General features: G+C 43.8%; 218 protein-coding genes, 1 tRNA gene, 2 pseudogenes, 1 riboswitch and 1 other annotated feature (1 of these 223 only partly in view). Of the genes and pseudogenes, 55 read left to right on the top strand and 166 right to left on the bottom strand.

What is annotated here, in order from left to right; translation table 11 throughout:
* Positions 1–6 precede the first annotated feature (6 nt).
* The 7 genes from MKX34_RS13765 to MKX34_RS13735 form a co-directional block, all read right to left on the bottom strand.
* The gene (locus tag MKX34_RS13765) at positions 7–759 is read right to left on the bottom strand and encodes an alpha/beta hydrolase-fold protein (protein ID WP_076297742.1); all 753 of its coding nucleotides are present in this window, start codon (positions 757–759) and stop codon (positions 7–9) included.
* Between the two features lie 11 nt (positions 760–770).
* Positions 771–1571 carry an alpha/beta hydrolase-fold protein gene (locus tag MKX34_RS13760; RefSeq protein WP_076297741.1) on the bottom strand — a complete coding sequence of 267 codons (801 nt, stop codon included), beginning with the start codon at positions 1569–1571 and terminating at the stop codon, positions 771–773.
* A gap of 19 nt (positions 1572–1590) precedes the next feature.
* The gene (locus MKX34_RS13755; RefSeq protein ID WP_076104305.1) at positions 1591–2595 is read right to left on the bottom strand and encodes an iron ABC transporter permease; all 1005 of its coding nucleotides are present in this window, start codon (positions 2593–2595) and stop codon (positions 1591–1593) included.
* Between the two features lie 25 nt (positions 2596–2620).
* Positions 2621–3637, bottom strand: coding sequence for an iron ABC transporter permease (locus tag MKX34_RS13750; RefSeq protein WP_076273844.1), 1017 nt, complete (start codon positions 3635–3637; stop codon positions 2621–2623).
* A gap of 13 nt (positions 3638–3650) precedes the next feature.
* Positions 3651–4667 carry an ABC transporter substrate-binding protein gene (locus tag MKX34_RS13745; protein WP_076213058.1) on the bottom strand — a complete coding sequence of 339 codons (1017 nt, stop codon included), beginning with the start codon at positions 4665–4667 and terminating at the stop codon, positions 3651–3653.
* 217 nt (positions 4668–4884) lie between these two features.
* On the bottom strand, positions 4885–5337 hold the full coding sequence (locus tag MKX34_RS13740; RefSeq protein WP_081384098.1) for a hypothetical protein: 453 nt from the start codon (positions 5335–5337) through the stop codon (positions 4885–4887).
* Positions 5338–5364: 27 nt separating this feature from the next.
* The gene (locus MKX34_RS13735; protein ID WP_036686390.1) at positions 5365–5703 is read right to left on the bottom strand and encodes a winged helix-turn-helix transcriptional regulator; all 339 of its coding nucleotides are present in this window, start codon (positions 5701–5703) and stop codon (positions 5365–5367) included.
* Between the two features lie 165 nt (positions 5704–5868).
* Between MKX34_RS13735 and MKX34_RS13730 the strand changes: the two genes are divergently transcribed.
* Positions 5869–6597: an SDR family oxidoreductase gene (locus tag MKX34_RS13730; protein WP_076141478.1), complete on the top strand. Its 729-nt coding sequence runs from the start codon at positions 5869–5871 to the stop codon at positions 6595–6597.
* 172 nt (positions 6598–6769) lie between these two features.
* Here MKX34_RS13730 and MKX34_RS13725 read toward each other — a convergent pair whose 3' ends face one another.
* From MKX34_RS13725 to MKX34_RS13695, 7 genes are all read right to left on the bottom strand, one after another.
* The gene (locus tag MKX34_RS13725) at positions 6770–8161 is read right to left on the bottom strand and encodes an alpha/beta hydrolase-fold protein (RefSeq protein WP_036686387.1); all 1392 of its coding nucleotides are present in this window, start codon (positions 8159–8161) and stop codon (positions 6770–6772) included.
* An 842-nt stretch (positions 8162–9003) separates the two neighbouring features.
* Positions 9004–9726 carry a sensor domain-containing protein gene (locus tag MKX34_RS13720; RefSeq protein ID WP_076297739.1) on the bottom strand — a complete coding sequence of 241 codons (723 nt, stop codon included), beginning with the start codon at positions 9724–9726 and terminating at the stop codon, positions 9004–9006.
* A 155-nt stretch (positions 9727–9881) separates the two neighbouring features.
* Positions 9882–11021 carry a toxic anion resistance protein gene (locus tag MKX34_RS13715; protein WP_076126025.1) on the bottom strand — a complete coding sequence of 380 codons (1140 nt, stop codon included), beginning with the start codon at positions 11019–11021 and terminating at the stop codon, positions 9882–9884.
* A 24-nt stretch (positions 11022–11045) separates the two neighbouring features.
* Positions 11046–12734 carry a VWA domain-containing protein gene (locus tag MKX34_RS13710; RefSeq protein ID WP_076297738.1) on the bottom strand — a complete coding sequence of 563 codons (1689 nt, stop codon included), beginning with the start codon at positions 12732–12734 and terminating at the stop codon, positions 11046–11048.
* A 13-nt stretch (positions 12735–12747) separates the two neighbouring features.
* Positions 12748–13491 (bottom strand): hypothetical protein, encoded by a 744-nt coding sequence (locus tag MKX34_RS13705; RefSeq protein WP_076297737.1) that lies wholly within the window; start codon positions 13489–13491, stop codon positions 12748–12750.
* 150 nt (positions 13492–13641) lie between these two features.
* Positions 13642–14883: a molybdopterin-dependent oxidoreductase gene (locus MKX34_RS13700; RefSeq protein WP_076144029.1), complete on the bottom strand. Its 1242-nt coding sequence runs from the start codon at positions 14881–14883 to the stop codon at positions 13642–13644.
* Between the two features lie 51 nt (positions 14884–14934).
* Positions 14935–15813, bottom strand: a complete 879-nt coding sequence (locus MKX34_RS13695; RefSeq protein ID WP_036686616.1) for a LysR family transcriptional regulator — start codon at positions 15811–15813, stop codon at positions 14935–14937.
* 115 nt (positions 15814–15928) lie between these two features.
* On the opposite strand from MKX34_RS13695, the gene MKX34_RS13690 reads away from it, so the two are divergent.
* Positions 15929–17218, top strand: a complete 1290-nt coding sequence (locus MKX34_RS13690) for an adenylosuccinate synthase (RefSeq protein WP_076104291.1) — start codon at positions 15929–15931, stop codon at positions 17216–17218.
* 143 nt (positions 17219–17361) lie between these two features.
* Here the strand turns inward: MKX34_RS13690 and MKX34_RS13685 are convergent, their stop codons facing one another.
* Positions 17362–17550, bottom strand: a complete 189-nt coding sequence (locus tag MKX34_RS13685) for a hypothetical protein (RefSeq protein WP_036686376.1) — start codon at positions 17548–17550, stop codon at positions 17362–17364.
* 119 nt (positions 17551–17669) lie between these two features.
* Positions 17670–18911 (bottom strand): stalk domain-containing protein, encoded by a 1242-nt coding sequence (locus MKX34_RS13680; RefSeq protein ID WP_036686374.1) that lies wholly within the window; start codon positions 18909–18911, stop codon positions 17670–17672.
* 167 nt (positions 18912–19078) lie between these two features.
* On the opposite strand from MKX34_RS13680, the gene MKX34_RS13675 reads away from it, so the two are divergent.
* A complete protein-coding gene (locus MKX34_RS13675) occupies positions 19079–19615 on the top strand; it encodes a GNAT family protein (RefSeq protein ID WP_076297736.1) in 537 nt (178 codons plus the stop codon).
* Positions 19612–20328, top strand: coding sequence for an FAD-dependent thymidylate synthase (gene thyX / locus MKX34_RS13670; RefSeq protein WP_076297735.1), 717 nt, complete (start codon positions 19612–19614; stop codon positions 20326–20328). Before MKX34_RS13675 ends, thyX begins: the two co-directional genes overlap by 4 nt.
* A gap of 55 nt (positions 20329–20383) precedes the next feature.
* On the opposite strand, the gene MKX34_RS13665 is transcribed toward thyX, so the two are convergent.
* The 11 genes from MKX34_RS13665 to MKX34_RS13615 form a co-directional block, all read right to left on the bottom strand.
* Entirely contained in the window at positions 20384–21790 is a 1407-nt protein-coding gene (locus MKX34_RS13665) for a GNAT family N-acetyltransferase (protein WP_081383574.1), read from the bottom strand.
* A 103-nt stretch (positions 21791–21893) separates the two neighbouring features.
* The gene (locus tag MKX34_RS13660) at positions 21894–22622 is read right to left on the bottom strand and encodes a DUF4163 domain-containing protein (RefSeq protein ID WP_076297734.1); all 729 of its coding nucleotides are present in this window, start codon (positions 22620–22622) and stop codon (positions 21894–21896) included.
* A gap of 243 nt (positions 22623–22865) precedes the next feature.
* Positions 22866–23447, bottom strand: a complete 582-nt coding sequence (locus MKX34_RS13655; RefSeq protein WP_076141486.1) for a hypothetical protein — start codon at positions 23445–23447, stop codon at positions 22866–22868.
* Between the two features lie 11 nt (positions 23448–23458).
* Positions 23459–23917 (bottom strand): PQQ-binding-like beta-propeller repeat protein, encoded by a 459-nt coding sequence (locus MKX34_RS13650; protein ID WP_076179036.1) that lies wholly within the window; start codon positions 23915–23917, stop codon positions 23459–23461.
* The gene (locus MKX34_RS13645; RefSeq protein ID WP_038570504.1) at positions 23862–24149 is read right to left on the bottom strand and encodes a hypothetical protein; all 288 of its coding nucleotides are present in this window, start codon (positions 24147–24149) and stop codon (positions 23862–23864) included. Before MKX34_RS13645 ends, MKX34_RS13650 begins: the two co-directional genes overlap by 56 nt.
* A 691-nt stretch (positions 24150–24840) precedes the next feature.
* Positions 24841–25824, bottom strand: a complete 984-nt coding sequence (locus tag MKX34_RS13640) for an ROK family protein (protein WP_076297733.1) — start codon at positions 25822–25824, stop codon at positions 24841–24843.
* A 16-nt stretch (positions 25825–25840) separates the two neighbouring features.
* Positions 25841–26527 carry an N-acetylmannosamine-6-phosphate 2-epimerase gene (locus tag MKX34_RS13635; RefSeq protein WP_076135587.1) on the bottom strand — a complete coding sequence of 229 codons (687 nt, stop codon included), beginning with the start codon at positions 26525–26527 and terminating at the stop codon, positions 25841–25843.
* Positions 26528–26535: 8 nt separating this feature from the next.
* The gene (locus MKX34_RS13630; protein ID WP_076101719.1) at positions 26536–27453 is read right to left on the bottom strand and encodes a dihydrodipicolinate synthase family protein; all 918 of its coding nucleotides are present in this window, start codon (positions 27451–27453) and stop codon (positions 26536–26538) included.
* A gap of 57 nt (positions 27454–27510) precedes the next feature.
* Positions 27511–28398: a carbohydrate ABC transporter permease gene (locus tag MKX34_RS13625; RefSeq protein ID WP_076101717.1), complete on the bottom strand. Its 888-nt coding sequence runs from the start codon at positions 28396–28398 to the stop codon at positions 27511–27513.
* Between the two features lie 12 nt (positions 28399–28410).
* A complete protein-coding gene (locus MKX34_RS13620) occupies positions 28411–29259 on the bottom strand; it encodes a sugar ABC transporter permease (RefSeq protein ID WP_052097471.1) in 849 nt (282 codons plus the stop codon).
* 129 nt (positions 29260–29388) lie between these two features.
* On the bottom strand, positions 29389–30780 hold the full coding sequence (locus MKX34_RS13615; RefSeq protein WP_076297732.1) for an extracellular solute-binding protein: 1392 nt from the start codon (positions 30778–30780) through the stop codon (positions 29389–29391).
* A gap of 262 nt (positions 30781–31042) precedes the next feature.
* Between MKX34_RS13615 and MKX34_RS13610 the strand changes: the two genes are divergently transcribed.
* Both MKX34_RS13610 and MKX34_RS13605 read left to right on the top strand, forming a co-directional pair.
* The gene (locus MKX34_RS13610; protein WP_076297731.1) at positions 31043–32671 is read left to right on the top strand and encodes a response regulator; all 1629 of its coding nucleotides are present in this window, start codon (positions 31043–31045) and stop codon (positions 32669–32671) included.
* Positions 32672–32676: 5 nt separating this feature from the next.
* Positions 32677–34482: a sensor histidine kinase gene (locus tag MKX34_RS13605; protein ID WP_076297730.1), complete on the top strand. Its 1806-nt coding sequence runs from the start codon at positions 32677–32679 to the stop codon at positions 34480–34482.
* Positions 34483–34484: 2 nt separating this feature from the next.
* On the opposite strand, the gene MKX34_RS13600 is transcribed toward MKX34_RS13605, so the two are convergent.
* Complete coding sequence (locus MKX34_RS13600; protein ID WP_076104302.1) at positions 34485–36056, bottom strand: ABC-F family ATP-binding cassette domain-containing protein; 1572 nt, start codon at positions 36054–36056, stop codon at positions 34485–34487.
* A gap of 167 nt (positions 36057–36223) precedes the next feature.
* On the opposite strand from MKX34_RS13600, the gene MKX34_RS13595 reads away from it, so the two are divergent.
* The gene (locus tag MKX34_RS13595; protein WP_256717700.1) at positions 36224–38473 is read left to right on the top strand and encodes a pectate lyase; all 2250 of its coding nucleotides are present in this window, start codon (positions 36224–36226) and stop codon (positions 38471–38473) included.
* 834 nt (positions 38474–39307) lie between these two features.
* On the opposite strand, the gene MKX34_RS13590 is transcribed toward MKX34_RS13595, so the two are convergent.
* Together MKX34_RS13590 and MKX34_RS13585 are read right to left on the bottom strand one after the other, a co-directional pair.
* A complete protein-coding gene (locus tag MKX34_RS13590) occupies positions 39308–40429 on the bottom strand; it encodes a DUF4179 domain-containing protein (protein ID WP_076297729.1) in 1122 nt (373 codons plus the stop codon).
* Positions 40422–40958 carry a sigma-70 family RNA polymerase sigma factor gene (locus MKX34_RS13585; protein WP_076297728.1) on the bottom strand — a complete coding sequence of 179 codons (537 nt, stop codon included), beginning with the start codon at positions 40956–40958 and terminating at the stop codon, positions 40422–40424. Before MKX34_RS13585 ends, MKX34_RS13590 begins: the two co-directional genes overlap by 8 nt.
* Before the next feature lie 224 nt (positions 40959–41182).
* On the opposite strand from MKX34_RS13585, the gene MKX34_RS13580 reads away from it, so the two are divergent.
* The gene (locus MKX34_RS13580) at positions 41183–41566 is read left to right on the top strand and encodes a winged helix-turn-helix transcriptional regulator (RefSeq protein ID WP_036686351.1); all 384 of its coding nucleotides are present in this window, start codon (positions 41183–41185) and stop codon (positions 41564–41566) included.
* A gap of 150 nt (positions 41567–41716) precedes the next feature.
* On the opposite strand, the gene MKX34_RS13575 is transcribed toward MKX34_RS13580, so the two are convergent.
* Positions 41717–42142, bottom strand: a complete 426-nt coding sequence (locus MKX34_RS13575; protein WP_036686349.1) for a hypothetical protein — start codon at positions 42140–42142, stop codon at positions 41717–41719.
* Between the two features lie 197 nt (positions 42143–42339).
* Positions 42340–42622: a binding site (T-box leader), on the top strand.
* A gap of 104 nt (positions 42623–42726) precedes the next feature.
* On the opposite strand from MKX34_RS13575, the gene trpS reads away from it, so the two are divergent.
* Positions 42727–43722, top strand: a complete 996-nt coding sequence (gene trpS / locus MKX34_RS13570; protein WP_038570477.1) for a tryptophan--tRNA ligase — start codon at positions 42727–42729, stop codon at positions 43720–43722.
* A 68-nt stretch (positions 43723–43790) separates the two neighbouring features.
* Here trpS and MKX34_RS13565 read toward each other — a convergent pair whose 3' ends face one another.
* The 3 genes from MKX34_RS13565 to MKX34_RS13555 form a co-directional block, all read right to left on the bottom strand.
* Complete coding sequence (locus tag MKX34_RS13565) at positions 43791–45023, bottom strand: aminopeptidase (RefSeq protein ID WP_076297727.1); 1233 nt, start codon at positions 45021–45023, stop codon at positions 43791–43793.
* A 104-nt stretch (positions 45024–45127) separates the two neighbouring features.
* Positions 45128–45586 (bottom strand): hypothetical protein, encoded by a 459-nt coding sequence (locus MKX34_RS13560; RefSeq protein WP_036686345.1) that lies wholly within the window; start codon positions 45584–45586, stop codon positions 45128–45130.
* A gap of 103 nt (positions 45587–45689) precedes the next feature.
* Complete coding sequence (locus MKX34_RS13555) at positions 45690–46037, bottom strand: hypothetical protein (RefSeq protein ID WP_036686343.1); 348 nt, start codon at positions 46035–46037, stop codon at positions 45690–45692.
* Positions 46038–46228: 191 nt separating this feature from the next.
* Here MKX34_RS13555 and MKX34_RS13550 point away from each other — a divergent pair, with 191 nt between their 5' ends.
* Together MKX34_RS13550 and MKX34_RS13545 are read left to right on the top strand one after the other, a co-directional pair.
* Positions 46229–47326, top strand: a complete 1098-nt coding sequence (locus MKX34_RS13550) for a VanZ family protein (protein WP_339205212.1) — start codon at positions 46229–46231, stop codon at positions 47324–47326.
* An 87-nt stretch (positions 47327–47413) separates the two neighbouring features.
* Positions 47414–48853, top strand: a complete 1440-nt coding sequence (locus MKX34_RS13545) for a serine hydrolase (protein WP_076297725.1) — start codon at positions 47414–47416, stop codon at positions 48851–48853.
* A 67-nt stretch (positions 48854–48920) separates the two neighbouring features.
* Here MKX34_RS13545 and MKX34_RS13540 read toward each other — a convergent pair whose 3' ends face one another.
* On the bottom strand, positions 48921–49685 hold the full coding sequence (locus MKX34_RS13540; RefSeq protein WP_036686601.1) for an exodeoxyribonuclease III: 765 nt from the start codon (positions 49683–49685) through the stop codon (positions 48921–48923).
* Positions 49686–49876: 191 nt separating this feature from the next.
* On the opposite strand from MKX34_RS13540, the gene MKX34_RS13535 reads away from it, so the two are divergent.
* Together MKX34_RS13535 and MKX34_RS13530 are read left to right on the top strand one after the other, a co-directional pair.
* Positions 49877–51022 carry an MFS transporter gene (locus MKX34_RS13535; protein ID WP_076179028.1) on the top strand — a complete coding sequence of 382 codons (1146 nt, stop codon included), beginning with the start codon at positions 49877–49879 and terminating at the stop codon, positions 51020–51022.
* A 162-nt stretch (positions 51023–51184) separates the two neighbouring features.
* Complete coding sequence (locus tag MKX34_RS13530; RefSeq protein WP_036686338.1) at positions 51185–51472, top strand: hypothetical protein; 288 nt, start codon at positions 51185–51187, stop codon at positions 51470–51472.
* Positions 51473–51532: 60 nt separating this feature from the next.
* On the opposite strand, the gene MKX34_RS13525 is transcribed toward MKX34_RS13530, so the two are convergent.
* On the bottom strand, positions 51533–52393 hold the full coding sequence (locus MKX34_RS13525) for a helix-turn-helix transcriptional regulator (protein ID WP_076297724.1): 861 nt from the start codon (positions 52391–52393) through the stop codon (positions 51533–51535).
* Positions 52394–52520: 127 nt separating this feature from the next.
* On the opposite strand from MKX34_RS13525, the gene fabF reads away from it, so the two are divergent.
* Positions 52521–53759, top strand: a complete 1239-nt coding sequence (gene fabF / locus MKX34_RS13520) for a beta-ketoacyl-ACP synthase II (protein WP_076297723.1) — start codon at positions 52521–52523, stop codon at positions 53757–53759.
* 84 nt (positions 53760–53843) lie between these two features.
* On the opposite strand, the gene MKX34_RS13515 is transcribed toward fabF, so the two are convergent.
* The 4 genes from MKX34_RS13515 to MKX34_RS13500 all read right to left on the bottom strand — a co-directional run bounded on the left by MKX34_RS13515 (position 53844) and on the right by MKX34_RS13500 (position 58276).
* Positions 53844–55310: a family 43 glycosylhydrolase gene (locus MKX34_RS13515; protein ID WP_076297722.1), complete on the bottom strand. Its 1467-nt coding sequence runs from the start codon at positions 55308–55310 to the stop codon at positions 53844–53846.
* Positions 55311–55499: 189 nt separating this feature from the next.
* Positions 55500–56567: an ABC transporter ATP-binding protein gene (locus tag MKX34_RS13510; protein ID WP_036686331.1), complete on the bottom strand. Its 1068-nt coding sequence runs from the start codon at positions 56565–56567 to the stop codon at positions 55500–55502.
* A gap of 139 nt (positions 56568–56706) precedes the next feature.
* Positions 56707–57246, bottom strand: a complete 540-nt coding sequence (locus MKX34_RS13505; RefSeq protein WP_076297721.1) for an HXXEE domain-containing protein — start codon at positions 57244–57246, stop codon at positions 56707–56709.
* Positions 57247–57313: 67 nt separating this feature from the next.
* Positions 57314–58276 (bottom strand): aminoglycoside phosphotransferase family protein, encoded by a 963-nt coding sequence (locus tag MKX34_RS13500; protein ID WP_076297720.1) that lies wholly within the window; start codon positions 58274–58276, stop codon positions 57314–57316.
* A 178-nt stretch (positions 58277–58454) separates the two neighbouring features.
* On the opposite strand from MKX34_RS13500, the gene fabV reads away from it, so the two are divergent.
* Complete coding sequence (fabV, locus tag MKX34_RS13495) at positions 58455–59645, top strand: enoyl-ACP reductase FabV (RefSeq protein WP_036686328.1); 1191 nt, start codon at positions 58455–58457, stop codon at positions 59643–59645.
* 19 nt (positions 59646–59664) lie between these two features.
* Here fabV and MKX34_RS13490 read toward each other — a convergent pair whose 3' ends face one another.
* From MKX34_RS13490 to MKX34_RS13465, 6 genes are all read right to left on the bottom strand, one after another.
* Positions 59665–59922, bottom strand: a complete 258-nt coding sequence (locus tag MKX34_RS13490) for a DUF2164 domain-containing protein (protein WP_036686326.1) — start codon at positions 59920–59922, stop codon at positions 59665–59667.
* 72 nt (positions 59923–59994) lie between these two features.
* The gene (locus MKX34_RS13485) at positions 59995–60984 is read right to left on the bottom strand and encodes an aminoglycoside phosphotransferase family protein (RefSeq protein WP_256717699.1); all 990 of its coding nucleotides are present in this window, start codon (positions 60982–60984) and stop codon (positions 59995–59997) included.
* The gene (locus tag MKX34_RS13480) at positions 60972–61940 is read right to left on the bottom strand and encodes a sugar phosphate isomerase/epimerase (RefSeq protein WP_076101695.1); all 969 of its coding nucleotides are present in this window, start codon (positions 61938–61940) and stop codon (positions 60972–60974) included. Before MKX34_RS13480 ends, MKX34_RS13485 begins: the two co-directional genes overlap by 13 nt.
* A gap of 34 nt (positions 61941–61974) precedes the next feature.
* Complete coding sequence (locus MKX34_RS13475; RefSeq protein WP_038570443.1) at positions 61975–63045, bottom strand: Gfo/Idh/MocA family oxidoreductase; 1071 nt, start codon at positions 63043–63045, stop codon at positions 61975–61977.
* Between the two features lie 22 nt (positions 63046–63067).
* A complete protein-coding gene (locus MKX34_RS13470) occupies positions 63068–64165 on the bottom strand; it encodes a Gfo/Idh/MocA family oxidoreductase (RefSeq protein ID WP_036686323.1) in 1098 nt (365 codons plus the stop codon).
* A complete protein-coding gene (locus MKX34_RS13465; RefSeq protein ID WP_036686321.1) occupies positions 64158–64925 on the bottom strand; it encodes a sugar phosphate isomerase/epimerase in 768 nt (255 codons plus the stop codon). Before MKX34_RS13465 ends, MKX34_RS13470 begins: the two co-directional genes overlap by 8 nt.
* Before the next feature lie 277 nt (positions 64926–65202).
* Between MKX34_RS13465 and MKX34_RS13460 the strand changes: the two genes are divergently transcribed.
* A complete protein-coding gene (locus tag MKX34_RS13460; RefSeq protein ID WP_036686319.1) occupies positions 65203–66021 on the top strand; it encodes an AraC family transcriptional regulator in 819 nt (272 codons plus the stop codon).
* A 22-nt stretch (positions 66022–66043) separates the two neighbouring features.
* On the opposite strand, the gene MKX34_RS13455 is transcribed toward MKX34_RS13460, so the two are convergent.
* Both MKX34_RS13455 and MKX34_RS13450 read right to left on the bottom strand, forming a co-directional pair.
* Positions 66044–66775: a class I SAM-dependent methyltransferase gene (locus MKX34_RS13455; RefSeq protein ID WP_076297719.1), complete on the bottom strand. Its 732-nt coding sequence runs from the start codon at positions 66773–66775 to the stop codon at positions 66044–66046.
* A 61-nt stretch (positions 66776–66836) separates the two neighbouring features.
* Positions 66837–67043: a hypothetical protein gene (locus MKX34_RS13450; protein WP_036686317.1), complete on the bottom strand. Its 207-nt coding sequence runs from the start codon at positions 67041–67043 to the stop codon at positions 66837–66839.
* A gap of 162 nt (positions 67044–67205) precedes the next feature.
* Here MKX34_RS13450 and MKX34_RS13445 point away from each other — a divergent pair, with 162 nt between their 5' ends.
* A complete protein-coding gene (locus MKX34_RS13445; protein ID WP_036686316.1) occupies positions 67206–67886 on the top strand; it encodes a TIGR00266 family protein in 681 nt (226 codons plus the stop codon).
* Between the two features lie 69 nt (positions 67887–67955).
* Here the strand turns inward: MKX34_RS13445 and MKX34_RS13440 are convergent, their stop codons facing one another.
* The gene (locus tag MKX34_RS13440; protein WP_036686314.1) at positions 67956–68435 is read right to left on the bottom strand and encodes a transcriptional repressor; all 480 of its coding nucleotides are present in this window, start codon (positions 68433–68435) and stop codon (positions 67956–67958) included.
* Positions 68436–68753: 318 nt separating this feature from the next.
* Between MKX34_RS13440 and MKX34_RS13435 the strand changes: the two genes are divergently transcribed.
* Positions 68754–69410 carry an S-layer homology domain-containing protein gene (locus MKX34_RS13435; RefSeq protein WP_038570438.1) on the top strand — a complete coding sequence of 219 codons (657 nt, stop codon included), beginning with the start codon at positions 68754–68756 and terminating at the stop codon, positions 69408–69410.
* 95 nt (positions 69411–69505) lie between these two features.
* Here MKX34_RS13435 and MKX34_RS13430 read toward each other — a convergent pair whose 3' ends face one another.
* The 3 genes from MKX34_RS13430 to MKX34_RS13420 are packed head-to-tail and all read right to left on the bottom strand — an operon-like array spanning position 69506 to position 71830.
* On the bottom strand, positions 69506–70258 hold the full coding sequence (locus MKX34_RS13430; RefSeq protein ID WP_036686311.1) for an amino acid ABC transporter ATP-binding protein: 753 nt from the start codon (positions 70256–70258) through the stop codon (positions 69506–69508).
* A 13-nt stretch (positions 70259–70271) separates the two neighbouring features.
* The gene (locus tag MKX34_RS13425) at positions 70272–70940 is read right to left on the bottom strand and encodes an amino acid ABC transporter permease (protein ID WP_036686309.1); all 669 of its coding nucleotides are present in this window, start codon (positions 70938–70940) and stop codon (positions 70272–70274) included.
* A gap of 53 nt (positions 70941–70993) precedes the next feature.
* Positions 70994–71830, bottom strand: a complete 837-nt coding sequence (locus MKX34_RS13420; protein WP_038570435.1) for an amino acid ABC transporter substrate-binding protein — start codon at positions 71828–71830, stop codon at positions 70994–70996.
* A 222-nt stretch (positions 71831–72052) separates the two neighbouring features.
* A riboswitch (TPP riboswitch) is annotated at positions 72053–72156 on the top strand.
* Between the two features lie 198 nt (positions 72157–72354).
* Between MKX34_RS13420 and MKX34_RS13415 the strand changes: the two genes are divergently transcribed.
* The 6 genes from MKX34_RS13415 to thiE are packed head-to-tail and all read left to right on the top strand — an operon-like array spanning position 72355 to position 77177.
* Positions 72355–73050, top strand: a complete 696-nt coding sequence (locus MKX34_RS13415) for an ABC transporter ATP-binding protein (RefSeq protein WP_179089346.1) — start codon at positions 72355–72357, stop codon at positions 73048–73050.
* Positions 73031–73807, top strand: coding sequence for an ABC transporter permease (locus MKX34_RS13410; protein ID WP_080742476.1), 777 nt, complete (start codon positions 73031–73033; stop codon positions 73805–73807). The genes MKX34_RS13415 and MKX34_RS13410 overlap by 20 nt, the downstream gene beginning before the upstream one ends.
* Positions 73804–74841, top strand: coding sequence for an ABC transporter substrate-binding protein (locus MKX34_RS13405; protein WP_038570429.1), 1038 nt, complete (start codon positions 73804–73806; stop codon positions 74839–74841). The genes MKX34_RS13410 and MKX34_RS13405 overlap by 4 nt, the downstream gene beginning before the upstream one ends.
* A gap of 41 nt (positions 74842–74882) precedes the next feature.
* Positions 74883–75677 carry a hydroxyethylthiazole kinase gene (gene thiM / locus MKX34_RS13400; protein WP_038570426.1) on the top strand — a complete coding sequence of 265 codons (795 nt, stop codon included), beginning with the start codon at positions 74883–74885 and terminating at the stop codon, positions 75675–75677.
* Positions 75678–75700: 23 nt separating this feature from the next.
* The gene (gene thiD / locus MKX34_RS13395) at positions 75701–76531 is read left to right on the top strand and encodes a bifunctional hydroxymethylpyrimidine kinase/phosphomethylpyrimidine kinase (RefSeq protein WP_170914225.1); all 831 of its coding nucleotides are present in this window, start codon (positions 75701–75703) and stop codon (positions 76529–76531) included.
* Positions 76521–77177, top strand: a complete 657-nt coding sequence (gene thiE / locus MKX34_RS13390; protein WP_038570424.1) for a thiamine phosphate synthase — start codon at positions 76521–76523, stop codon at positions 77175–77177. Before thiD ends, thiE begins: the two co-directional genes overlap by 11 nt.
* On the opposite strand, the gene MKX34_RS13385 is transcribed toward thiE, so the two are convergent.
* From MKX34_RS13385 to MKX34_RS13320, 14 genes are all read right to left on the bottom strand, one after another.
* Positions 77158–77850 (bottom strand): pseudouridine synthase, encoded by a 693-nt coding sequence (locus tag MKX34_RS13385; protein WP_038570422.1) that lies wholly within the window; start codon positions 77848–77850, stop codon positions 77158–77160. The two genes, thiE and MKX34_RS13385, sit on opposite strands and share 20 nt — an antisense overlap.
* A gap of 109 nt (positions 77851–77959) precedes the next feature.
* Positions 77960–78142 (bottom strand): DUF3934 family protein, encoded by a 183-nt coding sequence (locus MKX34_RS13380; RefSeq protein ID WP_038570418.1) that lies wholly within the window; start codon positions 78140–78142, stop codon positions 77960–77962.
* A 116-nt stretch (positions 78143–78258) separates the two neighbouring features.
* Complete coding sequence (locus MKX34_RS13375) at positions 78259–78657, bottom strand: hypothetical protein (RefSeq protein WP_076297717.1); 399 nt, start codon at positions 78655–78657, stop codon at positions 78259–78261.
* Between the two features lie 121 nt (positions 78658–78778).
* Positions 78779–79864: an aspartate-semialdehyde dehydrogenase gene (asd, locus tag MKX34_RS13370; protein ID WP_038570412.1), complete on the bottom strand. Its 1086-nt coding sequence runs from the start codon at positions 79862–79864 to the stop codon at positions 78779–78781.
* Between the two features lie 479 nt (positions 79865–80343).
* A complete protein-coding gene (locus MKX34_RS13365) occupies positions 80344–80946 on the bottom strand; it encodes a response regulator transcription factor (RefSeq protein ID WP_036686291.1) in 603 nt (200 codons plus the stop codon).
* Entirely contained in the window at positions 80946–82082 is a 1137-nt protein-coding gene (locus MKX34_RS13360) for a sensor histidine kinase (protein ID WP_036686290.1), read from the bottom strand. Before MKX34_RS13360 ends, MKX34_RS13365 begins: the two co-directional genes overlap by 1 nt.
* 159 nt (positions 82083–82241) lie before the next feature.
* Positions 82242–83306, bottom strand: a complete 1065-nt coding sequence (locus MKX34_RS13355; protein WP_036686288.1) for a fatty acid desaturase — start codon at positions 83304–83306, stop codon at positions 82242–82244.
* Positions 83307–83448: 142 nt separating this feature from the next.
* Positions 83449–84645 carry a hypothetical protein gene (locus tag MKX34_RS13350; protein ID WP_076297716.1) on the bottom strand — a complete coding sequence of 399 codons (1197 nt, stop codon included), beginning with the start codon at positions 84643–84645 and terminating at the stop codon, positions 83449–83451.
* A 14-nt stretch (positions 84646–84659) separates the two neighbouring features.
* Positions 84660–86258 (bottom strand): response regulator, encoded by a 1599-nt coding sequence (locus MKX34_RS13345; RefSeq protein ID WP_036686284.1) that lies wholly within the window; start codon positions 86256–86258, stop codon positions 84660–84662.
* A 17-nt stretch (positions 86259–86275) separates the two neighbouring features.
* Positions 86276–87595, bottom strand: a complete 1320-nt coding sequence (locus MKX34_RS13340; RefSeq protein WP_076297754.1) for an extracellular solute-binding protein — start codon at positions 87593–87595, stop codon at positions 86276–86278.
* A gap of 61 nt (positions 87596–87656) precedes the next feature.
* The gene (locus MKX34_RS13335; protein ID WP_076297715.1) at positions 87657–89381 is read right to left on the bottom strand and encodes a sensor histidine kinase; all 1725 of its coding nucleotides are present in this window, start codon (positions 89379–89381) and stop codon (positions 87657–87659) included.
* Between the two features lie 83 nt (positions 89382–89464).
* A complete protein-coding gene (locus MKX34_RS13330) occupies positions 89465–90328 on the bottom strand; it encodes a carbohydrate ABC transporter permease (protein ID WP_038570403.1) in 864 nt (287 codons plus the stop codon).
* The gene (locus MKX34_RS13325) at positions 90325–91278 is read right to left on the bottom strand and encodes a sugar ABC transporter permease (RefSeq protein WP_036686279.1); all 954 of its coding nucleotides are present in this window, start codon (positions 91276–91278) and stop codon (positions 90325–90327) included. The genes MKX34_RS13330 and MKX34_RS13325 overlap by 4 nt, the downstream gene beginning before the upstream one ends.
* A 103-nt stretch (positions 91279–91381) precedes the next feature.
* Positions 91382–92740, bottom strand: a complete 1359-nt coding sequence (locus MKX34_RS13320) for an extracellular solute-binding protein (RefSeq protein WP_036686277.1) — start codon at positions 92738–92740, stop codon at positions 91382–91384.
* Between the two features lie 292 nt (positions 92741–93032).
* On the opposite strand from MKX34_RS13320, the gene MKX34_RS13315 reads away from it, so the two are divergent.
* Positions 93033–93245, top strand: a complete 213-nt coding sequence (locus MKX34_RS13315) for a hypothetical protein (protein WP_036686275.1) — start codon at positions 93033–93035, stop codon at positions 93243–93245.
* Between the two features lie 78 nt (positions 93246–93323).
* Here the strand turns inward: MKX34_RS13315 and MKX34_RS13310 are convergent, their stop codons facing one another.
* The 4 genes from MKX34_RS13310 to MKX34_RS13295 all read right to left on the bottom strand — a co-directional run bounded on the left by MKX34_RS13310 (position 93324) and on the right by MKX34_RS13295 (position 96907).
* Positions 93324–93485, bottom strand: coding sequence for a hypothetical protein (locus MKX34_RS13310; RefSeq protein ID WP_169744764.1), 162 nt, complete (start codon positions 93483–93485; stop codon positions 93324–93326).
* 144 nt (positions 93486–93629) lie between these two features.
* Positions 93630–94523: a polysaccharide deacetylase family protein gene (locus tag MKX34_RS13305; protein ID WP_076297714.1), complete on the bottom strand. Its 894-nt coding sequence runs from the start codon at positions 94521–94523 to the stop codon at positions 93630–93632.
* 141 nt (positions 94524–94664) lie between these two features.
* A complete protein-coding gene (locus tag MKX34_RS13300; protein WP_036686273.1) occupies positions 94665–95258 on the bottom strand; it encodes a TIGR00730 family Rossman fold protein in 594 nt (197 codons plus the stop codon).
* A gap of 89 nt (positions 95259–95347) precedes the next feature.
* Entirely contained in the window at positions 95348–96907 is a 1560-nt protein-coding gene (locus MKX34_RS13295) for a hypothetical protein (protein WP_076297713.1), read from the bottom strand.
* 194 nt (positions 96908–97101) lie between these two features.
* Between MKX34_RS13295 and MKX34_RS13290 the strand changes: the two genes are divergently transcribed.
* Positions 97102–97773 carry a tetratricopeptide repeat protein gene (locus MKX34_RS13290; RefSeq protein WP_076183453.1) on the top strand — a complete coding sequence of 224 codons (672 nt, stop codon included), beginning with the start codon at positions 97102–97104 and terminating at the stop codon, positions 97771–97773.
* Between the two features lie 86 nt (positions 97774–97859).
* Here MKX34_RS13290 and MKX34_RS13285 read toward each other — a convergent pair whose 3' ends face one another.
* The 5 genes from MKX34_RS13285 to rpiA all read right to left on the bottom strand — a co-directional run bounded on the left by MKX34_RS13285 (position 97860) and on the right by rpiA (position 103243).
* Entirely contained in the window at positions 97860–101021 is a 3162-nt protein-coding gene (locus MKX34_RS13285; protein WP_076213027.1) for an MMPL family transporter, read from the bottom strand.
* Positions 101018–101473, bottom strand: a complete 456-nt coding sequence (locus MKX34_RS13280) for a MarR family transcriptional regulator (RefSeq protein ID WP_036686266.1) — start codon at positions 101471–101473, stop codon at positions 101018–101020. The genes MKX34_RS13285 and MKX34_RS13280 overlap by 4 nt, the downstream gene beginning before the upstream one ends.
* A 172-nt stretch (positions 101474–101645) precedes the next feature.
* Positions 101646–102086: a GNAT family N-acetyltransferase gene (locus tag MKX34_RS13275; RefSeq protein ID WP_076297712.1), complete on the bottom strand. Its 441-nt coding sequence runs from the start codon at positions 102084–102086 to the stop codon at positions 101646–101648.
* A 3-nt stretch (positions 102087–102089) separates the two neighbouring features.
* Positions 102090–102515 carry a VanZ family protein gene (locus MKX34_RS13270; RefSeq protein WP_051491448.1) on the bottom strand — a complete coding sequence of 142 codons (426 nt, stop codon included), beginning with the start codon at positions 102513–102515 and terminating at the stop codon, positions 102090–102092.
* Between the two features lie 47 nt (positions 102516–102562).
* Complete coding sequence (rpiA, locus tag MKX34_RS13265) at positions 102563–103243, bottom strand: ribose-5-phosphate isomerase RpiA (RefSeq protein WP_143758722.1); 681 nt, start codon at positions 103241–103243, stop codon at positions 102563–102565.
* 81 nt (positions 103244–103324) lie between these two features.
* Between rpiA and MKX34_RS13260 the strand changes: the two genes are divergently transcribed.
* Positions 103325–103522, top strand: a complete 198-nt coding sequence (locus MKX34_RS13260) for a hypothetical protein (protein ID WP_076179013.1) — start codon at positions 103325–103327, stop codon at positions 103520–103522.
* A gap of 152 nt (positions 103523–103674) precedes the next feature.
* Here MKX34_RS13260 and MKX34_RS13255 read toward each other — a convergent pair whose 3' ends face one another.
* Positions 103675–104130 (bottom strand): hypothetical protein, encoded by a 456-nt coding sequence (locus tag MKX34_RS13255; protein WP_076101672.1) that lies wholly within the window; start codon positions 104128–104130, stop codon positions 103675–103677.
* A gap of 231 nt (positions 104131–104361) precedes the next feature.
* Here MKX34_RS13255 and fsa point away from each other — a divergent pair, with 231 nt between their 5' ends.
* On the top strand, positions 104362–105009 hold the full coding sequence (gene fsa / locus MKX34_RS13250; protein WP_036686257.1) for a fructose-6-phosphate aldolase: 648 nt from the start codon (positions 104362–104364) through the stop codon (positions 105007–105009).
* A 56-nt stretch (positions 105010–105065) separates the two neighbouring features.
* Here the strand turns inward: fsa and MKX34_RS13245 are convergent, their stop codons facing one another.
* From MKX34_RS13245 to MKX34_RS13235, 3 genes are all read right to left on the bottom strand, one after another.
* Positions 105066–106379, bottom strand: a complete 1314-nt coding sequence (locus MKX34_RS13245) for an MFS transporter (protein WP_081384095.1) — start codon at positions 106377–106379, stop codon at positions 105066–105068.
* A gap of 132 nt (positions 106380–106511) precedes the next feature.
* Complete coding sequence (gene helD / locus MKX34_RS13240; RefSeq protein WP_038570373.1) at positions 106512–108863, bottom strand: RNA polymerase recycling motor HelD; 2352 nt, start codon at positions 108861–108863, stop codon at positions 106512–106514.
* 220 nt (positions 108864–109083) lie between these two features.
* Positions 109084–110127 (bottom strand): aromatic acid exporter family protein, encoded by a 1044-nt coding sequence (locus tag MKX34_RS13235; protein WP_038570371.1) that lies wholly within the window; start codon positions 110125–110127, stop codon positions 109084–109086.
* Between the two features lie 184 nt (positions 110128–110311).
* On the opposite strand from MKX34_RS13235, the gene MKX34_RS13230 reads away from it, so the two are divergent.
* Positions 110312–110815 (top strand): hypothetical protein, encoded by a 504-nt coding sequence (locus tag MKX34_RS13230; RefSeq protein ID WP_036686251.1) that lies wholly within the window; start codon positions 110312–110314, stop codon positions 110813–110815.
* Positions 110816–110883: 68 nt separating this feature from the next.
* On the opposite strand, the gene MKX34_RS13225 is transcribed toward MKX34_RS13230, so the two are convergent.
* Positions 110884–111438: a phosphatase PAP2 family protein gene (locus tag MKX34_RS13225; protein ID WP_339205182.1), complete on the bottom strand. Its 555-nt coding sequence runs from the start codon at positions 111436–111438 to the stop codon at positions 110884–110886.
* A gap of 198 nt (positions 111439–111636) precedes the next feature.
* Between MKX34_RS13225 and hfq the strand changes: the two genes are divergently transcribed.
* Positions 111637–111858, top strand: a complete 222-nt coding sequence (gene hfq / locus MKX34_RS13220) for an RNA chaperone Hfq (protein WP_036686247.1) — start codon at positions 111637–111639, stop codon at positions 111856–111858.
* A gap of 136 nt (positions 111859–111994) precedes the next feature.
* Here hfq and MKX34_RS13215 read toward each other — a convergent pair whose 3' ends face one another.
* The gene (locus MKX34_RS13215) at positions 111995–113101 is read right to left on the bottom strand and encodes a lactonase family protein (protein ID WP_038570362.1); all 1107 of its coding nucleotides are present in this window, start codon (positions 113099–113101) and stop codon (positions 111995–111997) included.
* Positions 113102–113307: 206 nt separating this feature from the next.
* Between MKX34_RS13215 and MKX34_RS13210 the strand changes: the two genes are divergently transcribed.
* Together MKX34_RS13210 and MKX34_RS13205 are read left to right on the top strand one after the other, a co-directional pair.
* Positions 113308–113643, top strand: a complete 336-nt coding sequence (locus MKX34_RS13210) for a hypothetical protein (RefSeq protein ID WP_036686243.1) — start codon at positions 113308–113310, stop codon at positions 113641–113643.
* Positions 113644–113828: 185 nt separating this feature from the next.
* Complete coding sequence (locus MKX34_RS13205) at positions 113829–114986, top strand: peptidylprolyl isomerase (RefSeq protein WP_038570359.1); 1158 nt, start codon at positions 113829–113831, stop codon at positions 114984–114986.
* An 83-nt stretch (positions 114987–115069) separates the two neighbouring features.
* On the opposite strand, the gene MKX34_RS13200 is transcribed toward MKX34_RS13205, so the two are convergent.
* Together MKX34_RS13200 and MKX34_RS13195 are read right to left on the bottom strand one after the other, a co-directional pair.
* Positions 115070–115264, bottom strand: coding sequence for a hypothetical protein (locus MKX34_RS13200; RefSeq protein WP_036686240.1), 195 nt, complete (start codon positions 115262–115264; stop codon positions 115070–115072).
* A 71-nt stretch (positions 115265–115335) separates the two neighbouring features.
* Positions 115336–115935 (bottom strand): nitroreductase family protein, encoded by a 600-nt coding sequence (locus tag MKX34_RS13195; RefSeq protein WP_038570356.1) that lies wholly within the window; start codon positions 115933–115935, stop codon positions 115336–115338.
* Positions 115936–116207: 272 nt separating this feature from the next.
* Between MKX34_RS13195 and MKX34_RS13190 the strand changes: the two genes are divergently transcribed.
* Positions 116208–117605, top strand: coding sequence for a metallophosphoesterase (locus tag MKX34_RS13190; RefSeq protein ID WP_076297710.1), 1398 nt, complete (start codon positions 116208–116210; stop codon positions 117603–117605).
* A gap of 98 nt (positions 117606–117703) precedes the next feature.
* Here the strand turns inward: MKX34_RS13190 and MKX34_RS13185 are convergent, their stop codons facing one another.
* Together MKX34_RS13185 and MKX34_RS13180 are read right to left on the bottom strand one after the other, a co-directional pair.
* On the bottom strand, positions 117704–119221 hold the full coding sequence (locus MKX34_RS13185) for a copper amine oxidase N-terminal domain-containing protein (protein WP_051491446.1): 1518 nt from the start codon (positions 119219–119221) through the stop codon (positions 117704–117706).
* A gap of 92 nt (positions 119222–119313) precedes the next feature.
* Positions 119314–119982 carry a TraX family protein gene (locus MKX34_RS13180; RefSeq protein WP_036686237.1) on the bottom strand — a complete coding sequence of 223 codons (669 nt, stop codon included), beginning with the start codon at positions 119980–119982 and terminating at the stop codon, positions 119314–119316.
* A 472-nt stretch (positions 119983–120454) separates the two neighbouring features.
* Here MKX34_RS13180 and thrS point away from each other — a divergent pair, with 472 nt between their 5' ends.
* Positions 120455–122368 carry a threonine--tRNA ligase gene (thrS, locus tag MKX34_RS13175; protein ID WP_038570353.1) on the top strand — a complete coding sequence of 638 codons (1914 nt, stop codon included), beginning with the start codon at positions 120455–120457 and terminating at the stop codon, positions 122366–122368.
* 80 nt (positions 122369–122448) lie between these two features.
* Here the strand turns inward: thrS and MKX34_RS13170 are convergent, their stop codons facing one another.
* The 12 genes from MKX34_RS13170 to MKX34_RS13115 all read right to left on the bottom strand — a co-directional run bounded on the left by MKX34_RS13170 (position 122449) and on the right by MKX34_RS13115 (position 136254).
* Positions 122449–123438: an aldose 1-epimerase gene (locus tag MKX34_RS13170; RefSeq protein WP_036686233.1), complete on the bottom strand. Its 990-nt coding sequence runs from the start codon at positions 123436–123438 to the stop codon at positions 122449–122451.
* Between the two features lie 84 nt (positions 123439–123522).
* On the bottom strand, positions 123523–124239 hold the full coding sequence (locus tag MKX34_RS13165; RefSeq protein ID WP_036686231.1) for an MgtC/SapB family protein: 717 nt from the start codon (positions 124237–124239) through the stop codon (positions 123523–123525).
* A gap of 181 nt (positions 124240–124420) precedes the next feature.
* Positions 124421–125212: an SDR family NAD(P)-dependent oxidoreductase gene (locus tag MKX34_RS13160; protein ID WP_036686230.1), complete on the bottom strand. Its 792-nt coding sequence runs from the start codon at positions 125210–125212 to the stop codon at positions 124421–124423.
* Between the two features lie 112 nt (positions 125213–125324).
* A complete protein-coding gene (locus MKX34_RS13155; protein WP_249267719.1) occupies positions 125325–126449 on the bottom strand; it encodes a rhamnogalacturonan acetylesterase in 1125 nt (374 codons plus the stop codon).
* Positions 126450–126494: 45 nt separating this feature from the next.
* Positions 126495–127334 (bottom strand): carbohydrate ABC transporter permease, encoded by an 840-nt coding sequence (locus MKX34_RS13150; RefSeq protein ID WP_038570347.1) that lies wholly within the window; start codon positions 127332–127334, stop codon positions 126495–126497.
* A gap of 3 nt (positions 127335–127337) precedes the next feature.
* Entirely contained in the window at positions 127338–128237 is a 900-nt protein-coding gene (locus MKX34_RS13145; protein ID WP_036686586.1) for a sugar ABC transporter permease, read from the bottom strand.
* A 164-nt stretch (positions 128238–128401) separates the two neighbouring features.
* A complete protein-coding gene (locus MKX34_RS13140) occupies positions 128402–129739 on the bottom strand; it encodes an extracellular solute-binding protein (RefSeq protein WP_036686225.1) in 1338 nt (445 codons plus the stop codon).
* 121 nt (positions 129740–129860) lie between these two features.
* Positions 129861–131429: a response regulator gene (locus MKX34_RS13135; RefSeq protein ID WP_076141506.1), complete on the bottom strand. Its 1569-nt coding sequence runs from the start codon at positions 131427–131429 to the stop codon at positions 129861–129863.
* Positions 131422–133188, bottom strand: coding sequence for a sensor histidine kinase (locus MKX34_RS13130; RefSeq protein ID WP_038574396.1), 1767 nt, complete (start codon positions 133186–133188; stop codon positions 131422–131424). The genes MKX34_RS13135 and MKX34_RS13130 overlap by 8 nt, the downstream gene beginning before the upstream one ends.
* Before the next feature lie 223 nt (positions 133189–133411).
* Entirely contained in the window at positions 133412–134206 is a 795-nt protein-coding gene (locus tag MKX34_RS13125) for an ABC transporter ATP-binding protein (RefSeq protein WP_076297709.1), read from the bottom strand.
* Positions 134199–135122 carry an ABC transporter permease gene (locus tag MKX34_RS13120; protein WP_036686219.1) on the bottom strand — a complete coding sequence of 308 codons (924 nt, stop codon included), beginning with the start codon at positions 135120–135122 and terminating at the stop codon, positions 134199–134201. The genes MKX34_RS13125 and MKX34_RS13120 overlap by 8 nt, the downstream gene beginning before the upstream one ends.
* Before the next feature lie 61 nt (positions 135123–135183).
* The gene (locus tag MKX34_RS13115) at positions 135184–136254 is read right to left on the bottom strand and encodes an ABC transporter substrate-binding protein (protein WP_076101654.1); all 1071 of its coding nucleotides are present in this window, start codon (positions 136252–136254) and stop codon (positions 135184–135186) included.
* A 324-nt stretch (positions 136255–136578) separates the two neighbouring features.
* On the opposite strand from MKX34_RS13115, the gene MKX34_RS13110 reads away from it, so the two are divergent.
* Positions 136579–137514 carry an NlpC/P60 family protein gene (locus MKX34_RS13110; protein ID WP_036686216.1) on the top strand — a complete coding sequence of 312 codons (936 nt, stop codon included), beginning with the start codon at positions 136579–136581 and terminating at the stop codon, positions 137512–137514.
* 90 nt (positions 137515–137604) lie between these two features.
* On the opposite strand, the gene MKX34_RS13105 is transcribed toward MKX34_RS13110, so the two are convergent.
* Together MKX34_RS13105 and MKX34_RS13100 are read right to left on the bottom strand one after the other, a co-directional pair.
* Positions 137605–140301 carry a calcium-translocating P-type ATPase, SERCA-type gene (locus MKX34_RS13105; RefSeq protein WP_076297753.1) on the bottom strand — a complete coding sequence of 899 codons (2697 nt, stop codon included), beginning with the start codon at positions 140299–140301 and terminating at the stop codon, positions 137605–137607.
* Between the two features lie 125 nt (positions 140302–140426).
* Complete coding sequence (locus MKX34_RS13100; RefSeq protein ID WP_249267720.1) at positions 140427–140840, bottom strand: DUF2500 domain-containing protein; 414 nt, start codon at positions 140838–140840, stop codon at positions 140427–140429.
* Positions 140841–141024: 184 nt separating this feature from the next.
* Here MKX34_RS13100 and MKX34_RS13095 point away from each other — a divergent pair, with 184 nt between their 5' ends.
* The 3 genes and pseudogenes from MKX34_RS13095 (at position 141025) to MKX34_RS13085 (ending at position 143095) form a co-directional block, all read left to right on the top strand.
* Positions 141025–141387: a hypothetical protein gene (locus MKX34_RS13095; RefSeq protein WP_038570328.1), complete on the top strand. Its 363-nt coding sequence runs from the start codon at positions 141025–141027 to the stop codon at positions 141385–141387.
* 139 nt (positions 141388–141526) lie between these two features.
* Positions 141527–142111 (top strand): annotated as a pseudogene (locus tag MKX34_RS13090) (cation:proton antiporter); the annotation flags it as partial.
* A 123-nt stretch (positions 142112–142234) separates the two neighbouring features.
* Complete coding sequence (locus tag MKX34_RS13085) at positions 142235–143095, top strand: YitT family protein (RefSeq protein ID WP_051491444.1); 861 nt, start codon at positions 142235–142237, stop codon at positions 143093–143095.
* Between the two features lie 622 nt (positions 143096–143717).
* On the opposite strand, the gene MKX34_RS13080 is transcribed toward MKX34_RS13085, so the two are convergent.
* The 5 genes from MKX34_RS13080 to MKX34_RS13060 form a co-directional block, all read right to left on the bottom strand.
* Positions 143718–143873 (bottom strand): hypothetical protein, encoded by a 156-nt coding sequence (locus MKX34_RS13080; protein WP_339205168.1) that lies wholly within the window; start codon positions 143871–143873, stop codon positions 143718–143720.
* Positions 143874–143925: 52 nt separating this feature from the next.
* A complete protein-coding gene (locus MKX34_RS13075) occupies positions 143926–144213 on the bottom strand; it encodes a stage VI sporulation protein F (protein WP_036686212.1) in 288 nt (95 codons plus the stop codon).
* Positions 144214–144279: 66 nt separating this feature from the next.
* Positions 144280–146331 carry an ATP-dependent DNA helicase RecG gene (gene recG, locus MKX34_RS13070; protein WP_036686210.1) on the bottom strand — a complete coding sequence of 684 codons (2052 nt, stop codon included), beginning with the start codon at positions 146329–146331 and terminating at the stop codon, positions 144280–144282.
* 9 nt (positions 146332–146340) lie between these two features.
* Positions 146341–147204: a DegV family protein gene (locus tag MKX34_RS13065; protein WP_036686209.1), complete on the bottom strand. Its 864-nt coding sequence runs from the start codon at positions 147202–147204 to the stop codon at positions 146341–146343.
* Between the two features lie 83 nt (positions 147205–147287).
* Positions 147288–149075, bottom strand: a complete 1788-nt coding sequence (locus MKX34_RS13060) for a DAK2 domain-containing protein (protein ID WP_038570325.1) — start codon at positions 149073–149075, stop codon at positions 147288–147290.
* 190 nt (positions 149076–149265) lie between these two features.
* Between MKX34_RS13060 and rpmB the strand changes: the two genes are divergently transcribed.
* Positions 149266–149454 carry a 50S ribosomal protein L28 gene (rpmB, locus tag MKX34_RS13055; protein ID WP_036686205.1) on the top strand — a complete coding sequence of 63 codons (189 nt, stop codon included), beginning with the start codon at positions 149266–149268 and terminating at the stop codon, positions 149452–149454.
* A gap of 101 nt (positions 149455–149555) precedes the next feature.
* Here rpmB and spoVM read toward each other — a convergent pair whose 3' ends face one another.
* The 16 genes from spoVM to MKX34_RS12975 form a co-directional block, all read right to left on the bottom strand.
* Positions 149556–149636 carry a stage V sporulation protein SpoVM gene (gene spoVM / locus MKX34_RS13050; protein ID WP_020431362.1) on the bottom strand — a complete coding sequence of 27 codons (81 nt, stop codon included), beginning with the start codon at positions 149634–149636 and terminating at the stop codon, positions 149556–149558.
* Positions 149637–149814: 178 nt separating this feature from the next.
* Positions 149815–150480: a ribulose-phosphate 3-epimerase gene (rpe, locus tag MKX34_RS13045; protein WP_036686202.1), complete on the bottom strand. Its 666-nt coding sequence runs from the start codon at positions 150478–150480 to the stop codon at positions 149815–149817.
* Positions 150481–150484: 4 nt separating this feature from the next.
* Positions 150485–151390, bottom strand: coding sequence for a ribosome small subunit-dependent GTPase A (rsgA, locus tag MKX34_RS13040; RefSeq protein WP_036686201.1), 906 nt, complete (start codon positions 151388–151390; stop codon positions 150485–150487).
* Between the two features lie 96 nt (positions 151391–151486).
* Positions 151487–153733, bottom strand: coding sequence for a Stk1 family PASTA domain-containing Ser/Thr kinase (pknB, locus tag MKX34_RS13035; RefSeq protein ID WP_036686199.1), 2247 nt, complete (start codon positions 153731–153733; stop codon positions 151487–151489).
* Positions 153733–154506 (bottom strand): Stp1/IreP family PP2C-type Ser/Thr phosphatase, encoded by a 774-nt coding sequence (locus tag MKX34_RS13030; RefSeq protein ID WP_076099575.1) that lies wholly within the window; start codon positions 154504–154506, stop codon positions 153733–153735. Before MKX34_RS13030 ends, pknB begins: the two co-directional genes overlap by 1 nt.
* A 6-nt stretch (positions 154507–154512) precedes the next feature.
* Positions 154513–155553, bottom strand: coding sequence for a 23S rRNA (adenine(2503)-C(2))-methyltransferase RlmN (gene rlmN, locus MKX34_RS13025; protein ID WP_036686196.1), 1041 nt, complete (start codon positions 155551–155553; stop codon positions 154513–154515).
* 151 nt (positions 155554–155704) lie between these two features.
* A complete protein-coding gene (gene rsmB / locus MKX34_RS13020; RefSeq protein WP_256717704.1) occupies positions 155705–157036 on the bottom strand; it encodes a 16S rRNA (cytosine(967)-C(5))-methyltransferase RsmB in 1332 nt (443 codons plus the stop codon).
* Positions 157037–157155: 119 nt separating this feature from the next.
* Positions 157156–158091, bottom strand: coding sequence for a methionyl-tRNA formyltransferase (gene fmt / locus MKX34_RS13015; RefSeq protein ID WP_076212679.1), 936 nt, complete (start codon positions 158089–158091; stop codon positions 157156–157158).
* 5 nt (positions 158092–158096) lie between these two features.
* Positions 158097–158576, bottom strand: a complete 480-nt coding sequence (gene def, locus MKX34_RS13010; RefSeq protein ID WP_036686193.1) for a peptide deformylase — start codon at positions 158574–158576, stop codon at positions 158097–158099.
* 85 nt (positions 158577–158661) lie between these two features.
* Complete coding sequence (gene priA / locus MKX34_RS13005; RefSeq protein WP_076297708.1) at positions 158662–161193, bottom strand: primosomal protein N'; 2532 nt, start codon at positions 161191–161193, stop codon at positions 158662–158664.
* Positions 161193–162428, bottom strand: coding sequence for a bifunctional phosphopantothenoylcysteine decarboxylase/phosphopantothenate--cysteine ligase CoaBC (gene coaBC / locus MKX34_RS13000; protein WP_076099572.1), 1236 nt, complete (start codon positions 162426–162428; stop codon positions 161193–161195). The genes priA and coaBC overlap by 1 nt, the downstream gene beginning before the upstream one ends.
* A 216-nt stretch (positions 162429–162644) precedes the next feature.
* Positions 162645–162845 (bottom strand): DNA-directed RNA polymerase subunit omega, encoded by a 201-nt coding sequence (gene rpoZ, locus MKX34_RS12995; RefSeq protein WP_036686188.1) that lies wholly within the window; start codon positions 162843–162845, stop codon positions 162645–162647.
* A gap of 52 nt (positions 162846–162897) precedes the next feature.
* Positions 162898–163467: a guanylate kinase gene (gmk, locus tag MKX34_RS12990; RefSeq protein WP_036686186.1), complete on the bottom strand. Its 570-nt coding sequence runs from the start codon at positions 163465–163467 to the stop codon at positions 162898–162900.
* A gap of 19 nt (positions 163468–163486) precedes the next feature.
* Positions 163487–163747, bottom strand: coding sequence for a DUF370 domain-containing protein (locus tag MKX34_RS12985; protein ID WP_006209218.1), 261 nt, complete (start codon positions 163745–163747; stop codon positions 163487–163489).
* A gap of 48 nt (positions 163748–163795) precedes the next feature.
* On the bottom strand, positions 163796–164689 hold the full coding sequence (locus MKX34_RS12980) for a YicC/YloC family endoribonuclease (RefSeq protein WP_036686185.1): 894 nt from the start codon (positions 164687–164689) through the stop codon (positions 163796–163798).
* Positions 164690–164727: 38 nt separating this feature from the next.
* Positions 164728–166596 (bottom strand): bifunctional homocysteine S-methyltransferase/methylenetetrahydrofolate reductase, encoded by a 1869-nt coding sequence (locus MKX34_RS12975; RefSeq protein ID WP_076099571.1) that lies wholly within the window; start codon positions 166594–166596, stop codon positions 164728–164730.
* 184 nt (positions 166597–166780) lie between these two features.
* Between MKX34_RS12975 and MKX34_RS12970 the strand changes: the two genes are divergently transcribed.
* Positions 166781–167038, top strand: a complete 258-nt coding sequence (locus MKX34_RS12970; RefSeq protein ID WP_076104794.1) for a hypothetical protein — start codon at positions 166781–166783, stop codon at positions 167036–167038.
* Here the strand turns inward: MKX34_RS12970 and MKX34_RS12965 are convergent.
* The 5 genes from MKX34_RS12965 to MKX34_RS12945 all read right to left on the bottom strand — a co-directional run bounded on the left by MKX34_RS12965 (position 167011) and on the right by MKX34_RS12945 (position 174939).
* Complete coding sequence (locus MKX34_RS12965) at positions 167011–168111, bottom strand: GerAB/ArcD/ProY family transporter (protein ID WP_036686178.1); 1101 nt, start codon at positions 168109–168111, stop codon at positions 167011–167013. The genes MKX34_RS12970 and MKX34_RS12965 overlap by 28 nt on opposite strands.
* 22 nt (positions 168112–168133) lie before the next feature.
* The gene (locus tag MKX34_RS12960) at positions 168134–169420 is read right to left on the bottom strand and encodes a Ger(x)C family spore germination protein (RefSeq protein WP_080742471.1); all 1287 of its coding nucleotides are present in this window, start codon (positions 169418–169420) and stop codon (positions 168134–168136) included.
* A complete protein-coding gene (locus tag MKX34_RS12955; RefSeq protein WP_063829831.1) occupies positions 169338–170999 on the bottom strand; it encodes a spore germination protein in 1662 nt (553 codons plus the stop codon). Before MKX34_RS12955 ends, MKX34_RS12960 begins: the two co-directional genes overlap by 83 nt.
* A 146-nt stretch (positions 171000–171145) precedes the next feature.
* Positions 171146–171982 (bottom strand): diaminopimelate epimerase, encoded by an 837-nt coding sequence (dapF, locus tag MKX34_RS12950; RefSeq protein WP_038570307.1) that lies wholly within the window; start codon positions 171980–171982, stop codon positions 171146–171148.
* Positions 171983–172119: 137 nt separating this feature from the next.
* A complete protein-coding gene (locus MKX34_RS12945) occupies positions 172120–174939 on the bottom strand; it encodes a calcium-translocating P-type ATPase, SERCA-type (protein ID WP_036686174.1) in 2820 nt (939 codons plus the stop codon).
* Positions 174940–175229: 290 nt separating this feature from the next.
* Here MKX34_RS12945 and MKX34_RS12940 point away from each other — a divergent pair, with 290 nt between their 5' ends.
* On the top strand, positions 175230–177119 hold the full coding sequence (locus tag MKX34_RS12940; protein WP_076274917.1) for an NFACT RNA binding domain-containing protein: 1890 nt from the start codon (positions 175230–175232) through the stop codon (positions 177117–177119).
* 82 nt (positions 177120–177201) lie between these two features.
* Here the strand turns inward: MKX34_RS12940 and MKX34_RS12935 are convergent, their stop codons facing one another.
* From MKX34_RS12935 to MKX34_RS12890, 10 genes and pseudogenes are all read right to left on the bottom strand, one after another.
* Complete coding sequence (locus MKX34_RS12935) at positions 177202–178089, bottom strand: PHP domain-containing protein (RefSeq protein ID WP_076297752.1); 888 nt, start codon at positions 178087–178089, stop codon at positions 177202–177204.
* Between the two features lie 72 nt (positions 178090–178161).
* Positions 178162–178614: pseudogene (locus tag MKX34_RS12930) on the bottom strand (GNAT family N-acetyltransferase); the annotation flags it as partial.
* Positions 178615–178637: 23 nt separating this feature from the next.
* The gene (locus tag MKX34_RS12925; protein ID WP_038570298.1) at positions 178638–179537 is read right to left on the bottom strand and encodes a selenium metabolism-associated LysR family transcriptional regulator; all 900 of its coding nucleotides are present in this window, start codon (positions 179535–179537) and stop codon (positions 178638–178640) included.
* Between the two features lie 170 nt (positions 179538–179707).
* Positions 179708–180145, bottom strand: a complete 438-nt coding sequence (locus tag MKX34_RS12920) for a hypothetical protein (protein WP_036686574.1) — start codon at positions 180143–180145, stop codon at positions 179708–179710.
* Positions 180146–180307: 162 nt separating this feature from the next.
* Positions 180308–180571, bottom strand: coding sequence for a YlbG family protein (locus MKX34_RS12915; protein WP_036686170.1), 264 nt, complete (start codon positions 180569–180571; stop codon positions 180308–180310).
* Positions 180572–180609: 38 nt separating this feature from the next.
* On the bottom strand, positions 180610–181047 hold the full coding sequence (locus MKX34_RS12910; RefSeq protein ID WP_036686168.1) for a YlbF family regulator: 438 nt from the start codon (positions 181045–181047) through the stop codon (positions 180610–180612).
* A gap of 20 nt (positions 181048–181067) precedes the next feature.
* Positions 181068–182993, bottom strand: coding sequence for a helicase-associated domain-containing protein (locus MKX34_RS12905; protein WP_076274918.1), 1926 nt, complete (start codon positions 182991–182993; stop codon positions 181068–181070).
* On the bottom strand, positions 182990–184702 hold the full coding sequence (locus MKX34_RS12900) for a DNA repair helicase XPB (RefSeq protein WP_076104790.1): 1713 nt from the start codon (positions 184700–184702) through the stop codon (positions 182990–182992). The genes MKX34_RS12905 and MKX34_RS12900 overlap by 4 nt, the downstream gene beginning before the upstream one ends.
* Positions 184703–184821: 119 nt before the next feature.
* Positions 184822–185253 carry a CBS domain-containing protein gene (locus tag MKX34_RS12895; RefSeq protein WP_036686162.1) on the bottom strand — a complete coding sequence of 144 codons (432 nt, stop codon included), beginning with the start codon at positions 185251–185253 and terminating at the stop codon, positions 184822–184824.
* A 63-nt stretch (positions 185254–185316) separates the two neighbouring features.
* Positions 185317–186498: a M20 family metallopeptidase gene (locus MKX34_RS12890; RefSeq protein ID WP_076212701.1), complete on the bottom strand. Its 1182-nt coding sequence runs from the start codon at positions 186496–186498 to the stop codon at positions 185317–185319.
* 239 nt (positions 186499–186737) lie between these two features.
* Between MKX34_RS12890 and MKX34_RS12885 the strand changes: the two genes are divergently transcribed.
* Together MKX34_RS12885 and ftsW are read left to right on the top strand one after the other, a co-directional pair.
* Positions 186738–187085 (top strand): YugN family protein, encoded by a 348-nt coding sequence (locus MKX34_RS12885; RefSeq protein ID WP_036686159.1) that lies wholly within the window; start codon positions 186738–186740, stop codon positions 187083–187085.
* On the top strand, positions 187082–188323 hold the full coding sequence (ftsW, locus tag MKX34_RS12880; RefSeq protein ID WP_080742469.1) for a putative lipid II flippase FtsW: 1242 nt from the start codon (positions 187082–187084) through the stop codon (positions 188321–188323). The genes MKX34_RS12885 and ftsW overlap by 4 nt, the downstream gene beginning before the upstream one ends.
* 88 nt (positions 188324–188411) lie before the next feature.
* Here the strand turns inward: ftsW and MKX34_RS12875 are convergent, their stop codons facing one another.
* The gene (locus MKX34_RS12875) at positions 188412–188777 is read right to left on the bottom strand and encodes an Asp23/Gls24 family envelope stress response protein (protein WP_019911482.1); all 366 of its coding nucleotides are present in this window, start codon (positions 188775–188777) and stop codon (positions 188412–188414) included.
* A gap of 154 nt (positions 188778–188931) precedes the next feature.
* Here MKX34_RS12875 and cax point away from each other — a divergent pair, with 154 nt between their 5' ends.
* Entirely contained in the window at positions 188932–190002 is a 1071-nt protein-coding gene (gene cax, locus MKX34_RS12870; RefSeq protein WP_038570286.1) for a calcium/proton exchanger, read from the top strand.
* Between the two features lie 87 nt (positions 190003–190089).
* Here the strand turns inward: cax and MKX34_RS12865 are convergent, their stop codons facing one another.
* The 5 genes from MKX34_RS12865 to MKX34_RS12845 form a co-directional block, all read right to left on the bottom strand.
* Entirely contained in the window at positions 190090–190386 is a 297-nt protein-coding gene (locus tag MKX34_RS12865; protein WP_036686156.1) for a YlaN family protein, read from the bottom strand.
* 202 nt (positions 190387–190588) lie between these two features.
* On the bottom strand, positions 190589–190834 hold the full coding sequence (locus tag MKX34_RS12860) for an HPr family phosphocarrier protein (RefSeq protein WP_036686154.1): 246 nt from the start codon (positions 190832–190834) through the stop codon (positions 190589–190591).
* Positions 190835–190940: 106 nt separating this feature from the next.
* A complete protein-coding gene (locus tag MKX34_RS12855; protein ID WP_036686152.1) occupies positions 190941–192056 on the bottom strand; it encodes an aminopeptidase in 1116 nt (371 codons plus the stop codon).
* Between the two features lie 95 nt (positions 192057–192151).
* Positions 192152–192979 carry a hypothetical protein gene (locus MKX34_RS12850; RefSeq protein WP_076212705.1) on the bottom strand — a complete coding sequence of 276 codons (828 nt, stop codon included), beginning with the start codon at positions 192977–192979 and terminating at the stop codon, positions 192152–192154.
* A 104-nt stretch (positions 192980–193083) separates the two neighbouring features.
* Positions 193084–193236, bottom strand: a complete 153-nt coding sequence (locus MKX34_RS12845; protein WP_170914251.1) for a hypothetical protein — start codon at positions 193234–193236, stop codon at positions 193084–193086.
* 653 nt (positions 193237–193889) lie between these two features.
* On the opposite strand from MKX34_RS12845, the gene MKX34_RS12840 reads away from it, so the two are divergent.
* Positions 193890–194057 (top strand): hypothetical protein, encoded by a 168-nt coding sequence (locus tag MKX34_RS12840; protein ID WP_339205147.1) that lies wholly within the window; start codon positions 193890–193892, stop codon positions 194055–194057.
* 29 nt (positions 194058–194086) lie between these two features.
* Here MKX34_RS12840 and MKX34_RS12835 read toward each other — a convergent pair whose 3' ends face one another.
* On the bottom strand, positions 194087–196090 hold the full coding sequence (locus MKX34_RS12835; protein ID WP_076099563.1) for a sensor domain-containing diguanylate cyclase: 2004 nt from the start codon (positions 196088–196090) through the stop codon (positions 194087–194089).
* 400 nt (positions 196091–196490) lie between these two features.
* Between MKX34_RS12835 and rpsD the strand changes: the two genes are divergently transcribed.
* On the top strand, positions 196491–197090 hold the full coding sequence (gene rpsD / locus MKX34_RS12830; protein WP_036686147.1) for a 30S ribosomal protein S4: 600 nt from the start codon (positions 196491–196493) through the stop codon (positions 197088–197090).
* Between the two features lie 244 nt (positions 197091–197334).
* The gene (locus MKX34_RS12825; protein ID WP_076297707.1) at positions 197335–200247 is read left to right on the top strand and encodes a transglycosylase domain-containing protein; all 2913 of its coding nucleotides are present in this window, start codon (positions 197335–197337) and stop codon (positions 200245–200247) included.
* Positions 200248–200330: 83 nt separating this feature from the next.
* Here MKX34_RS12825 and acsA read toward each other — a convergent pair whose 3' ends face one another.
* Positions 200331–202055 carry an acetate--CoA ligase gene (acsA, locus tag MKX34_RS12820; protein ID WP_038570278.1) on the bottom strand — a complete coding sequence of 575 codons (1725 nt, stop codon included), beginning with the start codon at positions 202053–202055 and terminating at the stop codon, positions 200331–200333.
* 159 nt (positions 202056–202214) lie between these two features.
* On the opposite strand from acsA, the gene MKX34_RS12815 reads away from it, so the two are divergent.
* On the top strand, positions 202215–202847 hold the full coding sequence (locus tag MKX34_RS12815) for a GNAT family N-acetyltransferase (RefSeq protein ID WP_036686143.1): 633 nt from the start codon (positions 202215–202217) through the stop codon (positions 202845–202847).
* A 3-nt stretch (positions 202848–202850) separates the two neighbouring features.
* On the opposite strand, the gene MKX34_RS12810 is transcribed toward MKX34_RS12815, so the two are convergent.
* The 3 genes from MKX34_RS12810 to MKX34_RS12800 form a co-directional block, all read right to left on the bottom strand.
* Positions 202851–203546, bottom strand: coding sequence for a 5'-methylthioadenosine/adenosylhomocysteine nucleosidase (locus MKX34_RS12810; protein ID WP_036686141.1), 696 nt, complete (start codon positions 203544–203546; stop codon positions 202851–202853).
* Between the two features lie 92 nt (positions 203547–203638).
* Positions 203639–204649: a catabolite control protein A gene (gene ccpA / locus MKX34_RS12805; protein ID WP_036686140.1), complete on the bottom strand. Its 1011-nt coding sequence runs from the start codon at positions 204647–204649 to the stop codon at positions 203639–203641.
* 252 nt (positions 204650–204901) lie between these two features.
* Positions 204902–205366, bottom strand: coding sequence for a hypothetical protein (locus MKX34_RS12800; protein WP_076297706.1), 465 nt, complete (start codon positions 205364–205366; stop codon positions 204902–204904).
* 209 nt (positions 205367–205575) lie between these two features.
* On the opposite strand from MKX34_RS12800, the gene MKX34_RS12795 reads away from it, so the two are divergent.
* On the top strand, positions 205576–206100 hold the full coding sequence (locus MKX34_RS12795) for a type 1 glutamine amidotransferase domain-containing protein (RefSeq protein WP_038570273.1): 525 nt from the start codon (positions 205576–205578) through the stop codon (positions 206098–206100).
* Between the two features lie 93 nt (positions 206101–206193).
* On the opposite strand, the gene MKX34_RS12790 is transcribed toward MKX34_RS12795, so the two are convergent.
* From MKX34_RS12790 to aroA, 7 genes are all read right to left on the bottom strand, one after another.
* Positions 206194–207588: a DUF4179 domain-containing protein gene (locus MKX34_RS12790; RefSeq protein ID WP_038570271.1), complete on the bottom strand. Its 1395-nt coding sequence runs from the start codon at positions 207586–207588 to the stop codon at positions 206194–206196.
* Positions 207581–208111 (bottom strand): sigma-70 family RNA polymerase sigma factor, encoded by a 531-nt coding sequence (locus MKX34_RS12785; RefSeq protein WP_094902125.1) that lies wholly within the window; start codon positions 208109–208111, stop codon positions 207581–207583. The genes MKX34_RS12790 and MKX34_RS12785 overlap by 8 nt, the downstream gene beginning before the upstream one ends.
* A 179-nt stretch (positions 208112–208290) precedes the next feature.
* Positions 208291–210060, bottom strand: a complete 1770-nt coding sequence (ptsP, locus tag MKX34_RS12780; protein ID WP_076099558.1) for a phosphoenolpyruvate--protein phosphotransferase — start codon at positions 210058–210060, stop codon at positions 208291–208293.
* Entirely contained in the window at positions 210057–211943 is a 1887-nt protein-coding gene (locus MKX34_RS12775) for a glucose PTS transporter subunit IIA (protein ID WP_076297705.1), read from the bottom strand. The genes ptsP and MKX34_RS12775 overlap by 4 nt, the downstream gene beginning before the upstream one ends.
* A gap of 799 nt (positions 211944–212742) precedes the next feature.
* Positions 212743–213411 carry a hypothetical protein gene (locus tag MKX34_RS12770; protein ID WP_076297704.1) on the bottom strand — a complete coding sequence of 223 codons (669 nt, stop codon included), beginning with the start codon at positions 213409–213411 and terminating at the stop codon, positions 212743–212745.
* A 531-nt stretch (positions 213412–213942) separates the two neighbouring features.
* The gene (locus tag MKX34_RS12765) at positions 213943–214377 is read right to left on the bottom strand and encodes a CoA-binding protein (RefSeq protein WP_076104783.1); all 435 of its coding nucleotides are present in this window, start codon (positions 214375–214377) and stop codon (positions 213943–213945) included.
* Between the two features lie 75 nt (positions 214378–214452).
* Entirely contained in the window at positions 214453–215745 is a 1293-nt protein-coding gene (gene aroA / locus MKX34_RS12760; RefSeq protein WP_036686127.1) for a 3-phosphoshikimate 1-carboxyvinyltransferase, read from the bottom strand.
* 110 nt (positions 215746–215855) lie between these two features.
* On the opposite strand from aroA, the gene MKX34_RS12755 reads away from it, so the two are divergent.
* Positions 215856–216161, top strand: a complete 306-nt coding sequence (locus tag MKX34_RS12755; RefSeq protein ID WP_038570249.1) for a rhodanese-like domain-containing protein — start codon at positions 215856–215858, stop codon at positions 216159–216161.
* 4 nt (positions 216162–216165) lie between these two features.
* Here MKX34_RS12755 and MKX34_RS12750 read toward each other — a convergent pair whose 3' ends face one another.
* The 4 genes from MKX34_RS12750 to MKX34_RS12735 all read right to left on the bottom strand — a co-directional run bounded on the left by MKX34_RS12750 (position 216166) and on the right by MKX34_RS12735 (position 220803).
* Entirely contained in the window at positions 216166–216714 is a 549-nt protein-coding gene (locus tag MKX34_RS12750) for a shikimate kinase (protein WP_235219530.1), read from the bottom strand.
* Between the two features lie 144 nt (positions 216715–216858).
* Positions 216859–218274: an NADP-dependent phosphogluconate dehydrogenase gene (gndA, locus tag MKX34_RS12745; RefSeq protein ID WP_038570246.1), complete on the bottom strand. Its 1416-nt coding sequence runs from the start codon at positions 218272–218274 to the stop codon at positions 216859–216861.
* Between the two features lie 261 nt (positions 218275–218535).
* Positions 218536–219132 carry a hypothetical protein gene (locus MKX34_RS12740; protein ID WP_036686566.1) on the bottom strand — a complete coding sequence of 199 codons (597 nt, stop codon included), beginning with the start codon at positions 219130–219132 and terminating at the stop codon, positions 218536–218538.
* 381 nt (positions 219133–219513) lie between these two features.
* Positions 219514–220803 carry an MFS transporter gene (locus tag MKX34_RS12735; protein ID WP_076179318.1) on the bottom strand — a complete coding sequence of 430 codons (1290 nt, stop codon included), beginning with the start codon at positions 220801–220803 and terminating at the stop codon, positions 219514–219516.
* Between the two features lie 97 nt (positions 220804–220900).
* Between MKX34_RS12735 and MKX34_RS12730 the strand changes: the two genes are divergently transcribed.
* Positions 220901–222376 carry an aminotransferase class I/II-fold pyridoxal phosphate-dependent enzyme gene (locus MKX34_RS12730; protein WP_036686120.1) on the top strand — a complete coding sequence of 492 codons (1476 nt, stop codon included), beginning with the start codon at positions 220901–220903 and terminating at the stop codon, positions 222374–222376.
* 129 nt (positions 222377–222505) lie between these two features.
* Here the strand turns inward: MKX34_RS12730 and MKX34_RS12725 are convergent, their stop codons facing one another.
* A complete protein-coding gene (locus MKX34_RS12725) occupies positions 222506–222817 on the bottom strand; it encodes a DUF1292 domain-containing protein (RefSeq protein ID WP_036686118.1) in 312 nt (103 codons plus the stop codon).
* Between the two features lie 80 nt (positions 222818–222897).
* On the bottom strand, positions 222898–223452 hold the full coding sequence (locus tag MKX34_RS12720) for a copper amine oxidase (protein WP_036686116.1): 555 nt from the start codon (positions 223450–223452) through the stop codon (positions 222898–222900).
* A 164-nt stretch (positions 223453–223616) separates the two neighbouring features.
* Between MKX34_RS12720 and MKX34_RS12715 the strand changes: the two genes are divergently transcribed.
* Complete coding sequence (locus MKX34_RS12715; RefSeq protein WP_076297703.1) at positions 223617–224354, top strand: MBL fold metallo-hydrolase; 738 nt, start codon at positions 223617–223619, stop codon at positions 224352–224354.
* 65 nt (positions 224355–224419) lie between these two features.
* Here MKX34_RS12715 and MKX34_RS12710 read toward each other — a convergent pair whose 3' ends face one another.
* The 4 genes from MKX34_RS12710 to MKX34_RS12695 form a co-directional block, all read right to left on the bottom strand.
* Positions 224420–224659, bottom strand: a complete 240-nt coding sequence (locus MKX34_RS12710; RefSeq protein WP_036686113.1) for a DUF3892 domain-containing protein — start codon at positions 224657–224659, stop codon at positions 224420–224422.
* An 86-nt stretch (positions 224660–224745) separates the two neighbouring features.
* Entirely contained in the window at positions 224746–225189 is a 444-nt protein-coding gene (locus MKX34_RS12705; RefSeq protein WP_036686111.1) for a GNAT family N-acetyltransferase, read from the bottom strand.
* A gap of 107 nt (positions 225190–225296) precedes the next feature.
* The gene (locus tag MKX34_RS12700; RefSeq protein ID WP_036686109.1) at positions 225297–225509 is read right to left on the bottom strand and encodes a hypothetical protein; all 213 of its coding nucleotides are present in this window, start codon (positions 225507–225509) and stop codon (positions 225297–225299) included.
* Between the two features lie 100 nt (positions 225510–225609).
* The gene (locus tag MKX34_RS12695; protein ID WP_036686564.1) at positions 225610–226683 is read right to left on the bottom strand and encodes a site-2 protease family protein; all 1074 of its coding nucleotides are present in this window, start codon (positions 226681–226683) and stop codon (positions 225610–225612) included.
* A 167-nt stretch (positions 226684–226850) separates the two neighbouring features.
* On the opposite strand from MKX34_RS12695, the gene MKX34_RS12690 reads away from it, so the two are divergent.
* The 3 genes from MKX34_RS12690 (at position 226851) to MKX34_RS12680 (ending at position 228751) form a co-directional block, all read left to right on the top strand.
* Positions 226851–228065 carry a copper amine oxidase N-terminal domain-containing protein gene (locus MKX34_RS12690; RefSeq protein WP_081384092.1) on the top strand — a complete coding sequence of 405 codons (1215 nt, stop codon included), beginning with the start codon at positions 226851–226853 and terminating at the stop codon, positions 228063–228065.
* Between the two features lie 162 nt (positions 228066–228227).
* Positions 228228–228530 (top strand): hypothetical protein, encoded by a 303-nt coding sequence (locus MKX34_RS12685; RefSeq protein ID WP_036686108.1) that lies wholly within the window; start codon positions 228228–228230, stop codon positions 228528–228530.
* A 149-nt stretch (positions 228531–228679) separates the two neighbouring features.
* Positions 228680–228751: transfer RNA gene (locus MKX34_RS12680), tRNA-Val, on the top strand.
* Between the two features lie 145 nt (positions 228752–228896).
* Here the strand turns inward: MKX34_RS12680 and MKX34_RS12675 are convergent.
* From MKX34_RS12675 to MKX34_RS12665, 3 genes are all read right to left on the bottom strand, one after another.
* Entirely contained in the window at positions 228897–230042 is a 1146-nt protein-coding gene (locus MKX34_RS12675) for a site-specific integrase (protein WP_076297702.1), read from the bottom strand.
* Positions 230043–230153: 111 nt separating this feature from the next.
* On the bottom strand, positions 230154–230324 hold the full coding sequence (locus tag MKX34_RS12670) for a helix-turn-helix domain-containing protein (RefSeq protein WP_076297701.1): 171 nt from the start codon (positions 230322–230324) through the stop codon (positions 230154–230156).
* A 6-nt stretch (positions 230325–230330) separates the two neighbouring features.
* Positions 230331–230686: the end of a YfjI family protein gene (locus MKX34_RS12665; RefSeq protein WP_081384091.1), read on the bottom strand. Its footprint extends 1120 nt past the window's final position; the window shows 356 of its 1476 coding nt (coding positions 1121–1476); its start codon lies off the right edge, out of view — the gene reads right to left on this strand; it ends in the stop codon at positions 230331–230333.

The raw sequence follows: 230686 nt of genomic DNA, 5'->3' as shown, positions 1-230686 counted from the left end.
TTATGTTTATTTTGCAGGAAATAAGAACCTGATACTATTCGGAAAATATTGCAGGAAAAACATGTCATTATGCGTGCCCAGCGGATCCGTCTCAAACTTCACACGCTGATCAGCTTCATCAATCTTCTCTTTTAAAATATCATAAGCACGTTTGCTGTTAGGCACCATGTCCTTCTGGACATTTGTCTTGTGGATACCTTCCTGTTCACCAACATACATATAAATTCTGCATTCCCTATCTAGTCTTGAATTCTCCATGAAATGAATGAAATCTTTAAACCATACAGACGCAGATATGAATATAAAATTTCCAAAAATAGCTTCAGTCTTGTACATTGCGTACAGACTTATTAATCCACCTAGTGAAACACCACCCAAAGCCAATTTCTTCGGCTCGTTAGAGATGCGATAGAAGCTTTTGATATAGGGTACAAGATCCTGATAGACGTAATTCAAATAATCATCGCCCTTGCCCCCAAAGGACCAATCCTTAAAAAGAGCAGGCATTTCCCAAGGTGTATATTCATCATTCCGCAGTTGAGAATCAATCCCGATAAAAATAACCGGCTCTGTTACTCCCTCTTCCACATCTTTCTCTATAGCTATAATCGCCTCTTTGAACAAAAAATCTCCATCCTGTAAGAAAACCGCTGGAAATATCCGCTCCGGAAATAGATGATATTCTTTCGGTAAATACACGGTAATCTGACGATCTATATGTTCAAAAAGCACAAGCTCGCCTGCCCTAATTTGCGTCATATCCCCACTCCTTAACAGTTCAGCACTCGAAACGCTCTACTCATAATCGTTGGCACTACAGAAGCGTGATTTTCATTGGGTGCGACATAGTGCTCAACCTCTAAATTAGGCAGAGCATATTCATTCATTTTTGAAAATAATAATGCTGCGTCATCGACCATAAACGACTCTTCACTCCCTACGGTAATCAATAACTTTTGTTTATCGGTCATCTTCACTTGTCCATTGTTATAGAACCGCTCCGCATACGTCAGGATTTCATGATCATTCCACCAAATGGATGGACTAGAGGCCAAATAATACTGGAATAGCTTCGCACGAGTGAATAACGTCCAGAGGACAAATAAACCGCTGAGAGAGTGACCAAACAAGGCTTGTTTATGCTGATCCACATTATATTTCTTGTTGATTGCTGGCATTAACTCTAATTCTAAAAAAGCTAAAAACTTCTCAGCCCCACCATGTGGTCCTATGTCAGCATTTTTCAATCGATCCGGATATACATACTGCTTCGCAGGAGGTGTAAAATCATAAAATCTTCTTTTAGAGACCTCTTCATCTGAACCATAATGTCCAATGCCAATCACAATTGCTGGTGCAATAAAAGTTTTTGGGGCATTTCTTGACTGCAGTTTTACGACATCCCGACCTAATTGAAAATATGAATTACCATCGAGCATGTAATATACTGGAAAGCCCTTTTCTGGTGCTGCTTCTCTGGGAAGAGAAACCTTTATATCGTACGTGTAACCCATATACTGAGATTCAAGTTTCCATGATTCTGTGTGTTCGAGCTCTACTTGTGTTGTCATTTTTTCTGTACACTCTCCCCTACACTCTTGACTTGGCTAATAAATATAAGAAATATGGAATACCAATAATCGAAACGACTATACCCACGGGTAACTCTGCCGGCTGAAATATTGTTTTGGCAAAATAATCTGAGATCACCAGCAAAAACATCCCAACCACTGCACTGGATAACATAATATAGCGGTGATTAATTCCTACTAATCGTCTGGCGATATGAGGAGCCATCAAGCCTATAAAACTTATAGAACCGGATACAGATACACAAACACTTACAATCCCCACACTGCATAACAGAAAGATCAGCTTTTCTTTTTCTACGGAGATCCCCAAGCTTTTTGTACTGGAATCCTCCAATTGAAAATAATTGAGTAAATAGCTTTTTCGATACATTACAAATCCTAAAATAAGCACCCAAGGTGCGATCATAATGATATAAGTCCAGTTCGCGCTATAAATACTTCCGACACTCCAAACCGCAGCCATTTCATAATCACTTGCATTCATTTTCAGAGAAATATACAACGACAACGCACCAAAACCACTACTAATCGCGATCCCTGTCAAAATCAAGCGTTGCATATCGAGTGCACCATTCCGCCAAGAGAAAATAAAGATAATCACAACTGCGGCAAGCCCACCTACAAAACCAAACAGCGGCATGGCTAGTATCGAGAACCAGCTTTCTTTGAAAAAAGTAACTCCCGACATCTGAAAGAAAAACATAAACGCGACAATGGCAGCTCCAGCGCCTGCATTAATCCCAAGGATCCCTGGATCAGCCAGCCCGTTACGGGTAATTCCTTGAATGACAGTTCCCGCCATCCCCAGACCTATTCCTACTAATGAGGCAATAATGATCCGTGGTAACCGAAACTGAAAAATAACCAGGTCAAATTTAGGGTTAGGATCTATTCGCAGCAGCGTTTTTATCACATCCATTACAGACATATCAAACACGCCATTCGTAAGATGAAAATACCCCGCCACAAGGGTTAACAGGATAAAAACTAATAGTGTCAGCATATAGCGGCTAAACTGTATTTTACTTCTATCCACGCTGCTCTCCCCCTTTAACCCGAATTAAATAAAGGAAGAACGGGATTCCAATAAAGGCTGTTACAACACCGATTGGCGTCTCAAACGGAAAGTTAATATAACGGCTTAAGACATCGCATAACGCTAAAAAAACAGCTCCAATCACCGCTGAGCAAGGAATGATAAAGCGATAGTCTATACCTACGATAAAACGTGTAATATGAGGAATGATTAGGCCCACAAAGGCTATCTTGCCAACTAAAGCTACTGCTGTCCCGGTCAGACATACAACAGATATAATACTGACAATTTTCACCCATTTTGTTCGTTGACCCAAGCTAATCGCCGTTTCATCCCCTAGGGAAGCAACCATTACTGATTTAGAAATACTAACCGCCAAGAGCAGTCCAACGATTATAAAAGGAATCGATAATATTAGCATATCTGGATTAACGGTATGTATTTTCGAGCTATACCAAACGCTAACATTTTGTGAGACTTGAAAAAACATCGCTACTGCTGAGGCGATACTACTTAAAAAAGTACCAATTACAGTCCCAATAATAGCTAACCTGACTGGTGATAAACCGTTTTTGACCAAGGAACCAAATCCGAAAACCAAACCCGCTCCGATGGCTGAACCCACCATGGATAAAATAATCATCTGAACATTCGATAATCCCGGATAAAACACCATAGCCAACGTAATAACAAATGCCGATCCGTCATTTACTCCCATAATCGATGGTGATGCAAGATAGTTACGTGTAACCCCCTGCATTAACGCCCCTGAAACAGCCAGAGCCGCTCCAACTAATAAAGCGGCGATTACACGCGGAAATCTAGATGTCATAATAATGTTGTGGTCCACATTATTAGCATCGAAGTGTGTAATCGCCTGCCATATTGTCAATATTCCAATATCTTTAACACCATATAAGACGGATACAACAATTGCTAATACGATGAATAATGGAGAAGTTGATAGGATCAATATAACTTTCCAATTTTTTGTATTCATTTTATTCATCGCACCTTTGGTTTTACTTCAACAGGTTTTCAATTGCTGCATCCAGGAATCTTACTTTAGACCAAGCCGTTCCACCTTGTGCCAACGGATCAATTGCATTTACAAACACATGATTATTTTTGACAGCAGTAACGCTTTTGAAGATCGGATTCTTGAGCAAATCATCAAGTGCTGTTGCATTATCAGTATTCTCACTAGTCTCAAACTGCAAGAAAATATAGTCCGGATTAATATCCGCCAAAGCTTCTAATGAAAGCTCTGCTTGTGCCTCTGTAGAGGAGATCACCTCAGGAATGGCAGCGCCCAGATCTTCATAAATAACCGGATTCAAATAAACGCCAGCAGGATATACACACATACTGCCTTGACGAATACGAATGACTAGAATGGATTGATCTTTCAGCTTTTCTCCGATTTCAGCCTTAGCATCAGCGGCTTTAGATTCATAATCGCTAATAATCTTTTCCGCATCTGCCGTCTTACCGGATAATTGACCTAATAAGAGCAAGTTATCTTTCCAGTTCGTTGAAATATGTGAATAAGGAATCATCGTTTGAATTTTATTAAGTGCGCCGGCTACATCTTCCCCAAACTTGGAAGACCCTAAGATAACATCTGGATCCAGTTGCAGAATCGCTTCATTACTTGGAGCAAATTTATCCCCCACTAAGGATGCACCCGCTAGCTCTGTTGACAGATAACCTGGAATAGCATCAGCTATCGCAAGTACACCTACAGGTTTCACTCCCAGTATGGCAGCATCTTCCATAGATTCGAGACTTGCTGCTACAATATTATTAATCTCTGCAGGCACGACATAATCCTTGCCCAAATATGTAACGGTTTGTTCAGTGGCAACTGCCTCCTGAGCCGCATTTCCTTTGTTATTTGCTGTTCCTTCTGCTGCTACTGCAGCATTATTTGTGCTTTTTTCTGAAGCTGTCTTATCCTTCTCATTGTTACCGCAAGCTGCCAAACTCAAAGCTAAAACTGCTGATACCCCAGCTAATAAATATTTTTTCTGATTCATATTCAATCTCCCCATCTATATTTTATTTATCATTCTTCAAACCAAAGTGATGATAATGAGAATCGTTATCATATTAAATCATATGAGAATAATTATCAATACTTTTCTTTGAATATATGAAATCTTATAGTTTAACAGATGCGTAGAAATATTAATGAGCATGCAGAAGAACCCGCACCAAATGCGGGTTCTTCTGCACTAAATATGAGTTAAATTTTTAATGAACGTTATAAAACTCAGATAAGTCACGGAACAACAATCCGCACTCCTCTAGTCTATTAAGTTCCTCATTCACATCAGTGATCAAATTGCTTTCTCTCTCATGGGCTGTATTGATTAGCCACGGTTGTCCTTGTTTTAGAAAACAAAGATCATCAGGCAGCCTGGTCTGTACCCACGAGTACAAGCTGGTGGAATAGGATAAAAGAATATCGACCGCTTCAGGTGAACAATGAAAAAAATAAACATCTGCATAATGCCCCATAAGCCGAGTCCCCGGCCAATAGTCATCTTTTATGACCTTTTTGAGAAATGGTTGCAGCTGTTCAAGCAGTTCAAATCCTTCTGGCTCCAACTCCATCTGATCACGTTTTACTAGAATAAATTCATCACATACTTCCATAGCTACCTGTACCAGCGTCTTGTAGGTCTGACCCGTTGGTTCCTGCAAAATAGTATGAATAATAATGTCCTCCCTCTACTTATTTGTATTATTCAAATATTCTTTATGCATCCTACCCCAGCCACACATGCTATCCAACACTGTAATTAGCGATTTTCCATGTTCTGAAATACTATATTCTACCCTCAAAGGAAGCTCATGATAACTCACCCGGTCGATAAGCTGATCCTCTTCAAGCTCCCGTAATTGTTTAGCTAACGTACCTTGGGAAACATCAGGGATGATCCGTCTAAGTTCCCCAAATCTTTTTGTGCCATCTATCAATAAAATAAATAAAATGAGCGGCTTCCACTTTCCACCGATCTTTTCAAGTGTTGTAAGAACCCCAGTCAATCTCGGCTCCAGCAAATCCATGTGATCCCCTCTTTCGATAGTTATATAACTATATGTTCGAACCAGCTAGTACGAAAAATCGTACCTAGTACGAAAAAAGTGCGTACTGTGCAGGTTATATTTTATAGCTAATAATAAAAAACAGAACTTAATAAGTCCAATTAACTATGAACGGAGAAGATAAATATGTCCACTATTTCATTAAAAAACCAGCGTATCGTCATTATCGGAGGAAGCTCCGGAATAGGGCTTGCGACTGCCAAACAAGCGGTTGAACAAGGCGCAGCTGTCATAATCGCTGGGCGTTCACAAGATAAATTAGAGAATGCTCAACAGCTTCTGGGATTCGATTCTGTTGAAATTCATTCACTAGATAATCAAAATGAACAGGACTTGAAAGCTTTCTTTGAAAAAATCGGCGCATTTGACCATTTGTTCACTCCGGGAGCCTCCTATGTTAGAGGACCGATTACTTCGAGCTTAGGGGTTGCTCACAATTGCTTTAATGCAAAGTTCTGGCCGCAATATAATGCTGTAAAGCATGCTATCCCTTTTATCAACCCTACAGGCTCCATTGTTCTTATGTCCGGCGCATTCAGCCAACGTCCACTTGCAGACGGTGCCTCCTATGCAGCTTGTAACGGCGCGATTGAAAGTCTGGGAAAAGCATTAGCAGTAGAATTGGCTCCGATTCGGGTAAATGTCATCTCCCCCGGAACCATTCATACCAACTTTAATTGGGAAGGCGCAGAACAGGAAACTAGAGACAAGGCTTACGACGAATATACGAATATCAATCTCCTTGGCAGGGTTGGCCATGCCGACGAAGCAGCACATACAACGATTTATTTGATGACCAATGGCTATACAACAGGAAGTACTTTATTTCCGGATGGGGGATATATTTTGCGATAAAAAACAGCTGACTCAATAAGTAAGAATTTCTACTTATTGAGTTAGCTTCTTTTAGTTTAAAGAATTAGGGAAGAATTCCTTGATTATCAGCCAGGGGATCCGTTTCCCTTAGTTAAGATCATAGTAAATTCAAATAAGGAGCATAACCTCATTTGATTATGAACTCCAATGACTACTTCGTATTAAAGGTTATACTTATGGAATCCTCCTGAATCTCCTTAATTGTATATATACCGATTTTTTCAGCAGCGCTCACTAGCGCTGAGATATACTCAGGAGTTGAATTTAATTTCCGAGCAGAGGGCTTCAGATTAATGGAGAACTCCTCCCCATGCTCGTCAACATCAAGAGATTTCACATAAACTTTAAATACCTTTACATAATGCTCATAGTTAACTAAATGTTCTTCAGTAACACCTTGAAATGAAACATTTACTTTCAAGGATTCCGGCTTCAGGAAGCTCACCTTACCTGCCTTGTCTAACTGCCCTACTTCAGGATTCAACACTTGATATTCAACTCCGTCAAGGATTGTAAAATCCATCCCATTATCCATAGTAACTAGTAAATTAAGACGCACATCGATAGCTTCTGGTCCGATTAATGTCAGATAGTCGCTAACTTCATGCTTGATCGTTTGTCCAGCCTCTTTCCCGGCGAACATAATCAATGGACTATGTACACGTCTATTCCATGACTTCTCTTCATGTGTACCCAAAGGGTCCATCTGAAAGAATAGGTCCTTCCCTAATACAAATCCCTTCGACTTTAGTACCGTCACAAGCGGATCAATTGGCATTCCTTCGGTTACACCCATGTCGAGCCAAATCTTCAATGCAGGCTTCCCGGACTCTTTCGCCAACTCATCCAATATACGCCCATTGCTTACCCAAGTGGCAGGGGATAAAGCCCCTATCGCTGAGAAGGTCTCCGGGTGCTGATACCCCATCCATAATGCCTGAACAGCACCGAATGACGATCCCATGATCATCCGGTGATCCCGATCGGGAATGGTCCGGTAAGCGCCATCCACATAGGGAATAACTGTATTGATAAAATATTGGGTAAATTCGGCTGCACTCGCTCCATCCGAAGGAATAGACTGATCCGGAAATGGAACATACTCCATTCCCCGTTCTGATCCATCACTTGAAGCGACTCCTATCACGATAACCTTCTCCATGGTTCCATCAGCAACAAGCTGATCAATGATCTCCTCAACTCTCCATTCTTTGCCTAAAGAGCTGGTATTTGTGTTAAAAATATTCTGCCCATCGTGCATATACACAACAGGATAACGCTCACTGTCAGCTTCATACCCTGCAGGTAAATAAACAAATATTCTCCGCTCACCTAGATTCTCTATGTGCACAGTACCTTTTGCCGCCCCCACATTGGTTGGGTTCTCCGATGCATTAGAAGTATTGCTTATCGTTGGATTGGGGGTTGGTGATGTAGCAACTTTTTCATTTACATTTCCGTTACTGGAACATCCCGAAAGCGCTAACAAAACTAATACTGCAAATCCCCAAAACCTCCATCTAAATAATCCATTTGAATGCATAGAACCCCTCCTGATTTTTGTTCAAACGTTTTCACAGCTCTCATTATACAGGATTTATATGGGATAATGAACATTTTTTCACAAGTTGGGGGAGCGTTATAGTAAGCTCTAAACCAAGTACATCCTGGGACATACAAACCAACTCCGACAACGTCCAAACAACCCGAAGAACGGTTTACGGATCGCTCCGTGAGGGCTACAATTTGTAGCATTGCCATAGCAGGCAGGAATAGGGCATATTTTTATAACATCATTCAAAGGCATAAAGGAATAGGAAAAGCCTGCTTGGAGTTCCCAAAGAGATGATTGTTGAAGACTAACTGATCTCTAACCTGATACACGCGCCTATGAATGAACATATAAATCTATATAATTTGTGCGATTACACTCCAGCGACAAGTGATGCATGGAGAGTTGAGTTGACGGGGGGGCAATGTGTAAAAGCGTTCGAGTTTAATTGTATTTCATACAACTATAATCAAACAGAACGCTCGATCACTGGATATAAGTGTATTTCGTGCAGCTATTTTCTGAAATTACTCCCTTATAAGTGGATTCTCTAGTTTTTAGTTGTATAAAGTGCAGTTAAAGTCAGGATTATTCTTTTGGCACTCGAAATAACTGCACAAAGTACAGCTATTTCGCAGATTCCTTCTACTTCCGACGCAAAAAAATCAAAGAAGCAATCAGACAACCTCCACTAGCTCATCATTTGCAAAAGCAAACCTCCCCGCAGACCAAAAACACCAGACAGTGATTCTCCACGAACTGAAGGATCACTGTCTGGTGTTTTATTCAGATTCAGAAAGGGTTGTTGTTTTGAGACAATCTCTTCTTTCCAATTAGTACTGTTGTCTTTCCTCGTAGGATACGAACAGCATTCTACGTTGCACATCCATAAGCATACGAATCACCCAACTTGCTAACAAGGCAACAACAAATCCAGCTACTACATAGGAGATATATTGTTGGGATAATGTCCAGTCGATCTGGAACAAAGCAAACACACTATTCTCTAAAATGTTCAAATCCATGGTTTGCAAGAAAATCTGGTGCAGCACAGGTAGTGTAATCAGGCCCAGTGCAGCCGCTACTACAGTTACTGTTATTGAAAAGAATATAATGCTGGATACGAATCGACCCATAATCAGCATGACGTTACGGGCAAACTTCGCTCCATGAAAACCTAACTTCATTCGTTGCAGAAAGCCCGCTCCCTCCAGCTGCATTTCCGATCTGGCCTCTTCACTAGGTCTAGGAATATCTAACAATGATCTGACCAGCTCTTGCTCAAATTGTACGATGTAATCCAATCCCTTAGCTACTGCAAAAAACAAAGGAATTCCGATGAATATTGGGGTTAACACAATGGATAACGTCAGCCCTGTCACCATAAACACGAAATATACAATCGTAAGCGGCAAAGAGATTAAGAAGTATAAAATACTCCGATATGTCTTTGGACTTGCTCCACGTTTGCGCGTTTTAGATTGGGGTTGGGATTCTGCTGGAATATGCATGGAATCAAGAGCTCCCATCGGCATAGAGTATAACTTATCATTCATTTCTATTGTCCTTCCTCTCACGTTTTTCAATTAATCTCATTATACGTGGGAAAGAGAAGGCTCAAAACAGTCTTGGGGCTGGAGTCATACCAGACTAAAGGCTAGGATTTATCGCTTCAAGGCGCATAATTGACCGGTTTTATGATTTTGCTAGGCTACAGTCCCAACTTATTTCCCTTTTCCAGCCGCACAATCTGCTGTTCGCCATTATCTGCCAGCTCTCTGAACTGATTAATGGTTTCACGCATTTTGGGGAGAGCTTCCTGCTTATAAGTACTGATGGAATCGAGAGCGGATAGCACATCTGTAAAAGCTTGCTTTAATGTATCCACTGAAATACTTGATTCTAACGACTGTTTATGGATTTCCGCCCCTTGGTTTTTCAACATTTTTGAGGTACCGCTGATCAGGCTATCGGTGGTTTGATTTAAAAGTTCGATCTTTTTCAAAACAATTCGTTGATTATACAGCGCACTAGCTACCGTAACCGATATTTTCAAGGCAGACACGGTAACATTTCTAGCTCTGTCCACCCCTCTGATCAGCTCTTTATTATTTCGAATAACCACTTCTATGGCCATAATTCCTTGTTGATTCACTACAAGCATCTGTTGCAAATCCATGACACGCTGCCGCAACGGAAACAGCACTTCTTCTGTAATGAACCGAACTTTCTCCTCATCCTCATCACGCAGCTTAGCCGCTTCCAGTTGCGTCTCTATCTCCTGATCCATCAACATGCCGAGCTGAATCTCTTTTTGTAGCTTTTTTGTGAGTTCCCGAAGGGCCTGTTGCTCGAATTCCAGCGTAGTATTGTCGTTCTTCAAAACGGTCTTACCCTTATCTAAAGAAATTATAATATCTGAAATCACAGCATCCGCCTTTTGATATTTAGCAAAATAACTACGTAATGGATTAAAGAACTTACCTAAAAAACCCGTCTTAGCAAAATCTACTGCACTGGGATCCAAATCCTTCAGTTGGAGATTAAGCTCCGTCAAACCTTTCGCTACTTGGCCGCCTTCATCCCCTGTCTTTGATAAATTCCCCACTGAAACCTGCAACAGGGAGTTTTTGTCCGAAGAGGATCTCATCGTTTCCATACCGAAGCTATCAATGGATTGCAACACCGCTTTTCGCTTATCCAGTGACTCTAAATTCAGATCCAGAATGGCGGAGACATTGTTTACTGCCAGTGCTTTCAGTTGTGATACTTCCTCAGGCTCAGGTTTGACCTGCTCCTCAATTACTGATTTCAGCTTTTCTTGACTTACGACTTCCATAGTAAACGACATAGAACCCCTCCTATAAAAAATAGCTTACATTTGAACATTGAGCAGGTTGCCGATTTTATAGACTACATCCTCTGTATCTGCATTAATGTTGGCCGCTTCATTTATACTCGAAATACTCTCAAGTGCCTTGATATTCGCATTGTAGCCAATCGTGTAAATCGGGATTTTGTAGGTCTCAATCAGACCTCTGATATCATTCAAGGAATGCCCTTCATTGGTCTCCCCATCACTTAATACAAAGATCAACGGCTTTAAATCCGGATTTAGCTGTAATTCCGTTTGAAGCATGTGGATGGCTACCGCGATCCCGTCAAAAGTAGCCGTCCCCCCATTTGCTTGTAGACTGTCAATCGCACCAACAAACATGGACTGCTGGTTCGTGTCATATTTTCCAATCGGAAGATTGATTGTAACGTTATCAGAGTAAGAGACAAAACCAATGCTGTTATCCTTGCCCAAGTACTTCTGGCCTGTTAATAAAGATTGCTTTAAACGGTTCAAGGGTTCCCCGTTCATACTTCCTGAGACATCTGCTACAAATACTGCGGCGATAGGTTTATTGCCATTTTTCTTCTCTTTCCACAGCTTCTGAGCTGAGGATATGAGACTGCCATCCACTGTACTAAGCTCTGATTGGTAATCATTAAGATCATTGAAGCCTTTTTTCTCACCCAGCTCCTGGTATTTATCCTGTTCAACAAACTCAGCAAACTTCTTAATAATATCGAGTTTTTCCTGAGGAAGATCACCCAAAGCGTAAAGCGGGCTGTCATGTCTTACACCAAAAGGAGTGAATACATACCCCCCCTTCAAATCTGTTGCATTCACAAAGATCTGGTATTCTAAGACAAAAGCATCAAGCTTACCGGTTTTTGCAGCCTCTCGCATCTGTAAAGTGGTTGAGGCGATAAAGGGTACATTTGCTTGGAATTTCTCAAAGCCCTGCACCGCTTGCTCTCCAAGTAAATCTGCACCGCCAAACGTCCCAAGCGCTGTTACCAGAAAATTCAAACCCGTAGAACTGGCAAAAGGATCGGTATAACCCATTGATAATTCATTATTTGCTATGGCGTCTGTAACCGTCTTTACGTTTAAAGAACCGTATTTCTCTATTAGTTCATCATATTTCGCCTTACTGGTAACAATACCAGCTACATTACCTACAAGGCGTTTAGTGATTAGCTGCGTGTTCATCCCGTTTGCTTTTACCATTTCGCCCCACAACTCATTTGAAGGGGTAAAGGCATCTGGCACATACTTCCCAGATCTTATGTAATCTGTCGCTGTACCTGAAGCAATATTACGGATTTTCACAGAAACGTGACTCCCGTTCACCTCAATATTAGAGTTGTTAAAATCTGTAGCAACTTCATTCAGCCACCCGTCATTACCTGTTCCTGATTTTTCAGTAGAAGAGAATATCTCTACAAAGCTATCTGTTGTATTGTCTACGGATACAGGAAACTTTGAGATATCTGGTAATGAATCCCCAATCGCAACAGGATCCAGGTCAATCTGGCCTTTGATTTGCTCAGCCGTAGTCACGTTTATGTTCTTGTATAGCTTCTCTAGCTGCTTCCCCGCATCTTCGGAAGAAATCTGGGTTTCGGTTTTTCCTATATTAGAGGTTAAGGTGATTCCAAAATACACGAGAGCAAAAACTACCACCGTAATGGTCCCTAAAACTGCTACTGTTTTTCCTTTATTAGCCATACACATCTCCCCTTCATTGCTTATAAAATTTCGTCTGCTTGATCAACTCATCGATTTCCTTCATACAAGGCATCTCTTCAACATCTGTATAATCTGTACTGTCGAGTAGCGATATTTCCAGCAGCAGCTTATCCAGCTTCAGCAGAATCTCTTCATTTGCCCCAAGATACCCTGTTACGTAGGCCAAATATTCATTGTACAAAGCTGTCTTTTTCTGCACCAATTTATCTGAGAACTGTGAGGGTCTATGCCGGCTGGAGAAAAGGGTGAACTCTGAGGCATCAAATACACTGAGTTTATTCAGAATCCCTCGAATGTTCAGGTAAAAAAGCTTCGCTACTTCATAACTGACTGCATTAAATTTTTTGAAGCTAAGTTCAGTGGATTCGAATCTCTGACCTAAAACATCTAACAAGGTACTTCTCTTCTTTTCCATCCGGGATATCTGATCTAGAGCAAGCGCAATGTCTTTTTTCAGTACTTTGACATTTTTGTATTGAGTAAGCGCGGCTATATAATCCTCATAAGATTTCAGTGTTTTCACAGCAGGGATAGATGAAGGTTTAAACAATAAAATATAACTTCCATAAAGAACAACAAGTAGACTAACAAACAACAATGTCACACCCAAAGCGGTTTCAAATACACTGGTTCCTCCGATTTCCACCCCTAATAAACCTGGTGACAACACGATAATGTTCAGTAGTACCACACCGAGAATAAGTCCCCACAGCTTTATGGCTCTAACCCCGTTCATCACAACCACCTCCTGCATCCAGTCACTTCTATTGTATGGAGCAATTTCTGTTATTACGTCTCTTCATTTGCTATATGTCAAAAAATAAGGAATTAATCAACAAAAAAACCTTAACAGGCAATAAGCCCATTAAGGTTAACGATCACTATTTTATACCCACGCATCATTTGAATACCCGCGTTGCTCCCAATATCCCGTATGATCGCCTTCGATCAGCTCAATCCGGTTCAGCCACTTCACAGACTTGTATGCGAACATCTTCGGAACGATTAACCGTACAGGACCGCCGAGATCGCTAGGAATCGGCTTTCCATCATGCATTACCGCGACCAGCACATCATCCATGTCGGCTTGTTCCAATGTGAGCGTATCCGTGTATACACCATCACCAGAATAGAATTTCACAGTCTTAGCTGTGGGCTTCACACCGGCCTGACTCAAAAGATCTTTTAGCTTGATGCCTTCCCAGGTATTCTTATAGACTGACCAGCCTGTCACACAGTGAAAATCACTCACCTGAACGGTCCGCTTCAGCTTTACGAACTGTTCCCAGTTCCACTTGAAATTCTGCTCCACAAGCCCATCTATCGTAAAAGACCAATTGTTGTTCGTAAACTCCGGAATCGGAGTGACTGTGTAAACACGGAATTGTCCTTGCGCCCCTCCTCCGAGAGGGGGTGAGGATGCCGCCAGTGGCTGGGGTGCAGGCAACAACTGATTGCGATCACTTTCGATCAGCTTTTCAATCGTTTCGCTGCCCCCGATATTTCCAATTGAACTGCCGAGCCATTTTATAAACGATGGGCCTATAGTTACCGCAAGCCCAACACCAATCGATCCGCGTATGAAAGCTCTACGTGTATAAACCGGCTGTGGGGATTCCCGATGATTCGAAGGGCTACCTGTCTCAATGCCGCTTTTTACTATCCGGCGGCTCGGTTCTTTAAGCCATTTTACCCGAGTCAAAGAATGATAAATAATATAAGGAAGGCCTATCCAGGTCAATAAGTCATGGACGACCAGAGCAACGTTCGATACATGTGGACCCACCACGCGGAATTGCCAAAGTAGCACTCCTGAAACGAACCAGCCTAACAGCAATGAAAGTACAACGATTACATTAAAACGTTGCCAAGGCCGCTCCTTCAATTGTTTCCAATGTTTCCCTGCCAGCAGCAAATAATAAATAACCGGAATAATCGAAACAACACCGACCACGATATGAAGCCCTTTGATCCATACTCTGCCTTCCCCTAAGAAGCCACGCCAGAAGCCACTTACAAGCACAAGTCCTGTGAGTGTGAGCAACACAACCAGCCAGCCATTCCAGGTATGAAGCTCCCGAAGCTTTTTCCCGTATCCCTTACGCAGCCGAGCCAGTAAAGAATTCATTACCTTTCCTCCTCTTCACTAGGTATGCTCAAATAGCTCTTTATCCTGATTCTACTCTAATAATGTTAGAAAAGACTTTGAAGCAGCTGTAAGAGGAACTCCACGCAGGGTAGCAATTCCTATGTTACGTTCTGGCAAAGGTGGGTCCAGAGGAATCTCGACAAGCTCACCTTTCTTCAATTCTTCGGTTACGTAATCACGAATAACAAAAGCTAGGCCAAAACCACGTTTCGCAAACTGAACAAGCAAATCCACACTGCCCAGTTCAAATTCAGGTGTAATCGTCAAATGATTAGAAGCTAAAAACTGATCCATATACTTTCTGGTGCTCCCACCCGCTTCTAAGCATAACAACGGATACTGCTGAATGTCTGCAAGCGGCATGGTCTTGTCCGCTAAATGACGAAAACCTTTGCCTCCTACAAGGCAATCTTGAAGCTGAGTACTTTTGCGAAAATCAATCTGTTTATCAGATGTCGGCAAGCTGACGATACCAAAATCAATTTTCCCTTCTTTTAAAAGCGTAAGTGTTTCTGGTGTCGTGCGATTCGTAATATGAATGCGGATATTGGGAAATTGTTCGTGAAATTGCTCCAAAAAAGGCAACAGATAATATTTGCATAAGGTGTCACTTGCTCCGATATGAATCTCGCCGCTGTTCAGATTGTTCATATCTGCGATCGCTCTTTCGCCCATGTCTACATGATGAAAGGCTTGCTCAATAAAGCTAAGCAGTACTTTTCCTTCTGTTGTTAGATCGACCCCGCGAGAAGTGCGAAAAAATAACGGGCCGCCCATTTTCTCTTCCAATTGTTTAATCGTGTGACTTACTGCCGGTTGTGTAATATTGAGTCGTTCTGCCGCAGCAGTTAAGCTCCCTGTATTTGCTACCCAATAAAAAGAGCGATACCACTCCAAATTAATGTCCATCCCCACGTCATTACTCCACCTTATAATAGATATAACTTATATCAATTTTTCTAATGATTTAACTAGCATTATACTTAGTCCTGTAGCCAAAAACAAGCTTGGGAGGCGAAAACGCGTGACCGTAATTGCAATTGTAGGAGCAAACTGGGGCGACGAAGGAAAAGGAAAAATGACGGATGTGCTAGCTGCACAATCTTCCTTTGTCGTTCGTTTTCAAGGTGGTAGTAATGCTGGGCATACCATCATAAACCAATATGGAAAATTTTCATTGCATATGCTGCCATCTGGGGTATTTTATCCTTCCGTTACAAACATTATCGGACCAGGAACAGCACTTGATACAGAAGTATTAATAAAAGAACTGAAAGCTTTAACGGATAGAGGCGTGCCAAAACCTAGATTATTCGTATCCGAACGGGCGCAAATCGTGCTTCCAATCCATCGTTTGTTTGATGAACTAGAAGAGGAACGTCTGGGATCTCAAGGATTCGGTTCAACAAAACGAGGAATCGCACCATTTTACGCAGATAAATATGCAAAGCTAGGCATACAGGTAGCGGATTTATTTGATCCTGCTCGACTTGAGAAACGTCTTGAACAATTACTCGCTTCCAAAAATATATTACTTGAGCATTTATATAAGAAAACGCCTATCCAAATCTCGGAATTAATGGCTCAGCTGCAAGAAGAAGCTGCACAGCTAGCGCCTTATGTAGCCAATACAACAGACTTACTGCAAGAGGCTTATGCCAAGGGAGAGACTATTTTACTTGAAGGTCAGCTTGGGGCTCTGCGTGATCCTGATCACGGTATTTATCCTTACTCCACCTCCTCTTCAACACTTGCCGGGTTTGCACCTGTCGGTGCTGGTCTTCCTGCAGCAGCTATCACGAATGTCATCGCTGTAACCAAGGCCTATTCCAGTTGTGTCGGCGCTGGACCTTTTGTTACGGAATTAGAAGGACCCGTAGCGGATGAACTTCGTACAAGAGGTGGCGATGCCGGGGAATTCGGGGCTACGACTGGCCGTCCTAGACGTATGGGCTGGTTTGATGCTGTAGCTACTCGTTACGGTTGCCAAATGCAGGGTGCCACTGAAGTCGTGTTGACTAATCTTGACGTGCTTGGTTATTTGGATGAGATTCCGGTTTGTGTGGCTTATGAGCTTGAAAATGGAGAGATCACCGACAAGTTCCCGGCTACGAATAAACTGAACTCTGCAAAACCGATATTCACGCATTTATCTGGCTGGAACAGCGATATCTCTCAGATCACCGACTTCGAAGATCTGCCAGAACAAGCTAAGCTTTACATTGATTTTATTGAAACCTCTATTGGCACGCGTATTACTACGATTTCCGTGGGTCCTAGACGCGAACAGGTCATTAATCGGATAACGAAATAATCATATACGTACTAAATCTCTGTAGAATTTAAAAGAAGCGCCTCTCTTATTAGAGAAGCGCTTCTTTGTTTTATTCATGAGAAGGGCTGCCTCATACGTAGAAAAATCCACTTTTGAGACAGCCTCTTTTTTGTGTACTCTTTTTAAATCAACACGGCATCTACTTTTGTCTGCGGAGCCTTGTCACAGCGTTTACAGACCTTAACGACTGCTCCATCCGTTTTTTTCTTGGGATAAAGCAGCTTAATACGGGTGTTCTGACAGATTGGACAAGTCCCTCTGCCCCTTGATGGTAAATTCCAAAGTGCATGTCCACGTTTTGACTTTGCCATGAATAAACCCCTCATTTCGAACAACAATAGTCAACACTTTAATTCTGAAAGTGCTTCTCCAAAATGATATGTCGCAAAGACAGGCTCTATGACTAAAGTAACGCAGAAATAAGGAAGAATTAATTCGTATAGATCATGGAGACAACACCGTTCGTAAAGGTAACATAGTTATAATTACCATACTGCCAGGTCTCCACTTGAATGCCACTACCTGATAGTGTAGATTTACTTATTGGCTTACCCCAACTAAACTCCACTTGCTGCTTGGTCATCCCAGTAGCAACTATGCTCTTTTTAATCTTAGTCCAAATCGCATCCGACCACTTATAGGTCTTAAATGGATCCGTTGTTAAGAAATATTCTTTATTTCCTAATGTACGGATCAACTCATCTCCCGACATTTTATAAGAGTTAAGAATTTGCCCCGTCGATAAAACCTTAAATGAAATGGCGAATTCACCTTCATAATCAGGTAGAATATCTACAATAGTGACTTTTTGGAACTTATAATCGGAGTCGAATTGATTGAGCCAATATGTTTTTCCAATGAACTTAACGAGGTTTCCTTGTTCTTCCTTCTTAAAAATCTGCGCGGTTTGTTTCGTATAGGCGAACAACTCTGCTTTGCCGAAGTAGATCTCCATCGTCTGATAATTTCCATCCCAAATTAACTCTGCTGACAGTGCAGTCTTTAAAAGCGTGGCAGGAAAAACTGTAGATCCGTCGATCTTTTGCACTTTACCACTCATTTTGACCTTCGCACCATTCACCATTGCAATATCGCTTCCGAGTTGAAGCTGTATTGGCAAATCACCTAGACGAATGCTAAAGGTTTTAGTTGCTGTATTAACTTGGACTGTTGCTCCCAACGTTTGAAAAACCGATTGAACCGGCAAATACATTGTTCCATTAACAAATGCACCTTGATCAATATCATGGTCCGCACTGATCGAAACTTTTATTGTTTTGGTATCTGATCCTGAAATGACCGTTACGTTCGTTTCTCCTACCGCTAAGGCTTTCATTGTGCCATCGGCTTGCTTTTGCAGCAAATAAGGCTTTTCAATTACGACATTTGCTTGAGCTAACGGGACGCGTTCGGATATGCCATCGGCATCTTTAGCATAGATTTGTACCGGAACATTATCCCCAACAGTGATTTCCGTAGCATCCATCTGAAATATCAAATCTTCAACCTGCTGATTGCCTTCATTGTATGATGACGAAACTGAACTGGCACTCCGTAAAATACTACCTTGATCGTAATCGACGTTACGCGTATCTGCCGCCTTCACTGTATGTATTGGACCCAACATAGATACTGCTAACGCTGCAGTGATGCTCCATTTAATAGCTTTCATTTTCCTTACATCCCCCTCTAAATATATAAACCTTAATTACTGTATCACAATTCCACAATTTTACTAGAGAAAAATTTACAGAAATATTTTTTTGTATTTCTAGTGAATTTACTCCGTGATAATTACAGAGTCTTCCATTATAATCATGGATTAGGAGGTGTTAGCCAGTGGAGATAATAGCCGACAGATTGATATTAAGAGATTATACAAGCGATGATTTTTCTTTTTATGAAGAACTGGAACTTAATCCTTTGTCTCACAAATATGAAAACTCCGCACCAGATGCCAAACAAATTAAAGAGAACTTCCTGTCGATTCTGACTCAGACTACCAGCGATCCGCGTGAGCATTATGATTTAGCAGTATGTACTAAGCAAAATAGGACACCCATAGGTAACGTAAGTATAAAGTTAAATTGGGAAGAGATCAGAGAATGGGAGATTGGCTGGGTCCTACTGCCAGAATACTGGAAAATGGGCTATGCGACTGAAGCCGTCAAAACACTGATAGGTTACGCCTTTAGCTCTCTTAATGCCCATAGAGTCGTTGCATATGCCAATGCAGAGAATCTTCAATCTGAAAAAGTTATGATTAGAGCAGGAATGATTAGGGATGGAATCCTCAGAGAGACTAGATTTTGCAATCAACAATGGTGTGACGAGTTCATTTACTCTGCTTTGGAAAAGGAGGCTACATTAAATTGACAACAATCAAAGTTTTAAATGAAGGTTATGTAAGATTAGTAGATCATATGGGCTCAGATTTAACGGTTGCTAACGCTGCGCGTGTATCTTATGCTAAACAATCTTTTGAGCTTAGTGATCGGGATATTAAACTAATAAAATTCCTTGCCCGTGAAGGACATACCTCTCCTTTCCGCCATGCCATCACTCAATTTGAGGTTTATGCCCCATTAATGGTTGCGAGACAGTGGTGGAAATACGTAGTCGGTTCTGCTCATTACGAAGGTACTGGGGATAGCTTGGAAGCCTGGAACGAATCCAGCAGAAGATACATTACAGAAGAACCCGTCTTTTATCAACCTGCTGCGGGAGAATGGAGATCCAAACCAGAGAATTCCAAACAAGGCAGTGGCGGCATCATTGCATGGGAGCTTGGTGAAAAATACACCCGCGAGCTTCAAGAATACACCGAGTTAGGATTATCTAAGTATGAAGCAGCTTTAGCAGATGGCATATGTGCTGAACAAGCAAGACTGTTTCTACCTGCTTATGGATTATTCGTTCGTTGGTACTGGACAGCTTCAGTTCAATCTGTAGCTCATTTTTTAAATCAAAGACTGGAGCATGACGCTCAGAAAGAAATTCAGGAGTATGCAAAAGCAATTCTATCGCTGATTGAGCCACTATTCCCTGTCTCTTTTGATCAGCTGCTGACTACCGGCTCTGTAGATTAATTTAATTTCCTTATATAAAAAAAGAGCCGCCAAACCTTTGGCGGCTTCTCCCTTTCTACACTACCAACCCTCGTATAACTTCAACCTCGTCCCTACTGACTTCAACGAACCCGAGTGATGTATATAAATTCGAAGCACGTTCGTTCTCGATCCGATGGCCAATAACGATTTTGTCGCAATGATGTTCTGCTTTAATATAACGAATTAAGGTATCCATACCCGTTCTGCCTAAACCTCTGTTTTGGTACTTCTGGTCAATCATAAAAGCCATAATCCAATAACTTCCATCCTCAGGATCTACGCTATACACAGAGAAACCTACCAATTCCTCATCAGCATATAAAGCGAGCGGGGTCATACCACAATAAGCTGCTTCTGCTAACCAATAGACCACCGGTACGGGGAAAATAGACTTTTGCGCATCCGATACTTCTAATTGAGTACAAGCGTACCAATTTTTTTCCGTGATATCCTTCAGCACTATATGTGCTTGAAAGCCGGTTCGTAATCGGTCACAAATTCTTTCTAATTTCAGTTTAAGCTGTTGCGCCCAATCCGGGAAAATAGAATCATCCGAATTCTCCATACACCGAAGTAATCTAGCAAAACTGTATAAGTCTGCAAATCTTTGAAATTCAGGTATCATCTTAATATACTCATCATCTAGCTGCTTAACCGATCTATATCCACTAATAAAAACATCAATGTTTCTTCTACTTTCATCATCATCCGATTCCGTCAGGTCTCTTAACGCCGATGTAATATCCATCGCAAACCAGTGATACATAGAGTCATCAAAATCGATGGCACTGTAGCGGGATTCTTCTTGCATATAAAAGATATTATCCATCTCAAAATCATAATGTACGAGCCCAGTATGCCCCACTCCAAAAGGGAGCTCTGATAACCAAGCTTCAATCCGCTCATATTCCTTAAGCGCCTTATGCTCCTCAGGATGCCTGCTCAATACGGAATAAATAAAATTCAATGAATCGACCCAGCTTTTGCGATAAGGCGTGCTCGGTGCATAGGTTTCCGAAAAATTATGCAGACGTGCAAGCGATTGGCCCCATTGATAAAAATGAGGTTCCTTCATCTCATCAAGTGAAACATATTCACCCTGGGCCTGTTCAAAAACTACCCCGTGGTATCGCCCGTGATTCGTTAACAACGTTTCAATCCAATTGCCAGACTTAGAACGCACAGGAGCGACGGTCTCATAACCTTGCTCTAATAAATACATCATAAAATCCAGCTCTGCCTGGATATTGTCTGCAGAATTATCCTCTTCATGAGTAAACCTTAAATAAAAGCGTTTACCATTCCACTGAAAGGTATAAATAAAATTGCTACTGGCCCTTACCATCTTTAAAGTTCCAGGCTCATGATTCCAATACTTAATCATTTCTTTAGCAGGAAGATCGTTCTCCGTTCCCCGCACCATGTTCATTAAAGTCATCATTGTCCGATAGTGCCTCCTGCTTCATGACGGATTTGATTCTGGGTTCCCCATTAACATTATCGGTAAATTATTCTATTAAATCAAGGGAATTTAATAGGCTCTATTATTTCTGGAAGAAAAAAGTATTCAGCTTAGGCTTCAGTTTGTCATACTTGATTTCAAACTCAGCATGATCTCCGATAGCATGAGAAATCTGCACACTTATCCCCAGCATATTCTCCGTCAAGTACCATCTTATATCCGCTTCACTAGTATCTGCGTGCTGAAGTGAAGTCAGCCATTCCTCATCTGATCTTTCAGTAAGAATATTCTTTTGCTCAATAATATCGGATTGAAGTTCACTTTCCTTCAGCTCCTTCAAAAATTCCGCATCGATGGTCACGATATCAGTTAATTGTAGGGGTTCAAATTTCTTCATATCAATATTTATAGTATCAAAAATATCTACAGGATGAGCAGCACCTTCAACATAACTGTATCCTGAAAACTGAATACTTAGTAAGCCCTCATTTTCTAAAGATACAGAATAATCCATATCTAAACTAAAGGTCTCTTTTTCCTCCGGAGAGTAATTATCCAAATAACTATAAGCACGTTCCTTGATCATTTCATTTAACTTCTCTTGTTCATTCGGTTTTCCAAAAATAGATATTTGCGGATAGTTAATATTAATTTGTTCATTGTAAGTATATAACTCCGGAGATAATTCATAAGAAATGCTGTGTTGATTTTCGATTAGCTTAGTTTCGTTTATGTGGTTTTCAAGTGTCGGCTCCTTGTTAGTACAAGCTGTTACAGCACACATTACTACAGCAAGAATTATGGATAACATGGTGGTTTTCTTAATATTAATGCTCCTTCCATCAAAATTGAATTATGATTTGAGCTACAGCGCTTTTGTTCTCCCACCATCTCTAATGTATTGCCCCTTTTTAATAATTGAAGTTGGTGATAGATCTAACCTTTTACTTATTTCCTCAAAATCTATATTTTCATCATGAACTATAAAAGAAAAATTCCCTTTCATTTAGCTTTCCCTATCATATCTATAGCATTTTATAAAAAAAATACTTTTCTAATTAGGACTATATAATTCATTGTGCCGGAGCAAATCCCCTTGGGATTTGATAGTTTGAAGGTCTCTGCGGACGTGAACAAATTCCCGACAAAGCGACTCATCGTCCTCTATCCAGTCATATTTCAGAATAAGCGGAGCAGGCACAACAGTCTCCAGTTGCTCTACAATCTCCCGGACATCATCATTCTGGAACATGACACCCAAAGAATCGGGCGAAACGGTCAACCCCAAACGTTCGACGACTGCAGCGTAGTCAAAAGTCTCCGGCTCCATTTCATATTCTTCTAGAACATCACCTCCAGCATATCTGTCCAGTATTTCCCCATTCTGATAAATGAAAATTTCCAACACTTCATCATCAAAGTATCCTATAGCAAGTACAAGGGAAGAGATCAAGTTAGACAAAGATCTGGCGCTTTCACCAATCGTTTCCCAGTTGAATTTCTCCCCCAGTACTGTTGTCCAGCCTTGGGACTGCCCGATGTAGTAGCTTCCTTTAGGTCTTAGCCGTTTCAAGCTCTTCAGCACGGCTTCCTTATCGTTGGTAAACACGTGGAGATTAGCAAATGAAGTTCCCATTATTCAACCACCTAACAAATGAATTCTCCGCCGGTCAAATTTACGTATAAATTACCGTCTGCGCCCAGGGAAGGGCTGGTGTCAACGTAACTTTCCTCCGGTTGGTATATCCATTTCACTTCGCCATCCGGAGCAATGGCATATAACTGGCTAGAAAGACACCAATACATAACCCCATCCTGATCTATGACAGGGGGACGGTGCCCTTCTCCTTGACCCATCCGTTTCTCCCACAACAACTCTCCATCAGGACTAAAAGCATAAAGTTTGGAATTCACATTTTGACCAACATATATGATTCCTTCACGGGAAATAACCGGATCGCACCAAAATATGGACGAGCACTTGTAAACCCATCTTATGGTTCCATCCGCGTCAAAAGCATAGAGTCTCCCAATAATTTGTGACTCATCTTCATATGTACACAGGTAAATATGGTTTGCCGTATTGATGATTAAGCTCGAAATCACCCTGCCCCACAGCTAAAATGGCTCTCCCTTGTTCATCCACTGTAAACGAGCTTAATCCATATGAAAAATCCGGCCGCCCCGAGTCAACAACTCGCTTCAAAACTGAAAGCGATGTTGGAGCTCTGAATCGGGATTGTCTGGTCCAATTCGCATCAATGGGATGAATGGCTAATGGACGATAGCTACCTTGTTGAAAACCGCCTATTCCTTCGTTGTTATTATAATCGACCATAGTTTGCCCATCCTTTGTTATATAAGTTAAGGGATACAAATTGGATATCTTGTATTTCTTAAGCCTAATTAAAATCTTAGCTAGGCTGGTTTGGTCAAACAAGTTTATCCGAGCCGGACCAGTTAAGGTCGAATTTCCCCGAGTCTTTGGACACATTGAATTCGTCGTAGCGATATCGTGTGATATACTCACATTAATGAATCACCATCATAAATTCAACGTAAAAAGCGAAAAACTGCTTCCTATAACATGGGTTAGTTGTGTTGATGGTTGAACGAAGGGTTCATTCGGCATTGGGTACTGGGGTGGGCTATAACTAATAAAAGAAACCACATGGATTCACATGTGGTTCTAACTTAATTATTTAAAAAATTAATCAATCCCAAAACACTAATCAATCTTCAATGGCTCAATTACACCGGATCTCAGGGGAATCTGAGGAATAGAATAAATGTATTCTATACAGTTATTTCGTAGGCAAATGCAATCATTTTGACTTTAGTTGCATTTTATACAACTAAAAACACGAGAAGCCACCACTAAGGCTGTAAATCAAGAAAATAGCTGTACAAAATACACTTATATCCATCGGCTTGAGGGATTCGAGAAATATAGTTGTACGAATTACAATTAAATGCTTCTACGTATTGCTCCCCGTGACTTTCTATACAGATAGATTGTGCATAGATCCTTATAGCTCTGCTCTCTTTACTTTATTGGGGCTATACTCCCACACCTGCAGCCCCGCTCCGATCATTCCACATAAATTACCATGATAGGCCGCTTCAATACGAACATTTTCCAGCATCGATGGCATTACTCTGCTCTTTACTTCTCTTCTAATGCCTTCAAATAAAAGTTCGCCTGCTTCAGCCACTCCACCGCCAATGACGATGACTTTAGGGTTAAAAATATGGATTAATGAAGCGAGCGCGGATCCGAGCGCAGCAATCGTGTCTTCCATTAACTCTGTAGCCAGAGAGTCACCCGCCCTCCATCTCGCTAACACTTCCCGTGAGTCTACGTTCTCTGGAGACTGGTTATGTAATAAAAGCTTGTCGCGCATGCGACGTGCGATGCTTGTGCCTGAAGCATACTGCTCCAAACAGCCTGTTCCACCACAAACGCATGCTGGTCCTTTGAAATCTACGGACATATGGCCTAACTCTCCAGCCCCACCCCAAGAACCATGAACAAGATGGCCGTCTACGACTATCGCTCCACCCACGCCCGTACCAAGGGCAAGACAGATAAAGTCTTTTACCCCTTTGCCTGAGCCTAAATATTTCTCTGTTAATGCTAATACATTCACGTCATTATCAACGATTACCGGAAGTTGAAACTGTGTCTGAAGTAAATCCTTCAAAGCTGTGCCAGCATAGCCAGGGATAAGCTCCGAAGCGGAGCGGACACGCCCCGCCTCCCAATCCATTTGCCCTGCCGATCCTACGCCAATTCCTTGGAGCTGAATTCCCGCTTGTTGTGCTGTTATTTCATCCATTAATGTCCGAATTGCTAGTATAATGCGATCCATTGTTTTCCTCTGTCCAGCCAATGTGCTTAAGCTTACAGTAGGTAAAACGTCCCCTTGTGAAGAGACGAGTCCGGCATTAATTTTCGTGCCGCCAATATCTACTCCGATCGCATATTCTATATGAGGATCATACCCTTCCATCACGGACTCACCTCCGTCAGTCATTGACATTGCTCACGGCCTTAACATATCTCGAAGTGATTAATTGTGGCCTAGTAATTGCACTTCCTACAACAACATATGATGCCCCGGCATTCTTAGCTTTTGCTGCGTCTTCCGGTGTCCATATACGTCCTTCCGCAACAACAGGAATGTTCACAGATCCGCTTAATTGTTGAATTAAGACAAGGTCCGGTCCTTCCTGCTGTGTACTGTATGGGGTGTAGCCTGAAAGCGTGGTACCAATGAAATCCACACCTAATTTCTCGGCGGCAAGCCCTTCCTCAAATGTCGAAATATCCGCCATAACCAGCACACCTCTCAGATGTGCATATTCTATTAATGGCTTTACTGACTCTAAGCGTTCTTCCCGATTCGTTACATCAAGCGCAATAATCTCTGCTTTTGCAGAAACAATCGCCTTCACTTCATCTAAGGTTGGTGTTATAAATATGGCTGATCCGGGTATATCCCGTTTAATAAGTCCAATGACCGGTACATTTACTTCTTTTTTGATAGCTACAATATCTGGAACACCATTTGTCCGGATTCCTATAGCTCCTGATTGAACCGCTGCTCTTGCCATTTTAGCCATTGTATCCCCACCATGAAGCGGCTCATGCTCAAGTGCCTGACAGGAAACAATCAGACCTTTCACCGGAAAGATATCACTTATTCGAGTCATTATTAACCCTATCCCTTCGCTTCAAGAATATAGTCTAATATTCTATTGTTCAGAGCTTCTACCCGCTCCTGATCGGAATCCTTAATCGGCAAAAGTGGCATTCTTGGCTGACCTGTTTCAAATCCGCGCACACTAAGGATCGCTTTACACGCACCATATAATGAAGGAAAGGATAGCAATTCAACAATGAGCTCATTGATGATGAACTGCCATTTCTGCGCCTCAGCCATCTCTCCTTGCACATAACATTGTTCCACCTTTAGGAATAACTCGGGCATCACCCCATAAGTTCCACCAATCCCGCCATCTGCCCCAATACTGCGGCCCGCCAAATACTGCTCATCAGGTCCATTTAAGACTAGAAAATCCTTCCCGCCTGCGGCTTTAAATTGCTGAAGCTCAAACGTGCTCTCCGCCGAAATTTTCACCCCGATTACTTTATCCTGAGCTGCCATCTTAATCAGCAAGCTTTTCGATAATTGAAAGCCTGTAGTTTGCGGGATGTGATAGATAATAAATGGAAGCGCCGTACTATCAATAATCGCCTGCCAATGACTTTCAACACTGTCCGGTGACAGACGATAATAAATCGCTGGAACAGCCGATACTGCGTGTGCGCCAACTTTCTCAGCATGGATAGCAAGTTCAACACTGTCTCTTGTAGATGGAGCACCCACGTGAGCAATGATTGTAAGCTCTTTTCCAACCTCTGCTATAACTGCCTCGAGCATTTGTTTGCGTTCTTCTACAGATTGCAGCATACCTTCGCCAGAGCTTCCGCCAACATAAAGACCTTTTACTCCGGTAGTAGCATAATGACGAGCTAATTTCCGGGCTGCTTCTTTATCGATTCCCCCCTCAGCATCATAACTGGAGTACATAGCGATAATAATGCCTTTAAAGGATTCAAGCTCATATGATTTCATAAATTACAGCCTCCGTCGTTTAATTCATACTACTAATTTTCGTTGTTATAAGAATAATTAACCTTTTACAGCCCCCATAGTAATCCCTTGGGTAAAGGCTTTTTGGAACATTAGAAAAATTGCAATCATAGGAATAGAGGCTAACGCAGCACCCGCCATAAGCAGTCCATAGTTTGTTGTGAATTCACCCCGAAGAGTCGCTACCCCAAGTGGCAATGTCATCATTGAAGTCGATCTGGTCATGATCAGCTGACTGAAATAATCATTCCAAGAAGTGATGAAGGTAAAGATGGCCAGTGCCCCTATTGCAGGTTTTAACAAAGGTAAAATGATGGTGCCGAACAAACGAATCTCAGAGCTGCCATCTATTTTGGCTGCTTCAATCAATTCTCCTGGAATGGTCTGCGCGAACTGCTTCATTAGGAAGACTCCAAATGGCCAGCCAATCGCCGGTAAAATAAGCCCTTTATACGTATTGACCCAACCAAAATCTGCAAGCATCGTAAACAGCGGGACAAGAATAACTTGCTTAGGCAATGCCATTGCGGCAACAAACATCGTAAAAATAATCCCTCGGCCAGGAAAAGACTTTTTGGCAAGCACATATCCAGCGCAGGAAGAAACGATACAAATCGCTGCCATTTCACAAAAAGCAATGATGAAACTATTAAACATCCAGCGCTCAACGGGATTCTTAAATAACTCGGTCCAGTTTTGCAGAGTCGGCTTAGCCGGAAACCATTCCGGGGGGATCGTTGTTGCTACAGTCTGAAGCTTAAATGCCCCTGAAACCACCCAATAAAAAGGGAAGATAAAAAACAACGTTGCCAGAATCAACAGGATGGTGGCTAATATTTTTGGAATCGTCAATTCTTTTTTCCATCTGCTTACTTTCTTAGATTGGCCAATAGGTGCTCTCAGTTCTAACGGATTCGTAGAATTCATGATGTCCCCTCCTTAATACTCAACATCACTGCCAAAGTATTTAAATTGAATGATAGAAATGATCCCGATCACAATCGCAAGGATGACACCCATCGCCGAGGCATATCCAAAATGACCGAGCATAAAGGCTTGTTCGTAAACGCCATACATTACAGTCGATGTGCTATACACAGGTCCACCCGAGGTGAGCAGCTGAATTAGCGCAAAACATTGAAAGGTGTTGATCGTGGTAATCACGATAATATATAAGTTCGTTGGCATTAGCATTGGCCATAATATTTTTCGGAAAATCTGCCAAGGCGTCGCTCGATCAATCTCAGCTGCTTCTATGTAAGAAGTAGGAATGTTCCCAATAGATGCCACATATAAAATGATCGGCTGCCCTACAGAGGTCGTTATCAGAACCACGATAATTGCAAGCAGTGCAGTCCTCGTATCTCCTAACCAGGATATAGGCTCCATTCCCAAAAAGCTGGTTAAATAATTTAGAATCCCATAGTTCGGATGATAGATCCAGCCCCAAACGACTGTGATACTTACGACCGAGGATACAGCCGGCAAATAGAACACTCCGCGGAAAAACGATCTGGCAAACTCTTTTTTCTTATAAATATTCATAGAGATAAATAACGAGAAAATAATAACGATAGGTACGGTTATGAGTACAAGCAATAATGTATTTCCCATCGACTTCCTGAAATTATCATCTTTTATTAAGGAGATATAATTATCGAGGCCAATAAAGCTGAAATCTCTCAACGAATAATCGAAGAAACTAATATAGACCCCTTTCACCATCGGATAAGCTACAAAAAGCAGGAAAAACCCAAATGCCGGCACTAAAAAGAGATAACTCATCATCCAGTCGCGAATCACATAACCTTTTATTTTGCGAACCGTTGTCCCCACAGTCCTTCCCCATTTCTTCGATGATTTAAAAAGAAAAGAGTGCTTCCCGCACTCTATTCTTTTGGACACCATTCACTTTTTTTATTTCATTGCAGCCTTTGCTTTTGTAATCGCTTCGTTTGCTTTTGCAGCAAAGCTGTCCAAAGCTTCTTTACCGGTTGCGCCTCCAGTTAAAGCACGTTGTAATTCAGGGAACCAGAAAGTACGAATATCAGCATATCCATCGGCAATGGTAGGTGCATCTGTTGTGAATTTACGAGCATACTCAGCGTATTTGTACTCTGCATCATCATAGAGGCCTGTAATCGAATTACGAACAGACAGACCACCTGTTTGAATCAAGTTTTTCTTACCCCATACAGGGTCATTAGCGATAAAATCAATCAGCTTCTTAGAAGCTGCAATCTTGGCATCATCACCATTATTGAATACAGCCATACCGCCGAGGTAAGGTTCAAGCTTAGGTTCCGATCCATCTAAAGTAGGGAAAGGAAGCAGAACATCTTCGAATTCAACCATTTTTTTAGATACGTTCTGAGCTTTAAGTACTGCAGAATAGTTAAGTGTAAAGGCTAATTTTCCTTGCAAAAATAAGTCATTCACGTCAGCAGCCGCAAGGGAAGCCGCACCAGAAACGCTAAGTTTATCTTTTGTAGCTTGAACGATCCAATCCAACGCTTTCGCAGCATTATCAGTATTGATCGCGACTGCGGAATTATCTTCATTTAGAAATCTGGATACACCTAAGTTAGCAAGATATGCGCGAGTTCCTTGATCTCCAGCTTGGCTCTTCGCGAAGAATCCGGTAGGGATAACATCAGGTGCTTTTTCTTTAACAGCTTCCAGCGCTTTCTTATATTCTTCAAACGTCCAAGTTCGATCTTCCTTATCCAGAGGAAGCAAATCTAACGCGCCAATCTTCTCAAAAACGGTCTTGTTTACCGCCATCATAAAAGGAGCTGTATTGATCGGGTACATAAAGATCTCATCGCCAACACTAGACTGCTTCCAAAAGGCTTCCGAAATATCATTTTTCACTTCATCGGTCACCATATCATTAAGAGGTGCTAATAAGTCCTTTTTACCCCAGTCAATAATCCGTCCAGGAGCATCATAAATTACATCAGGTGCGGTATTCGAAGCAATCGCCACATTCAGTTTTTCAGGGCCGCCTTCAAAGGTGATCATCTCAAGGTTGACTTTAATTTCCGGATTCTTCTCATTAAAAGCTGCAATGATTTCCTTCTCATATTTGCCAACTTCACCATCTAAAGCTTGAAAGCTCGGAAAATTCCACCATGTTATTTCTACTGGTTTAGCAGCAGTCTCAGTGGCCACGGGCTCACTCTTATCAGTATTATTACTTGGTTCATTGGCGGAATTCGCTGTATTCGTATTTCCGCATGCAACTAACTGTGTACCTAAAAGTGCGACACCAACAATGCTCATTAGCCCTTTTTTCATTGCTCTCATGTGCTACCCCCTATTATTTTTGTGGAATAAAATGCTTTATCATTCCTTGCGCTAATCATAAATCAATTATAAATTTAGGAGAATCCCACTCCTTTTACATTTAGGGTCGTATTCTGACCTATACCTTCTTTCAGTCCCTCTTCAATGTTATAATACATTACATATTTCACCTATAATTATTTTAATTTTTAGCTTATAACTTACATTTGATGGTATCGATGTTGAATAATCCACTATAAATCTAGTCTTCCGGAGGGATTTCATGTACAAGCTTATGATTGTAGAGGATGAACCGTTAATACGGACGGGATTAAAACATTACTTTTCGTGGCAGGAGCTTGGTGTTCAAAGTATTGTTGAAGCGGAGAATGGAAAAGAAGGCTTCGTTACCGCACTGCGTGAGCAGCCAGATTTAGTGATCACTGATATTCGCATGCCCGAAATGGATGGTCTTCAGATGATCGAAGAGCTTCGCCAATTCCTTCCTGATACTTTGTTTATCATTTTGACGGGATTTAATGATTTCGAATACGCTCAACGAGCCATCAAACTTGGGAGTGTACATGCTTTTTTGCTCAAACCTTTGGAATATGAAGAAAGTCTAACCGTGATTCAAGAATGCATGAACAAGCTGCAACTTAAACAACAAGAACAAAGAAAACGTTCTACTCTGGAAGGCTCACAACTTATAAAGCTACTACTGGAAGAAGAACAACCTGCAATGGACACTAATTTAATCGCTGAATTATGTAGTTTCAAAAGTAAACATTATTTGTATCTCCCTTTTGTTTTGGCAGGTTTCCTTATCAGAGAAACTCCTTCACAATCCACCTTGTGGATGAGAGAACAGGCTACTAAGTTTATACATCTTGCTACGGAGGCCTATCTCCCGGCAGATCTGCCACGATCTATTTTTACATATTCTGCTAAATCCAAACTTTACGGGCTAATAGTCATGGGATCACAGACTGCAACGAGCACTATCCCTTTTGAGACACAAGTACTTACTGAACTCGATCAGCATTTGAACAAGCTTACACTAGAACATCATTTTTCCCTTTATCTTGCTATAGGCACAGTAACGAACGAACTATCTCAAATCACTTCATTACTTCACGAGTCTGAAAAGCTGTTATATCAGCGCTTCTATCAGAAAGAGCGCAATATATTCCATATCTCATCCATAAAGGCAGGCGCCACAGCTACTAAACCAACGCTTATTCAACTAGATGACAACGATAAGAAACGAATAATCTCCTGCATCGAAAATGCCAATAAACAAGAGATTCTACAATTAATGCAACGATTGGCACAAGATATTTTGCATAAAACAGATGGCCCTTCACCTGATCTATGGCTTGCGTATTTACAAGAAATTATAAGTGTCATTATCCGCTTCGCTAATAAAAATCAGATTCATATGGATGGTGTGTACAGCGATAAACTCTTAAACCTCACTTTTGTAGAGGATTTCCACTCCCTTGAGGTCATGTTCGAATGGCTGGGTAATTGGATGGTTCATTTGGGAAACATTTATACCGAAGGTCTGACGGATAACCATCAGCAGGATGTAATTATCTTTGAACATATTAAATCCTTCATTAGAGCTAATATTGATCAAGATATTACTCTACAAATGGTAGCGGATCGCTTCTTCTATAACCCTTCTTATTTAAGTCGTCTGTTCAAAAGAAAAATCGATAAGAACTATATGCGATTTGTAACCGAAATCCGTATGGAATACGCGCAGGAATGCTTAAAAAAACCGGAGATTCTGGTGACCGATGTCTGCACAATGTGTGGTTACAAAAGCTATAAGCATTTCGTTAAAACGTTCCGGATTTTTACCAACATGACCCCATCAGACTATAGAAAACAATCGGGGTGGTAAGCAAAATGATGCAAATAAACCAGCCAAAAAAACGCTATCGGATGCGGCATGTCAATCGGCAGATTTTTGTGCTGATGATCCTGACCATTACTATTCCTTTGCTAATTATATCCGCGATTATCTATATATTTTCAAATCAAGCCGTCAAAAATGAATATCAAAGCAGCTCTAATCTTATCCTTAATAATCTTTCTTTCAACATCGACCAGTACCTGCAAAGTATTGAAAAAGGGACCCTTAATGCCCAAGTAGATAGTCAATTACAAACCGCTCTCGAGCATTGGACTATCAACAAAGATAATATCGGGAATGATCTAAGTATTCAGTATGGAAACACGATTGAACAATTCATCAGCGGGATTGAAATGACGATTAAAAATGTCGACAGTGTGCAGATTTTCGCGGGGTCACGTGTATTCTATTCTGCCAATTTCAATCGTGCGGATTATGATGTGAAGGACTACACCCAAGAGGATTGGTATTTACAGACGCAGCAAAAAAAGGGGGGCGTAATCCTGTTTGGAAGTCACCTCCCCTTCTATCGCACCAATTCCAAACAATCCGTCATCTCCATCGCCAGAGTCATTAATAAAAAAGGAAGCAAGCAGCCCTTAGGTCTCATGTTAATCGATATCCGGCTGGATTCATTACGGGAAATCTTAAAGCTGTCCGAGAATAGCAAGCGGAAATTTATTATTTTAGACGATAAGGGGGGCAATGTTTACAGTTCAGATTCATTGGAGACGAGTCCTTTAGAGCCTATCCCCATCGACAAACAGGCGCTTAATACTTTTATGAAAAACGACGCCGGAAGCTTATATGGTACTTTTGATGACAAGAATTCGTATATTAATTTTGTTACTTCTCCTTACTCCAACTGGAAGGTCATTCAATATATTGATGAAAAAGAGATGACTAAGCAGGCTTCTTTTCTTGGCAAAATCATTTTAACCTTAGCGCTCTTATCGCTTGTCACTGCACTCTTATTTATGTATATCCTCTCGGAACGCGTAACCAAACCTATTATTCTGTTAAGCCGGAAGGTGAAGCTGGTGGGGATGGGTAATTTCGATGTGGATTTGTACAGTAACCGCCAAGATGAATTTGGGGTTCTATATAATGGAATTCGTAAAATGGTAAAAGATTTGCAAAACTATATTGAGCGATCATCGATGGCCAAGGCTCAACAAAAGGTAGCCCAGTATGGTGCGCTCAAAAGCCAAATCAATCCTCATTTTCTGGCAAATGTCCTTGAATCAATTCAAATGAAAGCCATCATCAATGGGCAAAGAGAGATTGGCGAGATGGTGGGAATCGTGGGCAGATTGTTTCGGATTCATATTCAGACTGGGAAAATCACCGTTACCCTGCGCGAAGAACTTGAGCATGTCCGGCTATATGTGAAAATTCAGCAGTTACGTTTTGGGGATAAATTACAGTATATGGAACAGCTAGATCCGCAATGCGAGATCGTTAAGGTCATGCACTTCTCCTTGCAGCCCATCGTAGAGAATGCTATCGTACACGGCCTAGAAAGTCGCAGTGAACCAGGTCTGCTTGAGGTATCCTCGGTGATATCGGGGGATGATATGCTGATTATCGTTAAAGATAACGGCATTGGCATCGAGGAAGAGAAACTTAAACAGCTTCGTTTCCGTCTCTCTCAACCCTCAGATACCTTAGATGAGGAACATATTGGCATTAAAAATGTTCATGATCGTATTCAATTTCATTTTGGCGAAAAATATGGAATTGAAATTTCCAGTCACGTAGGGGAAGGAACGACAGTGATCATCCGTCTTCCCGCGTAATCCTAGACATTTTGCTCAGTAATGCCTAATTCAGGATCAAAGGTGAGCATTTTCGTCGCTATTTTATCAATAAAAAACCGATCATGACTAACTGTTACTACAGCGCCAGGAAAATGAATCAACGCCTGCTCCATCACCTGAATACTAGTTAAATCCAAATGGTTAGTGGGCTCATCTAAAATAATGACAGCAGCTCCGGAGAGAAGGCATTTCGCTAAAGCCACTCTGGCCTGCTGTCCACCTGAAAGGCTGCCAATCGTTTTACTCAGATCCATTTCCGAGAATTGCAGCATCGATAGAAATTTATTCACCTTTTTCCGCGGTGCGTCCAGTCCCAGTCCATAAACATTTACGGCATGGCTGACAGTATCTTTATGATCCAGCTCATCCCACATCTGATTAAAGTACGCATAGCTGACCCCGCGTTCCCAAGTCACTTCCCCCGATTCCGGTGCTTCTTGTCCAGTCAGTACTTTGATGAGTGTCGACTTTCCGCTGCCGTTCGGACCCACGATTGCTATCCGGTCTTCCTTTTGAATATCGAAGCTAATGTTCTGGAAGATGGAGCGGCCATCATAACTTTGTCCAACCCGCTTCACTTCCCCCAGCTTGTCAGGAAAACGTAAATTGCTATAGATATCAGTGATTAATACGTTAACTGGATGAGGTTCCACTCGTTTTTTCATATCCGTTAGCTTACGCGAAAGACGATCCTTAGAGGACTTCTTACTACCGCGGTTTTCAATGGCCTCAGACTCCATAAGGAGAAGTTCTTCTTCCCACTCAAATTGCCGATCGAGCACTTTTTTGCGCATCTTCTTTTTACGAACGTAATCGGTATAATTCCCTTCATATTCCTGGAAATGATAGTTCTCGATTTCTATCGTCCGCGTGACCACTCTGTCAATAAATTGCCGATCATGAGAGACCAGAAGCATCGCCCCATTGAAACGGTGCAGCCACTGCTCCAACCATACGATCCCTTCCATATCCAAAAAGTTAGTAGGCTCATCGAGCAATACAACATCAGGTCCTTCAATTAAGACTTTAGCCAGTGCCGCGCGGTTCCTCCAGCCTCCGGATAACTCCTCTACAGGTTGATGCCGCGATCTCTCATCGAATCCTAATTTAGTCAGCACCGTATTGATTTCCACAGATACATTCCAGCCATCCAAATGCTCCATTTGTCCAAAAAGCTCAGCTTGGCGCTCTAAAAGTACATTCATCTGGACATCATCCGACACCTGCCCAAGCTGTTCTCCTATTTGGTTAAGCTCCTGTTCAATGCGTGCTACCTCTTCGAAGCAAAGTTCTAACTCTTGTTGTACAGACAAAGACCCGGAAAGCTCCGAAAATTGAGAGAAGTAGCTGATCTTCACATTGGGATCTAATTCTACTTTTCCTGCCGTTGGCTCCTCTTTTCCCATTATTAGCTTAAAAACAGTAGATTTACCTGCTCCATTTCGTCCGATTAAGCCAATACGTTCACCCTTGCTCACACGAAAATAAATATCTCGAAAGATCAATGTATTCTCATATTTCTTAGTTACGTTCTCCATTCGGATTACGCTCAAGTCTATCACTCCTAGTTCGTATAGATCAGAATTCATCGTTGAATACCCAAAAAGCTATTATAGCACTAATTAAAAAAAGGACTTTATAATCATATTATTACTTATATTTATTTCCGATATATGTATTTATATTAATATAAATTTATAAATACATAAGGAGGATTACAATGAGTTTGCTAAAATCATTCAAGAAAAATGTGAGTGTTATTATGTGCATTACCCTGCTATTTTCTCTTTTTATTGTGTATCCGGCAAGTGCTTCTACCTTCTTCCAAGACCGCTTTGAAGAGGGCGATAATCTATGGACATCCACTAGTGGGAATTGGACTATTGTTGAGGACGAAGGCAACAGCGTATATTACCAGTCTGCCACAAAAGAAGGACGTACTTCTGCAGGTGATTCAGCCTGGAGCGATTACACTGTGGAAGCGGATGTAAAAGTAGTTGATTTTAATGGCTCAAACAGAACTTATGTTGCAGGCAGATACATAGATGGAAATAATTTTTATGCAGCTTCTTTGTATAATAATAATGATGGCATGCTGGAAATCAGAAAAAAGGTTTCTGGATCTACTACAACTTTGACCAGCAAACCCTACACTCTGCAAACAGGAGTTTGGTATAATGTAAAACTTGAAATGAGCGGAAATACCATCAACATGTATGTAAATGATACGCTGGAGCTCTCAGCTTCCGATTCCAAATTAAAAAAAGGTACAGCAGGGCTCGTTACCTTTAAGACAATTACGATGTTCGACAACGTGACCGTTTCTGACACCAATGGCACTACACCGACACCGACTGCTGCACCAACGCCTACTGCTACGACGACACCAACTGCAATACCGACTCCGACTGCTTCACCGACACCTACTGCTACACCAACGCCTACTGCTACGACGACACCAACTGCAATACCGACTCCGACTGCTTCACAGACACCAACTGCCTCACCGACACCTACTGCTACACCAACACCTACTGCTACGCCGATACCGACTGCAATACCGACTCCGACTGCTACACCAACACCTACTGCTACGCCGATACCAACTGTTTCACCAACGCCTACACCGGTACAGGTTAGTGAATATGATTTGGCTGGGTTTGCCACAGGAACAACAGGTGGTGGAAATATCCAAGAAACCAGTCCACTCTATAAAAAGGTTTATAGCGCAGAAGATCTTGCCACTGCACTGAGAAAAGGATCCAAAATAAAGGTTATTGAAATTATGAACGACTTGGATCTGGGATGGAATGAAATTTCTGATGCGACAAAGATCTCCCCATTTAGCGCTCATAACAGTGCTTTAACACATCCCGTATTAATAGAGACTGGTGTCAGCAAAGTGTCTATAGACAACTTCGACGGTTTGACCATTTTCTCTGCTAAGGGTGCAACCATTAAACATGCCGCTTTTACTTTTAAAAGAAGCTCTAACGTCATCATCCGCAACCTTGAATTTGATGAGCTGTGGGAATGGGATGAAGCAACCAAAGGAAATTACGATAAAAATGACTGGGACTACATCACCATTGAGAATAGCAACAACGTATGGATCGACCACTGCACCTTCAATAAATCTTATGACGGAGTTGTCGATGTTAAAAAAGGCAGCAACGGCGTCACCATTTCATGGTCTTCCTTCTTAGGGGATGATAGAAACGCAAACAGCTGGGTTACTCAGCAAATTAATGCTATGGAAGCCAACAAGGCTGCTTATCCCATGTACGCTTATTTAAGAAGCAGCTCAGTTGGCCTAAGTAAAGACGACATCATTGCGATTGCCGCTAGTCAAAAAAAGGGCCATTTAATAGGCGCAACAGAATTTGCAGCTGATAATGCGCTTCTTTCTGTGACGCTCCATCACAACTACTATAAAGATATACAAGACCGCATGCCCCGCCTTCGTAGTGGTAATGCGCATGCCTATAACATTGTAATGGACAACGAAGATACCAGATTGGCTAAAAAACGTCTAACCTCCGCTATGGAAAAAGCGATCTCAAGCAAGGGGTATCATTTCGGGGTTACAAGTAACGGAGCAATCTCGACAGAAGGAGGAGCTGTATTACTTGAAAGTTCTGTAATCATTGATGTAGTGAATCCACTTCGCAACAATCAAGCGGATGCGAGTAATAGCAAATATACGGGTGCAATCGCAGCTTTAGATACGATCTATTCACTAGATGGAGCAACATTCAGAGGAGACAGTACATCTAAGAACAGCCCTCTCTCCCCTGCACCCGCTGCCGTTAAAGCATTTGCATGGAACGGATTCACAACACTACCTTATAGCTACACTTCAGATGACCCAGTTAGTCTAAAATCTAGACTTACCGCTGTTGACGGTTCAGGGGCTGGCAAATTGTCCTGGTCAAACGAGGAATGGTTGAAAACAAGTTACAGTAACTAATTCGACTAATGCGACTAACTAATCACTGAACACATACTCCCATAACTACAACGAGAAAAGTTACTAACTTAGTTGCCACATTAGCGCCACCTTTGCACCATATTAGCGCCATATTAGCGCCAGATTAGCAAACTTTTGTACCGCACTAACGCCGCACTAACGCCACTTTTGTTCTGCCGAAATAGCTAAGACGCTCAGACGGTGATTTACTGTTTACTGTGCAGTATTTACGAGGTCAGACGACGATTTTACAGTTAACAGTGCAGTATTTACGAGGCCAGATGGTTCGGACTCAGGAGCCCTTTTTTCGAAGAATCCGGGCATTTCGCAGTGCTATCGGACTCAGATGCAGCTATTCAACCCAATATGCTTAATTTTGGTGTAGATTTAGACCAATAAGAGCTATGCAGTCCGAAAACTCAGCAAAATGGTCAAAAAAGCCAAAATAGTTGCAATACAGTCCGTTAGGAGTGTTACGCGCGTGAGAAACATGAGGAACATGAGAAACCTGAGAAACGTGAGGAGCCTGTAAAACATGAGGAGCCTGTGAAACGTGAGGAGCCTGAGAACATGAGGAGCCTGTGAAACGTGTGGAGCCTGTGAAACGTGAGAAGCCTGAGGAACATTAAGAGCCTGTAGCCCGTGAGGAGCATTATGCACATACAGTCCAAATAGGAGCATTAGGAGTTTGTTCTCATTAACAAGTGATGCGTTTGGTGTTAATGGTAACTCACAAAGTTAGTATAATGTCCCAACAATAACAAAAAGGCCGCAACCAGCGGCCTTTTTCTATATTACGACTTCCAACGCATATTCACTAATATCGCTTACCGCTCATTTTTTCAGAATATCAATATACTCTTCTTTCTCTCGATCTGCCCCCGCACTAAGCTTCAAACGCAGTGACTTCGGGTGATCCAACACATTACTGCTGAAGTAACTTATAAATCCATCATCAGCTCCACTACCAGAATTCGGATTAATTTTAATGTCGTGCTTCCCAACCTGCGCAGTTAATTCATAGGGGAGCTTTTGAAACAGTTCATTTCGGACGATCCAATCCGTTTGCAATTCCTCATTTATCGTAAATTTGAGCGCTATGCTTAACGGAGAAAGCTCGACTTCGGCTAGTTTTACTTCCTGTCCGTCAATTTTGAAAGGGTGGTTCACAACTAACGTCTCCGTCTTCAGCTCCCAAAACTTAGGATCAATAGAGAAGTTTACTTTTAAACGATCAGAATACCGCATGTCAGATAAAACCGTTCCTGTTTTCGGTTTACTTAACATTCCCGGGTCTACAGAGGCAATCTGAAAATCCGCCACTACGTCTGTTGGCCTTGGTTTATTTCGGTCCAGTGAAAATACAGTTTTGCCGAGCCAAGTATATATGGTTCCCTCTGCGTGTGCTCCCATTCCGCCTCTATTCCCATTCTCCTCCATTACATCTCGTCCAGTTTCAGCATCTGTCAGCTTCACACTATTTACACTGTACACTTCCTGACCATCACTTGTTGTCCCTGTATACAGCAGCATGATTTTGTTTTCATCAGCAAGCACAGCATTCAGAGTAATTTTATATCCATTTGATTCAGCACTCTTATTAACGATTTGTACATAATCATTCCGGATTGCAGACTCTAAAGTAAGAGCATCAATATCAGCTGCAGCCAATGTTTTAAAAGGCTCCAATACGCCCCAATCGAACGTTTCAGCACTCGAAGTCCCTTGCTGTGGCATCAGCTGGGTTGGATTGAAGAACAGCAGGCCCGCTATCATCACTGCAGCCGCCAGCACAGACATCGCGCTTTTTGTGAACATTAACCTTCTGCCACGTTTCTTGCCTAATTCCAAGCCTGCTTGGATCGCATAGATTTGAGCGGCTGCATTCTCTATTTTTTGTTCTTGTGGGATACGTTCGGCATCGCTTAACATGGCAAGCTCCTCTTGACTACTCATGGTTCCATTCACCCCGATTCTTTATGATGGTTCGCAACTGCTTGAGCCCTTTATGTTGCCAAGTCTTAACCGTTCCCTCGGGTTTATTCATAATGTTAGCGATCTCAGTCAAGGTCATATCGTTGTAGTATTTTAGCAGCAGCACATGGCGATACTTGGGCTTAACCTGCTCAAGTGCCCACAACATTTCCATCCGATGATGGCCAATATGTGTGACCTGTTCTCCTATTCTTTCATCTACCAGCGGCATGGAACGTTTTCTTCGTCTTTGTTCATCTATACAGACATAAATTAGAATTCGAATAATCCATGATTTGAATGCTTTGGGGTCCTTTAATGTTTTTCTTTTAATCCAGGCCCGGCAAGTCATTTCCTGCATCGCTTCCAGCGCATCGTTTCGGTTCTGCAAGTAACTATAAGCAATACTGTACAGTTGTTCTCTATGTACCAATATCGAATCGTAAAAATCCGTCTCGCTCCGAGTATCAAGAATCGTTACTTTTTTCATTTCTGCATTAGTCATCGTCATGTCCTTCCTTAGCCTCCCCTCTTCAACCTTTCATAGATTAAGACGGGGGAGGTATAGAAACGGTTTTTGTTTCGTTTAACTTTTTTTGCCCAAAGCTCTCTAAATTATAGCATTCTATAAAAATTGAACGAAAAATGTTATGATAGGTTAAATTGGACATAATCAATAGTACGCACTTAAAAGTGCCATAGGTACTAAAAAGTACCCATACCATGGAGGTTATCATGACAACAACACCAACAACAACTGTCAAGAAAAAATACAATATTTCTGTTGAAGCCACACTAGAGGTCATCGGAGGGAAATGGAAATGCGTAATTCTATGTCATTTAACTCATGGCAAAAAACGCACCTCCGAGTTAAAACAGTTGATGCCCGGCATTACTCAAAAAATGTTAACCCAGCAGCTACGCGAGCTCGAGGCAGATGGAATCATCAACCGAATTGTTTATAATCAGGTTCCACCAAAAGTAGAATACGAGCTTAGTGAATATGGTGATAGTTTAAGCGATATTTTGACTGCATTATGTAATTGGGGAGAACAACATATCATTAAGCAATTCGGCGATAAATACGCTGTTTTAGAGGATAACATTTTAAATAAATAAACCGCTCTATCAAGGGTATGGTTGGATATTTATGCTGCGAGAGTTGTACTTCAATTATACGTTCATGAAAAAAGGACAGCTGAATCAGATCGATTCAACTGTCCAAAGCTTTGATTCACCCGTCCCTTGAATGGCGCACAGGAACATAACTTAAATTACGCCCTCTCCTCCAATAGCAGTTGCTGTGAATGATATGGGTCCAAATAGATTTATAGGCAAGTTGCTATCATTCTGAATTACCAATTCATAATTGTGGACTCCAATATAAGCACCATCAACCCACTGAGCACTTAATTGAATATCAGTAATAGTAGTAAAACGATAAAAGGATCTATAAATATCGACTCCAGCTCGTCGGATGATAACAAGAAATTGGCTATTAGCAAGTGCAGTAAGACTAAAACTACCATTTAACTCGACTCTACTGGAGAAAGAAGCCGGATTAGCCGGACTAATATTTACTTGCGCTGTGGCTAGACCCGCTCCAGCTCCAGGAATCCCTGCAACCGTTATAGCTGTAGTAAACGGATCTAACGGGATTTTTGCCTGTGACCCATAACTTATTATTGTCGCCATTTATCATCACTCCATTTCAAGGTTATAGAGTAGTATATTGTGAATCCGCAATGATAGATTGGACTAAATTCCTGATGATTATATACATTTAAGGTATACTTTGCTATATCATATAAACCTAGATACCTCATCAATCACCATACGATTTCCACTCATTGACAACACCCCTGTTCAGAATTACAATAATTCACATATCATGAACAACGATGACAAAGGGTAAGTAGACAGACGAACATGGTCTTCAGAGAGCCGGTGGTAGGTGCGAACCGGTGACCAGCGTATGCTCGAATGGCCTTTATAGTTGTTTTTCCGAACTATCTTAATGGATGCAGTAGGGAAAACCGGGGTTCCCGCCGTTATCAAGGGACCTGTATCGAGAATTAATTCAACCTCTCCGTACAGGTAAGAGAAGATCGAAAGCCAAGAATCGTAAGGTGACACGATCATTTAAGGTGGTACCACGACAACTTCGTCCTTATTGGATGAGGTTTTTTTGTCATTTAAAGGAGGTGATGGCCATGGATGATGGCTGGTGGTGGCGACTCGAGTGTAACCAAATGCTAAATAACAGGAGGAATTTTTATATGATGAACGAACGTGTCTTAACTGGAGATCGAGTGACTGGAAAGCTTCACCTTGGCCATTACGCCGGCAGCTTGCAGACCCGAGTAGCCCTTCAGGAGCAATATGAAACTTTTGTGTTTTTAGCGGATATTCAAGCCCTAACGACCCATTTTGATCGTCCGCAGCTGCTGGGTCAACATCTGCATGAGATCACACTGGACTATTTATCTGCGGGTATAAATCCGGAGAAAACAACTATATTTATTCAATCGATGATCCCTGAAATCGCAGAGCTGACCATCTTGTTCTCTATGTTTGTTACTGTGAATTCTTTACGGCATAATCCCACGATTAAAGCCGAATCAAAAAATTCCAGCTTAGATGAATTGTATTACGGTTTTCTAGGTTATCCAGTTAGTCAGACTGCTGACATAACTTTTTGTAAAGCAACGATCATTCCTGTAGGAGAAGACCAGCTCCCCCATCTGGAATTAACCCGCAAAATCGTCCGCAGATTCAACGAGCTGTACAGCCCGATACTGGTGGAACCCAAAGCGCTGATCAGTGAGACGCCGAGACTTGTGGGTACGGATGGCAACGCTAAAATGAGTAAAAGCCTTGGCAATGCCATCGAGCTGGACTCCACTAAGGAAGAAATCACCTTCAAGATAAGAAAAGCCACAACCGATCCTGCGCGTGTGCATAAAAATGATCCTGGACATCCAGATATCTGTCCTATTTTTGCTTATCATGGTGCTTTTCGCTCAGCGGGGGTAACCGAAATTCGTGAAGGCTGTGAGCGGGGTACCATGGGTTGTTCTGCTTGCAAACAGTTGATTTCGACAGCTCTAGATCAGCTTATAGAACCGATGCGAGAGCGGCGTTCCTATTATGCTACTAAGCCCAAGCTTGTGCAGGAAATCTTAATCTCTGGAACACAGCATGCCCGCAGCATTGCTCAGGAAACAATGGCCGAAGTACGTGAGGCTATGAGTCTTAACTATTTTTCAATCTAAAAATGATATTTATAGGTACTCAAAAAAGCCGGAAGCTCATTGGAAGAGATCCGGCTTTTTTCTTCTCCTTACAACACCCAATTTCCCTTACGGAATACGGGTTCAATCGTGCCGTCCGCCAGCTCTCCGTCAATATCCAGCTCTGCTGAACCGATCATAAAATCGACATGAGTTAAGCTGACATTAGCTCCTCTAGCCACAAGCTCTTCGTTCGTAAGCTTTGTGCCGCCTTCAATATTTACAGGATAAGCACTTCCTAGCGCGAAATGGCAGGAGGCATTCTCATCAATCCCTGTATTGTAAAAAATGCGGTTCAAGCGAGAGATTGGAGAATCATGCTGCACTAAGGCTACTTCTCCTAGATAAGATGCACCTTCATCCGTTGCCAGCAGTGAGGTTAAATGCTCGCGTCCGGATTCAGCTTCATAAGCTACGACTTTCCCCTTTTCAAAAGTGAATGAAAGTCCTTCAACTAAACGTCCATTCAAATTAAGAGGGAGCGTGCTTCTAACTGTGCCATTCACTCCAGTACGATGGGGCATGGAATAAATTTCTTCCGTTGGCATATTAGCAACAAAATAAACACCTTTATCATTCTCACCGCCACCCCCGCGCCATAAATGGCCTTCCGGAAGCTCTACATGCAGATCCGTTCCCGGAGCACGGTAATGCAGGCTTTTATAACGTTTAGCGTTCATTCTATCCTGACTTTCTTTCAACTGACCAATATGCTCTCTCCAAGCAGCTACCGGATCATCGCTGCCCACACGATTCATCTGGAATACAGCTTCCCACATCGCCTCTACCCGCTCTTCTTCAGGAAGATCGGCAAAAACCTTGTTCGCCCAAGCACGTGTTGGCGCTTTGACCAGAGACCAGCTGATTTTGCTGTTCCGAGTATATTTGGAGTAGTTCTTGCGAGCAACAGCTGCTGCTTTGACTGCTCTAGATACCTTAGAAGAATCAATGCCATTAAACAGTTCCGGATCAGGTACTTTAATATGTAAGATGGCACCATTTTCTTCCGCGAATTTCTCCATCATCTCAGCCTGCCACTGTGGATAGTAATCGAAAGAATCCTCTGGGGCTTTTTCATAACGGATCCGTGTAGTTGCTTCATCGTCCCAGTCAATAATTACATATTTAGCTCCCGCTTCATAGGCTTTCGCTACAATCAAGCGAGTAAGTTCTGCGGTTTCTATCGGTGCATGTACCATAAGGACTTGTCCAGGCTGTACATTTACTCCTACTTTTACAACTAGGTTCGCGTATTTCTCCAGCATTACTTCAAAATCTTTCATGAATTCTCTTCCTCCATCTCTAGGGTTGCTATAAGCACTCGGTCAGCTTCACTTCTTATTTTAACGCAAAACGAGGATAGTTGCGATTCGATTTAGATTCTCAGTTACTTCACTTCAGGTATTTCCCCTGTATAGACACCTAGATCATTCTTATGAATCTCTACGTTGGACATTCCGATCTGCTTATCATTATGGTAAGCAATCACTATGATCTTGGTATCCTGAGGCTCATCTATTTGTTTATTATTTCCATCCATTGGACTCCAATAAATTTGATCTCCAGATTTGATTTTCAGCTCAAGACCTTTGTTATGCACCTTGTAGTCAGGGGGGTTCCATAACAATAAATTGCCGGACGTAACCTGTATCTTAATAACATTCGCCCCTTCAGCAGTTATAAGCATAGGTAATCCTGGAGCACTACTATCAGTCACCCTGTATTCCGCTGTTGGGAACATAACATCCGGTTTTACCTCAAGTGATTGATTATCATGCCGCAAGATAAACAAGAAAAAAAGTAAAATCGTTAAGCCCATGACGCCTCCGATGATTATTTTTTTCACTATTCAACCTCCCATCCACCCTAATACTGTAACATATTCCCTTAATATGGACAGTTATCAGCCAAATAAAGCGGCTCCCACAAGGAACCGCTCACTTGAATCACTATTTTTTATCCACCTGCAGCAGTGTTACGGTCTTCAAAGTATAAGTATGCATGATTTTATCCTCTGAAATTACATTCAACTTGGTCAAGCTTGCCACCTTTGCCGGATCTGATTTGGAGAGCAAACGCCACACTTCAGGGTCCGATAAGGTCTCATATAACTTTGCATCATCATATTCTTTGCGGTTTTGCACGACCAGCTTCACTTTATAGCTGCCAATTTCAGTCTCGGTGGTTTCCTGCTCACTACAATAATTTAAAATATCCTGACGAAGCTCGGCCAATTCTTTTTCAATATCTTTTTGCTTTTGCTTGAGCCGATAATACTGCTGAACCTTTTTCTCCATCCACTTCACGCTCCTTCATAGACATATGTATGCCGGAAACGTTCGATAAATTAGTTGAGTTCCCTATCATAAAAACTTATAATGAGCCGGGGATAGCTAATTTCCAAGTAGAGTCAAATTTCTTATAAAAACAATTCCACGGCAGGTGACTTATGTTTCATTCGTACTTTTTTCCAATTTCGTATGCGTTCATGATGTTTCCAATAGCAGCGCTGTTCTTCACACTTCCTTTTCTTATCGTACAATACCGCAGACATGGCTATATACATAAGCTTAGAGCTTTAATCCTATATCTGCTGCTGCTCTATCTGATGAACGCTTATTTTCTAGTCTTGCTTCCTTTTCCATCCTCCCGGCACAATGCTGCACCTTCTGGGAGTATCGTCCAATTCATTCCCCTTCAATTTATTCAGGATATTGTGGATGGATCGACGATCATCCCTGATCAAATCTCGACCTACTGGTCATTACTGCGTGAGCCTGCATTTTTACAGGTCATTTTTAACGTTGCATTAACCGTACCGTTTGGAATGTTTCTGGGCTATTATTTTCGTACACGCTGGGTCGTGTGCATTCTACTATCCTTTGCCTTTTCCCTGTCCTTTGAGATCACGCAGATTACAGGGATTTACGGTTTCTTCGATCATCCTTACCGTCTTTTTGATGTCGATGATCTCATTACCAACACAATCGGAGGGATTTTTGGATTTCGAATTTCCATTTGGATCTCCGGGCTATTGCCACGTATAGAACAACTGGATACAAACATTGACCGCTCTGCCAAAAGAGTCTCCTATACCCGCAGAGGAATAGCTTTTCTAATCGATAGTATGGTGTGGAGCATCGGGTTTGGGGTACTCTTCGGATTCAATATAAAAGCTGCCTTCTGGATTGTAACTGGTATTTACTTCATGCTTGTTCCGGCTCTCACGGGCGGACGGACCTTAGGGAAATGGATGGTGCGGATTCGGGTGAAGAGCAGCGGGAATCATGCTTTTTTCTGGGCTCTGATGCTCAGATATGGCCTGCTATATTGGTTGCTGCTTGGGATTCACTCTCTTTTGCTTGATTCCGCCCTTCTAGGGCATCTTTCCTCCGTATGGAATATGCTTATTCATCTGTTTGTTCTATTGATAGACTTGGCTTTCTTTATTCATTTAGTCATTAGTATATTCAAAAAAGAAACTCAGCTAATATATGAGAAACTAAGTCAAACTTCTCATGTTATTTCTTGGCCAGAGAAACGGCTCCAATCTGATGTATCCCGCAACAGCCCTGTAGAAAGCTAAACTAGTTATTTTTTAAAGGGTATTTTAACATTGGAAATTATTATAGAATTAGGAGGTGAGCATTCTCAAAATTTAGGAGATGAGCGTATGGAAACTACAAGCAGCTTGCGGTTATCTAGAAGTCTTCCAGAAGAACAGGGCATTTCATCAACCGCAATATCCAGCTTTATTAGTGCAGTAGAGGAACAAAATTTAGGCCTGCACAGCTTTATGCTACTTCGACATGGTTATGTGGTCTCTGAAGGCTGGTGGGCCCCTTACAGGTCCGATCTTCCGCATATGTTATTTTCACTTAGCAAAAGTTTCACCTCAACCGCAATCGGGTTTGCTGTTACAGAGAAACTCGTCACCCTCGATGATTCTGTCCTATCCTTTTTCCCTGAAGATGCTCCTGATCCAATCACAGACAATCTAACCAATATGACAATCAGACATCTATTGATGATGGGTACCGGGCATGTCGTGGATACTATGGACACACTTCGCAAAAGTGCAGACGGGAATTGGGTGAAAGCTTTCTTCTCCGTCCCGGTCGAGAAACAACCAGGTACACATTTCCTATATAATACCGGTGCTACTTACATGCTGGCCGCGATCCTTCAACGGGTTACTGCCCAAACACTGCTAGAATATTTAGAACCACGCCTCTTCGTTCCTCTAGGCATTCACGGCGCAACGTGGGAGTCTTGTCCACGCGGAATTAACACAGGGGGATTTGGCTTAAACATTACAACCGAGGATATCGCTAAATTCGGCCAGCTATACTTACAAAAAGGAATCTGGAATAATCAACGGGTTCTGCCTGAAAAGTGGATTAATGAGGCTACTTCCAAACATATTTCCAATGGCGAAGGCGATCATGACTGGGCAATGGGATATGGGTATCAGTTCTGGCAATGCCAGCACGGTGCCTACCGGGCAGATGGCGCCTTCGGTCAACTCTGTGTCGTGCTTCCGGAGCAAGATGCCGTAATTATTACTACTGCTGCATCAGACAGTATACAAGGAATGTTGAATGCTGTGTGGGAACATCTGCTTCCCGCGATGGAGCAAGCACCCTTGCCATTAGAGCCTGCTGCTTCTGCCCACTTGGTTGAACAATTAAAGTATTTATCTATCCAACCGCCACAACTGCAGCCATCTTCATCACAAGAAGAACGAATAAACAGCTTAACCTATAAGCTCGATGACAACCAATTTGCCTTGGACACCTTCTCTATCTCTTTCAATAACAACGAAGCTGCAGTTACTTTACAATTTAAGACTGGAGAGGATTCTGTGATCTGTCTTGGTCGAGGGAAATGGCTCGAAAGCTTCGCACAGGTCATTGATGCTTCCTTGAACCGAATCATGTCCAGCTTTACTTGGGTTGCTGATGATCAGCTACAGCTCACTTTATTGTTTATTGAAATGCCTTTTTGCATAACTCTTGAAATAATCTTACTAGAGAAGCAGCTAATTCTTAAACAAAAGTTTAATGTGAATATGGGACCGACTGAATTCCCTGAGATCATTGGCAGACTATAATTCTTAATGAATAAAAAAGGCCGCTTCGTCCTTTAAAGAGACTTAGCGGCCTTTTAAATATTCGATCCTAGTCTGTGAAATCAGCAAGCTTGAGGATGACCGGGCAATGATCGCTCCCCATAATGTGGCAATCAATTTGGGCATCCAGCAGATTAGGTGCAAGTCTAGAAGAAGCTAGGAAATAATCAATCCGCCAGCCTACATTCCGTTCTCTCACCTTCGGCATATAAGACCACCATGAATAAACGCCTTCAAGCTCTGGATGAAAATATCTAAAGGTATCTATGAAGCCGGACTCCAGCAGCGTACTCATTTTTCCTCTTTCTTCATCGGTAAAGCCAGAGTTTCCGCGGTTAGCTTTAGCATTTTTGATATCAATATCCTGATGGGCTACGTTCATATCGCCGCATACAACGACTGGTTTTAGCTTGTCCAGTTCCAGAAGGTAATTGCGGAAGCGGTCCTCCCATTCCATTCTGTAATCCAATCTAGCCAGATCTCGTTTGGCATTTGGTGTATACACATTCACTAGATAAAAATGTTCGAACTCCAGCGTAATAATCCGGCCTTCCGCTTCTTCATCCTCTTCCATTCCGTATCTCGCAGAGATCGGCTTGATTTTGGTGAATATAGCTGTGCCTGAATACCCTTTTTTCACTGCATAATTCCAATATTGATTGTATTCTTCACCCTGTTCCAGAACAATCTGCCCTTCTTGCAGCTTTGTCTCCTGAACACAGAAAATATCTGCTTCTACTTCCTTAAAATATTCATCAAACCCTTTTTTCACACAGGCCCGAAGGCCATTCACATTCCATGATACCAACTTTATCATTAACGTTTCTCCTTGCATTTTGCTTTGATAGTAACCAGTTTATCATATAACGACCAGAAATTTATAGAGGATTAGGGTCATCTTGAGCAATTCCGCGAATAGATTTATATCCTAATCATTTACTATCCATGATACAATAGCAAAATTGACTCTATACAAATTTTCTAACACGTGAGGTAAAAAAACTTATGAATGCACCAAATCTTTTACGAGGGTTTAACTTTTTGTATTTTGCTCTGCTGGCCATGTTTATTCCCTTTCTGCCAGTCTATCTAAGTGAACAAGGTCTAAGCCCATCGCAAATCGGCTTCATTATTGGAACTGGTGGTTTTGTTACCATCATTGCTCAACCTTTATGGGGGATGATTAGTGATAAAACAAAAACCATCCGCAAAGTGCTGTTAGCTCTGCTGTTATGCTCAGCGGTGACCGGATACTTTTTGTTCGATTCCAGCAGTTATGCTGTTCTCATTCTTTTTGCTATGCTGCTGTATTTCTTCTTGATGCCCATTGATCCGCTGACAGAAAGCTTGAATTTCCGAGTCTCTGAGGCGGCTGGAATTAGCTATGGTTCTATCCGTACATATGGTGCGCTAGGTTATGGTGTAATGGCTTTGATTACTGGCTATGTGCTCGGCTTTTTCGGCTCTCATGGTATAGCTCTTCTGTTTGTTGCCATTTGCCTTATAAGCTTTATAGTAAGCTGGAACATGCCAGATGCCCCCGTCACAGGTAAACCGGTCACGCTGGATAGTCTCAAGCACTTTTTTGGCAACAAAAAGACATTGATGTTTCTGGTGCTCATATTTATTAGCTCTGTACCCGCACGAATGAACGATACATTTATTGGAGTTTATATTCGTGAGCTTGGTGGCAGTCCTCAATTGGTAGGCCAATCGTTTTTCCTCGCGGCAATAAGTGAAATCATTGTCTTTGCATTAAGCTTCTGGTGGTTGCGTAAAGGAAAAGAACTGATCATCATATCGATTTCCGGAGGCTTCTATTTCCTTCGTTTCTTTATTTCAGCTTGGATCACTGATCCACACTTATTAGCCTATTTGCAGATTCTACAAATTCTTACCTTCCCTGTGTTCTACTCGGCTGCTATTCAATACCTGTACAGTATTGTACCCGAGGAATGGCGTGCTACAGGCCAGACCGTACTTGCACTGTTGTTCTTCGGTGTATCAGGTATCCTGGCTTCTTATGCTGGCGGGGCATTATATGATGCCTTTGGGGGTAAAGCTCTTTACTTAACGATCTCCGCGATGTCGTTTGTCGGCATGCTGTTCGGATTGATCCTGTATCTGATTTATCGAAAAAAAACGAATTAAGTGTACCAAAATAAACCGGGGTTGTCCCAGCCACTTTCTAAATGGCTATAGGACATCCCCGGTTTTTTCTATCAAAAAGTGCTAATTCACCATGGCATTCGCTCTAGCATTAATAGATTTTCAACATAGAATATCCTATCAAACGAAAAGGAGGTCGTTACTATGGCCATCGTATTACCGATTCAATATTTCAATTTAGCCCCTGTCATTGGTAAATCTTATTATGAAAACCTTGCAGGTGGTATTAACGCTGCTGTTACTGTGAACAATAACTCCAACTTCCCAGTAGATTTAGTAATCACTCGTGTGAATGCTCCAGTTATCACATACACGATTCCAGCGTTCAATAGCCTTACGCTTGCAGTTCATGCCCTTTTGGTAGCTGCACTCTTAAGCACTCCTGCTGGCACCACATTCGGAACTATTGAAATTTCAACATCAGATTTCTAATAGTGTAGTATTAAGCATCTCTAGCTGGAAGTTCAGCTAGGGATGCTTCTCTATGTGAATCTAGCTTAATCCTTCTATTGTATGCTGCTCCATAAGCTGCTTTAGCTTGGTTTCAGTATTCGAATCTCCCGCAGGAGTATAGATGCTGCATCGTAAATCGGCACTGCCATGAACCTGCAAAGAGGTAAGATGAAATAACATTTTCCCCGCCTTGGCATGTCTGAATTCTAGTAACACATCCGGGGCCGAACTAACCCGACTTTGCTCCCACATCTCATTAAAAGCCGGATGCAATTCTTTCAATTCCTCTATAAATTCATCATACCAATGATCCTCTACATACTGTCCGTAATACGCTCTGAAGATAGAAAGATAACCGCTGACGAACTGTTCCCAATTCACCGCTAAGCGTCTGAACTCCTTACGAACAAATAACAATCGGATCATATTCCGCTCTTCGATGGGCAGCTTTGAGAAATCAAGAAAAACATGCGCGGCAGCTTCATTCCAACCGACGATCCCGCAACGTCTATCAGAAATTATCGTAGGACAATATTTGAGTTCCTGTAAAATTTTCTGCAGCGAAGGACTAATTACAGAAGTTTCATCTTGCGGGTAGGGTGTGGTTCCAGTTCCAGTTTCTAAAGCCAGTGCAAAAAGATACTTCCGCTCATCTTTAGTCAGCCTAAGTGCAGTGGCAATACAGTCCAAAACAGATGACGAGACTTTTATATCTCTGCCTTGTTCAAGCCACGTATACCAGGTGCTGCTTACCCCTGCAAGCTGTGCAACCTCTTCCCTGCGGAGTCCTGGCGTTCTTCTGCGTGTGCCTTCCGGCAAGCCTACAGAGCTTGGTGAAATGGCCGCACGACGTGCTTTCAAAAAATCGGATAATGCTTGTAATCTTGTTTGATTAGCCATAGGCTACCTCCACTTTGGGATTCCTGTTCCTTTAGTATAGTACAAATTATACTAGGATAAACGATAACTTGTAATAGGATAAATAAAATGAAAAAATACTAGTATACACTAGCTGAGGAGGTTCATTATGGAACGCGTAGTGATTACAGGCATGGGCTTAATCTCACCACTTGGGAATACAATCGGGCAATTTTGGGATCGGCTAATTTCTGGTGAGTCGGGTATATCCCCGATCACTTCATTTGATACAACAGGTTTTAAGACGAGGATTGCTGGCGAAGTACGTGATTTCGATGCCGAGGGCAGATTTGGCCGTAAAGAGGCACGCCGAATGGACAGATTCAGTCAATTTGCCCTCGCAGCTACTGAAGAGGCTTGGAAACATTCTGGTCTCCAGCTTGATAAGATTGACAAGGAGAGACTTGGCGTTTATGTAGGATCTGGCGTTGGAGGAATTCAGACCTTGATGGATCAAGGTACGGTCCTGAAGGATCGTGGTCCTGATCGAGTTAGCCCTACCTTAATTCCCATGATGATCTCCAATATGGCTGCAGCAATGATCAGCATTAAATTTGGAGCTCTCGGCCCGACCATGTCTCCAGTAACAGCTTGTTCTATTGGCAATACTGCGATTGGCGAGGCTTTCCGTTTAATTCGTTATGGCGGTGCGGACATCGTTATAGCCGGGGGTTCTGAAGCTGCTATTACTGGCATCTCGCTGGCCAGCTTTGGGAATGCCACCTCTTTATCTACACGAAATGAGGAGCCTACGAAAGCGAGTCGTCCTTTCGATGGAGGACGGGATGGCTTTGTGATCGGTGAAGGCGGCGGCATAGTCATTCTTGAGTCACTCTCCCATGCTCAGCGTAGAAACGCCAAGATTCACGGCGAAGTGATCGGGTATGGTGCTAGCTCTGATGCTTATCATATGGTTGCCACTCATCCAGAGGGAATTGGTGCCTATCAAGCTATGAAGTTAGCGCTAAATGAAGCTAATCTCCAGCCTCACAATGTAGATGTAATCAGCGCACACGCGACAAGTACAGTAGTAGGAGACCACTCTGAAACCCTAGCGATTAAAAAATTATTTGGCGAGCATGCGTACCACATCCCCGTAACCGCTAATAAGTCCATGACTGGACATGCTTTGGGGGCCGCTGGCGGCTTAGAAGCCATTGCGTTAGTTAAGAGTATCCAAGAAGGGATCATTCCTCCTACCATCAATCAGGACATGCCTGATTCCATCTGTGATTTGGATTACGTACCTAACATTGCACGAAAAGCTAATCTCGAAATAGGCATCTCCAATTCTTTTGGTTTCGGCGGCCATAATGCTGTTATTGTGATCCGAAAGTTCGTATACTAATCTTACATTATAAAAGGGGTTTCAACTTAGCCATTACACATGACTAGTTGAAACCCCTTCTGCTGTTAATCCTTTTAAACTATCTTATTCCGAAGGTGATACATGACTTCCCCAGATAGAGATCCCTTCATTAGAAACCGCGGTGAACGTCATAACATTACTGGCTGTAGCTTCATTCCACTCTTTCAGGAACACACCCTTATAAGTAGAACCACCTATCGTTAACTCTGCAGTATGATCGTCGATAAGCTTCCACTTGCCCTTAACCGCGCCTTTGATTTTACCACTCTTCGTCAATTGAATTAGCTCTGATTGCACGATATCAGCCGTAATCTCTTTATTATGATTTACATATTTGTATTCGCCTGCGATTTGCTCTTTCGTATATTTATCAATGGTCTCGCCGCCATAACGGTGTGGTGCGACCACCGGCCAGCCATCAGCGTTCATGAACATTTGATGTACTCTAACCTCATGCTTTTCACCACGATTCGGGAACCGTGTATGGAAGATCAAATAATACTTGCCAGTCTCTTCATCGTAAAATGCGGAGTTATGTCCTGGTGATACATATCCTTCCCCACTTACTGGGAGCTCATCGTCATTATTCAGGAATTCGAAATTCCCCATGAGTTTAACTCCGTAAGGAGCATAAGCAGGATCATCAAACAATACGCCAGCTGTGCCCTGTGAATGGATCATATCCTGGCCCTCAGAATCTTCAAAAGGTCCATCAGGTGTCTTCGAGCGAGCTACACGGATGTTATATCCACCATCTGCAGCCAGACCTCCGTAGGATAAGAACAGATAGTAGTAATCCGTCTCAGGACTGTACAGCATATAGGGAGCTTCTATCCGCGCATGATTTGCGCCTAGAAGCTTTTTGCCATAACCTTGGTCTGGCAGTGGGAATCCTGTGCTTGTATCCAGTTCCATAATAAAAATACCACCGGAATAAGAACCATACACCATCCACAATCTGCCTTCTTTATCAAAGAACACATCCGGATCTACAACATTCGGCTTTTGTGTGGCATCATAAGTTTCTCCGTCATCCCCTGCGCCCACCATACCGGACTTCAGAAAGATCCCTTTGTTCTTATAAGGTCCTTCAATATGGTCTGACACGGCTATACCGAGTGCTGATAATGGGGAATCGCCTTTACAAGCGTTGTAATACATATAATATTTGCCATCCGCCAATTGAATGACATCCGGAGCCCATAAGGTGTCCGTCTTTCCCCAGGTTAAGGCCTCTTTTAATTCCTCTTTGACATTCGGGATGAGTACGTTTCCATCAACAACTCCAGAGGACAATTGAGTCCAGGACATCAGGTCGTCGGATTTAGCAGAAGCCAAATGAGAGCCAAACACATAGTACTTATTATCAGCCAAAATAATGGATGGATCATGTACAGAAACATTTTTAAAGACAGGCTGAACAGGCTCAGGTCCGCTGTTTGTGTTACCAGAGTTAGCCGTGTCGTTGTTGCATGCGGTTACAGCTAATAATGAAACACTAAGTAAAGTAGTAATAATTATCTTCTTCATCGTTATACCCCCTATGTATGCCTTTTCATTTTGAGATGAAAACGATAAATAGTCAACCCTTTTATTTAATTAAGTTCGTATTAATTCACACTTATTTAAATAATAGTGAACATTTTAGAAAATAAAAAAAACGCTAAGCCAACTAAATGGCCTAACGTTTCCTCTTATTATTTAGTTAAAACAAGTTGCTTACTTAGCGCCTTCTTGCACTAAAACAGGCTCTGGATAAGCGTTCTTAAGCACACGTTGTCTATTCTTAACAACTGTTGGTGGTTCCACCTTAGGAGCCATCGGATGCATTAGCCAAGATTTCACCATATGGGTATCCGAAACCTTATACATTGGAGGCTCTTTCTCCATATCGATTTGCATAGCATAGGTGCTGCGAAGTGCGAAGGCATCACCCTTAGGCGGTTTGATCAAATCTGGAGGTGTACCAGGAATCGCGGTAAGCAAAGAACCTTTGCTCTCAAGACTTGGCATGGATGCAAGTAATCCCCAAGTGTAAGGATGTCTTGGATCGTAGAAGATCTCTTCTGCAGTTCCCATTTCAACAATTTGTCCGGCATACATTACCGCTACACGATCCGCCATTCTTGCTACAACACCAAGATCATGGGTGATAAAAATAATCGCCGTATCAATCTTCTTCTGTAATTCCTTCATCAGGTCAAGAATCTGTGCCTGAATGGTTACGTCGAGCGCTGTAGTTGGCTCATCCGCAATCAGAAGCTTTGGGTTTGCTGCAAGTGCCATTGCGATAACGACACGTTGACGCATACCGCCACTGAACTCATGTGGATATTGATTGAAGCGGCGCTCTGGTGAAGGAATACCTACTAGCGTAAGCAGCTCAATCCCACGTTTATTTGCAGCTTCTTTGGAGATTTTCTCATGTTTGTGCAGTACTTCAGTAATTTGTCTGCCGACCTTCATCATCGGGTTCAAGGAAGTCATCGGATCCTGAAAAATCATACCGATCTCTTTACCACGAATCTTCTGCATTTGCTTTTCAGTCTTACCGATCAAATCTTGTCCATCAAATAAAATTTGTCCACGTTTATATTCTCCTGGCGGCGTTGGAACTAGCTTCATTACCGCTTGTGAAGTTACACTTTTACCGGAACCGGATTCTCCAACAATCGCTAGAGTTTCACCTTTATCTACATGGAAGCTAACACCACGGATCGCTTGTACTTCTCCACCGTGTGTTTTGAATGATATCGCTAGATCTTTTACCTCTAAAAGGCGCTCCATCTTGTCACCCTCTCATTTCCTCGTCAATTATGATAATGATTCTCACCAAGTTGTAAGCAATAAGTATTATTTTATCTAGTTCTAAGGGTTCTAGTCAAGATTTTTCTGAAAAAGATATGGCCAGCAGCAGCCTTATGTACTAGTTCTGTTTAATGCGAGCTCTATTCTTCACTAACAACCACAATATTGGCGGAAGCAGCAAAAGAACTAACAGTAGAGACCATCCGATATCTCCAAGGGATACCAAGTTGTCATTCAATAGTCGATAATACGCATAAAGAGAATAGGGAAGAACTACTAGTACTGCTGTAACTACCCCTGGTGCATATACCTTTAAATATATCGTCTGTCCTAGATGAGTAAATACATGTAAGAAAAATACCGCAAGCACTGCCAGGTACAATAAATAACTAGAAAAGAAAACTGCAATACAAGTTACCGTCACTATCAAAATATACACGAATAATACGTCCATTGCAAAATTACGTGTAGTCATTTGTAACATCGAATGATATGTCTTGCGCATAAACGAAGGAATTGCAGCCTCTAACCTGGTTCTATACTTTGCACCCCATGCTTCAATCGTTAATATTTCTTCAAAATCATGAAACATAAATAGGATCGGCAACAGCCACAGCAAACTTACGATATCTATATGTACACTTAGCCACTCAAACATGTGAATCCTCTCCCTTCTCCTACTCAGCCTCCTTACCTTCTTATGTTGTGATCTTGCTGAAAATGTCCTAACCCATGAAACGGTCCCAACCTTCCAGCAGATTATCATGTGCCCACTGGAAATGGCCTTGGCTATCGTATTTACGCGAATAACACTCAATGAAATAAATTAAATCGATATATAAGTCGTAGAGCTTTTTGCGTGCACATTCATTAGGGCTATCAAAGCTGTCCCCATAACCTCTACAGAAATACTCAGAATTCTCAATATAGCGAAAATAATATTCCATAAGGTAATCGCCCCATAACGCCCGTTCCCAATCGATTAAAGCAACAATGCTTCCCTCTCGTACAAACACATTCCCATCCCATAGATCCCAGTGAACTAAACGTGGCTCAGTCACCACATCCATCACATGTATACGGCTGTTGATCTCCGCCTCAATCGTTTCTAAAGGAATGGGCATCTTTGCATCTAATCGCCGAGCATCATCAAGGAGGTTGCCAATTAAATTTTGAAAGGTTTCCCGCCAAGAAGTCCCCTTTATCTTCGAGGATACATTAAATAATCCAAAATGATCCCCTTGAATTTCATTAATAATCCGGCTATAACGACCTAATTCTTCCTCAATACAACTTCTTTGCTGCGGACTAAGCTCTTCCTTAATTTCATTATAGGGCTGGCCGATTATTTTCTCCATGAAAAAAAAGTCACTCAATATTAAATTTCTGCTGTTATCATAAGCGTATACCTCAGGCACAGGTACCGTTCCTTTAGACTTCATTAGCTGCATTGCCGCAACCTCTGTAGCCATGATATCGTGCTCGTAACTTAGCGTGTCTGTCTCATCAGATGGCGATATCTTAAGAATCGTAGCCCTGCCATCTGACAATAGGAGGTCATAAGCTGCGTTGAAATAACCTCCCGTCAATTCCGTACTTTGAATGATTTTCACATGGCTTCCAAAAGCAGCACCCACCAGGATGTCCTGCTGCTCAACCGTCAATTTTGTTTTAGTCTGACTTTCCAAGACTTCACCACCATACAGAGTTAAGTAAATGCAAAAATCCAACCTTTTAAAAGCCCAGGATTTATTGTATTAGATACAAGAAATATAAACAATCCTTCTCCATTGGAATGAAAATTGTTAAAATTAGAAATAACACGTATCATTAGCTGCTTTTCATGAAAGAGAGGAAACTATTATTATGATCATAAAACCTAGAACACGTGGCTTTATATGTACAACCGCACATCCGCAAGGCTGCGCTCGTCAAGTCGAGCGGCAAATTGAGTATATTAAGGCACAACCCGAGATCAAAGGACCACAGAAGGTGCTAGTCATTGGCGCATCCACAGGCTACGGCCTCGCCTCACGGATTACAGCCGCCTTTGGGGCTGGAGCCAGCACAGTAGGCGTATATCGGCCGAGCAGCAGCAATGGAACCCGTACAGCCTCTGCTGGGTGGTACAATTCTGCAGCCTTCGAACAACTTGCGGAGTCTGCTGGCCTGCAATCCTACAGCGTTACCGGAGATGCATACTCCAAAGAGACCAAAGAAAAAACGATTCAGCTGATCCGCAGCGAATTAGGACAAGTCGATTTGGTCATCTACAGTGTTGCTTCTGGGCGCCGTACAGATCCGGAGACAGGTGAAGTATATAACTCTGTTCTCAAACCTATTGGCGACACCTTTACCAACAAAACTGTAAATTTTCACACCGGTGAGGTAAGTCAAATCTCCATTGAACCCGCGACCGATAAGGAAGTTCATGATACCGTACGGGTGATGGGCGGTGATGATTGGCAGCTATGGATAGAAGCACTCCAGCAAGCCGGAGTATTAGCAGATCACGCAACCACTATTGCTTATTCGTATATCGGATCAGAGCTTACTCAAGCGGTATATCGCCAGGGAACCATTGGACTTGCTAAAGACCATCTTGAAGCTACGGCGAGAACACTTAACGAAGCGTTATCTGTTACTCACGGTAGAGCTTATGTAGCGGTCACAAAAGGTCTTGTCACACAGTCCAGCTCGGCGATTCCTGTAGTGCCCCTCTATATTTCCGCCCTTTACAAAGTCATGAAAGAGCACAGTCTTCATGAAGGTTGTATTGAGCAGACCTATCGGTTGTTTGCTGAACATCTCTATGCAGCGAAAGGAACTCCTGTGGATGAAGAAGGCCGTATCCGTATAGATGATTGGGAATTGTCTCCGGCAGTCCAGCAAGAAGTTATCGAAATCTGGGACCAGCTTACTTCAGACAATATCTACGACCTAACGGATCTGCATAGCTATAAACAGGAATTCTTCCAGCTATTTGGCTTCGAGACTGAAGGTGTAGATTACGAAGCTGATACTGATCCAGACGTAACTGTTATAAATCTGCGTTAAAATTTATCGTGTTTTTGGATTATCTTCTGCCTGAGGATAAGGGTTGTTCGAGAGCATACATTTCCTCTTCCAGAGATATCATCTTTTGCTCAATCATTTTTCGTGCATCTGCCAACGCTTGATTGTAAATATAAGGCGAAAGTTCTTTGAGCATAAAATCGAGAAGGTTCTCGCTGGCTAATTGCCCAATTTCACTGGACAGCTCTGTATCAAAATATTCTTGAATACTGGCTGTAATCTGAAGCTTATGTTCTCTCGGTATTTTTAACGGCTGCATGGTAATCCTCCAATCTAATTAGATATAGGAAAATGACGTGCTTTCGCACGTCATTTTTTACACCTATAACCTTCATTCACTGCTGCCTTTGAAACGGTTCCAACCCTCAGTCAAGTTATCGTGCGTCCAACGGACATAACCTTCGTCTGCATATTTGCGTGAATAACATTCAATAGCAAGAATAAGATCAAGATAAAGATCATAAAGCTTCTTCCGCTGAATCTCGTTTGGACTGTCGTAGGTTGTTCCGTACCCCTTATAGAAACTGGCAGAATTCTCAAAATGCCTAAAATAATACTCCATCAGCACATCGCCCCACAGGGCTCTCTCCCAGTCAATCAGCGATACGATGACTCCATCCTTCACAAATACATTCCCATTCCATAAATCCCAATGCACCAGTCGTGGCTCGGTTACAGCATCTAATGCAGGGAGATACTTGGAAACCTCCTGCATAATCTCTTCATAGGACGCAGGGAGCTGTGCATTCAGCCTCTTGGCATCAGCAAGTACACTTTCCATCAGGCATGAAAAGGTCTCTCTCCACGAGGCTCTTGGCTCCTCTGAATCCGTTCCAAAAATGCCAAAACGTTCTCCGCGTATCTCATTGATTATGCAATTGTAACGCCCCAGCTCAGTTTCGATAGCATCTCTCTCCAGAAGTGAAAGACTCTCCTTCACATCACTGTAGGGCTGGCCCTCCACCTTCTCCATAAAGAAATACGGAATAGGAATGAGCAGCAGACTTTCATCATAATGGTAGACGGCAGGCACGGGCACGACACCCTTATCTGCAACCATTCGGAGAGCTTCCACTTCAGTTCGCATAATGTTCTTCTCGTAACTTAACGTATCTGTCTCTACAGCAGGGGCAACCTTTAGAATGACAGATTTCCCAGTGCTAAGTTCCAAATCATAGGCTGTATTAAAAAAGCCTCCGGTAAGTTCTGAACTAAGGTTAACCGCAGTTTCTGAACCGAAAACCGCTTTCACCAAAATATCCAGCTGTTCATCATTTAATTTAACTTTCGTGAAGCTCTCCATTTCGTTTAAACCCACCACATTTCTGTCAGTGGCTCCTCAATCAATACTTGTTGAAGATTACTTACAGCTTTAGAGAAACCTTCTTCAATAGACATCAGCCCATCTTCATGCTCGATACTAACCACATAGTCATACCCAACCAAACGAAGTGCACTAATAATGTCAGCCCAAGTCTTAAGATCATGTCCAAAACCGACAGAACGGAACTGCCAAGCACGGTCAAGCATCTTGGTATACGACTGCATATCAGTTAATCCGTGCATGTTGACATTCACAGGATCAATAACGGTATCCTTCGCATGGAAGTGATGGATTGCACCTTGGCGTCCCAAAATATGAATCGCTTGCACAGGATCAATTCCTTGCCACCACATGTGACTCGGATCAAGGTTCGCACCGATCACTTCACCTGCTGCTTCTCTCAGCCGTAGCAGAGTACCTGGTGTGTGTACAGAGAATCCGCCATGCAGCTCAAGACCTACCTTTACATCGTGCTGAGCGGCAAAGGCACCCCATTCTTTCCAATAAGGAATAACCTTGTTCTCCCATTGCCAGTCCAGAATTTCTTGATAATCATTTGGCCATGGAGCTACAGGCCAGTTCGGATATTTAGCACCCTCATGATCTCCAGGACATCCAGAGAAGGTATTCACAACCGGAACCCCTAGCTTCTGCGCCAATTTGACCGAGTTTACGAAATCCTCATGATCCTTTTGAGCAAGTTCTTTTTGCGGGTGCAATGGGTTACCGTGGCAGCTCAAAGCACTGATTGTAAGTCCGCGAGATTCCACAGCATGTTTGAATTCTTGTAAGGCTGTTTCATTCTCCAGCAGCATTTTAGGGTCGCAGTGGCTGTTGCCAGGATTGCCTCCCGTACCGATTTCTACCGCCTTTAGCCCTTTGGATACTACATAATCAAGAGCATCCTCCAGCTTACGACCTCCAAACAAGACCATAAATACTCCAAGTTTCATTGTAGGCCACCTCCTCTTGGAAATAGTTTACTTATTATTTACCGTAGATATCAAAATTCTTCACCACTTGATTACTCTCAGCAGCTTCAAAAATAACTTCAATCAAATTCTGTACCCGCATAACCTCAGCGTTCTTAACGATAGGTTCTGCAGTACCCTCAATGACAGCAGCGAAATTATCATAAAAGCTAGAGCTTAACTCCGACGGCTGAGGTAATTCCTCAGTGATCGTTGCCCCCTCCGATGGAGGTGCCATAGTTTTAGTTAGTCCTACACCTGCACGAATCGGCTTCGGTTCGATTTTTTCACCTGCGTTATTTCTTGTCACCAATCTTCCGGTTAATGACCAGTCTTCAATAATTCCAGTACCTTCGATACCCTTCACATACCATCTTGGCAATGTAATAAAGTTAGTCGTCCCAACCTCTACGATCGCTTTAATTCCATTCTCAAATTGCAGAATAGCTTCAAAGCCGTCATCGACATCGTTTCCTAAAATAAAGCTTAGACTACTGCTCACACTGGTGATTTTGCTATCAATCATGAATAATAGCTGGTCCAATAAGTGAACGCCCCAATCCAGCAGCATCCCTCCGCCTTGTGCCTTAACATGACGCCAGTCTCCAGGAATTCCGTTTGCTCCATGCACGCGGGATTCGATCTGGAATAGGGATCCAATCGTCTCCTCATCGTACATTTTTTTGATGGTTAAAAAATCTTCATCCCAACGTCTGTTCTGATGCACCATAAACACACGTCCAGCTTCATCAGCGGCTGCCAGTATTTCTTGAAATTCAACCTTCGATAGAGTAACTGGCTTCTCACAAATGACATGTTTGCCAGCTTGTAATGCACGAATCGCAATTTCTTTGTGCACATCGTTCGGTGTGGCAATTAGAATAATTTCGACCGAAGAATCTGCCAATACTTCTTCATAACTTTGGTACGCCTTGTAGCCAGCGTCGTTGGAATTGGTACGACGTGCTTCAAGCACATCGTACGTTCCAACTACGATTAAGGTAGAGGTCTCTTTTATCAATCCTGCGTGATAACTTCCCATTCCTCCAAAACCAACAATGACTACAGAATGTCTGTTTGAACTCATGAACTTCACACCTGCTTCTCGTTTAGTTATCTGATGTTCCGTCAAAATACACAGCACGACCTGTACGGGAAGATTCGTAAATAGCCTCCAAAATTTGGGTAACGACAAGGGCTTGTTCAGGTTTAACTACTGGTTCTTTATCTTCCCTAACTGCCTCAAGCCACAAGCGAGCTTCACGATCGGATTCACTCTCTTGTCCTCCGTTAAAGAAAGCTACTCCCCCTGCGGACAAGTCAATTTTAGTCTCGTATAGACGGCCACCACGGTCACCATTTAAGCGTAACCCGTCCTTCATATCTGCGCCACCCTCTGTACCTGCGAGGAGCGTCTTCGCTTCTCCAAATTCCGATACATTAAGAGCCCAGCTTGATTCCAGTACAATTGTAGCACCATTTTCCATGGTAATAAATCCAAATGCTGAATCTTCTACTTTAAATTGTTCAGGGTCCCATGGACCAAAGGCATTTCCGCCGTTTTTACGGTTACCTAGCTTATGAAAAGTCGAGCCCATAACACTACGCGGTTTATAATTGTCCATCATCCATAATGTTAGATCAAGCGCATGCGTACCGATATCGATCAGTGGACCCCCACCTTGCTTTTCTTCATCCAGGAATACGCCCCATGTAGGAACCGCACGACGACGTACTGCGATCGCTTTTGCATAATAGATTTCACCAAGCTCACCGTTTTCGCAAACGTCTTTAAGGTATTCACTATCCGCACGATAACGGTTTTGATAAGCTACAGACAATTTCATGCCTGTACGTTTAGCAGCCTCTAACATTTCCTGTGCTTGAGCTGTAGTCTTCGCCATAGGCTTCTCACACATTACATGATTGCCAGCTTCCAATGCTGCGATTGTGATCACGGAGTGACTGTCATTCGGTGTACATACATGCACGATATCGAATCCTCCGGCTTTCAAAAGCTCTTGATAATCTGTATATACAGCCGCGCCTTCAGCACCATAGGTTTTTGCTGCTTCCTGTGCACGTTCTTCGACGATATCACAGAAGGCTACCATTTCAGCATCTGCTTGACGTGACAAACTTGGCATATGTTTTCCATTAGCAATTCCACCGCAACCGACAATAGCAATTCTCAACTTTTTAGACATGAACATTTCCCCCTTGATTAGCGTATGCTTTTACCCATTTCAAACTATCTTCTACACTTTCTAATGGTGAACGGCTGCAATAATCCTGCTCCACTACCGCCCACTCTACCTTTGCCTGTACAGCCGCATCAAGAATTGCTGTAAGGTTTACTTCTCCTTCGCCTAGAACAACCGTTTCCGGTGAACCATCCTCATGTTTCTTCAAATCTTTCAGATGGATGATCGGCAACCGGCCAGCGTATTTGTTGATATATTCTACGGCATCATAACCTGCGTGATGTACCCAGCATGTATCCATTTCAACTTGCAGCAAATCAGCTGGCACTTCTTCAAACAAACCGTCAAACGCTGTACGGTCACCATATCGATCAGTTAACTCAAAGTCATGATTATGGTACAAAAGAACCGCTCCACGCGCCTTGCACTTTTCTCCAATGATCTTCAGATTCGCAGCAACTTCTTCATAGTTACGTTGTTCTTCTGACAGATACGGCACAATCAGATTATGATTTCCAATCTCTAGGTTGTACGCAATCTCTGCCTCTGTATCATTTAACAACGCGTCATAGGGACGGTGTGCGCCCAGCGCAACTAATCCTAGTTCATCAAGCAGTTGTTTGACTTCTGCTGCGCTACGGCCGAAGTAATGGAAAAACTCCACGCCTTTATAACCAAGGGCTGCCACTTTACGCAGTGTCCCTTCAAAATCCTGTTCCAGTTCTTCTCTGAGCGTATACAATTGCAGGCCTATCTTCAGCATTTTCGAATCACTCCAATTGGATTTAAAGTTAGCTTTCTGTAGTGATAATCACTTGAACAATAATGCTGTAACAGAATTGACTAATCTGATTCTCATCAGTTTCCTTAAACTGTCATTCTTGTAAGCACAGCTAATACCGACTGTTTCTAGCGTTGATGGTCGATTTCTTTCTTTATTGCTTAGCTACATAGTAATATGAAAGCGTATATATTAAAATGAAGAATATGATTAAAACATGAACAATCTGCTTATCATTTCAATACACCTAGGAGGACCTATGACTCATTCTGCTACCTGTCACGTATTATCAGCCGGATTTTCTTTTCATCGCAAGCCTTTTCATATGTCTCAAAGTCAAGGGAACCAGAACTTTCTTATACGTCTGCAAACGGAAGGAAGAAGCCGTGCATTGATCGATGGTGTGATGTCACCTGTGGAAAGCGGGGATATTATGTTATTCGCTCCAAATGATCCTTACTATTTGATCATAGATAAAGAAGAGTACCCTGTAGGCAAGCCACGAATTGAAAGCGGAGATTATCATATTTTTTGCGGGGGAACATGGATTGATGAATGGTGGCAACGTTCACAAAGACCCACTCGCCTAAGTGTGCCGCTTAGTGAGAATTTTCTTGGCTTGTTTCGCCAGTTAATTCTGGAGCACCGTCGACTTTCCGACTTCTCTCCAGAAATATCTGCCTGCTATCTGCAAATTCTATGTATGGAAATCGACCGGCTAATTACAGACCAGCCAGCAATTACTCCAAAAGGTTATTTGGCATACCGAATGAAGCAATATGTTGAGGAGCACGCAACCGTACCCTTTCTATTGGAGGATGTAGCAGGTTTTGTGGGTATATCCGTCTCGCGAGCCGTTCATTTATTTAAAGAAGCCTTTGGGACCAGTATTATTAAATATGTAAACGATGTCCGACTGGAAATGGCCAGAGAACGGATAACCTTCAGTCCCATGCCGCTGGAGCAAGTAGCAGAAACTTGTGGTTTTGCGAACTATACCTATTTTCACCGCGTCTTCCGAAGCCGTTTTGGTATGTCACCAAGAGAATATCGTGTGCACAGCAGAGAACAGGTGTAAATGAAGAAACATGAGAATGAAATTATTCTTTTACAGCCGAAATGATCAGGAACATCGGTCTACGCTCCTCATCCTTCATCCATGGATCATTACTCATTTCTTCTGAAGGCTTTGGTTCTTTAACCGCTTTAATAGTAAAGCCAGCTTCAATCAGGTCATTAAAGTAGGTGGAAATCGTGCGATGGTATTTAATCACATTTTCTGTTAAGAATTTAGTTTCACGAAGTCCTTCTGATTGATAATGATCTACGGGCCAATGCAGACGTTTTCCTTGCTCATCGGCATACCAGTCTTGCTCTTCCCGTGAGGTAAAGATTGGATGCTCCACTGAAAAAATAAAACTTCCGCCAGGCTTAAGAAACGCATGCACCTTTCGGCAGATGGCTGAAAAAGTTTCAATATAGTGGAAAGCCAATGAACTGAGGACCACATCAAATTGCTCGCTCGCAAAATCAATGTCCTCAATCGGCAGCTGGATATAAGTTATAGCAGGATCGTTCGTTTTTTCACGCGCCTGCTGCAGCATTTTTTCAGAGATATCCACACCTATAACTGAACTCGCCTGCTGCTCACGGGCATATAGGCAATGCCAGCCGAAGCCGCAGCCTAGATCAAGCACACTTTTATTATGTAAGTCTGGAAGAAGCGCCTTTAATACATGCCATTCTCCTGCTGCTGCAAGCCCTCCGATAGATCGAGGCATTTGTTGGTAAGCTGAGAAGAAATTCGAATCGTCATATTTATTTTGTTTCATCTGGGATACATCTCCTATATATTATTTCTTCAATTACTATACGCTGAGCGACGTCCTCTTATCAAATAGCCAATAAAAAAGGAGCATCATCTTGGAAGATCTGCCCCTTATATCTATTCTTATTCAATTGTTCCTGCTTGCTTGGTGTTAACCGTACATGCTGTGAAATGGCTCCATAATCACTATTCGATCTACGACTTTGTGCTGCGCACCAGGCTCCGGAGCGCTCTGCCTTACGCAAGGCTTTTTGTGTCTTGGTTCGTGCCATGTGACACCACTCTCCTATTCATGGGTGAATGATTATTGATCTTACATCTATAAGACAACTTCATTTTAACATATTCCAGACTATGAGCGAAGCAAGAATTCCGTTACACTTAGAGCAAAGCTAGTATTCTATCTTATCTAAATAGATACGGAGGTTTAAAGGATGAATTACCAGGTTTTGTATGAAGGTGCTTTTGCTATGTTAAAGGTCCAACTAAATCCCGGTGAAAGCGTAAAGGCTGAAATGGGCGCAATGGTCGCGATGTCACCTAACGTAGAATTAAAAGGAACCGTGGATGGTGGTTTAATGCGCGGTCTCGGGAGAATGCTGAGCGGTGAGAAATTCTTCTTTCAAGAACTTAGAGCGACCCGTGGTCAAAGTGAGGTATTGCTGTCACCTGGCTCACTCGGCGATATTCAGGCGATAGAATTAGACGGATCGTATAAACTGTTAGTTCAAAAAGACGGATTTCTCGCCGGAACTGAAGGTATTCAAGTAAATACCAAAATGCAGAATTTAACCAGAGGGCTCTTCTCCGGTGAAGGCTTCTTCATTGTAGAAATCAGTGGCAGAGGAACGGTGTTCCTGTCTTCCTTCGGTGCTATCCATGCGATTAATTTAGGACCTGGTGAAGAAATGATTATCGATAACGGACACCTCGTAGCATGGCCAGATTATATGGACTATAAGGTAGAAAAGGCAGCCTCTGGCTGGCTAAACAGCATAACCAGTGGTGAAGCACTTGTGTGCCGCTTTCGTGGAGAAGGTGTAATTCTCGTTCAGAGCCGTAACCCTGGCAGCTTCGGAACGTGGATCAAATCCTTTGTACCTACTCGAAGTTAGACTTCCTAAAACGCAGTAATCAAAAAAGACACAGGCTTGGAGCCTGTGTCTTTAGGTTAGAAAGCGATCTTACGAGACTGCTTTATCTGCTTCTGCTTTTGCTTTTTTGCAGCCTGTACGTTTACATGTTCCATAAGTACCCTTGAAATCAAGGCGGTGATCCGTGACGTTAAAGCCATATTCACGTTCCACTCTTCTCTCCAGCTCCACAAGCCAGTCGTCCTTAATTTCCTCCAACCGACCGCATACGCTGCATATCAAATGATGATGCATATGCGAATGATCGTTCCCGCGCAAATCGTAACGGGCAACTCCGTCTCCGAAGTTCATCTTCTCTACAATGTGTAGCTCACATAAAAGCTCAAGTGTACGGTATACCGTTGCCAGGCCCAGATGTGGATAGCTGTTCTTAACAAGCATATATACTTCTTCTACGCTTAGATGATCCTTCTCATTGTCGAGCAGAACGTTCACTATAGCTTCACGCTGAGGCGTTAATTTATATTTTTGCGCCGCAAACAATTGACTGATATTTGATATTTGATCCATTTGGTCTCCTACCTTCCCGGAACGATTTAACATCCGTACCCTCTGAGACGCTCCTATTTATGCAGTTTGGACAATACATAAATAGTAATCGTTACGATATAATCATAACAAAATTAACCACGAATGAAAAGAGCCTGACATCATTATATCATTTCATGCCACTTATCCAAAGTACTACACCCCAATCTGGCCCATATTTCTATTAAAATCTACTTTTTCGTGAAATAATACAGATTAGACCGCAACCTTTCCATAATTTACAACGTTAAAGGAGTGACAAAGGCTAAGGAGCCTATCCATACAACGAGGTGAAAAGACATGAACATGAAAAAAAGCACACTAGCAGCGATCACAACCGTAGCCATTTTCTCCTTTTCTTTGGGTGGTCAGATGTTTGCAGCTGGGAACACCTTTAAGGATATTGATAACATAAACGGCAAAGAAAAAATCATTTCTTTAAAAAATCAAGGGTTAATTAAAGGTGTCAGCGAATCTCAATTTCTCCCTGGCTCTAAGGTAACTACAGCCCAAGGGATTCAGTTTATCTCCGGCGGTCTCCAGCTTAGCCTCGCGGCCATTGATTTTAACAAAGCTCCTGTTGCCAGCGGCTTGTTCACAAAAGTAAAAGACAAAGCCTGGTACGCTGAAGCCTTTATCAATGCTTATTACAATGAAGTTAAGCTTCCTAAAGACATTGATCCTAACCTCATTATGACCAAAGAGCAATTCACTAACTATCTAGTGCAAGCGATCGAAGGCGTTGGCAATCTGCCGATGATCAATATCGTTCCAGTAGATATCGCTGATGAAGCTTCTCTGACTCCTGCGTATCAAGGCAGTATTCAGCGCTCCCTGAAATACAAGATCAATAGCCTGGATGCTAACGGAAAGTTTAATCCAAAAAGCGAACTCACCCGCGCCGAAGCAGCGATTATGCTCTACAACGCTTTGGAATTTCTGAAAACTGGAGTATAAGCCAAATTTCAGATACTCTTCTCATTTGAATAATCTACACATGAAAAAGCAGCTCCGGATGATTCCCGAGCCGCTTTTTCGTGTATATTGTCTTTCTACTCTTCTTCACCATTCAGTCTGTTCAGAAATTGCAGAGCCCGGGGATTCTTCGGATGCTCCAGCACTTCTTGCGGAGTCCCTTGCTCTAAGATATGACCACCATCCATCAAAATGATCCGGTCCGCTACATCGGCGGCAAATTTCATCTCGTGGGTCACAATCACCATAGTCATACCTTCTGCCGCTAATTGTTTGATAACCTTAAGCACTTCCCCTACCAGCTCAGGATCGAGCGCCGAAGTGGGCTCATCAAACAATAACACTTCTGGATCTACTGCCATAGCCCGGGCGATGGCCACTCTCTGCTGCTGTCCACCTGACAGCTGATGTGGATAGTTATCAGCTTTATCTGCCAAACCCACCTTAGCCAGCAGCTGAAGCCCCCGCTTGCGCGCTTCTTCCTTGGATCGTTTCAGGACAGTTACCTGTCCCTCCATCACATTGCCAAGCGCAGTCATATGCGGAAATAAATTATACGATTGAAAGACCATCCCTGTTTTCTGACGAAGGGCCAATACGGAATTCTGAGGAATTTTCTTATGATCTGTAAAATTGATGGTGATATCACTGAGCGACAGGCTGCCTTGATCCGGGATTTCCAACAGATTAAAACAGCGCAGCAGTGTAGTCTTCCCGGAGCCAGATGGCCCAATAATGACAAGTACCTTTCCATGCTCCATTTTCAGATCAATACCCTTTAACACTTGGAGTGCGCCGAAGGATTTATGCAAATTAATGATTTCAATCACAAGTATCTCTCCTTTAGGTCGCAGAGTAACGATCGAGTCGTTTCTCCAAGTAATTTTGCAGCGCCGACAGCACAGAACAGAACACTAAATAAAACAATCCTGCTTCGGAGTATACCAGCAGAGGCTCATAAGTGGTAGAGGCTACCTGCTGTGCGGTTCTAAACATCTCCGTATAGGTGATGATCGCTGCAAGCGAAGTATCTTTAACCAAGCTAATAAAGGAATTGGATAACGGCGGTACAGAAACGCGCGCAGCTTGTGGCAGAATTACGCGGCGCAGAGCCTGCCCACGAGTCATCCCGACTGAGAAGGCAGCTTCCCATTGGCCTTTATGTATCGACAGGATAGCAGCGCGTACGATTTCCGATGAATAAGCCCCTACGCTAAGGGTAAATCCAATGGTGGCGGCAATGAAGGGGTCGAGTACAATGCCAACAGCCGGCAAACCATAAAATATAATAAATAGCTGCACTAACAATGGGGTTCCTCGAATAACCCACACATAAAAACGGGCGATTAGCTTCGGAATTACCCACGGTGAAAGACGTGCCAGCGCGGTTAGGATCGCCAAAATCAATCCAAGCACAAAGGAAAGTAGCGCCAACGGAATGGTAAAAGCCACCCCGGCTTTTAGCAGGGGTAGCAGTGTGTCTAAGAAAATTTGTATTTTGCGGTCATCCATTATTCAGACATCCTTTTTAGCTTCCAGGCTTAATTAGCCTTGCTAGCCTTGTATTATTTTGAAACGTCAGCTCCAAAGTATTTCTCGGAAATTTTCAAGTACGTTCCATCACTCTTCATCTCTGTAATCGCATCACTGACCGCTTTCACCAGCTCATCATTACCTTTCAGGAATACCGCGGCACTTTGTGATCCTTCAGGAATCTCATCAACCACTTTAATTTTTGCATCTGGTTTTTGTTTTTTCAGATCCAGATAAGACAAGCCATCATTCACAGTTGCATCAATACGTCCCGAAGTCAGCAGGTCCATCGCTTGATTGAAACCGTCTGTAGCTACGATTTCAGCACCGTTCTCACGAGCGATGTCGGATAAGTTACTTGTCAGGGATTGTCCGGCTTTTTTACCCTTAAGATCGGCAAAGGTCTTAATATCCTCATTGTCTTCGCTCACAATCAATACTGCTTTGGATACGATATAGGGTTCAGAGAAATCATATTTCACTTTGCGATCTTCGTTAATGGAAACTTCATTAAAGATTACATCAAACCGTTTCGCATCCATTCCAGCGAAAATACCATCCCACTGAGTTTCAAAAAATTCAGCTTTAACACCTAAACGCTTTGCTACTTCTTCAGCAATTTCCACGTCAAAACCAGTCAATTTCCCCGCAGTGTCATGATAAGTAAAAGGCGCATAAGTCCCTTCTGTACCTATCCGCAATTTGCCGCTGGCTTTCACAGCCTCCAAACTGTTTTGCGCTGAAGATGCTGCTCCACCATTCGTTCCAGCTGTAGGTTCAGCAGCCGTATTGGTATTCGAATTATTGCCGCAAGCCGCTACAAGGACCACGGTTAACGCCAATATAATAGTTAAACTCCATTTTTTCATTATTAAATCCCCTCTCTCTATCCGGTTTTTTTCCGGTAAATTGAATAGTACACTGCCATCACATGATCGTCAATACTTTTTTCCGATTATATACATCGGAATTATAATATTAACTAGATTCCTACCTATATCTTACCCAATCTTGGATTAATCCTTCACTTCTTTCTCTCTTTACTTCTCAGAAAGATATGGTATATTTATAAACAAATTAATATGGACCTGTTATTTCACTAGGGGAGTCGGCCGACTGAGACGGAGCTTCAAGCTCCGGACCCTTGGAACCTGATCTGGATCATACCAGCGGAGGGAAGTGGAGCAGAATTTTCATCAAGCATGTTAAGTGTTATTATGCAGAATGAACTTTTTGACCCATTCATTTCCTCTGGAAATGGATGGGTCTTTATTTGTTTAGGCGCTCCACAAAAATTTTAGGAGGTTAGATCATCACGACCATTTTATCTATTCAAGGCCTAACCTACTCTTTTCCGGAATCTGAGCACCCCCCTGTATTCGCAGATCTATCTATGGATATCAGGCAAGGGGAATTCGTCTCCGTAGTAGGTGCTAGCGGATGCGGGAAAAGTACATTTTTCAAAACGATTGCCGGTTTACTCGAACCTACTCACGGAAAAATAAAACTCTCTACGCACCCGTCAACCGCTAGTCGTTTAGGCCAGATCGCTTATATGCCTCAGCAGGATTTATTGCTGCCTTGGAGGACAGTGCTCGACAACTGCCTTTTGCCTTGGGAGATCAAGCCCAGATTCAATAAACAAGAAACGATCACTCAGATTCGGGAAATGTTGACCCGCTTCGGCTTAGCAGATGTAGAGAAGGCTTATCCCCATGAACTTTCGGGTGGAATGAAACAGCGAGTCGCATTTCTGCGCACCTTAGTGGCTGGAGGCGGAACTGGTCTGATGCTGCTGGATGAGCCCTTTGGCGCTCTCGATGCCATGACCAAACGCGAGATACACCGTTGGCTGTTGGAGTTATGGGGTGAATTGAATCAGACGATTATGCTCATCACTCATGATCTGGAAGAAGCACTATTGCTCAGTAACCGGATTTATTTATTATCTGGCGGTGCGCACAGCGAATTACAGGAGATCGTTGTGGATCTACCAAGGCCAAGACATTATAAGATGAACTATGAACCCCGGTTTATAGCACTACGGGAAGAGTTGGAGCGAAGATTGCATGCAACCTATACCTTTTAAAAAATATCTAGACAACTATGGTCCCTTCCTTCTTCTGGTACTGCTCATTCTTGTAATCTGGGAGTCGGCTGTTCGCCTTCACATGATTCCAGCCTTTATTCTCCCTGCACCTTCCTCTATTGGAATCGCATTGATCGAGCACAGGCAATTATTATTCGGACAGCATTTATTGGCAACGTTACAGGAGATACTGGTGGGTTTTGTCCTTTCTGTTATTTGTGGTGTATTGCTGGGCACTGGAATGTTCCTGTATCGCCCCATAGAAAAGGCCATCTATCCCTTTCTTATCATTAGCCAGACGATCCCATTAATTGCGCTATCCCCCATTTTTATTATGTGGTTCGGATATTCGCTGTGGAGCAAAGTGGCTGTGGTGTTTTTGACGGCTTTTTTTCCAGTCGTAGTGAGTACATATGATGGACTTCGTACAAGTGGCCAGACTTACAAGGACTTATTATTAACATTTGGTGCAAACCGCTGGCAGCTGCTTGTCAAAACCCAAATTCCACTGGCGTTGCCTGCTTTTTTCTCTGGCTTAAAGCTGTCCATTGTATACTGCGTCATCGGAGCTACTATCGGGGAATGGCTCGGCGGCAGTAAAGGACTCGGTTACTTCAGCCGCAGAATGGCCGGAAATATGCAGAGCGATGAAATGTTCGCGGCTGTATTTCTGCTGTCCGCGCTTGGTGTGGTGCTTTTTCTGGCGATAGCTTTACTCGAACAATTATTTTTAAAGAAAAGAGGATCAAACCAATGAATCATTTAAAATCCCCACAACGAGGACTTATTTCTGTATTTCTAGTATGCACACTTTTGCTCTTAAGCAGCTGCGGGAAGGCAGACAAGATAAATAACAACTCCCAAACCGATCCCTCCAATACCGAAAATAAGCAGTCACACAAGCTGACGATTATGCTTGATTGGTATCCCAATGCCGTTCATTCCTTTCTATACGCTGCGCAACAGCAAGGTTTTTTCCAAGAGGAAGGTTTGGATGTCGAGATCAAAATGCCTGCAGACAGCAATGATTCCCTAAAGCTTGTTGCAGCGAATCAAATTGATCTAGCGCTCAGTTATCAGCCTCAGGTACTTATGGCACGCGGCGAGAAAATCCCTGTACGTTCGATTGCAGCAATCGTGCGGCATCCACTGAATCATCTGATGGTTCCTCAGGCTGGCAGTATTCATAGTCCAAAAGAGCTCGCGGGAAAACAAATCGGCTATTCCTCCATTCCGCTCTATGAAGCGATGATTCGGACAATGATCCAGAGTGATGGAGGCGATCCTTCATCCGCCAAGCTGATTGACGTAGGTTTTGACCTCATCCCTGCGATCTCTACTGGACAAGTAGACGCAATAATGGGCGGGTTCATCAACCATGAACAACTAATCCTTGAAAAAGAGGGACATCCGGTCACTTCGCTTAATCCAACGGATTACGGAGTGCCTGACTATTATGAGCTTGTGCTGGTGGCCAGCGAACAAGGATTGCAAAATTCTGAAGCCTACTTTAAAAAATTTCTAAATGCCATTACAAAAGGACAGGAATTTGTGGAGCAGAATCCTGAACAAGCCCTGGATTTACTGGTTGCACATGAAGATGCAACTTCACCGCTCGACAAGGAGATTGAGAAAAAAAGTCTTGAGATTCTGCTGCCGCTGATGAATGCTGGCGATCAATCTTTTGGATATCAAGACCCGACATCTTGGGAAAAGGTTCAGCAGTGGTTATCCACCAACAATCTTCTACCAGAGGATATTAAAGCACAGGAAGCTTTTATCAATCTGTAATGTTTAGTTAGTTGTTCATACAAGCTTGAGGAGGAATTATGATGAGTTATTTAGCCAAAGTACGGGAATCCAACCCGTTGATCCACAACATCACTAATATTGTGGTAGCCAATTTCTCAGCCAACGGTCTGTTGGCGCTTGGCGCCTCTCCCTTTATGGCGGATGCCCACGAAGAAGTGATCGACATCGCCGCTATGTCGTCTGCTGTAGTTCTAAATATCGGCACACTCAATGATTACGCCATTCAATCTATGTTGCTTGCTGGTAAATCCGCTAATAAACACAGGGTTCCCCTAGTGCTTGACCCGGTAGGTGCAGGCGCAACTTCTTATCGGACCGCTGTCACTCAAAAGCTAGTGAATGAGATGCAAATCACCGCACTGCGGGGGAATGTGGCTGAAGTCGCTAATGTCATTGGAGAGAGTTGGTCCATTAAAGGGGTGGATGCTGGCGAAGGTGAAGGCGATGTAGTCCTTTTGGCTGAAGCTGCTGCGAGGAAGTTAAGCTGTGTGGTCATCATAACTGGAAAAGACGATGTGATCACGAATGGAAAAAACACCTATATTGCCAGCAACGGTCACCCTATTCTCACGAAGGTTACAGGAACTGGCTGCTTGCTCAGCGCTGTTGTGGGGGCATTTCTCGCGGTAAGTGGCGGTGACTCGTTGGAGGCCGCAGTGGAAGCCCTCTCCTTCTATGGAGTAGCAGCTGAAATCGCCGCTGAACTAACAACTGGTCAAGGGCCGGGAAGCTTTCAGGTTGAGTTTCTAAATCAACTGACATGGGTCACACCAGAAGTCTTCCTAGAAAGATCCAGCATCAAACAGCTCAGTTAATGACCCTCAAAGGAGTGAATTCGATGATTATATCCAAAGCTCTAACCATTGCCGGCTCCGATAGCGGCGGTGGTGCTGGCATTCAGGCCGATCTAAAAACCTTTCAGGAGCTTTCTGTCTACGGCATGTCCGTCCTCACAGCTGTGACAGCGCAGAATACGCTTGGTGTCCAAGGGGTTTATCCAGTGACTCTGGACGCCATAATTCAGCAGCTTGATTCTATAGGACTTGACCTGCAACCAGATGCCGTAAAGACCGGGATGTTATTTAACAGTGACATCATCCGCATTGTGGCAGATAAAATTAAGTATTACGGCTGGTCTAATCTTGTAATTGATCCTGTGATGGTCGCTAAAGGAGGGTCCACACTGCTGCTGCAGGAGGCGGTTCAATCCTTAATCAGCCATCTGCTGCCCTTAGCATTGGTGACGACACCCAATATTCCCGAAGCCGAAATGATCACAAAGATGACGATCTCCACCATCGAAGAACGCAAAAAAGCAGCCAAAATCATTCATGGCATGGGCTCCAAATATGTAGTGCTAAAAGGGGGACATGATACCTCGACCACAGCCGTAACCGATCTTCTATATGATGGCGACGAATATACCTTATTGGAGAGTAGCCGGATTCAGACCAGACATACGCATGGTACAGGCTGCACCTATTCAGCAGCAGTCACCGCCGAGCTAGCCAAAGGCAAATCCGTAGCAGAGGCCATTCAAACTGCCAAAGCATTTATACAAGCGGCGATCGAGGACGAGCTGAGCATAGGGGCTGGGCATGGACCAACCAATCATTTTGCTTATCAGAACAGACTGCGAGGGATAAACAGTGCAACGAATGAACAGTGAACATCTGCGAGATCTATTAAAAGTCTATTTCATTATGGGCAGCGTAAATTGCCGTAAAGCTCCAGTTAAGGTGCTGCAGGAAGCGGTTGCTGGGGGCATAACCATGTTTCAATTCCGTGAAAAGGGTACCGGTTCCTTAAGCGATAAGGCTCGACTTAATCTTGGGAGACGACTTCAAAAGATTTGTCATGCCAATGGCGTGCCCTTTATCGTGAATGACGACATTGATTTAGCGATCGCGCTTGATGCGGACGGAATTCATGTAGGACAGGAGGATACACCTGCATTGGCAATCCGCCAGCTACTTGGAGAGAATAAAATCATTGGTGTATCCGCTCACTCTTTCGTTGAAGCTCAGCAAGCGATTGCCGATGGAGCCGACTATCTGGGCGTGGGTCCCATTTATCCTACGTCATCCAAGGAGGATGCCAAAGCTGTTCAAGGCACTGCGATTATTGAAGAACTAAGAAATAAAGGCATTACCATCCCTTTGGTTGGCATTGGGGGAATCACGCTGCAAAATGTTGCACCTGTATTAGCAGCCGGTGCGGATGGGATCTCTGTTATCTCAGCGATTACCGGAGCTGTAGACATTACCCCAACTGCCAGAGGCTTTGTTGACAAAGTTAGTTTAAGCGGGACATAAGCTCATTCAGCTCTTCACTGCTTAAATGCCGCCATTGTCCCAGCTCCAAGCCGTCTAATGTAATATTCATAATTCTTATGCGCTCCAGCTTTAGTACTCTATATCCTAACTCCTTGCTCATTCTGCGTATTTGCAGATTAAGACCTTGAGTTAGGATAATTCTAAACTGACATTCTGTGATCCGATAGACCTCACAAGGTTTCGTTGTGATTCCAAGAATGTTCACGCCGCTAGACATCGCTTGTAAGAATTCTGATGTAACCGGTTTGTCTACATTAACTACATATTCTTTTTCATGCCCATTCTCGGAACGCATCATTTTATTTACGATCTCTCCATCGTTGGTTAACAAAATGAGGCCTTCCGAGTTTTTATCTAATCTGCCGATCGCAAAGATCCGTGAAGGATACCCTACAAAATCAATAATGTTCCCAACTACATGTGGGGCTGCTGTACAGGTAATGCCTATCGGCTTATTCAAAGCGAGATACACTGGCTCCCCTTTACTGCTTGTTATCGGCTCCCCATCGATCCATACGATATCCTCTGGCTCTATAAGAATGTTCGCATCACAGACGATACCATTCACAGCGATTCGACCTGCAGCAATTAATCGTTTGGTTTCCCTTCTGGAACAAAAGCCTGTTTCGCTTATATATTTATCGATTCTCACTGCTGATCCTACTTTCTCTCTATATACTTACATCTGGTCATAAAAAAACACCTGATTTTAACGATCAAAATCAGATGTTAACCTTCAGGAATAACCCAGTTTAAGGGAGCTATTTGGTGCTTCCGCTTTTTTTCACATTACTGCCCTTGCTTCCACTTGCACCTTTAGCACCTGGACCCGTCGTTGGGTCACCTTTAGCAGGTTTAACTGGTTTTGCTGTTTTGTTCCAGCGTGTCCAGCCTTTACTCCCCGTACCTCTGCCTGTGCCGCCACCTTTACTTTTTGCACCCATTATATCACTCCGTCAGTCATTCAGAATTCGTATAGTTTATACACTTTACCTATCTTACCACACTCTCAACCTTTCTGTTTAAGTAATAACAAATGCTTCATCTAACTAGCCACTGTTTAGAATTTAGCATCTTTATTCATTTCATGAATATCAAAGCTATCCTCATGTATTTCGATGGCGATGACGGTGTCCTTTTTTTCAAAAAATTGCACATGCCCTAACCGCTTGTCCTCCAGCTCTATCCATCCATCATCGCTTAATTTATTAAAATAGCTGTTAGGCCGATAAAGACCTTGTTCTCCCCCTATATTATCCAACTCGTACTTTGCTCCAATTTTTATATTAGGGTTATTTGAATTTGTTATCACTTCGATTTCTTTGGCATTCTTCGGAATTGGAATTTCAGCATTTATAGATGACACTCCATACTCTTGTGCCTCTTGAGCTGACGATGTACAACCGCTTGTAAACAGGATTAATGGTAACCAAATAAAAGCTAATAAATATTTATTCAAAGGTATCCTCTCCTTCCATAACTTATTTTACCAAATGTAAAATTAAAATAAAAACACCCCACCAAAGACTAAGCTTTGATGAGGTGTCTATTCACATCAGCTTTGCAGCTCATGTATAGACTTATTTCGGTTGAATATAACCTTCTGCTTTCAGAAGCTCAGCGATCAACACAGCACCGCCAGCCGCTCCGCGCAGGGTGTTATGAGATAGACCTACGAATTTGTAATCATAGAGGGCATCTTCGCGAAGTCTGCCCGTCGATACGCCCATTCCGTTCTCAATATCACGATCCAGCTTGGTCTGTGGACGATTGTCCTCTTCAAAATAGGTAATGAACTGTTTAGGTGCGCTAGGCAGTTCAAGCTCCTGAGGACGTCCTTTAAAGCTCTTCCAGAGATTCAGAATCTCTTCTTTGGACGGTTTTTTCTCAAAAGAAACAAATACAGCAGCCATATGTCCATCCGCTACAGGCACACGGATACACTGCGAAGTAATCGTTGGCGCTTCACTCTTTACGATACCCTCTTCTTCAACGCTTCCCCAGATCCGCAAAGGCTCTTGCTCACTCTTCTCTTCTTCGCCACCGATGTAAGGAATCACGTTGTCCAGCATTTCTGGCCAGTCCGCAAAAGTCTTTCCTGCACCAGAAATAGCTTGGTAGGTAGTGACCACCACTTTAGATGGATTGAAGTCTTTGAGCGCATGAAGTGCAGGCACATAACTTTGAATGGAGCAGTTAGGTTTAACTGCAATGAACCCTGTCTCTGTTCCCAGACGTTTTCTTTGCTGTGCAATAACCTCAAGATGCTCCGGATTAATCTCAGGAATGACCATAGGCACGTCAGGCGTCCAGCGATGCGCTGAGTTATTGGAGATTACTGGCGTTCCGGTGCGAGCATAAGCCTCTTCGAGCGCTTTAATCTCATCTTTTTTCATGTCTACAGCACAAAAGATCAAATCTACATCCGCAGCTACTTCCTCTACCTTAGAAGCGTCTTGGACCATAATATTCTTTACGTTCTCAGGCATTGGAGTAGATAACTTCCATCTGCCCTTGGCCGATTCTTCATACGTTTTTCCAGCAGATCTAGCACTGGCAGCAATCGCAGTTACTTCAAACCAAGGATGATTCTCTAGAAGGGCAATAAAACGTTGTCCTACCATACCTGTGCCGCCAACTATGCCGGCTCTTAGCTTTCTTGACATCAGAAAATACACTTCCTTTTGATTAACTGTCCTATTGTGAATAATAGGCCGATAATTAATGATATACGGCGCGGGAACATTTGGCGAGTGTTAACATCAAAATAACATTAAAAATTTTATTTTTAGCAGATTATATTGAATTTCATTAGTGCGAATAAAAGAAATAGCTGCACTCAGTACAATTATAAGTATATTTTCTGCTTAGACAACTCTTTAACTGCATTCTCTACAACTATTTCCCCGAAAAATAATGGAAATGCCCTCTAAGCGAACTTTTAGATGTAAGAAATGCAACTAAATCGCATCTGCCGAGCATTTTATAGCATATAGTTGTAGGAAATACATCTATTTGCGATTGGTGAGTATAAACAGCGATTGGCGATTAGCAATCAGCGATTAGCGATCAGCGATTAGCGATCAGCGATTAGCTATTCACGTTTACAAGCTGCTTCTGCCAACTAATCGTTTCTTACCCACGCTCATTTAAACCAACCTTTTTCCTTAAATCGAGTGATTGCCTCGATGCGGTTACCTACATCCAGCTTATCTAGTATAACAGAGATGTAATTCCGGACTGTTCCCGTGGTAATGTACAATTGGCTGGCGATCTCTTTTGTATTTTTACCGTCGGCAATGAGTCCAAGTACTTCCTTCTCCCGCTGAGTCAGAGGATTCACTTCACCGCTGTAGGCTTCATCCATTAGCTCCGGTGCATACATGCGTCGGCCTGCCATCACATTACGTATCGAAAGTGCCAGTTCTTCGCTAGGACTGTCTTTCAGCAAATAAGCATGAACTCCCGCCTTGAGCGCACGTTCGAAATATCCCGCACGGGCAAAGGTGGTTAATATCATCGTTTTGCAGCCGCTATTCTTCAGCGCTTCCGCAGCGTCGAGACCACTCATCGCTGGCATTTCAATATCCATAATACAGATATCCGGCTTATGCTGCTGAACCATCGCTACAGCTTCTTCCCCGTTGCTTGCCCGGCCCACTACCTTCATATCCTCTTCTAAATCCAACAAAGATGCCAGCGCTCCAAGGAGCATCCGCTGATCCTCAGCGATTACAATCTTAATCATTATAAGGTTACCTCCTGTTCCGGATGCTTAAATGCATTAGGGACCTTAATCACGATCGTAGTTCCCCCATCTTGCACGATATCCATACAGCCATTCACAAATTCAAGACGTTCCCGCATGCCTTGCAGCCCATGTCCTTTAAAATAAAGATCATTGCCCGGGATGCCGGTTCCATCATCTTTCACTTTAATGATCAGATCTGTACGCGTAGGTTCGATGATAATTGAGCAGGACTGTGCATTACTATGCTTCACAACATTTGTGACAGCTTCCTTAATACACATGCTGAGCACATTCTCCGTAATCAGTGAAGTGTTAGAAAGTTTAGGATTGCCTTGCAAAACATAATCGATCTCCGCAGCCGCAAGAAACTGCTGAATATGAACGAGCTCGTCTTCAAGGCGAATGCCACGCATTCGCGTAATCATCTCCCGGACCTCTTTCAGTGCACTTCTCGCCGTCTGGCGTACATCATTGATCTCGGCTTTTGCTTGCGTCGGATTACTGTCGATAAGCTTTCCTGCCAAATCACTTTTCAGACCAATTAACGAAAGCTTCTGACCTAATGTATCGTGTAGATCACGTGAAATCCGCTGGCGTTCCTCGAGCTTAACCAATTCAGAGATTCGCTTATTAGCATCCTCCAATTGGTCTTGCAGTTTCCCTTGATTATTGCGGTTATAGGTACTGATTGGCAGCAGGATCACTGCAATCATACTGACAAGCACAAACGGAAGCTGGCTGATAAATACGGGATTACGCGACAGCAGCTCATAATTGATCGTAATAATCGTAGTCAGCAAATGAATGGAGTATAGGGTGAAAAAACCTACTCGATTCTGGATATTCCCAATAAAAAAGGCTAAAAAAAGCGCAAAATACATATAACCAAACAACAACGTCATCGTTATAGAGACAAGTATCTGCACGCTCGTCCAAAAATAAACTAACCAACCCTTGGAGACAAAAGAAAGCACATAACAAACAAAAAACACAGCGATCATCAAGATTCCCGAAACTACCTGGTAGGGAGAGGAGGACCGAAAGATGAAATAAAACGGTAGAATATAAAATACGACCCATACATAAGGGCTAAGACCTGTACTTTTATGAAAAATATGATGCCACTTCTGCATGTTCGCTCTCCTTTTTGCCATATGCCACTCACCCTATTCTAGCATAAATCCGGTAAAATCCGGTGAACCACAACGATAAAGAGAAAAAAGATTAGAGCGCGAATGAGTTCTCCGGCTCTAACCTTCCATTTTGCTGCTATTTGATTACAATGTGGACCATTATTCTCCCTGGAGTCTGGGCTTATGAACTTGCAGGACCTCGCCTGCTGTTTTAGGTTTATTTAATATGGACTTCATCTCTTTGAAACTGATGAAACGTTTATTTTCCTCATCCCAAAGACGGAAGTGAAGAGCCTTCAAGCTGGTACCAATCGTAATCGTTGTTGCTTTTTGTAGCGGTGGAGTCGCGTTATGCGCTTTTTCCAAATTATAGTTTGGCACCTTTGGACTTAAATGATGCACATGGTGGAAGCCGATGTTGCCCGTAATCCATTGCAGCACCTTCGGCAGCTTATAATATGAGCTGCCTTCAACCGCGGCCATCACATAACTCCATTCGGATTCATTCTCGAAATAAGAGTCTTCAAACTGATGTTGGACGTAGAACAACCATATGCCGAGAAACCCTGATACAAATGCTACAGGCAGCTGCACCATAAGAAATGCCTGCCAGCCAATAGCCCATATCAGCAAGCCATAAAGGGCTGCGATTGAAATATTCGTCAAATAGGTATTCATCCGCTCTTTGCGTCTAGCACCTTTAACATTAAAACGATACTGAATCATAAAAACAGCAATCGGTCCAAGACCAAACATCACGATGGGATTGCGGTAAATCCGGTAATATAGACGTTTCCAGAAGGAAGCTGCTGCGTATTCATCGACCGTCATAATCCAAATATCGCCGATCCCTCTTTTATCGAGATTACTGGAGCTGGCGTGGTGAATGGAATGACTATGTTTCCACTGCCGATAAGGAACCAGTGTCAGTACACCTGTGATCGTTCCGATAATATCATTCGCTTTACGATTCTTAAAAAACGATCCATGTGTGCAATCATGAAAAATAATAAAAGTTCGAATTACAAATCCTGCTGCAGGAATAGCTAACAGAAGGGTGAGCCAATAGGAAACGGATAAAGAGAAATAAGCTCCGCCCCATAACAGCACAAGTGGTCCTAAAGTATTGATGAGCTGTCTTATACTTGCGTTGCGGTCATTTTTCTCGTAAGGGGCTACACTCTTTTTAAGGCTGGAGAGCTGTGATGTCTGTTTTGTAGTCATCTATATCGTTTCCTCCTTGATGTGTCCGGCTAAGGATCTTTTCATCTACTCTAAGTATAGGCGATGAAGTATCATCCTATAAGTCATAAACATCAAGTAGAGAGTATGACAAATGTCATACTCTCATTCTAATCAATTTCCGTCAGCATTGCAGCCAACATCCATCTTCCTTCACTTCGTATTGACCTTTGATCTCACCAATTCCATTAAGGATTAACGAATCTTTATTAAAAGTTGGAGGTTCATCTAGTACTAGGTGCAGTTTATTAATATTTCGAAGGTCAGCTGTATAGTAGCTAATCACTGGCTTTTCCAGAAAATACTCCGCATCATTGATTTGGATTCGTAAATTATTCTTATGAATACATTTCTCATCTCCACCAATAATACCCATAGGATTAAAACCCGTAGATTTTATATCTCCTTCAATATACAGGTGGTACCCTTCAAGGCTGATAAAATCAATGAATTCCTTCTCCCTGATTGTTTTGACCGATTGCATAATATCTTCCGTTTCTTTGCTGATGGATATCTCCTCGAAGGGAATGATGACTTGATCCACAAATTGCTTAAAAAACGCATATAAACTTAACACCGACTTCATAAACTCTTCTTTCCAATCGGTGCGAAGCTCATCCAGCAGCAAACATATAAACAGTCCAGAACCATAGCAGCTTCTTCTAATATTTGCCGATGATTCAAGTTCATCTATTAAATACGAACTGAACTTCTGCAATACCTCCTCATTAGGAAGTGTGGATTTCTCGGCATAGGCATTTAATTCAACATACCAAGCGGGTCCTTCCAGCGTTTCAATAAGATATTCATTTAGCACGTACTCCCCGAGCAGCTGTTCTCTTTGTTGACGTAAGGCAATAAATCTGTACATTGCTTGATTACGCTCTTCAATAGTAGCTGCCATTACACTAAGATATAAATGATGTCTTTCTTGAATCCGCAATTCCATATTTTCGAGGGATAAAGGGTAGGTAATCATCAATAATTCATCTGCATAACGTTCATCTCCCATCAGGAATTGATAACCGTGAAATAATTCGTGTACACAAATGGCGTACAAGTCTTCGAATTCTTCATGTAATTCCAGATTAACGATGGCTGTAGGGTGATCCTCATATAAAATGATTGTATCTCCTGAGAATTCATTACTCCAAGGAAGCAAATGTGGATGATATCCTACCGTTTTGAATTTGGGATGATTGTACAGATACACGTTATCCTTATTATAAAATGCAAAAGAAACAGCCTCGAACCCTTTCCAATATTTCTGCAGCTTGTGGTTCGTTAAACACTTAACAATCATCTCCAAATGAAATTCCATCCCTTACCTCCTCTTTAATGGATCTGCTTAGTATGCTCTTCTCGGTATTCTGTTGGTGTTTGACCACTAGCTTTTTTAAAAACCTGTGTAAAATAACGCGGGTCCTGATAACCGACGAGAGGAGCTATCTGATACACTTTTACGTTGCTGCTCTGCAAAATATACTTCGCCCTCTCCATCCGGCAGTGTGTAACATACTCCAAAAAGGTATAGCCCGTTATTTGTTTATATAAAGTACAGAAATGACTGATACTGAGATCAGCCAGCTCCGCTACTTCCTCAATACTCAAATCTTTATGGTAATTACTCTCAATATAACGTTTCGCTTTCTCGATGGCGCTACGCGTATCCTCGCGATTCACAGGCTTGTTCCCTTGCTCCAATCGCACACCAAATTCTTCTTTCAGAGCAGAGATCACTTCATTTAAAGTGCCAAGATTGTGCATCTTGCTAAGCAATCCATGTAAAGACCAATCTGAATTTATATTCAAATACTCATAATTTCTGTACAAAACAACGATCATTTCAACAAGAAGACGTTCAGCCATATCCTTAGGAACAGCTTGTGACTCAATAAATAAAGCAAGCTCATCAAATAAAGACCACATCCGGTCTCTATTTAAGGTACGTATACTTTCAATCAGCGCGGTTTCCAGCTCTTTTGGGTATTTCACCTCTTTACTGCTAGGGAACGATATCTCTTCATCAATAAAGACCCCGGCAAGACCCGAATAGAACCGTTGATATAAGGCCTTCGCAGCCAGAGGGTAAACCGTACTTAATTGATCAATGCCTTGTGTGGTGCGGCTGATGCCTACGGAACAAGACTGCTTGGAGTATCTCTTGATCCCCGCTATCAAATGTTCACCAAGTTCTCTCCTGCTGGCGCTTAAAGATCCAGGGAACAGTAGTATCCACTCTCCATTATGAAACGGGAAAACCGTCAGCACTCCATGTTCCAGTGACCATTCTTCCACAATATTGCGGATTGCAAACAGCCATAGCCGTTTTTCTTCTACACTCCATTGATTGCTCAGTGTGGAGTAATCATCTAACTGGACAACAGCCATGAAATATCCGCTCTCCAGTTCACTGTTCTCCAGCCATTTCAGATGCTCAAGCGGCCTTGCATTTCCCAAAGTGATTTCTGCAAACAGACGTTCACGTGCAAGCAGTGACAGCATCTGCACAGAATGAATCAGCTGATCATTTTGCTTCTGTTCATCCAGCTTGGTTCTCGCGCGGTTTAACATTTCAACCAGTTCATCATGATCGATCGGCTTCAATAAATAATCAAAAGCGCCTTGACGTAATGCTTCTCTTGCATATTCGAACTCTCCGTACCCGCTTATAAAAATAAACACCAGCTTCGGATTTTTAGACAATACTTCCTTCATCAACGTAATCCCGTCAATTACGGGCATGCGAATATCACTAATCACGATATGTGGTGAAGTGTCTTCTATTAAGCGAAGAGCTAATTCTCCATTTCGTGCCTCTCCCACAATCTCCATCTGAAGATCATTCCATGGAATGGCTGCTTTTAAGCTACGAAGAATAATCGGCTCATCATCCACGATTATTACTTTATATTTCTCTTGTAACTCATCCATTCCCTGCACCTCCAGGATCATTGTACACTTGAGCTTTGGATCAAATTCCAATATTGAATGGAGGATGCCTGCACTTGCTTTAACGCTTGCTCAGTAGACATTTCTCCGTTAATCATCTGTTCTATAACACTCAGGAACGTTTTTTTCACTTCTGGTGACAATACATTATCATAAGGGACAAAGCTCTTGCGGTTAACTTCCATCATATTCATGACTTGCGCGAATACGGGTCCTGTCTTCTCAGGATCAAAGGCGATTCGCATGGACGGAATTCTCAACCCTTCATATACAATCCGTGTCTGAACCTCCTGGGTGTAAAAAGCTTTCATGAGATCGAGTGCAGCCTCCCGCTTCGCTCCGCTTAGTTCGGAGGAAAGGCCGATGCCAAATGTATAACCGCCGGCTATCGAAGGTTGTTCCCCCTTCTTCAATGTGGGAAAAGGAATAACACCTACCTCATTTTGAAAATCCGTAGGAGCAGCTGCGCCGGCAAATAAATTGATATCCCAGTTTCCGTTTAGATACATCGCAGCCTTGCCGCTCGTAAATAGTCCCACCGCATTTTCTGTGGATAACACATTCGATTTCGTGCTGAAGGCACCTTCTTTAATCCATTGCTCCAAGTGCTGAAAAGCCTTTAAATAGGCCTCATTCTGAAAGCTGGCTTGATCTTCACCAGTGATCAGCTTCTCGATCAACTCGGCGCCGGCATAACGATCCATTAAATAATGTGCAAAAATTCCTGCGGGCCAACGATCCTCGTTGCCAAGTGCAAATGGAATATACCCTGCCGACTTCAGCTTTAGTATGGCAGCATCAAGCTCTTGCAGCGTTTCTGGCGGCTTCAAACCCAGCTTTTCGAATATGGTTTTATTAAAATATAAGGGTTCAGCATTCCCTTCAATAGGCAAGCCATAAATATGGTTGTCAAAGGTCCAGAGATCCAGATCCTTGAATTGATTGGTCAGCGCATTCTCCCTGACGAAATCAGTCAGATCAATCAGGCGCTTAGAGCGCACATATGGCTCAATTTCCGCTCCACCGAACAAAACAAACATATCTGGCGGGGTGCCAGTAACCATCTCGTTCTTCAGCTTTTGATCACGGTGCAACGTCTGATCTAAACCTTCAAAGTTAACTTTCACATTTGGATGTTCTGACTGATATTTGTCCACGATATCTTCATAAATAGTCAACAATGGCCGATCATGCTCTTTAATCCAGAAATGACGGAAAGTTAATGTGATTTTTTCTGGTGAATCATCTTCAATGGGTTCTTGCTTTCCTAAAGTTATAAATAAAACAGCACCCGAAATCAGCACTAGATATAACCACATCCAGCCCCATTTCAATAACCATTTTTTGATAACAATCTCCCCCTTCTTTCCGCACGGTCGATTACGGCAGTATTTTTGGTATTCGGATTCGGATGGTTGAACCAAAGCCGGGGGAAGAACACACTAGTATGCCGTATGGACTGCCGAATCGAATATTCAAGCGTTCATGCACATTTTTAAGCCCCACGCCGCTATCACTGTATTTCTTCTGAGCACTTCCCTCGTTATCCCAAAGACTCATCATCTTGGCAAGGTCAAAGCCGGGGCCGTTATCTTTTACGATAATGATCATATCCGTGCCCATTTCATAGGCCGTAATCTCAATGATCCCTGGGTCCTCCATCTGCTCAATCGCATGATACAGCGCATTCTCAACAATCGGCTGAACAATCAGCTTTTGTGTCATGAACGTCTTAAGACCATCCGAAAGATCTATGATATACGAGAATTTATCTTCAAAACGAAACTTCTGGATATCCAAATAATGACGGACATGTTCGAACTCCATATGCAGCGGAATCAGCTCCTGATTCTGACTGATGCTGATTCGCAGCAGCTTGCCGAGTGAGATGACCATTTTGCTAATATCTTTATTGCCTTGCAGCACTGCCATCGAATTAATCGATTCAAGTGAATTATAAATAAAATGAGGGTTAATCTGCGCCATTAGCGCTTGCATTTCTGCTTCCTTCTTACGTCCCTGCTCAGTCTCCACCTGCACAAGCAGCTCATTGATCTGCGTACTCATCCGATTAAAGCCATCAATCAGCAAATCACTTTCATCATCAGCACGATAGGGTGTAGTGATCGGCGTAAATATCCCCTGCTTCACCCGCTTCATCCCGTTAACCGCACTATTAATACTATGAACGAGCCTCCGTACGAAATAGCGGTCGAACAAAATGGCGGACAACAGCGAAACAGTACTTAAAATAATCGCAATATTTCGGATGGATACAGATTCTGACGAGATTAGATTCATAGGTGTAATGGCTACTAAATACCAGGCTGCATTATGAGAAGGTAGGAAGGTTATAAGTGATTTTTCCCCCTGATAGTTGTCGATGTAATAGTCATGTTCTTTAGCATAATCATTTTGTAAAAAGGGGAAATCTGTGCGTTGTCCAATATGTTCACCGGATTTATTAAAAACGATATTTCCTAGCTTGTTGACCAGCAAAATATCCCCCTTCTTGAGGGTTGCTGCTTCCCAGAAAATCTGATCCAATAAATCAGGTTTTACATTAACAACCAGATATCCGATATCTTCGAGAGAATATGAATCTTTGATTACTCTTGCTTGTACAAGTACCGGATTGCCGGAGATCTCCGAGCCATTTTCTCCCGGTCCTGACCACACGGGCCGCCCTTCGGCGCCTACCATCGCGTCAAACCAGCTTTGTCTCTTTAAGTCCTCAAAGGACATCGATGCATTGTATTGATAAATTAAACGATCTTTACTATAAAAACTAAATGAAGTAATCATCGGATGATCAATAAGATAACTGCTAAGCTCTTGCTTTCGATCATAAGTGATTACAAAGTTCTTCTGCTTCAGTGATTGCTGAACAACCGGCTGCGTAATTTTTGAATTCGTGATCGAGGTGATTTCACTAAGCGCGAATTTAAGCTTTCGATCCGTTTCAAGCAGTGAAATCCAGTAGAAGTTGCTTGATTTTTTCTCCATTGCATTAGAAAAATTAACGTAAGTGACGATCCCCATCAGGATAACCGGAATAAAGACGAGAAGAATAATAGCGAACAAGATTTTACGGCGGAGTTTCATGATATTCCCCTTCCCCCTGCTGTCTCTGTCCTCTAGTATTCTTCACAAAACCGCCTATTCCCTGTAAAGATCAAAAAGTAAGATCAGCTCTTAATAGCTCCAGAAGTAAGTCCAGCAATCACCCAGCGGCTAAATAACAGGAATACAATCAGCAGTGGCAAGGTTGCCGTAAATGTTGCTGACATGATCATTCCGTAGTCTAGACCATCGCGATTGGAGAACAGCTGCTGGAGCGCAATTTGAATTGTGAAATGCTCTTGATTCTTCAGTACCACTAAAGGCCAGAAGAAGTCATTCCAAACGGTCATAAAGTTCAGGATACCTAGTGTTGCCATAGCTGGAGTAATGACCGGGATAGCGATGTTCCAGAAGATCCGGAAATGTCCGCCGCCATCGATCCGACCTGCTTCAATCAATTCCGTATGTACAGCTGTAGTGATATACTGCCGCATCCAGAAGATCCCGAAAGCATTAACCATCGCCGGAACAATAAGTGCCTTGAAGGAGTCTATCCAGTGGAGCTTGGCCATAATTACGTAAGTAGGTAATACACCAAGCTGCTGTGGCACAAATAATGTAGCAATTACAAAGTAGAACAGAAAATTTTTAAACGGAAATTCATATTTGGCAAAGGCATAACCTGCCAGTGTACAGAAAAACACGACTGATATTGTAACCATAGATGAGACAAATAAAGAGTTGCCCAAGGCTTGAAAGAAGTCTGTTTTGTCCAGTACCCGCTGAAAATTCTCAAAAAACTGGTCTCCAACCGTAAGTAAAGGTGGCACATGGAATACTGCGCCTCTGTCATTAGTGCCAACTACAAACATCCAGTAAAAAGGAAAGATGGACACGAGCGCACCAACAATCAGCAATAGATAAAATCCTAACTTGCCGATGATCCCTAGATCATCCGGATCTTTTTTAAATACACGCAGCGTACTCACGCTTTACCCCCTCCCGTATCTCCACCCATGCGATTTGAGACCAGCATATTGAGGACAGAGAAAATAATCGTGACCAGGAACAGCAAGACTGCCGTAGCTGCTGCCGTACCAAAAAATCCGTTGCGGAATGCTTCGCTATACAAATAAGTAACCATAGTGATTCCTTCCTGACGTGTAGATCCAGTTCCCGCTTGGCCCAAAAATACATAAGGCTCAGTGAACAGCTGCAAGGCACCTATAGTAGAAAGCAAGGTAACAAATACAATGAATGGCTTCAATAGCGGTAACGTTATAAACGTTAGCTGTTGTCTTCTGTTCGCACCATCAATACGAGCCGCTTCATATAGATCCGTAGGGATGCTTTGCAATCCTGATAGAAAAATAATGGCATTATACCCCGTCCAGCGCCACATTACCATCGTAGAAATCGCGATTTTAACGCCCCACCAACCAGAGTTGAAGGCCATACTATCTAATCCCAAGCCGTTTAGAATCCAGTTGATCATTCCGTTGTTGCCAAACAGTGTACTGAACACGAGCGTAACCGCAACGATAGACGTAATATTAGGCATAAAAAATAAAACCCGGAAAGTCTTCTTAAAGCGAGTCATCGCTGAATTCAGCAAAACAGCAATCAATAGAGCTAGTAATATCTGTGGAACAGTACCCATAAGGCCCATAATTAAAGTGTTGCTAAAAGAAATCCAGAAAGTCGGATCACTTGTGACCAGATCATAGTTTTTCCACCCTACAAATTTCATAGGATTCAGGGCATCCCATTTAAAGAACGAGAGATAGATCGTGAAAAAGATCGGATATAGTCCAAATATCGAGAACAGAATAAAAAAGGGCGAAATAAATGTGTACGCAGTGATGCGGCTCCTTCTTTGTTCAGTTAAAAAGCGGCGCTTGCTCTCGGCATGCGGACTTGAAATAACAGGTTGTGCCATGTCACACCTCCAGGTAATCTAACGTGTAAATCCGAATTCACAGAGAATGTTTCACTCTATGAATCCGGACCTTCTAGAAATTGAATTTCAAAAGCTTGAAATCTTAGCTGCGTTCAGCCAATGTTTTCGCTTGTTTTACTGCTTCGTTCCATTCTTTGGTCGGATCTGCTTTTTTCTCCAACACATTTTTCAATGCGTTTTTGAAGAAAGTATCGGTTTGGTCATGAAGCGGACCGTAGTATACAGGTTTTACCCGGTTTGCTGCTTTACCGAATTCTACAGCGGTTTGTTGTCCACCGAAGAAATCATCTTTGAAATCTACGAATGCAGGATCTTCATACAGGGCAGGAATGGAAGGCATAAGTCCTTTGGTTTTGAAAGATTCCAGTTGGTTTTCCTTGTTATCCATCCATGCGATAAAGTCATAAGCTTCTTTCGAGTGTTTTCCTTCTTTTGGCAGCGTCAGGAACGAACCACCCCAGTTACCAGCACCTTCAGGGAGCTGAGCAATTTTCCATTTCCCAGAGGAGTCTGGAGCATTACTCTTAACATTTCCTGCCATCCAAGCTGGTCCCATAACTACTGCAAATGAACCGTCGTTCATACCTTGACCCCATTCAGGAGACCAGAGCATAACATTGCTGATCCAGCCTTCTTGAATACCTTTAACCGTGAAATCATAAGCTTTTTTGACTTGCGGATTGGTATCTCCAATAAAGCTGCCATCAGCTTTGCTGAAATAGATTTCATCAGCAGATTGGTCACGCAAAGCATTAAAGGTAAGATCCGTAAGGTCTACAAATGGTTTGCCTGTTTTTTCTTTGAAAGCTTTGGCAACAGCTGCGAACTTATCCCAAGTATCAATAGCAGCGCCGAATCCTTCGGAATCACTTGGCAGTCCAGCCTCTTCAGCCAAATCTGTGCGGTAATATACGACCGTTGGGCCGATATCTGTTGGAAGACCCAGCTGGAAGCTGCCATCTACGGAAGATGCTTGTTTCCATTTCCAATCCAGATAGTTGGCTTGAATATCTTTGGCACCCAGATCATTCAGGTTATAGAACTTGTCCTGAGCGTTGATGAAACGTTCCATGAAACCGATTTCAAGTTGGAAAATATCAGGTGCACCCGATCCGGCCGACAAAGCAGTGGTCAAATTATTATGGTGAGCGGTTTGGTCACCGGTATTTTGCACTTTGATCGTAATGTTTGGATGTTCCTTAGTGTACTCCTTCGCTAAATCCTCGTAGTTCACGTTGCCCAGCGTCCAGAAAGAAAGTTCGATTTTCTCAGCCGGTTCTGTTCCCTCATCTTTAGTGGGTTCACTAGTGCTTGCTGCGTTGTTACCTGTATTTTTGTTCGATGTGTTGTTGTTCTCGGCGTTGTTGCCTCCGCATGCTGCCAGTGAACCTACGAGCATGATAGCGACTAACGATAGCGCCAAGTGTTTTACTTTATTCATTCCCCTGTACCCCTTTCAAAGGTTTCTCTTACAAGAATTAGTGTACAGGGTTTAAATTCTTTTTTTGAGGAGGTAAACTTCCGATTTATGGTGGAAATAATTACGAAACGCGGAAAAGCTCAAACAAATATTTCGTACAGGCCTATACCTGCTAAGGAGGGAGTATAGAATTTTGTCCAATTATGTTCCTCACAGGATACATGTACTTCATCTTAAATTGGATTTCTTGTGCTTCCGCAGGTATACTATTTTTATTTCTTACTTCATTACATGATCAAAGGAGTTATTCCCCATGCCAATTAATCGCCCGCTGCTAACCGACAGCGATTTCCAAGAAGCCGTTGACCGCAAATTACCTGTTCGTGTATTTCAGGACGATCATTTAGTAAATTCAGGAGCTACCGTTGTCCGCTTCACTGATTTCGATGTTGTTATTCAATCTAGAGTTAGTGATCTGACTTACTACTCTCGCAAGAGCTGCGAATTTTTTGAGGTCAGACCCTAAAGAAAGCCGGAATGCAATGATCTCTAAGATCATCGCGTTCCGGCTTTCTTTAACAAACATAGGTTATAGCTTTCATACTTAATTTTTGTTGTAGGTGCTGTACACTTTCATTTTCTCATTCAGAACTTCCTGGAAACTCATTCTCTTCTTGTCTGCTTTCCCTTGCTTGGGATTGACCACGGGTTGAGGTCTAAAAAACTGATGATTGTAAGCCATAAGATTATGTACGATCACATTCATTGGATTTCAACCTCCTTCCGTGATGTTCCTGAATTTTGCATTTCTGCTTAATTACTTACGGCTTATTTACCCAGCTTCGCCAAAATTTAAACAGTTTTATCAGATTCATATTAAAAAATGAAAAAGTGCACTCTTTACAATATGCTAAATACATCTTTGTAAATCACGTATGTCTTTCCACGAAATAAGTTTAATCTCCTCATTGATAATCAATTGCTTAATTTCAATATCATTTAGAAGACGATATTCCAATTCTCTTTCTGTATAACATTTCGTCATTGCTATTAATTGATCTGTTATTTTAGATGGATGTATAGTTAACTGTGTTATTCCAGGTTTTAAATTCTTTAACAATTCAGTTAATCTCATTTTCATTTTGCTATATTCCGCAGCAGGGTAAAAACAGTAAGGAAGAGAAATTATATCATCGATTAAGAAAATCCCCCTTTCTTTTGCTGAAGAAATTCTTTTTTGAAACAATCTCAACTGATCATTATTAAAAAAGGGTTGTTCTAATATCCTAATAGGTAAATTAAAGGGTAAGCGGTACTTTTCACACAAATCAAATATTATTTCTAAAAAATCTCGCCCAGTGTATAACCCCATAATACTCCCCCCATGACTATCCAGATGAGTTGGATCAATGTCTTGTACGATTGCACTTTGGATTTGCGATTCTAACTCTATTCTAATCTCGTCATCAGCAGCGTTTCTTTCCAGAAGAGTGGCATCTTGATGAAAATACCCTTCATCCGTAATTAAGCTACTCAAGATTTTTTCTTTGAATACTGGTTGATACGGATATTTCTCGCCGCTCGTTAGCGTTAGATGAATTCCAATATTCTTTATTCCTTTCCAATTAATTATCTTCATAGCGTCACTTGATTCTGTGCAAGGCATCATAATAGATGTAGATGTTATAGCTTTTCCTTCAAATAAGTTAACAATAGCTTCATTAGTTCCTTTAGTTATTCCGAAATCGTCGGCATTAATTATTAACAGACGGTCGTCAGCCGCAAAGCCTAATTTTCGAATCATAAACCTTCCCCCTATTACTGAATGATTTAACAAAAAGAAAATAAAAAATAAGGACGTAGACACCGTGAAGTGTTTGCGTCCTTATTGTGAATAGTGTGTTAAACCAATTATTCGCACCTTAGAGCAGTGGAAACCTTGAATCTAGCGTTGTGACGGGAACCTTGCTTTCCCCTTCGTTTCATTACTATGATCAATCCGACCGCGCATCAGTTCAAGCAAATATTCGGGATCTGAGTTCGTATGCAGCATTTGGAGTGCAGTTTTTGGTGCAAAACCTTCAGCCACACTATGTGAAATCAAGGCTTGCAGTGGATTAAAATAACCTCGAACATTCAGCAGCCCTATAGGCTTCTGATGAATACCAATCTGCATCCAGCACAGAATTTCAAACAGCTCATCAAAGGTTCCAAGACCTCCCGGCAAAGCAATAAAAGCATCCGCCATACCGCTCATTACCGCCTTACGTTCATGCATACTGGAGACCTCAATCAAATTCGTCAATCCGGAGTGTCTGATTTCATCTTGAAAAAGATCCACTGGCATAATTCCTACAGCTTCGCCGCCATTCGCAAGTACCCCGTCCGCAACCTGTCCCATAAGGCCATTCCGCGAACCTCCATAGACCAACCTACAGCCTTGTGCCGCTATATGATAACCTAATTCCCTAGCCATTTCCGTATATTCAGAGTTAAGACCTGGATTCGATCCGGCAAACACGCATATTGTAAAAGCCATTCCTATCACTCCAGACTGGTTATTATGGTGCAATTGAGATTAATTCACTTATTGTACCTCAGAATATTAATATAGGTGTTAAATGAAAGTCATCTTTTTGTCTGTAATGTTAATTGGTACAGCGTACTATTCCACTCCGCAGAAAGACCTAGAGCTTTAGCCAAAGCTGCTGCTGGAACTAGCGAAGTATAGCTTACTTTAATGGATTCTGCTGACGGTAATGAAATTTTCTTCCCAGCTTTCGTCAACGTCAGTTCCCCCTCCAAAGAGAGGGTATATCCCAGACTTTCTGCTACATCCCTAATCGGTACTTTTACACTACCATCCTTAAAAATAGCGGACTGTACGGAGTCAATTTTTTGACCATCTACAATTACAGTAACAGGCTTTAAAATAGGAGATATAGCAAAAGGACGTGAATCAACAGCACTAATTCCGAGTTGACCAAACATATTCGTTCCCCAAGCCACAGCTGTACCATCCTTCAGGACTGCATACTTACTATTCTCACCCTTGGCAAAAGAAACAGGATCACTTAGTCCTTTTATTAACTTAGGCTGCGTAAAAACCAAACGGTTGTCGGTTGTAGGTTGGGTACTCCAAGTCCACACGGTGCCATCTTTTTTAACAGCTACAAAGTTGCCTAAATCCAGCGTAAGTTTCGAGATCGATTTTACGGCTGTAATCTTTTGCAGACCTTGTAGTGAGGTACCAGCTTTCCATACCCAGTATTCTCCTTTTTTATTGGCAACAAGGTTGAACCCGTTTTTCGTCTGGACAGATACAATATCCGTAAGACCGGGCATCTTGCTCATCGTGACTTCGTTATAATTATTGCTGTCAATTGTTCCCCAGACGCTCCCGCTCTCGGTTAAAGCCAGTATACTGCGATCGCTCATGGAAACAGACTTCACATGGTATAAATCCTTAACTGGGGTCGGTTTCTTCATCACGTTCGTGTTCTCTGTTTGCGGGATAGCACTCCAAATCCACAGGGTACCGTTAGTTCGAATGGCGGCATGATAAATACTGCTTCCGATCCACTCCACTTCGCTTAAACCCTGTACCTTAGTGGCAGCAGGCAGCTCTGTATAGCCCACATCTGAAGCTTCTGGAGGATTCCACTGGAGAAGGCTTCCATCGTTTCTCAAAGCTAATGCACTATGCAATCCTGACGTTATACTAACCACATCTGTCATTCCAGAGATCCCTTGAGGAAGCAGAACCTTGTGTTGTTTAGCACTTGCCCCATTGCCAGCTTCTGCAACACTCTTATCCCGATAATCTCCCCAAGCCTTAACCGTGCCGTCATCGTTCAGCGCTACATAGTACGCTTCGCCGATCGCCAGCTGTTTCGTATGTTCAAGCCCAGCTATTTTATGGGGAGTAATCGTCCAACCCTCAGGCCCGGCGGTACCATTAGCAAATTGACCAAAAACATTACTCCCCCATGACCAAACAGTTCCATCAGTTCTCACTGCGAAGGAGCTTCCACCCCAGAAACCAGGCGAAGCAACAATCTCCTTAATCCCACTCAACTTCGCAGGTGATGGAGCTGCACTTATAACTTGAGGGACAGACAATGCAGTCACCAGAGTTGAACAAACCAACAAACTAAGCAGCCTTAGCTTCCTTGCAAATAAGTGCATCTTGATTTTCCCTTCTTATGATATTATTGTAATTATTATTTCTATTACACTAAGACGCTATAAAGCTGACAAAAGTTGTAGTTTATCTTAAATCCCGGGATTCAGATTGGTTTGAATTATGATATAATTACGCTGCCTTAGATCTGCTCTTATTCAACCGCAATACCGGAACCAAATGATCATGGAGGGAAATCATGCTTAAATTTATAGGTATTATGATGCTTTTCAGATTAGTGGGCAACCCTTTTCTGGCTTTATTCATCCTGCTTGTTATCTTGTATTTCTTAGATCGGCGATACGTGGGGATCTTCCCTAGTATTACAAAGCCCTTCAAACGAGTGCGGCAAATCTCCAAGCTGCGCACAACGGTATCTTTGAATCCAAATGATGTTTCTGCTAAATTTGATTTAGCCCGGAATCTGTCAGAACGTAAAAAGTATAAGGAAGCCAAAGATATTCTGCTACAGATCGAAGACCGTTACGAACAGTCTGCCGAATATTGGGTAGAGCTGGGTCATGTGAATCTTAAGCTGGGCGCTTTGGAAGAAGGCGAAGATCAGATGCTTCGTGGTCTAGAAATCAACCGAAAGGCCCAATATGGTCAGCCATATCTTCGGTTAGCGGAAACCTTTCGCCATACAGATCACGATAAAGCGTTGCATTACGTTACTCAATTTCAAGAGATTCAGTCTTCCTCTAGTGAAGCCTATTATTTAGCCGGCTCCATGTACAAAGCACTGGGCAGAACTGAGGATGCTAAACGTGCTTTCGACGAATCCACCGCCATCTACCGTTCGCTACCCAAATATAAAAAACGGCAAGAACGCGGCTGGGCGTTACGTAGCTTTTTTGCCAAGATGAAATAACCTTTGCACTTATATTTCAACCAAAAAACCTCTAGCCGCCTATTTATTTAGGCGAACACTAGAGGTTTTTTTGCTGTGTAGAGTGATTACATGTTTACATCTTGTTTAGTGGGTTCTCCACTTTGTTTGACCGCAAATGGCCACCAGTTCCCACGGCCGAAGATCCGTACCATAACAGGGACAAAAAATGGCAAGAAGATTAGCGCATACAAGGCCAACCCTACGAGCACCACTGTTGCAATCTGCATCATCGACAATACGCCTGAAGGATACATCGATGCGAAGGTGCCGCCCAAAATAACTACCGCTGAAAGAATGACTGTTCCCATATTGCGCATGGCATGCAGGATCGCTTCTCGAACATCCCATGTTTTATATTCGTTAAAGCGGGCCATTAAGAAAATACTATAATCTACACCAAGCGCAATCAGCATAACAAAGCTGAAGAATGGCGTTGTCCAGGTAATCCCTTCAAAGTGCAGAAGGTGAACGAATATAGCCTCTGTAACACCCAATGCCGAAAAATAAGTAATCAAAAGAGAAATAATAAGGTAAATCGGCATTACGATTGAACGAAGCAGCAACACCAAGATGATGAAGATCCCACCCAGCATTAAGATTACTGTACGTGTGTAGTCTTCGTTGGAAATATTACGCAAATCGTTCTGACTGCTTGTAACCCCGCTGATTGCAGACTCCGCATTTTCCAGTTTCGTTCCTTTCACTGCACGATCTACTGCTGCTTGAATATCATCAACACTGTCGATAGCTTCTGAACTATATGGATTCTCAGTGAATACCACATCCAGCGTCATCACCTTACGGTCATCAGACAAGTAGGTATCGAATACCTGCTCTATGCCTTCAGCTTCAAGAGCCTCAGCCGGTACAAAGAATCCACTCAGCTCATCATCCTTAGCCGCTTGAATCTGATTCAAATAATCTTGTGCGGAACCCAGCCCACTGGTAATTTGTTTCAAGCCGTTTGCACTGTCGCTTAATCCAGTAGTTAAGGCTCCTATCTGCCCTGTTAATTGACCAAAACCATCCGCAAGCTGCTGCTGTCCGCCTTGCAATTGATCTAGGCCACTAGTAATGGATGGAATTTTATCTACGATCTGTCCTTGGCCTGTTGCGGCTTGCTCCAGCCCAGATTGCAGCTGACCGATGCCCGCAACGAGCTTAGCTAAACCTTGTGCGAGTGCGCTTTGCCCTGCCGAAGCTTTGGCATAACCAGCATTCGCCTCGTTTAAGCCTGCTGCTGCTCCTTTAAGCTGCTCTGAGATCTGCCCGAGACCCGCCGCCAGCTGCGCTGCCCCAGTACCACTCTGCGTTACGGTGCCTTTAATCGTCAGGTAATTAACATCCTGCAGAATTTCCGGATAACTGCTCTCAAGACCCGTAAAAGAACCATCCAGTCCCTTCAATGCTTCTGCCACACCTTGCAGCTGCTGCGGAAGCTGCCCAAGCCCTTGATCCAACGCAGTTAAACCGCTGCCGATTTTTTTATAGCCCTCCAGCAGCTTCGTATTGGCATCCGCAAGCTGCTTAGCACTAGCAGCTGCCTGTTGAAGTCCTGCTTTGATCTCTCCTGCACCTGCTGAGCCGGTTTTTATTCCGTTCTCAATACGTGCCAGCCCATCACCTAACGCGACGATACCATCTTTCAGCTCTGCTGTGCCTTCCGTCAGCTTAGCGCTGCCTTGAGCAGCCTCTGTAAGCTTAGGTGCATTTTCACTCAGCTGTTTACTTGCTTCAGACAATCCCGTTTGAATCTTGGTCAGTCCCTCACTGGTCTGATCCAGACCGTCAGATAAAGTCCCCACCTGATTCGGGATTAAGAAATCACTGATCAGCTCTCCCGTTGGACGAGACATGCTGCGCACCGATTTTACGCTGTCCACTTTTTCCAGCTCGCGGCTGATTTTTTCTGCAAGTCCAAGATATTCTGAAGTATCCATCCGGTCATCATTTTTGATTACGATCTTGCCAGGCATGGATTCACCCGGCCCGAAACTATCCGAAATGATGTTAAATCCTTTTACCGAGGCATATTCTGAGCCAATTTCCTCCAAGCTGTTGAAGGACAGCTTTCCGCTATAGGTAACAAGGAACGGAGCTACGATTACTGCAACAATTAGCAGCGCGGCCCATGGTCTTTTTAAGGAAAAAGAACCTGCTGCTCCCCAAATACGGCTCTCACTGTGCTCCAGCTTGCCGCGTGAAGGCCAGAAGAGCTTTTTGCCAAGTACCGCCATAAAGAATGGAACAATGGTTACAAGCGCCAGCAGCATAACCGCAATCCCCACGGCAACGGCTACCGCCGAGCGATACAGAATGAATTTGGATAATCCAATCGCTACAAAACCTACGAATACCGCAAGTCCGGAATAGAACACCGTCCCGCCAGCCTTACGATAGGTTGCAATAATAGCACTTTTGGTATCTTCTGCTGTCATCATTTCTTCTTTAAAACGACTGATCAACAGGATACAATAATCCGTACCAATCCCGAACATGACCGCAACCATAAAGATTTGAGTAAACGTAGATAATGGAAAATCATAACGGTCTACTAAAAAAGCCACAACAGACTGAGAAACAATATAGCTGAGTCCTACGGTCAGTAGCGGAACAAACGGTGCCACGAACGAACGGAACACCACGAACAGGATAAGTAAAATAAATACTACCGTAATATATTCCGATTTCTTAAGCCCGGCTTCCGAGCTAGCAATCATATCCTCAGTAATCAGACCCTCACTGGTTAAATAATGATCCGCCTTAACATCTGAGAGTAATTCATCCACTTTATCAGGAAGTGCGGTGACAGACTCTCCTCCGCCTTTGATAGACAAAGCCACCATAATCGTCTTGCCATCCTTGGCAATCAACGTATCCTTAAGTTCACTTTGTGAAAAAGGATCGGTGATGGAACCAATCTGCAGCGTCTCCTTATTCGCAGCCAACTTCTCAACACCCTGCTGGATACTGGCTGTTTCATCGGCTCCGATTCCCTCAGGATTATTGAATACAAGAGCTACCTGATGCAGTGTCTCTCCGCCCTTGTCATTCGCCGCTTCCTTTAAGATCTCTGCCGCTCTAGAAGAGGAATAGCCATCAGGTACAGTAACCTGCCCCTTCTCACGTACAAGATCAGAGAACGAAGGGGCCGTCATGACCAAAACTACGGCCACAGCGAGCCAGATTGCGATAACCGCCCATCTTGCTTTTAGAATCGTCTTCATGGATTCTTCCCTCCATCATCATTCTGAATTAAATTCGCCAGCTTCTCGAACATCATGACGAACATTTCAATATCCTTCTCTTCAAAATGAAACAAATACGGGGAAATCACTTCATGTACCTGCGTCTCCGCTGCTTCAAAAACTCTTTTCCCGTGCTCAGACATCGATAAATACACCTGGCGGCGATCATTCTCGTCACGAGTTCGCTCGATAATACCCGCATGCACCAATCTGTTGATGATTGCTGTAATGGAGCTTTTACCCACGCAAAAAGATTCAGCAAGATATGTAGACGTACATTGTTCCTGAGCATTAATCAACCGAAGAATTTGATACTGATCATTTGTTGTCTCCGCAGCAATACTATCTTTAATTCTTGCTGCTACTTGTCTGGTCACAATCAAATAAGCATCCATGTAGCGATTGATCCAATGTTGCACTTCGTTATCCAAAGCTTCCTACCTCCAAAATATAGTTCAACTGTCGAACAGTTTCATTGTCAAACTATAATACCTGCCTTTATAAAAGTCAATTGGCTTTTTTTCGGGCATTTAAAGGCGAAATGCACAAAAAAACAGGCCGAGATTTCTCCCGACCTGCCATTTTATGACCTCCAAAGACTTTTTAGTCCTCATCCTCGGTCTCTTCAACTTCGTATACACATCTTAACATTTCAATTCCGGCTGCATTCTCTCCTAAGCTGTACACCATGAAACCTAGACTGCGATAAAAATCTGCGGCGATTTCATCCTCAGTCTCAGCTACCAGATAACGCGGCTGACGAGAAGCGAGCAGCTCCAGAATCATCCCCCGTGCATAACCTTTCCCTCTATTCTCTGGCAATACGGCAATATGCCGAATGTCCAAAGAACCGTCTTCGGTTTCTTCGAAGCCTACAAGACCAAGCAGGAGTTCTTCTTCTTCCCAGCCATATAACTGCAGCCCGGCTTGTTCGTTGTACTCAGACGAAGTCTGCTCCAAAGCGTTGGGGTCATCAATGACCGCATACGTCAACAGCTCGTTCACCTCAGGCGAACCAATAAGGGATTTAAGATCTACCAACATTGTTCACATTCCTCCTTCTCTGTTGCTTCTGTACCCGATTCGAAACATACCGTAACCTGTCCATATCCCTAACATGTTTAACAATAAATCATCAATATCAAAGCTTCCCACATGCAGCAGCATTTGCAGAGACTCCAAAAGCAGGATGCAAGGAACAGCATATAAAGAGATTCTTATCCAAGAAATTGGCCGTGTCTTTGCAAGTGGAATTAGTATACCAAATGGAATAAACACAACAACATTTCCAAGCAGATTCACAAACCGGCTGATCAGCGATAACCCGTTATTCATGTCGAAATAAAGTGACACCGTACGTAATGGGATCAAATTGTACTGAAGCGGGCCACCTGTATGAATCTCACGCCCAAAACCGATGAACATCCAATAGATAACAGTAGCACTATACAGAGTCAGCCCTATCCGTGTCAATGCTCTCAGCTTCCGTAAACTGCTAGATTCTCTAGATCTACGAACGATCAATTGCCCGGTTTAACTTCTATAATTTCAATGCTTCCATCTTTTTTACCCACAATAGCCATAGCTGCAATTTCGATAAATAGGCCGTGTTCTACAACTCCCGGAATACTTTGGATGGCCAGTGCCAGCTTCGGTGCGGACTCAATCGCTTCGAACCGGCAGTCTGCGATGTAATTGCCGTTATCTGTCTTGTACAGCTCTTCTCCACTACGACGCAATTCAGGATTGCAACCCAGCTTGGCAAGTTCAGCCACAGTCCATTCCCATGCAAAAGGAACAATTTCTACAGGCAGCGGGAATTTGCCGAGTGTATTTACCACTTTACTCTCATCGGCGATAACGATCATACGAGTACTGTTACTCGCAACAATTTTCTCCCGAAGCAGCGCGCCGCCGCCGCCTTTAATAAGCTGTAGACTACTATCCAGCTCGTCCGCTCCGTCAATGGTCAGGTCCAGACTATCAATATCTCCAAAAGCTACGATTGGAATCCCAAGTTCACGCGCCTGTTCTTCGGAAGCACGGGAGGTTGCTACAGCGGTAATCTTTAGACCTTCACTGACGCGCTCACCAAGTCTGTTGATCGCCCAATAGGCAGTAGAGCCAGTGCCAAGGCCGATCTTCATGCCATCTTTTACAAATTCCACTGCTTTTTCCGCGGCTAATTGTTTAACATTGATACTCATTTTATTACCCCCATGTTATCCGTTATAATGATCTATGATGATGTTGAAATCACCTATTGTTCAGGAGGATTCCGGATGAGAACCGAAAACCAAATTCAATCTAAAATCAACGAATTGACACTGCAGCGCAGATCTCTGGAATCAAGATTAGCTTCATTAACAGAAGACAGTCCACAGCAAGATAACCTACAAACTCAGCTCACTAGAGTTGAAGATATGATCATGATGCTGGAATGGGTGCTTAATGCACCCGTAGGGAAATATCATGCCTAAGTGCTGACTGGCATCCATTATTTTAACAATCAATGTGCCTGAAGCTGTGTTTAACATAAAACGCGATTGCTTCCGGCTGTTTGATTCTTTTTTATATCCAAATTTGTATTATGCTTTGCGCAGAGCAAAAAATCAATATCTTTCACCCTACTCTATGTATATTGTAAATTCACTGCATCCTCTAGATTGAGAACCATCTCTTTTTCTGTGTGATTAGCCGTCCTGTGTAAGTAGGCTTTATGCTCAGAATACGCATTCAAAGGCATTGGCCTACTAATCTTGTCAAGCATATTACGCTCAACATCGGCCAGTAAGTAATCACCTTTACCCGCAGCAACTCTGCACAGAATAATCATAGCTACAGGCTTGTTCACAACAACCGCTCCATTCGACCGCGCAAATACAGTGTATTGAAATAACGGAATGGCCTCAGGTTCTTCAACACCAGCTGCACTAGATTGGTCAAAGATAGAATACATAAGGGAAGGATCACTTGATGCAGTACCGAGTTTCTTCTGATTAGACACCAACTTGCTGTTCTGGTAGGCAAGGAATCCCGCTGCTGCCAGCACAAGCACAAGTAAAATAAGCAATATCGCATACATCATCCCATCCCCACCCCCCACTCCAAAATAACAATTCCGGTTATATATTATCATGGAGGGAGGCCTAAGCCAATCTTATATTATCTGAAATTCAGCGCATACAGGTAATACTGGTTCTATAAAGTTATTTTGAAATATTCAAAATAACAGTTGAAACTTTGATTTGCATGTCTCATAATGTAAATATGAATGTTGCTTGTCAATCCATATGGAAATCAAGGGAGGAAATTTAAAATGAAGTTTTTCTTGGATACCGGAAACATTGAAGAAATCAAACGTATTACTCGCCTGGGACTAGTGGATGGCGTAACGACTAACCCTTCGCTGATCGCTAAAGAAGGAAGATTGTTCAAGGATGTTATCAAAGAAATCGTTGCAATCGTTCCAGGACCTGTAAGCGCAGAAGTAATCGGACTTACAGCAGAAGAAATGCTCAAAGAAGCATACGAAATTGCTGAATGGGCTCCAAACGTTGTAATTAAACTCCCTATGACTGAAGATGGCTTGGAAGCTTGTTATGAGCTTACTAAAAAAGGCATCAAAACTAACGTTACACTAGTATTCTCCGCGGCTCAAGGTTTGATGGCTGCTAAAGCAGGCGCAACTTATATCTCTCCTTTCGTAGGTCGTCTGGATGATATCGGTGTTGATGGAATGAAGCTGATCAAGGATCTGAAGACTATCCTGACTAACTACAACTTGAAATCCGAGATCATTGCAGCAAGTATCCGCAACATTGCACATGTTGAGCAAGCAGCTATTGCTGGTGCTCACATCGCTACAATCCCAGGCTCACTTCTGCCAACCCTCTGGAAGCACCCGCTGACAGATAACGGTATTGAACGTTTCTTGAAGGATTGGGAATCCGTTCCACAAGCCTAAGAATATCTTTTATTCTTTTATCAAGAGGGCTATCCCACAAGCTGCGGCAACGCAGCTTAGGGATAGCCCTTTTTTCCATCCAGAGACATTGCAGAGGTTTGGCGAACACGTTTCGGCCAGATCGGAGGAATTATCTTCTCTGTATCTTTAACGCCTGGTTCTCCCTTTCCCCCCTTACTCGGAGTTACCGCAAATAAGGTCAGCAATCCACCAATTGCCCCTACTGTAGCCATCAACGCGAACAATACCCAATGCCCACTGCTTAACAGCAGCGATACCACCGGCGGTCCCAACGCTACCCCTATAAACCTCATACTACTATAAAGAGCGGTTATCGTGCCGCTGTTCTCCTTCTCAATCCCCTCCGTGATTAAAGCGTCCATACAAGGAAGTACAATCCCGATTCCAACACAGCCTAAACCCATAAATCCTACTAAAAAATAAATGCCTTTGTTGAATCCCGCACAAATCATGGCCGCAGTCAGTAACACCATTCCTCCAAAGCCAAGCCATTTCATTAGCGTTTTATTCTGACCAATGATCTTTCCTGTGCCATAGGAGGACAGACATAAGAGGGCAAGCGGTATCGCCAGCACAAACCCCTTCGTCGCCCCGTGCATTTTATATTTAGTTTCCAGCATTTCTGATAAATAGAATTGGACACCAAAGGTCACAAACATACAAATGCCGCCTATGGCAAAAATAGCATACAGCCAACGCCCTTTTTTACGTAAAACACTCACAATTCCAGCTAAAAACGCTCGGATTTCCTGTTTCTCAGGTTCATCCTTCGCTTCGGGCTTTCGGACGAGAAATAAAACTAACAAAAATGAAATTAGACATAGAATGGGAATTGCAATAAAAGGAGCAAACCAGAGCCATATCCCAAGATAGGCACCAAGAATTGGACTGAGTACTTTACCAAACGTATTGGAGGTCTCAATGATTCCCAGACTCTTGCTCACATCCTCTTCTTCCTTGAACAAATCGCCTACAAAGGGTATTACAATTGGAAAAGCACCCGCTGCACCAATTCCTTGCAACAGACGCCCCGCTAAGATCACCCAATAAGCGCTAACCCCCTTCATAAACCAAGCAGCTACCACGCAGACGGCACCACCAATTGCGGCAATGATTAAACTAGGAAGAATAACCTTCTTTCGCCCAAAACGGTCTGACAGATAACCTGCAATAGGGATCATTACAATTGCCATCAATCCATACACGGTAATCAGCATACTGACTTGAAAAGCACTAATGCCTAGTTCTTTGGAGATCTGCGGCAGAATAGGCAGCAGCATGGAGTTACCGAGGGTCATTATTAGTGGGATTGATGCTAAGGCAAGCAGATCCCATTTTCTTTCCTTCATGAACTGACCACCTTTGTCATTGTGTACAACATTCTTTATTGTGGTTTGTTCGCCCTTCTTTATTCATGAAAACAAAAAAACCGTCCCTCCGCTGCTGCGAAAAGGACGATCTTAAAATGAAGAGATCTATGGTTACAGCGATCCGGCGCTTAAAGATGCCACATTAGCGGACGGAATAAAATGACTAGGTTCACCCAGGCTAAAAATATGCAGTAAGTGCATAGCCCGAGTGCAAGCCGTATAAAACAATTTGCGTTCACTTTCTCTGCCATATTGTTCAGCCGAGCCATCAAAGATGACGACCGCATCAAACTCCACACCTTTTGCTAAATAAGCAGGCAGAACCAGTGTCCCCTTCTGAAAATTCGGCGTTTCCTTTGTAACAAGTCTTACCGGCAGGCTACGATTCAGTTCAGCATGAACCCTTGCGCTTTCCTCCGCTGTTTTGCAGATGACAGCTACATAATGATATCCCTCAGAATGCAGCTTCCGGATATCCTGTTCTACAGCATTCAGAAGCTCCTTCTCGCTGGATACCACACTTAGCTGGGGTTCTTCTCCCCGCCGATTAAACGGTACGATTCGTTCTCCTCCAGGGATCATTGACCGCGTAAACTCCACGATCTCATAAGTTGAACGGTAGCTTTGGGTTAACGAGATCACTTCTGTGTTTTCTTCACCATATATACTTACGAGACTAGACAAATCCCCCAGTACCTCACCTTGTGCATAAATGGCCTGGTTCAGGTCGCCTAATACGGTCATTTTTGCTCTTGGAAACAAACGGCGCATGAACTCTAATTGGAATGGAGAGTAGTCTTGTACTTCATCTACAATCACATGGCGGATCAGTGTGTTGGTCCGGAAGCCTTGGCTTAACTCCTTCAGATAAAGGAATGGCGTAGCGTCTTCATAAGCAAGCTCGTTCACTCCAATAGATTCCAATGTCTGCTCACAGATATCATCCCACACCTCTGGTAAAGGATAATCACCATTGAGGCGCTCCATAAGTTCGCGATCTGTAAATAACGTGCTGTACAAGCCCTTAACGTCCACAAATCGACCCCGTTTAGTCCAACCACGCAGTGGTTTGAGCCGCTGGCTGACTACATAACGAGATAACACTTCTTTTTCGGTATCAAAATCGTCAAAGCTATCCTGCGAAGCTTTCTTCTTCCGGCGCAACATCTGATACGCACGGTGATAATCGCTGGAATCCAGCAGCTCGATCTGATCTTCAACCCACTGTGCATTTCTTTCCTCATGGGTAAAATCTGCGATCTTCTTAAGCAGCCAGCGGATCATCAAATCCACACGATTCGCAAGCTTTATGGCAGGATCGTACGCGTAGAATTGGCGTTCCATTTCTTCTTTACTGACCACTGCTTTCCCTTGAAACATTAAAGGTTTAAAAAGCATGCCCTCCTGTTCCAGCAACGTAGCATATCGCCGAATCACATCTAGGAAAGGTACAGACGATTTATAGGCAATGCCTTCTCTGCGTATAGCCACCTCAGGACCATCAGGAGCATTTAGTAGACTTTCGGTCTGACTAAAGACATCTTCGAGCTGGAATTCATGGCCAAGACGATGTTCCAAATACATTTGAAACGTTGTTTGCTGCATATTTTCTTCGCCTAGCTCCGGGAGCACTGTAGATACATAGCTGTTAAACAGCGGATTCGGTGAGAACAGCAGCATTTGATCTGCTGATAATACTTCACGGTATTTATATAGAAGATAAGCTACCCGCTGCAATGCAGCAGACGTTTTCCCGCTTCCCGCTGCTCCTTGCACAACTAGCATCCTGCTTTTGTCGTTGCGGATAATCGCATTTTGCTCTTTCTGAATTGTAGCAACAATACTTTTCATCCGATCGTCAGCGCTATGACTTAGCACCTGCTGCAGCAGCTCATCCCCGATCGTAACCCCAGTGTCAAACATAACTTCAATTACACCGTCAGCAATAACAAACTGGCGTTTAAGGTTCATTGTTCCGGAGACTAATCCTCCAGGTGTTTCATAAGCAGCGGGACCAGGGGCTCCGTCATAATACAGACTGGAAATAGGCGCACGCCAGTCATAAATCAAAAAGGTACCATCATCCTCCATCAATGATCCAATTCCTAGATAAATCTTTTCCAGCCCGCCAGTTGGTTCCTCGGTGAAATCAATTCGGCCAAAGTAAGGAGAGACAACCAGCTTTTTATATTTTTTCAGCGCTTTGCTTGATTGCAAATGATGACGTTCCCGTTCATTTAGGATTTGGGACTGTTGGCGAAGACTTGTTGAGGTTTCTCCCAAATCATCCGGGCTACTGAAGTTTACGGTTACCTCTTCCCAGAAGTCTTTCCGCATATCCACTACATCACTGCGATGAAGTCCAAGCTCCTCTGATAAATGGCGAATATGGGCTGACAGAAGTTTGGTTACTCCGTCAACCCGTTGCTGTTCCTCTTTCCACTGACTTTCATTGTTATCCACTACATTTCATCCCCTTTTGGAAGGTTGACATTCCATTTGAATCGTGATATGATAAATTTGCATATTTATGTTTTTAAATGCATGTTTATTCGATATCTTCTCATTTTAGCAATTACAAGTTGAGATTTCAAGTATTCTCTTAAATAGATGATCCGGTCCCTAAGGAACCGGATTTTTTTACTGTTACAAAGCTTATATGTTGCTCTTCACAAGGTTATGTTTAGGCTTCGTGCACAGATTCTTTCTCCTCTGCTATACGATTCATCTGATCGGCCACTTTATCTAAGCGCTCCAATTGATATCCGTAATCATAAATCGCCGCTGCCACAACATATAAACGCAGCTGACCTATTTTCTCTGCATTATACCCCAAAATCGCGGTATTCAGAAAATCATCATTGTCTTCTCCCAAGGGTTCGGAATCATTGGCATTGGGCTTTAATTTGTCTTCAAACTTAAGTAAGATGTGCTGATGATATTTGATTAAATGTTCCAAATGATTATCAAATAGAGCATCTGTATGTTCGGTCCGATCCGCCTGGAAATAATGCCGATCTACAGCCTCGAGAACATCGTAACCTTTTTGCAAAGAAGCTAACAGGTTCTTATACACAACCATTTGTCTAGTCTGGCTATACTTGGCCCGTTTTAACTGCTTCTGCTCCTCCTCAAACAATGCATACTTATCCGCCAACGATTTTATGGATGAATGTAAGGCATTTTTTTCATCACGAAATACACTTTCCTTCATCTCATGAGAAACCGCTGTTCTCAGCAATAAAGAGAGGCTTGAAAAAACATTCTCAATTTGCTTAATGTATTGCTTACGAGGTTTTGGAGGAACGACAATAATATTGATTAGAAATGCAGAAACAATACCTGTCAAAGTTAATAAAAAGCGATTAAGTGCGAATTGCCATTCACCCGAAGCCTCCATCACTGTTATTACAGTAACTAACGTAAGACTTATCGTATCCGCCCGGTTGATTTTCATACTGATCATAATGACTAGAATACAGACCAAACCGACTGCTATTGGGCTATTGGATAACAGCATCCCTCCGAGTAAAGCCAGAACGGCCCCCATTGTACTAGTCGTGAGCTGGTCAAGAAAATAACGCCAAGAGCGATAAATAGAGGGCTGCATAGCGAAAATCGCCGCAATCCCTGCACCCACGGCAGAAGGAAATTGAAGCATTACAGCTAAATACAGGGCTAGCGTAACGGCCAAACCTGTTTTAAATATGCGAGCTCCTAAAGCCAAACCTATCCCTCCTAAAAATTAGCCCACGCTACAATATGAACATCAGCGAACCCTCGTACTTCTAATTACCCCAGCCTGGAGTTGATGAATTTTAAGAACATTTAAGCTCTCACTCATGTTTCTTTCAGCTTTCAGGGAATACTAATCCGAGTAGTGCCTATCACATAACATACGAGGTGAGTGAATGAATAACCATATCAAAAGATTAATGACTTTCACAACCGTTATTTTTCTCAGCCTGTCTCCAGCTCTTGCGCCAATTGGAAGTGCTTCTGCTGAGAAAGTAACCCCCACAGCCACCGCACCTGGTGCCCACCCTTCAGAGAAAGGTCACGGTCACCATCCAGGAAAAGACGGAAAGGTTAGGGCTGGTGGACATTTCATTATTTTTGAAACGGCTAAACTGCTGGAAATGGATCGTACAGAGCTAATCAATAGCCTGAAAGCAGGCAAAACGCTCCCGCAGCTTGCTCTTGAGAAAAAAGGCTGGACGGAAGATCAATATATTCAGAAGCTCTGCGAATCGGCAAACCAACGGCTGGATCAAGCCATCACCGAAGGACGTCTGACAAAAGACGAAGCCCAAAAGCTTAAAGCAGGACTTCCTGCGATGCTGAAGCAAAGAATAAGCAAAATGGGACAATTCCAGGATCGCAAAACATCTGAACAACACGTGACGACCCCTTAACCAATCTTCTTCCACATAAAGACGGATATCTTCATGCACTATGAAAGATATCCGTTTTTGTATCTATCCTAATTCGTACGCGAGCTCTTGTAGATTTGAAATAAACAAATGGACAACATCAGCCAAGCGCCACTAGCCATATATCCCCCAATAACGTCACTCGGATAATGAACACCCAAATAGATACGACTCCAGCCAATCCCCACGGTCATGAATACAACGAACATTATTAATAAGACCCGTTCATGCCTCCGCCGCAGATGACGCCACAGTATAAAGGCAATAACGCCGTACAGAGAGAAGGCTGCCATTGAGTGCCCGCTCGGAAAACTATAACCAATCTCTTCGACAATACGATGTAAATTCGGACGTTCTCTGTGAAAACATAACTTCATTATTGTATTCAAGAGCTGTGAGCCTAATCCAACCCATAGGAACAAGATTAATTCAAACCGGTGTTTCAGCAAAAAATAGAGCAGTGCCATGGTAACGATAGATATGCCAATAGCGATCTTAGAGGAACCAATTAGAGATAAACCTTTGGCGAATGAGGTCAACCCCGGTGATTCCGCTGATTGTACCCAATCAATAATATAGTTATCAAAGGTTGATACCTTATTCATACTTACAAGGACAGCTATAACGGCGAAACACGCAGCAAAACCTAAAAAAAAGCGAAAAGCTCTAGACCAGTTCTGATAATAAAGCATAAATACCTCCATGTCTATTCTGGTGACTGTTGATCTCATTTCCAGTGAGGGACTAACCCATGTTATAATTATTGAAAGAAAAAAATTCACAGAAGATGGAGTGCTGCCAAAGTGGAGAGTTTAAAATTGCAAGAACGATTGTTGAACCAGTTCATTTCCACAAAGGTGCCTGTGACGATTTTTACGACGAATGGTGTGAAAATGCAAGGGCTCGTAACCTCGTACGATGCTTTCACAATCACTTTACAAGGTCAAGGTGATGGCAGGCAAAATGTGCTATTCAAATCTGCAGTATCCACTATTGTACCTCTTAAGCCCGTTTCGCTCAAATAGTCTTCTCCCTCATTCACCTCATCAACCAGATAATCACAGGCTTTTATTTTCAAAAAAAGGGAACACCGGACTTTATATCCGGTGTTCCCTTTAGCATTTCCCAAGATCACTTATTCACTCTTCAAGCGGAGTAACTTTATGCAGGAACAATTACGGGCTTCACACATACCGGTTTGGATACTTCAGCTGTATTTCCAGTAAATTCGAGTCGGCCACTAGCCGCTTCTATCGAAAATACAACCAGGTTATTCGCATCACGATTCGCTACTATAAGATAAGCTCCATCTGGTGTCAATGCGAAGTGACGTGGATGTCCTCCACGAGTAGATACATATTCAAGATGTGTAAGCTTAGCAGAAGCATTATCCACCGCATACACGGCAATATTATCAGCCCCACGGTTTGAAGCGTACAGATATTTCCCATCCTTGGAAATAGCGATTTCAGCGCATGTATTCTCTTCGTCAAAATCATCAGGCAGTGTCGGCACTGTATCTACAGTGTGCAGAGTGCCTGCGGCACTGTCATATGTAAACGATGTAATGGTGGAATCCACCTCGTTAATTACATAAGCAGACTTTCCGTCTGGATGGAAAGTGAAGTGGCGTGGTCCCGCTCCTGGATGCAACGCCGTATCACCATGTACCTCTAGTTTGTTGGTTTCTCTATTGATTCTATAGGCCCGAATTAAATCAAGCCCAAGATCAGATACAAACACATACTGCCCGTCCGGACTGAAAATAGCGGAATGGGGATGAGGGCGGTCCTGCCGTTCAGGATGTTGGCCATGACCTGAATGTACGGCCACATCAACTAATTGATCTGCAGCTTTATCTTCATTTAATTTGATCAAGCCAACACTTCCACCATGATAACTACATACAACCACGTATTCATCATTCAAATCTCTATTGATATGGCAGGTGGTTGTTTGACGATTGCCAGAGGCAGGCATGGAGGGAATGCGTTTCAGTTCACTCAATTTCCCGTCCTTTAGATCAATAGCAAAGGAAATAACCTCGCCTTCTTTTCCACCCTCACCATTCGGTTTTTCTCCTATAGCGTATAGACGTTTCTCTGCGGCATCTACATTAACAAAGGTAGGATTAGTTAAGCCCTGCACCGAATCCAGCAGCTTTAGCGTACCACCTGCAGCTCCATCGAATTCAAATACCTGCACTCCGCTTTCTGCGGCACTTGCATAAGAACCTGTAAACAGCAATAACTTATTCTGCTCATTCATCTCTATATTCCTCCTCAAAGTATTGCTACTTCACACTCATTAGATGTGATCATCTATATAATCTACAATTTTTAAACGTTAATTACAAACGATAAAGTTAGAAATGTACGAAACAATTCAAAAATGGGTCTTTCCAACGATTAACTGTTGTGATATAATGAAAGCGCTAACATTAGTCTTTTATTCCGTATAAAGGGGGAACATGAATGAGTAGCATCCTGCTGGAAGCCAGAAATGTGTACGAGGACTTCGAGGTGGAGACAGACATTCTGTTCTTTAAGGTCGGGGACCATGATTTGGTCATTTTTCACGGCAGAAACTATAACATAAAAAAGAGAATGACTGCCGAGCAATTAAATCGATTGTTGTCCAATTCAAGTTATTATCATGTGTACGGTGGCTGTTATGTCAACCTGAACAAGATCAGCTCTATCGCAGATGACTGCATTTATTTCGGTGAAATGGGCCTGTATGCTAAAAACGTACGTGTCCCAAGACGAAAACAAGAAAGCATTCGTCATCTTCTGAAAGGACTGAAGTAGACATCTTATTCCCATTAGCCGGAAGGGCATGTTACTGATGCCATTTCCGGCTTTTTGCTTTTTATTAATAGAAACTTAAAAAGATCCTGCCTTTTTTTATACTTTCTTAAGGTTTAGGATTAGGATTTCTGTTAAAGTTGTAAATAGACAAGCAACACCTATATTGAAGGGAGTCATTACTAATAATGGACAAAAAAGATCTGAATGGAAATGAGAACTTAGAAAACAACGGAACCACGGAAGAAGATTTGAACACTTCCGAGATTATCAATGAAGAGGTTGAAGTAGCGCAAGCAGCTGCTGAGGAACCTGTGAATACAACAAAAGCAGACAGTATTCCAGTAATGAACAAAGTCGGTGCGAACAACGCTACGCCACCTACACCTCCGACTGCTCCTAGAAGCAATAAAGCTTGGATGATTGCCTCTATCGTATTAGCTGCAGCACTAATCATTGTTCTGGTCGTCCAAAAAGACGACAGCAAAAAAGCTGTTGCAACAGTAAACGGAACAAAAATTACAAAAGAACAACTTTATGATAAATTGATCGAAGCAGGCGGAGAAAGCACGCTGCAATCTATGATTACTACTGAGCTTGTTGATCAAGAGGCTAAAAAAGCCAACGTAACTGTTACAGATGAAGACATCAACACTGAACTTGAAGATCTTAAAGCACAATTCGGCGGAGAGGCTGCCTTTAATGCTGCTTTGTCCCAAAGCTCAATGACTGTAGACGACTTGAAAAAGCAAATGCCGCTGCAAGTAAAGCTGCGTAAAATCCTTGAGCCACAAGTCACTGTAACGGATGATGAAATCAAAGAATACTATGACACAAATAAAGCTACTTTCAGTGAAGAAGAACAAGTTCGCGCTTCCCACATTCTCGTTGAGACTAAAGAAGAAGCAGATGCAATTCTGAAACAACTGAAAGAAGGCGCAGATTTCGCTACTCTTGCCAAGGAAAAATCCTCTGATACGGGTTCCAAGGATAATGGCGGAGATCTAGACTTCTTCAAACGTGGCGATATGGTAGCTGAATTCTCTGATGTAGCCTTTAAGCTAAAAGTTGGTGAAACCAGTGATGCTGTGAAATCCGATTATGGTTATCACATCATTAAAGTAACCGACCATAAAGATGCTAAAGACTATACACTGGAAGAAAAGAAAGATGAAATTCGTAAAACTCTAGTTTCGCAAAAGGTTTCCACTCTGTCCTCCACTTGGTTGTCAGAAACAACTGAAAAAGCAAAAATTACGAACACACTTACTGACGCTAAAGAAGATGCAGCTGCAACAGCTGAGCCAACTGCAAGCGCAGCAGCAGGAAATGAATCTACTAAATAATTGTGCCCGTCAAAAAGCAGGACAAGCGTTAATAAACGCTGTCCTGCTTTTTTTATTTCTATGCTCAGGCCTTTAATTAAGCCTTAATGGCCTTTTTTACGGATTTGTTTATCGTGGTTCTCCCCCCACTCTTTCGCCTGCGCTGTGGCAATTGAAATCGCCCGCCCCTCCTCATAACCATCTTCGAGGAGCGCATTCGCAATATCGATTGCCTTATTGCGAACAGGTGCTGTGAAGTTCTTTAATGATTCTGGATAATCCTCTTTGTTCCATGGCATACAAAAAACCTCCTTAACCAGTCTATATACATACTTAGCCTGGTTAAGGAGGTTTCAAACGCTTATCTCACTTATTTAAAGACTTTCACACGATCTTCAACCGGTTGGAATTGTTTCTCACCAGCAGGAGTAACGGTTTTACCAAATGGCAATTGAGCAATCAATTTCCATTCTTGCGGGATGCCCCATGCTTCTTTTACTTCATCATCAATCAGTGGATTATAATGCTGCAAGGATGCACCTACACCTGCTTCAGAAAGTGCTGTCCATACTACAAATTGCAGAATACCAGAGGATTGGTTAGCCCAAATTGGGAAGTTCTCAGCATATAGAGCGAAGTTCTCTTGCAGGCTCTTCACTACCGTTTGATCTTCGAAGAATAGTACGGAACCGTAACCTGCTTTGAAAGACGCTAATTTTTGCGCTGTTCCTTCAAATTGTTCGGCAGGAACGATTTTACGCAATGTTTCTGTAGTGATATCCCATAGCTTATCATGTTGTTCACCAAGAAGAACAACGGCTCTTGAGCTTTGAGAGTTGAATGAAGTTGGGCTATGTAGCACCGCTTGTTCAACGATTTCTACAATTTGTGCATCCGAAATCGTAGTTTCTTTACTGATGGCATATATGGAACGTCTTCCTTTTACTGCTTCAAAGAAATTGTTAGACATAAAATAACTACCTCCATTAATTTTAGTAACTTACTTTTGTATATCTTAGCACCTTTTTTCTGAAAACACAACAGTTATTCACAACTTATTTTGTCGGATATATTCGTTGCCAACTCTTATTGTCGCATTTATGGGCTTAATTATGCACCTGATCTATTAATCATTAATCAATTCATGCGGGCTAGAAACTGCCCTCTTCCTTTTCCGATATACACTACGAGCTAAAATGCGCTACAATAGTGCAGCAAATGTATAGAAGGAAGGTTATAATCATGGATTTTCTGAGCAAGAAAGCCCTTGTTCGACATAAAAAATCAGTCTTTACCTCTTTGTTACTGCTCCTTTTCCTGAGCTTGGCTCTAACTAGCTGTAAAGACACAAATTCGTCTAATTTGACCTTTACAGAACTAGATCCGACTGATCTTCACCCCCTCACTTTCTGGGTGGCAACGGATACTCACTTCTTAGATAAGAAGCTTCAGGATGGCGGTACAGCTTTTCAGAAATATGTAACTGGCGGTGATGGAAAAATGCTGCCTTACAGTGATGAAATCCTTGAAACCTTGGTTTATGATACTGAGCAGCAGAAGCCTGATTTTCTCATCCTCAGTGGAGATTTAACAAATAACGGAGAACGCAGCAGCCATCAGGAGCTAACCCAAAAACTAAAGCGAATTGAAGCGCAGGGAACCTCTGTTTATGTCATTCCAGGCAACCATGATTTATTTAATCCTTGGGCCAGATCCTTCAGCGGGGATAAGCAGCTCGTTACGGATTCTATTACAGACAAAGACTTTACCAAGATGTATGAGAATTTCGGCTACAAAGAGGCTGTATCACGTGATAAAGAATCGCTAAGTTACATCGTTAAAGCAGCTCCAAATTTATGGCTCCTTATGATTGACAGCAGCCAATATCATAACAATCAGAAATACGGTTTCCCCCAAACGGACGGACGCCTGACCGCCTCTACCCTATCATGGATAGATAATTCTGTTAAACTAGCTGCCAAGGAGCATGCTTCTGTCCTCACGGTTATGCACCACAACCTACTAAGCCACACCTCTATGTCTGTTTCAGGCTTTAAACTTAACAACAGTCAGGAAACAATAAAGTTACTTCGTGAAAATGAACTTAATTTAGTCTTGTCAGGCCATATCCATATGCAGGACATCCGGGTAGACCCGGCAACTTCTTCGGAAGTAATGCCAATTTATGATATCGCAACAAGTGCAATGGCTGTTTATCCACATCAATATGGAGCGATGACCTTCGATCCTCTGAGCAGAACCGTCAATTATGAAGCAATGCCCTTAAATGTAGAAGGATGGGCTAAAGCTAATGGCATTACAGATCAGAATCTTTTAAACTTTAAGACCTATGCTGAGGATATTTTTGCTACAAACTCTTATAACAAAGCTATGGATGGTCTAAAGGAGAGTTCCTTTACGCAGTCTGAAAAGGCATCGATGGCAGAGGTAATGGCCAAGCTAAATGTAAGATACTTCGCGGGGACAGCCGGCAGCTCCTCAGAAGATATTAAAGCGATGCCAGGTTACAAGCTTTGGGAAGGCCTACAAGAAGGTTTCTTAGGTGGATACATCCAAAGTATGACAGAGGATAAAGAGCTTAGTAATATAGCTTTAGAGGTGGTATTAACGAAGCAATAACTGGTTTATGTATTTCATATAAAAAACCCAGCCTCCACTCGCATTTATGCGTCAGATGGAAGCTGGGTTTATTGTGTTAATTGATCGTTAAGATGCAACTAGTTCCGTACAATAGTAATCCAACCATCTTCATCTACCGACACAGTAGCATGAAGCGCTTCAGCCAGCAGACGCAAGGATACATATGCATCGCCATACTCGTCAACAAATACAGGTTGGGCAAGCTTTACAGCCGTGCCGTTAATCAAGGCTTCGGAAGAACCGATTTTGAACACCAGTTTATCTCCGTACACACCATCAGTAACGTTAATTGCACGATTGACAGTATCCCATTCTACAGTAGCATCTAAATCTTCTGCCAAATAACGCAGTGGGATATAAGTAGTGTTCTTGTCTACAATCGGGTAATAATATTCGTCATCAGGTTCGATAACAATGGTTCTCTTCGTAATGCCCAGATCATCCTTCAATATACGATATACATCAGAATCTGGGGCAAAGTTTCTCAAAGTCTCTCCAGGTGTAAGCCCGGAAGAAATATCAAGTGCACCTTCAGTGCTGATTGGATCAGCAGTTACAGCACCGCCAATGTTCCAAACCTGACTGGAAGCTTTAAGCGAGAGACTCTTCAGTGGGAAATCCTCGGTACCCGGAAGCGCCACTTTCAGATCAACATTCTGTTTACGCACATGCAGAGCACTATCAACGAAAATATCAACAGATAACTTCGTATCCTTACTCAACACAGTCTTAATCTCAGGAGTTGATTTGTAAAGACTGTCCACTTGATTGTCATATACTAGCAGCAATGCATCAACAGCCAATTTGGCAGCATCATGCAATACAGTTACGACAGCTTCTTTATCATCCAGTGGAATATCTCCGAATCCAAGATTGAAAATATCGCCAGAACCGTCTTCATCCATAGCTTTGATCACAGGGTACAGATAGTCGTAAAGACCACCTACCAATTCAGTAAAACCTTCTGTGTCTTTGGAGACAGACTTCAGGAAGCCTTTTAACAGTGCAGGAAGCTCATCACCCGTCACTTCTGCATGCAGCTTCGTCATGTTCAACTGCTCGCCATACACAGCATCACTAACCGGTGTAATGTTGATTACGCCAGGATTAGGAAGATTCTTAACAACGAATTTCGTCAACAGCTTACTGACATCTTCAGCTTTTGCCGTATCCAAGCCTACTTCACCTAAGATTTCATCGTATCCTTGTACAGGGAAGTAGAACGGTTGTTTTGCTCCTTCAACTGTAAAAGCAAGTGTTTGTTTGTCCATAAACAAGGTGAATGGAATATCCAATTGTTTATAACCAACAGTTCCTTGGGCCGATAAACTCCCATTATCTTGTAACTTAGCTTTACTAATATTCAAGGAAAAAGAATTAATAAGATCAACCATTTCCTTATCTTCCGCGCTAATTCCCTCTATGGGCTCAGCATTCATGGAAAAAGTCATACTGGATTCTGATGATTTAACATCAACATCCCCAATCAACGCCTTATTAACATCGAACCCCCCTACCGACTGACAGCCGGCAAGAACTAGCATCAGTGCGACAAAAGGCAAAAACCACTTCATTTTTGCTTTAACTCTACTCATAGCATGTCTCCTTCATCTTATTTTGTGAAATCAATCCATTATCTCAGCTAAGGTAAGTTTTGTAAATCAAAGTTCCTTTTATTGTAAAATGTTTAAATATTCAACAAACTTCGCCATTCGATCTGAGCCCATTCCTTGTAAATTACAGCCTTAACTATTGCCAACATCAGTAAATGTGCAGGATAAAATGACCACCACACCCAGCGCGGAACCCGATGCCGCTCCAAGCGATTCCAAATCAAAGGCGTAAAAGCAATCAGCAAGGTAGGTAAAATACTTAGCATCTGTACAACCCAATAATTATAAAACATATAGAATAGATTCAGTGCCAAATGGGCTCCAACAAGCCAGTACGATTTCGTATAACGAAAAATCAATACTAAGAGCAAACCGTACGCGTTATAATCTATAGGGTAATAATCCATTAACACTATAGCAGCAATTACCACAGGTATACCTAGCCATAGTGAAGGCAGTTTGTCCAAAATAACCAGTACGATTGCCGACAGCAATAACGTAAACACCACGTTCCAGCCACCAGAATTTAGCGCTAAATTATAGGGAATCTGAGCAATAATCGCTATCAAGAGCAACCGTAATAAATATTTAGGTCTGGATGAAGTATGGATATGTCCCTGCACAAGCCCATAACAATAAATCGGAAAAGCTATTCTCCCTACATATCTCCAAGCAAGATTCTCCGGGAAAAAGATATAGCCAATATGGTCGATTAGCATCGTCAGCATGGCAATAATCTGCATTACAATCCTCCTTAAGCATGTTGAAATATAAATTCGCCAAGCCCTTCCTCATTTCCTTTACCAATAAGCAAATGAAGAACGCGGAGAAACGATCATCCGCTTTCTGTGCACCTCCCCCCTTGACTTTATCGAATACTATTGAGTAATATTAACTAGCAACAGAATATGGCAATGATCAAAGACATGATTTCCTACACGAACTGTCCAGAGAGAGAAGTCCAGGCTGCAAGCTTCTCCAGTTACCGGTTGTGAAGTTACCCCTTTGTAGCCGTGACGCTGAATCCGTAGAACTTTGTTTTTCGGTAGTATGCGGCACCGATTTATCCCCGATATCGGATACCAATGAGGTCCTGTCCATGTGACAGGTCGAATTAGGGTGGAACCACGAGCTGAACGCACTCGTCCCTTTCTGGGAGAGATGCGTTTTTTTGCGTTCACAACTAACAATATTTGAGAAACGGAGGCTAAAATCATGAAGATCAAGGTAACACTGCAAGATGGAACAATTAGAGAGGTACTGCAAGGAACAACGATTAAAGAAGCAGCAGGTGCCATAAGTACCAGTCTGAAAAAAAATGCTGTAGCTGGAAAAATTGATGGAAAATCTGTTGATCTAAACCAAGCGATCGAACATGATTGCCGGCTCGATATTGTTACGTTGGATAGCAAAGACGGTCTTGAGGTTTATAGACACAGTACTGCACATATCATGGCGCAGGCCATAAAACGTATATATGGAGATAAAGCTGTCCAGCTAGGCATAGGTCCTGTTATCGAAGACGGCTTCTATTATGACATTGATATTGAGAAACCTCTATCCACTGATGATCTTGCTGCAATCGAACAAGAAATGGCGAAAATCATCCAAGAGAATCACCAGATTGTCCGCCGTGTGGTGAGCCGCGCAGAGGCCATTAAACTTTTTGAAGAGTTGAATGAGCCTTTAAAGCTGGAGCTTATTCATGATCTGCCGGCAGACACAGTATTAACTATTTATGATCAAGGTGAATTCTCCGATCTTTGCCGTGGACCACATCTTCCCTCAACTGGCTTGGTCAAAGCCTTTAAGCTGTTGAATGTAGCGGGTGCCTACTGGCGTGGAGATTCCAATAACAAAATGCTGCAACGTATTTATGGAACTGCCTTTCCTAAAAAAGCGCAGTTAGAGGAACATTTACTGTTTCTTGAAGAAGCTAAAAAACGTGACCACCGTAAGCTCGGCAAAGAACTTGAGTTGTTCATGTTCTCTGAAGAAGCGCCAGGCATGCCCTTCTATCTTCCCAAGGGAATGACAATCCGTACAGAGCTTGAGAACTTTGCCCGGGAATTACAAAGACAGAGAGATTACGATGAAGTTCGTACACCGCTGATGATGAACAATCGGCTTTGGGAGCAGTCGGGGCACTGGGATCACTACAAGGACAATATGTATTTCACAAATGTAGATGAAACAAAATTTGCCCTTAAGCCGATGAACTGCCCTGGGCATATGCTAATTTTCAAAAACAATCTGCATTCCTACCGGGAACTGCCTATCCGTATCTCGGAATTCGGTCAAGTGCATCGCCATGAATATTCTGGAGCACTTAACGGGATGATGAGAGTCCGCACTTTCTGCCAGGATGATGCTCACCTCTTCGTTTTGCCAGAGCAAATCGAGGATGAAATAAGACGGGTAATCTCACTGATTGACCATATTTATCAAGTGTTCGGCTTTGAGTATAAGATTGAATTATCTACTCGGCCGGCAGATTATATGGGATCTGAAGAATTATGGGATCAGGCTGAACAATCTTTACAAAATGTATTAGACAATCTCGGGATCGAATATCGAGTGAATGAAGGGGATGGCGCGTTCTATGGACCTAAGATTGATTTCCATATCTTAGATGCGCTAAAACGAAGCTGGCAATGTGGAACAATCCAACTAGATTGGCAAATGCCAGAGAAATTCGATCTTACTTACATCGGGGAAGATAATCTTAAACATCGCCCGGTCGTAATCCATCGCGCTGTGTATGGATCGATCGATCGTTTTATGGGGATTATTACTGAGCATTTCGCTGGAGCTTTCCCACTGTGGCTCGCACCTGTTCATGCGAAGTTATTGCCAGTCTCTGAGAACTATGTTGACTATGCACTGCAAGTGAAGCATCAAATGGAGAAGGCTGGCATTCGTGTCGAAGTAGATATTCGAAATGAGAAGTTAGGCTACAAAATTCGTGAAGCTCAGCTTGAAAAAGCACCTTACATGCTCGTACTGGGGGAGAACGAAAAAAATTCCGACACTGTCTCTGTAAGAAAACGTGGTGAAGGTGATCTTGGTTCGAAGAGTATCCAAGACATCATTAAACAGATTAATGAAGAGATTATTAGTAAGAGATAAATTTAAGGGGCTGTCTAATCGTAGAAAAACTACGTTTGAGACAGCCCCTTCTTTATAACCTATTCATATTCACATGAACTCTATTTTACGTACAGGCGGCTGCTTTCTTCCCAATATTCGCCTGGTTTCAGGCTGAACAAGCCGATATCATCAGCAGGAAGGTCTACCATTGGCGCATTCACCAAGTTAATTTGTGGCTCAGGGCAGAAGAACTGTTCTGTAGCACCGTTATTCCAGATCATCCATTGTTTGTACGAAGTCCCTACATCGTACACCAAGGTTACTCCAGCTTTGCTATCGGTAAGCTCCATCCGGTTGCGTCCGTTCTGAGGTACAGCCGTGTAGTGATTGTCCATCGATGCAAAATATGGATTCACACCTTCTTCACGAAGCTGAACTTCTCCTGGCTCCAACGCCTGGAATTTGCCTGTTGGCAGCATGCGGTCGTTAAGCTCCCAGCGCTCGCCAATAGTAGCTTTTACGCGGTAATCTTGTGCCGAGCTTCCTGGTGCGAATGGTGCGTTAATGGCAGTGTGGAATGCCAGCAAGCAAGGCATCACGTCATCTCCATCATTGTGTACCAGCACCTGTTGCGATAATCCTCCTTCGCCGAGGGTATAACGCAATTTGATCGTATACTTATGTGGCAAATATTGATAAGAAGGATGATTCTCATCCACCTTGATGAATACGGTTACGAAGCTTTCAGTCTTACCGCTGCCAAATTCTTCGACTTCCCAAGCTGCAGTATGTAAAAATCCGTGTAAATGGTTGCCCGTTGCAACTTCATTTACGGGGAATTGATAAGTTTGACCATTCCATGGAAATTTACCATCCTCATAACGATTTGGAGGAAATAATACAGGAATTCCGTGAATCCCCGGACTTGCCTTGAAGGCTTCCATTTCTTCAGCTCCAGGCTCATGCAGGAAGCGATATCCGTTTTCGGTATCACGGAAACAGATCAGGTTGCCGCCAATGCCTGGCAGAATAGCTGCCTCATAACGACCGGCTTTCAACCAGATAGCTGCTTCTCCTTCATATTGTCCTTCATACGCTGTGATTGACATAATATATTGTTCTCCCTTCCAGTGTCTGATAATTGTCTCCACTTGATAGATTACCACATCTAGTCATGAGGTGACATGCTCTTTTTACAATTGCTCCACTTCTACGCTCATTACATGTTCAATTTTCTTCACATCGTAATAAATTTCTGTTGCGTAATCTCGATCCGGGGCTGAGATCACCATATCGATCATTTGTCTGCCATCTTCCAAATCTTTAATTTTCATTCTTCGAATCGCTCGGGATGGACCTCTAGTACTACGCTGCGAGCTGACCTGAGGCCGCTCGATTTTTTGGATCACTTCTGTAAGCACGAAATTAGCTTCCATAATGATCCTCACTGAAACTTCATGTTTATTCAGTACTTCTGGTCCTAGCGAGCGGATTAAATGAGGAACTAAATTCACAGCAAACATCAGCAGAATAACCGCATATGCTGCTTCAATATAGAATCCCGCACCCACAGCTATACCAATTCCAGAAGCTGTCCAGATGAGTGCTGCCGAAGTAAGGCCCGAAATGGCATCTCCGCCTCTACGCAGAATAACACCCGCACCCAAAAAACCAATCCCGCTGACAATCTGAGCCGCAAGCCGCATTGGGTCCATGTTTGGATGCTCTGGCCCTGCGAACTTGTCAAAGGCATGGATAGACACCACTGTGACAAGACAGCTCGCAATGCTTATGACCATACTGGTCCGTATCCCCAGCGGTTTCTGCTTGATCTGTCGGTCAATCCCGATGAACAGCCCGAACAGCATGGCCACTAGTAACTTCATTAATGATTCCAATTGAAAATCCATATCGCAATCTCCTTTCTCCAGAGATACTCCATTATAACGGAAATTGGAGATAATGATTAGCTTTATTTTACAACAAAAAACGGCATAACCATCCTCAGCGCATATGCTCTTTCGACCCGTGTGGTCCGGCATAGCGACGAGGATGGAATCCGTTATGAGAGGCCAAGATTATGTTGGAAAATTAACCATGCAGAAGCGACTCTGCACCGTCACAATAAATTTCCGTCCCCGTAATATGATCTGAATCTTCAGACGCCAGAAACAGAGCCAGCTTCGCTACTTGATCAGGTCGCCCCGGACCTTCTTCCAGCGGTTGATCTCCCTCAGGAAATTCTACTGGGATTTTCACTTCTTTCAGATCCTCTGATGGAAAAGTGTTGTCATCTATATTGGTCTTTATAGCCCCAGGACAGATCGCATTTACGCGGATTTGAAATTGAGCCAGTTCCAGTGCCGCCATTTTCATAAAAGCAACCTGTCCTGCCTTAGTCGTGCTGTAAGCAGAAAAACCAACATTGGAAAACACACGATTTCCGTTAATGGAGCTGTTGATCAGGATGCTGCCTCCGCTTTCTTTTAGATGCGGTATCGCATATTTTACAGTCGCGAAGGTTCCACGCAGGTTAATATGAATGGTCTGATCCCAAGATTCAATATCCATCGTTTCAATAGGCGTCATCGCCCCATTAATCCCTGCGTTGGCAAAAACAACATCAAGACGACCCCATTTCGCGGCCGCCTTGTTTATCGCCGCTTCCACTTGTGGTGGTTCAGCAACATCACATTCGATAACTAGGGCTTCTCCGCCCTCTTTCTCCACTTGCTGTCTAACCTTTTCAGCGTTCTCCACAGTTCTGTCCAATAATACAACTTTGGCTCCGTTACGTGCGAACTCAAGCACGGTTGCCCGGCCAATTCCTGAGCCGCCTCCGGTTACAACTGCAACCTTACCTACAAGCTTTTTATCTGCCATATCGTGATATCCTCCTTCTTATCATGCAAGTCTTCCAGTTAAGTTCTTTCCTTAACCTTAACCTTGCATACAGAAGTTGAACCGACAGATATTTACTTTTCCTTTAGGATTATTATTCTCCCTGACGAAGATGAATGATGAGATCGTTTAATCCGGCTTCCCGGATCCCTTCCACTATAAGCTCAGCTAGAAGACGAGCCCCTAAAATCTGAAAATGTGTATTATCCTGCACGCCACCTGGATGCGCAATAAATTCTCCTGGATAGCTCCACATGAATAAATCTTTTGAGCCCTCTGAGCCATAAGCTTCAAAGAGCTTGCGGCTCTTCTCGGCTAAATCAATCAGTGAAACCTGCTCGGTATCTGCGAGTTCCCGTATGGCGATTAAATAATCTCCATGCGTGTCTACAATTGCTTCTTCACTATCAAATCTTCGCCGATGTACAGAGCTCACAAGAACCGGATAGGCCCCCGCTTCTCGGGCGACTGTAATCAACCGGAGCAAATGTTCTTTATATGTAGTAAAGGGCTCGGTATGTCTTAAATCATCAGTTTTGGAATCATTATGTCCAAACTGGATGAACAGATAATCTCTGGGTCTGATATCTGCGGCAATGCCCTCCAAATGCCCTTCCTCAATAAAACTCTTGGAACTGCGTCCAGAAAGTGCTCGGTTATCAACAACTATTCCCGCTTTGAAGCAGCGTGGCAGCAGTTGACCCCACCCCGCATAGGGATAACCTTCTTCCCCTTGATCGGTCACCGTGGAATCTCCCGCCAGAAACAAGACTAGCGCTTCATTGTCCATCTGAATATCCAAGGCGTTAATACGCGGTGCCGCACCCGAGAACGATAGCTTTAGCTGCCCATCCTTAATTCTAATTGCAAAGGATTCGCGTAAATATTGGCCCGCAGGCACATTTAGAGTGTCCAATACGAACTTGCCTTCTCCAGCTTTGATAAATGTGCTGGTCTCTGCCAGAGCATCACCCAACAGCAGCGTAACACGGTAGATCCCATTCGGGAGATCCAGAAGAAAAACTGCTTTCTGTGGGATGCAGCAATCACTTCGCAGTATATCTGTTCCCCCTCTGAAACGACCAAAGACGGTGGAATCAGAAGTGAAACCATACCCTATTTCCTTAGAATAAGATGTGTCCGGCCGAATTTTGGTGTAGCCAGGCTCAGCTTCCTTAATCCCAAAATCAAAACGATAGCTATCCAAATTCAGCCGCACCTTTCTTAATTAGAGATTCAAAACATTTATATTCATTTGCTGAAATCAACCTTTCAAACCACTGGTGCTGATTCCTTCTACAATCTGCTTTTGGAAGATAAAGAAGATAATCATGACTGGTGCCAAACTTAGAACAGACATGGCGAACATTGGACCCCAGTTGGATACGGACTCACTGTCCAGGAACATTTTCAGCCCCATCGAAACTGTATATTTAGAAGGTGAGTTCAAGTACAATACCGGTCCAAGCAAGTCTTCCCAACGCCAATAGAAGGAAAAGATTGCCGCAGTAGCCATAGAAGGACGGATAAGCGGAAGTATAATTCTGAAATAAAGTCCAAATTTCCCACAACCATCGATGGTAGCCGCTTCATCAAGTTCAACAGGAATGGTCCGAATAAACTGCAGCATTAGGAAAATGAAAAACGGGACACCGAAGAACTGTGGAACAACGATCGGTTTGATACTGTCGAGCCATTCCAATTTGGCATAGATAATGTATTGAGGGACGAGCACCACATCGGAAGGAAGCATCAGGGTCATCATCATGATTCCGAACCATAAGCCATGGCCTACAAATTTATTGCGGGCAAAACCAAAGGCAACCAGTGAAGATGAAATGACTGCGCCCAGTGTTGCGACAATGACAATTACGAAAGAGTTCTTGATGAAGACACCAAAAGAGTAACCTGCAATACCTTCCCAGCCTTTAGCATAGTTCCCCCATTCCCATGGATCAGGTATAAGGTGTTGAGCTGTAACAAACACAAGCCGGCTCTCTTTAAAAGAACTCATGATCATCCACAGAATCGGATACAGCATAACGATAGCGAGGCCACCTATAAGGATGTGATAAAGCGGCCATTTCAGTTTAATTTTCGCCATGGATTATTTTCCTCCTTCCGACTCGTAGAAGACCCACGATTTGGATGTCTTGAACAAGATTCCGGTCATGATGCCGACAAGCAACAACATCACCCAAGCCATAGCCGAAGCATAACCCATATTATTAAACATAAAAGCCTGACGGAATAAATAGAGAGAATACAACATAGTGCCGTCCATAGGTCCGCCTTCACCTTTAGAGATAATATAAGCAGGAACAAAGGTCATAAATGCGCTGATCGTCTGCATAACGAGGTTAAACAGAATTACAGAACTTAAGAGTGGCATAGTAATCTTAAAGAACTTTCTGAAGAATCCGGCTCCATCTACACTAGCTGCCTCATACATTTCACCAGGAATATTTTTGAGACCTGCCAGAAAGATTAACATGGATGAGCCAAACTGCCACACAGATAAAGTTATCAACATAATAAGCGCAGCGTTCGGATTGCCAAACCAACTTACCGGACCAATCCCGAAAAAGCCAAGCATGCCGTTAATAATTCCAGTATCACTAAAAATATTACGCCACATGATGGAGACCGCCACACTGCCACCTATAATAGAAGGTAAATAATAAGTTGTCCGATAAGCTCCTACCATACGCGATTTCGTATTTAGAATCATAGCCACAAATAATGCGAAGGTTAGACGTAAAGGCACACCGATAAATACGTAAAGCAGGGTTACCTTTAGTGAATGCAAATATTTCGGGTCATTTGAGAACATTTTGATGTAATTATCAAATCCAATCCACTTAGGTGGAGCGAATAAATTGTATTTAGTAAAAGAGAGATACAGCGAAATGATCATTGGGATCAGTGTGAAGCAAAGGAAGCCAATGACGAACGGACTGATGAAGGCATATCCTGTAAGGTTGCTTCGTAACCGCCGGCCGGTCAACTTATTTTTCTTAACAGCCAATGGATTCGAAGGTAGGGGATTCGTTAAGGCCAAGGGTCTCCAACTCCTTTTTATGTGAATAATATGGGAAACGGGATGCCGCCTAGCGAAATGGCATGCCGTTTCCCATGTGAGACGCAGTATAGTTATCTGTTACCCTACGTTTAACGGCTGGAGAGAATAGAGTTCGCTTCTTTTCGGAACTGTGCCGCTGCTGCTGCTGGGTCGATTTTTCCGAAGTTCATTTGTTCAGCAAGGTCTGTAAGCAGGGCTACAACCTCTGGGGATCCTACCGGTGGACTCATAGGTGAAGTAGTAGGCTCCATATCAGCAACAAACTTAAATACTTGCTTACCGGAATCAGTTAATTGTGTAGCTACAGATTCTTTGATTTTGCTTGAAATCGGTACTCCGCGTTCGCCTTTGATCAGGTTGTTAGCTTCCACATCATTAATCCAGAAATCAACGAACTTCGCTGCTTCTTCCTTCACTTTAGAGTTAGAAGTAATTGACCAGTACATACTTGGCTGCATGTAAAGCCCTTTATCCATATCTGGACCAGGCATTTGTGCCAGCTCCATAGGACGATTTACAGCGATTTGCAAAGCAACGTATTGGTTCGACCATTGCCATACACCGATACCTGTCCCTTTAACAATATCCGACTCTTCAATAACCCCTTTATTTTGGCTTAGTTTGTCTTGTGAAGGGACCGCTCCATCTTTAATCAGACCAGACAACATTCCGAAAAAGTCAGTAAACAATGCATCGTCCTCATAACCAAGTGCGGAACCATCATTGTTATAGAGTGCCAGCCCTTTTGTACGCAGATAATAGTTGAAGAATACGTCTGCTGCCATGGAACCATCCATGTACAGTCCAGCCGACTTAGCTTTTGCGGCGATTTCCTTGTATTGATCCCAAGTCCAGTTCTCTGGGATAGAATCAACACCTGCCTTTTTCAGCAATTCTGGATCATATTGAAAACCAAGTACGTTAACCCCTAACGGAATTCCGTATTGCTTCTCACCGATCACTCCAGTACTCAGCACGTTCTCATTCACATCGCCGACTTGAATCTGAGAGTTCAAATAAGGTTTCAAGTCTTCGAGCTGTCCGTTAGATCCATATTGATTGATATAAGAAATATCCATTTGAACGATATCAGGAAGCCTATTTGCAGCGGCTTGCGGAGCAAGCTTTTTCCAGTAATCATCAAAGGATGCATATTCAGGCTCAATGGTTACATTCGGATATTTGGCTTCATACATATCAATAACTTGTTGTGTATAAGAATGTCTTGTATCTCCACCCCACCATGCGATTCGCAGGGTTACTGGTTCTGCTGAGGTCGTAGCCGCAGGTTTCGTTTCCGAAGGAGTATTTGTAGCGGAATCCGTAGCGGCAGCATTGTTATTGTTGTTACCTCCACCGCAACCAGCTAACATCGACGACAGCAATAATGGTACGGCTAGTAAAGCGAATCTCTTTTTCAATTTCATGTCCCCTTTTCCTATGATAGTGTAAAGGCTCTGATCCCTTTAGGTAGCGCTTTCATTGGTTAAATTTTCTCAAATATTCCGTGATTATTGAATACAAAAAACCGTCTTGTTTGTTCAATAATCAGTTCGCTTGAGGGGGTTTCATGAAATCTGTAGGGGTCTGGCCGGTTACTTTTTTAAAAACCTGACTGAAATATTGTGCATTTCCACCGAAGCCGAACATTTCAGCCAGCTCAAATACTCTCACATCCCCACTTCTCAAAATATGCTCCGATGCTTTAGCAATCCGGTAATTGGTTACATAATTCGAGAATTTCTCCCCGGTAATTTTTTTGAATATTTTGCCGAGATAGTCGGGATTCATATATAACATTTCAGCAGCGACCGAGCTAAGCGACAGCTCTGCATTCTTGTAATCCTCTGCGATAATTTTGAACATTTTGTCTACAATAAGTGATTGCCGGGAACTAAAATGTCGGTCATACATCGCTGTTAAGCGAACCGCTGCCTCTTTGACGTATGCTTTTAAACCTCCCAAGGTTCTAATTTCGGCAAGCTCCGCCAAGCCCGATGTGAAGCTATTTCTTTCATCAGGGACTGCTAAACGAATCATAGCGGAATATAACTGTAAAACATAAGAACGCGTCACGTTAATATCTAACCGCTCATCTGCGAGCAAGTTGAATAATCGTTCCAATTCCAGCTCAACTGTATTTTGATCGCCTGCTTTTATAAGTAGACAAATATGCTCTTCATCTAGCTCGATATCATTTCTTCCACTTAGCTCATCACTTGGGATATCACTCCCGGTAATCAAACCGCCCGCCTCCAAATAAAAACGATGGTTCAGGCACTGCAAGGTCTGACGATACAATCTCCGGGAATGAATCATAAGGTCAGCATCACTAATCGCGATTGTCACATCCATTTTATAAAACTTACAGAATACCTCTCTTACTTCAGCGATACGTTTAAGCAGGGGGCTATTCTGCACCGTATTTCCTTCGTCTTCCAGTAAAATTAATAAATGACCGCCTATCGTCGCACTCAGGAGTGTTTCCTGAAGTACGTCCTGGGCAATATTTTGCAGAGCGAACAGTTGCTCATATTCGTAAGAACCTTCTAGTCGGAACAGGAGCAAGCGCACCGTTTTGTCATTAAGTTCAATACCGAATAGTTCCTGATAATACTCTAGATCCTGACTTCCATAAGTTTTATTAGAGATCCATTCCTTCAAAAATTGTTCTTTCACATGGGGCAATACCTTCTGAAGACGTTGTTTCATACGATTTACGAATTCGCCTCTGCTCTTCTGCTCATCGAGTTCCGCTACCAGCTCAATCAGTGCTTCATGGATCTGATTCTCATTGCACGGCTTTAAAAGATAATGTTTGACCCCGTTCTGCATAGCAATACAAGCATAATCAAAATCCTTATAACCAGTCAGCATAACGAATTTCACTTCTGGAAATCGTTCACTGCATTTTTGCACCAGTCCCAGGCCATCTAGACCAGGCATAGAAATATCCGTGATCACAATTTCAGGGTTAAGCTCCTCAATTTTCACCAAAGCTTCAATCCCGTTCCGCGCCGTGCCTACAAGCTCTGTTCCCGCTCTTCCCCAGTCCACAACCTGCGATATCCCTTCCAGAATCAAGCGTTCATCATCCACCAGCAGCAGTTTATACATTCTCTAGCACTCCTTTTAAGTAAGGTATACGCACATGTATAGTTGTTCCTTGACCCGGCTCACTTTCTATGACTGTGCCCCATTCAGGGCCGAAGACGATTTGAATACGCTCCGCGATGTTAGCTAAGCCGATGCCTTCTCCACGTGTCTTAACTCTCCCCATCTGTAAATCTTTGATAAATTCAGCGCTCATCCCCGGTCCATTATCACTGACTTTGATATCGAGGCCCTGATCTTCTTCACTAACTGTTATAGAAATGGTGCACGGCTCAATATTAGGCTCTAGCGCATAGCGAATAGCATTTTCGATTAAAGGCTGCAAGGTCAGCTTCGGAATTAATGCATCATGCAGATTTTCAGGTACATCCATCCGGAAATCAAGCCTCTCATCAAACCGTGTTTTCTGGATAATGACATAATTTCGCACGATAGTGATCTCTTTTTCAAGTGTAATTAGCGGATCCTTGAGACCAATAGAGCTGCGGAACAAGTAACCGAGCGCTTCTACCATTTCTGAGATTTTGGCTTGTTTGTTCATTTTGGCTAACCAATTGATCGATTCCAGTGTATTGTACAAAAAATGCGGATTAATCTGTGCCTGTAATGCTTTCAGCTCGGTCTCTCTAATAATCAGCTGCTTCGCATAGTTCTCATCAATAAGCTCTCTGATCCTGCGGATCATCATTTTAAAAGTCCGGTTTAGCTGACTAACCTCGTCCTGCGCAGTCTGTGAAACCACACCTAATGACTGTTCCTCCAGATTGTCCAGATCGCCCTTCTCGATTTGCTTCATTTTTTTGGTCAGCTTAGAGATCGGACGTACAATACTACGAGCAAGCCTGTAGCCTAAAAGGAGACCAATTAATAAGATTAGTGCGAATATGATGACGACCAGCTTTTTGACAAAAGTAATATGTTTGAACATCTCATTAAATGGAGTTGCATTGATGTAGATCCAATCTATATAAGATGATTTCGTCTTGGTTATAAAATAAGTACCTTCTTGATATTTGGCCGTGCGATATAGCTCCGGACGTTCTGTCTCTTCTTTAAGCTCTTCTGGCAAAAGAATCGGTGCTTCAGGATAGATCGCCTGTCCCGTCGTGGCATCAACAGCTATTAATTGGTCGGTATCGCTCGTACTATCCGCAATGATTAGATCGATCCGAATACGGATCACGAGTGTTCCCAGATCATCCAGCGTAAACGTTGACCCTGTATAAGATTTAATCTGCCGAACCGCCAAAAGTGAATTTCTGTTTCCTTGCGGATACCACACTATACTCCCGCTAGCTTCCGCAGCTAACGGCTTTAACTGATCCTGCAGATCCTGTGATACCCCTTCACGATTGCCCGCAGTCATTACTCCGCCACTCGTATCCATCAGCATCATGGAATAAACGTATTTCTCTGCCCCTGCAAAAGCAACCAGCCTGTTTATGATCTTGTTATGTAGAACTTGTCTTTCATAAGGCTGTGGATCATTCTGCAATTGGCGCAGGCATTCTTGGATTTGCTCATCAGACACCACTGTAAAAGAAAGCTGATCCAATTCTCTTAGGGCATTTTCGATGCTTATAGAGGACATCCCCAGTACCTCAGAGGCCTTTTCATAAATTTGCTTGTCATAGATACGATACACATATTGCAAAACGGTCAACGAGAATAAAAAAGAAAGTAGAAGCAAAAAGGAAATAATCAGTATCATTTTGTTGAAAATGCCCGAACTTCTGTAAGCGCTAACATTTTTCCAAATCATCTGTTTTCTCCGCTCCCTAAATATGATAATTTTCATTTATTATCACTATAATTCCATTATAAACCATAATGTTCCATTTGGGTAAATTTACGTGAACTGAAAGATAAGGATAGTATAATGGCTCGGCGAAAAAAATCCTATGTAAAAAAGGGCTCGAAATGAAATCCAGAATCAGAGTTCACTTCAAGCCCTTATATTGAGCTACCTTCACACCTACAACAGACTAACCAAGCATCATTCGGTCATCTGCCAATTTATGTCCGCTGATTGTCTCGAATTCTCCGAGCAGCCGTTCTACGGTAAGATCTTTTTTACGAACCTCGTCGATATCCAAAATAATACGGCCCTTATCCATCATGATCAGACGATTGCCAAGACGAATGGCCTGCTCCATGTTATGGGTAACCATTAGGGTGGTTAACTTCATCTCACGGACAATGGACTCTGTCAGTTTAGTAATCAGCTCCGCACGAGAAGGGTCAAGGGCTGCTGTATGTTCATCTAAAAGTAAAATTTGCGGTTGAGTAAAGGTCGCCATTAGCAGACTTAGCGCTTGTCTCTCTCCACCTGACAACAACCCTACTTTTGCCCGCAGGCGGTCCTCCAGCCCAATCCCCAGACGGCTTAGCTCGTCGCGAAATAAAGCTCTTTTTGCTTTATTTACTCCAAAGGTTAACCCTCTGCTTTTGCCTCTTTTATAAGCCATAGCTAAATTTTCTTCAATCGTCATATGTGGAGCCGTACCCGCCATTGGGTCCTGAAAGACCCGGCCGATCCAGCGACTCCGTTGAAATTCCGCCAAATGGCTGATTGAATTTCCTTCAATGCTGGCTGTACCCAGATCCGGCTTCATGACACCGGAAATAATGTTCATCAACGTAGATTTACCAGCTCCATTACTTCCAATGATGGTGACAAAATCACCGGGAACAAGCTCCAAGTCAATGCCGAGCAGCGCTATTTTCTCATCTGGTGTTCCGGGATTGAACAGCTTAGATACGTTCTCCAGTTTAAGCATCGATGGTGCCTCCTCTCTTGCTGCTTAGCGCTTGCTCAGCTAATTCAACGGAACGCCTCCGCGCCATATTCTTCTGCTTCAGGAAACGCTGAATCGACGGGAATACAAGAGCGAAAATAACGATAATTGCTGTGATCAGCTTAAGATCCGAAGCTTTAAGCCACGGTACCCGCAAGGCAAGTGCAACTACGATCCGGTAAACTATGGATCCGAGCACAACAGCCAGTGTGGCCCGAAATACATTTTTGGCACCAAATATGGCTTCACCGATGATGACCGAAGCTAAACCGATTACAATCATCCCAATACCCATCGAGGAATCCGCAAAAGTAGAATACTGAGTAATTAACGCTCCCGAGAGCGCCACCATTCCATTGGATAAACTGACACCAAGAATAGTGGTATTATCCGTGTTTACACCCAGACTACGGATCATTCTTGCATTATCTCCGGTAGCCCGCAGCGCAAGTCCAAGATCCGTACGCAGGAATAAATCCATTACTATTTTCACAAAAATAACTACAAACGGCAGTACGAGCAGAGGATCAATGGAAGTGAACAAGGTAGTGTCGCCCATTAAAGACCAGTTGGGTTTGCCACCAAATATCCGCAGATTAATGGAATAAAGTGCAATCATCATCAAAATACCGGATAACAGTCCATTAATCTTGCCTTTCGTATGTAATAGGCCCGTGCACATTCCTGCCAGCATTCCACCAGCAATAGCGGCCAAGGTAGCAAGCCATGGTGCATAACCGTTAGTAATCATAACAGCGGCAATGGCGCCACCAGTGGTAAAGCTCCCATCTACAGTCAAATCAGGGAAATCAAGAATACGAAAGGTAATGTATACACCTAAAGCCATAAATGCGTAAAGCAAACCCATTTCAACGGCCCCGAGCATCGAATTTAACATAGATGACTTCCTCCTTCGAGCGGAAAGGGGCGTTCTCACGAAATCGCCCCTATATAATGGCTTATTGAATAATATTGTTAGCTTGATCGGCAACTTCTGCCTTCATTGCATCAGTCACTTCTATGCCTTGTGCTGCTGCAGATTTCAGGTTAAGAATGAGATCAAGTTTTTCTTGCATGGTTACTTTCATATCAGCTGGCTTTTTACCATTTTTCAAGATATCCACGGCCATTTGACCCACTTGATAACCATGATCGAAATATTTAAAACCAACGGTGGCAAAAGCGCCCTTTTCAACCGTATCACGGTCACTGGAGAAGAACGGGATTTTCTTGTCATTAGCCGTTTGAATAATGGTATCCACTGCACTTACGACTGTGTTATCCAAAGTAATGTAGAATGCATCTACACGACCCACAAGTGATTCCGCAGCTTGTTTGACTTCAGAGGTATTCGTGATGGCAGCCTTCACTAGCTCGATTCCATGCTTATCCAATTCTTTTTTAGCAATCTCAGCCATAATTACTGCATTGGGTTCACCTTCATTAATAACGATGCCCAGCTTTTTCACGTTAGGAAATTGGGTAGCTATAAATTGCATTAATCTGTTAATCGCTTCGGGATTGGTGTCCGATACACCTGATACATTTCCACCTGGATGCTCCAGATCCGTGACAATCTTTGCGTCGAGTGGGTCAGTTACTGCTGCGAACAAAATCGGTGTATCCTTACTTGCTTTGCTGAGTGCTTGAACAATTGATTGAGCGGAAGGCGTTGCAATTGCCAATACCAAATCATTTGAGTCAGCGGCAATCTTTTGAGCAATGGACAAGTTATTCGCTTGGTCAGCCTGAGCATTTTCAAGGTCAACCTTCAGGTTCTCGCCTTCAACGATTCCCGCATCCTTCAAAGCAGCGAGAATTCCTTCGCGTGTAGCATCGAGTGAGGGGTGCTCCACATATTGTGAGATCGCAATTTTGTACGTTTTTGAATCTGCTGCTCCTGCATTCGTAGGGGAATTACCGGAATTCGCTGCATTTCCTGAGTTTTCAGCGGTGTTATTGTTGCCACAACCAGCTGCTACGAGCATGAAGCATAAGCTTAATCCCGCCAAAATGTTTCTCTTTTTCATCAAAGTACCCCATTTCATTAGTTTATTAACGCATACATCAAGGTGAGCGACTCAGCATTATCACTTCTATCGATAAAAGCATTAAAGCATAAGCTTACACGTACCTCACATTAATGATAGAAATCTATTAAACCTATATTATATGGAGGTTGTTTATCCGTCAATCACTTATCATATTTCCATAGATTTCAAATTCTGAAGAATATATGACATCAAAAGAGGTAATGCTTGGTTGTCTCTTACAGCGATTGCCTTCGTTTCTTTTACATAAAAAAAATCGCCCTGCACAAACTTAATTTACAGTTTGAAGATGGAGCGTGTTAAATGGCTAATAATCACAAAAGACTACTAACCACCGCTACTGTATTGCTTGCTGTCGCTTTAACGAGTTCATCCTGCGGTTATTCTTCTCAATCGCAAAAACCTAAGGTTAACGCGCTAACTCCTGATGGTAAAAATGCCTCCAGTTATTATGAACAATCTGCAATTACTGACGCTCAGGGAAAGTACTGGATTCCACTCAAGCCTGCGGTTACTTCGCTCGGATATCGGATGAAGGATGATGGTTCTAGTGATGGATACACTAAAATCGGTTATAGCGATGTTATGTATATGCTGCGCCCTGGCTCTCCACAGGTATTCTCACTTGGGGAAAAAATCACACTGCCACAAGCCCCTAGACGGCAAGAAGGGCAAATCTATATCACCCCTTTAGCCTTGTCCAAATTTTTGCAAACAGAAGTAGGCTGGAATCCCCAGTCGGGTGAGATAAACATTGCTACACCGTCCGAACGTAAGACTATCGAAAAATTATCGACGGTCGAATCCACGAGTGAATCTAAATCTTTACGCATTCAAAGTATTTCTGAAGCGGATAAACAGGAGTTAATCTCTTTTGCCAAAAATTTCTTGGGTGTTCCCTACGACTTTGGCGCTGGATCTTATGAAGAAACCAAAAAATTTGATTGCTCTTCTTTTACAAGGCATGTATTCAAAAAATTCGGAGTCAGCTTACCTCGTTTAGCTAAAGATCAGGACAATTTAGGTACCCGTGTAAGTCGAAGCGAACTGGATGTAGGAGATCTTATCTTCTTTACCGTTCCCGGTCGATTTGAAAGTGATGCTATACCTGGTCATGTCGGTATTTACATTGGAGACGGAAAGTTTATCCACACCTGGGGTGAACCCGGAGTTCAGATCAGTGACCTCGACTCAGGTTATTGGAGTAATGTAATCCTCCATATGCAACGTGTTTTATAAGCTTCCCATACTTTAAAAGAAATCATTCAAAAAGCCTGAATCCCTATTGATGGGGTTCAGGCTTTTTGACTATAACTTTTATCCAGTTTCTTAATCCCAGCTCTTGCCCCTTCCGCTCATCCGGACAAACAGCTTTACAAGTTCAACTATAACAATAATCGCTACGGCCGCTGCACATACTATTCCCCACTGTAATCCACTTAAATGTGAAACACCAAACCAGTCGTTTAAGCCCGGGATGATGATCACAAGCACAAGCATTAGTATAGAGATCAGCGAAGCCCATAACATATAGCGATTGCTGAACCAACCGATCTGGAATAGCGATTTTTTATTGGATCTGACGTTAAAAGCATGAGCGATTTGCAGTAATCCTAATGTACCAAAGGCCATTGTAACCGCAATACCTTCATTGTAATGCGTATGCGCCCATTGATACACGATCAATGTAAGCGCCGCTTCTATAATCCCTTGATATATAATCCCGATCCCCACGCCGCCCGCAAAGATGCTACTGCTTGCTTTACGCGGCTTCTTCGCCATTACATCCTCGCCGGCTTTCTCAAGTCCGAGGGCAAGTGCAGGTAAGGTATCCGTAACGAGATTAATCCACAGAATATGGATCGGCTCTAGAATACGCCAGCCAATCATAGTGGCAATAAATAATGTCAGCACTTCCCCAAGATTAGCGGAGAGAAGGAACTGGATAGCCTTGCGGATATTGCTGTAAACCTTCCGTCCTTCTTCTACGGCAACAACTATAGTCGTAAAGTTATCGTCGGCAAGCACCATATCTGATACACCCTTGGCAACATCCGTTCCGGTTATTCCCATGCCCACGCCGATATCGGATGATTTAAGTGCAGGAGCATCATTTACACCATCTCCGGTCATAGCCACAATTTTTCCTTTTTGTCGCCAAGCCTTAACGATACGAACCTTGTGTTCAGGAGAGACGCGTGCATAAACCGAATAATCGGTAACCTTCTCCGCAAATTCCTCTTCGCTGAATTTATCCAGCTCACTACCCGTTAATACACCTGATTCATCTTCAATAATCCCTAATCTTTTGGCAATAGCCGCTGCTGTATCACGATGATCGCCTGTAATCATTACAGGTCTAATTCCCGCTTTACGGCAGATAGCTACCGCATCCCGTACTTCCTCACGCGGCGGGTCAATCATACCGACCAAACCAATAAATACTAACTCTTTCTCCGTGGTATCTGGTGAGAGATCGGTCGGCAGCTGCTCCTCATCTCGGAAAGCAAATGCCAAGACTCGAAGTGCATCATTCGCGAGTAATTTATTACTTTCCATGATATTCCGCTTATGTTCGTCTTGTAGAGTTACAATTTCTCCATCCACATAGATATGGCTGCATTTGGACAAAAGTACATCTGGTGCACCCTTTGTCAGCACACGATAACGTCCAGCTTCGACCTCATGAACCGTTGTCATCAGCTTGCGATCGGAGTCAAAAGGCAGCTCATTTTTACGTGGGTATTTCTTTTCCAGCTCCCTTTTATCAGTGCCTATACTAAGCGCATAATCGACTAACGCAGTCTCCGTCGGATCGCCGATGATTGCTTTTCCGCTCTTGGTTTGTGGGTCCTTAGCTCCAGCTTTTGCTTCAGGTTCACTAGGAGTCTTTCCTTCGTCAATACTGGAGTCATTACAAAGCGTCATAGCTTGAAGCAATAACTCGCCACCAGGAATCCCTTCAAGCCCTGCACTGGAATCAGTGGTCTTTCCGTTGACATGCACTTTTTCGACAGTCATTTTATTTAATGTTAAAGTACCTGTCTTATCGGAGCATATAATCTCTGTACTTCCAAGTGTCTCCACGGCGGGAAGCTTGCGAATAATCGCTTTTCGTCCCGCCATTCGCTGCACACCAAGCGCGAGAATGATCGTAACAATTGCTGGCAGCCCTTCCGGGATAGCCGCTACCGCGAGTGAGATCGAGGTAAGTAGCATATCCAGCAGCTCTCTTCCTTCGAAGATCCCAACGGCAAAGATAATCACGCAGACGCCAAGAATAATAAAGGTAAAATATTTACCTAGCTCATCCAGCTTTTTTTGCAGCGGTGTTACATCTGTATCTTCTTCCGAGATATAACCGGCAATTCTACCGACCTCCGTCTGCATTCCTGTAGCTGTAACTACACCAATTGCGCGGCCATAAGTTACACTGCTGCTCATATAAGCCATATTGGTGCGGTCGCCGATTACAATGTCGCTACCCTCAAGCACACCGGCCCGCTTTTCAGAGGGCAATGATTCTCCGGTAAGCGCGGCTTCCTCCGTCTTCAACGAAGCGGCTTCCAAAAGTCTTATATCCGCCGGAACTACATTTCCAGCTTCCAGCAATACGATATCCCCGGGCACAAGGTCTTCACTTTTTATCTCAGTAACCTGGCCGGAACGTCTTACTCTGGCGTGTGGAGAGGACATACTTTTTAGCGCATCGAGTGCTTGCTCAGCCTTATTTTCCTGAATAACTCCAAGCACCGCGTTCAAAATGACTACAAGCAAAATAATGATCGTATCCGTCCATTCCCCCAAGACTCCTGACAATACAGCTGCTACTAGCAAAATAAAGATCATTACATTTTTAAATTGTTCGATAAACTTTCCTAATAGCGATTTGGTCTTCGCTTCTTGAAGTACGTTCTTCCCATATCGCTCCACAAGTTTGGACGCTTCATCGGAAGATAAACCCTCTTTCCGAGTTTCCAGCCTATTCAGCACTTCTTCCTCGCTCAGTGTATGGAAGGGTACCAGCCCTTGCGATTGTGGATTATTTGAATTCAAACCATAGCCTCCTTCCAGAATTGAGATCTGGTAAAACCTCTCATATGAGTTTTACCCAAAATAGGCATGGTGATTCTTGAATGGTATGTACTTTTTTAGAAATTTAGATGTTCTTTCTTCAAATCGCGATTGAAGCTTTTAAACCTGGTCCCTTGATACAGGAGTTCGCCTCGATCCCCTTCCACAATCAGACCAAAATCCTGATCTCTTACCTGCAACTCCAATCGAGAGCCATCGGCAAACTCAAACGTAACAAAATAGCTAGTATTTGCTCTCGATTCACCGGATCCCCCCCATACCTCGGTTCGTTTGGTGACCGCTGTGCAGTTTGCTTTTATCAAAGGACTTGCGTTATTGGATATCCAGATTCTCACTGATTTAACAATTATAAAAACAAAAAGGCCAAGAAAAAGCAAAGCAAATAATTTAAAAAACAGTGGCATCTCATGAATGAAACTTCCGAAAAAGCTGCGCTCATCAAAACCGTTAAAATCCTGCCATTCGCTCAAATTTATCCCTCCTGACTGAAACAAGATAATAAAAGTTATCTATGCTGCGAAATACGTCATTTTTCCCGTTCGGTTTCATGTTTTCATCATCTATATATGAATTTTTTTCACAAAACAATTTGGATTCAAAGGAAAAGGTATGGTATGCTTTTTATACTACATGCAGTTGGGAGGTGTTATTTCGGTGCAATATATAGCGCGTTTGTCATTACTTTGGTTTCTTCGTATAGTCCTAATTCTGGGGATGATATTTTCTTTTCCACCTGCCTGGTCTGGAGGATCATTCACTACGGAGCAAGAATCAACGACATCCGAAAATGAACGCTACGAGCGAAAGTTTACACCTCCCGTAAGGATTGCACCTCAAATAACCCCTCAGGTAGGAGCCATCAAAATAGCTGAACAGTGGGGAACGAAGTCTATTGCGGTAGCTGCAATACTCCCTGTACTTTCTTTACTGTTCCGTCCAGTGATTTATAAATTCCTGCTTCGACTTCGGCTGTACCTGTTAAAATTCACTTCTCATTTTCTAATATCACTCCCCTAGCGAAGTTCACCTCTGCCCTAATTGAATGTCTGCTGAAGGGATTTTAGAACTTCGATTGATAAATAATCTTATGATTCATGAATTATAGAGAAGCGGATTTACCGGTTGGTATACATGCTCGCATTGCTCATCCTCCACCGGAAGAAAGCAAGTATTTTGGCTGAAACGTGTCCTGAATATCTCTTCCGGTGAGCTTTTTGCATTAGTAATATTCGCAGCACTATTCCTGATTGCTGGATTCTCCGAGACCATTCATCTAGCAGACAGAAGTTATTGGCGCACTACTAGTGGACTTGTCCTCGCTGAAACCGAACATGTGAAACGGATTGATAAATCTGGTGATCCTGTTTCGTGATTTCTTCAGTGTCATCTTCTGCTTCAGCTTCGGACTGACATAGATCCACTCACCTTAGGCAGTGAGGCGCTCTGGTACTCCCTTGCAGCAGTTATCGTTACGCTAAATGGCAACTTTATTGCAGGCTTGCTGGCCGGACGTAGCGTTGGTCACAGCCTTCATGCTTCATCCAACATTGGATGCCCATAGCCGCGCGGGATGAATTTTCAATAATTATGGCCAATTTGGGTAAAGCATTGCGGAGTGCTGGCTATTCTTCACTATTTGTAGCCATTCGCAGCCACTTGCAACCATTTGCAGCCATTCGCAGCCATTTACGTGCTGATCCTTGTTCTCCTTGGACATTGTCTGACGAAGGAATCTAAATAGATTTATAAATAATGGATAAAGTATTCAACTTTGAGAAACGACATGATGCACGAATATCCAAAAAATCTGCCATAGCCACTGAAAATGAGTAAGGTCGTTTCCCCTGTTGAAGGAGGAAAAACTATGCAGAACAAAATAAATCAACGTCAACAGCTACAAAGAAGCTCTACCTTCCGAGTTCTTACCGTCATTGCCGGCGCATTGCTTGCTGCTGTAGGATTGGAATTATTTTTAATGCCACATGGCCTTGTTGTCGGCGGGATTACAGGCTTATCCGCATTATTCGCTCATACTACTGAAATGCAGCTTGGATTGTTTCTATTTCTATTCAATCTGCCCTTTATATTTATGTCGCGAAAACAAGTAAATCTCCGCTTTGCTCTTTACACTGTTTTGGGATTAACCTGCCTAACCATCGCGTCTCTTGCGCTGCATCGTTTTCCTGCTGTGATTAGCGATCCTTTACCTGCCGCAATGGCAGGAGGCATCTGTCTTGGAGTAGGTATTGGAATATCTGTGAGATTCGGCGGTGTAAATAAACAAGCCAGTGACCAGGGGTATTCTCTGCTGAGCGGCGGACCTCCAAAATCAACGGAAGTCGTCATTATGATCCTGAACTGTGCAATTCTGCTTTTTGCAGGTACATTGTTCGGTTGGGAGCAAGCAATGTATTCTATTATTGCCTACCTGCTGGCTTTCGAAGGTGTTCGTATCTCACTACGGGGATTATCCCACTCCCGCACTGCTTGGATTACCAGCAGCCGATGTTTGGACATTCAGCAAGCAATCGCAACCTCTCTAAACCGAGAAGCTGCGATTGCCGAAGGTTCAGGGCAAGATGGAGAGGTTAGCACGTTGTTTTGTCTGACAAACAGAATGGAAGAAGATCATCTTCGGGCAATCGTTCTACAGTGTGATTCAGAGAGCCAAATCGTGTTTAGATCAGCCACTAAAGATCATAGACAAACACGCTTACACGAATAAAAAAAGGGAGCGCCCTTAAGCCATGAAAATGGCTGAAGCGCTCCCTTCTTTTTGAATTTAGCCTTTGATCGCAACCAATTTTTCTGAGCGAGGCCTCAAACTTCTTGTTCGAGACCCCAAACTTCTTGCGAGAACTCAAATTTCGCATTATTCGAAGACGTTTACGCGCATGAGACAGCTATCGGACACAGCGGACCTTAAATGCGGAATTATCCCGAATTTTGGATGACATCGGACCGCATAGCCCCTATTGGCACAAAAAACGCCAACTACGAGCCTATTTCTTATGAATAGCTGCACTGGGGTCCGAAACCTTGCTCCAAAGGCGATATATTTGCGAATAACGTCATTGGAGTCCGAAAGCTTCAGCGGATGTACATGATTCGGTGGGATCGGACGATGGGTAAATGTGATTCGGCGGTATCGGACAGTGGATGAACATGATTCGGTGGTATCGGACGATGGAGCGATGTAATTCGGTGGCATCGACGATGGATGGATGTGATTCGCCGGGATCGGACGACAGATAACCATGATTCGGTGGCGTCCGAAGATGGTTGAATGTGATTCAGCGGTATCGGATAAGCGGAGCTATGATTCAGTGACATCAGACGGCGGTTGACTATGATTCAGCGGTACCGGACGACGGACGACTATGATTCGGTGGCATCGGTTTATCCGGAATAGAGACATATTGCAGCATGCCGTAACTACGGCCAAAAACGCAAAGCAGCGATCCTCCAGTAATAGGAGGATCGCTGCTTGCAGACTGTCTCATACGATGAAAAAAACACCCATGGACAACCCCTACTTTTCATTTAATCCGCTACTTAACGGAACATTCCCCACAAGCGGATTAAATGAAAGGTGTTGTTCGGATCGATTTTCTGCGCGATGATAAACTTTACAATTTGTTCTTCCTGTGTCGAGGTCAGTTTCTCGTTCAATACACCTGACGCTTTCCGTACCAATCTGCGAACAACCGCAGGATCCTGCAGCTCCTGTTTCGAGATGCCCTCAATCATACTTTTGATACGATCCTTCACAGTCGAGTTTTTCATCTTCAGCTTGATGCGATCCACCAACTGAGGGCTAATTCCGAATTGTTGATAACCCAAGTGTAGCACCTCCCGTCATATCCAATCTTTCACAGTATATGAGCCTTCGGTGCTACATGTGCCTAGTTAGTCAATTAATTCTCCTTGGAAGATCTGTTCACTCTGTAAATAATGCCGAAGAGATGCATATTCAGGTGATGTCCAAAAAGCTTCATCCTTAAGCAGCTCTGCGACATCATCACGCGCCTGCTCCAGAATTTCAAAGTCAGCCGTCATATCTGCCAGCCGAAACTCCGGTAATCCACTCTGCTTTGTCCCAAAAAAATCCCCCGGTCCACGCAGCTCCAAATCCCTTCGGGAAATCTCAAATCCGTCATCCGTATCGGTCATGGCAGTCATTCGCTCACGTCCGATTTCAGATTTTGGATCAGCTACCAACACACAAAAAGAGGCATGCTGCCCTCTTCCTACCCGTCCACGCAGCTGGTGCAGCTGTGACAGGCCAAAACGATCCGCATCCATAATGATCATCAACGTAGCATTAGGAACGTCTACACCAACCTCCACCACCGTAGTGGACACAAGCAGCTGCAGCTCATTGTTATAAAACGCCCGCATCACTTCATCTTTTTCAGCGGGAGTCATTTTCCCATGCAAAAGCCCAACTTTATAGCTAGGGAAAGCTTGGCTCATCTGAATATGCAAATCAATAGCATTCTGCACATCCAGCTTCTCTGACTCTTCAATGAGCGGACAGATCAAATAAGCCTGACGACCCAGATCAATTTCACGCTTAATCAGATTCAGCACACGATCCATGAGATCATGTTTTACCCAATAACTAGTTATAGGAACTCGGCCTTTCGGCCTTTCAGATAAAGTAGATACATCCATATCGCCAAAAACAGAGATCGCAAGTGTACGTGGAATAGGCGTCGCAGTCATCGTCAGTACATCCGGATTATATCCTTTTCGCCGCAATACACCACGCTGATTCACACCAAAACGATGCTGCTCATCAGTTACCACAAGACCCAGATCACGGAAAAATACATCCTCCTGAATCAAAGCATGTGTTCCTACCACGATATCAAGCATCCCCATTTGCAACGAGGCCAATAACTCTTTACGTTTTCGGCCAGTCACACTGCCCGTCAGGAGTCCTACAGTAATCCCAAACGGCTCAAACATCCTGGTAAGTGAACGCATATGCTGTTCTGCTAAAATCTCTGTGGGCACCATTAGTGCGCCCTGAAAACCAGATCTTACCGTAGCAAAAAGCGCCACAGCCGCAAGCACTGTTTTACCCGAGCCAACATCTCCTTGCAGCAGACGATTCATGCAATATGGTGAACGCAGATCATGTAAAATCTCCAGCTCTACACGTTTCTGTGCATCTGTAAGCTCAAAGGGCAGACTGCGAACGAACTGGCGTACCGTCGCGTTATCCACTGTGTGGACTACCCCATCCATCCGCCCGCGGTTCAGAACCCTGAACGCTTGCATCTTCAACTGGAACAGGAATAGTTCCTCATATACCATCCTACGGCGCCCCTGCTGCCCCTCACGAGTGTCCTCAGGCCTATGGATAGTGGCAATGGCCCGTTTACGCGGCATGAAGTCATATTCCCTCATAATAGAATGCGGTAAAATCTCTGGAATCAGATCCCCATACTGCTGAAGTCCCTGATTAATAACCTTCCTGATCCAGGACTGAGTGATCTTACCACCTACCGAATAAACTGGCTGCAGTGTTCCCGTCTTCCCTTCACCACGATCCGGAAATTCATAATCAGTCACTGTAATCTGATTGCGCTTCTGATCCCATTTTCCGGTCAGCACAATTTCCCGTCCCACAGTGAGTTGCTCTCTTACGTAATGGCGGTTAAACCAGGTTGCTGTGAACATCCATGGCTCTGCAACCATCTTACAGCTAAGACGTGACTTGCCGCCAAAACGCTGCAGCACAGGGATACCGATTACTTTTGCCTCAACGGTCACTTTATCCCCGTGTTTAGTCTCGCTCAGCGAGCGGGGCCGATAATCCTCGTAGCGGAACGGATAATACTCTAATAAATCCTTTACTGTAAAGACGCCAAAGGCGTGAAGCTCGCTTTGCTTTTGAGCACTCACGCCAGTTATGTTTTTTACTTCAATTTGATTTAATGCCAGTGTCATATTTATCCCTCATTTTGCAGGCCAAATGAACACAGCTAATGTACCGTTACCGACATGGCTGCCCACGACAGGGCCGACGTTCGTCAGCACTTTTTCTTCCAAGGTGAAGTGTCCTGCAAGCTCATTCAGGAACTCCTCGCCGGAAGCCGGTTCAGCCGTATGACCTACGGCCACATTGATTTTGTTTACACCCTGCAGATCCCGCTTGAACAGTTCAATCATACGGGCGACAGCCTTCTTACGGCCTCTAACTTTCTCCACCGCATAAATAATACCTTCTGCATCAATGGACAATATCGGCTTAATATTCAGAAGTGTCCCCAGAATAGCGGAGGCTTTTCCAATTCTCCCGCCTTTTTGTAAATATTCAAGTGTATCTACTAAGAAGTAAAGCTTACGCGATTGACGTAGGCTTTCTACAGCCTCAAGTATCTCTTCAGGTCCTTTGCCTTCAGCAGACATTCTGGCAGCTTCCACTACCATAAATCCAAAACCATAAGAAGCGGAGAGAGAATCCACAACAGTGATCCCTTCTCCCTCTTCCTCCAGCATCGATTTAGCCAGCAATGCAGATTGATAAGTCCCGCTCAGTCCAGAAGAAATATGAAAGGAAAGGATAGAACAGCCCGGGTTACGCTCCAGAATACTGCGGTACACATTCATATATTCAACCGGTGAGGGTTGAGAAGTAGTCGGCAGCTGTGAGGTACGGGGAAGACGCTCATAGAACTGCTCCGGAGTCATATCCAGATTGTCCCTAAAAGCCTCTTCGCCGAACATTAAGGTCAACGGTACTACCTCAATTCCGTACGTTTCCGCCATTGCTGGCGGGATATCTGAAGTGCTGTCGGTGACGATAATGGTACGATTCATGGATTTTCTCCCCCAAGCTATAATTTTGCCAACTACGCAATAACAAATTTCTACTCCATTGTTAAAGAACCATTAATTCCTACCTATGGCTCTACAGAGAACAGATAATAATACAGGGGTTGGCCACCCTCATGAATCTCAACTTCCACATTCGGATAAGTCTCTTCCAGCCACTCACTCAAAGAATCAGTAGCCTCGGATTCTGTTTCTGCACCAATAAGGATCGTAACGATTTCGTCGCCATTCTCCAGCATATTGGATAACAGCGCCTGACTTGCAGCCAAAAGATCATCTGCAGCAGCAACAATTTTGGAATTAGAAATCCCAATAAATTGGCCCGATTTAATCTCCAGCTCATCAAAGCTTGTATCACGCACAGCGTTCGTTACTTGTCCGGACTTCACATGAGAGATTGCTTCCAGCATATTCTCAGAATTAGTCTCCACTGCATCTTCCTCTTGGAATGCAAAAGCTGCTGCTATTCCCTGCGGAATACTTTTACTTGGAATCACCGTAATCTCACGTTCGCCCTCTAGAAGATCTTTAGCTTGTTGAGCGGCAAGAACAATGTTCGAGTTATTCGGCAAAATATAAACATGCTTCGCAGATATGGAAGAAATCGCGTTCACGAAATCCTCAGTGCTAGGATTCATTGTCTGACCACCAGCTAGGACTACGTCCACTCCAAGGCTTTTGAAAATGTCAGCAATACCTGCGCCAGAAGATACCGCGATGAAGCCGTAAGGTGCCAAATCATCGGCCGGTGGTTCAGCAGGAGACATTTGCACTGCGCTCTTCTCATTCGGCATATCAGCGAATACATCAGGCATTGGTGCAATATCCATGCCCGCAGTCAGCAGATCACGATGCTGCTCTCGCATATTAAGAATGTGAATCTGCGTGATCTCCCCATAAAGAAGAGCCAAGTTCATCACTTCACCTGGAGCCTTAGAGTGCACATGCACTTTAATCGTCTCATCATCCGAAATAACAATAATGGAGTCGCCATTAACTGACAACGCTTTCCTAAAAGCTTCCTCATCAAAATTGGTTCTCACGTTAACGCCTAACTGGCGATTAATGAAAAACTCCATATCATATAGAAATTCTATATCTTCAGTAGATAGCTGTGACTGCGCAGAAGACTGTACAGAAAACAGTTCACTTTCAGGTTTCGTTAATACGGGTTTAGGCGCTGGTGCAACGGGTGTGTGGGTTTGTCCTTGCACAGATTCAGACAGACCGGTAGTACTTCCATTCGTCAGATGCTGGTGAAACCCTTCATAAATGTAGACCAAACCTTGGCCGCCAGAATCTACAACACCGACTTGCTTCAATACAGGCAATTGCTCAGGCGTATAAGCTAAGGCTTCTTTTGCTTTGGCTAATACCTCTGTCATCAGCTCCACAACGTCAGTAGTACGGCGGGCATAATAAACAGCATGTCTTGCAGCCTCTTTAGCTACAGTAAGAATAGTTCCCTCTACGGGCTTTACAACTGCTTTATACGCAGCGTCCACTCCGGTTTGCAGCGCAGCAGCGAACTGCTGTGTATTAAGCTCATCATGTTGAGCCGCATACCTGCTAAACCCTCTGAATAACTGGGACAAAATAACGCCGGAATTCCCACGAGCTCCCATTAATAAGCCCTTGGAGAGTACACCTGCACATTGGCCCACAGAAGTGGTGTTATTTTTCTTTAATTCATTCGCGCCTGCGGTCATCGTCAAATTCATGTTTGTGCCGGTATCTCCATCTGGGACCGGAAAAACATTTAGGGAATTGACGTGTTCTGCATGCTGTTGCAGCTTATCCGCTCCAGCCAATACCATAGCGGTAAAATCTGTTCCGTTTATAGAACGCTTACTCAATTGAGAATTCCCCTTCCTAACTTCATGCCTAATCATTCTATGATTAACAGGACATAATGCACTAATTTACATTGTACTATAAGTATTAAAAGAAATAAATGTTTTTGAATCGGTTGACGTAGCAAAATTTGCTGTGATATTATAGATAAGTATTGTTTATGCAGGTGTTAGGAATAAGGAGGTGTAATCTATGTCCCGCAAATGTGCAGTAACAGGCAAGAAACCGAGCAGCGGCAACCACGTGTCTCACGCTAATAACCGCAACCGTCGTTCTTGGGGAGTTAACGTTCAGAAGGTCCGTATCCTCGTGAACGGTAAACCAAAACGCGTGTACGTCAGCACCCGTGCTTTGAAAGCCGGTAAAGTTGAACGCGTTTAGTCTTTAGCAATTTTAAGACCGAACGATAACTTATATGAAGCAAAAAGCACCCTTTACATTTGTAAGGTGCTTTTTTTCATGTTTTCTTTTCTGTTAGCGGCTTAACTCTTCTGAAATGTGTTCAATATTGCTTTAACAAAACCTCCCAAAAACCTTGGCAGCTTAAACGTGTAAAATTTCATGATTTACCCTCCCATCAATTCATGCCGTACGCAGGAGACTTTCCTCTTGTCAATAACGGAAACGAACTGCAGTCCTCCCTGCCAAAACAAAAAAAGGCTACATGAGATTTCTGCTCATGTAACCATATTTATGCACCGAGGACTTGGCCTATACCTCTAGTCTCAATAGCCTATTTTTTTAACGCAGTGCAGATTCGGCCGCTTCTCGAATTCCGCGGATCGCCGCAGCACGATCACTCCGGCCAAAAACTGCATTCCCCGCTACCAAAACATCGGCTCCAGCTGCCACAACTAAGGGTGCTGTCTCTTCCGAGACTCCACCATCTACTTCGATCAATAAATCTGGATTCACTTCATTCGCCCATTCTCGAATTTGAATGATTTTGCGCAAAGTGTTAGGAATGAATGCTTGACCACCAAAGCCTGGATTAACGGTCATCACCAGAATCATATCCACATCCTCCAGCACCTCACGCACCGCTGAAGCCGGAGTACCCGGATTAATTGCTACACTTGCCTTCAGCCCCAGCTCCTTGATCTGATGAACCACACGATGCAAATGAACGCATGCCTCAGCGTGAACGGTGATCACACTTGCACCTGCTGCAGCAAAATCAGGGATATAACGTTCTGGTGACTCAATCATCAAGTGAACATCAAGTGGCAGCTTGGTATGTAACGATACAGCTTTTACAATAGGTGGACCCAATGTGATATTCGGCACAAAATGACCGTCCATTACATCCACATGTATCCAATCTCCACCACTGGCTTCCGCCTCTGCTACTTCTGGACCTAAACGCGCGAAATCCGCCGACAATAAAGATGGTGCTATTCGTATCATGATGTTAGTACCTCCGCTTTTTATCTTTCATTTCATTAAAAAACAGTTTGTAATGATCATAGCGACTATCCGCAATTTTCCCTGCTTTCCAAGCCTCTATTACACGGCAGCCTGGTTCATGCTGATGACTGCAGCCCCGGAACTTACAATCGGATGCATATTGAGCAAATTCACGAAAACAAGTGGACAGCTCTTCTACACCAAGCTCTAAGAAATCAAGCTGACTAAAACCTGGGGTATCTGCAACAAAACCTCCACCACCAATATCCATCAGCTCCACATGACGGGTCGTATGGCGACCACGTCCCAATCGTAAACTGATCTCTCCAGTCTCCAGTTTAAGCCCTGGAACAATACGATTCAATAAGGTGGACTTACCAACCCCCGATTGACCCGCAAATACGCTAATACCACCAGTAAGCCGTTGTCTTAGCTCATCGCTTCCGGCACCAGTAAGTGAACTTGTGACCATCACTTCATATCCGATATCCTCATAAAGTTCTTTAACATAACGAGTAGCTTCACCATCATCATCCGCCAAATCCTGTTTAGTCAGAACAATTAGGGGTTCCAGACCCGAATGCTCAATATGAACTAGAAACTTGTCCAACAGATTCAGGTTCATATCGGGCTCTCGAACGGAGAATAAAAGGACTGCGAGCTTAACATTCGCTACAGGTGGACGAATCAGTTCAGATTCTCTAGGTAGAAGTTCATCCACCATTCCTTCTCCATGCTCAGTAAGTATATAAATAACCCGATCTCCAACTAGCGGAGCGATCCCTTTTTTCTTGAGAATTCCTCGGCCTCTGCATTGAACAGAATGCTCTTCAGTCGCAATTAATCCTTCGCGGAGCGGTTTCACATAATAATAACCGCTTAACGCCTTAACAATTATACCTTCAGGCATACATAGTGAGCCTTCCTCTCCTGATTTTGCGAAAATGACCCAAGTCTGATATCCCCGGGTCATTTCGCTACGCCAACCATTCAGGTTAAACCCTGTTTAGTTGTTGTTTTTATCTTTAGATTTATCCTTGCCTTTATTGTTGTGCTTATTATTGCCATTATTAGTCGATTCACTATTTATAGAACTATTGTTTACGAACCCTGTCTGATTCACCGCCCCGTTATTCCCTCCGTCATTCTCTGAACCTGAACCTGGCAAGATCTCCGGTTCAATCGTAGGTTCAATTGTAGGCGTAGGTTCAGCAGAAGGTGTTGGAGTTGGCTGTGGTGTTGCTATAACTGGTGGTTCAGGCTCCTGAACGGTTCCGTTCTTAGCATCGATATAAGGAATGACATAAGTATCCAAAAGTACACCGTCACGGGTAACAATAACTGAACCATCTTTATTAGGAGCCAATACTAGATTCACAGATAACACTTGGCTCTTTCCAATGGTACGTGTTCCCCAATCCTGCTTCTCTCCATTATTGCGCGCATCCACGAATTCGATACGAATCTTGCTCTTTTTTCCATCCTGAGCAGGAGCGACTGGCACATTAAAGGTATAATTCAGGGCTTCAGGTGGATAACCTGTACTTAAGTAAATCGTAATCGCTGTTCCAGGTGGAACAGAAGTACCTGTCCCCTTATCAAATGCCCAAGTCTTTGTTACTTTACCTTCTTCAATGCTGAAGCTGGATTCTTGTTTAACTTCTCCAAGAACAAGCTTGGCACCTTCCAGCAGCGCCTTTGCCTCACTCTCCGTCTTACCGATGAGATCTGGCAACAGTACACTTTCTTCTCCTTTACTAACGTAAAGGGTGATTTGAACCGTCTCAGGATCGAATTCTGTATTTAATGCAGGGTCAGATTTTACAATGAGACCTTCATCTGTATTTTCGTCATAGAGAGGTTTATTATCAATCCGGTCCTGGGCTACACCCAGCGCCATCAATGCTTTAACCGCATCATCAAAGCTCTTGTTAACTACATCTGGCATCTTGGGTAGTGGCTTAGCCGTATTCACAGTGAGTATTAGGGACGCTCCTTTTTTCACTTTGGCATCCTTTTCCCTACTTTGCTTAATGACCACATTCTCTTCAAAATTCGGACTGTAGTCATACAGAATAGGATCAGCAACCTCAAGCCCCAAATCCTCAAGCTCAGTTTGTGCTTGTTCTATCTGTTTACCTACTACATAAGGAACGGAAACCTCAGGAACAACTAGCTGTGATTTAACGTACCATACGAGACTGGCCATAGCCAACAGCAACAGCAAGGTAAGCCCAATCCATAATGTGGGTTTTGCCCATTGTTTTTTACCTTTGCTTGAAGGCACCGGTTCATCATCTTCATCACGAACCATCCGTTCCTCACGATGATTACGATTACCATTGCTTCTTTGAATCGGTTTTATCGCCGGGATAACCCGCGTACGATCCTCATCTTCTTCATCGTTGAACAGAATCTTCGCCTCACTGCGGCGCTCCGGCAATAAGCATGTTTCCAAATCCTGCAACATTTCTTTGGCAGAGTCGTACCGCTCTTCCGGATTTTTACGCATTGATCTCAGAATTACATTCTCAACGCTTTGCGGAATGAGTGGATTCAGAAGTTTTGGCTCTTCAAACTCTTCTTGCAGATGTTTTAAAGCTACACTAATCGGACTCTCTCCCAAGAAGGGCAGGCTTCCAGTAAGCATTTGATAAAGTACAATACCTAAAGAATACAAGTCAGACTTTTCTCCTGTAGAGACACCTTTGGCATGCTCTGGCGAGAAATAATGTACTGAACCAACTACAGAACCGGTCTGTGTAATGGTTGTTGACGTAACTGCGCGGGCAATCCCAAAGTCGGTTACTTTCACCCGGCCGTTGCGTCCGATCAGGATATTATGTGGTTTTATATCACGATGAATAATTTGATTCTGATGCGCATGATCTAGGGCATCACAGATTTGTGAAGCGATCCGTACGGATTCATCAACCTGTAATGGCGCTCGTTCTTTTATAATTTCATTAAGATTCTGACCCTCAATATACTCCATGACAATGTAATGAATTTCGTCTTCTTGTCCTACATCGTATATGCTGACGACATTCGGATGAGACAAAGATGCGGCAGATTGCGCCTCACGCCTAAAACGGCGAATAAATTCCTCGTCATGCACAAACTGATTGCGCAATACTTTGATGGCGACATTTCGGTTTAAAAGAATGTCATGTGCTCTATAGACGAGCGCCATTCCACCTCCGCCGATCCGTTCGATGACTTGGTAACGGCCGCCCAATTCGTGACCGATCATCAATCCCACTCCTTTGTTTCGGGCACAGCGGCCTCTCCATGATGTTCTAACAAAGCGACGCTAATATTATCGCCACCGCCGGCGAGCAGTGCCAGCTGAAGTAAACGGTCCGCTCTTTCCTCTAACGATATCTCATGTATACCTGCTACTTTGCCTAAATGCTCATTTGTGACAAAGTTGCTTAAACCATCGCTGCATAGAAGCAAAATTTCCCCAGGTAGCAGAGCTATAGGCGCCATATCAACTTCAACCTCAGCATCTGTTCCAAGTGCCCTCGTCAGCACATTACGACGCGGATGATTATCCAATTCCTCCACACTGATCTGACCGTTCTTGAACAGCTCATTGACTAGCGTATGATCCTCGGTTAGTTGAACTGCCGCACTGTCTTTTATTAAATAGGCTCTGCTGTCTCCGATATGGCCAATATATCCGTTTGATCCATTCAAAAGAACAGCAACGACAGTAGTACCCATATTATGATACTTATCGTCACCGGAAGCCTCCCTGAACACAGTGCTGTTAGCTTCCAAAATAGCAGCTGACAACGCATCACGCAGAGCTTCGTCTTGAAGGCCAGACTCTAACCCGTCTAGGTTATTCCTCATTGTCTCCAAAGCGAGCCTGCTTGCGGTTTCACCAGCCTGATGTCCACCCATCCCATCGGCAATAATACCGAGTGTATAACCGTGGCGCGTCGCGCCGATCCAGACCGAATCCTCATTGACAGAGCGCACTCGGCCAATATCGCTGGCATGAACTGTTCTGATCAAATATCCTCACCCCAACTCCATATGTTTGGCACGCAGCTGTCCGCATGCGGCCGCGATATCATGGCCTTGCTCACGGCGAATAGTAACATTCACCCCGTTATCAGCCAAAATACGTTGAAACTCAAAGATATCATTGCGTGAAGTACGTACATATTTTCGCTCAGGCACATGGTTTACCGGAATCAAATTGACGTGGCACAGCATGCTCTTAAGCACCCCAGCCAATTCCTCAGCATGCTCCGGTTGGTCATTTACCCCGCCGATCAAGGCATATTCAAAGCTGACACGTCGTCCCGTCTTAGCTTGATAATAACGCAATGATTCAATTACATCATCAAACGGAAAACGGCGGTTAACAGGCATTAGCTTTGAACGCAAGGCGTCGTTAGGCGCATGAATCGAAATCGCCAGATTAATCTGGGTATCTTCTTCTGCAAATTTATAAATGCTCGGTACAATACCGCTGGTGGAAACAGTAATATGCCGTTGTCCGATATTTAAGCCCTTCTCATGAATCATAAGACGCAGGAATCTCATTGTTGCATCATAGTTCTCAAACGGTTCACCAGTACCCATGATAACAATGCTGCTGACACGTTCGCCGCGCGCATCCAGGATTTGTTGGGAACGTACAACCTGAGCTACAATTTCTCCCGCTGTCAAATCCCGTTTTAATCCACCGAGTGTGGAAGCACAGAAAGTACAGCCGATTCGGCATCCTACTTGGGTTGTTACGCAAACGCTATTGCCATAATTATGTTTCATGATAACTGTTTCGATAGCATGATCGTCATGCAATCCAAACAGGAATTTTACAGTTCCATCTTTAGATTCCATTTTAGTAATTTCAGTTAGTGCTGCAATAGAGAATTGTTCATTCAGCTTCTGGCGAAGCCCTTTGGACAAATTGCTCATTGCTTCGAAGTCATTCACACGTTTTACATACAGCCAATCAAAAATTTGTCCACCACGAAAAGCAGGCTCACCATTATCTTTCGCCCACTGTTGTAACTCTTCTAAAGAAAAATCATATATTAAAGGTTTCATTATTATCTACACCTGTTCTTTCATAAGGATATGCGTATTATTTCTCATTCTTCCTATTTTAACACAAATTTCAGAGACGGTAAAAGAAAACGCCCGCCGTACGGTAGCCCGGCGGGCGGAGGATACTACAATTGTCAGAAAATTTGCTATATTACAAGACTCTCTGGAGCTTAGAAATATAGAACCCGTCGCTCCCATAATGATGGGGCAGCAGTTGAATTCCATCACCCTCAGCCAGCGCGGTACCCTCCAGCCTGTCCCACAATGGTGAAGCAAAGGTCACTGCGGTGAAATCAGGATTCTGCTTCAAAAAGTCAGCTACTACTTCACTATTTTCCGCTTGTTCAGTCGTACAGGTACTATATACCAGAATGCCACCCGGTTTCAACAGTTTAGAGACCGACTGCAGCAACTCCCGCTGCAATGATGCTACACTAGCCACATCTTCCGACTGCTTACGCCATTTGAGGTCTGGCTTACGGCGAATTACGCCGAGTCCAGAGCAAGGTGCGTCGAGAAGAATTCTATCAAAGGATTGATGCTCTAACGTGTGCTCCAGCTCCAGCGCGTCTGCACTGCCTGTAGATACACAATCAAGACCTAAACGTTCTGCTTGATCTGAGATCAATTTCGCTTTATGCAAATGCAGATCATTAGCATAAATCGATCCTTCATCTTTCATGAGCTCGCCCATATGTGCTGTTTTGCCCCCAGGAGCAGCGCAACAGTCAAGCACTCTCATGCCAGGCTCCGGAGCTACCGCTTCAGCTACAAGCATAGAACTCTCATCCTGAACGGAGATATATCCATCACGATACCAGGAGGTGAGTGCCAGGTTTCCGCCGCCTTTCACAACAATGCCATAGGGACTAACATCAGATGCTGAAGCTTGCAGACCTTGTTCAATCATCTGGTTCAGCAGAGCCTCACGACAGATCATCGTTGTATTCACGCGTACACTGACCGCAGGCGGCTCATTGTTTGATGCACAAATAGCTTCCGCCGTGTCGGCACCGTACTCGGTAATCCAACGTTCCACTAACCACAACGGATGTGAATATAATATCGATATCCGCTGCGCTTGACTTAGCCCCTCAGGCAGAACTGGCAGATCACCAGCACGCAATACACTGCGCAGCACGCCGTTAACCATCCCTGAGATTCCCTGGTGGCCTTTTTTCTTCGCTATATTAACAGCCTCATTTACAGCTGCATGGGACGGTATACGATCGAGATACATAATTTGATATAAACTAAACCGCAGTAAATTACGGACCCATGGCTGTAGTTTGGCTATCCCTTTACTAACAAATCCTTCAAGCACATAATCCAGGGTGTTCATCCGCGAAATAGAGCCATAGACAAGTTCTGTGACCAGTCCGGCATCTTCTCTGCTAAGCGTTGCCTTCTGTAGACTGCTGTTGAGCAGCAAATTGCTATAAGCACCTTGCTGCTCAACTTTAACCATTATATCAAGCGCGATTTCCCGGGCAGAAGCAGGGGTAACCTTACCCTTGTTGCCAACTGCTTTAGAGTTATTCCCCTGTCTCTTACCAGCGCTAGGATTTACTGCTGATCGGCCAACACCATTTCCACCGCCGCTCAACCTAACACCGTCCCTGGCTTCATAACAGCACCACGGCTAAAATCGGCCGCACTCATTGCTTTTTTGCCAGCAGGTTGAACCGTTGTCAGCAGCAGACTTCCGTCACCTGTTTTCACTTCGACACCTCGTTCAGTTACAGAAAGCACCGTTCCTGGAGCACTATCACTTGCTTTCTGCGCTTCAGGCAGCTTAGAAGCCCAAGCTTTAAAGGTCTCACCATTCCAGAGCGTAAATGCGCCGGAAAAAGGAACTAATCCACGAATTCGATTATAGTTGTCACGTGAGCTAGCGTTCCAATCCAAGCGTTCATCCTCGCGATTAAGGTTAGGGGCATAAGTTGCCTCACTATCGTCTTGCTGAACAGCTTGAACTTTTCCGCTTACTAAACGTGGCATTTCAGACTTTAACAGATCTCGTCCAGCCAGGCTCAGCTTCTCAAAAAGAGTTCCAGAGGTATCCTCATCCTCAATAGCCACTTCGACACGAGAGATCATGTCACCGGTATCCAGCCCCTCAGCCATATACATCAAAGTAACGCCGGTCACTTTCTCCCCATTGATGATACTGCGCTGAATCGGAGCACCTCCCCGATATTTAGGAAGCAACGAACCGTGTACATTCACACAACCATTCCGCGGTAAGTCCAACACAGCTTTAGGCAAAATTTGACCATAAGCAGCCGTGACGATCAAATCCGGCTCATATGCTGCCAGCTCGGCGACTGCCTCAGGACGACGCATGCGTTCTGGCTGAAGCACAGGTAATCCGAGAGCTAATGCGGCTTCCTTAACTGGTGAAGGAGCCAAGATCTTTTTTCTCCCCTGCGGACGATCTGGTTGGGTGATGACAGCTACAACTTCATAGCCTTCATCTACCAGCATTTGCAAGCTTGGCACCGCAAAAGCTGGAGTTCCCATGAATACAATCTTCATATTCCTCACTCCTCAGTCTCGTTAGCAGTCATCTCGTATACTTTTTCAGCGATATCTGTAAATAGAACTCCATTCAAATGGTCAATCTCATGCTGAAAAGCCCGGGCAAGTAAACCACTGCCGGTTATCGTAATCTCTTTTCCCTCACGGTTAAGGCCACGTACAGTTACAGTCTCCGCACGGCGAACATCACCATTCAAGCCAGGAATACTAAGACATCCTTCTGGTCCTAGCTGTTCACCTTCCATGCTGATGATTTCAGGGTTAATCATTTTGATCAATCCATGCTCTTCATCCGCATCCACCACAATTAGACGTTTCAAAATTCCGACTTGGGGTGCCGCCAGCCCTACTCCTTCAGCGTCATACATCGTATGTGCCATATCATCCAGCAATTTTTTAACATTAGGAGTAACTACAGCTACTTCTTTAGCTTTTTTGTGCAATACTTCATCCGGTTCTTTAACGATCAAACGTATAGCCATTACAAAACACCTTCCCGTTCTGAACATTTCTATATTTAAAGTCAATTGATAAAGCTCTTTTTTTACATTGTAACATGATACGGATTTACATCAACATCTGCGGATCCACATCAATGCTGATCTGAAGACCGGTATCCCGCACAGAATCCTCTAACTCTTCAGCCACTTGGCGGACAAGTCCAATCACATCGATGGCGCCGCGCCATTTTATCATACACTGGAATCTATATCTACCCTTTAATCGAGGGATAGGTGATGCCACAGGACCCAACAGATCTAACACATCGCTGGTTAGCTTATCGAGACTTCCATACCACCTTAGCTGTCTGGCCTTTCCCTGAAGATTCAGAGCATAATTCTCTGCCATCCGCAGTAGAAGCGGCAGCTGTTCATGAGACAATGTGACCAGGATGAGTCTGCAATATGGCGGATACTGGAGGCCTCTGCGATGCTTCAGCTCTTCACGTACAAAAGAGAGATAGTCATGTCCGCTGGCATGAATAATAGAATAATGCTCTGGCGTATAGGACTGAACGACCACTTCGCCTGGAAGCTGGTGCCGGCCTGCTCTGCCTGCAACTTGTGTAAGCAATTGGAATGTCTTCTCTGCTGCGCGAAAATCGGGCAGGTTCAAAGCTGAATCTGCTGTGATTACACCAACAAGAGTGACATCTGGAAAATCCAGTCCCTTTGCTACCATCTGAGTGCCCAGGAGAACATCCGCTTTTTTGTCTCTAAATTGGTTCAGCAGCTTCTCATGCGAGCCCTTTTCTGTTGTTGTGTCCACATCCATACGAATCACTCGTATGCCTGGGAACAGCTTACCAAGCTCTTCCTCCACCCGCTGTGTACCCGTTCCGAAAAACCGGATATGCTCACTCCCACACTCCGGACAAAGCTTAGGTGCTGGTTCAGCATGTCCGCAATAATGACAACGCAAATTGTCACTACGGCTATGATACGTTAGTGAGATATCACATTCTGGACAACCGGCTACGTAACCACAGCTACGACACATGACAAAGGTTGAGAAACCTCTACGGTTAAGCAGCAGCACCGTCTGTTCTCCGCGTTCCAGCCTCTCTTCCAGTGCTGAATGAAGCTTTCGGCTGAACATCGAACGGTTGCCTTCTTTAAGCTCTTCCCGCATGTCTACTACGTTCACCTTTGGAAGTTCATTTCCAAGCGCACGGGTAGGCATCTCTAGCAGTACCGGTGAAAAGTGAATATCACTCTGCGATCTTGCAGCATGATAGCTTTCCAGCGAAGGCGTAGCAGAACCTAGAATCACAGCTGCCCCACACTGTTCCGCTCTACGAATAGCAGCATCACGGGCATGATATTTCGGATTCTCCTCCTGTTTATAAGAGGTCTCATGTTCTTCATCCATAATAATCAACCCTAGGTTGGAGAAAGGAGCAAACACGGCCGATCTTGCGCCTACAGCGACTGTGGCCTTTCCTTCACGGATTTTACGCCACTCATCGTATCGCTCACCAACAGACAGCCGGCTATGCATAACCGCGACCCCGCTGCCGAACCGCCCCTTAAACCGCTCCACCATTTGTGGTGTTAAAGCAATCTCTGGCACAAGAACAACAGCCTGTCTGCCCTGATCTAAACAGCGTTTAATACATTGCAAATAGATCTCTGTCTTACCACTACCCGTAACTCCATGAAGCAGAAATACTTCGTGAAGCTGCTCCTCTAAGGTTCGAGAAATTCTTGTATATACGACCTCTTGTTCCGCTGTAAGCGGTAGAGGTGTGGTAGGTTTAAAATCTCGTCCTTGATAAGGATCGCGATAGACTTCAATTTCACTGATCTCGATAAAACCTTTTTCCTCCAAGGCCTTTACAGTACTTGCCGTTACTTGGAGTGCAGACAAAACTTCTTTAAGGGCCATGGGGAGTGTAGCTTCCATATCAACTAAAAAGCTCAGAACTTCCTTCTGGCGTGCGGATTTTTTCGGGAATTTGTTCAAAGCCTCACGGGCAGCAGTGACACCTATCGCCAGATCGACTGCCTTGAGCTTTTTCTTACCCATTTTATCCTTAATGGATTGACTCTCTATAAGTACTCCACGCCGCAGCATGAACTTCACCGTCTCAGCAGCCTCAGGAAATGCACGAGTAAGCTGCTTCATGGAAACTTCGCCACTACGTCCAATAAATTCTGTGATTAGTCGTTCCTCATCCCCTGTGTCGGCAAACATTGGGAACAATTCATCCTCTGGAAATGCTGTCTCTTCCTGCACATCTCCAAGTGAAATCAGCCGTTCTGCCTTCCCTTTTAGAGCGGTGGGCAACATCGCTTGCAGTGCTGAAATTCGTCTACATGCATATCTTTTACTCATCCAGTCCGCAAGCTCAACTAATTCAGGAGATAAAGGCGGAAGCAAATCCAACACTTCTTGAATAGGCTTCAGGCTAGGACTCACTAGGGTCTCGCCTGATTCTAGAGATACTACAAAACCTTGGACTGTCCGGTGCCCAAACGGAACGGCTACCCGACTGCCCACTTCAATCCATAACTTCAGGGATTCTGGAATACTATAATCAAATGGCCGGTCAGTGCTGCGTACAGGCACATCCACAATGACCTTGGCGATATCCATTATAATGAAGCTCCAGTAATCCGCTCTGCCACGAGCGTCAGCAAATGACGAGCAACCTCATCCTTCGACAATTGTGGCAATTCAAGCACCAATCCATTCACATCATATATCGAAACGATATTCGTATCCGCTCCAAATCCGGCTCCTGCAGCCGCTACATTGTTAGCAACGATGAGATCGCAGTTTTTGCGGACCAGCTTGTCCTTAGCATAAAATTCCGTATTGCCCGTTTCCGCAGCAAAGCCGACCAAAAACTGCTTGTTTTTGGTCTTACCGAGTGTTTCCAGAATATCCGTTGTCTTCACAAGCTCAAGCGTCATCGTCTCTCCGCTTTTTTTAATCTTGGAAGGCTCACTATGCTTCGGACGGTAATCCGATACAGCAGCCGCCTTGATCATAATGTCGCAGCTGTCCCACAGTGCGGTAACTGCTTCATACATTTCCTGTGCAGATTGAACACGAATGACTGAAATCTCTGGTTCCTGTGGAGGAGCCTCATCTGTACGCGCAGCAATCAACGTTACCTCAGCACCCATTGCACGTGCAGCACGTGCTAGCGCGAAGCCCATTTTACCGGATGAATCATTGGAGATATAACGCACTGGATCAATCCGTTCTACCGTTCCACCCGCTGTGATGACGATTTTTTTACCCGCAAGAGGTTTGGATGCGACGCTTGCTTGGTGTGCAAAAAAATTCTCAACCACACTCACAATAGCCTCTGGCTCTTCTAGCCGACCTTTGCCAACGTATCCACATGCCAGCAGTCCTTCACCAGGCTCAATAAACTGAATGCCCCGGCTAGCGAGAATATTCAAATTATTAAGTACAGCTGGATGCTGATACATATGAACATTCATAGCTGGTGCAACCATAATAGGAGCCGTAGTAGCAAGCAGTGTAGTAGATAACATATCATCGGCGATCCCGTGTGCCATTTTGGCAATTATATTTGCGGTTGCGGGTGCTACCAGCACAAGATCCGCAGCATCTGCCAGATCAATATGTGAAATGGAGGATGGATCTCTCTCCTGGAATGTATCGCTATATACTCGTTGCTTCGATAGTGACTGTAGAGTTAATTCTGTAATGAACTGCTTCGCCGAAGCTGTCATAATGACATGAACCTCGGCTCCTTTTTGGACAAGCTTACTGGTCAAGGACGCCGCTTTATAAGCAGCAATTCCTCCTGTGATCCCAAGTAAAATAGTCTTCCCCTTCAAGCTCTTCAACATGATCTCCCCCCTGTTCCCTACTCTTACAACGAATGGCTATCTTTACGACGAGAAAAAAATAACAACCTTCCGGTTGTCATAAAGAGCCCGGTTCTGGGCTTTCATCATAAATTTAAGACCCGTAAATGCTCCATAACCCAAGAAGAAACGGCAGCGCCTCAAAACAAATAGGCGGCATCCGTTTCTACAATAGGTCATTATTACTTATGCTTGAGACTACTCTTCACCGCGGGTTAGAGTAATACGATCTTCGTAAATTTCCTCAAGAGCAACACCAACAAATTTATGCGATCTAGGATTCTTCACATCTGTCTTGCCACCCTCACGCAATTGTCTAGCACGACGTGCAGCAGCGACAACGAGCGAATACTTACTGTCAACCTTAGTCATCATTTCATCAATGGATGGATATAGCACTGGGACACCTCTTCATAGTTTACTGTTAATACCATTTGACCTTCAGCATAAATTATCTGACTTTACAATGTTCGGCGATAATAATGCTTTCTATTCTCTTACAAGCCAGATCAATCTCATCATTCACAACAGCATAATCATAATGCTGCATTAAGTTGATCTCATCTTCCGCTACAGTCATGCGGTGATCGATCACATCTGGATGCTCAGTACCCCGTCCGCGAATGCGGTCCTTCAACTCGTCCATGGATGGAGGAAGAAGGAACACAAAAATCCCTTCAGGAAATTTCTCTTTGACTTTGAGAGCTCCTTGAACCTCAATTTCGAGAATAATGTCTTTGCCGCTATTGAGAGTTCTCTCTACAAAATCACGGGGAGTACCGTAATAATTACCTACGTACTCCGCGTATTCAAGCAATTGATCGGCTTCGATCATTGTCATAAATTCCTCTTTGCTTTTGAAAAAATAGTTGACGCCATCTTCCTCACCCGCACGCGGACTGCGAGTAGTAGCAGAAACTGAGTAGACAAGTTCGGGCATCTTCGGACGTAGTGCAGTACAAACAGTACCTTTACCCACGCCGGAAGGTCCGGATAATATGATGAGCAATCCTTTTGACATAATACACTCCATTTAGTTGTTATTCGTCGTTGTCGTCATCTTTACTGGATAAGCGATGCGCCACAGTCTCCGGCTGTACAGCCGATAGGATGACATGATCACTATCTGTAATGATTACGGCACGAGTCCGTCGGCCATAGGTGGCGTCGATCAACATATGCCGATCACGTGCCTCCTGGATAATACGTTTGATTGGTGCAGATTCCGGACTGACGATAGAAATAATGCGGTTGGCAGACACAATATTTCCAAAGCCAATGTTAATAAGTTTGATTGCCATGTTCCGGTAGTTCCCCCCATAAAGTTCTATGCTATTACCTATTCCCGATTACTCTATGTTCGCAGCTTGTTCTCGAATCTTCTCCAGTTCTGCTTTCATATCTAGCACAAGACCCACGAGAGTTAGATGATTGCATTTCGATCCGATTGTATTCGTCTCACGGTTCATCTCCTGAATGAGAAAATCCAGTTTGCGTCCTACCGGTCCTTTCCCCTTCAGGAGGGCTCTGCATTGCTCGAAATGACTATACAACCGGGTCAACTCTTCATCAATATTACAGCGATCTGCAAAAATAGCGATCTCCATCCCGAATTTATGCTCATCAAAAGCGAACGTCCCATCATTTAGTTCATTCAATCGATGTCGAAGTTTCTCACGATATTCAATGATTACGACAGGTGCAAGTTCAACCATTTCAGCATGCATGTTCTCAAGATGGTTCAGGCGCTGTTCAATATCTGCGGCTAGATAACTGCCTTCACGGGCGCGCATCTCCAGCAGAGACTGCAAACACTGCTCAAGTCCCGCCTCCAATACTTCGGAGTAGTCTTCTAATGTCGCAGACACGGCACCCGCAGCCTCGTCTTTGCTGTCCATAATACCGGGTATAGAAAGTATATCACGTAAAGTCAACTCACCAGTCAAACCATATTCGTTCTTAAGCTGCTCTGCTGCCTTTAGATAGGTCATTACAGCAGAGTGATTCAGAACCGGTCTAACTGTCGACTCATCGTGCTCTCTATTGATGGTAACATCTATTCTTCCCCGTTTGATGTGCTGTTGAACCTTTCTTCTCAACACATCCTCATAACCCGTCCAATCCCGGGGCATCCGCAGTACAACTTCGCAGTACCGGTGATTCACCGATTTCACTTCGAACATAATCTTGTAGCCGCCGAATTGCAGGGACGATTGACCGTATCCGGTCATGCTAAATGACAACGGAATCACATCCATTACACTATTGTAATTGATTATTACTAGCGAAACAAGGGGGACAATTTGCGTCCTGATTTCTCCCACACATACTCCATTAGCTGTGCGCTCATATCATAGAACATGAACGGAGTCATCAGATAGATTCCATTAAAATGGGCAGTAGCAACATCTAACAGTTCCTTAGCGATAGCGACACCTTCTGCTCTTCCAGCTTCCCCTTCAAGTCCCTTCATGCGGTTGCGGACATCGTCCGTAAGCTGAATACCGGGAACCTCATTATGTAGAAACTCTGCATTACGTCCGCTTGCCAGTGGCATAACACCAATGAATACGGGGATTTCCAGATGTGCTGTTGCCTCAGCTATCTTCACGATAAGTTCCTGATCATAGACAGGCTGGGTCATAATATAGTCGGCACCAGAGGCAATTTTCTTCTCCAGACGTTGCACTGCCTTATCCAAATGTTTAACATTCGGGTTAAATGCAGCTCCGATTACAAAATTCGCTTTCTGTTTCAAAGGTTTACCTGAGAAGGAAATCCCGTCATTCAGCTGCTTGATCATTCTAATAATCTCAAAAGAGGTTAAATCATAAACCGAGCTTGAGCCGGGAAGATCTCCAAATTTCGCAGGATCACCTGTTACAGCCAGCACATGATCAATTCCAAGCGCATCAAAACCCATCAAATGGGATTGAGTACCAATCAAATTACGATCCCGGCAAGCAATATGCACTAGCGGACGAAGTCCAGTTTTAGCGTGCACCAAATGTCCCAAAGCCATGTTGCTCATCCGTGTGACAGCCAGGGAGTTGTCGGCGAGTGTCAGCGCATCCGCGCCTGCTCTTCTCAGAACTTCTGCGCCCTGCATAAACTTTGCAATATCCAATTCACGAGGTGGATCAAGCTCAACAATAACCGTATGTCGTTCCTTTACCAGATCAACCAGGTTCGGCTCTCTACCATCTCTATCCTCATCGCCAAAATTCTCTTGCAGCGATACACGCTCCACTGCAGGTGGCAACGGTTTAGGAAGCGGTTGCGGTACATAATTCTTCAGTGCAGAGGAGATTTCTGCGATATGCTGCGGAGTTGTACCACAGCAACCACCGATTATCCGGCAGCCCATCTCCGCGAAAGTCTGTGCCATTTGGCCAAAATATTCTGGTGAAGCCCCGTACCGATATTCTCCGTCTACATAATCCGCCACACCCGCATTTGGATACACAGAGGCTGGCAGAACCAGATTCCCTTGTACAGCTTTGAGCGCTCGCTTCATTCCGTTCGGGCCTGTGTTACAGTTAAATCCGATAACATCAGCGCCATCGCCTTCCAGAATACGAAAGGCTTCTGGCAAAGTTAATCCATCTAATGTGCGTGCCGTTTCATCGACAGCTAATTGGCAAACTACAGGAAGCGAGCTGATCTTGCGGAGCGTTCTTAGAGCTAAATGCAGTTCCTCAACATCGTAAAAGGTTTCCAGCATAATGCCATCTACGTCCTCTTCTAGCAATGCAGCAATCTGCTGTGTAAAATATTTTTTCAGCTCTGTGGAAGAGAGATTCGCACGTTTGCCCGCACGAATAGATCCTACAGCTCCTAATACATACCCATGATCTCCAGCAGCCTGGCGAGCGATTCTAACCCCGGCTCGATTTATTTCCTCAACCTTGGATTCTAGACCATATTTGGACAGCCTGTCATAGTTCGCCGAGAAGGTGTTGCTTTCCAGCAGCACTGCCCCTGCCTCAATATAGCTGCGATGAACATCTTCGATTACCCCCGGAGAGGTCAAATTTAATTCTTCATAGGAAATGCCGACCGGGAAACCCTTCTGATATAAGTAGGTCCCCATCGCTCCGTCTCCGACTAATACTTTATTTCCCCATGCGGAACGTAAATCCGGCTTCACAACAAGATCCTCCCCTGCCACATTAGTTTCTAACTTTAGTTTCATACTAATGTAACATAAATCGGTATGGATGATAAGCTTTACAAAAGAAAAGCATTTAGACCAAAATATCACCATGCATGTTCATATGTAAAAAGCTTCATACTAACGTTAATGCCGTTATTTCCATAAAGGAGAGAATACTTTGAAGAAAAAAACAAGAAAGTTTCTGATCCGAAAATACGCTGTAACTTTACTGCTAGCCACTCTCTGCTTGCTGTATATTTATTTGCTAGATTGGCTGTATGGCTATGGGCTGGGTAACATTGGATATATCCTTAATTACCTGTTATACACTGCCTCTGAGAAAGCAACTGTTTGTATTTTGCTGCTCTGCTTGTTCATCCCCGATATCTATTACTGGAAAACAGGACATCAACCAGAACGTGGCGGGGAAAGATGACTTCTTATCGCCGCAACGATGATAAGAATTACAGGGATCAACACCATAAAGAAGGGAAAAATCGTATATAACAATCTCCCCCCCTCATTAATATGTTCAGTAAAGCTCCGCGCATTCAACATCGAGCTGAACAGAATGATCAGAGCACAGGGATAGACCATTCTCCGGTAAGGAATCTTGAACAATTCCGAAATTCCTATAAGTGCGGCCGCAAAAAACACAGACATTTTGAAAAAAACGCCGATAATCAGCACCATAACAATTAGAATATCCACACGTTGAATAAAATCGGAGATTGAAATCTTGCTAATCGTGGGCATCAGAGGGAGGGGTGACCGTTTCACTATATCTGTGCCAAGCACGGAAATATTCAGCATCATAGTCAGACTTAAGAGCAAACCTGAAACAAATATCCCTGCGGCGATGACCCAAGGACCTTTTTTAACATTGTTCAGATAGGGCATTAGCATGGTAAAACAAATCATTTCACCAAAAGGGAACATATAGTTCTGGCGAATAACAGAATCAATCACAGGCTGGAACCCATTCTCAAAAATAGGAAGTAATCGATTCAAATTAATTGAGCCCGATAACATCAGCATGATCGAGCAAAATATTCCTATCAGCATTACAAGAGTTGCGAATACCAATGAAGTTCGGGATAATACCTCTACTCCTTTATGCAAAACATACGCAGAAGATAAGATCATCAACGTTGAAATAATAAACAAAGGTGTGCGGTGCATAGTAGCCATAACCAGCATGGAACTGCCATCCCGTAAATCACGACCCGCTAAATTGAGGAATAGGGTAATGTAGAGAACGGAAATCACCGTACCTAAGGATTTTCCCAATAGCTTGCGGGTATAAGCCGTTAAGGGGAGATCCGGAAACTTTCTGTACAAATAAGTGTACCCCGAAAATACAATCAAACCGATCAAATTTCCGAGGAGTATGGAAATCCACGCATCTTTACCAGACTCCATCCCAAGATTCACTACCAGCGCTGTTCCCAGCTCAAACAACAAAGTCAACGTGAAAAATTGGAGTAGTCCTATTTTTATCTTTCCCATAGCTGCCCCTCCTTTATTGTCATTACTTATTCTTGGATTGAAAGGAATCACTTCGCATATCCGTATGCCTGATCACAGCATCAGCCTCGATATTAATCTGGCAGGTTTCAAATATACTCTCCCAATGATCTTTTACTTGTTTCCAGCCACGTGGATTAGCTCTTTCTACTGCTTCACCGAAACCTAGATAATCACTTTTTAATGAACGGGCAGTTGCTATGGCAGCGCGGATCTGTTCTTGAATATTCTTTTCCAAAAGCTTCGAAAGATCGTTTAACACTGTTGGATCTGTTAGATCCAAGCCATTGGGCGATTCCTTTAATCCAGCCTGCTGAGTGACATTAACCGTGAAGATAGGATGCTCTATATCTTTCGCATCAGCGTGGATATGTACCTGTGATAAATACACATTAAACGATATATAGTCCTTCTCCCCTATCGAGACCAATACCGGCATCTGAGATATTTTATTCTTAAGTAGAACGGTACCGATCGCCTCTTCGCCGAGCAGCCATCCTTTAAGCTTGTCTTCTTTAAAAGCTGCAAGACCGGTAACCTTTATTATGGTCTTCGGACTTATGTTCTTTAAATTATCGTTGCTCTCCCTCTGGTCCAAATCTCCAGTCACTAGCACGCCATTGATCACAGGCCCCCCACCAGGAACCTGAATCCCCCGGATAATATCATCCACTTCCATCCGATAGTTATATCCGAATTGTTTAGAGGTTGTCTGCAGCTTCTCCACCAAATCATTGGCTGGAATCCTTCCGAACACGGTCATAGTCGTCATACATTCACTTGCAGGCTGTCCCTTGGAAATAAAAATCAGGCTTGTCAGCCGGGTTTCGCTTTCCCTTTCCAGCACATCCATGATATCCTTGATGCCTTCTTGAGCGAACTTCTCGGAAATGATGACCACCCTAATATGTCCTAAAGACAAAAAACGTGCAGTCTGACGCGAGGCATTAGCTAATGCTTCAAACATAGTGCGGCCGCTACCTTTATAAACCGAAACAGGTGAAGTCCCTCTAGCGTTCTTCCCAGAGATTTCGTCAGCAACGATAACCTGAAAGGATAATACATATTTCTCTTCTTCTGTAGGTCCTCTATCTATGGACACACCGGAAACGATGGCTCTTCTGTTTAATTCCACACTATCCCAGCAGCCTGTGAGACTAAGACAGATCAATACGCAAGGTAAAAGTCCTGCTAAGAAAAAATTGCATTTACTCAGAATCTTGCTTTCCTTTCTTATGCGGCTGTGTCCCTTTAGTCTTATCAAGAATTTTTGGAGATAGGTTCTGTTCATGTCCGGTTGTGATCTCCTTCCCTTCTGAAATGTTCCCTTGCTGCGCAGTAGCAGGAGCTGGTTCTGCTGTGCCAAGCGCCCACAAAGGCAGCCTTAAGACGGCATCCTTCTGACCTCTGGATGACAAAGGCACTATTGGAGACAAATAAGGAACGCCAAAAGAACGCAGACTGTTCATATGTGCAACCAGTACGATTAAACCTAAAGTAATCCCGTAAAAACCAAACATACCGGCCAATATCAAAAAACCAAAACGGATAATTCTGCCCGCAATCGCCATGTTATACGCTGGAATGGCAAAGCTCGCAATCCCGGTCAACGCGACCACAATCACCATAACGGGCGTAATAATTCCAGCCTCTACCACGGCCTGACCAAGAATCAGAGCACCTACTACAGATACGGTCTGCCCAACTGCACGCGGCATTCTTACTCCCGCTTCCCGGATGATCTCAAACGCACCTTCCATTAGAATAGCTTCGACAAAAGCGGGGAAAGGCACATTTTCCCGTTGCGATAAAAGGTTGATCAGCAAAGTCGTAGGGATCATCTCATAATGAAACGTCGTCAAAGCTATATACACGGAAGGCCCTAGAATAAGCACGATAAAACTGATATACCGAATAATTCGCATCAGAATAGCAATATCGAACCTTTGCGCATAATCCGAAGCTGACTGAAAAAAAAGAGTGAAAACCGCAGGCAAAATCAATACAAAGGGGGTGCCATCTACGACAATCACTACCCTCCCTTCTAACAGATTCGTTGCAGCAACGTCTGGCCGCTCGCTGTTATTGATGGTTGGAAAAGGGGTAAAGGTCTTATCCTGAATCAGCTCTTCGATATAACCGGATTCCATGATGGCATCTACATTAATCTGCTGCAGCCGTTTTCTAACTTCTTCAACCAGCTTCTCGTCCGCAGTATCCTTGATGTACATTAAAGCCACATCGGTCTGAGTTACCGACCCGATCTTCACATGCTCGAGTCTTAGTTTGGGTGATCTTATTCTTCTGCGTATTAATGAGACATTCGTAGCCAAAGATTCAACAAAGCTATCCTTTGGACCACGCACAACTAGCTGAGTGGAGGGTTCAGTGACAGAACGAGCTTCCCCACCTTCAGTCTCACACATGATGCCACTGTCATAACCTTCAATGAGAATCAGTGTCTTCCCAGAAAGAATTCCGAGCAGCACCTCGTTCCAATCCTCCTGCAGCTGCGCTTCACCTATTTCCAGGGCACGGTTTAAGATGAGGTCATTCAGATTATTTGCTGCAGTATTGCTTTCCTTGAGCATCTCATCCGTAATGGAGAGCAATGAACCCATTACAAATTGATTAACGGTTTCTGTCTTAGCTAGACCATTAAGATGTACCGCAGCAGCCTCAACAACGGATTCCTCACCAAGCTTTACCTGGCGGATTCTAAGATCCGGACTATCTCCCAGCTCGGTTATGATATTGTTTAGCGTCTGCTCCAGATAAATGGTTAATCTCACTCCAGAACCTGGACCTGCCGGGTCAGCTTGCTGTCCCTTACCGGATTTATTTTTTTTAGTTAACCCGTTGATGTTCAACAAGCTCCCCTCCTTTTTTTCATAAACATTGTAGTATTATTCCCGGTTACTCCTTCCATTATTCGGCTGCTTAAAGTCACCTCAGGTTAGAAACACAAAAAAGGCAGTCCAAGAATGTGCTCTTGGACTGCCTTTTTATTATTTTTCTATATTGCTACACTGCCCGTGAATACGACCTCAGCAGGTCCAGTCATATACACATGATTATCCTCTTCATTCCATTCAATATAGAGATCGCCGCCCTTTAGACTAATCCAAGCCGCCCGGTCTGTAAGATCATTCAGCACAGAGGAGACAAGGGTTGCACAGGCTCCAGTGCCACAGGCAAGCGTAGGTCCTGCCCCACGTTCCCAGACACGCATATCCACTCTGCCCCGATCCAGTACCGTTGCGAATTCAACGTTTACTTTTCTCGGGAACAAAGGATGTACCTCAAGCTTAGGTCCCCATGTGGCAAGATCAAAATTCACTGCATCTTCTACGTAAATCACGCAATGAGGATTTCCCATGGATACCGCTGTGAACTTAAATTCGGTTCCGTCCGCTTCAATCGGCTGAGCGAGCACTGGCTCTGCATCAATAGATACTGGAATTTGCAGACCGGATAATACAGGTTCGCCCATATCTACGGTTACAGTCTCCACAACACCGTCTTTCACGTTTAAAGTAACCTTTTGTTCTCCGGCACCAATCGTTTCTATTACAATCTGCTCTGAGCTTACCAGTCCGTGGTCATATACATATTTAGAGACACAGCGAATGGCATTTCCGCACTGCTCCGCCTCCGAACCATCAGAATTCATAATACGCATCTTGAAATCGCCACGCTCAGAAGGCAGGATATATACCAGTCCGTCAGCACCGATTCCAAAGAACCGGTTGCATAGGGTTACAGCAAGCTCCGCTGCATTACTTGGCAGCTCTTGCTCGCCGAAAACAACGATGAAGTCATTACCGAGGCCGTGCATTTTTGTGAATTCCATTAAAAGTCCACTCCTAAAGGTTATGTTATGTTAGCATTCGCTTAAGCTTAAAGTTCTGTGTAATTGAGCATTTCGCAAGCATATGAGCGGTTAACTGCAACAAGTATACCTTTAGGAATGGAGCATTAGTATTGACTTTATGCTGAAATTTTTGTACTTTTTATCATCGGATTACTGCCGCTGCGTCCACGATTACGTTTGCCACCCCAAACACTGCCGGCACCCATCAAGAAGGTTGGGATCCCCGCTGTTACAAACACCAGACACCATTCGCGGAAATTGAGCGGCACTGTTTTGAAGACAGGCTGGAGCACAGGCACGTACATTACGGCCAGCATCAGTAAGACTGATGACAACACGGCAAGCACTAGATACTTATTCTGGAACGGATTGCGGTGGAACACTGAACGCGAACTGCGGCAATCGAACACATGGATCAACTGTGCCATAACTAGTGTTGCAAAAGCAACGGACTGTGCCCGAATCAATTGTGCAGGATTCTCTGGTGCTATACGTAAAGTTAGCCAAAATGCTCCTAGCGTACATAAACCAATCAAGAATCCACGGCTTATAATTTTCCAGCCTAAGCGGCGGGCAAAAATATTTTCTTTCGCACCACGAGGTTTATGCTCCATCAAATCCTTCTCGGGCTGATCCACTCCAAGTGCCATCGCTGGCAGTCCGTCTGTCACTAGATTGACCCAAAGAATTTGGATCGGAACGAGTGGTAAAGGCAGACCCAGCATCATGGCAAAAAACATAGTCAGAATCTCTCCCACATTGGATGCCAACAGATAACGAATGAATTTACGAATATTCTCATAGATATTTCTGCCTTCTTCGATGGCAGCAACAATCGTTGAGAAGTTATCATCCCCGAGAACAAGTGACGATGCTTCCTTGGTCACATCTGTACCTGTGATCCCCATGGATATCCCGATATCTGCAGCCTTAATGGCTGGAGCGTCGTTCACTCCATCTCCGGTCATAGCCACTACGTGACCGTGACGTTGTAGAGATTTAACGATCCGAAGCTTATGCTCTGGAGATACGCGGGCGAATACAAACACATTGTCCGATATCTTATCCAGCTCATCATCATCCATCCGGGTTAACTGAGCGCCTGTCAGCACCGTTCCACCACGCTGCAGAATTCCCAGCTGGTGAGCAATTGCCTCGGCAGTTGTTCCATGATCACCAGTAATCATAACCGTCTTAATCCCTGCCCGGCGTGTGACACTGATGGCATCGCGGACTTCACGACGTGGCGGATCGATCATTCCTGCCAAGCCAATAAAGACTAATTGATTCTCCGCATCCTTTTCACTATTCACATGTTCATTTGGACGCATATCCCGGTAAGCCATACCTAGCACACGAAGGGCTCCTGAAGCCATTTGCTCATTGGCATCAAGCACCTTCTGCCGCAAAGTTGGCGTACAAGGCACAACACCGCCCTCCCAAAGCATATATGCGCAGCGATTCAGCAATACATCGGGCGCACCTTTGGTACATACCATCCGTCCTCCCGGATGGCCTACGATCACAGACATCAGCTTCCGCTCAGAATCAAACGGAAATTCCTGTTCACGAGTGTAGGTTACGGCAAGCGTCTGAGCGGTCAGTCCCATCTTTCCTGACAGTGCCACGAGCGCTCCTTCTGTCGGGTCGCCCTTCAGTTCCCAAACGGAAGTGTTGTCTGCAGACTTTTCAAGAACAGCATCCTTATCCTTCCCTTTTCGTTTGCCTCGCACTTCAGACTGGAAGGTCTCAATAATTTCCGCGTTGCTGCATAATGCGCCAACCTGCAACATCCGCCGTAAGCTTTGATCATGTTTTAGATCCACTGCTTTGCCTTTCTCCAGAACCTGTCCATTTGGAGCATACCCTTCACCTGTTACCTCAAGACCACGTCCACCCGTCCATAATCGGGTCACCGTCATTTTATTTTGCGTTAATGTTCCTGTCTTGTCTGAACAGATTACCGAGGCACAGCCCAACGTTTCCACTGACGGCAATTTACGAACGATAGCCTTGCGTTTGATCATCCGCTGCACGCCTAGCGCAAGCGCAATAGTTACAATAGCGGGGAGACCTTCCGGAATCGCGGCAACTGCCAAGCTCACACCAGCTAAGAACATGGAGGTGGCAGGCTGTCCATGCAGAATACCTGCTACCACAACTACAATTGTCAATCCCAGAGATACGTAGATCAGAATCTTTCCTAGCTGCTCAAGCCGATGCTGTAAAGGTGTTTCCTGAGAATCCGTATTTTGGATTAGATCCGCTATCTTACCCATTTCCGTGTTCATACCGGTACGGATTACAACAGCTCGCCCTGTTCCTCTGGTCACCATAGTGCCCATGAAGCCTAAATTCTTCTGATCACCAAGCGGAATCTCTTCTGCACGGATCGCTTCCGAATGCTTCGAGACAGGCAATGATTCCCCAGTAAGTGCGGATTCTTCCACATATAGAGCACTGCATTCCAACCAACGTACATCGGCAGGAATCCGATCTCCACTCTCCAGCAAGACAATATCACCTGGCACCAACATCTTGGCTGGGATAATCTCGCTATTCCCTCCACGTAGCACTTTGGCAGAAGGTGCGGAGAGTTGCTTTAAAGCTCTTAGCGAACGTTCGGCGCGAAACTCCTGAACAAATCCAAGCGCTCCATTCAGTAGGATAATCGCGATGATCGTGATGGCATCCAAGTATTCGCCTAGCAACCCGGATACAAGCGTTGCACCCATGAGCACAAGCACCATGAAATCCTTGAACTGGTTCAACAGCAGGGTAAACGGAGATACTGTCTTTCCTTCCGACAGCTCGTTGTACCCGTTCTCCTTTCGTCTCTCCGCGGCTTCCTCATCACTGAGGCCCGTCCTTGGCTGGACATTGAACATTTTCTGCAGCTCTTCTGCACCGAGACGGTGCCAACTGTTTTGTTCCATGACTTTTCTTTCCCTCCCGGTCGTTTCTTTACTTCCGGCGGCGCACAGCTTTTCCACCTGTTCATGACAAATGTATTCAAGGTCGTCCAATAATATCACCCCTATCCAATTCCCCTTTTGCGCGAATGTCCTAAAGTATGGCATCATAGAGAGGTGAGCATAGACGTCTTCGGCGTCCTTATAAGGACAGGTAAGCGTTTGAGCGAGAAATATAAGGTATAAGTATTGTGTGAAACTTTTACTTTCTTATATTTAAGAAATTCATTTCACGGCGACAGGAGAGCTTTATCATGGCATTAGACGGCATTGTTACCCGAGCTATCGTGCACGAATTGCAATCATTCATAGGTGCACGTATAGGAAAAATATATCAACCGAACAATCACGATTTAATTTTTAACCTGCGCGGCGCAGGTGGCGGCGGCAAGCTGCTGCTCTCTGCTAATCCAACGTATCCTCGGGTGCATTTTACCGAAAGAAACAGCATTAATCCTTCGGAAGCACCCATGTTCTGCATGCTTATGCGGAAGCATTGTGAGGGAGGGACCATTGAAAGTATTACGCAGGTAGGTATGGAACGAATTATTCACATAAACGTCAAGACTAGAGATGAGCTTGGTGACGTCTTTGCCAAAAAGATCATCATAGAACTCATGGGTCGACACAGTAACATCATTCTTACTGATCTCAGCTCTGGAACGATCATAGACGGCATTCATCATGTAACTCCATCGATCAGCAGCTATCGGATTGTGATGCCCGGCATCGCCTATACAGAGCCGCCACAGCAACATAAGCTGAACCCTTTGGAGATTGGTCAGGAGCAATTTCTCAATTTAATCTCGGCTGCTGAAGAAGCTGCACTGATAGAGGATGTTGAGGAGGAGACTGAGCCAGAAGAAATCATTGAGGGTGAGCTTGCTAATCTGATCACAAAAGAAGCAGTAGAGCAAAAACCTGACGGCTCTGGCGGTCCTTCTCCCTCAGCTGACCCCGTGGGCTGGATGGTACATGCTTTCAGCGGAATGAGCCCACTGATTGCTGGTGAAATTGCTCTTCGTCTGAGAAACACCCTGGATAAAGGCGAAGTTACAGAATCCGAAGCAGCATTTCCGACACAATTATGGGTTGCCTTCCATTCTGTAATGGGATCCGTACGCGATAACGAATTTTCTCCTGTTGCAGGTGCAAACGCAAAAGGTAAGATGATTTTTTCTGCGATCCCCTTAACACTTCTGGGTGAGAGTGCGAAACATTACAACTCCATCAGTGAATGTATGGAGGATTATTACGGGGATAAAGCCGAGCGCGATACTGTAAAGCAACGGGTGAGTGATTTGATCCGCTTCCTCAGCAATGAACGGAGCAAAAACGTTAAGAAACTCGCTAATTTGCAGAAGGATCTCGACGAAGCTCAGGATGCGGATCGTTACCGCATTTGGGGTGAGTTGCTTTTCGCTTCATTACACGCGGTATCCAAAGGGGATAAAGAAGCCTCCTTGGTCAATTATTATGATGAAAATCAGGCGGAAATGGTGGTTCCGCTCGATCCGTTATTAAATCCTTCGGACAATGCACAACGTTATTTCAAAAAATACAACAAATATAAAAACAGCCTGCTTGTCATTAATGAACAGCTTTTGAAGACGCATGAGGAAATTCTGTATATGGAGAGTCTGCTGCAGCAACTTGCCCACGCTTCCCTCAACGATATTGAGGAGATCCGCGACGAGCTTGTAAGCCAAGGTTATCTGCGAGACCGGAGCAAAAAGGGCAAAAAGAAGAAAAAGGCCACCAGACCCACATTACAGGTCTTCACCTCTTCAGAAGGAATCGATATTTATGTCGGCAAAAATAATTTGCAGAACGAATACGTCACCAATCGACTGGCTTCTCCGAATGATACTTGGCTGCATACCAAGGACATCCCCGGATCACACGTGGTCATCCGAAGTGAGCAATTTGGAGATGCAACGCTGGAAGAAGCCGCTCAGCTTGCCGCTTATTTCAGCCAAGCCAAACAGTCCAGCAGTGTGCCTGTGGACTGTACATTGATCCGCTATGTACGTAAACCAAGCGGTTCCAAGCCGGGATTTGTAATCTATGATCATCAAAAGACACTGTTCGTCACACCCAATGAGGAAAGAATTAAGAGTCTTCCAAATACTTTGAGAAGCTAAATACTAGATATAAAGAAACCTCCAGCTGCAGATGTTGAACATCTATAGCTGGAGGTTTTTTATAATTCGCTCCGCACTAATTTCATGCCTTTTTGTTTAAAAACTTCAGTACTTCTGTAGAAACCGTAACACTGCCGATATCCCCGTGAAAAATCACGCCTTGACGGGCACCATGAAAGTCAGAACCTCCGGTTATTAACAGATTATAATCCTCAGCCATAACTTGGTAACGTTCTTCTTCCGCAGGTCCATGATCAGAGTGATAGACCTCAATCCCTTTAAAAGCGCCTTGCTCCAGAATATCTCGCACCAGAAGGTCATCCCCGTACAAACCCGGATGGGCTAATACTGGAGACCCTCCTGCCTCAATGATCCACTCGCAAGCTTCCTCCGGTGTGATTCTAGGAGGTGACACATAGGCCGCTGCACCCTCGGCCAAATACTTGTTGAAGGCATCTCTCATATCGGTAGCTGCCCCAAGCCGAACCAGCTCGTCGGCAATATGTGGCCGGCCGATGCTTTCATCAGGCTTCAATTCCCGCCCGATCCCCGCTATAACCTGTTCCAAGGTAATCGCAATACCAAGGTCTTGCAGCTTGGTAATTATCGCTTCATTCCTAAGTGCCCGGGTATCTCTTAGCCCTTCCAAACGTGAGAGAAATTGTTCATTCTCAGGATCAACATAATAGCCCAGCACATGAATGTCTTTGCCACCAGCACGCGTACTGATCTCTACACCAGGCACAACGGTTATTCCGTACTTCGCTCCTGCTTCACAGGCTTCCTTCACGCCAGCTACTGTATCATGATCCGTAATGGCAACAGCGCTTAGCCCCTTCTCCTTAGCAAGCCGTACATTCTCCGCTGGCGGCTGCATGCCGTCAGATGCTAGAGTATGGGTATGGAGGTCGCATACATCCTTCGCAGGTAGGTTGCCTGCATTCTCCCACTCTTCCCGCAGAATCCCCATTTTTATGGCATCGTAGTATTCTCCTCGCACGATTCGTGCTTTACGGACGCGAGCTTCCTCCACCATGCCACATTTCGCTGCCAACCCGATCATTCTTTTATTCCCTGACCAGGTGCCTATTCCAAGACGGACTGTATCAAGAGAATTAAATAAATAATCTATCCACATCTTAAACGCTTCCGTACCGTAACCACCTGACCAATAACTAGAATCAAAGATTACTATACCAATCTCCATCCAGTTGGTTTCTTGCGATATCCAGTAGCGTCCTACTTTCCCCTTTACCTTGCCGTCTATTTCTATGATCAACAGGTTACGCGGGGTTTCCGTCTCAACTAACGCCAAATGACCTATGTAGTCCTCGGTAAACTTTTCGAATCTTTGATGTGCCAAAGATTTATAAGGACCATCCCATTTCAAGTGTTCACGGTCTTCAGCTTCATGATAGTGATAATAAAGCTTCTGAAAATCAGCCTCTGTAATATCGCGCAATACTAGCTTTTCTCCACGTAGAACAATTGACATTGTGATATCCCCCGCTTTAACTATCAGATTTCATTCGAATGCTCACGCAAATAAGTCAGGAAGGTTACTGCAGAAATTGGCAGCAGTGTTGATTTTAAATGAATGGCGTAGAATTGTCTTTTAAAAGAGGCATCAGAGATATTCACAATTTTCAACAGTCCAAGCGCAACTTCATGCTTAACCGAAGAGGTCGATATGATCGTTATGCCAAGACCTGCTTCCACCGCAGATTTCACAGCTCCCGTACTTCCAAGCTCCATCACGATCTTCATTGTTCCCGGATCAAGTCCCTTGGAGAACAGCTGCTCTTCCATCACACGCCGCGTTCCTGAGCCCTGCTCACGCAATACAAAAGGATGCTGAAGCACTTGCTCCAAGGTAACCTCTTGCTGCTCCGCAAGTGGATGATCATATGGCACGATCAACTTCAGCTCATCCCCCATCACGGGCTCGATCTCCATGTCCGGATGTGTGACCGGGGCTTCAATTAAACCAAAATTCAGTTGATGCTTGAGGATTTCCTCCATAATTTGCGAGGTGTTCATCACTTTCATCATAATTGAAATATTAGGATATTGCTTTCCGAAAGGGCCTAACAGCCGTGGCAGCACGTATTCTCCTATCGTAAGACTCGCCCCAAGCTGCAATCTCCCTTCCAGCATATGTGTGAATGCTGACATGGCTTGATCCGTCTCTCGCATCAGCTGAATACTGCGTAGCGCGTATGGCATTAGAGTGTGCCCTGCCTCAGAGAGTACGATTTTTTTGGTGGAACGATTAAACAATTTGGTGCCAAAATAATCCTCCAGCGCCTGTACCTGCATGGTCACAGCTGGTTGAGTCATATGTAAAGTCTGCGCCGCCGCCGAGAAGCTTCCCCGCTCGGAGACCGTATAAAAAATATGCAGCTGGTGAAAGTTCATGCTTCGCAACTCCTTATATTACAAGAAGAAACGTCGTTGCCGTCCTTTAAAGACGACAATCGTTTCCCGTAGAAATCTAAGAATATTATAATTGTGCAGTATATAAATTCTTATATTTTCAAAAAGGACATGCAGACTCGCCGCATGCCTCTTGCCCGTTTCTTTATAGACTATTTGCGTCTTCGCTTCTTCTTCGACAGCTTTGTACGGTGAGAATTACGCAGCAGTGAAAAATAGGTCTTTAAATCTCTCAGCTGTGGCATCACCGAGATTCTACCAAGAAACGAAACGATGATCATAGAATATAATGGCTGGCCTGAGAGATCTCTCTCACCTGTCAATTCCGTAAACTCAGCGATTACTACAGAGTCATCGTCAATTAAATATGCGTTATAATCACTGCTTGAAAAGGGCTTGATCCGATTCTGCATTAGGCACTGCCACATCCATGCAGCGACCTCTTCGGCATTGCTTGCACCATTGCTGATGCGGTCCATATAACGGCTCTTCGCATGATTTGTTATAACGATGTCGGCGACCCTGTAATCGTTCAGCATGATGTGGAAGGGCTCATAAGTGCTGGGCCAATCCATCCCCTTGTTGCGCATCATCATCACACTCCACCATAAGGGTCTTAGTATGCACTTAATGTTGTCATCTTACCTCATTGCCGAAAGTTGTACAAGTTTCTCCCCTTGAGAGTAATGGCTTTTTTTGTAAATAAGCATAAAAAAACAGGCGCTGTTTAAGCGCCTGTTTATCTCCTGGAATCACATACTGTAATTACGGGACTTGTCCGGTCCATTACTAGTATACTCTGTCTTAATTTCGTTACGATAAGATCTTTCAATCTTTCGTACATAGGAGAGTCTGCGGACATTCTTCATAACTTCCTCGGCCCGTTCTGCATTTACATACATAACTGCATAATGCATTTTCCGAGAAACATAATGTAATGTTCCGTATTTCTCAAGGTTACGTGCCGCTTTAACGTCACTTACCCAAATGATGTATCCTGTCCGTTCCGCAAACATAAGCTAAACCGCCTTTCTCTCTAAATCCTAAGGGAAGCTTATCCGCAGGAGCATTTTCCCCCGCTGCCGCATCCACCTTTAGGGGAAGGATCATTACTTGGTACTTTAATGCTATCTGATACTGAAAAAGCAATCGCTTCCGACATGGAATGCAGAATGTCGTCAAGGGTCTTCTCTGCCAGCTTGAAACGAACAACTTCTTCGAACTGCTCCAGTTCCGCTTCTACTGCCGAAACCTCATCCTTTGCTGAATGATAATTCGGGTGGAAATGTCCGAAACGCTGTGTTTCTTCAAACAGCTCCTTCTTAGTCTGAAGTCGTTTGACCATGGCCTGAATTTCGGGGTTCGTATCAACCCGCCCTTTCCAGTATAAGTAATCCGACACCTCGGCGGATTGATTAATCATATCGCCTAATTCATAGGCGTATGTCAGTACTTCAGCCATATCGACCGTATTTATTTCAGCTACGCTCATGAACTCAGCTCTTTTCTTCGTTAATGATCTACCGATCCAGTAGACTTTTCTATCATACCATAATCACTCGCTTGAGCAGAAGAGGAATTTCTTCGTCCTTTGGGAATAACTAACTTCATTTCCTTCCAGTCTTCCGGAGTGAGCTCTATATCTTCAACCGTTTCACCATCATGAAAGAGCAGTTGTCCGGAAACTCTCCATGGATTCCCACTTATGCGTGAAGGGATAAAATCTAACATCTGATCCTTTAGTGCAAAACGCACCTTGACTCCCCATCTTAACCCTTGCTCCATCACCTTTTGTGCAGTCGAGCTATGATAATGCCGCCATTCTTTGCTCCAGATCTGCGGTACATTTTCTCCACCGAAGAGAATCTCTTCCTCCTGTTCAGGAGCAATAACCGGCAGGTTAAGAAAAGGATTCCCTTTGGACAGCAATCCAAGTTCTACATTCAGCTCTGGAAGAACATACATTGCTTCGGGGTTTCCTGTTTCATGAGGAAACAAACACCACCCTAGGTTTGTTTCCTCTACCTGTCCTCCAATGATCCTGGAAGGCGCTAACCCCGCGGAGTACAGCTCTTTTCGTATCTGTTCCATACATTGCGGGTCCACTATGAAATGTAAAGGACCGATACGTTCAAGGTTCTCCTGTAAACGCGGGTGAGCTGCGATAGCAGCTCCATCTGCTTCCGTCTGACAGGTCAAAATAATTACTTGGGAGAGTGAGGTACGGCCAATGCTTTTTGCCCATTGCTCAAGAGACATTTGAACCACCGAAGGAAGTCCTCCTAGTGCATGCTCACTTATCCATGAGATGATGTCATTCGGTGACATTCCACGCTCAGCTGCAAGTTCCAACCTCTCTTTCGTCAGCCGGAAGCTCCATATCGTATCACTTTGCTGGAGCTCAGCGCAGCCAGCCAGTGTCCATCGTACAGAATAGGGGACCTCCGGTGGAACCAGCACCTCGAAATCCGGCTGTACAATAAACTGTTCCTGTGTATCTCCAGACCCAACAGCAGCGAATGATCCCCTCTCAGCAGATAGCATTGGCTTAGCAGCGGTCCAGCAAAAACACAACATACCCTCAGCGGTTTCTCCCAGCTCGCACCAGCCAAAGCCTGTTAAACAACGTAACCAGTTCAAGCTTGATTGTTCAAGCTCATTACGGGCAACGGTACCTGTGAGATTAGCATCCATCATCCAGTCTAATAGCGCGGGCAGCATTATCCATTTCCCGGGGATAAAATCTGCATTTGAGATTATATAACGAAAATGTTGATCGGCAGGTCCCACGCATCCGCAGCGATTAATTATAATTCCATAGAGAATGTCACTCATCGTCGCTTCAGGAAGCTGCAGCCAACGATCCAATAGCTCCATATCAAGCGTGTACCCGGCGCTCTGCCTGCGAATAAGTCCAAGACACAGCAGGATATCCACCGTCGCAATGACAGAAAGAGTTTTCTGTTCCTCTAAAAGAGAACCCACGGAGAGCCATTGCAAATGCTCCTCGCCAAAAGAGAGCTGCGCCGCTAAGCGGTTTAGATGCTTTTTATGAATAATCCCCTTGGCTGTCAGCGGCAATCCTTCCCAAGCGGTGAACAGCAAAGCCCGAAACAGATCTATCGCCAGTCCGGCCCCCGCCTCCATGGTAAGACTCACTAAATGCCCGGCAATGAATTGCGGCTGATACGGGAAAAATTCTTGTTCAATTGCCGGTAGTTGATCAACCGGAATCTGATACAGCTTTTCGCCCAAAATTTTATGCCTTGCAGTTAACAGCCCCTCGCGGCGCAATTCGTTCATTGCAAGCTTTTGCTCAGCACGACAAAGCGCCACAGGGCGCAATCGTTCTTCTTTCCCTTCTTCAAACGGCTGGGCAGCATAAGCTGCACATAACCGCTTTAATACCTCTAATGCTTCTGTTGATAGCTGGTTCAATGAATGGTTCGCTCCTCTCCACTCGGCATCTTTTTAACGACATATTCATAACCCTGCTCAGTCAAAAACATCCGGCGGCGCAAAGCGAAATCCTGTTCCCGGCTATCTTCAGATACCAGTGTATAAAAATAGGCTTTATTCTCCCCCGCTTTTGGACGGAGGATTCGACCTAGTCGCTGAGCTTCCTCCTGCCGGGATCCATAAGCTCCCGAGACTTCAATAGCAATCGACGCGTCAGGTAAATTCACCGCGAAATTCGCTACTTTTGACACCACCAGTACCTGTATATCTCCCTCGTTAAAAGCCGCATATAGCTCGTCTCTTTCACGCTGCTTCGTTTTGCCGGTAATTAAAGGTGCCCCGATCCTGTTAGCCAGTTCACTTAACTGGTCGAGATATTGTCCAATAACCAGTACCGAAGAGCCTGCATGGACCTTTAGAAGCTTGGCTACAATCTCAGCTTTGGCAGGATTGCATGAAGCCATACGAAATTTTTCTTTTGCCGCCGCGTACATATATTCTTGTTTAAGCTCCGGATTCATGGGCACAATGATCTCTACACATTCCACTTCAGCGATCCAGCCCTGCTGCTCCAGCTCCTTCCAAGGCAGATCGTAGCGTTTCGGTCCGATTAAAGAGAACACATCCCCTTCCTTCCCGTCTTCTCTAACCAAAGTGGCTGTAAGCCCCAGTCGACGTGTAGCCTGAATGTCTGCTGTAGCCCGAAATACAGGCGCTGGAAGCAGGTGAACCTCATCATATATAATCAAGCCCCAATTGCGTTCGTTAAACAGCTTCATATGGAGAAACGGACCGTCTTTGGACGAACGATGGGTTAATATTTGATAGGTGGCAATGGTAACTGGCCGCACTTCTCTTTTTTCACCGGAATATTCTCCCACTGCCTCCCCGGCCAAATCTGTTCGCTCCAGCAGTTCATCCATCCATTGCCTTACGGATGTTGTATTTGAAGTTAAAATTAAGGTTTCACATTGGAGACTTTCAAGTACTGCTACTCCTACAATTGTCTTTCCTGCGCCACAAGGCAGCACCACCACACCGCTTCCCCCTTGTCCTTCTGTCCCTTGAAACAGCTGAACGGCCTCCTGCTGGTATTCACGTAAGCCAAATGAATCGTTTGCCGTATCAGCCTTGCAGGCATCGAGATTCTCCTTCCAGGTCAAGCTAAGCGCTTGTCCTTCATGATATCCGGCGTAGTCGAGAACTGGATAACCCAATCTCATCAGCTCTTGTTTCAAAAGCCCTCTATTCTCCGCAGGACACGAGCATTCCAGAGGATTTATTCTCAGTAGACCCAACGCTTTTAGACCTTGTTCATCACTCAATTCATCCAAAAGCTCAGGAGCATCCGCTCTTAACATAACGACCTCATTCCGAGTCTCTTGGCCATGAAGAGTCAGCTTTCCATATCTGGACAAAAGAGTTTCGATTTCCTCCTCCAGTCCTGTGGGAACACCCCAGCGTGCAAGGTGATGCAGGCTAGTGATAATCTCCTCAGCAGTATAATTAAGCGCAGCCGCATTCCAAAGAGATAACGGGGTAATTCGGTAGGTATGGTAAGCAGGAGGACTTTTTATCAGCTCCGCGAAGGTCCCTAGCTTTTTCCTTGACACCTCAAAATCCGGATGAGCACATTCCAGTAAAATTGTCCGGTCCCTGCGCACGATGCAAGCTCCTGATCCATTCATAGCTTTTCCTCCCTAGTGTTCATGTAATTTAAGTTTGCGCTATGTAATTTTGTTTATTTTCATATAACAGGAAAAAGCCCATCCCCGCATAACGGTCATGAGCTTCCCTATCTGACTATTTAATGTAAATGCTGCTGCGAAATATCATGAAGTGCTTCACCAGCTTCATCCGCAAAAATGTCGCGCACAGCCAGATCTCCAATCGACACTACGCCCACCAGCTTCTGGTCACGTGTCACCGCCAGCCTGCGGATTTGCCAGCCAGCCATTAACTCTGCAGCCTCATCTACTGAAGTATTCTCCGAGACGGTCTGAATCTCTTTACTCATTACAGTTTCCACTGAGGTTGAACCAGGATGTTTAGCCGCATAACCTCTAATCACGAGATCGCGGTCAGTAATTACGCCGATCAGTGTCTTATGTTCTTCATTATCAACAACAGGTATAAATCCAGTGTCATAATCTCGCATTTTCACGGCAACTTCATACACATTATCTTGCAGCGTAACCGTTGCAGGCTCCTTCGTCATAACCTCTTTCACTGTCTTCAAGAATGAACCCTCCTAATCATGGTCTCCATGTTATGGGAATAGGTTCTCCTCTATGAAACGAAATTATACGATTGTGTTCTCACGCATACAGGAATTCGCCATAGCAATGAGCAGCTTCATTCCGTGCAGCATGGCATCTTCGTCAAAATCAAATTTGCTATGATGATGTGGATAGTCAGCCTCTTTATCCGGATTTCCAGCACCCACAAACATAAAACAGCCTGGAATCTCCTTAACATAATAGGCAAAATCCTCAGCTGGCATCAGCTTTTCCATCCGAATCACCTCAACAGATTCTCCTAAAGCCGCTGGGGCCACCTCGAAAAACCGCTGAACTTCACCATCGTGATTTACGAGGGGAGGATATCCCATTACGTAATCTATCTTAGCTTCTGCCCCGTAAGCGCTGGTAATAGAAACGGTCATTTCTTCGATTCGCTGGCGTATCAAATGCCGTGTCTCCTCGTCGAATGCCCGCACTGTCCCTGTGATCCGGCATTGCTCGGCAATGACATTCTGGGCGAATCCCCCTTGAATGGTTCCTACACTGAGTACAGCAGGCTCCAGCGGGTTTACAGAGCGGCTTACAATGCTCTGGAGCTGGGTCACCAGCGCTGCTCCCGCCACGATGCTATCAATGGTACGGTTCGGCATGCCGCCGTGTCCGCCTTTGCCAATGATATCTATAAAAAACTCGTCCGCAGACGCCATCAACGGTCCCGGAGCACTCCCTACAGTTCCCATAGGCAATGGAGTCCACAGATGCAGACCATACACCGCATCCGCTCCTTCTAACATGCCTTCGGCGATCATCCCCTGCGCCCCTCCTGGGCATACTTCCTCTGCGGGCTGAAAAAGAAAACGCAGCTCCCCTTCCAGCTCCTCAAGCCGACTGCTGTAGTAAGAGGCTACACCGAGCAGTATGGAAGTGTGGCCATCATGTCCACAGGCATGCATTACCCCTTCATTTTGCGAAACGTAATCCTTCTTGTTCTCCTCTTTAATAGGTAGGGCGTCCATATCCGCGCGAAGAACAACGGTTTTCCCCGGCCGCTTCCCCCGTAATATGCCAAGCACACCATACCCTGTCCCGCTTTTTCTGACTTCAATTCCGAATTTGGCTAACTTATCTGCTATAAATGCTGACGTTTCCTTTTCATGAAAAGACAACTCCGGATGACGATGCAAATGGCGTCTCCATTCCACGATCTCCGGCATGAGCGAATCAACCGCTAAGCTCTTCATAAGTTCTCCATCCCCTTCTCGATAAACCCGCATCCATAGCAAGCGATAGCAGTCCTGTTCACTTTGTTCCAGCCGCGAACGACTATAATTCTTTTATTGTAGCAGAAACGCAAAAAACTGGGTATTGTTAGGCACTGCCTACTCTTGCACAACCTTTAGAAACATACTATCATGAGGTAGAACATCAGCAATCGGATCAGAAATTCATCATTATACTTCATAAGGGGGATATGCGTGCTATGATTTTTGAGAACACGGGCCTCGTAGGATTGAAGAGTGATCTTCTCTATCTGGACGAGAGTGCCACAAAAGCTGGCTTCATCCGCTGGCAATGGGAATACTATCGTGCCACTTACGACTGCAAAATTGAAGACCCACAGGATGGTGGCGAATACTTCCTACGCATTAACACTCGCGCTGTCGAGGGAAAGCTAGAGAAGTCTGATGCCGTACTTGCAATTGAAGCCGTATACTTAGGAAAAGCAACCTTCCCTCATGGCCTGGAATATGAATCTCCGGTGCCAAAACCAGTATTGGACACTGCTGCTAAGCGGATTCTTGAATTAAAGCAGCTGTTAGAGGCTTGAGTAACAGAAAGGGAACGACGAAACAAAATGTCAGCCTGCCCAAAAGAGGAACACCCGATTTCCAACTACTTATCTTAACACTACTACTTGTGGGTTTCGGTCTAGTCATGGTCTTCAGTGCTAGCTCAAGCTTAACATTAGCAAGCTCGAAGTTCGGTAATGACCCTCTATATTTCATTAAACGCCAAGTGATCTGGATCGTACTCGGAACCGTTGTTATGTTTATAGCTATGAACATTCACTACAGTAAGTTTAAGAAGTGGTATGTACCTATTTTTATCATCACCGTTATTCTTCTGCTCGTGGTAGCCTTCTCTGAAAAAATTAATGGTGCCAAGAGCTGGCTTAGTATCGGGAAACTTGGAATTCAACCCACCGAATTAGCCAAAATATCGATTATCCTGTATATCTCAGCACTCATCACCAAAAAAGGTGAACGGTTTAGAGATTTCCGTACAGGATATATCCCTGTAATGGTTATCGTGGGTATTGTTGCCGGACTTATAATGATGCAGCCGGATTTAGGTTCTTGCCTCATTCTCGTAGCTACCAGCGGACTTGTTATTTATGCCGGTGGTGCCAGCATGAAGCATATTCTGGGCTCTATAGCACTGCTAGTGCTGGGTGTAGGACTAGTTATAGGCGCCAAAGCAGCGATTGATTCCTTATCTCCATCCGATAAAGCCACTGACACTCAGGATTATAGAAAAGGTCGTATCGTTGCCTTTTTAGATCCTTATCAGGTTGCTGAGGGTGATGGTTATAACATTATTCAATCCTTAACCGCTCTTGGCCAAGGTGGAGTAAGTGGTTCCGGCTTCGGCAAAAGCATTCAAAAGCTGGACTATCTAAAATACCCTTATACGGACTTTATCTTCCCCGTAATTGGTGAAGAGTTCGGCTTCCTAGGGACCTCCATATTTTTGATGTTATATCTGTATTTTATCTGGCGAGGTATTCTAATCGCTTTAAGGTGTAAGGATCCCTTTGGTACGCTCGTCGGAATTGGGATTATGGGCCTCATAGCCATTCAGGCCTTTGTCAATATCGGCGGTGTAACCAATACAATCCCTCTTACCGGCGTTACCTTGCCGTTTATCAGCTACGGGGGCTCTTCACTCCTTGTCAGCATGCTGTGCATGGGAATTATGCTAAGCATCTCAAGAGAAACCAACCTTCCTGCCAAAGAGGAAGTAACGAAATCTGTAACAACGGTTAGACAGGTTCGTTCCCGGTAAGCTTTATAAAGCCGGAGGTTAGGGGATATACACATAAAAAAGCAGCCCAGGGAATTAACCTTGGACTGCTTTTTTGTGTACAAGTTTTTTAAGAGATTTCATCATTCTTGAAAGCTACGCCTTCAACTTTGACATTTACCTCAACAATATGAAGTCCAGTCATGCTCTCCACAGCTTCACGTACGTTCTGCTGAAGCATCCGGCACACTTCGTGGATCGGTGTTTCATAGAGAACGATAATTCGTAGATCTACTGCTGCTTCCAGCTGTCCTACTTCAACGGTAACGCCCTTCTGAACGTTCTTACCGCTTAGACGTTTCGCCCAGCCTTCTGACAGGCCACCAGACATGGCTGCAATTCCCGGAGTCTCCAAGGCAGCCAAACCGGCAATTTTTGAGACGACGTCATTTGAAATTCGTATATTTCCCATTTCCAGTTGAAGTTGTTCTGCCATGCCATATCCCCCCTACACTCATTATCAATTATTGTAATTCCAAAACAGGCTAAAAAGCAAATCACTTTATCGCTTTCTCGTTTACACCTAGGAACAATTTGGGTATATTGATTATGAATTCAATCTAAATACATAGATAGGAGTGTCCTTTACATTGAAAAAATGGATTTCACCATCACTGATGGGTATCACCTTTATCCTTAGTGCAATCGGCCATTATGCCGATTGGGATCATACCCTGCAGTTCATTCTCTCAGCAATCGCTGTGGTGTTTGTGGCTGGATTTCTCGGCCGGGCTACTGAAAGTGTAGCTCATTATGCCGGACAGCGACTGGGCGGCTTCCTTAACGCCACCTTCGGCAATGCTGCTGAGCTAATCATTGCCTTCTTCCTGGTCAAGGAAGGATTGTTCGACATGGTCAAAGCCAGTCTTACCGGTTCTATTATCGGCAACCTGTTGCTTGTTCTAGGATTGAGTATTTTCGCCGGCGGGATGAAGTTCAAAGTTCAGAACTTTAACGTAACCCTTGCCGGAATGAATGGCTCCTTGATGATCGTTGCCGTCATTGCCTTATTTGTTCCCGCTATGTTCTTTACCACCCACTCTATTACGGAGAAGGATACAGATGTGCTCAGTTTAATCGTTGCCGGGCTGCTCATCGCTTCGTACATTGCTTGGCTAATCTTCTCCATGATCACGCATAAGAAACATCTAGAGGACGTTACAGAAGAGGGTAAAGAAGAGTTAGCCCATGAACATGCCCCTGCATGGTCCAGAAACAAATCCATCCTTTATCTCGTGCTTGCCACCGTAATGGTAGCCTTCGTGAGTGAGTGGCTGGTAGGTACGTTAGAGACTTTAACAGAACGTTTCGGATTCAGCGAGCTGTTTGTAGGTGCGTTCCTCGTAGCCATCATCGGTAATGCCGCAGAGCACAGTGCAGCCATTATGCTGGCCATGAAGAACAAAATCGGTGCAGCAGTAGAAATTGCAGTTGGAAGCAGTCTCCAAATCGCCCTGTTCGTAGCACCTGTCCTAATCTTCGCCAGTTATTTCATGGGTGATACAATGGACATTGTTTTTACGACCATTGAGATTGTCGCCATCGGTGTAGCCGTCTTTATTGCCAAATCAATTACCCAGGACGGCTCGACTAACTGGTATGAGGGCCTCTTGTTATTAACTGTTTACCTGATTTTAGGAGTCTCCTTCTATCTCGTATAATTATTATTAACCATTGTACACAACAAAAAGCGCACATGAGCGATTCGTCCTCATGTGCGCTTCTATAAATACTTAAGAAACCGATATTTATTCTTCTTTCGCTTTGTTGTTCAAAGCCTCGTAGAGTACTGCTAAGTTACGCTCCAGCTTACTTAGTACCATTTTACCAGTAATTTCTGGGACCAAACCTGCTCTAACCGCAAAATCCACTTCTCTGGAGAAACCGTACATCTGGGTATCCAGCACTTCCTCATAGAGAGGGCAGTAGCGTGTTGCCAGATTCTCCATCTGCACTTCTATAAGTTGCTGAATTTTATCGGCATCTTCTTGTAGAAGATTGATTGCTTTAAGATTATACTGTTCCTGTAATTCCGATGAAGTCATGCCTCTATCCCCCCCATGTCCAAAAGTTAAGCTGCTTTTACTATTTTACTTAATATTAGACGAAATCCGGTATCAATACAACAATTCAGTTTATACTAACCATATATTTAAAAGAACCTGCTGCGTTATCCTATCAAGTTTCATATCTACTTCTAGAAAAAACGCCCCACCGAAAACCGGTAGGACGTTTTTAGCACGACTATTACTCAGCAACAACTGTGAATTTCAAACCGTGTTTTGCAAACACTTCAGTCATTGCCTTCTTAGCTTCTTCAGCATCTGCCCCATGAACATGAAGCTCATAGCTTTGGCTGGATACCAAAGTAGTGAACAAACCAAGGATACTTTTAACATCAATGTACTTGTTGTCCGCTTGAAGAACGATTGAAGAGTTGAACTGGCCTGCCGTTTGGGCAATATCGACAATTGCCGCATTGTTACTGGACATAGAAATCCCTCCGCAACTTGATTATAAAACTTTAGTCTTTTGTTATCATTTCTTATGATACATTGAATCCGCTTACTTGTGCAAGGAGTTTTCTTGTTATTACATTTTATTTCAAGTTTTCAGGATTCAGACCTTCGAGTTCCGGCAACACAAAAATTCCATCCTTACGGATCAATACATCGTCAAAATAAATTTCTCCGCCGCCATAATCTGGACGTTGGATCAACACAAGATCCCAGTGAATGGAGGAGCGGTTACCGTTATCTGTAACATCATATGCTTGTCCTGGCGTAAAGTGCAGGCTGCCTGCGATTTTTTCGTCAAAAAGAATATCATTCATCGGGTGAAGAATGTAAGGGTTAAACCCGATAGCGAATTCGCCAATATGACGTGCGCCGTCATCTGAATTCAAAATCTCGTTCAAACGGGCGGAGTCATTGCTGGTGGCTTCAACAATTTTTCCGTTCTCGAATTTGAATTTGATATTTTCAAAGGTCACTCCATTATATACTGACGGTGCATTATAGCTGATCGTTCCATTTACAGAATCGCGAACTGGGGCGCTGTAAACCTCGCCATCCGGAATATTTTTTTGCCCGGAGCATTTCTCTGCACCGATTCCTTTAATCGAGAACTTAAGATCTGTCCCAGCACTCAAAATATGTACCTTATCCGTTCTGCGCATGAGATCAGCTAAAGCATCCTGAGCCTTGTCCATCTTGGCGTAATCCAAATTACACACTTCGAAATAAAAGTCCTCAAACGCTTCAGTGCTAATATTCGCAAGCTGAGCCATGCTCGCATTCGGATAACGCAGTACTACCCACTTCGTATGCTTCACACGTTGTTCGCTATGCACTGGATGAGAGTACAACGAGTTATACAATTTCATATTTTCTTCAGGAACATCAGACAGGTCATTCACATTCTCACCTGCACGAATCCCGATATAACAATCCATTTGCTTCATCCGGTTCAAGTCAATTTCAGCCCATGTCTGAAGACTCTCACGAGTTGCGTATTTAAGCATGCTGCGCAGGACTGTACGATCTGTTAATTGTACAAAAGCATGACCGCCGGCCTTGCCGATTTCCTCTACAACTGCTTTAATTAAATCTCTTTCATTGCCAATCATTTCGACTAGCACGTTCTCGCCTGGCTGGACATTTACGGAATAACCGACTAGGTTAGCCGCCAGCTTTTGAATTCTGGGATCTTTCATTGTGTATTCTTCCTTCCTCTGTCTAAAAAATAAGCAAGCTTTTCTATTGTAGCACGCCCTGTATGGAGCGCAAGACCTGTAGGATAATGTGAAAATCAACGAAAGCCTGAAAAATTTACCTGTGATACATAAGTTTCATTATCAGAATTATTCCCCGCTTCCAAGTAGGTAACCTTACGATTTAAGGTGAGCTTTCTCGGCAGATTATGTTTTGTATCAACGGTTAAATGGTAGACAGTCTCAACATTAGCTTGTTTCAGCTTTTGCTGTAATTCATTATTTTTCTTCTCCCACAGTTCCACTAAAGCTTGCGTAACCGCCTGATCGTTCTTTGTTATTTTTCCAGCCGAATCAGGTGTTTCAGGTCGAAGGTCTTGCATCTCTTTTTCTAATTCAGCAGTCAGCTGCTTTCTGGCCTCAGCAGGCGTCAGCTCGATCCGCAGCACATTTGTCCCTCTGCCTGCACCCGCATCTTCAGTCACATTAGCCTCCATGGATTGCAGCTCCTCCAGCTGTTTTAACGGATTAAGCAAAGCAAGCGGATTTCCGTCCTCAGATGAACCTTCAGTGGTCAACGCTACCCATTCCCCCTCTTTTTTCTCTAGCTGACTATGGAAAGCTTTCATAGAAGTGATGCCGCTTTTTAAATCTTTAGCGCTATTAGCTGCTTTTTTTGTGGATGAGGATTTATCAGGAAGCAGTGTATACAGATTGACCTTCTTATGGTCCTGTACTGTGCCTTCGTAAAATATCATGGATTCCGGAACGGTCTTTCCACCTTTTGTAAGCATGGTTGACCCTTTAAAAGTAACCCCATCGCTGCCCGTTATACCCGCTAACACCAAACTTAGATCTTTCTTGGCTGGTTTGTCTCTAATAACGCTGCAACCGCTGTTGAACACGCAGGACAAGGTAAAAATCATAAGAACTAACCCCTTTAGTAACAATGACTTTCTCACGGTCATCAGGCCTTTCTTGGAGTATTTTACTTTACAGCCCACTATAGGGTTCTCCCTTCCTGCGCGCCTTATACAGATGCAAATACGTTGCTGCTATCGTTTTCCATACATTGCTCTAACTTATGCGCGTTCGTCGCTTGCTTTCGAATGTCAGTACATACCACCTTCAGACTCACGAAGTTACCGCTGCCAGTCGCCGCACCGTTGTCGCTTTCGGACACAGCTGACCTTAATTACAGTATTTTGCGATATTTCGTATGCCAACGGACTCCATTGCAGCTATTGACCTCAAAAACGCACAATATGAGTCCTTTTCCAAACAATAGCGTCTCCGGAGTCCGAAACCATGCTTAAAAAGCTAAAATCACGCAAATAACGTCATCTGAGTCCGATGCACGTTGGATGCTGTGGACGCAGATGAAACGCGAAGCTAACGTGCAACACAAAGAGCAGCATTTCTCCAATATCGGAGAACCGCTGCTCATGTGGGAGTCAGATACTGATTTATTAGTGTCGACCTATCATAAATGTGCGTACATTTAAGATATAGACTCAATTAGGTAGTCGCAATCTTGTGCGCATACAAAGTCACCGTAAGCATGGAGCCATTATCAAATGTAATGCGGTGGTGCATAGGAACCTACTTCACTCTCACCTTCCTTTTTCAGAACTATTCAATGTGTCCATACATATTCGCTAATGAATCCGCGTGGTGTCGATAGTTAATGCGAGACTTACAGCGCCACAGTCCTGGCTAACTAAAGATATGCACAGTAACTCCCTAACGGACACAACTGACCCTTAACGCAGCATTTCCCGATATTTCCCATACCAACGGACTCCAGCGCAGCTATTGACCTCAAAAACGCACAAAATGAGTCCTTTTCCAAACAATAGCGTCTCCGGAGTCCGAAAACATGCTTCAATGTCTAAAATCACGCAAATAACGTCATCTGAGTCCGATGCATCGCAGCAGGATGATAGATACACAGTCGAAGCAGCCAGCCATCTGCCAAAACAAAAAGCAGCGACTCTCCAATAAGGGGAGAACCGCTGCTCTGCTATCTTTTTTTACTTATGAGGCAATCCCTTCACACCACTGCCATTCTCTTTAGTGTCAACGATCACCTGGTTACGCCCATTGTTCTTAGCTTTATACAGTGCCATATCCGCTCGATAGAACAGGGATTCCACGCTTACACGTTCGTCCATCCAGCTCCATTCTGCTATACCGCAGGACACTGTTACATTAGGTTCGGTTTCGTTCATCACCCGCTTGCGAATACGCTCAGCCACATTTACTGCCTGTTCTACTCCCATTAATGGTAAATAGACCGACAGTTCTTCTCCGCCCCACCTCGCAGCAATATCACCTTGACGGATGGAGGACTTCACAATTTCACTGACCTCTTTTAAAATCTTGTCACCCTTTTGATGACCATAGGTATCATTCACCATCTTGAACTGATCGATATCCACAACGATTAAGCAACCGCAAAAATCTGTAGACTGCCGTTCCTTTATTTCTTCGTCCAGATAATGACGAGCATAAAGTCCAGTTAGGCTATCTCTGTTCGCTAGACGTCTAACTTCGGCATGCAGCCTTGCGTTCCCTACAGCAAGTCCAATATGCCCCGCCATCGCCTGAAGCAATCTGTAATTGTCATAAGAGAAATAATGGGCATCGCGATGCGCCAACATGATGGCACCACGCACTTCACCACCTACACTTAAAGGTGTGGCAATCAGCGACTGCGACCCGGTAGCATTCATTAAACGAGAAGTAGTATTAGGATTATCTATGTAGTTAGACATGATTAATGATTCCCCAGTAGTATAGACCTTCCCGCCTAAACCTTGTCCTACTTCTAAAATTTCATTTTGCAAGGAAGAATGATTGCAAGCAATAACCTCTAGCCCGCCCTTTTCTTCGTTCATATGTAAAATACAGCAGTAGTCTGCGCCAAACATCTCTAACAGCTCTTCAAACGCAAATTGAAAAATATCCCCTAAACGCAAGCTCTGATTCAGCCGTTGTGTAAGTTCATTACTCATACGCAGCTCACGAATGAGCTGATTGGACCGTTCATACAGCTTGGCATTCTCAAAAGCAGTACCTGCGGTATCCGCCACCATTGAGAGAAACCGTAAATCTACATCCATAAAGATCGAGTTATCCATCACCATGTGGAATACGCCATAAACCCCTTGCTTCCCGCCTAGCGGAAGACCAATTTCTACAATGTGTTGATCTTCAGTATTGGTGTTCAGAGCAACACGGCCGTCTTTAAATGCTCTAGCGCAGACATCATCACTGGACATCTGAAACGGTAAAGGTTTGACCTGCGGATGAGTGCTGCGGTGATCTTGCGACATAAACAGCTCAAGCCTGGCACCAGGGTACATTGCAGAAATGCTATCTATAACCTCCGTAAGCACGGCGTTCACATCAATATTGTCATGCATCCGCTGAACGATCTGAAATAACAAGGAGCGGCGATTGCTCTCACGTTCAGCATGTAGATGAACACTCGCAAGATCAGTTACAAAAATATGTTCAAACTTATGATAGAAAATGGTCCGGTACTGCAACGATATAGCCTCAGCAGTATCTCGTCCACCCATTAAATATTGTTGTGTCGGCATAGCACAGCCCAGGAAAGCAAAAATTTCTTTGTCAACGCGAGTGATGAGCGGTATAGTAAAAAAGCTCATATCCTGACCTTGCACCGTCAGTTGAACAGATGAGGTTGTGCCGGAAAGTAAACTAGCTGCCGCCGCCTGCTCCCATTGGTGCCTCCATCGTTCTTGCTGATCGGCAATATTAGCAAAATATCTGCCTTCAAAATTCAGTACACACCAATCCCATGATTTAGCGAACGGTAGTGCCTCTAGCCCATCAATCCATTCCTCGAAGCTGTCTGCAATCAGATTGGCCAAATATGGGAAGTCATGGGACACTATTTCCGTTTCCCTAAGCCAGGCGGTGGGATCTTCGGAATCTCTACTAGCGTGCAATTTGTCCTGTATCAGCATACGACTGTCTTTATAAGCGTATGCTTTCTGTTCTGACATAACGAAGATCCCCTTTGCTTCTCAATTAAGAAAAAAAACCTTCCCAATTAACATCTAATTAACTATATTTTACTCCCTTTCTTTGTGTATTGCATTATATTTTCCTTATTTCCGGGATTTTTTTTAGGACCTAAGAACTAACGACAAAGAATGACAAAAACTCTTTTAATATGCGCTTGACTTTATATACTACTTTCATATAATATTTATTGTTGAACAAGACTGTAACAAGTCTTACTTGGGCGTAACGTTGTGTCACCCTCACGCATTTCGTTACTGCCAGGGCAGCGGCTGAACTTCCCTGGTAGTGTGGAAGCCAATAATGCTAATCACGGATACGAAATGCGGCGCAAATAGAGCCCTAACCTGAAATTTCAAATATAAAGGAGTCTACTATAACATGGCACGTTACACCGGACCTAAATTCAAACTCAGCCGCCGTCTGGGCATTTCCCTTAGCGGTACAGGCAAAGACCTGAAACGCCCTTTCCCACCAGGACAACACGGCGCTAACCAACGCAGAAAAGTAAGTAACTACGGAATGCAGCTTTTGGAAAAACAAAAACTGCGTCACATGTACGGCTTGGGAGAGAAACAATTCCGTACTCTCTTCGCTAAAGCACAAAAACTTCCAGGTCTTGCGGGCGAAAACTTCATGTTCTTGCTTGAAAGCCGCTTGGACAACCTAGTTTACCGTCTTGGATTTGCTAACTCCCGTGCTGGAGCACGTCAGTTGGTATCCCACGGACACGTAACTGTAAACGGCAAAAAAGTCGACATCGCTTCTTACCGTGTAAGCTTGGGCGACGTTATCGGTCTTCGCGAGAAGAGCCAAGGCATGGCTTCCATCAAAGAAGCTCTTGCTAACCGTAACCACCTTCCAGCTTACCTGGAATATGCTGAAGGATCTTTCGAAGGTAAATATATCCGTTTGCCAGAACGTTCCGAGCTTTCCCAGGATATCGATGAGAAACAAATCGTCGAGTTCTACAACCGTTAATATCTCGCTTTTAGCGGGTATGACCGAAGCCTCCGGATTAATCCGGGGGCTTTTTGTTATGTCTATATTCTAAATTCCAAGCCGTTTGTTGCCTATTACACTTTCGCAAATCATACCCTAAATTACTTTATTTATAATTTTTGCACAAAAGTCGAATCTTAAGACCATGAGAATCAGGTAGAAGCGCATTCAAAAACGCCAATTTATGCTATAATAATTCCGTTAAAAGGAGGAATTATCGTCGATGGCTCAAGAGAACAAGAAAAAAAACGCTAACAAGCCTTCACCCCGCAGATCCGCCCTAAGCAGGTTCGGTTCTGTAGTTAAGTGGATGTTTATTCTTGGAATAATAGGCGTTCTATTTGCCGGTGGTGCTGTAGCAGGCTATGTCGCTTCCATTGTGAAGGATGAACCTGTTCGCTCCGAAGAAATGATTCAGCAGCAGGTCAGTCAAAATGCGATCACCGGATTCGCTTATTTCCGAGACGGCGCACCGATCGGCCAGCTTCGGACAGAAGAAGACCGAAGGCTCATTGAATTCAACGATATCCCCCAGCTTATTATCGATGCAGTTCTCGCAATAGAGGACAATAATTTTAATGAGCATAATGGCGTGGATTTCAAAGGCACCTTGCGTGCCGTCAAACAAAAGCTTCTCAATGAATCCGTTCAGACCGGAGGCAGTACACTCACCCAGCAGCTCGCAAGACGTGTATTCCTGAATCTGGATCGGACAGAAGATCGTAAAGTAAAAGAAATTCTACTTTCTCTTAGATTGGAACGCTTCTTGACCAAGCAAGAAATATTAACGGCTTATCTAAATAAGGTTCCTTTCGGCAATGGTTCAAATGGCTACAATGTTTTCGGGATTAAAGCAGCAGCCAAGGGGATATTCGGTCTAGACGATCTGGACAAATTGAATGTCGCTCAAGCAGCGTATTTGGCTGGTCTTCCGCAGCTCCCTTCTGCTTATTCTGCATTTAATGGCATAGGTGAATTCAACGAAAAAGCTTTCAACAGAGCTATGGACCGTCAACATCTTGTACTTCGTCGTATGCTTGAGGAGAATAAGATCACTACCTCTCAATATGATGAAGCCCTTAAATTTGATATCAAGAGTTCTCTGGCGCCACATACCAAAAAAGCCTATGCTACATATCCATACCTGATGATGGAGACTGAGCGTAAAGCATCCGAGATCCTTCTATCATTGAATGAAGAGAAAAATGGCACAACGGATGCCAATAGCACTACTGACAATGCCGTGTTACTTGAAGAAGCAAGACAGCAGCTAATGACCGGCGGTTATCGAGTCTACACAACTATTGATAAAAAAGTTTACAATGCAATGCATAGTGTCTCAGAAGACAGCAATAATTTTACTAAAGACAGCAAAACCAAAGGTATGGAACAGACGGCTGGCATGTTAATTGATAACAAAACGGGAGCCATTCTCGGCATGATTGAGGGCCGCGACTTCAATATTGAGCAGATGAATTATGCTACCCAAATGATCCGTCAGCCCGGATCGACTATGAAGCCAATTTCAGCTTATTTACCAGCCTTAGATGCAGGGCTGATTCAGCCTGCCGGGATTGTGGATGACGCGCCAATTATTCTAAAAGACGGCGGAAAAGGATTCCATATTCCCAAGAATGCCAATAACCGCTATCAAGGTCTGGTCACTGCCCGTTACGCACTTAATAAATCGCTCAACTTGCCTGCGCTTAAGCTGTTTAATGAAAAGGTCGGAATAGAGAAATCTTGGGCCTTTACTAAAAAGCTGGGGATCACCACCCTCACAGATGATGATTACAGCGCGCAGACTGGGGTTATAGGCGGTCTCAAATACGGTGTATCCGTAGAAGAGTTAACCAATGCCTATTCCGCTATCGGCAACCAGGGAGCCTTTAATGATGCCTACATGATTGAGAAAATCGTCAATTCAGAGGGCAAAATTATCTATCAGCACAAGGTTAATCCTGAGCAAGTATTCTCTAAGCAAACAGCTTACCTAATGACAGATATGCTGCGAACTGTAATTACAGAGGGTACAGCCAGCACCGTAAAAAGAGCATACAAACACTCTAAAGAAATTCCGATTGTCGGTAAGACTGGATCTACCCAGAATTATGGGGACGTATGGTTTATGGGCTACACTCCTGATGTCACATTGGGAATGTGGGTCGGTTACAAAGAGCAAATCAACACCCTTACGGGAGATACACAAAAACGTCAAGCCCAAACATTATGGGCAAAAGTATTGAATGCTGTCATTGATAAGCAGCCGGAACTATTCGTCACAGACAAATTTGCACAGCCTGAAGGAATTATCAAAAAGACAGTTTCAGCATATAGCGGCAAACTGCCAACATCTCTGACTGATAAATTCACAACGGATATATTTAATACAAAATATGTGCCAAAAGAGAGCGACGACGGGATTTCCAAAGCCAAGTATATTACTTACAAAGGCGTCAATTATATCCCGTTGGAAGGTACTCCAGAGGAGTTCCTAAAGGAAAAAATCGTCGTTAAACGTGAGAAGCCGATACAGGAACTCGTCAAAGAACTCCTGGCTGCCTTCCCTAAGATGAAGGATCATAAATCACTGGAGTATTATATGCCAGCCGATGCCAAGACGGATTTTCCAACAGAAGTTGATCCACGAGTGGACGACGGGGCTTCCCCTGCTGCTCCTGGAAATGTTAACGTCTCTTATAGCACTGGTAAAGCGGTCATCAGCTTCTCCGCTAGCAGCTCGGCAGATGTTGTGGGATACCGCTTATATCGTTCATTAAATGGAGGTTCTTTCCAAAAGCAATCTATACTCATGGCAGATGAGAACAAGGTATTCACGCCGGGTACACCGGCAAGTGCTAATGCAACCTTCTATGTAACCGCCGTGGATGTTGCAGGTAATGAGACGGCTTCTGGCAGCGTTGCTGGAGGGATTACACCAACACCAGAAGCAACTCCTACACCTGATCAACAACCTGGCACAGAGCCGCCTACAGAGCCTGAGACGACACCAGGAGACATTATTGAGGATCCAGGTAACATTCTCCCGCTACCGACGGAAACACCAGCCGGTGGAGGTAACAGTACTGGGGGCAGTAATAATCCCACAGCAGGTAATAATGCAGGGACACGTTAGCCCAAAGATTAATAAATAACTTTACACAGCAAAACACCGTTCCCATGGATTCATCCGGGAACGGTGTTTTTTTACAATTCATTCTAATCCTCAATCGTGGATAGATCTCCTGTCGGAAGATGCAGCTCCCATGCCTTCAGTACACGCCGCATGATTTTACCTGATCGTGTCTTCGGTAGTTTATCCTTAAACTCGATTTCTCGCGGCGCAGCATGTGCAGACAGGCCCGCTTTGACAAAAGCGGCGATCTCCTCTTTCAGAGCAGCAGTTGGAGTATAACCTTCTCTAAGCGAGATAAAAGCCTTAATAATCTCACCCCGCACAAGATCCGGTTTGCCGATTACACCCGCTTCTGCCACTGCCGGATGTTCCACTAATTTGCTCTCCACTTCAAATGGCCCAATACGCTCACCAGAAGAGTTGATAACATCATCAATTCGTCCCTGAAACCAGAAATATCCTTCGTCATCCATATAAGCGGAATCGCCAGAAATGTACCAGCCAGGAATCCGGAAATATTCCTCATACTTCGTCTGATTGTTCCAGATCGTTTTCATCATGGACGGCCACGGAGTTTTTATCGCAAGATTCCCCATAGAGAACGGTGGAAGAACATTTCCCCGATCATCCAGAATCGCTGCTTCAATCCCCGGTAACGGACGGCCCATTGAGCCTGGTTTGATATCCATTGCCGGATAATTACAAATCAATTGTGCCCCTGTTTCAGTCATCCACCAAGTATCATGTATACGCTGATTGTAAAATTTATCTCCCCACCGCACCACTTCCGGATTTAACGGTTCACCAACCGATAGAACATGGCGCAAGCTGCTTAAATCAATCCCCTGTAAGGAGTGCTCCCCTGCACCCATCAACATACGAAAAGCTGTAGGTGCGCTGTACCATACAGATACCTTATTCCGTTCGATTGTCTTATACCAATCCTGAGGACTAAAGCGGCCACCTCTAACTACATTGGTCACCCCGTTTAACCAAGGGGCAAATATGCCGTATGAAGTTCCGGTCACCCAGCCAGGATCTGCCGTACACCAGTATATATCGTCTTGACGTAGATCTAGCACTACTCTGCCTGTATAATAATGTTGAATCATTGCTCTATGCACATGATAAACGCCTTTGGGCTTTCCTGTAGAACCAGATGTATAATGCATAATAAGGCCGTCATTCAAATCAAGCCATTCTAAATTAAGATCAGCAGAAACGTTAGCCATCTCTTCTGCGAACCCTAAGTTTCCTTGCTCAATATCTGTTGCTCCACCTACTAGAAAAATATGACGAAGCTCCGGAAGCTCTTCTCGTTTGACCCGATGCAGCAATTCAGGCGTAGTTACCAGCGCAACGGCTCCACTATCCTCCAAACGATCCTTAACTGCTGTTTCCATGAAGGCTTCGAACAAGGGTCCTGCTATGGCTCCGATTTTGAGAATACCTAGCAGACTGAAATACAGTTCCGGTTGGCGAGGCATAAAAATAAATACCCTATCTCCTTTACCGATGCCATATTTACGCAATACATTTCCGAACCGATTCGACCGTTCCTGCAGATCGGTAAATGTATAGGATTCTTCCCGTACAGTGTCACTGTAGAGTAGGGCCGTTGCCGCTCCCCGCCCTTCATCAACATGGCGATCAACGGCTTCATAGGCCATATTAACCTTGCCGGTTTCATACCATGAGAAATTACGTTCAACATCCTCCCACTCAAAATTGGCTACTGCCTCCGCATAATCAGACATATTGGAGCTCTGCACACGACCCGGCAAAATTTCGCTATGGACTTGACCCATCACTCTTGCCTCCCTCACTCGTTTGATTTAAGCTTTAAGGGTAAGACTCATGTTTTAAATAATGATGTCAATGCAGTGAATGTGAATTTTTTATGTCTGAATTAGTATACCATAGCAAGCGTTTACATACCATTTTTTTGATCTGAAAGGAGCACTGTCATGGAGCATCGCAAAATCCCTATTTCCCATACTCTCTCCTATATGGGTAGAACGATAACTGTGAGCGGACCCCGATCTCCTGAGGACCTTGAAGCCCTGCATATGCATCAGGATCTAGATGCTTTTCGCAGGCCATTAGAGCAGCAAGAGGCGCTCGTAGAGATCGCCAGCTTGCCAGAAGGCCGTGTGATTACTGCGGTAGAGAATGATGTCATAGTGGGCTATGTGACCTTCCATTATCCAGATGAAATGGAGTTATGGTCACAGGGTGGGATGGAGGATCTTATTGAGCTTGGAGCGATAGAGGTGAGTAATGATTATAGAGGGGCCGGACTAGGCCGGCTGCTGATTTCTACTGCTTTTGAACGGGAGCAATTAGAGAATTGTATTGTTTTTACAACAGAGTATTATTGGCACTGGGATTTAAAAGGCAGTGGGCTGGACGTGTGGGCCTATCGCCAAATGATGGAACGCCTGATGAAGACCGTTAATATGGTTTGGTATGCTACGGATGATCCGGAAATCTGCTCACATCCCGCTAACTGCCTAATGGTTCGCATTGGACAAGAGGTGCCCATGTCCTCTCAGGAGACCTTTGACAGAGTACGTTTTAGACAACGTTTCATGTATTGAGCATTAAATATGCTGCAGCATAAATTCTAATATGGAATGCGAGCGTTGTGAAGATTGTACTGTAAATTCTCTGAAATTCACCTCAGCTGATCCATCAGACTTATCTGACATCGAGCGAATGATGACAAAGGGCGTGGCGTTCATATGACAGACTTGGGCAACCGCCGCCCCTTCCATTTCCACACAAGCTCCATCCATTTGCTCTCTTAATTCAGCTACCATCTCCGCATTAGAAATGAATTGATCACCAGATAACACTTTGCCTATCAAGTACTTTTGACCTAACTCATTGCATGCCTTCTCAGCAAGCTGTACTAACGCAGGGTCTGCCTGGAAGACGGAAGTCTCCTGATAAGGAATTTCGCCTCTTGCGAACCCAAGCCCCGTAGCATCCATGTCATGTTGTACACATGTAGACGATATAACAATATCTCCAATATTCAATTCAGGATGTACAGCACCAGCAACCCCCGTAAACAGCACACGGGATACGCCAAAATTATCAATTAGAAGCTGAGTCGTAACTGCTGCATTTACTTTACCCACCCCAGATTTACAGAGCACTACGGATTTGCCTAATATATTTCCTATGTAATATTGTATACCTGCTTTAACTTTTGTCCGCTTGTCCTCCATGCCTTCTAGAAGCAGCTTAATTTCTTCATCCATCGCTCCGATTAATCCGATGATTTCACTCACAGCAAATGCCTCCTTTGATGATTTGTTTAATAAATAAAAACATAAAAAGCTCCATAAGGAGCTTTTTACGGAATAACTGTTCAGTTCTTAAATTACTTATTCAGATGATTAACCGACAAGCGGAGAATCGTTTCATGAGGCAGGATAACCCGCGGATTCTCAACGGTTTCTTTCTTCATAAGCTTGGTCAAAAGTCTCATCGCAACCGCGCCCAAATCGTACATAGGCTGAGCTACAGTTGTCAGCAAAGGACGAACCATCGAAGCCATACGAATGTTATCCACACTAATGATGGAGAAATCATCCGGTACCTTCAGACCTTCATCTTGAATACTGTGAATGGCGCCAATAGCCATTTCATCCGTTGCCGCAAAAATAGCGGTTGGTTTCTTCTTGAGTCCAAGGAAATACTTCATTGCTTCTACACCAGATTCATAGCGGTAGTTACCGATGCGTACCAAATCCTCTTGGTACTCGATTCCTGCCTGTTCCAGTGCTTTCTTGTAACCATGGAAACGTGCATATCCATTTGCAGGATCCTGCAGTGTGCCACTGATCATAGCAATCTCACGATGACCGTGACGAATCAATGTGTTCACAGCATCAAAAGCAGCGGTTTCATGATCGATGTCAACGGAAGGATAAGTTCCCTTCTCATCCCGTGTAGCACATAGAACAATCGGAACTGCAGAAGTCTGGAAAGCTTGAATATGTTCGTCAGTTACTGTACCCCCCATGAAGAGCAGACCATCGACCTGTTTCTCCAAAAGGGTATTAATGACACGAATTTCTTTCTCTTTACGCTTATCCGCGTTACACAATATGATATTGTAATGATACATGTTCGCGATATCTTCAATCCCGCGTGCAATTTCTGCAAAAATCGAGTTTGAAATATCAGGGATGACAACCCCAACGGTTGTCGTTTTCTTACTGGCAAGACCTCTTGCCACGGCATTGGGACGATATCCCAAACGTTCAATCGCTTCAAAAACTTTCTTCCGGGTCTGCGGTTTCACGTTAGGGTTATTATTCACAACCCGTGATACCGTAGCCATAGATACGCCTGCTTCTCGAGCTACATCGTAAATGGTTACCGTCAAATTACTCTCTCCATTGCGATAAATTTTATCGTTCGACTAATTAAAAATATGATACGACACTTTGTACATTTGTGCAATGATAACGCTTCATTTTCCTTTCAAAATTTCTTTCAAGGCTGAAAACGTCACCCTGGATTAAAATTGTGACCAGTGCTGGTTAACCTGTCCAAGAGCATCAATAATGTAACTTCTATCTATCGTAACAAAAAGTGAGTGAAAAATCCAACATTCCGTGAAAATTTTTCATTATTTTCACACAATTTTTTTATAATCTTCATTTTCAGTCATTTGGAAGGATAATTGAGACAATCTTCGACTAGTTTCTTCCATCCAATGCTGGTCTGACAGCTTCTCAGCTAAACGATAGATATCGAGAAGCATATCGACTCGGGTCTGAATCCTCTCTCGGATTATCGCCTCTAGTTCTGATATTCCCCCTATTATAGTTTCTGACAAGGATTCTTTTAATACACTGGCCAATTCATTTCTCTCCGTAAACAAAAAATCTTTTCCCGGATCATCTCCACTGAGTTCTTTTACTAATTTGCCTAGATCTGCTTTAATAAACTGCAAAGGTTCATAACTAGCGCATTCTGGGCAGGTATAGACAGGAACATGCGTAATCTTCATCTTCGTATTAAAAATCAAAGAATGCATATGTAAGTTCATGAGGCCACCACAACTGCACAACTTCTCCATCAAATTATCTTTATACATCTTCTACACCTCTTGCACAAAATTAATAAAGCACAAAGTTTGACTTTTTCAACTTCTATATTCGACTCCACTCGATTAAAACCCTCCTTTATTGCATATAATGATTAAATTGGCAATTTGTCTATAATTTACATCCCTAAAGATGACTTCATATTTTAAATTTGATAGAATAATGAAAGAATCATGGGAATCGAAAGGAGCTTAACTAAATGAGACTAGCCGGTAAAAAGGTGATAGCACTCGTAGACGATGAATTTGAAGATTTGGAGCTCTGGTATCCCGTGTATCGGGTGAGAGAAGAAGGTGCCGAGGTTCACTTGGCAGGTCTGGAAAAAAATAAGACATACATCGGTAAATATGGCGTACCTGCTAAAGCAGAATACTCCTGGGACGAGCTTAATGCCGCAGATTATGATGGGATTTTGGTTCCAGGCGGCTGGGCTCCTGATAAAATCCGCAGATACAGTGCCGTTCTAAAGCTCGTACAGGATTTTAATGCGGCTAAAAAACCAATTGGGCAGATCTGCCATGCAGGCTGGGTATTAATTTCTGCTAAAATTCTGGAAGGTGTAACCGTCACCTCCACGCCGGGCATCCGTGATGACATGGAGAATGCCGGAGCCATCTGGAAGGATGAGGCTGTAGTTACGGATGGACATATCATCTCCGCTCGCCGCCCGCCAGATCTTCCTCCATACGGCAAAGCCTTTTGCGATGCACTTGCTGGGGAATAAACAGTAGGTATATAGTTTAAAATCAAACAAGCCCTGTTTCTCACAATTTGAGGAGCAGGGCTTTTGATTTGAGGCGTTTAAAATTCCAAATTATTACCTGATCCGCATAGAATCCGTCTCCATGATCATATTTGGATAATTTGTAAACCTAAAGGTCAAAGGTTGAGGCAGCTTTTCTTGACCCACGTTAAGAAAATAAGTTATTGTAGTTCCTTTTGCATCCTCTCTATACTCTCTATATCCGGAGTAATTATCATGTACAAGCCAATGTCCGCTTCCAGTGCTATCCACGAAATTATCGTCTATCCCAAAATCGGTTGCTTCATGCAATTCCTCAACTTTTTTGGGAATCAATAAATCCAATACTATAATCCCCTGCTCTTCGTCCGCGGTCCGTTTGGAAATCGAGAGAGAGTTATCCGGTGCCTTTAAAATCTGCTGCGTTTCCGTGTTAATCACAAGCTCGACCTCTGATTGATCTAGAGCAGAGATTCCTTCAACTTCAAGTTTGATTGGATCATTAGGTCTCATATTGTCATTGTGATAAATATTCGATCCACTTGCCCGCATTAGTTCCTCTTGATGACCCCCTTTTCCGAGGACAAGCTTAGGTGAAAGCAAACTAAAAATCCTCATTGTATTCTCTCTGCCAAAGGTTTCCCGCATATAAATACCCGTAGGTCCAATATAAACCTGGTCCATTATAATTTTCTGTCCACCGATAGACAGACTATCCTTCAAATCAACAAGTTCTCCTTGAAAATAATTGTTATCGGCTTCCAGTGGAATTTTGACACCCATTTCTTTTATATCCTTGTTATTAAAAACTTGACTAAGAGCATCTGGAAAAAGCGATAATGTGATATTCAACTCCTCTGGTATCTCATCCTGATATTTATCCCAGACGATTTGCTCATACATACGAGTCGTCCCAGGGGACCCAACCTCTTGTGCATTAGAAGTGCTAAACCCGCTGTATCCACTAAGGTGGTATTTATCCTCTGGAGTCTTTTTCAAAGACAAGCCAAAAAGACGCATCTTCTGATCCGTATTATTCTGGATTGTATAAAGCACTGCAATGCCTCTTCGATCTGCAATGATTCCGTTAACAGTCCATGTTATCCCATCCACCTCAGAAGAAGAGATACTTACCTCCTTCATCATCCCTGCATCAAGTGCTGATTTAATCGTCAGATTATTAGCAATAACGGGTCTAAACAATTCAAGCTGGCCCCAGCTTTTTGGAGGTAATTGTGCACGTACGGGATTTATCATCTGATTTGCCCAAGGCACAATTATAAGTAAGGCGAATGCCAAGACCACCAATACAACAACAGCGTACCTTTTACTAAAAGACAAACGTGTACGGTTCCCTTGCTGCATCCCCCTGCGGATCGCAGTGTCCAGTTTTACATCCAAAATTTCTTCTGCCTCCGCATCGATTTTCTGAAAATAATCCTTAAGCAGCTTTTCTTCAGACTCAGCCATAAAATAGCTCCCCCTTCCGCTTCATTTTGTCACGCAATTGTTTTAATCCTTTATTCAGCCATGTCTTCACTGTGCCCTCTGGTTTATCCAGCACCTCTGCAATTTCGGCAAGGGTCATATCCTTGTAATATTTGAGCACCAGCACTTGGCGATATTTGGGTTTCACTCCATCCAGCGCTTGTTCCATGTCCAGTCTGCGGTCACTTTTCATCTCCATGATTCCCTCATCACTTCGAGCAGCTTCTGCGACTGTGTTCCTCTTTCGGCGCTTCAGCTCATCATTACAGCAATTAATCAAAATACGTGTTAACCAAGGAGCGAACCGCTCCGCGTCTTTTAAGCTCTTTCGTTTAATCCATGCGCGGCAGGTTGCCTCCTGCAAAACCTCCAGCGAATCCGCTTCATTTCGCAAATAGCTGTAGGCAATGCTATAAAGTTTTCTTTTCTGTCCAGCCACTTGCTCATAAAACAGCTCTTCGTCCGTAGCGGCCATTTCCATTTCATCATTTATAATGTGATCCATTTTCGGCCTGCCTCCCCCCTTGCCTTTATTCCTAAATCGGTTCTGTGTAACTCTCTCTATGTATTGACTGCGCTGCAGGGTAAACGGTTTTGTTTTTTTAAAAGTATGTCATAAATATAGAAAAAGGCTCGGCAAGAATGCCGAACCTTGATATGAATTGAATAAAAGTTACAGTAACTTTAGGATGAGGCTTTCTCCTGTAGTTCTCCGCTTGATCCAAGCGTAAGGCCACTTTTTTGCGCAAACGCAGTTAACATTTCTTCCGTCTCTGAGCTTGTACGATGATGGAAACACGCTTTGGCAATTCTTTTGGCATCCTTGGCCAATGTGTTCAGTGTGCGGTGTTTAACCTTCAGCAGCGCCTGCGGCGACATGCTGAGATCTCTAATTCCCAGCTCCAGCCAAAGAGGCAAAGAACGCTCATCCGCCGCCATTTCACCACATACACTGATATCAATCTTGGCATTACGTGCCGCTTCTACCGTCATACGGATCATTCGCAGAACCGCTGGATGGTACGGATGATACATATGAGCAATTTGTTCATTCATACGGTCTACCGCTAACACATATTGAACCAAATCATTAGTGCCGATACTGAAAAAGTCAACTTCCTCAGCCAATAAATCCGCAATCATAACCGCCGCCGGAACTTCAATCATAATACCCACAGGAAGAGTCCGGTTAAAAGGAATATCTCGTTGCTCCAGCTCAGCTTTCACTTCTTCTAAAACAGCTTTTGCCGCCTGCACTTCCTCTACGGAAGAAATCATCGGAAACATTAACTTTACATTCCCGTATGCACTTGCCCGCAAAATGGCACTTAGCTGGGTTTTGAACATATCCAATCGATCCAAGCTGATGCGAATCGCCCGATAACCAAGGAAAGGATTCTGTTCTTCAGGCAGCTGGATATAATCCAACTGCTTGTCCCCGCCAATATCCAGCGTACGAATCACTACAGTGTTGTTGCCCACCTTCTCGACAACCTGTTTATACACTTCAAATTGTTCATCCTCAGTTGGAAAAGATCTGCGATCCATATAAAGAAACTCGGTACGGAACAGGCCTACACCTTCAGCACCATACTTAAGTGCTATGTTGAGTTCTTTAACTGAACTGATATTGCCGGCAAGTCGCAGGTTCACACCATCCTTGGTGACAGCCTCCACGGTGGCGAGCAGTTCCAGCTGCTCTTTCTTTTTATGCTGTTTATCCCGAATCGCTACATATTCATTTATCGTAAGTTCATCTGGGTGGATTTGTACAGATCCGGTATCGCCGTCGATCACAAGCATGTCCCCGGTCTGAATAGGATTAGACAGATTATTCTCCAAGCCCGCTACAAGCGGAATGCCTAGCGCACGAGCCATAATGGAGGAATGTGAGGTTTTACCGCCCATCATGGTGACAATACCTAGAACATAAGTTGGATTCAAGTGAGCTAGCTGGGAAGGAGACAACTCCTTCGCAACAAGAATATATGGCTGTGTATCCGATGGTAACGTAACCTCTGGAGCGCCTAAAAGATGTTTTAAAAGACGGTTTCCGACATCCTTGATATCAACCGCCCGCTCCTTCATGTACTCATCGTCTAGCAGATCAAACATCGCTACAAAATGATCAATCGCTTCTTTCACAGCTACTTCTGCCGCTTTGTACTGGCGTTCAATGATCCCGCGGATTTCACTCATGAACACAGGATCATCTAAGATCGCCAGATGAGCATCAAAAATACTCGATTCCTCCGGACCTACCACTTCTCTGAACTCTTTTTTGATGAATTCAATCTCGTCCTTAGAGGTACGGATACCTTCGTATAAACGCTCAAACTCCTTAGCTAGATCCACTGGGTTCACTTGTGTATCCGGTAAGCTCCATTCCCAGTTCGGCAAGACAAAGGCCTTCCCGATAGCTACACCTGCTGCTGCGCCTATGCCTTGTATCATCCTTCAATCCCTCCAACGTTACTTTCGTGTAAGACTACGGACATTACTGATGATTGCCCCTTTTTAACATTTTTAAATGGAGCATAGCTCCATGATTTGACCCGATCAGGATTCGTGATCACCATCGGTGTAGCCAATGAGGCCGCATGTTCACGCAAATAAGCGAGGTCGAATTTAACAAGCAATTGACCTGGCTCCACGCTGTCGCCTTCTTTTACAACCGCCTCAAAGGGTCCCTTGAGCTGTGAAGTGTCGATCCCTATATGCATGAGTACTTCCAGCCCTTCCGGCGTCGAAATACCCACGGCATGCATTGTAGGATAGACGTGCATAACTTTCCCGAATACGGGTGAAGTAAGTTCCCCTTTTTCCGGCAAAAATGCAACCCCATCGCCCACAAGCTTAGCTGCAAAAATGTGATCAGGCACTTCCTCGATGGGCATCATTCTGCCCTGCATTGGCGAACTGAACAGCACCTGCGGCAAATCACGAAGCATAAGCTTGTTAATCTCCTCGCGGATCAGTTCAGAATACGTGCCAAATACTACCTGGACATTTCCGCCGCCCAGCTTGATAATCCCTGCGGAACCCAAACCTTTAAGCGCTCCAGTATCTATATATCGGTCATTATGAACCGTAAGCCGCAGACGGGTGATACAGGACTGCACTTGTACAATATTCTCCTTGCCCCCAAGCGCCTCTAAGATTAGCGGTGCCTGATAAGGGATATTGCCGGCCCAATCCCCAAGCTCTGAACCTTCTTCACGCCCCGGTGTCGGGATCTGAAAACGGCGAATCGCCCAGCGGAATAAATTATAGTACACAATCCCGTAGCCGATACCAATCGGAATCAGCAGCCAAGCCCTCTGTGACAAATGCATGTTCAAGAAGAAATCAATGGCTCCAGCCGAATAGGAGAACCCGTGATGGATTCCCAGCATGTAGGTCAGTACCATTGCGAGACCGGACATTACAGTATGTACCGCGAACAAATACGGAGAAGCAAATAAAAATGCAAATTCGATCTGCTCCGAAACCCCGGTCAGAAAACAAACCAACGCCGCACGCACAAAAGTCTTTTTAATCTTGGGCTTCAAATCCTCGCGCGCTTCCTGAATAATTGCAAAAGCAATGGCAGGCAGCGCAAACATCATAATCGGAAACAACCCCGCCATAAAAATCCCCGCCGTAGGATCGCCTGCAAAAAAACGCGGCAAATCCCCCTGAACCACAGCACTAACATCAGGAGTCGTAAAATTCCCAAATTGAAACCAAAACACATTATTAAGAATATGATGTAGTCCAAAAGCGGTCAGAACCCTATATAGGACCCCATAGATAAAAACACCAAACCCGCCCGTCTGCAATATTCCCTGAAAAAGATTATCCAGCCCTATCTGCAGCAGCGGAGATATTCCTAACATCACCCATGCGAACCCGGCAGAAAACAAGCCCATGAACAGCAAAACAAAACGCGACCCTCCAAAAAACTGGATCGCCTCTGGAAGCTTAATATTTTTAAACCGGTTTTGCGCGACACCGGCAACGATCCCCAGCAAAATTCCGATTAGTGTTGCAGGTTGTACAAGCCCGTCTCCCATTTGGGTGACAATTCGGTCGTAAGTGAACATCCCAGCCAGCGCTGCAAGCCCCGCCGTTCCGGCTTGATTGGATAACCCCCATGCTACACCTACAGCGAACAAATAAGGCATATAATAAAATATTGCCTGCCCCGCGTAAGTAGCCACTTCAGACACCGAAGAAAGTCCCCATGCAGACCAAGGTAAGCTGCCCAAACTCAGCAAAATGGCTGCCGCAGGCAGTACCATGGTAGGAAGCATTATGGCTCTGCCCAATTGCTGCAATGATCCGAGCCAATTCAAGGCTACCCTCTCCTTTCTTTCTATATTGAATGGTAAGCGCTGCGGGGATTTTTGTCAAAAGAAACTCATGAGATCTTCACGTTACATTTTTAAAACAAATATTCTCACATTCCACTAAACATTTAATTCATTAGTATCCATAGAACGGCTGGTATTTAGGTGAGGCTATCTATACTACAGAGTCAGAATCGGGTTTAAGTGTACTTTGTGCAACTATTCCTATCGGCGTTACTCTGAGCACCTTTTTAACTGCACTTCATACAACTATTTTTAGTGATTTCCCACTTCATCTAATCTTTGATGCGTTTTAAGTGTACAAAATGCAACTATTTCGCATTTAGATGGCTATTTTAGCGTTTTAGTTGTATAAAGTGCAATTATTCCCTTGCGCAGCTATCCCATAGATGTCACTAGCATACCTAATTTGATTTGATTTGATTTGATTTGATTGGATTGGATTGGATTTGATCTGGTCTAGTCTGGTCTGAACTGATCCCAGAGCATTCGCTTCATAACATCGAACTTTTCTCCCCCCATTAGCTATCTCCAACACCCTAAACTCACAGTTAGGAATTCCACCTGAGTTTAAGTGTACTTTGTACAACTATTCATATCGACGTTACTCTGAGCACTTTTTTAACTGAACTTCATACAACTATTTTTAATGATTTCCCACCTAATCTAATCTTTGATGTATTTTAAGTGTACAAAGTACAACTATTTCGCATTTAGATAACTATTTCGGCGATTTAGCTGTATAAAGTGCAATTATTCCCTTGCGCAGACTCTAAAGATCCTCTTACCACATTTGATCTGGTCTGAGAGCCTTCACCTCATAATACCGAATTCTTTCTCCCTGATTAACCGGCTTCAGCAACCCCTTCTCACTTAATGATTGCAGCAATCGACGCGCCGTACGGAAATTAATGCAGAAATGCGTGGCCACATCCTTTGGACGAACCGGTTTACCGAGACGCCAAGCGAAACGCAGAACCTCTTTCTCCTCAGATAAAATAGCTGCGCTAGCAGATTTACGCGCCAAGTAAGGCGCCAGCACCAGTTGCAACAGCATCCGGCAGACCTCGGGACGTTGCTGGATATCATCAAAAGAAAAATGAATCATCCTCCAGCCCATCCCAGTCAAAAAAGTGTCCCGATTTACTGAATAGTTGAATTTTTCGCGGTCCATATCTTTCACATGGCTTTGATATCCATCACACTCGATCCCAAAACTGCTGCCCGTCTGCGGAAGAAAAGCAAAGTCCAAGAATTGTGATTTGCGATTCCAGTCATATACTTCGTATTCTGGATGCAAATCGTCTAGGGACTCAAACATAGGCCACCATACATTCTGCAAAAATAGCTTTTCCGCAAAATTATGCCCTCTAACCAGCCTCCCTCTTCTTTCACCTGTTCTTGATTTCATATGTTGGTCGATAAACAAACCATGCGCTTCTTCAAACTCCATAACCTATAGCCTCCCCTACAAAATAAAAAAACGCCCTTCACCGCAAAAAGCGGTTAAAGGACGTTCTTCGTCTAATCTCATTATAACTAGCTCAACAGGCGATTTACATTAAAAATCGCACCTTTTGTTACACAATACCTCTTACTTTGGCTGATCTCCATCATCTAAGTTTGCTATAACCTCAGCGTCATAAATTTAAACCTAGTTAGTTTATTCCTCTTTTGCTCGTTCTCGCCAGTTTGCTCATTCTTCACCAGCTAGTTCGTTCTTCACCAGCTAGTTCGTTCTTCGCCAGCTAGTTCGTTCTTCGCCAATTAGCTCGTTCTTCACCAGTTAGTCCGTTCTTCGCCAGCTAGTTCATTCTTCACCAGTTAGTCCGTTCTTCGCCAGCTAGCTCGTTCTTCATCAGCTAGTTCATTCTTCACCAGCTAGTTCGTTATTCGTCAGTTCCTTGTTACGTCCGTTGGTCAACGATAACTGTAATCACCACACACTTAACTCAGTGTTCAGTTCAACAGTATATGACCAACCCTACTGCCGGCTACGCCCATGCATTGTGATCGCTTCTTCGACCTTGATGCAGCGGTCCATAATGGCGATCATACCGTGCTCAGCGGCGATTTCAGCGGCTTCTGCGCTAACTATACCCTGCTGGAGCCACAGCACACGTGCGCCAATGTCAGCAGCCTCCTGCGCGACCTTTGCGCAGTGTTCGCTTCGACGGAATACATTGACGATGTCCACTGGCTCCGGAATTTCTGCTAAAGTGTGATAACACTTTTCTCCCAGGATCTCACCATCCACCGTTGGGTTAACGGGAATGATCCGATATCCCCGGCTTTGCATGGCGCCCGCGACCATATAAGAGGTACGGTCTGTTTTGTCTGACAAGCCGACAACAGCAATGTTACCTGCGGAAGCAAGGATATCTCCGATCTGCTCCCGACTTGGATTCTCAAAGCTCATAAGTAGTGCCCCTTTCCATAGTTACACTTACTGATCCTTGTTTAACTGAAGCTAGATACGCTAGCTCCCTTATTCCTATTGTACCCACTCCACATTCGCACCAAGCGCACGCAAGTGATCAAAATATTGCGGATAAGATTTTGCCACATGATGTGCATCCTTAATCAAAAGAGGTTTACGCGCACGCAAGCCCACTACGGATAGTGCCATAATTACGCGGTGATCATAATGCGCATTAATGGTGACTCCGCCTTCGACACCTTCAGGCATGCCGTGAACAATAATCTCATCGCGGCGTTCTTCTACCTTAGCTCCGGCACGGGTTAATTCTGCTAAGTAATCGGTAATGCGATCGCATTCCTTATAACGCAAATTCTCAACATTGTAGAATCGGGAGGTGCCTTCTGCAAATACTGCGGCAGCCACCATGGCCAATACCGCATCGGTTGCAGCATCTCCATCAAATTCAACAGCTTTTAGGATACCGTTCCCTTGGACATGTACTGTGCCCTCTTCATGAGTAAGAGGAACTTCCATCATCCGCAGCACATCAACAATGGCTCTTTCACCTTGTTTACTTTGTTCTGCAAGACGGTGGATTTTCACATCCGACTTTGTAACGGCAGCCGCCGCAAGGATTGCCGCAGAGCCTGGGTAGTCACCTTGAACAGTATATGACTTAGCTGCATAAGCTTGACGACCTGGAACTTTAAAGGACATGTAATCATCCGCAGCGTGCACCACAATACCTGCCTGCTCCAACACTTCCAAGGTCTGGCCCACGACAACCTTCGATTTCAAATCATCGAGGACAATAATTTCACTATCTTCTTCAAGCAATGGTGTCAGGAATAATAGAGCACTTAAGAACTGGGAGCTTACTGCACCAGAGACAGTAATTCTGCCTCCAACCGGTTTACCCCCACGGATCGTGATTGGCAATTTCCCTTCATTATGCTCCACCTGAACACCTAGCTGTTCCAGCGCCACAATCAAGTCGTCATGCGGACGTTTGCCCAATGAGTCTGGATACGTATTTACAAAAGTAACCTCAGGACTTAACGCGGCCACAGCCATAAGAAAACGCAGCACCGCTCCGGCATTTCCTACATTAAGTTCTTTAACGTCTTTTGGATGACGTCCGAAGCCTTGAATCACAATCTTTTCCTCATCCTCTGTAAGCACAGCACCCAAATCTGCTATGCAGCGACGGATCGCGTCGCTATCCTCACTATGTGCAGGATGATAAATCGTACTTACTCCTTCAGACAATGCCGCAACCAGCAGATAACGTGTCGTATAGTTTTTGGAAGAGAGGGCTCCAAATTCTCCTTGTAGAGATGGCGTTGGCCTAACAATAACGTCCATAATATAAACTCTCCTTAGTAGATGTAGTGGGTATGTAATGCTCGTTTGACAGGGTATTCTGTTCTTGTGTTATCATTAAACCATTCTTCTGATGAAAAGAGGTCAAACCCATGCATAATGTACCACAAATCACACCGCAAGAATTACGGCAGTGTATAGAGACAGGTGAAGACCTTGTACTCATCGATGTTCGCGAAGACGAAGAGGTGGCCTCTGGGATGATTCCAGGTGCACAACATATCCCTATGGGAGAAATTCCACACCGTACTGAGGATATTCCAAGCGACGCCAAAGTGATCTTCATTTGCCGTTCCGGTGCCCGCAGCCAACGTGTCTGCGAATATCTACAGCAGTTTGGTTATAACGCTGCGAACCTTAGCGGCGGTATGATTGAATGGAATGAGACACTCTCTTAAAAGCTCAACCGCGGTAATGCATTAAAATATGTTGCGACACTTCTGCCGCAGTCAGTCCCGTTGTATCGACCGTGTAATGCGCGAATAGGTATGCATCCTGGCGATCTTCCATGATTCGTCTGACCCGTTCTTCTGCATTGCCGGCGAGCAGCGGACGATTCTCATCCCCGCTAACACGTGCAATAATCTCTTCCTCAGTTGCCGTTAGCGCAACCACATGCCCTTTACTCAGCATTAAGGCTGTATTCCCCGGCGCCAATACCGCGCCACCACCAGTGGATATTAATTTATTCTCAGACTCTAGCATTTGCTTTAGAACCGCAGTTTCTACGCTTCGAAAGTATTCCTCACCATCTTCTGCGAAGATTTCTGCAATGCTTCTGCCTTCAGTCTCAATAATGACATGATCCAAATCAACCAGCTCATAGCCCAGCTCCTCGGCCAAAATAGCACCAACAGTTGACTTACCAGTCGCCATCATCCCTACTAAAATAATGTTTTTGTTCTTATCTTCCTGACTCATCGTTTTTAGTTCTTCTGTATCCCCAGCCATGACTATCCTCCAACCGCGATATTTGTCATATCATAACACAGGGTCAAAACATTAGACAATCCGCTTCTTCCAGTAAAAAAAGACCCGAAAGGCTCCCCATTTCTGGTGAAGCCGTCCGGGCCGCTTGTCATTCAGTCAATTAGATTATTCTGCTGCCATCCAGTTGTGGTGGAAGACGCCTTCTTTGTCCACGCGTTTGAAGGTGTGAGCGCCAAAGTAATCACGTTGAGCCTGAAGCAAGTTAGCAGGCAAACGTTCTGTACGGTAGCTGTCATAGTAAGCCAATGCGCTGGAGAATCCAGGGACTGGAACACCCAAAGTTACCGCAGAAGCAATGACTTTACGCCATGCAGATTGGTAATTGTCCATAACATTCTTGAAGAAAGGATCAAGAAGCAGATTCTTAAGCTCTGCATTGTTCTCATAAGCATCTGTGATGTTTTGTAGGAAACGGGAACGGATAATGCAGCCGCCGCGCCAGATTTTAGCCAGCTCGCCATATTTCAGATCCCAACCATATTCGTCGGAAGCTACGCGAAGTTGAGCGAAACCTTGCGCGTAGGATACGATTTTGCTCGCGAACAATGCTTTACGCACGTTCTCGATGAATTCGGCTTTGTCGCCTTCAAAAGTTGTTGCTTCTGGTCCGTTAAGCACTTTGCTTGCTTCTACGCGCTCATCCTTCATAGCAGACAGGAAGCGGGAGAATACAGATTCGGTAATCATGGACAGAGGTACACCAAGATCTAGTGAGCTTTGGCTTGTCCATTTACCAGTACCCTTTTGGCCAGCGGAATCAAGGATTACGTCAACCATAGGTTTGCCGGTTTCTTCGTCATATTGAGCAAAGATATCAGTAGTGATCTCGATCAGGTAGCTGTCGAGCTCGCCGCTGTTCCACTCTTTGAAAATATTGTGAAGTTCTTTTGCATCCAGACCTAGAACATCTTTCAACAACTGGTAAGCTTCACAGATCAATTGCATATCACCATATTCGATACCATTGTGCACCATTTTAACATAGTGTCCTGCACCGTCAGGTCCGATATATGTACAGCAAGGCTCTCCGTCCACTTTGGCTGAGATTGCCGTTAGGATAGGCTCTACAAGTTTATACGCACTTTCTTGACCACCTGGCATAATCGAAGGACCTTTAAGAGCACCTTCTTCACCACCAGAAACTCCAGTACCGATAAAGCGGAAACCTTTTTCTTCCAGCTCTTTACTGCGACGAACTGTATCAGGGAAGTAAGCATTCCCTCCGTCGATAATGATGTCGCCTTGATCAAGATGCGGCAGCAGTTGCTCGATGGTAGCATCAGTAGCTTTACCAGCTTGAACCATGATCAGAATTTTGCGCGGTGTTTCCAGCGAAGCTACAAATTCCTCAACAGAAAATGTGCCTACGAGGTTTTTACCTTCCGCTTCAGCAAGAAGATCATGTGTCTTCTCCGGGGAGCGGTTGAATACGGATACGGAAAAACCTTTGCTTTCGATATTTAGAGCCAAATTCTTGCCCATTACCGCCAAGCCAATAACGCCGATTTGTTGTTTTGCCATCTGGTCCTCCACCCTTTGCACCCTATATTTTTGTGAAATCCATTTCTCGCAGTATAAGAATACCACCCTTTATCAGAGACAGCAAAGCCTGCCCTGCGAATAGAGATCAATTTCATTGACAAATTCAGACCAAGAAATGATCACAATGACTATTTTAACGTTTTTAACGTCAGAAGTGAACCCCTGTCTGCAAGTTCCAATACAAATATAAGACACCCCGATGAACAGGGTGCCTTGAAAGAACATTTGCCCGGCACTTGCTTACCATTCTAACATAAACAATTCCTTGGTCAAAAAGGCAAGCTCAGCTCGACATTTGTCCGCGCGAACCGTATCTCCAGCCTTTAATGCATCATTTAACCGATCCAACTGTTCATCAACTTCAATTCTCCGCTGGCGAACCCGTTCTTCCCCTTCAATAGAATAAAAGAGTCTTGTCAGCTCCTCATCTGTGAGCATAGGTCCCTTCTGATATAACACACGCTGCTGATAACCAGAAATTTCAACCAGGCGAATCACTTCGCCAAACAGAATATTTTCAATAATAATCTGCCGATCCCGGAAACGCTTAACGATAGCATGCCCGCGCATATCCCCAATTAATTTCTCCATCCACTCTGACAAGCGAGCATCACGGATCATATAATCGCCCACAAGCTTATAGCCGTCCTTAATCCTTTGAAACCGCAATTTCACTAACTTACGACCCGTACGGACCGAAATCACAAAGACCTGTTCATTCTCGCTCCAATATAGGGAATAACCTTCTTGAATCAAATCCTTGATCAGGTCCTGGATATGCTGTCTGTCGAACCGCAATTCCAGGTTACAATATTCCACCTCGTCGTTTTTGTTCACGGCACTCCCCCCTAACAGCTTCACATCTGTAAAGCCAGCCTTCATTAGTTCAATTCCAGAGTAATCATGGCTGCCGGACCTCTTCTTGAGTTAACTTCCTTTTTGCGTTCGTCTTAATCTTATTTTATACTTCAGTTTATGTAGCGGTAACTTGGTTTATTGACTATTTTTACCCGCAACAGCCTTTCTCCAAACGCTGAGCGAGAATTTTAATGCCTTTTAGTCCTTTTGGAGCATAGACGTTCTAGTCCTTCAGCTTCACAGTGTCATACAGAAGACCTTCGAAACTTACTTCCGTTATATCTTATGTCCTTCTAATTTTCTAAAAAAACCGCTGATATACCGGATCATTCTTCGGTTATCAGCGGCTTTTTATTTTCCTCAGCTAGTCTTAAATTTCTGTTTCGTTCTATGCACAATAAGAAGATGCAGCCCGAAGAGCAGCAGCATTACAATGGCACTTGCCAGGAATGGGACACCATGTCCTACATGATCCCATAATCTTCCTGACAAAACTGGCCCCGCTACCATTCCTGATCCTTGGAGTGTCAGGAACAACCCCCAGACCGTCCCTCGTTCTCCTTTAGGTACTTGCTTAGCCAGAAAGGCATTCCATGCCGGGAGGATAAACGCGTAGCTTATACCGACCAGTGCCACCGCGATAAAGGCAAGTGGCAGCCAGCGAACCTGAGAGAAAAAGGCCAGTGAAAAGGCAGCTAACAAAAAACCTATATTCAGAAACACCGTTGTCCCTATGCGGTCCACCAGCTTGCCTGCGGGAATAAGTGCAAGAACTGTAATCCCTCCCCCTGCGATGAGGAGCAAACTGAATTGATTGGGACTAACATGCAGCTCTGTACGTGCAAACAAGGTAACTACAGGCGTCATCAAGCCAATGGCGAAGGCTTGTAGGAACAACGCCGGGTACAGCCATCTGCTGACTTTCAGGGTAGTTCTCACCTGATGCAGCGTTCTTTTTATACTTTCTATCGGACTAAGCTTTTTACGATCCATTGCTCCGCCAAGTCCATGCATGTCCCTCACGACAGCATGAGACCCGCTGGAAGAGATTCGTTTAGGTAAGAAAAGGGCTACTACAACTACAGCGGCAGCACAACCTAACAAGACCAGAAAAGCCACATGATAACTCTGTCCACCCTGATCCATTAAAAAATTCACAACAATTGGACCGATTCCTGTTCCTGCGAGAGAGGCCATCTCAACAGCGCCCATGGCCGCACCACTGCTGCCGCTTTTGGTTGATCCGGCGAGTTCGGTAATTCCGGTCATCACACATGGCCAAAGCGGAGATGTCCCGATCCCAAGAATGAGACAGGCGATGGATAACGCAACGGCCGTTTTGGCATAGATTATCAAGCCAATGGCTACTAGAATCAGCAACAATGCACCTGTCATCGTCCAGCGGAACCCTATGCGCTCCATAACCCAGCCTGAAGGGCTGCGGAAGACGTTGTCCCCCAAATACTGTAGGGCAAAAGCGAATCCCACTACTGTCACCGACAGGCCCAGTATATTCTCCATATACACTGGCAACAAGGCAACAAGCAGCGAACCTTTAACAAATTCAACTAAAAAAATAATTACCCACATCTCCACAATAAATGGTGATGCTAAACTAATATTCATCCGTTGTTCAGCTTTCGTGGACATTCTATCACATCCAAATCCTAGTATTCTGAAGATTGTTTTGTTATACTGATGCTTGCCTTAAAAATTAACTATTCGCGAAAGGTTGTGACAGCATTAAATGAATCAACACCGTACTCCCCTCTTCACAGCTCTAAAAAAGCATGCCGCCGGCAATCCAGTTCAATTTCATATTCCCGGGCATAAGAAGGGGCTAGGAACCGATGCCGAATTCCGTGAGTTTATCGGCGATAACGCTCTATCCATAGATCTAATCAACATCGCACCGCTTGATGATCTACATCAGCCAACTGGCGTAATCCAGGAGGCTCAAAAGCTGGCTGCGAAGGCTTTCGGCGCCGACTATACGTATTTTAGCGTACAGGGCACGAGCAATGCCATCATGACGATGATCCTCTCTGTCTGCTCACCGGGTGAAAAAATAATTGTGCCGCGTAACATTCATAAATCCGTAATGTCGGCCATTATCTTCTCCGGAGCCAAGCCTGTGTTCGTCTCGCCTGTACAGGATGAGAATCTCGGGATAGATCACGGCATAACCACCAGTGCGCTGGAACGAGCGTTAAAGCGTCATCCAGACGCTAAAGGAGTTCTAGTTATCAATCCAACGTACTTCGGCGTATGTGCCGACCTGCGTTCGATTGTCGACCTGGCTCACCGTTACGGGGTACCCGTACTGGTGGACGAGGCACATGGAGTACTGATTCATTTTCATGAGGATCTGCCGGTATCGGCCATGCAGGCCGGTGCGGACATAGCTGCCACTAGTGTGCATAAGCTTGGTGGTTCCATGACGCAAAGCTCGGTACTGAATCTAAATGCGAAGACTGGGCTGATTAACCCACAACGGGTGCAGACCATTATGAGCATGCTGACAACAACATCAACCTCATATATTTTATTGGCGTCTCTCGATACATCTAGACGTAATCTCGCGCTGAACGGACATGAAATGGCGGAAAGAACGATCCAATTGTCCAACTACGCACGCGAGACCATTAACACTATCGAAGGCTTGTACAGTTTTGGTAAAGAAATACTTGGAACTGAAGCAACTTTCGATCTAGATCCAACCAAACTTAACATTCATGTTCGCCATTTAGGGATCACAGGTTACGAAACCGAAAACTGGCTGCGTGAGAAATACAACATCGAAGTTGAACTGAGTGACATGTATAATATTCTTTGCCTTATTACCCCAGGTGATACTCAAGAATCAGTAGATAAATTATTAGCTGCTTTGCGGGTGTTGTCCGCCATCCATTATAGCAAGGGTGAAATCTATGAACTGAAGGTTCAGGTTCCAGAAATCCCGCAGCTTGCTTTGATTCCAAGAGATGCTTTTTATGCTGACACTCAGTTAGTTCCGTTCCGCGAATCTGCCGGGTACATCATTGCAGAGTTTATCTATGTATATCCACCGGGGATACCGATTCTCCTCCCTGGCGAAGTCATTACTCAGGATAATATCGACTACATTATCGACCACGTCGAAATCGGTCTGCCGGTTAAAGGTCCTGAGGACCGCAGCATCACTAATGTTAAGGTGATTGTTGAAGCCGATCCTATATCCTAAGATCCATCTTTTCCTAAAAAACTTCAATCATTTATACAAAAACCCGATACCATAATGAGTATCGGGTTTCTGTATATAAGCATCAACTGTCCCATTCACATAGAACAGCTTAAGTTTAGTCGCTAGAATCTATTCTTGCTGAGCAAGCAGATTGTTGTAAGCTTCTTCAACAGCTTTCCATTCTTCTTCATCTTCGATATTATACAATACCATTTCTTCGTCTTCTTCTTCCATACGCAGAATAATGCCGTCTGCTTCTGGATTCTCGCGCTCTAACAACAGAGCATATAATTTCTCGCCTATGTCGAACGTTTCTACAAGCACCATTTCCACATCTTCGCCCTGCTCGTTCGTCAAGGTCAGCACAAACTCCTCGTGCTCATGGTCGTGATCATGCCCGCAACCGCATGCTTCACCATGCTCATGTTTGTGATCGCTCATTGTAATACCTCACTTTGAATTGTATTATCCTACATCTGGTATCGTACCACGTTAGATTAGTTCAGGTCAATTTAGAACACCTAATTTAACGCTGTAATTACCTTCTCCGACACAAGTACGTAATCTGCATTTTTGGATGGCTTAATATAGAAGCCTACCCGATATTTGCCCGCTTCTTTAAAGTCATAAGTAAACTCAGAGGTTGGAAACCAGAAATTATCCTTCTGTGAGCCTTCAAGCACCTGCGACTGAATATCCTTAACGTTACCAGACGGATCTGTCATGGCTACTTTCACAGCTGAAATCTCTTCAGTCAGGCTATCTACCTGTGTTAATATCTTAATTTTCAGCTTGCCTACGTTGACATTGCCAAAAACCGTATCCCCTTTAAAAAGTACAATATGGACATTAGGTTTAAGAATCGTAACTTTCCCAGAACCGTCCCAAGTAACAACCCCGCCTGTTTCTCTAGCAGGAATGTACGTTTTTCCATCAATTAGATAACCGCCGTCTACAATTTCTTTTCCGTTGCTCCATACTCTAATTTTCTGATTAACGGAATCGGCGAATAATAATGAGCCACCCATTAAGGAAAAAGCAAACACGCACAAAGTGATTTTTTTCCATCTATTCATTTGAGACCCTCCAGATAATTCATGCTGTTAATATATACTTACTTTGTTTCAGCAAGTTGCGCTAATTTTAGGTAAATATTTCATTGATCTTGCGAAAAATGATATTATGGTCTTATTCGAAGCAGAAACATTAGCTATAACCGATTTCAGGAGGGTTCTTTCTTATGAGTCTAAGCCTACAAATGCTAGGAACAGGCAATGCTTTTGCGAAAAAATATTTTAACAACAATGGCTTGCTGCTAGATGAAAATTACACCCTGCTGATTGATTGCGGGATAACAGCCCCGCTTGCCATGCATAGACTTGGAAAATCCTTCAATGACGTAAATACTACGCTCATTACACATATTCATGCGGATCACGTTGGAGGGCTGGAAGAGCTTGCGCTAACCTTAAAGCATGTGCACGGTAAAAAAATGATCTTGCTGCTTCCTGAGACACTTATAGAGCCCTTGTGGAACAATACATTAAAGGGAGGCTTGTACCAAGAAGATGCTGTATCTTCCTTATCTGATATCTTCGAAGTTAAGCCCTTGCAGCCTGAAATTACCTACAACCTCTCTCCTACTCTTTCATTAGAGATCGTACAAACACCGCATATTCCCGGCAAAAACAGTTATTCCCTTCTAATAAATAACGAGATTTTTTATAGTGCGGACATGACCTTTCAGCCGGATCTACTGATTAGCCTTGTGCGGGAGCGCGGGATCCGGATCATCCTGCATGACTGCCAATTAGGCGGAACAGGCGTTGTTCACACTACGCTGGAAGAGCTGATGTCTCTGCCTAAAGATGTTCGCGAACGGATCAAGCTCATGCATTATAGCGATGAACAACCAGATTTCGTCGGACTTACAGGAGAGATGGAATTTTTAGAGCAGCATGTGAATTATAAGCTCTGATCTTTGCATATAAAAAAAGCCGTACATAAACGTCTGTTGACGTATGTACGGCTTTTCGTGTTGAACTATGAAAATGTCGGCAAATTATCCAGATTGTTAGTTGGATCTCCATCCGCATCTCCGCGGATATAAGTTTCTCCATCCTTACCTTTAAAAGCGTTCACTCCGGCAATATTTCCGGCCTGTACTTCTTGCAGGGCTTGGTCATACGCCAGCACACGTCCTGTAGAGGTCTGGAAGCTTGTCAAATCGCCATCCCCATTTTTTTGAACAGCTACGAAAGATTCTCGTTCGTTATTTGGCACTTTAGCTCGCCCCTTGCACTTGGATTTGCCATCATTCGGCACATCCTAGCTTGCGTAAAGAGTCCAATAATTATGTGCGCCAATCTTTAAAGCATTTTTTGCATCCGTACATGTAATATACCTGCATCATAGAATGGCTCCGTAGAAATAACTTCATAGCCGAGTTTCTTATAGAAATTCTCTGCCTGACACTGAGCATCTAAAATTGAAGCTTCCAGTCCAAGCTCCCGAGCAAGCTCTTCCATAGCCAGCAACAAGACACGTCCGTATCCTTTGACCCGATAGTCTTTCAATACGGCGATGCGCTGCATTTTAGCAGTACCTGCTTTGTAATAGATCAATCTCCCCGTTGCTACAGGTACCCCTTCATCTATAATCAGAATATGGTGCGCATTCGGACTGATGGCATCGTATTCGTCAATTTCTTCCTCGGCCGGTACCTTTTGTTCCTCAACAAATACTTTAGTGCGGATATCCAGCCCCATCTGAAGCTGTTCCTCTGTAGTTACCCGTAAGATTTCTGCCGCCATGTTAGTTGCAAACTCCTCTCTCTATGTAGCCAACGATAGTTGTCTATTATATAAAATAATGACTAGAAAGAAAAGCCTACATATGGAATCCGTAACCTCTCAGTAGACTAATCCACAGAATATACTTCTTCAGGGATCGAACGGTTATATACGTCTTTCATCACAGGTGATAACGGAGGATACTGACTTTTAGATTTGCCATCCAGATTGGTCATCTCATTGATTTCCATAACTTTTGTGGGTTTCGCCGTAGAACAACCCACTACACCCAGTAGTAACACTAGGCAAACGCCGACTTCCCATTTCACAATTTTAGACATTAAAAAAGCTCCTTTCACCGCAGCTGCAGTTATACTCACTACAGCTTTGACGATTCAGGAGCTTTATAAACAATAGGAGCTATTCATTCCAGTTGCCCTCTTAGAGATTGACGTTTCCAACCAAATGGACTAAATACATCATCCCAACCAGAAAGCCTGCTAAAACAAAATAAGCTGTCCCATATTTCCAACGTGTACTGGCTGGTACATCGTAATACTTATCATTATCATGGACTGTATAGCTGATGTCACAATGCATTTTTAAATGAAGACCATTCTCTAACGTTACTTGCTCCAGCTGCGAAATTCTTACCTTTTCAATAATACATTGCTGTGGCAGTGTAGCTTTGCCATAATAATTCAGCTGATCCCATCTCACCACAACATACTGCTGTCTCTCTAGATCACTGTAGGTGGTAAAAGGTAAATCCCGGCGATGCTCAGCTCCTGGAATCATGTAACCCGCCTCTCTCAAGGGCTCCACTGGAATTAAGAAACCCTTAGTCACAGACTGCGGCCGGTTGTTGTTACGTCTTTTCACAAATTTGTTATACAGATCGTAAGCAAACATTGCCCAGATGATAAAGAACAAAATCGAACGCAAGTAAACGATTATAGCTAAGCCACCGACCAGACCCACAAGCCACAGCCAGCGCGTAACCGCGGTAGCGATACGTCCACCGTCTAGCGGATGGATTGGCAGCAGGTTAATCAAATTAAGCAAAAAGCCTATATAAGCCAGGGAATAAAGAAGCGGACTATCCATATAATATGCCGCTCCAAAAACAGCAGTAGACCCAATAGTACCCAGAATCGGTCCGCCAAAAGCTACATACGCTTCTGTCTTCGCATCCAGCGGATGTTTTTTCATAGTAATTAACGCGCCTAAAAAAGGAATAAATAGCGGAGCGCTGACGGGTAGCCCGATGCGCTTAGCGGCTATAACATGTCCCAATTCATGAACAAGCAAAAGCAGGACGATACCTATGGCAAACCCCCACGGATAAATTAAAGCATATGCCCCTATCGAAACCATCATGGAAATTAACGGCCCGGCAATTTTACCTATTTTCAGCAGAGACAAAATCGCCTTTCCTTTTAACAGGAGCATAGCGGCTCCGCCCCCCAACCATTTCAGCGGAGTAGAAGTATTCTTTTTCTGCTCATTTTGCATTTGCGGCAAGATCACAAGCTCCTTTATCTTTCAATTTTAAAAAAACTGCTAGTATTTCAACAAAGAGTCCTTCCGAATGTATACGATGCAACTTTTAGAAACGTTTCAGCGTCAAACCAACTATCTTGGATAAATTTTACTGCCATTTAAAGAAGGGGTTGGTTCACATGCTCTCTTTTCACTCCAAAGCTTGGTTATCCGTCTTAATGCTCTCAACACTTTTACTCCCTGCCACCATGTCAGCAAGCTCTTCATTAACTGTATCGGAGTCGCCTGCGCTCGCCCAAGCTTCCTTTGCTAATACTTCGCAAGTATACTACCAATTTGGCGTTCCAGGCGGAAACATTGGCGGACCTGCGCTGCTCAAAAATGGTGTAATCTACGTAGATGTTCGGGGGATCGCTGAGCAAGCTGGCTTAAAAATGGACTGGGATAAATCCGGCAAACGTGCTCTGTTCAAAGGCTGGACTAAAAGTTTTGCTGTTCGAATCGGGAGTCAAACTGGCGTGCTTGACGGGAAAGCGGTAGATCTAGGAGGAATACCTTTTAAATCCAAAGAAGATGGGATATATGTGCCGGCGCGTTTTATCGTTAAGGCTTTCGAAGGCAGTCATCTCCGTCTGGACTCCACAACGAATACACTTTTAGCGGATAATCTGAAGACCTACAATGTTTTTACAGAATCCTATGGAGGGCGTACCTATACGCTGGTCAAGGCTAATGGTGATTTATATGTCTCACAAGGCAAGGATACGGTGATAAAACTCACTTCACTCCAAACAGACTTTGACTGGGCAGGAATGAAGATCGAGAAAACGGCGGGGGGTCTGCTAGTCATTAAGATTATTGACTCCTATGGAGAGCCTCATATTAATACACGCGAAATCACACTTATATTCAAAAATGGTGCATTACTACGCAAGGCCACATTCGCCTACCAGTTCAGAGGAGATGCGGATTTCAAACCTTATGATGGCAACCTAATCTTGCATGATGGTAATACCTTACGTTTCATCCAAGACGGCACGGGCAATGTAATAGATACTCTTGATCTTGTAAAGCTGGGTGGCGAGGAAGATGCTTACTATGTAGAAGGCATTGATAAAGAAATCATACTGCTTCGTGGAAATCAGAATGGATTGCTTACCTTAATCGACCGCCAAACAGGCGAGCGAACCCTTTTGTATAAGGAGCTACTCACAGCAAAGGATCAGGAATACGCGGAAAATAACGATGTTCCTTTTAAAGGAGATAATTTGAAATTCGTAAAGCGGAGCGGTGACAAACTGTATTTTATAAATGATTCCCCGCTTACTGGCAAAAAAGAAGTTATCTACTCCATTGAAGCTCATTCCAATAACTCCAAGAATAATACTGATTAGAAAGTACAGTACAAGCATGTGTATTGATTAAAGAACTAATCGAATCCTCCTCAGTGATTATCCCTGAAAATTAACCTTCCTACATATAGGCAAACGCCGTGAACGTTGTAGGCTAAGGACCATAGACTGTTATCAGGATTGAAACATTCGAGGAGGATATCCATGGAATCAAATACAAATTTTCATCAACAGGTCGCTTGGAATTGCATGAATAAATATGTAGGTATAGTAACGACAGATGGTCAATCCTTTGACGGCTTCATCGCTCACGTGGACCAGAACTATATCACCCTTGCGGTTCCCAGCAACGAAATGGTCGATCGTATGAACGGAATGCCTGCCGAGCAGTCGAACTATAGACAATTCGGGTTCCAGCCCGGCTTTTACCCAAGACGCCGCTTCTATCCACGCCGTATCCCTTTTTTCGGAATAAGCAGTCTATTTCTACTCCCGTTTTTTATCTGACTCGGTGCAGGGGGATGATGGGTCATCCCCTTTCTAGCTATTAACTACTTAGTCGGAGGAGATAAGACAAAACACCACTCTACATCTATATTGATTATAAAAAAGAATTGCCATCCTACTCTCTCATATGGTATTATAAATTTCGTCGCAGGACGGTAGCTCAGCGGGAGAGCACTATCTTGACAGGGTAGGGGTCATGGGTTCGAACCCCATCCGTCCTATACGTGAAAGCCTTGATATTCAAGGCTTTTTTACTTTTTATGGACAGAAACCATCTCAACATAACCTCTCCTATGCCTTCATGGTAGCACCGTGGTAGCACGTCTATTCATATCTTTCTATTTCCCTCAGTTACCGTTGAGTAACTCAGGTTCTGAATAATTGTTCTCCAATAAGGTGTGCTGCTCCTTCTTGCATGTTCGGAAACAGGTGAGAATACAGATCAAGGGTAATCTGTATTGAAGCGTGTCCCAAGCGCTCTGAGACGATTTTAGGGTGCACGTTGTTCTTCAGCAGTAGTGAAGCATGAGTATGCCTAAGATCATGAAAGGTTATAGGATGTAGTTCGGATTTCTTTAGCATGTTATACCATGTTCTGGACAGATTTCGCGGTGTAGTTGGTGTTCCAACCGTTGTGCAGATCACAAGATCATGATTAATGTACATTGCCCCAGCGTCATCTTTCTCCTGTTGTTGTCGCCGCATCCACTTCTCCAACATCTGAATTGTATCAACATCAAATGAGATTGTCCGAATGCTGGTTGTTGTCTTTGCTCCAGCCCTAAGTTCTTTACCATCATGACTCAGCGTTTGTCTGACTGAAATCACTCCGCGTTCTAAATCCACATCTCGCCAACGTAGACCAAGTATTTCTCCTTGTCGCATCCCAGTAGCTAGCGCCAAATGGAACGCTTCATAATATCTTACCTCCTCTTTGCGGATTGTGTGCAGGAAATGTCTGACCTCATTAGCATTCCATATCTGCATATCTTTCCGCTTAGCCTTAGGCTTGTTATCAATTCTAGAGGCTACATTCCTCGCAATAACATCCTTTCTCTCAGCTGAATTTAGAGAAGCTGTAACAACATTGAAGATTCGTTTAATCGTACCCTCAGCCAGTCCCTTCTCTCTAAGATCGTTCACGAACCGTTCTATAATTATAATGTTAAGCTTTGCCAACGGATACTGGCCCAACTGGGGTTTGATATGAAGTCTGATATATGATTCCGTGCTTTTAATAGTCTGTGTTCCGTAATTGGATGATTTACCTCTGAACCACTCTATCAGAAACTCTCCGTAGGTCAGTTTAGACGGCTCACAATAAGACCCTTTATCTGCTTGCACCTGAGCTTCTCTAAGCGCTCTCTTTGCTTCCCTTTCGCTCTTGAACCCTCGCTTTCTAATTTGGATTCGCTTACCGTTAGAATCCTTGCCCAAAGTCAGAGTGTAAAAGTACAGTTCTTTATTCTCTTTCTTCACAAAGTACTTTCCTACATAGCCCGCAGCTGTCATTTCAGCCGCCTCCCTTGAGTTATTATAGTTGTTAAAAGAATTTAATGGATTATGGATCACCACGAATACGTTCCACAAGCACTCTATATCACCACCTTTCAAAATGCATTCTTACCCATTAAGCCAATTGAAGAAGACCTCCTTTAGAATGCGAATCGACTTACCGACACGCACTACATGAAATTGTCCCGAGTTCACCAGTTCATACGCTTGGCGGCGGCCAATTCCAAGGATTCTCTGAATGTCAGCAACTTGCAGAACATCTGGATAAGTTTGTTTCATTGGAAGCTATCCCTCCTGCTCAGTTTTCGGTTTAGTGTGAGGAGGGATTACTTCTACTACTCTATCTATTAAATCTGGATGACATTCGATACTCATCCCATTTCTACCCCGTAAGGACTTGGTAATGTCTGCCCTCAAAAACCCCCGCTCAGCTAGGATAATTAATGCGGAGTCGAACTTTTCAGCAGTACCGAACTTACCTTTGACCGTTGACCAGAGTTCTTGACGCTTATACTTCTGTATTTGCTTTCTCTTCAGGACCTCCAACAGATACTTGGCGTCCTCGATTTCCAAATTCGACTTAAAACAACCAAAAGCTGCTTTTGCATGTGCAATAAAGTAATTCCCGAGCGCGATTGCTT

Origin of the sequence: Paenibacillus sp. FSL R5-0636, assembly GCF_037974255.1 — a bacterium.
Lineage (GTDB): Bacteria > Bacillota > Bacilli > Paenibacillales > Paenibacillaceae > Paenibacillus_AQ > Paenibacillus_AQ odorifer.
The sequence above is the reverse complement of the archived record's forward strand: the minus strand, read 5'-3'. Positions and strand labels throughout refer to the sequence as shown.

What these genes read in the sequence shown, in the direction of transcription:
- MKX34_RS13765 (WP_076297742.1), bottom strand. Translation starts at nt 759, where the DNA reads ATGACGCAAATTAGGGCAGGCGAGCTTGTGCTTTTTGAACATATAGAT.
- MKX34_RS13760 (WP_076297741.1), bottom strand. Translation starts at nt 1,571, where the DNA reads ATGACAACACAAGTAGAGCTCGAACACACAGAATCATGGAAACTTGAA.
- MKX34_RS13755 (WP_076104305.1), bottom strand. Translation starts at nt 2,595, where the DNA reads ATGCTGACACTATTAGTTTTTATCCTGTTAACCCTTGTGGCGGGGTAT.
- MKX34_RS13750 (WP_076273844.1), bottom strand. Translation starts at nt 3,637, where the DNA reads ATGAATAAAATGAATACAAAAAATTGGAAAGTTATATTGATCCTATCA.
- MKX34_RS13745 (WP_076213058.1), bottom strand. Translation starts at nt 4,667, where the DNA reads ATGAATCAGAAAAAATATTTATTAGCTGGGGTATCAGCAGTTTTAGCT.
- MKX34_RS13735 (WP_036686390.1), bottom strand. Translation starts at nt 5,703, where the DNA reads ATGGATTTGCTGGAGCCGAGATTGACTGGGGTTCTTACAACACTTGAA.
- MKX34_RS13730 (WP_076141478.1), top strand. Translation starts at nt 5,869, where the DNA reads ATGTCCACTATTTCATTAAAAAACCAGCGTATCGTCATTATCGGAGGA.
- MKX34_RS13725 (WP_036686387.1), bottom strand. Translation starts at nt 8,161, where the DNA reads ATGCATTCAAATGGATTATTTAGATGGAGGTTTTGGGGATTTGCAGTA.
- MKX34_RS13720 (WP_076297739.1), bottom strand. Translation starts at nt 9,726, where the DNA reads ATGAATGATAAGTTATACTCTATGCCGATGGGAGCTCTTGATTCCATG.
- MKX34_RS13715 (WP_076126025.1), bottom strand. Translation starts at nt 11,021, where the DNA reads ATGTCGTTTACTATGGAAGTCGTAAGTCAAGAAAAGCTGAAATCAGTA.
- MKX34_RS13710 (WP_076297738.1), bottom strand. Translation starts at nt 12,734, where the DNA reads ATGGCTAATAAAGGAAAAACAGTAGCAGTTTTAGGGACCATTACGGTG.
- MKX34_RS13705 (WP_076297737.1), bottom strand. Translation starts at nt 13,491, where the DNA reads ATGAACGGGGTTAGAGCCATAAAGCTGTGGGGACTTATTCTCGGTGTG.
- MKX34_RS13700 (WP_076144029.1), bottom strand. Translation starts at nt 14,883, where the DNA reads ATGAATTCTTTACTGGCTCGGCTGCGTAAGGGATACGGGAAAAAGCTT.
- MKX34_RS13695 (WP_036686616.1), bottom strand. Translation starts at nt 15,813, where the DNA reads ATGGACATTAATTTGGAGTGGTATCGCTCTTTTTATTGGGTAGCAAAT.
- MKX34_RS13685 (WP_036686376.1), bottom strand. Translation starts at nt 17,550, where the DNA reads ATGGCAAAGTCAAAACGTGGACATGCACTTTGGAATTTACCATCAAGG.
- MKX34_RS13680 (WP_036686374.1), bottom strand. Translation starts at nt 18,911, where the DNA reads ATGAAAGCTATTAAATGGAGCATCACTGCAGCGTTAGCAGTATCTATG.
- MKX34_RS13665 (WP_081383574.1), bottom strand. Translation starts at nt 21,790, where the DNA reads ATGATGACTTTAATGAACATGGTGCGGGGAACGGAGAACGATCTTCCT.
- MKX34_RS13660 (WP_076297734.1), bottom strand. Translation starts at nt 22,622, where the DNA reads ATGTTATCCATAATTCTTGCTGTAGTAATGTGTGCTGTAACAGCTTGT.
- MKX34_RS13655 (WP_076141486.1), bottom strand. Translation starts at nt 23,447, where the DNA reads ATGGGAACTTCATTTGCTAATCTCCACGTGTTTACCAACGATAAGGAA.
- MKX34_RS13645 (WP_038570504.1), bottom strand. Translation starts at nt 24,149, where the DNA reads ATGGTCGATTATAATAACAACGAAGGAATAGGCGGTTTTCAACAAGGT.
- MKX34_RS13640 (WP_076297733.1), bottom strand. Translation starts at nt 25,824, where the DNA reads ATGGAAGGGTATGATCCTCATATAGAATATGCGATCGGAGTAGATATT.
- MKX34_RS13635 (WP_076135587.1), bottom strand. Translation starts at nt 26,527, where the DNA reads ATGACTCGAATAAGTGATATCTTTCCGGTGAAAGGTCTGATTGTTTCC.
- MKX34_RS13630 (WP_076101719.1), bottom strand. Translation starts at nt 27,453, where the DNA reads ATGAAATCATATGAGCTTGAATCCTTTAAAGGCATTATTATCGCTATG.
- MKX34_RS13625 (WP_076101717.1), bottom strand. Translation starts at nt 28,398, where the DNA reads ATGAATTCTACGAATCCGTTAGAACTGAGAGCACCTATTGGCCAATCT.
- MKX34_RS13620 (WP_052097471.1), bottom strand. Translation starts at nt 29,259, where the DNA reads ATGATGAGTTATCTCTTTTTAGTGCCGGCATTTGGGTTTTTCCTGCTT.
- MKX34_RS13615 (WP_076297732.1), bottom strand. Translation starts at nt 30,780, where the DNA reads ATGAGAGCAATGAAAAAAGGGCTAATGAGCATTGTTGGTGTCGCACTT.
- MKX34_RS13610 (WP_076297731.1), top strand. Translation starts at nt 31,043, where the DNA reads ATGTACAAGCTTATGATTGTAGAGGATGAACCGTTAATACGGACGGGA.
- MKX34_RS13605 (WP_076297730.1), top strand. Translation starts at nt 32,677, where the DNA reads ATGATGCAAATAAACCAGCCAAAAAAACGCTATCGGATGCGGCATGTC.
- MKX34_RS13595 (WP_256717700.1), top strand. Translation starts at nt 36,224, where the DNA reads ATGAGTTTGCTAAAATCATTCAAGAAAAATGTGAGTGTTATTATGTGC.
- MKX34_RS13590 (WP_076297729.1), bottom strand. Translation starts at nt 40,429, where the DNA reads ATGAGTAGTCAAGAGGAGCTTGCCATGTTAAGCGATGCCGAACGTATC.
- MKX34_RS13585 (WP_076297728.1), bottom strand. Translation starts at nt 40,958, where the DNA reads ATGACGATGACTAATGCAGAAATGAAAAAAGTAACGATTCTTGATACT.
- MKX34_RS13580 (WP_036686351.1), top strand. Translation starts at nt 41,183, where the DNA reads ATGACAACAACACCAACAACAACTGTCAAGAAAAAATACAATATTTCT.
- MKX34_RS13575 (WP_036686349.1), bottom strand. Translation starts at nt 42,142, where the DNA reads ATGGCGACAATAATAAGTTATGGGTCACAGGCAAAAATCCCGTTAGAT.
- trpS (WP_038570477.1), top strand. Translation starts at nt 42,727, where the DNA reads ATGATGAACGAACGTGTCTTAACTGGAGATCGAGTGACTGGAAAGCTT.
- MKX34_RS13565 (WP_076297727.1), bottom strand. Translation starts at nt 45,023, where the DNA reads ATGAAAGATTTTGAAGTAATGCTGGAGAAATACGCGAACCTAGTTGTA.
- MKX34_RS13555 (WP_036686343.1), bottom strand. Translation starts at nt 46,037, where the DNA reads ATGGAGAAAAAGGTTCAGCAGTATTATCGGCTCAAGCAAAAGCAAAAA.
- MKX34_RS13550 (WP_339205212.1), top strand. Translation starts at nt 46,229, where the DNA reads ATGATGTTTCCAATAGCAGCGCTGTTCTTCACACTTCCTTTTCTTATC.
- MKX34_RS13545 (WP_076297725.1), top strand. Translation starts at nt 47,414, where the DNA reads ATGGAAACTACAAGCAGCTTGCGGTTATCTAGAAGTCTTCCAGAAGAA.
- MKX34_RS13535 (WP_076179028.1), top strand. Translation starts at nt 49,877, where the DNA reads ATGAATGCACCAAATCTTTTACGAGGGTTTAACTTTTTGTATTTTGCT.
- MKX34_RS13530 (WP_036686338.1), top strand. Translation starts at nt 51,185, where the DNA reads ATGGCCATCGTATTACCGATTCAATATTTCAATTTAGCCCCTGTCATT.
- MKX34_RS13525 (WP_076297724.1), bottom strand. Translation starts at nt 52,393, where the DNA reads ATGGCTAATCAAACAAGATTACAAGCATTATCCGATTTTTTGAAAGCA.
- fabF (WP_076297723.1), top strand. Translation starts at nt 52,521, where the DNA reads ATGGAACGCGTAGTGATTACAGGCATGGGCTTAATCTCACCACTTGGG.
- MKX34_RS13515 (WP_076297722.1), bottom strand. Translation starts at nt 55,310, where the DNA reads ATGAAGAAGATAATTATTACTACTTTACTTAGTGTTTCATTATTAGCT.
- MKX34_RS13510 (WP_036686331.1), bottom strand. Translation starts at nt 56,567, where the DNA reads ATGGAGCGCCTTTTAGAGGTAAAAGATCTAGCGATATCATTCAAAACA.
- MKX34_RS13505 (WP_076297721.1), bottom strand. Translation starts at nt 57,246, where the DNA reads ATGTTTGAGTGGCTAAGTGTACATATAGATATCGTAAGTTTGCTGTGG.
- fabV (WP_036686328.1), top strand. Translation starts at nt 58,455, where the DNA reads ATGATCATAAAACCTAGAACACGTGGCTTTATATGTACAACCGCACAT.
- MKX34_RS13490 (WP_036686326.1), bottom strand. Translation starts at nt 59,922, where the DNA reads ATGCAGCCGTTAAAAATACCGAGAGAACATAAGCTTCAGATTACAGCC.
- MKX34_RS13480 (WP_076101695.1), bottom strand. Translation starts at nt 61,940, where the DNA reads ATGAAACTTGGAGTATTTATGGTCTTGTTTGGAGGTCGTAAGCTGGAG.
- MKX34_RS13475 (WP_038570443.1), bottom strand. Translation starts at nt 63,045, where the DNA reads ATGAGTTCAAACAGACATTCTGTAGTCATTGTTGGTTTTGGAGGAATG.
- MKX34_RS13470 (WP_036686323.1), bottom strand. Translation starts at nt 64,165, where the DNA reads ATGTCTAAAAAGTTGAGAATTGCTATTGTCGGTTGCGGTGGAATTGCT.
- MKX34_RS13465 (WP_036686321.1), bottom strand. Translation starts at nt 64,925, where the DNA reads ATGCTGAAGATAGGCCTGCAATTGTATACGCTCAGAGAAGAACTGGAA.
- MKX34_RS13460 (WP_036686319.1), top strand. Translation starts at nt 65,203, where the DNA reads ATGACTCATTCTGCTACCTGTCACGTATTATCAGCCGGATTTTCTTTT.
- MKX34_RS13455 (WP_076297719.1), bottom strand. Translation starts at nt 66,775, where the DNA reads ATGAAACAAAATAAATATGACGATTCGAATTTCTTCTCAGCTTACCAA.
- MKX34_RS13450 (WP_036686317.1), bottom strand. Translation starts at nt 67,043, where the DNA reads ATGGCACGAACCAAGACACAAAAAGCCTTGCGTAAGGCAGAGCGCTCC.
- MKX34_RS13445 (WP_036686316.1), top strand. Translation starts at nt 67,206, where the DNA reads ATGAATTACCAGGTTTTGTATGAAGGTGCTTTTGCTATGTTAAAGGTC.
- MKX34_RS13440 (WP_036686314.1), bottom strand. Translation starts at nt 68,435, where the DNA reads ATGGATCAAATATCAAATATCAGTCAATTGTTTGCGGCGCAAAAATAT.
- MKX34_RS13435 (WP_038570438.1), top strand. Translation starts at nt 68,754, where the DNA reads ATGAACATGAAAAAAAGCACACTAGCAGCGATCACAACCGTAGCCATT.
- MKX34_RS13425 (WP_036686309.1), bottom strand. Translation starts at nt 70,940, where the DNA reads ATGGATGACCGCAAAATACAAATTTTCTTAGACACACTGCTACCCCTG.
- MKX34_RS13420 (WP_038570435.1), bottom strand. Translation starts at nt 71,830, where the DNA reads ATGAAAAAATGGAGTTTAACTATTATATTGGCGTTAACCGTGGTCCTT.
- MKX34_RS13415 (WP_179089346.1), top strand. Translation starts at nt 72,355, where the DNA reads ATGGATATCAGGCAAGGGGAATTCGTCTCCGTAGTAGGTGCTAGCGGA.
- MKX34_RS13410 (WP_080742476.1), top strand. Translation starts at nt 73,031, where the DNA reads ATGCAACCTATACCTTTTAAAAAATATCTAGACAACTATGGTCCCTTC.
- MKX34_RS13405 (WP_038570429.1), top strand. Translation starts at nt 73,804, where the DNA reads ATGAATCATTTAAAATCCCCACAACGAGGACTTATTTCTGTATTTCTA.
- thiM (WP_038570426.1), top strand. Translation starts at nt 74,883, where the DNA reads ATGAGTTATTTAGCCAAAGTACGGGAATCCAACCCGTTGATCCACAAC.
- thiD (WP_170914225.1), top strand. Translation starts at nt 75,701, where the DNA reads ATGATTATATCCAAAGCTCTAACCATTGCCGGCTCCGATAGCGGCGGT.
- thiE (WP_038570424.1), top strand. Translation starts at nt 76,521, where the DNA reads ATGAACAGTGAACATCTGCGAGATCTATTAAAAGTCTATTTCATTATG.
- MKX34_RS13380 (WP_038570418.1), bottom strand. Translation starts at nt 78,142, where the DNA reads ATGGGTGCAAAAAGTAAAGGTGGCGGCACAGGCAGAGGTACGGGGAGT.
- asd (WP_038570412.1), bottom strand. Translation starts at nt 79,864, where the DNA reads ATGTCAAGAAAGCTAAGAGCCGGCATAGTTGGCGGCACAGGTATGGTA.
- MKX34_RS13365 (WP_036686291.1), bottom strand. Translation starts at nt 80,946, where the DNA reads ATGATTAAGATTGTAATCGCTGAGGATCAGCGGATGCTCCTTGGAGCG.
- MKX34_RS13360 (WP_036686290.1), bottom strand. Translation starts at nt 82,082, where the DNA reads ATGCAGAAGTGGCATCATATTTTTCATAAAAGTACAGGTCTTAGCCCT.
- MKX34_RS13355 (WP_036686288.1), bottom strand. Translation starts at nt 83,306, where the DNA reads ATGACTACAAAACAGACATCACAGCTCTCCAGCCTTAAAAAGAGTGTA.
- MKX34_RS13350 (WP_076297716.1), bottom strand. Translation starts at nt 84,645, where the DNA reads ATGGAATTTCATTTGGAGATGATTGTTAAGTGTTTAACGAACCACAAG.
- MKX34_RS13345 (WP_036686284.1), bottom strand. Translation starts at nt 86,258, where the DNA reads ATGGATGAGTTACAAGAGAAATATAAAGTAATAATCGTGGATGATGAG.
- MKX34_RS13340 (WP_076297754.1), bottom strand. Translation starts at nt 87,595, where the DNA reads ATGTGGTTATATCTAGTGCTGATTTCGGGTGCTGTTTTATTTATAACT.
- MKX34_RS13335 (WP_076297715.1), bottom strand. Translation starts at nt 89,381, where the DNA reads ATGAAACTCCGCCGTAAAATCTTGTTCGCTATTATTCTTCTCGTCTTT.
- MKX34_RS13325 (WP_036686279.1), bottom strand. Translation starts at nt 91,278, where the DNA reads ATGGCACAACCTGTTATTTCAAGTCCGCATGCCGAGAGCAAGCGCCGC.
- MKX34_RS13320 (WP_036686277.1), bottom strand. Translation starts at nt 92,740, where the DNA reads ATGAATAAAGTAAAACACTTGGCGCTATCGTTAGTCGCTATCATGCTC.
- MKX34_RS13315 (WP_036686275.1), top strand. Translation starts at nt 93,033, where the DNA reads ATGCCAATTAATCGCCCGCTGCTAACCGACAGCGATTTCCAAGAAGCC.
- MKX34_RS13310 (WP_169744764.1), bottom strand. Translation starts at nt 93,485, where the DNA reads ATGAATGTGATCGTACATAATCTTATGGCTTACAATCATCAGTTTTTT.
- MKX34_RS13305 (WP_076297714.1), bottom strand. Translation starts at nt 94,523, where the DNA reads ATGATTCGAAAATTAGGCTTTGCGGCTGACGACCGTCTGTTAATAATT.
- MKX34_RS13300 (WP_036686273.1), bottom strand. Translation starts at nt 95,258, where the DNA reads ATGGCTTTTACAATATGCGTGTTTGCCGGATCGAATCCAGGTCTTAAC.
- MKX34_RS13295 (WP_076297713.1), bottom strand. Translation starts at nt 96,907, where the DNA reads ATGCACTTATTTGCAAGGAAGCTAAGGCTGCTTAGTTTGTTGGTTTGT.
- MKX34_RS13290 (WP_076183453.1), top strand. Translation starts at nt 97,102, where the DNA reads ATGCTTAAATTTATAGGTATTATGATGCTTTTCAGATTAGTGGGCAAC.
- MKX34_RS13285 (WP_076213027.1), bottom strand. Translation starts at nt 101,021, where the DNA reads ATGAAGACGATTCTAAAAGCAAGATGGGCGGTTATCGCAATCTGGCTC.
- MKX34_RS13275 (WP_076297712.1), bottom strand. Translation starts at nt 102,086, where the DNA reads ATGTTGGTAGATCTTAAATCCCTTATTGGTTCGCCTGAGGTGAACGAG.
- MKX34_RS13260 (WP_076179013.1), top strand. Translation starts at nt 103,325, where the DNA reads ATGAGAACCGAAAACCAAATTCAATCTAAAATCAACGAATTGACACTG.
- MKX34_RS13255 (WP_076101672.1), bottom strand. Translation starts at nt 104,130, where the DNA reads ATGATGTATGCGATATTGCTTATTTTACTTGTGCTTGTGCTGGCAGCA.
- fsa (WP_036686257.1), top strand. Translation starts at nt 104,362, where the DNA reads ATGAAGTTTTTCTTGGATACCGGAAACATTGAAGAAATCAAACGTATT.
- MKX34_RS13245 (WP_081384095.1), bottom strand. Translation starts at nt 106,379, where the DNA reads ATGAAGGAAAGAAAATGGGATCTGCTTGCCTTAGCATCAATCCCACTA.
- MKX34_RS13230 (WP_036686251.1), top strand. Translation starts at nt 110,312, where the DNA reads ATGAATAACCATATCAAAAGATTAATGACTTTCACAACCGTTATTTTT.
- MKX34_RS13225 (WP_339205182.1), bottom strand. Translation starts at nt 111,438, where the DNA reads ATGAATAAGGTATCAACCTTTGATAACTATATTATTGATTGGGTACAA.
- MKX34_RS13215 (WP_038570362.1), bottom strand. Translation starts at nt 113,101, where the DNA reads ATGAATGAGCAGAATAAGTTATTGCTGTTTACAGGTTCTTATGCAAGT.
- MKX34_RS13210 (WP_036686243.1), top strand. Translation starts at nt 113,308, where the DNA reads ATGAGTAGCATCCTGCTGGAAGCCAGAAATGTGTACGAGGACTTCGAG.
- MKX34_RS13205 (WP_038570359.1), top strand. Translation starts at nt 113,829, where the DNA reads ATGGACAAAAAAGATCTGAATGGAAATGAGAACTTAGAAAACAACGGA.
- MKX34_RS13200 (WP_036686240.1), bottom strand. Translation starts at nt 115,264, where the DNA reads ATGCCATGGAACAAAGAGGATTATCCAGAATCATTAAAGAACTTCACA.
- MKX34_RS13195 (WP_038570356.1), bottom strand. Translation starts at nt 115,935, where the DNA reads ATGTCTAACAATTTCTTTGAAGCAGTAAAAGGAAGACGTTCCATATAT.
- MKX34_RS13190 (WP_076297710.1), top strand. Translation starts at nt 116,208, where the DNA reads ATGGATTTTCTGAGCAAGAAAGCCCTTGTTCGACATAAAAAATCAGTC.
- MKX34_RS13185 (WP_051491446.1), bottom strand. Translation starts at nt 119,221, where the DNA reads ATGAGTAGAGTTAAAGCAAAAATGAAGTGGTTTTTGCCTTTTGTCGCA.
- MKX34_RS13180 (WP_036686237.1), bottom strand. Translation starts at nt 119,982, where the DNA reads ATGCAGATTATTGCCATGCTGACGATGCTAATCGACCATATTGGCTAT.
- thrS (WP_038570353.1), top strand. Translation starts at nt 120,455, where the DNA reads ATGAAGATCAAGGTAACACTGCAAGATGGAACAATTAGAGAGGTACTG.
- MKX34_RS13170 (WP_036686233.1), bottom strand. Translation starts at nt 123,438, where the DNA reads ATGTCAATCACAGCGTATGAAGGACAATATGAAGGAGAAGCAGCTATC.
- MKX34_RS13165 (WP_036686231.1), bottom strand. Translation starts at nt 124,239, where the DNA reads ATGGATTTTCAATTGGAATCATTAATGAAGTTACTAGTGGCCATGCTG.
- MKX34_RS13160 (WP_036686230.1), bottom strand. Translation starts at nt 125,212, where the DNA reads ATGGCAGATAAAAAGCTTGTAGGTAAGGTTGCAGTTGTAACCGGAGGC.
- MKX34_RS13150 (WP_038570347.1), bottom strand. Translation starts at nt 127,334, where the DNA reads ATGGCGAAAATTAAACTGAAATGGCCGCTTTATCACATCCTTATAGGT.
- MKX34_RS13140 (WP_036686225.1), bottom strand. Translation starts at nt 129,739, where the DNA reads ATGAAATTGAAAAAGAGATTCGCTTTACTAGCCGTACCATTATTGCTG.
- MKX34_RS13135 (WP_076141506.1), bottom strand. Translation starts at nt 131,429, where the DNA reads ATGTATAAACTGCTGCTGGTGGATGATGAACGCTTGATTCTGGAAGGG.
- MKX34_RS13130 (WP_038574396.1), bottom strand. Translation starts at nt 133,188, where the DNA reads ATGATTTGGAAAAATGTTAGCGCTTACAGAAGTTCGGGCATTTTCAAC.
- MKX34_RS13125 (WP_076297709.1), bottom strand. Translation starts at nt 134,206, where the DNA reads ATGCTTAAACTGGAGAACGTATCTAAGCTGTTCAATCCCGGAACACCA.
- MKX34_RS13120 (WP_036686219.1), bottom strand. Translation starts at nt 135,122, where the DNA reads ATGTTAAATTCGATGCTCGGGGCCGTTGAAATGGGTTTGCTTTACGCA.
- MKX34_RS13115 (WP_076101654.1), bottom strand. Translation starts at nt 136,254, where the DNA reads ATGAAAAAGAGAAACATTTTGGCGGGATTAAGCTTATGCTTCATGCTC.
- MKX34_RS13110 (WP_036686216.1), top strand. Translation starts at nt 136,579, where the DNA reads ATGGCTAATAATCACAAAAGACTACTAACCACCGCTACTGTATTGCTT.
- MKX34_RS13085 (WP_051491444.1), top strand. Translation starts at nt 142,235, where the DNA reads ATGCAGAACAAAATAAATCAACGTCAACAGCTACAAAGAAGCTCTACC.
- MKX34_RS13080 (WP_339205168.1), bottom strand. Translation starts at nt 143,873, where the DNA reads ATGAGACAGTCTGCAAGCAGCGATCCTCCTATTACTGGAGGATCGCTG.
- recG (WP_036686210.1), bottom strand. Translation starts at nt 146,331, where the DNA reads ATGACACTGGCATTAAATCAAATTGAAGTAAAAAACATAACTGGCGTG.
- MKX34_RS13065 (WP_036686209.1), bottom strand. Translation starts at nt 147,204, where the DNA reads ATGAATCGTACCATTATCGTCACCGACAGCACTTCAGATATCCCGCCA.
- rpmB (WP_036686205.1), top strand. Translation starts at nt 149,266, where the DNA reads ATGTCCCGCAAATGTGCAGTAACAGGCAAGAAACCGAGCAGCGGCAAC.
- spoVM (WP_020431362.1), bottom strand. Translation starts at nt 149,636, where the DNA reads ATGAAATTTTACACGTTTAAGCTGCCAAGGTTTTTGGGAGGTTTTGTT.
- rpe (WP_036686202.1), bottom strand. Translation starts at nt 150,480, where the DNA reads ATGATACGAATAGCACCATCTTTATTGTCGGCGGATTTCGCGCGTTTA.
- rsgA (WP_036686201.1), bottom strand. Translation starts at nt 151,390, where the DNA reads ATGCCTGAAGGTATAATTGTTAAGGCGTTAAGCGGTTATTATTATGTG.
- pknB (WP_036686199.1), bottom strand. Translation starts at nt 153,733, where the DNA reads ATGATCGGTCACGAATTGGGCGGCCGTTACCAAGTCATCGAACGGATC.
- rlmN (WP_036686196.1), bottom strand. Translation starts at nt 155,553, where the DNA reads ATGAAACCTTTAATATATGATTTTTCTTTAGAAGAGTTACAACAGTGG.
- fmt (WP_076212679.1), bottom strand. Translation starts at nt 158,091, where the DNA reads ATGAAGATTGTATTCATGGGAACTCCAGCTTTTGCGGTGCCAAGCTTG.
- def (WP_036686193.1), bottom strand. Translation starts at nt 158,576, where the DNA reads ATGGCTATACGTTTGATCGTTAAAGAACCGGATGAAGTATTGCACAAA.
- priA (WP_076297708.1), bottom strand. Translation starts at nt 161,193, where the DNA reads ATGGATATCGCCAAGGTCATTGTGGATGTGCCTGTACGCAGCACTGAC.
- coaBC (WP_076099572.1), bottom strand. Translation starts at nt 162,428, where the DNA reads ATGTTGAAGAGCTTGAAGGGGAAGACTATTTTACTTGGGATCACAGGA.
- gmk (WP_036686186.1), bottom strand. Translation starts at nt 163,467, where the DNA reads ATGTCAAAAGGATTGCTCATCATATTATCCGGACCTTCCGGCGTGGGT.
- MKX34_RS12985 (WP_006209218.1), bottom strand. Translation starts at nt 163,747, where the DNA reads ATGGCAATCAAACTTATTAACATTGGCTTTGGAAATATTGTGTCTGCC.
- MKX34_RS12965 (WP_036686178.1), bottom strand. Translation starts at nt 168,111, where the DNA reads ATGGGAAAGATAAAAATAGGACTACTCCAATTTTTCACGTTGACTTTG.
- MKX34_RS12960 (WP_080742471.1), bottom strand. Translation starts at nt 169,420, where the DNA reads ATGAACAGAACCTATCTCCAAAAATTCTTGATAAGACTAAAGGGACAC.
- dapF (WP_038570307.1), bottom strand. Translation starts at nt 171,982, where the DNA reads ATGGAATTCACAAAAATGCACGGCCTCGGTAATGACTTCATCGTTGTT.
- MKX34_RS12945 (WP_036686174.1), bottom strand. Translation starts at nt 174,939, where the DNA reads ATGGAACAAAACAGTTGGCACCGTCTCGGTGCAGAAGAGCTGCAGAAA.
- MKX34_RS12940 (WP_076274917.1), top strand. Translation starts at nt 175,230, where the DNA reads ATGGCATTAGACGGCATTGTTACCCGAGCTATCGTGCACGAATTGCAA.
- MKX34_RS12935 (WP_076297752.1), bottom strand. Translation starts at nt 178,089, where the DNA reads ATGGGGATTCTGCGGGAAGAGTGGGAGAATGCAGGCAACCTACCTGCG.
- MKX34_RS12925 (WP_038570298.1), bottom strand. Translation starts at nt 179,537, where the DNA reads ATGAACTTTCACCAGCTGCATATTTTTTATACGGTCTCCGAGCGGGGA.
- MKX34_RS12920 (WP_036686574.1), bottom strand. Translation starts at nt 180,145, where the DNA reads ATGCGCAACAAGGGGATGGATTGGCCCAGCACTTATGAGCCCTTCCAC.
- MKX34_RS12915 (WP_036686170.1), bottom strand. Translation starts at nt 180,571, where the DNA reads ATGTTTGCGGAACGGACAGGATACATCATTTGGGTAAGTGACGTTAAA.
- MKX34_RS12910 (WP_036686168.1), bottom strand. Translation starts at nt 181,047, where the DNA reads ATGAGCGTAGCTGAAATAAATACGGTCGATATGGCTGAAGTACTGACA.
- MKX34_RS12900 (WP_076104790.1), bottom strand. Translation starts at nt 184,702, where the DNA reads ATGAATGGATCAGGAGCTTGCATCGTGCGCAGGGACCGGACAATTTTA.
- MKX34_RS12890 (WP_076212701.1), bottom strand. Translation starts at nt 186,498, where the DNA reads ATGAAGAGCTTAGCGGTTGATTCGCTCATGCCGGAGATCGTGGAATGG.
- MKX34_RS12885 (WP_036686159.1), top strand. Translation starts at nt 186,738, where the DNA reads ATGATTTTTGAGAACACGGGCCTCGTAGGATTGAAGAGTGATCTTCTC.
- MKX34_RS12875 (WP_019911482.1), bottom strand. Translation starts at nt 188,777, where the DNA reads ATGGCAGAACAACTTCAACTGGAAATGGGAAATATACGAATTTCAAAT.
- MKX34_RS12865 (WP_036686156.1), bottom strand. Translation starts at nt 190,386, where the DNA reads ATGACTTCATCGGAATTACAGGAACAGTATAATCTTAAAGCAATCAAT.
- MKX34_RS12860 (WP_036686154.1), bottom strand. Translation starts at nt 190,834, where the DNA reads ATGTCCAGTAACAATGCGGCAATTGTCGATATTGCCCAAACGGCAGGC.
- MKX34_RS12855 (WP_036686152.1), bottom strand. Translation starts at nt 192,056, where the DNA reads ATGAAAGATCCCAGAATTCAAAAGCTGGCGGCTAACCTAGTCGGTTAT.
- MKX34_RS12850 (WP_076212705.1), bottom strand. Translation starts at nt 192,979, where the DNA reads ATGATTTTTACCTTGTCCTGCGTGTTCAACAGCGGTTGCAGCGTTATT.
- MKX34_RS12840 (WP_339205147.1), top strand. Translation starts at nt 193,890, where the DNA reads ATGAGTCCTTTTCCAAACAATAGCGTCTCCGGAGTCCGAAAACATGCT.
- MKX34_RS12835 (WP_076099563.1), bottom strand. Translation starts at nt 196,090, where the DNA reads ATGTCAGAACAGAAAGCATACGCTTATAAAGACAGTCGTATGCTGATA.
- rpsD (WP_036686147.1), top strand. Translation starts at nt 196,491, where the DNA reads ATGGCACGTTACACCGGACCTAAATTCAAACTCAGCCGCCGTCTGGGC.
- MKX34_RS12825 (WP_076297707.1), top strand. Translation starts at nt 197,335, where the DNA reads ATGGCTCAAGAGAACAAGAAAAAAAACGCTAACAAGCCTTCACCCCGC.
- acsA (WP_038570278.1), bottom strand. Translation starts at nt 202,055, where the DNA reads ATGGGTCAAGTCCATAGCGAAATTTTGCCGGGTCGTGTGCAGAGCTCC.
- MKX34_RS12815 (WP_036686143.1), top strand. Translation starts at nt 202,215, where the DNA reads ATGGAGCATCGCAAAATCCCTATTTCCCATACTCTCTCCTATATGGGT.
- MKX34_RS12800 (WP_076297706.1), bottom strand. Translation starts at nt 205,366, where the DNA reads ATGTATAAAGATAATTTGATGGAGAAGTTGTGCAGTTGTGGTGGCCTC.
- MKX34_RS12795 (WP_038570273.1), top strand. Translation starts at nt 205,576, where the DNA reads ATGAGACTAGCCGGTAAAAAGGTGATAGCACTCGTAGACGATGAATTT.
- MKX34_RS12790 (WP_038570271.1), bottom strand. Translation starts at nt 207,588, where the DNA reads ATGGCTGAGTCTGAAGAAAAGCTGCTTAAGGATTATTTTCAGAAAATC.
- MKX34_RS12785 (WP_094902125.1), bottom strand. Translation starts at nt 208,111, where the DNA reads ATGGATCACATTATAAATGATGAAATGGAAATGGCCGCTACGGACGAA.
- ptsP (WP_076099558.1), bottom strand. Translation starts at nt 210,060, where the DNA reads ATGATACAAGGCATAGGCGCAGCAGCAGGTGTAGCTATCGGGAAGGCC.
- MKX34_RS12770 (WP_076297704.1), bottom strand. Translation starts at nt 213,411, where the DNA reads ATGGAGTTTGAAGAAGCGCATGGTTTGTTTATCGACCAACATATGAAA.
- MKX34_RS12765 (WP_076104783.1), bottom strand. Translation starts at nt 214,377, where the DNA reads ATGAGCTTTGAGAATCCAAGTCGGGAGCAGATCGGAGATATCCTTGCT.
- aroA (WP_036686127.1), bottom strand. Translation starts at nt 215,745, where the DNA reads ATGGACGTTATTGTTAGGCCAACGCCATCTCTACAAGGAGAATTTGGA.
- MKX34_RS12755 (WP_038570249.1), top strand. Translation starts at nt 215,856, where the DNA reads ATGCATAATGTACCACAAATCACACCGCAAGAATTACGGCAGTGTATA.
- MKX34_RS12750 (WP_235219530.1), bottom strand. Translation starts at nt 216,714, where the DNA reads ATGGCTGGGGATACAGAAGAACTAAAAACGATGAGTCAGGAAGATAAG.
- gndA (WP_038570246.1), bottom strand. Translation starts at nt 218,274, where the DNA reads ATGGCAAAACAACAAATCGGCGTTATTGGCTTGGCGGTAATGGGCAAG.
- MKX34_RS12735 (WP_076179318.1), bottom strand. Translation starts at nt 220,803, where the DNA reads ATGTCCACGAAAGCTGAACAACGGATGAATATTAGTTTAGCATCACCA.
- MKX34_RS12730 (WP_036686120.1), top strand. Translation starts at nt 220,901, where the DNA reads ATGAATCAACACCGTACTCCCCTCTTCACAGCTCTAAAAAAGCATGCC.
- MKX34_RS12725 (WP_036686118.1), bottom strand. Translation starts at nt 222,817, where the DNA reads ATGAGCGATCACAAACATGAGCATGGTGAAGCATGCGGTTGCGGGCAT.
- MKX34_RS12720 (WP_036686116.1), bottom strand. Translation starts at nt 223,452, where the DNA reads ATGAATAGATGGAAAAAAATCACTTTGTGCGTGTTTGCTTTTTCCTTA.
- MKX34_RS12715 (WP_076297703.1), top strand. Translation starts at nt 223,617, where the DNA reads ATGAGTCTAAGCCTACAAATGCTAGGAACAGGCAATGCTTTTGCGAAA.
- MKX34_RS12705 (WP_036686111.1), bottom strand. Translation starts at nt 225,189, where the DNA reads ATGGCGGCAGAAATCTTACGGGTAACTACAGAGGAACAGCTTCAGATG.
- MKX34_RS12700 (WP_036686109.1), bottom strand. Translation starts at nt 225,509, where the DNA reads ATGTCTAAAATTGTGAAATGGGAAGTCGGCGTTTGCCTAGTGTTACTA.
- MKX34_RS12695 (WP_036686564.1), bottom strand. Translation starts at nt 226,683, where the DNA reads ATGCAAAATGAGCAGAAAAAGAATACTTCTACTCCGCTGAAATGGTTG.
- MKX34_RS12690 (WP_081384092.1), top strand. Translation starts at nt 226,851, where the DNA reads ATGCTCTCTTTTCACTCCAAAGCTTGGTTATCCGTCTTAATGCTCTCA.
- MKX34_RS12685 (WP_036686108.1), top strand. Translation starts at nt 228,228, where the DNA reads ATGGAATCAAATACAAATTTTCATCAACAGGTCGCTTGGAATTGCATG.
- MKX34_RS12675 (WP_076297702.1), bottom strand. Translation starts at nt 230,042, where the DNA reads ATGACAGCTGCGGGCTATGTAGGAAAGTACTTTGTGAAGAAAGAGAAT.
- MKX34_RS12670 (WP_076297701.1), bottom strand. Translation starts at nt 230,324, where the DNA reads ATGAAACAAACTTATCCAGATGTTCTGCAAGTTGCTGACATTCAGAGA.